The sequence below is a fragment of the Streptomyces sp. NRRL F-2580 genome (assembly GCF_000720115.1).
Classification (GTDB): domain Bacteria; phylum Actinomycetota; class Actinomycetes; order Streptomycetales; family Streptomycetaceae; genus Streptomyces.
Genome location: NZ_JOIR01000002.1, coordinates 1 through 226,958, shown reverse-complemented (window position 1 = coordinate 226,958; position 226,958 = coordinate 1). Strand labels below are relative to the sequence as shown.

Annotated in this window: 203 protein-coding genes, 1 tRNA gene and 3 pseudogenes (1 of these 207 running past the window's edge); 99 read left to right on the top strand and 108 right to left on the bottom strand. The window is 72.8% G+C overall.

Features of this window, described 5'->3' with window-relative positions:
* The 5 genes in view from IF88_RS0102730 to IF88_RS0102705 are tightly spaced (at most 19 nt apart) and all read right to left on the bottom strand, a layout consistent with a single transcriptional unit that may run on beyond the window.
* Positions 1-9, bottom strand: partial view of a lipid II flippase MurJ gene (locus tag IF88_RS0102730; protein ID WP_420710897.1) — the 5' portion only. Its footprint begins 2,412 nt before the window's first position; the window shows 9 of its 2,421 coding nt (coding positions 1-9); its start codon is at positions 7-9; its stop codon lies beyond the left edge, outside the window.
* Entirely contained in the window at positions 6-1,412 is a 1,407-nt protein-coding gene (locus IF88_RS0102725) for an O-antigen ligase family protein (RefSeq protein ID WP_078892666.1), read from the bottom strand. Before IF88_RS0102725 ends, IF88_RS0102730 begins: the two co-directional genes overlap by 4 nt.
* Positions 1,412-2,950, bottom strand: coding sequence for an exopolysaccharide biosynthesis polyprenyl glycosylphosphotransferase (locus IF88_RS0102720; RefSeq protein ID WP_420710896.1), 1,539 nt, complete (start codon positions 2,948-2,950; stop codon positions 1,412-1,414). The genes IF88_RS0102725 and IF88_RS0102720 overlap by 1 nt, the downstream gene beginning before the upstream one ends.
* Positions 2,947-4,146, bottom strand: coding sequence for a glycosyltransferase (locus IF88_RS0102710; RefSeq protein ID WP_078892664.1), 1,200 nt, complete (start codon positions 4,144-4,146; stop codon positions 2,947-2,949). The genes IF88_RS0102720 and IF88_RS0102710 overlap by 4 nt, the downstream gene beginning before the upstream one ends.
* 19 nt (positions 4,147-4,165) lie before the next feature.
* Complete coding sequence (locus tag IF88_RS0102705) at positions 4,166-5,254, bottom strand: hypothetical protein (RefSeq protein ID WP_030706921.1); 1,089 nt, start codon at positions 5,252-5,254, stop codon at positions 4,166-4,168.
* A 173-nt stretch (positions 5,255-5,427) separates the two neighbouring features.
* On the opposite strand from IF88_RS0102705, the gene IF88_RS0102700 reads away from it, so the two are divergent.
* The 5 genes from IF88_RS0102700 to IF88_RS0102680 all read left to right on the top strand — a co-directional run bounded on the left by IF88_RS0102700 (position 5,428) and on the right by IF88_RS0102680 (position 8,411).
* On the top strand, positions 5,428-5,682 hold the full coding sequence (locus tag IF88_RS0102700) for a chaplin (RefSeq protein WP_030706920.1): 255 nt from the start codon (positions 5,428-5,430) through the stop codon (positions 5,680-5,682).
* Between the two features lie 118 nt (positions 5,683-5,800).
* Positions 5,801-6,211, top strand: coding sequence for a rodlin (locus IF88_RS0102695; RefSeq protein WP_030706919.1), 411 nt, complete (start codon positions 5,801-5,803; stop codon positions 6,209-6,211).
* Between the two features lie 245 nt (positions 6,212-6,456).
* Entirely contained in the window at positions 6,457-6,690 is a 234-nt protein-coding gene (locus IF88_RS0102690; RefSeq protein ID WP_030706918.1) for a chaplin, read from the top strand.
* A gap of 119 nt (positions 6,691-6,809) precedes the next feature.
* Positions 6,810-7,868 carry a chaplin gene (locus IF88_RS49280; RefSeq protein WP_030706917.1) on the top strand — a complete coding sequence of 353 codons (1,059 nt, stop codon included), beginning with the start codon at positions 6,810-6,812 and terminating at the stop codon, positions 7,866-7,868.
* Between the two features lie 195 nt (positions 7,869-8,063).
* Positions 8,064-8,411, top strand: coding sequence for a hypothetical protein (locus IF88_RS0102680; RefSeq protein ID WP_030706916.1), 348 nt, complete (start codon positions 8,064-8,066; stop codon positions 8,409-8,411).
* An 85-nt stretch (positions 8,412-8,496) separates the two neighbouring features.
* Here IF88_RS0102680 and IF88_RS0102675 read toward each other — a convergent pair whose 3' ends face one another.
* Positions 8,497-8,736, bottom strand: a complete 240-nt coding sequence (locus IF88_RS0102675) for a chaplin (RefSeq protein ID WP_030706915.1) — start codon at positions 8,734-8,736, stop codon at positions 8,497-8,499.
* 154 nt (positions 8,737-8,890) lie between these two features.
* Positions 8,891-9,421, bottom strand: a complete 531-nt coding sequence (locus IF88_RS47595; RefSeq protein ID WP_051836334.1) for a hypothetical protein — start codon at positions 9,419-9,421, stop codon at positions 8,891-8,893.
* Positions 9,422-9,691: 270 nt separating this feature from the next.
* On the opposite strand from IF88_RS47595, the gene IF88_RS0102665 reads away from it, so the two are divergent.
* Positions 9,692-10,102: a rodlin gene (locus IF88_RS0102665; RefSeq protein ID WP_030706912.1), complete on the top strand. Its 411-nt coding sequence runs from the start codon at positions 9,692-9,694 to the stop codon at positions 10,100-10,102.
* A gap of 93 nt (positions 10,103-10,195) precedes the next feature.
* Here IF88_RS0102665 and IF88_RS0102660 read toward each other — a convergent pair whose 3' ends face one another.
* Positions 10,196-10,837, bottom strand: coding sequence for a vitamin K epoxide reductase family protein (locus IF88_RS0102660; protein WP_030706911.1), 642 nt, complete (start codon positions 10,835-10,837; stop codon positions 10,196-10,198).
* 192 nt (positions 10,838-11,029) lie between these two features.
* On the opposite strand from IF88_RS0102660, the gene IF88_RS0102655 reads away from it, so the two are divergent.
* Entirely contained in the window at positions 11,030-11,797 is a 768-nt protein-coding gene (locus IF88_RS0102655; RefSeq protein ID WP_030706910.1) for a DUF6227 family protein, read from the top strand.
* 123 nt (positions 11,798-11,920) lie between these two features.
* On the opposite strand, the gene IF88_RS47135 is transcribed toward IF88_RS0102655, so the two are convergent.
* Complete coding sequence (locus IF88_RS47135; protein ID WP_199808016.1) at positions 11,921-12,067, bottom strand: hypothetical protein; 147 nt, start codon at positions 12,065-12,067, stop codon at positions 11,921-11,923.
* A 112-nt stretch (positions 12,068-12,179) separates the two neighbouring features.
* The gene (locus tag IF88_RS0102645) at positions 12,180-13,754 is read right to left on the bottom strand and encodes an MFS transporter (protein WP_051836333.1); all 1,575 of its coding nucleotides are present in this window, start codon (positions 13,752-13,754) and stop codon (positions 12,180-12,182) included.
* Between the two features lie 63 nt (positions 13,755-13,817).
* Here IF88_RS0102645 and IF88_RS0102640 point away from each other — a divergent pair, with 63 nt between their 5' ends.
* Entirely contained in the window at positions 13,818-14,792 is a 975-nt protein-coding gene (locus IF88_RS0102640) for a helix-turn-helix transcriptional regulator (RefSeq protein WP_030706908.1), read from the top strand.
* Positions 14,793-14,934: 142 nt separating this feature from the next.
* Here IF88_RS0102640 and IF88_RS0102635 read toward each other — a convergent pair whose 3' ends face one another.
* From IF88_RS0102635 to IF88_RS0102615, 4 genes are all read right to left on the bottom strand, one after another.
* Complete coding sequence (locus IF88_RS0102635; RefSeq protein WP_030706907.1) at positions 14,935-15,912, bottom strand: sigma-70 family RNA polymerase sigma factor; 978 nt, start codon at positions 15,910-15,912, stop codon at positions 14,935-14,937.
* A 450-nt stretch (positions 15,913-16,362) separates the two neighbouring features.
* A complete protein-coding gene (locus tag IF88_RS0102625; protein ID WP_051836331.1) occupies positions 16,363-17,172 on the bottom strand; it encodes a dioxygenase in 810 nt (269 codons plus the stop codon).
* A 107-nt stretch (positions 17,173-17,279) separates the two neighbouring features.
* A complete protein-coding gene (locus IF88_RS0102620; protein ID WP_030706903.1) occupies positions 17,280-18,818 on the bottom strand; it encodes an MFS transporter in 1,539 nt (512 codons plus the stop codon).
* Between the two features lie 62 nt (positions 18,819-18,880).
* Positions 18,881-19,687, bottom strand: a complete 807-nt coding sequence (locus IF88_RS0102615) for a TetR/AcrR family transcriptional regulator (protein WP_030706901.1) — start codon at positions 19,685-19,687, stop codon at positions 18,881-18,883.
* Between the two features lie 280 nt (positions 19,688-19,967).
* On the opposite strand from IF88_RS0102615, the gene IF88_RS0102610 reads away from it, so the two are divergent.
* The 4 genes from IF88_RS0102610 to IF88_RS0102595 all read left to right on the top strand — a co-directional run bounded on the left by IF88_RS0102610 (position 19,968) and on the right by IF88_RS0102595 (position 26,915).
* Positions 19,968-21,245, top strand: a complete 1,278-nt coding sequence (locus IF88_RS0102610) for a M6 family metalloprotease domain-containing protein (protein WP_030706900.1) — start codon at positions 19,968-19,970, stop codon at positions 21,243-21,245.
* Between the two features lie 296 nt (positions 21,246-21,541).
* Positions 21,542-22,078, top strand: a complete 537-nt coding sequence (locus tag IF88_RS0102605) for a hypothetical protein (protein WP_234323422.1) — start codon at positions 21,542-21,544, stop codon at positions 22,076-22,078.
* A gap of 160 nt (positions 22,079-22,238) precedes the next feature.
* Positions 22,239-26,381 carry an SGNH/GDSL hydrolase family protein gene (locus IF88_RS0102600; RefSeq protein ID WP_234323421.1) on the top strand — a complete coding sequence of 1,381 codons (4,143 nt, stop codon included), beginning with the start codon at positions 22,239-22,241 and terminating at the stop codon, positions 26,379-26,381.
* 72 nt (positions 26,382-26,453) lie between these two features.
* Positions 26,454-26,915 carry a hypothetical protein gene (locus tag IF88_RS0102595; protein ID WP_030706897.1) on the top strand — a complete coding sequence of 154 codons (462 nt, stop codon included), beginning with the start codon at positions 26,454-26,456 and terminating at the stop codon, positions 26,913-26,915.
* Positions 26,916-27,023: 108 nt separating this feature from the next.
* On the opposite strand, the gene IF88_RS0102590 is transcribed toward IF88_RS0102595, so the two are convergent.
* From IF88_RS0102590 to IF88_RS0102560, 7 genes are all read right to left on the bottom strand, one after another.
* Entirely contained in the window at positions 27,024-29,228 is a 2,205-nt protein-coding gene (locus IF88_RS0102590) for an FAD/NAD(P)-binding protein (RefSeq protein WP_030706896.1), read from the bottom strand.
* Positions 29,229-29,313: 85 nt separating this feature from the next.
* Entirely contained in the window at positions 29,314-30,429 is a 1,116-nt protein-coding gene (locus IF88_RS0102585) for a 2-aminoethylphosphonate aminotransferase (RefSeq protein WP_051836330.1), read from the bottom strand.
* Positions 30,426-31,589 (bottom strand): phosphonopyruvate decarboxylase, encoded by a 1,164-nt coding sequence (aepY, locus tag IF88_RS0102580; RefSeq protein WP_234323420.1) that lies wholly within the window; start codon positions 31,587-31,589, stop codon positions 30,426-30,428. The genes IF88_RS0102585 and aepY overlap by 4 nt, the downstream gene beginning before the upstream one ends.
* Positions 31,586-33,187 (bottom strand): isocitrate lyase/phosphoenolpyruvate mutase family protein, encoded by a 1,602-nt coding sequence (locus IF88_RS47130; protein WP_063754717.1) that lies wholly within the window; start codon positions 33,185-33,187, stop codon positions 31,586-31,588. The genes aepY and IF88_RS47130 overlap by 4 nt, the downstream gene beginning before the upstream one ends.
* A 41-nt stretch (positions 33,188-33,228) precedes the next feature.
* Positions 33,229-33,900 carry a 4'-phosphopantetheinyl transferase family protein gene (locus tag IF88_RS0102570; protein WP_030706892.1) on the bottom strand — a complete coding sequence of 224 codons (672 nt, stop codon included), beginning with the start codon at positions 33,898-33,900 and terminating at the stop codon, positions 33,229-33,231.
* Positions 33,897-35,483, bottom strand: coding sequence for an MFS transporter (locus IF88_RS0102565; RefSeq protein ID WP_030706891.1), 1,587 nt, complete (start codon positions 35,481-35,483; stop codon positions 33,897-33,899). The genes IF88_RS0102570 and IF88_RS0102565 overlap by 4 nt, the downstream gene beginning before the upstream one ends.
* Positions 35,480-36,430, bottom strand: coding sequence for a sterol desaturase family protein (locus IF88_RS0102560; RefSeq protein WP_037805437.1), 951 nt, complete (start codon positions 36,428-36,430; stop codon positions 35,480-35,482). The genes IF88_RS0102565 and IF88_RS0102560 overlap by 4 nt, the downstream gene beginning before the upstream one ends.
* Positions 36,431-36,710: 280 nt before the next feature.
* Here IF88_RS0102560 and IF88_RS0102555 point away from each other — a divergent pair, with 280 nt between their 5' ends.
* From IF88_RS0102555 to IF88_RS0102510, 10 genes are all read left to right on the top strand, one after another.
* Positions 36,711-37,514 carry an alpha/beta fold hydrolase gene (locus IF88_RS0102555; protein WP_051836329.1) on the top strand — a complete coding sequence of 268 codons (804 nt, stop codon included), beginning with the start codon at positions 36,711-36,713 and terminating at the stop codon, positions 37,512-37,514.
* A 4-nt stretch (positions 37,515-37,518) separates the two neighbouring features.
* Positions 37,519-38,769, top strand: a complete 1,251-nt coding sequence (locus IF88_RS0102550) for a beta-ketoacyl-[acyl-carrier-protein] synthase family protein (RefSeq protein ID WP_030706888.1) — start codon at positions 37,519-37,521, stop codon at positions 38,767-38,769.
* Positions 38,766-39,755 carry a beta-ketoacyl synthase N-terminal-like domain-containing protein gene (locus tag IF88_RS0102545; protein ID WP_078892663.1) on the top strand — a complete coding sequence of 330 codons (990 nt, stop codon included), beginning with the start codon at positions 38,766-38,768 and terminating at the stop codon, positions 39,753-39,755. The genes IF88_RS0102550 and IF88_RS0102545 overlap by 4 nt, the downstream gene beginning before the upstream one ends.
* A gap of 9 nt (positions 39,756-39,764) precedes the next feature.
* Positions 39,765-40,559 (top strand): SDR family oxidoreductase, encoded by a 795-nt coding sequence (locus IF88_RS0102540; protein WP_030706885.1) that lies wholly within the window; start codon positions 39,765-39,767, stop codon positions 40,557-40,559.
* 60 nt (positions 40,560-40,619) lie between these two features.
* Positions 40,620-40,880, top strand: a complete 261-nt coding sequence (locus IF88_RS0102535) for an acyl carrier protein (RefSeq protein WP_030706883.1) — start codon at positions 40,620-40,622, stop codon at positions 40,878-40,880.
* Positions 40,880-41,626, top strand: coding sequence for an SDR family oxidoreductase (locus IF88_RS0102530; protein ID WP_030706882.1), 747 nt, complete (start codon positions 40,880-40,882; stop codon positions 41,624-41,626). The genes IF88_RS0102535 and IF88_RS0102530 overlap by 1 nt, the downstream gene beginning before the upstream one ends.
* 12 nt (positions 41,627-41,638) lie before the next feature.
* On the top strand, positions 41,639-42,928 hold the full coding sequence (locus IF88_RS0102525) for a beta-ketoacyl-[acyl-carrier-protein] synthase family protein (protein ID WP_078892661.1): 1,290 nt from the start codon (positions 41,639-41,641) through the stop codon (positions 42,926-42,928).
* Positions 42,925-44,109, top strand: a complete 1,185-nt coding sequence (locus IF88_RS0102520) for a beta-ketoacyl synthase N-terminal-like domain-containing protein (protein ID WP_030706880.1) — start codon at positions 42,925-42,927, stop codon at positions 44,107-44,109. The genes IF88_RS0102525 and IF88_RS0102520 overlap by 4 nt, the downstream gene beginning before the upstream one ends.
* 90 nt (positions 44,110-44,199) lie before the next feature.
* On the top strand, positions 44,200-50,448 hold the full coding sequence (locus IF88_RS0102515; protein ID WP_030706879.1) for a type I polyketide synthase: 6,249 nt from the start codon (positions 44,200-44,202) through the stop codon (positions 50,446-50,448).
* The gene (locus tag IF88_RS0102510) at positions 50,445-52,310 is read left to right on the top strand and encodes a polyketide synthase (protein ID WP_234323419.1); all 1,866 of its coding nucleotides are present in this window, start codon (positions 50,445-50,447) and stop codon (positions 52,308-52,310) included. The genes IF88_RS0102515 and IF88_RS0102510 overlap by 4 nt, the downstream gene beginning before the upstream one ends.
* 82 nt (positions 52,311-52,392) lie before the next feature.
* Here IF88_RS0102510 and IF88_RS0102505 read toward each other — a convergent pair whose 3' ends face one another.
* Positions 52,393-52,647 carry an acyl carrier protein gene (locus IF88_RS0102505; RefSeq protein ID WP_030706877.1) on the bottom strand — a complete coding sequence of 85 codons (255 nt, stop codon included), beginning with the start codon at positions 52,645-52,647 and terminating at the stop codon, positions 52,393-52,395.
* Positions 52,648-52,847: 200 nt separating this feature from the next.
* Here IF88_RS0102505 and IF88_RS0102500 point away from each other — a divergent pair, with 200 nt between their 5' ends.
* Positions 52,848-53,546 (top strand): lysophospholipid acyltransferase family protein, encoded by a 699-nt coding sequence (locus IF88_RS0102500; RefSeq protein ID WP_030706876.1) that lies wholly within the window; start codon positions 52,848-52,850, stop codon positions 53,544-53,546.
* Between the two features lie 34 nt (positions 53,547-53,580).
* Here the strand turns inward: IF88_RS0102500 and IF88_RS0102495 are convergent, their stop codons facing one another.
* Both IF88_RS0102495 and IF88_RS0102490 read right to left on the bottom strand, forming a co-directional pair.
* On the bottom strand, positions 53,581-54,354 hold the full coding sequence (locus tag IF88_RS0102495) for a thioesterase II family protein (protein ID WP_051836326.1): 774 nt from the start codon (positions 54,352-54,354) through the stop codon (positions 53,581-53,583).
* A gap of 95 nt (positions 54,355-54,449) precedes the next feature.
* Positions 54,450-55,250 (bottom strand): AfsR/SARP family transcriptional regulator, encoded by an 801-nt coding sequence (locus IF88_RS0102490; RefSeq protein ID WP_030706873.1) that lies wholly within the window; start codon positions 55,248-55,250, stop codon positions 54,450-54,452.
* A 1,011-nt stretch (positions 55,251-56,261) separates the two neighbouring features.
* On the opposite strand from IF88_RS0102490, the gene IF88_RS41905 reads away from it, so the two are divergent.
* Positions 56,262-56,828: an AMIN-like domain-containing (lipo)protein gene (locus tag IF88_RS41905; protein WP_051836325.1), complete on the top strand. Its 567-nt coding sequence runs from the start codon at positions 56,262-56,264 to the stop codon at positions 56,826-56,828.
* A gap of 86 nt (positions 56,829-56,914) precedes the next feature.
* Positions 56,915-57,343, top strand: coding sequence for a hypothetical protein (locus IF88_RS41900; protein WP_051836323.1), 429 nt, complete (start codon positions 56,915-56,917; stop codon positions 57,341-57,343).
* Positions 57,344-57,438: 95 nt separating this feature from the next.
* On the opposite strand, the gene IF88_RS0102470 is transcribed toward IF88_RS41900, so the two are convergent.
* Together IF88_RS0102470 and IF88_RS0102465 are read right to left on the bottom strand one after the other, a co-directional pair.
* The gene (locus IF88_RS0102470; RefSeq protein WP_030706869.1) at positions 57,439-58,320 is read right to left on the bottom strand and encodes a hypothetical protein; all 882 of its coding nucleotides are present in this window, start codon (positions 58,318-58,320) and stop codon (positions 57,439-57,441) included.
* Positions 58,321-58,413: 93 nt separating this feature from the next.
* Positions 58,414-58,869 (bottom strand): peptidase inhibitor family I36 protein, encoded by a 456-nt coding sequence (locus IF88_RS0102465; RefSeq protein ID WP_051836322.1) that lies wholly within the window; start codon positions 58,867-58,869, stop codon positions 58,414-58,416.
* A gap of 545 nt (positions 58,870-59,414) precedes the next feature.
* On the opposite strand from IF88_RS0102465, the gene IF88_RS0102460 reads away from it, so the two are divergent.
* From IF88_RS0102460 to IF88_RS0102440, 5 genes are all read left to right on the top strand, one after another.
* Positions 59,415-60,233, top strand: coding sequence for a hypothetical protein (locus IF88_RS0102460; protein ID WP_030706867.1), 819 nt, complete (start codon positions 59,415-59,417; stop codon positions 60,231-60,233).
* Positions 60,230-60,742: a hypothetical protein gene (locus IF88_RS0102455; RefSeq protein WP_051836321.1), complete on the top strand. Its 513-nt coding sequence runs from the start codon at positions 60,230-60,232 to the stop codon at positions 60,740-60,742. Before IF88_RS0102460 ends, IF88_RS0102455 begins: the two co-directional genes overlap by 4 nt.
* 97 nt (positions 60,743-60,839) lie before the next feature.
* The gene (locus IF88_RS0102450; protein ID WP_030706864.1) at positions 60,840-61,229 is read left to right on the top strand and encodes a DUF4440 domain-containing protein; all 390 of its coding nucleotides are present in this window, start codon (positions 60,840-60,842) and stop codon (positions 61,227-61,229) included.
* Positions 61,230-61,336: 107 nt separating this feature from the next.
* Positions 61,337-61,409 (top strand) — tRNA-Arg (locus IF88_RS0102445).
* Positions 61,410-61,640: 231 nt separating this feature from the next.
* Positions 61,641-62,507, top strand: a complete 867-nt coding sequence (locus tag IF88_RS0102440) for a nitroreductase/quinone reductase family protein (protein WP_030706863.1) — start codon at positions 61,641-61,643, stop codon at positions 62,505-62,507.
* Here IF88_RS0102440 and IF88_RS0102435 read toward each other — a convergent pair.
* The 6 genes from IF88_RS0102435 to IF88_RS42765 all read right to left on the bottom strand — a co-directional run bounded on the left by IF88_RS0102435 (position 62,431) and on the right by IF88_RS42765 (position 69,620).
* Positions 62,431-63,729, bottom strand: coding sequence for an ATP-binding protein (locus tag IF88_RS0102435; RefSeq protein ID WP_030706862.1), 1,299 nt, complete (start codon positions 63,727-63,729; stop codon positions 62,431-62,433). The genes IF88_RS0102440 and IF88_RS0102435 overlap by 77 nt on opposite strands.
* On the bottom strand, positions 63,726-63,905 hold the full coding sequence (locus tag IF88_RS0102430) for a hypothetical protein (protein ID WP_030706861.1): 180 nt from the start codon (positions 63,903-63,905) through the stop codon (positions 63,726-63,728). The genes IF88_RS0102435 and IF88_RS0102430 overlap by 4 nt, the downstream gene beginning before the upstream one ends.
* 138 nt (positions 63,906-64,043) lie before the next feature.
* On the bottom strand, positions 64,044-64,241 hold the full coding sequence (locus IF88_RS46395; protein WP_030706859.1) for a hypothetical protein: 198 nt from the start codon (positions 64,239-64,241) through the stop codon (positions 64,044-64,046).
* Between the two features lie 187 nt (positions 64,242-64,428).
* Positions 64,429-64,632, bottom strand: coding sequence for a hypothetical protein (locus IF88_RS0102420; RefSeq protein ID WP_234323418.1), 204 nt, complete (start codon positions 64,630-64,632; stop codon positions 64,429-64,431).
* Positions 64,633-64,776: 144 nt separating this feature from the next.
* On the bottom strand, positions 64,777-66,933 hold the full coding sequence (locus IF88_RS0102415; protein ID WP_420710895.1) for an MFS transporter: 2,157 nt from the start codon (positions 66,931-66,933) through the stop codon (positions 64,777-64,779).
* Between the two features lie 110 nt (positions 66,934-67,043).
* Positions 67,044-69,620: a D-alanyl-D-alanine carboxypeptidase family protein gene (locus IF88_RS42765; RefSeq protein ID WP_030706856.1), complete on the bottom strand. Its 2,577-nt coding sequence runs from the start codon at positions 69,618-69,620 to the stop codon at positions 67,044-67,046.
* A 186-nt stretch (positions 69,621-69,806) separates the two neighbouring features.
* On the opposite strand from IF88_RS42765, the gene IF88_RS0102405 reads away from it, so the two are divergent.
* From IF88_RS0102405 to IF88_RS0102395, 3 genes are all read left to right on the top strand, one after another.
* A complete protein-coding gene (locus IF88_RS0102405) occupies positions 69,807-70,541 on the top strand; it encodes a GOLPH3/VPS74 family protein (RefSeq protein ID WP_030390041.1) in 735 nt (244 codons plus the stop codon).
* 285 nt (positions 70,542-70,826) lie between these two features.
* On the top strand, positions 70,827-71,711 hold the full coding sequence (locus IF88_RS0102400; RefSeq protein ID WP_030706855.1) for a helix-turn-helix domain-containing protein: 885 nt from the start codon (positions 70,827-70,829) through the stop codon (positions 71,709-71,711).
* Between the two features lie 207 nt (positions 71,712-71,918).
* Complete coding sequence (locus IF88_RS0102395) at positions 71,919-72,128, top strand: DUF397 domain-containing protein (RefSeq protein WP_030706854.1); 210 nt, start codon at positions 71,919-71,921, stop codon at positions 72,126-72,128.
* A gap of 28 nt (positions 72,129-72,156) precedes the next feature.
* On the opposite strand, the gene IF88_RS46390 is transcribed toward IF88_RS0102395, so the two are convergent.
* Positions 72,157-72,351 (bottom strand): hypothetical protein, encoded by a 195-nt coding sequence (locus IF88_RS46390; RefSeq protein WP_158754273.1) that lies wholly within the window; start codon positions 72,349-72,351, stop codon positions 72,157-72,159.
* A 14-nt stretch (positions 72,352-72,365) separates the two neighbouring features.
* Positions 72,366-73,235, bottom strand: coding sequence for a hypothetical protein (locus IF88_RS0102385; protein ID WP_030706852.1), 870 nt, complete (start codon positions 73,233-73,235; stop codon positions 72,366-72,368).
* A gap of 140 nt (positions 73,236-73,375) precedes the next feature.
* Between IF88_RS0102385 and IF88_RS0102380 the strand changes: the two genes are divergently transcribed.
* The 8 genes from IF88_RS0102380 to IF88_RS0102345 all read left to right on the top strand — a co-directional run bounded on the left by IF88_RS0102380 (position 73,376) and on the right by IF88_RS0102345 (position 84,733).
* Positions 73,376-74,608, top strand: coding sequence for a PLP-dependent aminotransferase family protein (locus IF88_RS0102380; RefSeq protein WP_051836319.1), 1,233 nt, complete (start codon positions 73,376-73,378; stop codon positions 74,606-74,608).
* 223 nt (positions 74,609-74,831) lie between these two features.
* Positions 74,832-75,338 (top strand): hypothetical protein, encoded by a 507-nt coding sequence (locus IF88_RS0102375; protein WP_234323417.1) that lies wholly within the window; start codon positions 74,832-74,834, stop codon positions 75,336-75,338.
* Positions 75,335-75,967: a hypothetical protein gene (locus IF88_RS0102370; protein ID WP_030706849.1), complete on the top strand. Its 633-nt coding sequence runs from the start codon at positions 75,335-75,337 to the stop codon at positions 75,965-75,967. The genes IF88_RS0102375 and IF88_RS0102370 overlap by 4 nt, the downstream gene beginning before the upstream one ends.
* Positions 75,967-80,532 carry a putative T7SS-secreted protein gene (locus IF88_RS0102365; protein ID WP_078892657.1) on the top strand — a complete coding sequence of 1,522 codons (4,566 nt, stop codon included), beginning with the start codon at positions 75,967-75,969 and terminating at the stop codon, positions 80,530-80,532. The genes IF88_RS0102370 and IF88_RS0102365 overlap by 1 nt, the downstream gene beginning before the upstream one ends.
* 24 nt (positions 80,533-80,556) lie before the next feature.
* Positions 80,557-80,973: a contact-dependent growth inhibition system immunity protein gene (locus IF88_RS0102360; RefSeq protein ID WP_030706846.1), complete on the top strand. Its 417-nt coding sequence runs from the start codon at positions 80,557-80,559 to the stop codon at positions 80,971-80,973.
* 125 nt (positions 80,974-81,098) lie between these two features.
* Entirely contained in the window at positions 81,099-81,233 is a 135-nt protein-coding gene (locus tag IF88_RS48965; protein ID WP_267884478.1) for a hypothetical protein, read from the top strand.
* A gap of 89 nt (positions 81,234-81,322) precedes the next feature.
* Positions 81,323-82,105: an SDR family oxidoreductase gene (locus tag IF88_RS0102350; protein WP_030706844.1), complete on the top strand. Its 783-nt coding sequence runs from the start codon at positions 81,323-81,325 to the stop codon at positions 82,103-82,105.
* Between the two features lie 51 nt (positions 82,106-82,156).
* Positions 82,157-84,733 (top strand): bifunctional FO biosynthesis protein CofGH, encoded by a 2,577-nt coding sequence (locus IF88_RS0102345; RefSeq protein WP_030706843.1) that lies wholly within the window; start codon positions 82,157-82,159, stop codon positions 84,731-84,733.
* 102 nt (positions 84,734-84,835) lie between these two features.
* On the opposite strand, the pseudogene IF88_RS49540 reads toward IF88_RS0102345, so the two are convergent.
* Positions 84,836-85,063, bottom strand: a pseudogene (locus IF88_RS49540) (tyrosine-protein phosphatase); the annotation flags it as partial.
* Between the two features lie 1,180 nt (positions 85,064-86,243).
* On the opposite strand from IF88_RS49540, the gene IF88_RS0102330 reads away from it, so the two are divergent.
* From IF88_RS0102330 to IF88_RS0102315, 4 genes are all read left to right on the top strand, one after another.
* The gene (locus tag IF88_RS0102330) at positions 86,244-87,401 is read left to right on the top strand and encodes an ADP-ribosylglycohydrolase family protein (RefSeq protein WP_030706841.1); all 1,158 of its coding nucleotides are present in this window, start codon (positions 86,244-86,246) and stop codon (positions 87,399-87,401) included.
* A 111-nt stretch (positions 87,402-87,512) separates the two neighbouring features.
* Complete coding sequence (locus IF88_RS0102325; protein ID WP_030706840.1) at positions 87,513-88,373, top strand: TIGR03619 family F420-dependent LLM class oxidoreductase; 861 nt, start codon at positions 87,513-87,515, stop codon at positions 88,371-88,373.
* Between the two features lie 82 nt (positions 88,374-88,455).
* Positions 88,456-89,148 (top strand): hypothetical protein, encoded by a 693-nt coding sequence (locus tag IF88_RS39960; protein WP_037805436.1) that lies wholly within the window; start codon positions 88,456-88,458, stop codon positions 89,146-89,148.
* Between the two features lie 51 nt (positions 89,149-89,199).
* Positions 89,200-89,751, top strand: a complete 552-nt coding sequence (locus IF88_RS0102315) for a hypothetical protein (RefSeq protein ID WP_030706839.1) — start codon at positions 89,200-89,202, stop codon at positions 89,749-89,751.
* 21 nt (positions 89,752-89,772) lie between these two features.
* On the opposite strand, the gene IF88_RS0102310 is transcribed toward IF88_RS0102315, so the two are convergent.
* Entirely contained in the window at positions 89,773-90,213 is a 441-nt protein-coding gene (locus IF88_RS0102310; protein ID WP_051836317.1) for an ATP-binding protein, read from the bottom strand.
* Positions 90,214-90,342: 129 nt separating this feature from the next.
* On the opposite strand from IF88_RS0102310, the gene IF88_RS0102305 reads away from it, so the two are divergent.
* Positions 90,343-91,179 (top strand): helix-turn-helix domain-containing protein, encoded by an 837-nt coding sequence (locus IF88_RS0102305; RefSeq protein ID WP_030706837.1) that lies wholly within the window; start codon positions 90,343-90,345, stop codon positions 91,177-91,179.
* On the top strand, positions 91,176-91,361 hold the full coding sequence (locus IF88_RS0102300; RefSeq protein WP_030706836.1) for a DUF397 domain-containing protein: 186 nt from the start codon (positions 91,176-91,178) through the stop codon (positions 91,359-91,361). The genes IF88_RS0102305 and IF88_RS0102300 overlap by 4 nt, the downstream gene beginning before the upstream one ends.
* 72 nt (positions 91,362-91,433) lie before the next feature.
* Here IF88_RS0102300 and IF88_RS0102295 read toward each other — a convergent pair whose 3' ends face one another.
* On the bottom strand, positions 91,434-91,964 hold the full coding sequence (locus IF88_RS0102295) for a hypothetical protein (protein ID WP_051836315.1): 531 nt from the start codon (positions 91,962-91,964) through the stop codon (positions 91,434-91,436).
* A gap of 270 nt (positions 91,965-92,234) precedes the next feature.
* Between IF88_RS0102295 and IF88_RS0102290 the strand changes: the two genes are divergently transcribed.
* Positions 92,235-92,633: a VOC family protein gene (locus tag IF88_RS0102290; protein WP_030706833.1), complete on the top strand. Its 399-nt coding sequence runs from the start codon at positions 92,235-92,237 to the stop codon at positions 92,631-92,633.
* On the opposite strand, the gene IF88_RS0102285 is transcribed toward IF88_RS0102290, so the two are convergent.
* Positions 92,597-93,028 carry a winged helix-turn-helix transcriptional regulator gene (locus IF88_RS0102285; RefSeq protein ID WP_030706831.1) on the bottom strand — a complete coding sequence of 144 codons (432 nt, stop codon included), beginning with the start codon at positions 93,026-93,028 and terminating at the stop codon, positions 92,597-92,599. The two genes, IF88_RS0102290 and IF88_RS0102285, sit on opposite strands and share 37 nt — an antisense overlap.
* Positions 93,029-93,087: 59 nt before the next feature.
* Here IF88_RS0102285 and IF88_RS0102280 point away from each other — a divergent pair, with 59 nt between their 5' ends.
* Together IF88_RS0102280 and IF88_RS0102275 are read left to right on the top strand one after the other, a co-directional pair.
* Positions 93,088-93,702: an NAD(P)-dependent oxidoreductase gene (locus IF88_RS0102280; RefSeq protein ID WP_030706830.1), complete on the top strand. Its 615-nt coding sequence runs from the start codon at positions 93,088-93,090 to the stop codon at positions 93,700-93,702.
* The gene (locus IF88_RS0102275) at positions 93,699-94,193 is read left to right on the top strand and encodes a nitroreductase/quinone reductase family protein (protein WP_051836313.1); all 495 of its coding nucleotides are present in this window, start codon (positions 93,699-93,701) and stop codon (positions 94,191-94,193) included. Before IF88_RS0102280 ends, IF88_RS0102275 begins: the two co-directional genes overlap by 4 nt.
* Here the strand turns inward: IF88_RS0102275 and IF88_RS0102270 are convergent.
* Both IF88_RS0102270 and IF88_RS0102265 read right to left on the bottom strand, forming a co-directional pair.
* Positions 94,186-94,464 carry a hypothetical protein gene (locus IF88_RS0102270; protein ID WP_051836311.1) on the bottom strand — a complete coding sequence of 93 codons (279 nt, stop codon included), beginning with the start codon at positions 94,462-94,464 and terminating at the stop codon, positions 94,186-94,188. The two genes, IF88_RS0102275 and IF88_RS0102270, sit on opposite strands and share 8 nt — an antisense overlap.
* Before the next feature lie 136 nt (positions 94,465-94,600).
* Positions 94,601-96,166: an APC family permease gene (locus tag IF88_RS0102265; protein WP_030706827.1), complete on the bottom strand. Its 1,566-nt coding sequence runs from the start codon at positions 96,164-96,166 to the stop codon at positions 94,601-94,603.
* Between the two features lie 312 nt (positions 96,167-96,478).
* On the opposite strand from IF88_RS0102265, the gene IF88_RS41890 reads away from it, so the two are divergent.
* The gene (locus IF88_RS41890) at positions 96,479-97,168 is read left to right on the top strand and encodes a hypothetical protein (protein ID WP_030706825.1); all 690 of its coding nucleotides are present in this window, start codon (positions 96,479-96,481) and stop codon (positions 97,166-97,168) included.
* A gap of 354 nt (positions 97,169-97,522) precedes the next feature.
* Positions 97,523-99,334 carry a hypothetical protein gene (locus IF88_RS39945; RefSeq protein WP_030706824.1) on the top strand — a complete coding sequence of 604 codons (1,812 nt, stop codon included), beginning with the start codon at positions 97,523-97,525 and terminating at the stop codon, positions 99,332-99,334.
* 50 nt (positions 99,335-99,384) lie between these two features.
* Here IF88_RS39945 and IF88_RS0102245 read toward each other — a convergent pair whose 3' ends face one another.
* The 5 genes from IF88_RS0102245 to IF88_RS0102225 all read right to left on the bottom strand — a co-directional run bounded on the left by IF88_RS0102245 (position 99,385) and on the right by IF88_RS0102225 (position 105,775).
* Positions 99,385-100,866 carry an aldehyde dehydrogenase family protein gene (locus IF88_RS0102245; protein WP_030706823.1) on the bottom strand — a complete coding sequence of 494 codons (1,482 nt, stop codon included), beginning with the start codon at positions 100,864-100,866 and terminating at the stop codon, positions 99,385-99,387.
* The gene (locus IF88_RS0102240; RefSeq protein ID WP_030706822.1) at positions 100,863-102,602 is read right to left on the bottom strand and encodes an N-acyl-D-amino-acid deacylase family protein; all 1,740 of its coding nucleotides are present in this window, start codon (positions 102,600-102,602) and stop codon (positions 100,863-100,865) included. Before IF88_RS0102240 ends, IF88_RS0102245 begins: the two co-directional genes overlap by 4 nt.
* 169 nt (positions 102,603-102,771) lie before the next feature.
* Positions 102,772-103,893, bottom strand: a complete 1,122-nt coding sequence (locus tag IF88_RS0102235) for an LLM class flavin-dependent oxidoreductase (RefSeq protein ID WP_030706821.1) — start codon at positions 103,891-103,893, stop codon at positions 102,772-102,774.
* A 123-nt stretch (positions 103,894-104,016) separates the two neighbouring features.
* Complete coding sequence (locus IF88_RS0102230) at positions 104,017-104,802, bottom strand: SDR family NAD(P)-dependent oxidoreductase (RefSeq protein WP_030706820.1); 786 nt, start codon at positions 104,800-104,802, stop codon at positions 104,017-104,019.
* Positions 104,803-104,827: 25 nt separating this feature from the next.
* Entirely contained in the window at positions 104,828-105,775 is a 948-nt protein-coding gene (locus IF88_RS0102225; RefSeq protein ID WP_030706819.1) for an LLM class F420-dependent oxidoreductase, read from the bottom strand.
* Positions 105,776-105,920: 145 nt separating this feature from the next.
* On the opposite strand from IF88_RS0102225, the gene IF88_RS0102220 reads away from it, so the two are divergent.
* Entirely contained in the window at positions 105,921-106,583 is a 663-nt protein-coding gene (locus IF88_RS0102220; protein ID WP_030706818.1) for a hypothetical protein, read from the top strand.
* On the opposite strand, the gene IF88_RS0102215 is transcribed toward IF88_RS0102220, so the two are convergent.
* Both IF88_RS0102215 and IF88_RS0102210 read right to left on the bottom strand, forming a co-directional pair.
* Positions 106,555-107,352 carry a L,D-transpeptidase family protein gene (locus tag IF88_RS0102215; protein ID WP_030706817.1) on the bottom strand — a complete coding sequence of 266 codons (798 nt, stop codon included), beginning with the start codon at positions 107,350-107,352 and terminating at the stop codon, positions 106,555-106,557. The genes IF88_RS0102220 and IF88_RS0102215 overlap by 29 nt on opposite strands.
* 26 nt (positions 107,353-107,378) lie before the next feature.
* The gene (locus tag IF88_RS0102210; protein ID WP_078892655.1) at positions 107,379-108,758 is read right to left on the bottom strand and encodes a sensor histidine kinase; all 1,380 of its coding nucleotides are present in this window, start codon (positions 108,756-108,758) and stop codon (positions 107,379-107,381) included.
* 108 nt (positions 108,759-108,866) lie between these two features.
* Between IF88_RS0102210 and IF88_RS0102205 the strand changes: the two genes are divergently transcribed.
* Positions 108,867-109,310 carry an NUDIX hydrolase gene (locus IF88_RS0102205; protein WP_030706814.1) on the top strand — a complete coding sequence of 148 codons (444 nt, stop codon included), beginning with the start codon at positions 108,867-108,869 and terminating at the stop codon, positions 109,308-109,310.
* Between the two features lie 166 nt (positions 109,311-109,476).
* Here IF88_RS0102205 and IF88_RS0102200 read toward each other — a convergent pair whose 3' ends face one another.
* Together IF88_RS0102200 and IF88_RS0102195 are read right to left on the bottom strand one after the other, a co-directional pair.
* Positions 109,477-110,322, bottom strand: coding sequence for a trypsin-like serine peptidase (locus tag IF88_RS0102200; RefSeq protein ID WP_030706813.1), 846 nt, complete (start codon positions 110,320-110,322; stop codon positions 109,477-109,479).
* 69 nt (positions 110,323-110,391) lie between these two features.
* Entirely contained in the window at positions 110,392-110,883 is a 492-nt protein-coding gene (locus IF88_RS0102195; protein WP_030706812.1) for a GNAT family N-acetyltransferase, read from the bottom strand.
* Positions 110,884-110,999: 116 nt separating this feature from the next.
* Here IF88_RS0102195 and IF88_RS0102190 point away from each other — a divergent pair, with 116 nt between their 5' ends.
* Both IF88_RS0102190 and IF88_RS0102185 read left to right on the top strand, forming a co-directional pair.
* Positions 111,000-112,376, top strand: coding sequence for a ricin-type beta-trefoil lectin domain protein (locus IF88_RS0102190; protein WP_234323416.1), 1,377 nt, complete (start codon positions 111,000-111,002; stop codon positions 112,374-112,376).
* A gap of 130 nt (positions 112,377-112,506) precedes the next feature.
* On the top strand, positions 112,507-113,742 hold the full coding sequence (locus IF88_RS0102185) for an MFS transporter (RefSeq protein ID WP_030706809.1): 1,236 nt from the start codon (positions 112,507-112,509) through the stop codon (positions 113,740-113,742).
* Positions 113,743-113,789: 47 nt separating this feature from the next.
* Here IF88_RS0102185 and IF88_RS0102180 read toward each other — a convergent pair whose 3' ends face one another.
* The gene (locus IF88_RS0102180; RefSeq protein WP_030706808.1) at positions 113,790-115,016 is read right to left on the bottom strand and encodes an amidohydrolase family protein; all 1,227 of its coding nucleotides are present in this window, start codon (positions 115,014-115,016) and stop codon (positions 113,790-113,792) included.
* 258 nt (positions 115,017-115,274) lie between these two features.
* Between IF88_RS0102180 and IF88_RS0102175 the strand changes: the two genes are divergently transcribed.
* The 4 genes from IF88_RS0102175 to IF88_RS46385 all read left to right on the top strand — a co-directional run bounded on the left by IF88_RS0102175 (position 115,275) and on the right by IF88_RS46385 (position 120,577).
* A complete protein-coding gene (locus tag IF88_RS0102175; protein ID WP_063754727.1) occupies positions 115,275-118,331 on the top strand; it encodes a BTAD domain-containing putative transcriptional regulator in 3,057 nt (1,018 codons plus the stop codon).
* Positions 118,332-118,503: 172 nt separating this feature from the next.
* Complete coding sequence (locus IF88_RS0102170) at positions 118,504-118,722, top strand: hypothetical protein (protein ID WP_030706805.1); 219 nt, start codon at positions 118,504-118,506, stop codon at positions 118,720-118,722.
* A 178-nt stretch (positions 118,723-118,900) separates the two neighbouring features.
* Positions 118,901-119,629, top strand: a complete 729-nt coding sequence (locus tag IF88_RS0102165) for a class I SAM-dependent methyltransferase (protein ID WP_030706804.1) — start codon at positions 118,901-118,903, stop codon at positions 119,627-119,629.
* 96 nt (positions 119,630-119,725) lie between these two features.
* Positions 119,726-120,577 carry an LppU/SCO3897 family protein gene (locus tag IF88_RS46385; protein WP_030706803.1) on the top strand — a complete coding sequence of 284 codons (852 nt, stop codon included), beginning with the start codon at positions 119,726-119,728 and terminating at the stop codon, positions 120,575-120,577.
* Positions 120,578-120,624: 47 nt separating this feature from the next.
* On the opposite strand, the gene IF88_RS0102155 is transcribed toward IF88_RS46385, so the two are convergent.
* The gene (locus IF88_RS0102155) at positions 120,625-122,235 is read right to left on the bottom strand and encodes a FadD3 family acyl-CoA ligase (RefSeq protein WP_030706802.1); all 1,611 of its coding nucleotides are present in this window, start codon (positions 122,233-122,235) and stop codon (positions 120,625-120,627) included.
* Between the two features lie 94 nt (positions 122,236-122,329).
* Between IF88_RS0102155 and IF88_RS0102150 the strand changes: the two genes are divergently transcribed.
* From IF88_RS0102150 to IF88_RS0102140, 3 genes are read left to right on the top strand one after another with little or no spacing between them, the layout of a single operon-like run.
* On the top strand, positions 122,330-123,481 hold the full coding sequence (locus tag IF88_RS0102150) for a lipid-transfer protein (RefSeq protein ID WP_030706801.1): 1,152 nt from the start codon (positions 122,330-122,332) through the stop codon (positions 123,479-123,481).
* A 7-nt stretch (positions 123,482-123,488) separates the two neighbouring features.
* Entirely contained in the window at positions 123,489-123,956 is a 468-nt protein-coding gene (locus tag IF88_RS0102145; protein WP_051836307.1) for a Zn-ribbon domain-containing OB-fold protein, read from the top strand.
* Positions 123,953-124,729 (top strand): enoyl-CoA hydratase/isomerase family protein, encoded by a 777-nt coding sequence (locus IF88_RS0102140; protein ID WP_030706799.1) that lies wholly within the window; start codon positions 123,953-123,955, stop codon positions 124,727-124,729. The genes IF88_RS0102145 and IF88_RS0102140 overlap by 4 nt, the downstream gene beginning before the upstream one ends.
* A gap of 33 nt (positions 124,730-124,762) precedes the next feature.
* Here the strand turns inward: IF88_RS0102140 and IF88_RS46380 are convergent, their stop codons facing one another.
* Positions 124,763-125,260 carry a hypothetical protein gene (locus IF88_RS46380; protein ID WP_030706797.1) on the bottom strand — a complete coding sequence of 166 codons (498 nt, stop codon included), beginning with the start codon at positions 125,258-125,260 and terminating at the stop codon, positions 124,763-124,765.
* 241 nt (positions 125,261-125,501) lie between these two features.
* On the opposite strand from IF88_RS46380, the gene IF88_RS0102130 reads away from it, so the two are divergent.
* On the top strand, positions 125,502-125,996 hold the full coding sequence (locus IF88_RS0102130) for a hypothetical protein (protein ID WP_199808015.1): 495 nt from the start codon (positions 125,502-125,504) through the stop codon (positions 125,994-125,996).
* Between the two features lie 16 nt (positions 125,997-126,012).
* On the opposite strand, the gene IF88_RS39940 is transcribed toward IF88_RS0102130, so the two are convergent.
* The 6 genes from IF88_RS39940 to IF88_RS0102100 form a co-directional block, all read right to left on the bottom strand.
* The gene (locus tag IF88_RS39940) at positions 126,013-126,468 is read right to left on the bottom strand and encodes a hypothetical protein (protein ID WP_158754271.1); all 456 of its coding nucleotides are present in this window, start codon (positions 126,466-126,468) and stop codon (positions 126,013-126,015) included.
* 115 nt (positions 126,469-126,583) lie between these two features.
* Positions 126,584-128,437 (bottom strand): alpha/beta hydrolase, encoded by a 1,854-nt coding sequence (locus tag IF88_RS0102120; protein WP_030706794.1) that lies wholly within the window; start codon positions 128,435-128,437, stop codon positions 126,584-126,586.
* Between the two features lie 9 nt (positions 128,438-128,446).
* Positions 128,447-128,890, bottom strand: a complete 444-nt coding sequence (locus IF88_RS0102115) for a hypothetical protein (protein ID WP_030706793.1) — start codon at positions 128,888-128,890, stop codon at positions 128,447-128,449.
* A 170-nt stretch (positions 128,891-129,060) separates the two neighbouring features.
* On the bottom strand, positions 129,061-129,558 hold the full coding sequence (locus IF88_RS0102110; protein ID WP_037805432.1) for a peptidylprolyl isomerase: 498 nt from the start codon (positions 129,556-129,558) through the stop codon (positions 129,061-129,063).
* 68 nt (positions 129,559-129,626) lie between these two features.
* Positions 129,627-132,020, bottom strand: a complete 2,394-nt coding sequence (locus IF88_RS0102105) for a serine/threonine-protein kinase (RefSeq protein ID WP_037805431.1) — start codon at positions 132,018-132,020, stop codon at positions 129,627-129,629.
* A gap of 247 nt (positions 132,021-132,267) precedes the next feature.
* A complete protein-coding gene (locus IF88_RS0102100; protein ID WP_030706790.1) occupies positions 132,268-133,059 on the bottom strand; it encodes a VOC family protein in 792 nt (263 codons plus the stop codon).
* A gap of 297 nt (positions 133,060-133,356) precedes the next feature.
* Here IF88_RS0102100 and IF88_RS0102095 point away from each other — a divergent pair, with 297 nt between their 5' ends.
* Complete coding sequence (locus IF88_RS0102095; RefSeq protein WP_030706789.1) at positions 133,357-134,004, top strand: TetR family transcriptional regulator; 648 nt, start codon at positions 133,357-133,359, stop codon at positions 134,002-134,004.
* 113 nt (positions 134,005-134,117) lie between these two features.
* Here the strand turns inward: IF88_RS0102095 and IF88_RS0102090 are convergent, their stop codons facing one another.
* Positions 134,118-134,600, bottom strand: coding sequence for a nitroreductase family deazaflavin-dependent oxidoreductase (locus IF88_RS0102090; protein WP_030706788.1), 483 nt, complete (start codon positions 134,598-134,600; stop codon positions 134,118-134,120).
* Positions 134,600-135,865 carry an acyl-CoA dehydrogenase family protein gene (locus IF88_RS0102085; RefSeq protein ID WP_051836304.1) on the bottom strand — a complete coding sequence of 422 codons (1,266 nt, stop codon included), beginning with the start codon at positions 135,863-135,865 and terminating at the stop codon, positions 134,600-134,602. Before IF88_RS0102085 ends, IF88_RS0102090 begins: the two co-directional genes overlap by 1 nt.
* 424 nt (positions 135,866-136,289) lie before the next feature.
* Between IF88_RS0102085 and IF88_RS0102080 the strand changes: the two genes are divergently transcribed.
* Complete coding sequence (locus IF88_RS0102080) at positions 136,290-137,483, top strand: thiolase C-terminal domain-containing protein (protein WP_030706785.1); 1,194 nt, start codon at positions 136,290-136,292, stop codon at positions 137,481-137,483.
* Between the two features lie 470 nt (positions 137,484-137,953).
* Here the strand turns inward: IF88_RS0102080 and IF88_RS0102075 are convergent, their stop codons facing one another.
* Positions 137,954-138,160: a DUF4287 domain-containing protein gene (locus IF88_RS0102075; RefSeq protein WP_030706784.1), complete on the bottom strand. Its 207-nt coding sequence runs from the start codon at positions 138,158-138,160 to the stop codon at positions 137,954-137,956.
* Between the two features lie 103 nt (positions 138,161-138,263).
* Between IF88_RS0102075 and IF88_RS0102070 the strand changes: the two genes are divergently transcribed.
* The gene (locus IF88_RS0102070; protein ID WP_030706783.1) at positions 138,264-138,932 is read left to right on the top strand and encodes a pyridoxine/pyridoxamine 5'-phosphate oxidase; all 669 of its coding nucleotides are present in this window, start codon (positions 138,264-138,266) and stop codon (positions 138,930-138,932) included.
* Here the strand turns inward: IF88_RS0102070 and IF88_RS0102065 are convergent.
* Positions 138,881-139,345 carry a Zn-ribbon domain-containing OB-fold protein gene (locus tag IF88_RS0102065; RefSeq protein WP_051836302.1) on the bottom strand — a complete coding sequence of 155 codons (465 nt, stop codon included), beginning with the start codon at positions 139,343-139,345 and terminating at the stop codon, positions 138,881-138,883. The genes IF88_RS0102070 and IF88_RS0102065 overlap by 52 nt on opposite strands.
* Positions 139,346-139,488: 143 nt before the next feature.
* On the opposite strand from IF88_RS0102065, the gene IF88_RS0102060 reads away from it, so the two are divergent.
* On the top strand, positions 139,489-140,715 hold the full coding sequence (locus tag IF88_RS0102060; RefSeq protein ID WP_030706780.1) for an RNA-guided endonuclease InsQ/TnpB family protein: 1,227 nt from the start codon (positions 139,489-139,491) through the stop codon (positions 140,713-140,715).
* Between the two features lie 62 nt (positions 140,716-140,777).
* Here IF88_RS0102060 and IF88_RS0102055 read toward each other — a convergent pair whose 3' ends face one another.
* Positions 140,778-141,230, bottom strand: coding sequence for a hypothetical protein (locus IF88_RS0102055; protein WP_030706777.1), 453 nt, complete (start codon positions 141,228-141,230; stop codon positions 140,778-140,780).
* An 83-nt stretch (positions 141,231-141,313) separates the two neighbouring features.
* Positions 141,314-142,084, bottom strand: coding sequence for a maleate cis-trans isomerase (locus IF88_RS0102050; protein WP_030706775.1), 771 nt, complete (start codon positions 142,082-142,084; stop codon positions 141,314-141,316).
* 147 nt (positions 142,085-142,231) lie between these two features.
* Between IF88_RS0102050 and IF88_RS0102045 the strand changes: the two genes are divergently transcribed.
* The 5 genes from IF88_RS0102045 to IF88_RS0102025 all read left to right on the top strand — a co-directional run bounded on the left by IF88_RS0102045 (position 142,232) and on the right by IF88_RS0102025 (position 148,998).
* Positions 142,232-143,407 carry a flavin-containing monooxygenase gene (locus IF88_RS0102045; protein WP_030706774.1) on the top strand — a complete coding sequence of 392 codons (1,176 nt, stop codon included), beginning with the start codon at positions 142,232-142,234 and terminating at the stop codon, positions 143,405-143,407.
* Positions 143,408-143,505: 98 nt separating this feature from the next.
* Positions 143,506-143,991 (top strand): MarR family winged helix-turn-helix transcriptional regulator, encoded by a 486-nt coding sequence (locus tag IF88_RS0102040; protein ID WP_030706772.1) that lies wholly within the window; start codon positions 143,506-143,508, stop codon positions 143,989-143,991.
* A gap of 100 nt (positions 143,992-144,091) precedes the next feature.
* Positions 144,092-145,621 carry an MFS transporter gene (locus IF88_RS0102035; RefSeq protein ID WP_051836300.1) on the top strand — a complete coding sequence of 510 codons (1,530 nt, stop codon included), beginning with the start codon at positions 144,092-144,094 and terminating at the stop codon, positions 145,619-145,621.
* A gap of 138 nt (positions 145,622-145,759) precedes the next feature.
* Positions 145,760-147,994: an acetate--CoA ligase family protein gene (locus tag IF88_RS0102030; RefSeq protein ID WP_030706769.1), complete on the top strand. Its 2,235-nt coding sequence runs from the start codon at positions 145,760-145,762 to the stop codon at positions 147,992-147,994.
* A 200-nt stretch (positions 147,995-148,194) separates the two neighbouring features.
* The gene (locus IF88_RS0102025) at positions 148,195-148,998 is read left to right on the top strand and encodes an enoyl-CoA hydratase/isomerase family protein (protein ID WP_030706768.1); all 804 of its coding nucleotides are present in this window, start codon (positions 148,195-148,197) and stop codon (positions 148,996-148,998) included.
* 1 nt (position 148,999) lies between these two features.
* Here IF88_RS0102025 and IF88_RS0102020 read toward each other — a convergent pair whose 3' ends face one another.
* From IF88_RS0102020 to IF88_RS0102010, 3 genes are all read right to left on the bottom strand, one after another.
* Complete coding sequence (locus IF88_RS0102020) at positions 149,000-149,791, bottom strand: VOC family protein (protein ID WP_030706767.1); 792 nt, start codon at positions 149,789-149,791, stop codon at positions 149,000-149,002.
* 165 nt (positions 149,792-149,956) lie between these two features.
* Entirely contained in the window at positions 149,957-150,694 is a 738-nt protein-coding gene (locus IF88_RS0102015) for a hypothetical protein (RefSeq protein ID WP_030706766.1), read from the bottom strand.
* Between the two features lie 20 nt (positions 150,695-150,714).
* A complete protein-coding gene (locus IF88_RS0102010) occupies positions 150,715-151,533 on the bottom strand; it encodes a hypothetical protein (protein ID WP_030706764.1) in 819 nt (272 codons plus the stop codon).
* 245 nt (positions 151,534-151,778) lie between these two features.
* Here IF88_RS0102010 and IF88_RS0102005 point away from each other — a divergent pair, with 245 nt between their 5' ends.
* The gene (locus IF88_RS0102005; RefSeq protein WP_030706763.1) at positions 151,779-152,393 is read left to right on the top strand and encodes a flavin reductase family protein; all 615 of its coding nucleotides are present in this window, start codon (positions 151,779-151,781) and stop codon (positions 152,391-152,393) included.
* 85 nt (positions 152,394-152,478) lie between these two features.
* Here the strand turns inward: IF88_RS0102005 and IF88_RS0102000 are convergent, their stop codons facing one another.
* Genes IF88_RS0102000 through IF88_RS0101990 form a run of 3 tightly spaced genes read right to left on the bottom strand, consistent with a single transcriptional unit; the run spans position 152,479 to position 155,731 of the window.
* Positions 152,479-153,546: a Zn-dependent alcohol dehydrogenase gene (locus IF88_RS0102000; RefSeq protein ID WP_030706762.1), complete on the bottom strand. Its 1,068-nt coding sequence runs from the start codon at positions 153,544-153,546 to the stop codon at positions 152,479-152,481.
* Positions 153,543-154,805: an acyl-CoA dehydrogenase family protein gene (locus IF88_RS0101995; protein ID WP_030706761.1), complete on the bottom strand. Its 1,263-nt coding sequence runs from the start codon at positions 154,803-154,805 to the stop codon at positions 153,543-153,545. Before IF88_RS0101995 ends, IF88_RS0102000 begins: the two co-directional genes overlap by 4 nt.
* Before the next feature lie 14 nt (positions 154,806-154,819).
* Positions 154,820-155,731 (bottom strand): SDR family oxidoreductase, encoded by a 912-nt coding sequence (locus tag IF88_RS0101990; protein WP_030706758.1) that lies wholly within the window; start codon positions 155,729-155,731, stop codon positions 154,820-154,822.
* Between the two features lie 117 nt (positions 155,732-155,848).
* On the opposite strand from IF88_RS0101990, the gene IF88_RS0101985 reads away from it, so the two are divergent.
* From IF88_RS0101985 to IF88_RS0101975, 3 genes are all read left to right on the top strand, one after another.
* Entirely contained in the window at positions 155,849-156,775 is a 927-nt protein-coding gene (locus IF88_RS0101985; protein ID WP_030706757.1) for a cyclase family protein, read from the top strand.
* A 137-nt stretch (positions 156,776-156,912) separates the two neighbouring features.
* The gene (locus IF88_RS39935; protein WP_037805430.1) at positions 156,913-157,602 is read left to right on the top strand and encodes a hypothetical protein; all 690 of its coding nucleotides are present in this window, start codon (positions 156,913-156,915) and stop codon (positions 157,600-157,602) included.
* 90 nt (positions 157,603-157,692) lie between these two features.
* Entirely contained in the window at positions 157,693-158,163 is a 471-nt protein-coding gene (locus tag IF88_RS0101975; RefSeq protein WP_030706755.1) for a hypothetical protein, read from the top strand.
* Between the two features lie 173 nt (positions 158,164-158,336).
* Here the strand turns inward: IF88_RS0101975 and IF88_RS0101970 are convergent, their stop codons facing one another.
* From IF88_RS0101970 to IF88_RS0101955, 4 genes are all read right to left on the bottom strand, one after another.
* On the bottom strand, positions 158,337-158,801 hold the full coding sequence (locus tag IF88_RS0101970; protein ID WP_030706753.1) for an ATP-binding protein: 465 nt from the start codon (positions 158,799-158,801) through the stop codon (positions 158,337-158,339).
* Between the two features lie 324 nt (positions 158,802-159,125).
* Positions 159,126-160,052, bottom strand: a complete 927-nt coding sequence (locus tag IF88_RS0101965; protein ID WP_030706752.1) for an acyl-CoA dehydrogenase family protein — start codon at positions 160,050-160,052, stop codon at positions 159,126-159,128.
* Positions 160,053-160,057: 5 nt separating this feature from the next.
* Positions 160,058-161,212 carry an acyl-CoA dehydrogenase family protein gene (locus IF88_RS0101960; protein ID WP_030706751.1) on the bottom strand — a complete coding sequence of 385 codons (1,155 nt, stop codon included), beginning with the start codon at positions 161,210-161,212 and terminating at the stop codon, positions 160,058-160,060.
* Positions 161,212-162,405 carry an amidohydrolase family protein gene (locus IF88_RS0101955; RefSeq protein ID WP_030706750.1) on the bottom strand — a complete coding sequence of 398 codons (1,194 nt, stop codon included), beginning with the start codon at positions 162,403-162,405 and terminating at the stop codon, positions 161,212-161,214. Before IF88_RS0101955 ends, IF88_RS0101960 begins: the two co-directional genes overlap by 1 nt.
* A 136-nt stretch (positions 162,406-162,541) precedes the next feature.
* Here IF88_RS0101955 and IF88_RS0101950 point away from each other — a divergent pair, with 136 nt between their 5' ends.
* Positions 162,542-164,095, top strand: a complete 1,554-nt coding sequence (locus tag IF88_RS0101950) for an AMP-binding protein (protein ID WP_030706749.1) — start codon at positions 162,542-162,544, stop codon at positions 164,093-164,095.
* Positions 164,096-164,343: 248 nt separating this feature from the next.
* On the opposite strand, the pseudogene IF88_RS39930 reads toward IF88_RS0101950, so the two are convergent.
* A pseudogene (locus tag IF88_RS39930) lies at positions 164,344-165,622 on the bottom strand (maleylpyruvate isomerase N-terminal domain-containing protein).
* Positions 165,619-166,182: a sigma-70 family RNA polymerase sigma factor gene (locus IF88_RS0101940; RefSeq protein ID WP_030706748.1), complete on the bottom strand. Its 564-nt coding sequence runs from the start codon at positions 166,180-166,182 to the stop codon at positions 165,619-165,621. Before IF88_RS0101940 ends, IF88_RS39930 begins: the two are co-directional and overlap by 4 nt.
* A 302-nt stretch (positions 166,183-166,484) precedes the next feature.
* Between IF88_RS0101940 and IF88_RS48960 the strand changes: the two genes are divergently transcribed.
* Positions 166,485-167,003 (top strand): EF-hand domain-containing protein, encoded by a 519-nt coding sequence (locus IF88_RS48960; protein WP_030706747.1) that lies wholly within the window; start codon positions 166,485-166,487, stop codon positions 167,001-167,003.
* Between the two features lie 435 nt (positions 167,004-167,438).
* On the opposite strand, the gene purU is transcribed toward IF88_RS48960, so the two are convergent.
* Together purU and IF88_RS0101925 are read right to left on the bottom strand one after the other, a co-directional pair.
* Positions 167,439-168,323, bottom strand: coding sequence for a formyltetrahydrofolate deformylase (purU, locus tag IF88_RS0101930; RefSeq protein ID WP_030706746.1), 885 nt, complete (start codon positions 168,321-168,323; stop codon positions 167,439-167,441).
* A 14-nt stretch (positions 168,324-168,337) separates the two neighbouring features.
* The gene (locus IF88_RS0101925; protein ID WP_030706745.1) at positions 168,338-168,784 is read right to left on the bottom strand and encodes an SCO4402 family protein; all 447 of its coding nucleotides are present in this window, start codon (positions 168,782-168,784) and stop codon (positions 168,338-168,340) included.
* Positions 168,785-168,982: 198 nt separating this feature from the next.
* Between IF88_RS0101925 and IF88_RS0101920 the strand changes: the two genes are divergently transcribed.
* Positions 168,983-170,296 carry an ABC transporter substrate-binding protein gene (locus IF88_RS0101920; RefSeq protein WP_030706744.1) on the top strand — a complete coding sequence of 438 codons (1,314 nt, stop codon included), beginning with the start codon at positions 168,983-168,985 and terminating at the stop codon, positions 170,294-170,296.
* 3 nt (positions 170,297-170,299) lie between these two features.
* On the opposite strand, the gene IF88_RS0101915 is transcribed toward IF88_RS0101920, so the two are convergent.
* Positions 170,300-171,607 (bottom strand): hypothetical protein, encoded by a 1,308-nt coding sequence (locus IF88_RS0101915; protein WP_051836298.1) that lies wholly within the window; start codon positions 171,605-171,607, stop codon positions 170,300-170,302.
* 543 nt (positions 171,608-172,150) lie between these two features.
* Positions 172,151-173,533 (bottom strand): hypothetical protein, encoded by a 1,383-nt coding sequence (locus tag IF88_RS0101910; protein WP_030706741.1) that lies wholly within the window; start codon positions 173,531-173,533, stop codon positions 172,151-172,153.
* Positions 173,534-173,749: 216 nt separating this feature from the next.
* Between IF88_RS0101910 and IF88_RS0101905 the strand changes: the two genes are divergently transcribed.
* From IF88_RS0101905 to IF88_RS0101895, 3 genes are all read left to right on the top strand, one after another.
* Entirely contained in the window at positions 173,750-174,436 is a 687-nt protein-coding gene (locus IF88_RS0101905; protein ID WP_030706740.1) for a bifunctional DNA primase/polymerase, read from the top strand.
* Positions 174,437-174,545: 109 nt separating this feature from the next.
* A complete protein-coding gene (locus IF88_RS0101900; RefSeq protein WP_030706739.1) occupies positions 174,546-175,388 on the top strand; it encodes an ABC transporter ATP-binding protein in 843 nt (280 codons plus the stop codon).
* The gene (locus tag IF88_RS0101895) at positions 175,385-177,097 is read left to right on the top strand and encodes a transporter (protein WP_234323415.1); all 1,713 of its coding nucleotides are present in this window, start codon (positions 175,385-175,387) and stop codon (positions 177,095-177,097) included. The genes IF88_RS0101900 and IF88_RS0101895 overlap by 4 nt, the downstream gene beginning before the upstream one ends.
* 81 nt (positions 177,098-177,178) lie before the next feature.
* Here the strand turns inward: IF88_RS0101895 and IF88_RS39925 are convergent, their stop codons facing one another.
* The 3 genes from IF88_RS39925 to IF88_RS0101880 form a co-directional block, all read right to left on the bottom strand.
* Entirely contained in the window at positions 177,179-177,388 is a 210-nt protein-coding gene (locus tag IF88_RS39925; protein WP_030706736.1) for a hypothetical protein, read from the bottom strand.
* A 66-nt stretch (positions 177,389-177,454) separates the two neighbouring features.
* A complete protein-coding gene (locus IF88_RS0101885) occupies positions 177,455-178,330 on the bottom strand; it encodes an alpha/beta fold hydrolase (protein ID WP_030706735.1) in 876 nt (291 codons plus the stop codon).
* 357 nt (positions 178,331-178,687) lie between these two features.
* On the bottom strand, positions 178,688-179,380 hold the full coding sequence (locus IF88_RS0101880) for a metal-dependent transcriptional regulator (RefSeq protein WP_030706734.1): 693 nt from the start codon (positions 179,378-179,380) through the stop codon (positions 178,688-178,690).
* A 191-nt stretch (positions 179,381-179,571) separates the two neighbouring features.
* On the opposite strand from IF88_RS0101880, the gene IF88_RS0101875 reads away from it, so the two are divergent.
* A complete protein-coding gene (locus IF88_RS0101875; RefSeq protein WP_030706733.1) occupies positions 179,572-180,327 on the top strand; it encodes an SIS domain-containing protein in 756 nt (251 codons plus the stop codon).
* Between the two features lie 216 nt (positions 180,328-180,543).
* On the opposite strand, the gene IF88_RS0101870 is transcribed toward IF88_RS0101875, so the two are convergent.
* The gene (locus tag IF88_RS0101870; protein WP_234323425.1) at positions 180,544-181,800 is read right to left on the bottom strand and encodes a PAS domain-containing protein; all 1,257 of its coding nucleotides are present in this window, start codon (positions 181,798-181,800) and stop codon (positions 180,544-180,546) included.
* A 658-nt stretch (positions 181,801-182,458) separates the two neighbouring features.
* Complete coding sequence (gene pdxH, locus IF88_RS0101860) at positions 182,459-183,121, bottom strand: pyridoxamine 5'-phosphate oxidase (protein WP_030706726.1); 663 nt, start codon at positions 183,119-183,121, stop codon at positions 182,459-182,461.
* Positions 183,122-183,321: 200 nt separating this feature from the next.
* Between pdxH and IF88_RS0101855 the strand changes: the two genes are divergently transcribed.
* Positions 183,322-184,428 (top strand): citrate synthase 2, encoded by a 1,107-nt coding sequence (locus IF88_RS0101855; protein WP_030390669.1) that lies wholly within the window; start codon positions 183,322-183,324, stop codon positions 184,426-184,428.
* 76 nt (positions 184,429-184,504) lie between these two features.
* On the opposite strand, the gene IF88_RS0101850 is transcribed toward IF88_RS0101855, so the two are convergent.
* The 7 genes from IF88_RS0101850 to IF88_RS0101820 form a co-directional block, all read right to left on the bottom strand.
* A complete protein-coding gene (locus IF88_RS0101850) occupies positions 184,505-185,101 on the bottom strand; it encodes a TetR/AcrR family transcriptional regulator (protein WP_030706725.1) in 597 nt (198 codons plus the stop codon).
* A complete protein-coding gene (locus IF88_RS0101845; protein WP_030706724.1) occupies positions 185,089-185,826 on the bottom strand; it encodes an enoyl-CoA hydratase family protein in 738 nt (245 codons plus the stop codon). The genes IF88_RS0101850 and IF88_RS0101845 overlap by 13 nt, the downstream gene beginning before the upstream one ends.
* 319 nt (positions 185,827-186,145) lie before the next feature.
* On the bottom strand, positions 186,146-187,315 hold the full coding sequence (locus IF88_RS0101840; protein ID WP_030706723.1) for an acyl-CoA dehydrogenase family protein: 1,170 nt from the start codon (positions 187,313-187,315) through the stop codon (positions 186,146-186,148).
* On the bottom strand, positions 187,312-189,243 hold the full coding sequence (locus IF88_RS0101835; protein ID WP_030706722.1) for an acetyl/propionyl/methylcrotonyl-CoA carboxylase subunit alpha: 1,932 nt from the start codon (positions 189,241-189,243) through the stop codon (positions 187,312-187,314). The genes IF88_RS0101840 and IF88_RS0101835 overlap by 4 nt, the downstream gene beginning before the upstream one ends.
* A gap of 8 nt (positions 189,244-189,251) precedes the next feature.
* A complete protein-coding gene (locus IF88_RS0101830; protein ID WP_030706720.1) occupies positions 189,252-190,850 on the bottom strand; it encodes an acyl-CoA carboxylase subunit beta in 1,599 nt (532 codons plus the stop codon).
* Positions 190,847-192,613 (bottom strand): acyclic terpene utilization AtuA family protein, encoded by a 1,767-nt coding sequence (locus IF88_RS0101825; protein WP_030706717.1) that lies wholly within the window; start codon positions 192,611-192,613, stop codon positions 190,847-190,849. Before IF88_RS0101825 ends, IF88_RS0101830 begins: the two co-directional genes overlap by 4 nt.
* A complete protein-coding gene (locus IF88_RS0101820; protein ID WP_051836297.1) occupies positions 192,610-193,476 on the bottom strand; it encodes a TIGR03084 family metal-binding protein in 867 nt (288 codons plus the stop codon). The genes IF88_RS0101825 and IF88_RS0101820 overlap by 4 nt, the downstream gene beginning before the upstream one ends.
* A gap of 347 nt (positions 193,477-193,823) precedes the next feature.
* Between IF88_RS0101820 and IF88_RS0101815 the strand changes: the two genes are divergently transcribed.
* Positions 193,824-195,446: a CocE/NonD family hydrolase gene (locus IF88_RS0101815; RefSeq protein WP_030706715.1), complete on the top strand. Its 1,623-nt coding sequence runs from the start codon at positions 193,824-193,826 to the stop codon at positions 195,444-195,446.
* 101 nt (positions 195,447-195,547) lie between these two features.
* On the opposite strand, the gene IF88_RS0101810 is transcribed toward IF88_RS0101815, so the two are convergent.
* From IF88_RS0101810 to IF88_RS0101800, 3 genes are all read right to left on the bottom strand, one after another.
* Positions 195,548-195,904, bottom strand: coding sequence for an iron chaperone (locus tag IF88_RS0101810; RefSeq protein ID WP_030706714.1), 357 nt, complete (start codon positions 195,902-195,904; stop codon positions 195,548-195,550).
* Positions 195,904-196,866: an EamA family transporter gene (locus IF88_RS0101805; RefSeq protein ID WP_030706713.1), complete on the bottom strand. Its 963-nt coding sequence runs from the start codon at positions 196,864-196,866 to the stop codon at positions 195,904-195,906. Before IF88_RS0101805 ends, IF88_RS0101810 begins: the two co-directional genes overlap by 1 nt.
* A gap of 158 nt (positions 196,867-197,024) precedes the next feature.
* Entirely contained in the window at positions 197,025-199,880 is a 2,856-nt protein-coding gene (locus IF88_RS0101800; RefSeq protein ID WP_030706711.1) for an FAD-binding and (Fe-S)-binding domain-containing protein, read from the bottom strand.
* 84 nt (positions 199,881-199,964) lie between these two features.
* Here IF88_RS0101800 and serC point away from each other — a divergent pair, with 84 nt between their 5' ends.
* Positions 199,965-201,083, top strand: coding sequence for a phosphoserine transaminase (gene serC, locus IF88_RS0101795; RefSeq protein ID WP_030706709.1), 1,119 nt, complete (start codon positions 199,965-199,967; stop codon positions 201,081-201,083).
* Between the two features lie 701 nt (positions 201,084-201,784).
* Complete coding sequence (locus IF88_RS0101790; RefSeq protein WP_030706708.1) at positions 201,785-204,916, top strand: sacsin N-terminal ATP-binding-like domain-containing protein; 3,132 nt, start codon at positions 201,785-201,787, stop codon at positions 204,914-204,916.
* Positions 204,917-204,927: 11 nt separating this feature from the next.
* Here the strand turns inward: IF88_RS0101790 and IF88_RS0101785 are convergent, their stop codons facing one another.
* Both IF88_RS0101785 and IF88_RS0101780 read right to left on the bottom strand, forming a co-directional pair.
* The gene (locus tag IF88_RS0101785) at positions 204,928-205,749 is read right to left on the bottom strand and encodes an SGNH/GDSL hydrolase family protein (RefSeq protein ID WP_030706706.1); all 822 of its coding nucleotides are present in this window, start codon (positions 205,747-205,749) and stop codon (positions 204,928-204,930) included.
* A complete protein-coding gene (locus tag IF88_RS0101780) occupies positions 205,736-206,302 on the bottom strand; it encodes a PadR family transcriptional regulator (protein WP_030706705.1) in 567 nt (188 codons plus the stop codon). Before IF88_RS0101780 ends, IF88_RS0101785 begins: the two co-directional genes overlap by 14 nt.
* Before the next feature lie 86 nt (positions 206,303-206,388).
* Between IF88_RS0101780 and IF88_RS0101775 the strand changes: the two genes are divergently transcribed.
* Positions 206,389-206,817 carry a nuclear transport factor 2 family protein gene (locus tag IF88_RS0101775; RefSeq protein ID WP_030706700.1) on the top strand — a complete coding sequence of 143 codons (429 nt, stop codon included), beginning with the start codon at positions 206,389-206,391 and terminating at the stop codon, positions 206,815-206,817.
* Positions 206,818-206,886: 69 nt separating this feature from the next.
* On the opposite strand, the gene IF88_RS0101770 is transcribed toward IF88_RS0101775, so the two are convergent.
* The 3 genes from IF88_RS0101770 to IF88_RS0101760 form a co-directional block, all read right to left on the bottom strand.
* On the bottom strand, positions 206,887-208,551 hold the full coding sequence (locus tag IF88_RS0101770) for an FG-GAP repeat domain-containing protein (protein WP_030706699.1): 1,665 nt from the start codon (positions 208,549-208,551) through the stop codon (positions 206,887-206,889).
* A gap of 92 nt (positions 208,552-208,643) precedes the next feature.
* Positions 208,644-211,097: a cation-translocating P-type ATPase gene (locus IF88_RS0101765; RefSeq protein WP_030706698.1), complete on the bottom strand. Its 2,454-nt coding sequence runs from the start codon at positions 211,095-211,097 to the stop codon at positions 208,644-208,646.
* 274 nt (positions 211,098-211,371) lie between these two features.
* Entirely contained in the window at positions 211,372-211,650 is a 279-nt protein-coding gene (locus tag IF88_RS0101760; RefSeq protein ID WP_030706697.1) for a DUF2530 domain-containing protein, read from the bottom strand.
* Between the two features lie 128 nt (positions 211,651-211,778).
* Here IF88_RS0101760 and IF88_RS0101755 point away from each other — a divergent pair, with 128 nt between their 5' ends.
* Positions 211,779-213,227: an NCS2 family permease gene (locus IF88_RS0101755; RefSeq protein ID WP_030706696.1), complete on the top strand. Its 1,449-nt coding sequence runs from the start codon at positions 211,779-211,781 to the stop codon at positions 213,225-213,227.
* 13 nt (positions 213,228-213,240) lie between these two features.
* Here IF88_RS0101755 and IF88_RS43100 read toward each other — a convergent pair whose 3' ends face one another.
* On the bottom strand, positions 213,241-213,423 hold the full coding sequence (locus IF88_RS43100) for a hypothetical protein (protein ID WP_030156886.1): 183 nt from the start codon (positions 213,421-213,423) through the stop codon (positions 213,241-213,243).
* 130 nt (positions 213,424-213,553) lie between these two features.
* Here IF88_RS43100 and IF88_RS0101745 point away from each other — a divergent pair, with 130 nt between their 5' ends.
* The 3 genes from IF88_RS0101745 to thpR all read left to right on the top strand — a co-directional run bounded on the left by IF88_RS0101745 (position 213,554) and on the right by thpR (position 216,081).
* The gene (locus IF88_RS0101745) at positions 213,554-213,991 is read left to right on the top strand and encodes a MarR family winged helix-turn-helix transcriptional regulator (RefSeq protein WP_030706694.1); all 438 of its coding nucleotides are present in this window, start codon (positions 213,554-213,556) and stop codon (positions 213,989-213,991) included.
* Positions 213,992-214,016: 25 nt separating this feature from the next.
* A complete protein-coding gene (locus tag IF88_RS0101740) occupies positions 214,017-215,366 on the top strand; it encodes an MFS transporter (protein ID WP_030706692.1) in 1,350 nt (449 codons plus the stop codon).
* A gap of 148 nt (positions 215,367-215,514) precedes the next feature.
* Positions 215,515-216,081: an RNA 2',3'-cyclic phosphodiesterase gene (gene thpR, locus IF88_RS0101735; RefSeq protein WP_030706691.1), complete on the top strand. Its 567-nt coding sequence runs from the start codon at positions 215,515-215,517 to the stop codon at positions 216,079-216,081.
* A gap of 137 nt (positions 216,082-216,218) precedes the next feature.
* Here thpR and IF88_RS0101725 read toward each other — a convergent pair whose 3' ends face one another.
* Positions 216,219-217,208, bottom strand: coding sequence for an aldo/keto reductase (locus IF88_RS0101725; RefSeq protein ID WP_030706690.1), 990 nt, complete (start codon positions 217,206-217,208; stop codon positions 216,219-216,221).
* 59 nt (positions 217,209-217,267) lie between these two features.
* Complete coding sequence (locus tag IF88_RS0101720) at positions 217,268-217,954, bottom strand: GDSL-type esterase/lipase family protein (RefSeq protein ID WP_030706688.1); 687 nt, start codon at positions 217,952-217,954, stop codon at positions 217,268-217,270.
* A gap of 82 nt (positions 217,955-218,036) precedes the next feature.
* Here IF88_RS0101720 and IF88_RS0101715 point away from each other — a divergent pair, with 82 nt between their 5' ends.
* Positions 218,037-219,056, top strand: a complete 1,020-nt coding sequence (locus IF88_RS0101715; RefSeq protein WP_420710898.1) for a WD40 repeat domain-containing protein — start codon at positions 218,037-218,039, stop codon at positions 219,054-219,056.
* Between the two features lie 149 nt (positions 219,057-219,205).
* On the opposite strand, the gene IF88_RS0101710 is transcribed toward IF88_RS0101715, so the two are convergent.
* The 3 genes from IF88_RS0101710 to IF88_RS0101700 all read right to left on the bottom strand — a co-directional run bounded on the left by IF88_RS0101710 (position 219,206) and on the right by IF88_RS0101700 (position 222,007).
* A complete protein-coding gene (locus IF88_RS0101710; protein ID WP_037805428.1) occupies positions 219,206-220,660 on the bottom strand; it encodes a flotillin family protein in 1,455 nt (484 codons plus the stop codon).
* Positions 220,661-220,798: 138 nt separating this feature from the next.
* The gene (locus IF88_RS0101705; RefSeq protein ID WP_037805440.1) at positions 220,799-221,002 is read right to left on the bottom strand and encodes a hypothetical protein; all 204 of its coding nucleotides are present in this window, start codon (positions 221,000-221,002) and stop codon (positions 220,799-220,801) included.
* 81 nt (positions 221,003-221,083) lie between these two features.
* A complete protein-coding gene (locus IF88_RS0101700; protein WP_030706682.1) occupies positions 221,084-222,007 on the bottom strand; it encodes a DUF3027 domain-containing protein in 924 nt (307 codons plus the stop codon).
* Between the two features lie 327 nt (positions 222,008-222,334).
* On the opposite strand from IF88_RS0101700, the gene IF88_RS0101695 reads away from it, so the two are divergent.
* From IF88_RS0101695 to IF88_RS0101680, 4 genes are all read left to right on the top strand, one after another.
* The gene (locus tag IF88_RS0101695) at positions 222,335-223,702 is read left to right on the top strand and encodes an MFS transporter (protein WP_030706681.1); all 1,368 of its coding nucleotides are present in this window, start codon (positions 222,335-222,337) and stop codon (positions 223,700-223,702) included.
* A gap of 159 nt (positions 223,703-223,861) precedes the next feature.
* Positions 223,862-224,356, top strand: coding sequence for a hypothetical protein (locus IF88_RS0101690; RefSeq protein ID WP_030706679.1), 495 nt, complete (start codon positions 223,862-223,864; stop codon positions 224,354-224,356).
* A gap of 13 nt (positions 224,357-224,369) precedes the next feature.
* Positions 224,370-225,101: a futalosine hydrolase gene (locus IF88_RS0101685; RefSeq protein ID WP_051836295.1), complete on the top strand. Its 732-nt coding sequence runs from the start codon at positions 224,370-224,372 to the stop codon at positions 225,099-225,101.
* The gene (locus IF88_RS0101680; protein WP_030706677.1) at positions 225,082-225,939 is read left to right on the top strand and encodes a 1,4-dihydroxy-6-naphthoate synthase; all 858 of its coding nucleotides are present in this window, start codon (positions 225,082-225,084) and stop codon (positions 225,937-225,939) included. Before IF88_RS0101685 ends, IF88_RS0101680 begins: the two co-directional genes overlap by 20 nt.
* A gap of 73 nt (positions 225,940-226,012) precedes the next feature.
* On the opposite strand, the gene IF88_RS49275 is transcribed toward IF88_RS0101680, so the two are convergent.
* Entirely contained in the window at positions 226,013-226,396 is a 384-nt protein-coding gene (locus tag IF88_RS49275) for a cold-shock protein (protein WP_030012939.1), read from the bottom strand.
* A gap of 179 nt (positions 226,397-226,575) precedes the next feature.
* Between IF88_RS49275 and IF88_RS0101670 the strand changes: the two genes are divergently transcribed.
* Positions 226,576-226,827 (top strand): hypothetical protein, encoded by a 252-nt coding sequence (locus IF88_RS0101670; RefSeq protein WP_030706674.1) that lies wholly within the window; start codon positions 226,576-226,578, stop codon positions 226,825-226,827.
* 27 nt (positions 226,828-226,854) lie between these two features.
* Here IF88_RS0101670 and IF88_RS45180 read toward each other — a convergent pair.
* Positions 226,855-226,958, bottom strand: a pseudogene (locus IF88_RS45180) (IS481 family transposase); the annotation flags it as partial.

Genomic DNA, 226,958 nt, shown 5'->3' with positions numbered 1-226,958 from the left:
GTCCGTCACGGGCGAGCCGCAACCCCGGGGGCCCTACCCCGTGCACCCGCACCGCCGGCCGCCCCGGACGGCGCGGCCGCCCCGCGCGGTGGACCCGCGTCCTGCGGGGAGGGCAGCGCCCACCAGGCCGCCAGGCCGATGATCACCCCGGTGAGGACCGTGGACGGCCCCCCGATGTCCGCGTACAGGAAGTCGGTCAGCTGCCACACGACCAGCCCGATCGCGATCAGCCCGCAGTCCCGCATGCCCTCGCGGGCGGCGAGCCGCCGGAGCCCCGCCACCAGCAGCGCGGCCCAGCCGCCCGCCAGTGCGATCAGCCCGATCAGCCCCTGCTCGCTCAGGACCAGCAGGTACATGTTGTGCGGGGAGAGCAGCGGCTGGCGCAGGTACGCCTGTCCCGCGCCCGCGGTGTCACTGCCGGAGGAGAGCCCCAGCGAGGAGTGCCCGTCGCGGTTGGCCGGGAAGCCCTTCAGCCCCACCCCCACCGCGGGCCGCTCGCGCCACATGGACTCGGCCGCGGCCCACATCGTGTAGCGGTCGGTCACCGACTGGTCGGGGGCGCTGGAAACCTGGGTGATGGAGGTCAGCCGCTCGGCGACCATGTCGGAGCCGACGCCGAGGCCGCCCACCAGGACCACACCCGCCGCGGCGAGCGCGAGGAGCACCTTCAGCGCCCGCCGGATCCCGGCCAGCACCATCACGAGCACCGCCGCGCCGGCGGTGGCGATCCACACGCCCCTGCTGAACGACAGCACCAGCGGCAGCACCAGCACCAGCGCCACGGCCCCGCCGATCCGCCGGACCCGCCGCGGCAGCCCGGGCGCCAGCCCGACCGCGGTGGCCACGATCAGCCCGTACGCCACCACGGTGGCCATGCCCATGACGTCACCGGGGCCGAAGGTGCCCACGGCACGGACGTCCTGGCCCTGGTAAGAGGCCCCGGTGTGGGTGGCGTACTGCACGACCCCCACCGCGCCCTGCACCAGCGCCAGGACCACGAAGCACCCGGCGGCCAGCCGGAACTCCGCGGCGTCGCGCACCAGCAGCACCACGGCCGCCGGGACGAGCACGAAGACCTGGAGGTAGCGGACGAAGCCCGGCAGGGCGGCGTACGGATCCCCCGCGGTCATCGTCGCGATGGCGAGGCCCACGGCCGGCGTGCCGAGCACGAGCACGCCCAGCGGGGTCAGCGCCCGCACCCGGCCGCGCAGCGCCTGCACCGCGCAGACGAACGCCAGCAGCAGCGAGGCGGCGTCGGCCGGACCGACCTTCCCGGAGGCGGTCGCGTCCCCCGCCGGGAGCGGGGCGAGCAGGAACAGCACGGTCGCGGCGAGCGGCAGCAGCGGCCAGTGCCGGCGCAGCAGGACCGGCAGGCCGGGCAGGGCCCGGTGACCGGAGACGACGAGGCTCATCAGCTGCCCCCCAGCCGGAAGCGGAAGAAGGAGGCCGCGGTGCGGGCGAGGATCCACAGGTCCTGCCACAGCGACCAGGTGTCGATGTAGTGGTTGTCGAAGCGGGCCCGGTCCTCGATGGAGGTGTCCCCGCGCAGGCCGTTGATCTGGGCGAGGCCGGTGATGCCGACGGGCATCCGGTGGCGGGCCTCGTAGCCGGGGTGGACGGTGGAGAACTTCGCGACGAAGAAGGGCCGTTCGGGGCGCGGTCCGACCAGGCTCATGTCGCCGCGCACGACGTTCCACAGCTGCGGCAGCTCGTCCAGCGAGGACTTGCGCAGGAAGGAGCCCACCGGGCTCATCCCGCGGTCGCCCGCGACGCTCCAGCGGGTGGCGGCCTCGTGCTCGTCGGCGCGCAGGGTACGGAACTTCAGCAGGGTGAAGGGGCGCCCGTACAGGCCGACCCGCTCCTGCCGGAAGATCACCCCCGGCCCGTCCCAGAGCCGTACGGCCAGCGCGCACAGACCCAGCACGGGTGCGGCGGCGATCAGCGCGACCAGCGCGAGCACCGAGTCGATGCCCCGCTTGGCCCAGCGCTCCAGCGGCCGGGCCGGGCGCGGCAGCAGCGGCTGCACGGCGTACCCCCACAGCTGGTCGGCGGGGTGCGCGAGGCGCATCCCGGTGACCTTGGCGGTGCCGGCCGGGTCGGCGAGCCACATCCGGCAGCCGTGGTCGTGGAAGAGCCGGACGAGGGAGGCGGTGCGCTCGTCGGCCTCCGGCGGGCGGGTGAACACCGCGTGCCGGACCGAGTTCTGGATGACCGCGCGCCGGATGTCCTCGTGGGTGGCGAGGTAGGGCAGGGCGCCGCTGTCGGCCTCGGCGCCGGCCGAGGTGTCGGCGAGGCCGACCGGGCGCAGCCCGAACTCGGGGCGGCCGTGGAGGGCGGCGGCCACCGCGGCCGCCCCGGCGCCGGGTCCGACGACGAGGGCGGAGGCGGGCCGGCGGACGGCCGCGCGGCGCTGGAGCTGGTTGACGAGGCCGCGTCCCGCGCAGGCCAGGACGACCTGGAGGCAGACGGCGGTGAAGAGGACGTTCCAGCCCAGGGCCCGCGCCGGGTCCACGGCGGCCAGTACGGCGGCCGCCCCGCACCACAGGACGGCGGACCGGCCGGCCAGCGCGGGCAGTTCGAGGAGCGCGTAGGGCGCGAGCCGAGGCCGGTACAGCCCCGCCTGCGCGTGCAGCGCGGCGAGCAGCAGGGGGAGGGCGGCGACGGCCGGCACCGCCACCGGGGCCGGCAGCGCCGGTGCGGGCAGGGTGGTCGCGGTGAGTACGGCGGCCAGCGCGTCGGCGGTGAGCAGCGGCAGTACCCGGCCGCGGCGACGGACCCGCTGCGGGCGCACGGCGGACCTGGCCTGGTCCGTCCTGGGCCCGCGCGGGGGGTGGATGGCGGTCGCGGAGCGGCGGCCCGCCGCGTGTGGCGCGGGCGCGAAGGCGCTGCCGCCGGCGGGCCCCGTGCCGCCCTGCCCGGTGTGCCGGGCGGGTGCGCTGTCCATCGTCATCGGCTGATGCGCTCCTGGTTCAAGGGCCGGGGCCTGCCCAGCAGTTCGTGGTACAGGCCGGTGACCGCTTCCGTGGTCCGCCGCACGTCGAAGTCGGTCCGGGCGTGCTGCCTGGCCTGCTCCCCCAGTTCGGCGAGGAGCCGCGGCTCGGCGAGCAGCCGTCCCAGGGCCTTGGCCAGCGCCGTCGGGTCCTCCGGCGGCACCAGGCACAGGCGTCCCTGGCCGGGCGGCAGGCTCTCCCGGGCGCCGCTGACGTCGGAGACCAGGACCGGCCGACCGCAGGCCATGGCTTCGAGCGGGGCGAGCGCCATGCCTTCCCACCGCGACGGCAGTACAACGAGATCGGCGGCCCGAAGCCACGGTCGGATGTCCGCGGCGGCGCCCGCGAAGAGCACGCCGGGTGGGGCCGTTCGACGCAGCCGTTCGGTGTCGGGGCCGTCGCCGACGAGCGCGAGTCGGGCTCCGGGGACGGTGCCCAGCAGCTCCGGCCAGGCTCGCAGCAGGATGTCCTGACCCTTCTGGAGGCAGATCCGGCCCACGCAGACGGCGAGCGGACCCCCGTCCACCAGGCCGTCAAGGAAGGCGGCGGGCAGCGGCAGTTCGGCGCGCGCCCGGGCCCGGTCCGGTCCGGGGTCCGGTCCGCCGGGGCGGAAGTGGTCCAGGTCCACGCCGTTGCGGATCACCGACCAGCGGGCGGTGACGCCCTCGGTCTCGCCCGCGCGGCGTTCGGCCTCGCTGACGCAGAGCACCCGGTCGGCCCAGCGGGCCCCGTACCGCTCCCAGCGCAGGGCGAGCGCGCCGGTGGCCCCGCCGACCGCGTCGAAGGACCAGGCGTGGGGCTGGAAGACGGTGGGCACGGTGCCGCGCGCGGCGAGCCGCCCGGCGAGTCCGGCCTTGGCGCTGTGGGCGTGCAGCAGGTCGGGCCGCACCCGGCGGAGCAGCTGCCGGGCGCCGAGCACCTCGGCGGGCAGCCCGGGTCCGGGAGCCCGCCCGGCCCGCCAGGTGAGCACCTCGGCGCCGGCGGAACGGGCGGCGTCGCCGAGGGTGCCGCCGGGCGGGCAGCCGACGACGGCACGGAGGCCGTCGGCGGTCTGGGCGCGGACGAGGTCGGTGACGACCCTGGCCACACCGCCGTCGACGGGCTGTACGAGATGGAGGACGGTCGTGGGCTGTGCCGCCCGAGGTTGTGTGGGCACGTGGAGTGGTCTCCTACGTTCAGCGGCGCGCGTCTGTCTGAACGAAGAGCACACCGAGGAAATGACCCTGACTTTCACCCGTGAACCTGAAGTTCAGGCTGCGGGCGCCACCGGACAGGACGGGACTCAGGTCGAAGACGTCCGCGTCATATCCGAGATTGTTCACATGTTCGGGCTGCCGCACGAACGACTGGTCGCCGAATTCCGTGATCGTGGAATTCATAACATCATTAAAAGGATTTTCTCCGTCACTGAGGCTCACCCGGCGCCCACTGTCGGCCGTCACGGTGAGTGAGTCCCCGAGGGTGCCGCGGTCTCCGTCGTACGCAACCACCCCGACCCGGCCGGCGGACCCGGCCGGCGCGTTCAGGCCCTCGATCTCGACCGTCCCGTCCCCGGCGCGGGCGGCGATCCCCTCGAAGCCGTCCCACAGCGAGATCCGGCGCAGGGGCTCCTGCGGGTGCTCGTAGGCGACGACGAGCGTCCAGCCGCCCCAGGCCCCCACCTCGGAGTGGCCCATGGCGATGTTGAGCTGTGCCACCGTCCACATGCCCGCGCCGCCCTTGCGGACCAGCGGGGTCACGTCGGCGGAGGCCTGGTAGGCATCGCTGCCCGCGTCCGAGCGGTGGCCCATCACCGTGTCGGCCAGGACCTCCTTGTACGCGCCGCCGGGCTCGGCGACCAGCACCCGGCCGTTGTCCTCCGGCGGCTTCTGCTCGCCCACCCGCAGGTTCCCGCCCCAGTAGAGGCGGGCGTACGAGACCTTCGCGCCCTGCGGGACCTTGAGCTCGGCGCGGGTGGAGTTGTAGGTGTCCGGGTCCTTGTCGACCTCGCTGTAGAACATCTCGAAGTCGCTGTTGACGCCGGCCGCGCCGCGCTTCACGTCGGCGCAGGGTTCGGCCTGCGGGGACTCCTCCCTGCGGCAGCTGATGCCGGAGTTGGAGGCCCGTACCAGCCCGCCGTGCTGCACGGCCTGGTAACGCTGGGTGAACGGAACCCGGGGCAGCTCCTTGGGACCGGGCGCCGCCCACGCCATCGGGGCGGTCGCGGAAAGGGTGAGGCAGGACAGCAGACCGAGCGTGCCGAGGATTCTGCGGGAGGAACCCATGACCCTGTCTCCATTTTCGATCAGGGGGACAAAACAGGAGTGAACTTTGTCAGAAATCGGGCTGGAAATCACGCCGGACTCGCTCGTACGGCCTTTTGGGCGATGGCACGCACCCTCGGAACGGGCGGGTCGTTATCCGGGCACCATTGTTCGAACCGAAAGGAAATGCGGAGATGAAGAAGAGGCTGGTGCGCGGCACCACCACCGCCGTCGCGGGCGCCGCCGCGCTCATGGGCGGCGCGGGCCTCGCCTCCGCACACGGCGGGGACGGTGCGACGGCCAACGGCTTCACCGGCGGCTCCCCCGGCGTCCTGAGCGGCAACCTGCTCCAGGTCCCCGTCGACGTCCCGGTGAACGTCTGCGGCAACACCGTGAACGTGATCGCCCTGCTGAACCCCACCTTCGGCAACACCTGCGTGAACGCCTGACCGTCAACCGCGCCGCCCGAAACGGCTGCATCCGGGTGAATGCACGCAACCCGAGCCGGGGCAGGTCCGTTGATCCGGGTGCTCCGCTACCGGGCAATCTTGCAAAAAAGGGACGACAATGATCAAGAAGATGATGGCCTCGGCCGCGGTTGCCGCCTCGGTCGTGGGCATCGGTGCCGCCATGGCGCCGCAGGCGATGGCGGTCGGGAACGACAACGGCGTCACCACCGTCCAGGGCAACGGCGCCGCGCAGATCTACGGCAACCAGGCCACCTACGGCAACATGAGCCCGCAAATGGCGCTGATCCAGGGCTCGTTCAACAAGCCCTGCATCGCGCTCCCCGCGAAGGCCAACGTCCAGTCCGTCCTGGCCCTGGTCAACGTCGGCGTCCAGGACATCCCGGTCCTGTCCAGCCCGCAGAACCAGCAGTGCACCGAGAACTCCACCCAGGCCAAGGGCGACGAGGCCCTCTCGCACATCCTGGACAACATCCCGGTCCTGTCCGGCAACGTCTCGCAGGGCAGCTGACCGAGGCCCGCGCCAGCGAGGCCGTCGCACCTTCGGGTGGCGGCGGCCTCGCCGCATGTGAAGCCGGGCCTCGCGCTTCGCCGCCCCGGGAATTCGCGACACAAATCCGCCGGCACCCCGAATTCACCCCCCGAGCATCGGAGTGAATTGCCGGCCCCCCGTCGACAATCTGCGGTTTCTTTTCCCCTCGCCGCTCGTTGCTAATTCTGCAGTGGATACGCCTCTGCGGGAAGGATCGAATCAAAATGACGTACAAGAAGGCAGTGGTGCTGGCCGCCGGCGCCCTGATGGCAGTCGGTGCAGCCTCCCCCGCCATGGCCGACGCGGACGCCGAGGGCAAGGCCGTGGGCTCCCCCGGCGTCCTGTCCGGCAACCTGCTGCAGGTTCCGGTGCACATCCCGGTCAACGTCTGCGGCAACACCGTGAACGTCATCGCCCTGCTGAACCCCGCGTTCGGCAACACCTGCGTCAACGCCTGACGAAGCGCCTGCCCGCAAGGGCAAACCTCCTCGGGGTGGCCTCGGAGTGCACGGCGGTGCACTCCGAGGCCACCTTCGATTCAGCACCGGCCGCAGCGCCGGTAGACAGGGAAGGACCCATGCGACAGGTACTGAGCCGACAGGTACTGGGCAAGGGGATGCTCACCGCGGCGGCCGCGTCGAGTCTGCTGTCGATCGCGGCCGGCGCGGCGTACGCGCACCCCGGGGCGACGGCCGAGGTCTCGCATTCGCCGGGTGTGCTGGCGGGCAACAGCGTCTCGGTACCGGTGACCTTCGCGCCGAACGTGTGCGGCAACAGCGTGGACGGCGGTGCGGCGCTCAACCCTGCGATGGGCAACACGTGCGCCACCTCTACCGGCTCGCACGCCGACGACGGCTACGACTACGGGCGCTACCTCAGCCCCGAGAACGCCGAGGCCTTCGAGCGCTACCTCGACGAGCGCGGTGGCCGGCACGCGGCGCCGGAGCAGCGCCAGGAGTCGCGGCGCCACGAAGCAGCGCGCCACGAGGAAGCCCGGCACGAAGAAGCGCGCCACGAAGAAGCCCGGCACGAGGCGTCCCGGCCCGACGAGCCCCGCCCCGCGGGCCCCCGGCACGCGAAGCCGCGCCACGAGGAGCCCCGCCACGAGGGCGGCTACGGCGGCCCCGGCGAGGAGGAGGGCAAGGAGGACGAGTGCGACGACCACGGCGAGTCCGCGCCGCCTCCGCCCGAGCACCACGCGCCCTCGCCCGACGCGCCGCACCCGATGCCGGAGCCCGTGGAGGAGCAGCCCGCACCGCCCGCCGAGGAGGCCCCGCACACGCTCCCGGCTCCGGCACCCGTCGTGGACGAGGCTCCCGAGCCCCGGCCGCCGCACGGGAGCCAGCCCGTGGAGCACCCGGCTCCGGCGCCCGAGGTCGTACCTCCCGCGGACCAGCCGCCGGCCGCCCCCGGCGGTGACACCCCCGTCCACCTGCCCCCGGCACCGGCCCCGGCCCCTGCTCCGGCTCCGGCCCCCGCGCCGGTCCCGGCGCAGGCTCCCGTTCCCGCCCCGGCGCACGTGACCGCGCCCGTGCTGGCCGAGACCGGGGCGGGTCAGCCCGCGGCCGCGGCGGCCCTCGCCATGGCCCTCGTCCTTGGCGGCGCCATTCTGTACCGGCGGTCCCGTATCGCCTGACGGGCAAGCCCGGTAATCAGAAGAAATATCGGCCGGAGAATCCCTCGTCGGATTCTCCGGCCGCTGTCATGAACCCGTTCCGCACCGCGCACGCGTCCGCGTTTCCGCAGCGGCGGGGAATCGTTACCCAGGGCGAAAGCGGTGCGACGGTCGCCGCTGACGCCTCTGCCCACGAAAAAGAAGAGGATTTCGATAATGAAGCTCACGAAGGTCGCCGCTGTCGTCGCCGGCTCTGTCGCCGCCCTCGGCGCCTCCGCCACCGCCTTCGCCGCCGAGCCCCCGGCCGCGCTGCCCCCCATGAGCCTGACCAGCGGGGCGACGGAGGCGCTGAACGCCGTCGGGCCGTTCACCGAGTCGGCCCCGCAGACGGTGGGCAACGCGCTGGCCGAGCAGGGCGAGAGCGTGAACAAGGTCGTGGGGACGGTCCAGCAGGTCAACAAGGTCCGCAACGAAGTGCCCGGCACGGTGCTCGGCCTCGCGAACGGCGCCACCCAGGCGTCCCCGTTGCTCGGCGGAGTGAAGCTCAACGGCGGCCAGGGCTGAACCGCCCCGGCTGAAACGCGTACCGACACGACTGTGGGCGCCACCGGCGAGGCCGGGGCGCCCACGGTCGGTCGTGCAGTGAACGTCAGTCGTTGAAGCAGTGGTTGCCGAACGCGGGGTTCAGCGCACCGATGATGTTCACGGTGTTGCCGCAGACGTTGACCGGGATGTGCACCGGCACCTGCAGCAGGTTGCCGGACAGGACGCCGGGGGAGCCCACGGCCGCACCCTCGGCCTGCGCGTCGGCGGCGGCGGAGCCGGCGGCACCGGCCGCAGCGAGACCAGCGGTGGCCAGGACCAGGGCGGCCTTCTTGGCAGAGTTCATGGGAAGTGCACCTTCTGTTCGATGTTCTGCCCCGAACCGGGGCTCACATCGAGCGAAACGGTCCACCCTCCCATGACGACACGGCCACGCGCACGATCAGACCTGTTCGGCTCAATTGTCGTAACCATGCGGCGCGTTCCCGGCCGTTCCGCCCCTACGGCAGGGCGGGGAGGTCCGGGACATCCGGGATCTCGGGGATCGCGGGGATCTCGGGGATCGCGGGAAGCTCCGGAACCGCCGGAACCGCCGGAACCGCCGGGATCGCCGGAAGCGCCGGGGTCGCCGGAACCGCCGGGGTCGCGGGCACTGCGGGCAGTGCGGGCAGCGCGGGCAGCGCCGGGATGAGACCGGACAGGTCGGGAAGCTCCAGGTCCGGGAGTTCCGGGAGCTTCGGCAGCTCGATCGGCGGCAGCGTCACCCCCACCGGCAGCAGGCCTCCCACTGATGCGAGGAGGTCCTGGAGCGTCTTGGTGAGACCGGCGAGCAGGTCGTCGATCGGACCGGCCGCGGCCGCGCGCCGCTCGATCTTGTCGACCTGCTGCTGGACGGAGGCCACCCGCCTGTTGAGTGCCGCGGAGCCGTCACCGTCCGCGGCGCCCGCGGGGGCGGCCGCGCCGGACAGTATGACGACGGCGAGAGCCGACGGGACGAGGAGGCGGGCACGGGACGGCTTCGTGCGGTGCATGAGCGTTCCTTCTGATGGTGGCACACAAACGGACCCGGGCGATCCGCTTCCTCACCCACCGTGCGAACACCTCCTACGGAGCGCAACCGGAACCTGTGCCTATGCGGGTTGCGTACGGGCTTCGCGCACGCGTCCGCAGGCCACTCACCCGGGCCGGGGAAAAATTCGGCGCGCGCAGGCCGTTTGAGTGAAGGAGCGGAACCAACCCCCTGGTAGGGCAGTTGACCAGGGCGCTCCATCAGCGGGCACTCGTGCGACAAAAGGATCAAGATGTTCAAGAAGTTCATGACCGCAGCCGCGGTCTCCGCCGTTGCCGTCGGTGCGGGCGCTGCCGCTGCGGCTCCGGCCATGGCCATCGGCAACGACGGCGGAGTCACCACCGTCAACGGCAACGGTGCCCAGCAGATCTACGGCAACCAGAAGACGCACGGTGACCTGAGCCCGCAGCTCAGCGTGGTCCAGGGCTCCCTGAACAAGCCCTGCATCGGTCTGCCGGCGAAGGTCAACGCCCAGTCGCTGATCGCCGCGCTCAACATCGGCGTCCAGGACATCAACGTCCTGTCGAACCCGCAGAACCAGCAGTGCACCGAGAACTCCACCCAGGCCAAGGGCGACGAGCCGCTCTCGCACATCCTGGACAACATCCCGGTCCTGTCGGGCAACGCCTCCGTCGGCAGCTGACCTCCGCTCGCCGAAACCGACGAGGGCCCCGGCGGCGTCCAGCCGCCGGGGCCCTCGCGCGTGCCGTGCCGCGGCACGGCGTTCCGGCCGCGGTCAGCCGGTCCAGAAGTCCCACCACCGGGTGAGGACCAGCATCCCGATCACTCCGATGTGCAGGGCGGGCGGTGCCCAGCCGAACTCGGTGAAGAAGCCCCGCAGCGGGCCGGGGGCGGGCAGGACGCGCGTACGGACGTTGTGCGCGGTGACCGCCCAGAACATCAGCAGGGTCGCCACCCAGGCCAGACAGCACCACAGGCACAGCGCGTTGATCTCGTAGAGCGACTGGACCATCAGCCAGGTGCAGAAGCCGATGCCGAAGAGGGTGCCGGCGTTCAGTCCGAGCCAGAACCAGCCGCGGTAGCGGGCGCCGGCCAGCAGGCCCGCGCCGACGCAGACCACGACGGCGTACCCGACCAGGCCCAGCATCGGGTTGGGGAAGCCGAAGGCGGCCGCCTGCTCGCTCTGCATCACGCTGCCGCACGAGACGACCGGATTCAGGCTGCACGCGGGCTTGAAGTCCGGGTCCTCCAGCAGGAGGAACTTGTCGAGGGTGATCACCCAGGAGGCCAGCAGCCCGGCCGCCCCGGTGAGGGCCAGCAGCCAGGCCAACCCCTTGGACGGGGTGTCCCGTTCGCCCTCGTGTCCACTGCGGGGCCGTCCCTGCTGGCGTGGGACGCCCACTGTATTCGTTGCCATGTGGCCCATAGTCCCGCGCTCCCGCACAGAGCGGGCCTAACCGTGCCCATCCGTACGCAAGTTGACCTGAAGGGGTGGCGGGAACCTCCGATGCTTCCCGGACGTTTTACCGAACCCCGGACGTGATGTCAGAGCCAGGGGTTACGTTGAGCTTCCGTGAAGTGACAAGCTGCGACGGCCTGGAGACCCACCGTGAGCGATCCGTACGAGACAACCGAGGCGCACCTCGACCGACTCCTCGGCCGCGCCCTGAACTCCTTCGACCTGCCCGACAGGTTGGTCGAGCGCCTCGGCACGGCGCTCGCCCACAGCTCTTCGCTCTACACCACCCACCACAGCCCGGCGACGGGCGTCTGGCGGGAGACCCACCGGCACACCTATCTGCTGGCCGACGGCGGTTCGGTCAGCCTGTGGGAGCTGACGTACCTGCCGGAGGGTGACCGCAGGGTCCGCCACGAGGTCTTCGCGAGCAAGGCGGAGACCTGCCTGGCGGTGTCCCGGCTGTTCGGAGAGGCCTCCGCCGCCGCCCCGGATCCGGTGCTGCTGCCGGGCGACGAGGAGCCGGAGAACGACGTGGCGGCGCTGAGCGCGCTGTTCGCGGCCTCGGCGCCGGCCCGGCGGCACCGTGAGTACGCGGTGGCGCAGTCCGCCGACCACGCCCGGCGGGTGCTGCGCCGCGCGGAGAACGGCGATCGACCCGGCGAACCGGTGGCGGCGTTACTCAAGACGGCGTACGCGCACCAGATCACGCAGGCGTTCGGCGGCCGCCAGTGCCTGTCGGACGGGCGGGACGCCGGCTTCAGCCTGTACGAGCACGCCTTCGTGCTGCTGGACGGGACGGAACTCAGCCTCTGGGAGGTCGAGCACACGGCGACGCCCGACGGACGGCACATGTGCGAGGTGTACGAGAGCGAGGCGGCCGCGCGCGAAGCGATGGAGCACCGCGCCCGCGTACGGTGACGCTCCCGCCGGGGTGGCGGCCCGAGCCGGCGGCCTGGTCCTGGGCGGCGGCGCGGCCTTCGCCGCCATGAACCGCCAGACCAGGGCGTGCCCCAGCGCGATCAGGCCGATCAGCGTCAGCGCCTAAGCCCGGATGGGTTGCAGCCCGAGCGGCTCGGCGAGTTCGGGGAAGGCGCCGATCACGGCGATCGGGGCGTAGAGCAGGGCGGCAGCCGCCTGCTGCCGGGTCAGGAAGCGGTCGCCGCGCGCCCGTCGCCCGCCCCGTCCCACCCGGTACGGACTACGGGGTGGCGGGCCCCAGGACGCAGGGGGAAACGGATATGCCCGCCCGGGAGGGGCGGGCATGTCCGTGGGGTGTCCCTTGTCGTGGGACGTACGCGGTCTAGGCGACCGGGACCTTTTCGGCGGCCGGGCCGCTGTTCCCGGCGGCGTGCTCGGCGGCGCCCTCGCGCTGGTCGATCGGGATCGGCTTGCGCGGCATCAGGAACATCACCGCGAAGATCACGAGCAGCACGGCCGCGACCCACCACAGCGCGCCGCGGAAGGCCTCGACGTACGGCGGGCCGTAGACCTTGTCGTCGTCCATCAGCCCGAAGAAGACGACGGAGGTCAGGGCGAGGCCCAGCGCGTTGCCCATCTGGCCGGTGGTGTTGATCAGCCCGGAGGCCGAGCCAGCGTCCTGGCGCGGCACCTCGGACAGCGTGGTGTCGTTGAGCGGGGCCACGATCAGGCCCATGCCGATGCCCATGAGGACCAGCGGAGCGGCCATCTGCCAGGAGGCGATCTCCATGCCGTAGCGCTCCGACTCCCAGATGTAGAGGAGCAGACCGGCGGCCATGATCAGCGCCCCCGCCTGGAGCACCTTGCGGCCGAACCGCGGGACGAGCTTGCCGACGGAGATGCCCGCGGCGGCCGAGACCGCGATCGAGAACGGGATGCCGGTGGTGCCGGCGCGCAGGGCGCTCCAGCCGAGGCCCATCTGCATGTACATCGTCCAGACCAGGAAGAAGATGCCGGTCGCGATGCCGAAGGTGAGCTGGACGGCGATGCCGCCGGCGAAGCTCTTGACCTTGAAGAGGGAGAGCTCGACGAGCGGGGAGCCGTCCTTCTTGATCTTGTACTTCTCGTAGGCGATGAAGCCCGCGAAGACGAACGGCGCCGCGCCCATGCAGACGAAGCCCCACAGCGGCCAGCCGTTCTCGCGGCCCTCCGTCAGCGGGAAGATCAGCATGACCATGGCGAGGGTGGCGAGGACGACACCCCCGAGGTCCAGGCGCAGGGCCTTGGGGGCCTTGGACTCGGTGATGAACTTGCGGCCCAGGATCACGCCCGCGATGCCGACGGGCAGGTTGATCAGGAAGATCGGGCGCCATTCGAGGCCGAAGAAGTTCCACTCGGTGAGCAGCGCGCCGAGCATCGGGCCCGAGACGGCGCCGAGGCCCACGATCGCGCCGAACATGCCGAAGACCTTGCCGCGCTCCTGGGGCGGGAAGGTGACGTGGATGATCGCCAGCACCTGCGGGACCATCAGCGCGGCCATGCCGCCCTGGAGGATGCGGGAGGCGACGAGCATCCCCGGGTTCGCGGCGATGCCGCAGAGCAGCGAGGCGGCGGTGAAGCCGGCGATGCCGAGGAGGAAGAGGCGCTTGCGGCCGTAGATGTCACCGAGACGGCCGCCGGTGATCAGGCCGGCGGCGAAAGCGAGGGCGTAGCCGGCGGTGATCCACTGGATCGCGCTGGGGGACGCGCCGAAGTTCTCGCGCATGCTGGGTATCGCTATGTTGACGATCGTGACGTCGACCAGGTCCATGAAGGCCGCGGTCATCACGATGGCGAGCGCCAGCCAGCGGCGGCGGTCGGCGGGTGAACTGGGTGCGTCGTGGGCTACGTCGTTCCGCTCTTCTCGTACGGGCCCGTTCTCTCTTTCGGGCGATGTCTTGGACGTCTCGGTGGTCATGGAGAGAAACCTAGACCCCATCTAGGTCAGTCGGTGTCCTATTTCGCTGGCAACCTGGAATGCATGACCGACACCCCGGCACGGCTCCTGTCCCTGCTGTCCCTCCTCCAGACCCCGCGCGAATGGCCCGGGAGCGAGCTGGCGCAGCGGCTGCGGGTCAGCGCACGGACCATCCGGCGCGACATCGAGCGGCTGCGGGTCCTCGGCTACCCGGTGGAGGCCACGCTGGGTTCGGAGGGCGGCTACCGGCTGGTGGCGGGGGCGGCGATGCCGCCGCTGCTGCTCGACGACGAGGAGGCCGTGGCGATCGCGGTGGGGCTGCGGGCCGGGGCCGGGCACGCGATCGAGGGGGTCGAGGAGGCCTCCGTACGGGCCTTGGCCAAGCTGGAACAGGTCCTGCCGTCGCGGCTGCGGCACCGGGTGAGCGCGCTGCAGTCGGCCACCATCGCACTGACCCGGGGGGACGGGGCGAGCGTGGATCCGCGGACGCTGACGGTGATGGCGTCGGCGGTGGCGGGGCCGGAGCGGCTGCGGTTCGCCTACCGGGCGGGCGACGGGGCCGAGTCGCGGCGGCTGGTCGAGCCGTACCGGCTGGTGAGCACGGGGAGCCGGTGGTACCTGGTCGCCTACGACCTGGAGCGCGAGGACTGGCGGACCTTCCGGGTGGACCGGGTGTCCGAGGCCTTCGCGACGGGGGCGCGGTTCGCGGCGCGGGCCCTGCCGGTGGACGCGGAGGAGTTCGTGCGACGGGGGCTCGGCGCGCGGGACACGGAGCGGTACGTGGTGGAGGTCGCCTTTGCCGCGGGGGCGGCGGAGCTGCCGGAGTGGCTGCGGAACGGGGCCCTCCCGGGGGGTGGCGGTGCCCTCCCGGGGGATGGCGGGGAGACGGTGGTGCGCTTCGAGAGCGCGGATGCCCCGGAGTGGGTGGTGGCGCGGCTGGCGCTGACGGGGGTGCCGTTCACGGTGCGGGAGCCTGCCTCTCTGGCGAGCGCCGCCGCCGCACTGGCCGCCCGCCTGACCGCGGCCGCGGCCCCGTAACCGGGGCTCCGCCCCGGCCCCCTGGGGGCTCCGCCCCCAGACCCCCGCTCCTCAAACGCCGGAGGGGCTGAACAGCCAAAGGGGAGCCCCGGCGCCTGGGGGGGATAGGCACCGGGGCTCGTATAGGGGGCTGCGGGCCGCTCTAGGCCACCGCGTCGAAGCCGGTGTCGCGTGCCATCCGCTTCAGTTCCAGCAGGGCGTGCTTCTCGATCTGGCGGATCCGCTCGCGGGTCAGGCCGTGCTGCTTGCCGACCTCCGTCAGGGTCCGCTCGCGGCCGTCTTCGATGCCGTACCGCATCTTGATGATCGACGCGGTGCGCTGGTCGAGCTTGCCGAGCAGGTCCTCCAGCTCCTCGCTGCGCAGCAGCGAGAGCACGGACTGCTCGGGCGAGATCGCGGACGTGTCCTCCAGGAGGTCGCCGAACTGCGTGTCGCCGTCGTCGTCGACCGACATGTTGAGGCTGACCGGGTCGCGCGCCCAGTCCAGTACGTCGCCGACGCGCTTCTCCGTCGTGTCGAGCTCGGCGGCGATCTCGGCGTGCTCCGGGTCCCGGCCGTTCTCGCGGTTGAACTCGCGCTGGACCCGGCGGATCCGGCCCAGCTCCTCGACCAGGTGGACGGGGAGGCGGATGGTGCGGGACTGGTCGGCGATGGAGCGGGTGATGGCCTGGCGGATCCACCACGTGGCGTACGTGGAGAACTTGAAGCCCTTGGCGTAGTCGAACTTCTCGACCGCGCGGACCAGGCCGGCGTTGCCCTCCTGGATCAGGTCGAGGAGGGGCAGGCCGCTGCGCGGGTAGCGCCGGGCGACGGCCACGACGAGGCGGAGGTTGGAGCGGATGAAGACTTCTTTGGCGCGCTCGCCTTCGGCGGCGAGCGCCTCCAGCTCCTCGCGTGCCGGGGAGTCGCCCTCGCGCTCTATCTCGCCGTCGAGGATCTGCCGGGCGTAGACGCCCGCCTCGATGATCTGCGAGAGCTCCACTTCCTTGGCGGCGTCGAGCAGCGGGGTGCGCGCGATCTCGTCCAGGTACATGCCGACCAGGTCGCGGTCTGCGATCTCCCCGCCCACAGCGCGGGCGCTGCTCGTGGACTGACGACGGGCGACGGCGCGGGTTGCCATGCGTGCTCCCTTGCGATGAAGTTCGGTCGCGGTGCGGCTGCCGGACGGCCACCTGGTGGGGCGGTACGTCCTCGGACACTCTCCCGAGTGCCCGCTTCCGAAGGAAACAACGACTGGAATCGGGACAGAATTCCCACGCCGCTCCCTCCTTTGCGAGATCTTGCAGTATCCTGCCCCGCCACCAGAGGGGACCGAATACCGCGAGAACCCGAAGAGGTGCAGGTCAGGCCCGGAACCGAGGCCGATCCGGCGACACTCACGGACCTCCACGACCTCTCCGTCCGTGAGACGGCCGTCACTCCGGAACAGCTCCGCCCCTGGCTGCACTCCTACCCTGAAGACGGTCCGCACCGGCTTCTGGTTGCCTGCACGGCCGAGGGAATGGCCTGATACGCCACAAGTGGCCCGTTCCATCCGAAACCGGCCTGGAGAGCTTCGCCGTCGGCGGGGCTAGCCGAACTGGAGGGAGCGCTTCGAGAGGCCCATCCAGAAGCCGTCCACCGGGTCGCGGCGGGTGGTGAGGTCGCCGGTCGCCTCGGCCGCGCCGAGCGTGACGAAGAGCGGGGCGAAGTGTTCCGTGCGGGGGTGGGCCAGGCGGCCCGAAGGGGACTTGGTCTCGAAGTCGAGCAGGGAGTCGATGTCGCCGGAGGCCAGCGCCTCGTGGCCCCACGCGTCGAACTCCGCGGACCAGCCGGGGACGCCGTTGTGCCGCAGGGCGGCCAGGTTGTGGGTGAAGAAGCCGCTGCCGACGATGAGGACGCCCTCGTCGCGCAGGGGCGCCAGCCTGCGGCCGATGTCCATCAGGCGGCGCGGATCCAGGGTGGGCAGGGAGATCTGGAGCACCGGTATGTCGGCCTCCGGGAACATCTCCACCAGCGGGACGTACGCGCCGTGGTCGAGGCCGCGGCCCGGTACGTCCTGGACGGGGGCGCCGGGGGCCTTGAGCAGCGCCCGGACCGAGGCGGCGAGCCGCGGGGCGCCCGGGGCCTCGTAGCACACCCGGTAGTAGTGCTCGGGAAAGCCCCAGAAGTCGTAGACGAGCGGCACCTGCTCGGTGGCGCCGAGGGCGAGCGGCGCCTCCTCCCAGTGGGCGGAGACCATCAGGATCGCCGTGGGGCGGGGCAGGTCCGCGGACCAGGCGGCCAGCTCGCCCGGCCAGACCGGGTCGTCGGCGAGCGGCGGCGCCCCGTGGCTGAGGTACAGCGCCGGCATGCGGGTCCCCCGCGCCGTGGGGGGCTGGGGTGCAGTGGCCGGGGTCATGGGGCGCTCCTCCGTCGTCGGTACAGGGCTGCCCGAAAAGACTAACCCCGCTTGGTTCAAATTTGAACCAAGCGGGGTGATCAGTCATTCCCGTGCGGGCACCGCCGTCAGTGGGCGATCACCGGAACCTTGAGCTCGGCGTCCGCGCCCTCGCCGGCGCCGGAGGCCACCGGACCGCCGACGTTCGGACGGCCGGTGTTGATCAGCGTCAGGGCGATGGCCGAGCTGGCGGCCAGGATGCCGACCGCCCACCAGATGGCGGAGGCGTAGCCCTCGACCATGGCCTGCGCCTGGATCAGCTGCCCGGCCGGGCCGCCCGCCGCGGCCTCGGCCGCGTGGTCGGTCAGGTACGCGGTCGTCGCCGAGGCGGCGATCGTGTTCAGCAGCGCGGTGCCGATGGCGCCGCCGACCTGCTGCGAGGTGTTGACCATGGCGGAGGCGACTCCGGCGTCGGCCGGGTTCACCCCGTGCGTGGCCAGGGACATGGCCGGCATGAACGCCGTGCCCATGCCGAGGCCGAGCAGCAGCTGCGCCGGCAGGATCAGCGCCGGGTACGAGGACCCGACCTCCAGCTGGGTCAGCAGCAGCATGCCGACGGCGGCGAGCAGGAAGCCCGGCCCCATGAGCAGGCGCGGCGCGACCCGGGTCATCAGACGGGCACCGATCTGGGTGGAGCCCGTGATCATGCCCGCGATCATCGGCAGGAAGGCGAAGCCGGTCTTGACCGGCGAGAAGCCCTTCACGACCTGGAGGTAGTAGGTCAGGAAGAGGAACAGGCCGAACATGGCGATGACGGCCAGGCCGAGCGAGAGGTAGACACCGCCGCGGTTGCGCTCCAGCAGGACGCGCAGCGGCAGCAGCGGGGACTTCACCTTGGACTCGACGAGGACGAAGGCGGCCAGCAGCACCACCGAGGCGACGAACATCGTCACGGTGAGGGCGTCCGACCAGCCGGCCGACTCGGCTCGGGTGAAGCCGTAGACCAGCGCGACGAGGCCGGTGGTGGACAGGATCACGCCGGGGATGTCGAGCGGCGCGCGGTTGCGGCCGCCGGCGGGCTCTCGGATGACCATCCAGGCACCCACGGCCGCGACGATCGCGAAGGGGATGTTGACGAAGAAGGTCCAGCGCCAGTTGAGGTACTCGGTGAGGAAGCCGCCGAGGATCAGGCCGACGGCGCCGCCGCCGCCTGCGATCGCGCCGTAGATGCCGAAGGCCTTGGCGCGCTCCTTGGCGTCGGTGAACATCACCGCGAGCAGGGAGAGGGCCGCCGGTGCGAGCAGGGCGCCGAAGGCACCCTGGAGGGCGCGGGCGCCGAGCATCATGGCCTCGCCGTTCGCGGCGCCGCCGAGCGCGGAGGCCAGGGCGAAGCCGATGAGGCCGACGACGAAGGCGTTCTTGCGGCCCCACTTGTCGGCGATGCGGCCGCCGAAGAGGAGCAGTCCGCCGAAGGCCAGCGCGTACGCGGTGATGACCCACTGGCGGTTGCCGTCCGAGATCCCGAGATCGGTCTGGGCGGAGGGCAGGGCGATGTTCACGATGGTCGCGTCGAGGACGACCATCAGCTGGGCCAGGGCTATGAAGACGAGTGCCTTCCAGCGGCTGGGATCGGCAGCCAGCGGCGCAGTCGCGGCTGTTTTTGACATGGAGGTACCCACTTCACTGTGCGGAATGACTGAAAAAGGCTAGTCGGCGAGCTTTGTGCGCGTCACATGGTTTTTTGCCGGAGGTCGTCGAAAGTGGCCGCCGAACCCGGCAGTTCGGAGCGGGCCGGAGCCCTCAACCCGTCGAGGAAGAGCTGGAGGTGACGGTGGGCGAAGCGGTCGGTGTCGAGGCAGGCGGTGCCGGGCAGCGGGCGGCTGAGCTGGGACAGGGCGACCATCAGGTCGCCGACGCCGATGTCCGTACGAATCACTCCGGCGCCCTGGCCGGTGGCCAGCAGCGTCTCGACGGCCGTCTGCAAAGCGGTCTGCGCCGCGAGGAGTTCGGGGTGTTCGCGGTCGAAGTCCTCGGCGAGCATCGGGCACAGGGCGCCGATCCGCTCGTCGGCCGCGGCGTGCGTGAAGCGGCACAGCGCGGCGAAGGCGTCCGGTTCCTCGGCGAGGGAGGTCTCGGCCGAGGCCGTGACCCGGTCCATCACGAAGAGCACGACCTGCCGGACGAGGGTGGGGCGGTCGGGGAAGTGCCGGTAGAGGGTGGCGTTGCCGATGCCGGCCCGCCGGGCCACCTCGTCGAAGGGGGCCGCGGCGCCGAACTCGACGAAGACCTCGCGGGCCGCCGTCAGGATCCGCTCACGGTTGCGCACGGCGTCGGCGCGCGGGCGCGGGACGCCGACCGCACGGGACGCGCTCGACCCGCGGGCGCCGGCCCCCTCCCGTACGCGCGGCGACTTCGCGGTCCCGGCCACAGCCGGGGCCACAGCCGGGGCCATGGCCGGGTCCACGGCCGGGGCCAGGTCCACGGCCGCCACGAGGGCGGACGGGGCCGCCGGGGCGGTGGCGGTGGGGCGCTTCATTCCGGGGCCTCCCTGGCACGGTGACACGCGGTACGGACGGCTCGCCGTACGGACAGCTCGTTCGGCCCGCCCAAACGGGGAGCCGGTCCCCGCTTTGCGGGACTCACGTACAAACGGGGAAGCCGTCCCCGGTTATTTCACTCGCTCGTGTGACCCGAGTCACAGCACCTTGCACGTTCGGCCTCTCCCGGCGCGCGGGCGCGCCGCGCCCGTCGGAGGGTGATCGCACAGAGCGCAGTCCGGGACAGGGCCGGCTGCCGCGGACCCGAAGGCGATCTCCATGCCGCAGACCCGCCACCGGATACGCAAGCCCCGCCGCACCAGCGCGTTCATCGGCCTGACCGCGCTGGCCCTCGGCGTCTCCGCGACCGCCAGCACCGGCATATCCAGTCGCGGGCACTCGGCGGCCGGCCCTGTGGCCACGACCGTCGAATCGGCTCTCGCGCCCTGCCGGATCGCCGGCACCATGGGCGTGCAGATGTCCGAGGGCCTGCCGACCCCGGCCGGGTACTCGCGCTCCACCGGCGAGGTCCGCGCCCTGAACCTGATGGTCGACTTCCCCGACGCCAAGGGCGAGGGCGCGGCCGCGGACCGGCTGGCGGAGTTCTTCCCGCAGACCGCCGACTGGTTCCGCACCAGCTCGTACGGCCGGCTCAGCTACCGGCCCGAGGCCCCGATAAGCACCTGGCTGCGGATGCCGATGCCCTTCGCGGCGTACGGGATCGAGCGCGGGTCCCCGTACGAGCCGGGCTACCGGCAGCTCGTCGAGCACATCGCGAAGGCCGCCGACCCCGAGGTGGACTTCAGCCGGTACGACCTGATCAACATCCTGCTCACGCCGAACGCCGGGCCGTCCGCCCTGGACACCGTCCTGTCGGTGACCTTCTCGGGCAACGGGGAGGCCCCCGTCGCCGACGGGGTGCCGCTGGCCAACACGTCCTTCGTCTACAGCCGGCAGGACGACGGCTCCGGGACCTACCGGGAGACCGGCTACCGGGTGCTCCCGCACGAGAACGGGCACGTCTTCGGGCTGCCCGACCTCTACACCACCGACGGCGGGAGCACGGTCGGGCACTGGGACATCATGAGCGAGGACTGGGGCGCCAACAACGACCTGATGGGCTGGCACAAGTGGAAGCTGGGCTGGCTGGACAGCACGCAGATCAGCTGCGCGTCCAAGCCGGGCACCAGTGACCACACCCTGTCCCCGCTGGGCGTGCGGGGCGGGACGAAACTGGCCTTCGTCCCGCTCTCGGAGAGCGCCGGGTACGCGGTGGAGGTGCGGACCCGATCCGGGAACGACGAGGCCGTCTGCAAGCCCGGGGTCCTCGTCTACAAGGTGGACTCCGACGTGGACACCGGGCACGGCCCGATCACGGTGTCGGACAGCGCGAACGCGAGCGGCGGCTGCACGCGCCGGCCCAATGTGCACGCGGAGCTGTCGGACGCCCCGTTCCGGCCGGGCGAGACCTTCACCGACGAGAAGGCGGGCGTCAGCGTCTCGGTGGTGGGCCAGTTGCGCAACGGCAGTTACCAGGTCCGCATCACCCGGCCGTAGGCCGTAGGTCCATCACGGGGCCCTTGCCGGAGTCGCGCGCCAGCGCGGCTCCGGCCATTCCCGCGCCCGTGACCTGAATGCGGTTCACCGCACCTATCCTCTGGCTAAAGCCGGTTCGTGCACTGCGGTTAAATTCCTTCCGGTGCCCGGCGGTATCGGCTTGATGCGTAATTCCTCCCGGAATCGTCCTTGGTAGCTTCCCCAAGCGATCGTCGGGGGGGCCGACACTGAGCAAACGGCGGACCGCTCCTCCTCGCTCGCGCCACATCATGGCAATTCAGAGGAGTGACCACCCCATGTCCATGAAGACCTCGCTGCGGATCACGCTCGCCACCGCGACCACGTTCGCCGCGCTCGGCCTCGTCGCTCCCCAGGCGGCCATCGCCGACACCCCCGGGCAGCACTTCACCGTCGCCGCCGACGCCTCGGCGTCCACCAAGACCCTCGTGCAGGCGAACAAGCAGGCCGCCGCCGCGGCCTCGACCGTGTGCGGCGCCGGCTACGACCAGATCGTCCTGGCCGAGCGGCTGCCCGACGCCCGCCGCTACGCGACGATCTACGTCTACACCAACGGCCAGGAGACCGGCCCGCGGCTCAACGACCGGCCGACCTGTGCCGTCCTGCACAACGAGACCGGCTCGGCCCAGTACATGGGCGTCCGCCTCAAGGACAACTACACCAGCACCCCGGACACCGAGGACTTCGGCACCTTCACCACCTACGCCGGTCCCGTGTACCAGAACAAGGGCTGGTGCGGAACGGTGTACTCGTACATGAAGAAGGCCGGCCAGGTCGTCGTCGACCACACGCGCGGCGTCGGCGCCTGCAACTAGCCGCCCCTCTCACCGGCCCACCGTCCGGCGGCACCCCTCCGGTCCGGCACCGCGCCGAGCCCCGAGGCGGAGCCACCGACGCGCTGTGATGTGACATGTACATTACAAATCCAGAGAGCGAAGAGTGAACCGCAACAGATTGAGACGGGCACGGATACCCGTGACCGCCGCCCTCACCCTGTCCATGGCAGCCGGCATCGCCACGTCGCAGGCCCTCGCCGCCCCGGCGCCGACCCCGCCGACGAACGCGACAGCCGACCAGGGCGCCAAGTCCCCCGGCGCTGACGCCCCCAAGCCCGAGGCCGTTCCCGAGCAGGACCGCTCCGCGGCCCTGGGCAAGGACTACCGCGGGTCGAAGGACCGCGCGTGGACCACGTCCGGCGACGGCACGGGCTTCCACGTCCTGCTCGCCGACGAGAAGGACGGCTACAAGTGGCGCACCGCCGCCACGCTGTCCGAGCCCGGCTTCGACACCGACACCTGGATCGGCAACGCCTGCCTGACCCAGTCCGGTACGCACGCCGCCGTCGCGTACGCGCCGCGTACGTTCACCAACAAGCCGGAGCTGATGGCGCGCGGCGCGTTCACCGCCATCGTCAACCTGCGGACCGGCCAGATCACCAAGCTGCCCGTGCAGGCCAGCCTCGGCTACTTCTCCCCCGGCTGCGGCACGGGGGACACGGCCGTCTTCTCGCAGTTCGCCGACGAGACGGCCCCGAAGAACGAGACGCGGCTCGTCAGCATCGACGCGCCCACGGCCAAGGCCGACGTCCTGACGGTGCCCGGCCAGGTGACCTCGGCGATCCCGGTGGGCGGCGAGATCGTCGCCGCCCAGGGTCCCACCCTGGTCAAGGTGACCAAGGACGGCAAGGACGGCAAGGAAGCCAAGGTATCGCCGATCAAGCGGACTTCGGCGATCCCGTTCCAGCTGATGGCCGACGCCGAGGGCGGCGTCACCTTCATCGACCGCGTCCAGCCCGGCGCCAAGCCCGCCGGGAAGCCCGGCGGCGTGCTCGCCCCCTCGGCCAAGGGCGGTCCCACCGCGCCCGAGCCGACGGGTGAGGTCGACCGGGTCACCGCCGCCGACGTCAAGAAGGCCGACGGCAAGGCCGAGGGCACCCAGGTGGCCACCGGCAAGCTGGAGGCCTTCGACCTGGCCCGCACCCCGTCCGGCACCGTGTTCGTCACCGGTACGGCGACGAGCACCGGCAAGCTGCCGGGTGCGGTGAAGAACCCGGGCGGCATCGCCAAGGAGGCCACTGTCTCCAGCGAGGGCCAGGCCACGGTCATGACCCGCTGGGCCGACGGCAAGGACTCCCGGCTGCGCCCGGAGGACTCGCTGAGCGCCCGCGCCGCGCGCACCACGATCAAGGCCATGGACACGGGCACGACCGTCGAGCTCGACGCCCTCCCGACCTCCGACCCGATCGGTGGCGGCAAGTCCCTCCAGGACGGCCAGAGCACCTCCCCCGCCCTGGAGAACGCCGGCGGCGGCAAGCCGGCCGCCAAGCCGAACGCCAAGAACGCGCCTTCCGGCGTCTCCTCGGCAGCAGCGGCGGCTCCGGCCAACGACACCGTCGACGCCGACCGGTTCTGCTCGGTCCCCCGCAACGACCCCCGCAAGCAGGCCTTCCAGCCCACGCCGCGGCAGGTCGAGTGGGCGGTCGACCAGACCGTCATCGGCCAGCTCAACAAGGGCGCCACCCGCCCCGCGAACTGGAAGAACACGGGCATGGCGGCCTACGCGCCGCAGTCCCTCTTCCCGCTCACCACGCTGGACGGCGACCCCAACGGCACTCCCGACCGCGGTGACGAGTGGCACGTGCCCTCGCAGGTGCTGCTCGGCATCACCGCGCAGGAGTCGAACATGTGGCAGGCCACGCGCTACGCCGTGCCCGGTGTCACCGCCAACTCCCTGATCGGCAACTTCTACGGGGTCAAGTACGCCGCCAACGGCACCCAGACCGACCCGTGGGCCATCGACTGGGCGGACGCGGACTGCGGTTACGGCATCACCCAGGTGACCGACGGCATGCGCGTGCACGGCCACGAGAAGGACAAGGAGACCCCGAAGACCACCGTCCAGCAGGAGGCCGTCGCGCTCGACTACGCGGCCAACATCGCGTCCGGCGTCAACATCCTCATCGAGAAGTGGAACTCCACCCGTCGGGACGGCCTCGTCATCAACGACGGTCACCCCAAGTGGATCGAGAACTGGACGTACGCCCTGTGGGCGTACAACGCGGGCTACCACGCGAAGTCGACCGCGGGTGAGAACAGCGGCAAGTGGGGCGTGGGCTGGACCAACAACCCGGCCAACCCGCTGTGGAAGGCCAACCGCACGCCGTTCCTGGAGGACGCCAGCGGCGGCAACGCGTACTACCACGCCGCCGCCCCGCAGCACTGGCCGTACCAGGAGAAGGTGATCGGCTGGGCGGCCCGCCCGATCGAGGCCATGGACAAGCCCGGCCACTTCACCGCCGGCTTCCGCGAGGCCTGGTGGCTCAACCCGGGTGAGCGCACCCGCGCGATGCCGCCGATCGGGCTGTTCTGCGACGCGTCCAACGACTGCGACCGATCCAAGATCAGCGACACCGACTCGAACAAGACCGGCCAGGGCGCCTGCCTGCTTCCCGGCGACCCGAACACCAAGGACCCGCTGTACCTGAAGTGCTGGTACAACAAGCCGGCCACCTGGAAGAACTGCAAGGACGCGCAGTGCGGTACACCCGTCCACCGGTTCAACGACACCTATCCGGAGCAGCCGGACGAGGCCTCGTACCCGCCGCGCTGCACCATCGGCCTCCCCGAGGGCACCCACGTCATCGACGACCTGCCCAACGGGTACTACCCGGCCGGTGGAGCACGCAACTGTGCCAACAACGTCTCGGCCGGCACGTTCCAGTTCACCTTCAGCGGGTCGGGCGGGGCCTACCCGGGCAAGATCGACACACACCAGATCGGTGCGGGCTTCCGCAACCACTTCTGGTTCGCGCACACCCGTGACAAGAACACGGCCGAGGGCGCCAAGCTGTTCACCTCCGGTACCTGGACGCTGAACAAGCCGGACCGGGGCTGGATGCGCGTCTGGGTCCACATCCCGGACCACGGGGCGCACACCCGCCAGGCCGCCTACCAGGTCAAGGGCACCGACTCCACCAGCGCGGTGCGCGTGCAGCCACAGCGGGTGATGGAGAACAAGTGGGCCGACCTCGGCGTCTTCAACTTCACCGGCACCCCGCAGGTGATCCTGGACAACCACAGCAAGGACGGGGACGGCTCCGAGGACATCGCCTGGGACGCCGTCGGCTTCCAGCCGCTCGCCGCCAAGCCGACCAACTTCACGGTCGCCATGGGTGACTCGTACTCCTCCGGTGAGGGTGCCTCCGCCTCCGGCGGCGGTGACTACTACAAGGAGACGGACGTCTTCGGCAAGGACAAGAAGCTCCGCAACGCCTGTCACCGGTCCACGTACGCGTGGTCGCGCCAGGCCACCCTGCCGGGGTACTCCAAGTCGATCGGCGCCATGTCCGACGACCGCGACCCCAACATGGACTACCACCTGATCGCCTGCTCGGGTGCGCAGACGGAGAACATCCTCTCCGCCAATGACGACAAGGGAGTCAAGGGCGCCAAGAACGCCGAGGGCCAGTTCGGTCAGGCCTCCTACGGGGAGCTCCCGCAGCTCGACAAGGGCTACCTCGACCAGAACACCACCCTGGTGACGATGTCGATCGGCGGCAACGACTCGCGGTTCACCGACGTCATCAAGGAATGCCTCTACGCGGCCGGACTCCTCAACTGCCAGCACGCGAACCTCAGCGACCAGTCGGAACCGCTCAAGGTCACCGAGCCGCGGCTGATCAAGGAGAAGGTCCGGCCTTCCATCGTCACCACGCTCAAGGAGATCGCCGAGCGGGCGCCGCACGCCAAGATCGTGCTGATGGGCTACCCGCCCCTCCTGGAGGGCACCATCTGCATCCCGGGCATCAACGGGGACGAGCAGCCCTGGCTCAACGAGATCGGCGCCCTGCTGGTCAAGGAGATGGACGGGGCCGCCGCCGACGCCAGGGCGGCCGGGGTCAAGGTCCAGTTCTCCGACCCCACGGGCGCCTTCAAGGGCAAGGCCATCTGCGGCAGCCCCGAGTCGATCCACGGCATCGTCACGGACAAGACCCCGGGTGACGAGGACGGCCTGCCGACCTCCGCCCAGTCCTTCCACCCGAAGATCGCCGGAGCCCGGCTGTACGCCAACTCCCTGGAGAGCACGCTCAACAGCGCCGCGTGGAGGGCCATGAAGTAGCGGCCTCCCACGGTGGGGCCCTGAGTATCCGTACTCAGGGCCCCTGCCCGTTCCTCTGAAAGGCTTCGCTCCATGAACAAGGCTTACGGCGTTGCCGGCGCCGCCCTCACCGGCGGCCTCACCGGGTGGCTGGCACTGGCCCTGTGGCAGTGGGCCGACGCCGAGGACAAGCGCAGCTGCGCGGACAGCACGTCGGTCTGTCTCACGTACTACCCGCTGACCGGCATCCTCTCGTGGGTGGTCCTGGCCGCGGTCGTCTTCGCCGTCGCCCTGCCCCTGGTGGGGGTGCGGCCGCGGAAGGCGGCGGCAGCGGCGTCGCTGGCCCTGCAGACCTGCGCGCTGGCCGTCATCGGTCCCTTCGCGCCGCACGACGCCCCCGACACCAACGCCCCGAACCTGATCGCCCTGGCGCTGGGCCCGGCGCTCGTCGGCGTGTGCGCGGTGCCGGCCTGGCGCCGCGCCGGGCTCGTCGCCATCGGTGTGCTGGTGGTGGCGGGCCTGATCGCCGTCGGCGTCGACAAGGACATGTTCTAGACCCGCAGCATGCTCCGGCCCGCAGCGCCGGCATGCCGAGGGCCCCCGCGTCACGCGGGGGCCCATCGGTGTTTCCGCTGGCCGCCGGGGAGGGGTCGGCGGCCCGGGTCAGCGGGCCGTGGCCCTCGGCCAGAAGCGGTCCAGCCACACCAGCGTGTCCCGCATGACGTAGTGGTCGGCGTTCGGGCGCAGCGCGGACAGCAGGAAGGACCGGGCACCCTCGGAGGGCACGCCCAGGACGGTGATCCGCGGGTCCGGCGTGCCGTCGGAGGCGACGGGGTGGAACTCCGGGGTCAGGTCGAGCCCGCCCGGCTGGAAGACCTCGCCGTCCGCGGACTCGTTGCGCCACAGCCGCACCAGGCCCCGGTCCAGCAGGTTCCGGTAGAGCGGCAGCACGTCGAGCCGCGGGTCGAAGCCGTGCATCCGGGCCTCGACCAGGACGTCGACGGGGCGCGAGAGGCCCGTGTGCGGGCCCTCCACCACGGCCTTGCCCGTGCTCTCGTCGAGGCGGACCCGGGCGTCCGGTCCGGCGCCCACGTCCAGCAGCCCGCAGTCGATCAGGGCGGCCAGCCTGGCCATGATCTCGGGGGCCGCGCCGTTCGCCAGCCGGTTGTGGTGGCGCACGTACCGCTGGAGGAAGTGCCGCTGGGAGGCCGCGGTCAGGCCCCCGTGGTCCACCGCGTACGAGAGGACCTGGCGCAGGTCGCGCCAGACGCCGTCGGCGGCCGCCTTGTGGGGGTTGCGCACGTTGCCCTGCCGGGCCCACAACTGGTCGCGCGCCATGAACGCGCGGACCGACGCGCGGAACTCCCCGGGGGAGCCGGCGGGCGGCACCGGGGAGACGGCGCGGTGCCAGTCGAAGCGGTTGCCGTGCAGATAGGTCTCCAGCCCCCACGCGGAGGAGAGGGCGTCGGTCACCGGGCCGGGCGGCAGGCAGCGGTCGACGTGGCGGCGCACCTCGGCCTCGGCCGAGGCGCCGTACACGGTCCGGGTCCAGTGCAGCAGGACGTCCCGCACCTGCCAGGAGACCGTGCCCTGGGCCGCGGACAGCGTGGACTTGCCGCGCAGGACGGACTCCAGGACGTCGGCGATCCCGTCCACCGCGCGCTCCAGCGGGGCGAGGAGGTGGCCGGGGCCGTCGGCGGGCGCGCCCGTCACGAAGGCCAGGTAGCCCGGCAGGGCGCGCTGGGTCAGCAGCAGCGCCGCGGCGGGGCCGAAGAGGGTGACGTAGTGCAGGTGGGCCATCTCCAGGACGACCAGGGGCAGCAGGTCCCGCTCGAAGTCCAGCTGCGCCCGCCCGGGCCCGCCGCCGGCCGGGGGCCGGCCGGCGTGGGCGCGCAGCTGGTCGACCGCCTCGCGCGTCAGGAAGGTGCCGGGGTGGTCCCCGGAGCCGTCGCTGGGCTTGTGGTTGTCGGGCCGGGCGAAGGTGAAGAGTCCGGAGCCGCTGAAGGCCACGACGGCCGCCGGCTCCCGGCCGCTCGGGCGGTAGACCAGGCCGGAGGCGTCCTCGTGGAAGGTGCCGCCGCGGCCCTCGGTCAGGTGCAGGATCGTGTCGATCGCGGTGAGCCCCATGCCGGCGCAGCCGACGACCGACTCCGGTCCGCAGCCGGCGGCGTCGAGCCGGTCGTCCAGCGGGTACGGGTGCGGGACGTGGCAGGTCCCGCCGGCGGGGCGGGCCGTGCGGCGGCCGTCGGCGGTGCGCCGCGGATCGTGGTACGAGTGGCCCGTCAGCAGCAGCACCTCGTCCGCGGGGCGGCGTTCGCCGTCGGCGGTGACGACCTCCAGCCGGTGGTCCGCGAGGGGGGCGAGGTCCACGACCTCCGCGTGGTGCAGGTGCAGTGCGGCGCCCGGGTGGCGGCGCAGGTCCGCGGCGAAGGCGCGGAACATGTCGCTCAGGGCGAGCCCGTGCACGTAGCGCTTGGGCCAGTCCTCCGGGCCGAGGTCGAGGTCCGGGTCGCCGGTCTCCTCGAAGCGGCGCCGGCACCACTCGTGCAGGGTGGGCCGCTCGGCGGCGGGGCGCAGCGGGCCGGCGCCGGTCACCGTCTCGTCGGCGGCGAAGCCCACCTGGGCGCCGATCCGGTTGAGGTAGCTGGTGCGTGCCTGGTCGGGGCTGTGCGCCCGGCCCGCGCCGAACGCGCCGGTGCGTTCGAAGAGGTGGACCTCCAGGCGGCGCCCCTGTCCGAGCCGGTCGATCGTCGCCGAGAGCCTCTCCAGGGCGTACGTGGCCCTGGGGCCGCCCCCCACCACGGCGAGCCGGTAGGGCTCCGCCGTCGCCGCGGGGCGGCCGGACGCGTCAGCTCGGGGGGTGGTCACGGGCGCCTCATTCGGTGGTCGGAACGGTTCTTCGGTGCCGGTCCGGGAGGGTGGCGGGTCAGCCCCGGGCCGGGAGGGTGGCGGGTCAGCCCCGGGCCGGGAGGATGCGGGCGAGCGCCGCGAGGAAGCGGTCGATGTCCTGCCCGGTCATCCGGCCCATGGTCGAGAGCCGGAAGAAGTCCGCCGCCAGCTGTTCCTGGGCGCTGTAGATGACGAACCCCTCGGCGCGCAGGCCCCGGTGCAGGGTGGCGTAGCCGGTGCCGGCCGGGATGCGGACGGCCGTGAGGGAGGCGGCCCGCTGTCGGGGCGGGAGCAGGAGCTCCAGGCCGAGTGCCTCCAGGCCGGCGCGCAGCCGCCCGGCGAGGGCCGAGTAGCGCGCGTGGCGGGCCTCCCAGCCCTCGGCGAGGGCCAGGTCGAGGGCGGTGTCGAAGGCGTGGAAGGCGGGGATGCCGGGGGTGAACGCCGGGGCCTGGGCCTTCTCCTGGGCGGTGTGGTGGCGGTGCAGGTCGAGGTAGTAGCTGCGGCGCGGGGCGTCGGCCAGCCCTTCGAAGGCGGTCTTGGCCGCGCTGACGAAGCCGAGGCCGGGGGCGCCCTCCAGGCACTTGTTGGCGGAGCCCGCCAGCCAGTCGATGCCGTCGGCGGCCAGCGAGACGCGTTCGGCGCCGATGCTGCTGACGGCGTCGACGACGACCTCGCGGCCGTGCGCGTGCGCGATCCGGGTCACTGCGGCCACGTCGTTGAGCATGCCGCTGCTGGTCTCGTGGTGGACCACGCCGACGTGGGTCAGGCCGGGGTCGGCGGCCAGGGCCCGGTCCACGGCCGCGAGGTCCACGGGCGTGGCCCAGCCCAGTTCGAGCCGGTGGCTGCGGATGCCGTGGGCGTCGGCGATGTGCCGGAACCGCTCGCCGTAGTGCCCGTTGTCGATGACGAGCAGGGCGCCGTCGTGGGGCACGGCGGAGCTGACGGCGGCCTCGACGGCGGCGGTGCCCGAGCCGGTGAGGACGACGGAGGTGTGCCGCTCGTCTCCGCCGGCGGCCAGGGTGGTCTTGTGCCGTACCCGGGTGAGCAGGTCGGAGAACTCCGGCTCGCGGTGGCACATGTCGGGTCCGGCGAGCGCCGCGCGCACCCGGTCGTCCGTGTTGACGGGACCGGGGTTCATGAGGACCAGCCGCTCCGGGCGGGCCGGTGTGCTGTCGTTCATCGGGCGATCGCCTCCTTGAATCGGGCTGCCGAGGCGGGCGGGGCGAGGGCCGGGCGGCCGAGGTTCGGGTCCGAGCCGGGGGCGATGCGGACGCGGATCAGCTGGGCTCCCCCGTCCCGCTGCGCGCGCGGTACCGCGGCGCGCAGGGCGTCCGCGTCGGCGACGTCGTGGGCGGCCCGGTAGCCGCAGGCCGTGGCGATCGCCGCGAAGTCGACGCCGGCGGAGGCGGTGGGCTGGCCGCCGGTGGACTCGTAGGACTCGTTGTCCAGCAGGAGGTGGCACAGGTCCGTGTCCCTCTGCCGGCCGATGGTCGCCATCGCCTCCAGCCGCATGAGTGCGGCGCCGTCGCCGTCGAGGACGGCGACGCGCCGGTCCGGGGCGTGCATCGCCACGCCGAGGGCCACGCTGGAGGCGCAGCCCATGGAGCCGACGACGTACAGGTTCTCGGGGCGGTCCCTGTCCCGTTCCAGTTCCCGCGCGGTCTTGCCGGTGGTGGCGACGAGCAGGGTGCGCGGATCCATGGCGGAGACGATGTGGCCGATCGCCTCGGCCCGCTTCATCAGCCGCGGGCCGGCCGGGGCTTCGGCCGTGGCCGCGGCCCGGCCGGGGGCCTCGTACGGGGCGATGGCGCCCTTGGGCACGATGAAGGCGAACGGCAGTCCGGTGGCGGCCATGTGGGCGGCGGCCGCCTCCAGCCGCCGCGCGAGGAGCGCGGGGTCGTCCGGCAGCACTTCGTTGCGCACGCCCATGGACGTCAGCAGGTCGGGGGTGATGCGGCCCATCAGCTCGTGCTGCGGCTCGTCGGGGTGGCCGGGGCGGCCGCGCCAGGTGACGAGGAGCAGGACCGGCAGGCGCAGGGTGTGGCAGAGGGAGGTCAGCGGGTTGACGGCGTTGCCCAGCCCGGAGTTCTGGAGGATGACCACCGGCCGGCGCCCGGCGAGCACGGCGCCGGCGGCCAGGGCGACGGCTTCGCCCTCGTTGGCCGCGATGACGTACTCCCCCGGGTGTTCGGCCTCCAGGCAGGAGATGACGGGGCCGAGGAAGGAGCAGGGCACGCCGGTGAAGGGGCCGTGCCCGTGCCGCCGGAACAGTTCGACCAGGGTGCGCGGTTCCAGGACGCCCTGGGTCGCCGTCGTGGGCCGCGTGGTCGGCGCGCTCACCGGCCGCTCTCCCGGGTGGCGAACAGCTCGGTGGCGCGGCTGACGTCCTGCGGGGTGCGCAGTTCCAGCCAGCCGGAGGCGATCTCCACGGCCCGGACGCGGTGCCCGGCGGCGAGCAGGTCGGTGAGCAGGTCGGCCAGGGTGGCCTCGGAGCCGTTGGCGCGGCGCTTCTCGGCGACCTGGCGCAGCGCGGTGAAGCCCTCGGCGGAGAAGGCCGCGGCGCCGGCGAACTCCCCGTCCGCGACGGGTCCGGTGGCGGCGAGGACCGCGCTGCCCGCGGCGCCGCCGATGCGCCGGCCGTCGCGGGCCGCGGAGTCGAGGGCCAGCGGCAGGGCGTCGGTGCGTCGCGCGGCGCCGGACCCGGCGGACACGTCGACGAGGACGGCGAGGTCGCCGCCGGCGGCGACGAGCCGGCGCAGCGGCTCGCCCTCCACGAACACGTCGTCGGAGACCAGCACGGTGCCCGCGAGGTAGGCGTCGTCCAGTGCCAGCACGGCGCCGGCGGCGTCCGCCCGCGCGGGCAGGAGCACGACGTCCTGCGGGGCCTCCTGGGCGTGGCCGTGGGCGCCCGCCGTGGCCGACACCGACTCGATGTCGGCCCGGCGCAGCGCGGTGCTCTGCTCGGCCAGCAGGCCGGCGCCGGGTGCGGTGGGCGGGCCGGGGACGATGACGGCGCGCGCCCGGCTCGCGTACGGGGTGATGTACGCGGCCTCGTGCTGCTTCTGGAGCGACATGCCCTGGAGGTCGAACACGGTGGCCAGCGGGGCGATCCGGTCCTCGATGCCGGTCGTGCGGTCGTCGCGCAGGATCGAGGCGAAGGTCTCGGTGACGGCGGCGATGCCCGCGCGCAGGCCGTGATTGGCGTAGATGACCATCTTGGCGCCCGCCTCGGACAGTTCGGTGGCCGTGATGGTGTGGTAGGTGGTGGGGACCACGACGACGGGGGTCGGCAGGGTCCAGCGCTCCAGGAAGCGCAGCACCGGCTCCGGCGAGCTGCCCTTGGCGTGGATCAGCACCGCGTCGGCACCGGCCGCGGCGTACGCCTCGCCGCGGCGCAGGGCCTCGTCCATGCCCCAGCCCGCGATGAGGGCCTCGATCCGGGCGATGACCATGAGGTCCGGCGTGGTCTGGGCGGCCTTGGCGGCGCGCAGCTTCCCGCAGAACTCGGCGATGGGGGCCAGTTCCTGACGGCCCGGGATGAAGCTGTTGACCTTCGGGAAGCGCTTGTCCTCGATGGAGACGCCGGCGAGGCCGGCCGCCTCGTACCGGCGGATCATGTTCATGACGTTGTGGGCGTTGCCGTAGCCGGCGTCGCAGTCGGCCACGACGGGCACCCCGACCGCCGCCGCCAGCGAGGCGGCCGTGGCGAGGAGTTCGCTCATGGTCAGGATGTCGGTGTCGGGCACGCCCTGGGAGGCGGAGACCTCCAGGCCGCTGGACCAGACCCCGTCGAAGCCGGCCCGCTCGGCGAGGCGCGCACCGAGCGGGTTGTGCGCGCCGATGATGCGTACGGTGCCCGGGCGGGCGAACAGTTCCCGGAGCTGCCGGGCTCCGGAGGTCCTGTGCTCCCCGCGTGCCCCTGTCGTACCGGTGGTCATGCCTTCTCCTGTAGTCCGCGTGCGTGCGTGTGGGGGGGCGGTCAGACGGTGGCGGCCGTGATCACCAGCCCGTCGGCCACCAGCCAGCGCCCGGTGAAACGCCGTACGGTGCGGCCGGCCACGACCGGGCCCTCGACCAGCAGACGGGCGTGGAACTCGCCGCCGGTGGCGGCCGGGCCCGGTGCGGGACGGAAGCTGAGTTCGGCCTGGGTGAAGTCGAGCCAGCGCCCGGTGAGCGGGAACCACGCCTTGTAGACCGATTCCTTGGCGCTGAAGAGGACCTTGTCCCAGTGCAGCCCCGGCCGGTACCGCGACAGGGCCCGCAGCCGGCCGCGCTCGTGCGGGAGCGCCACCGCCTCCAGGACCCCCGGGGGCAGCGGGACGTGCGGTTCGGCGTCGATGCCGAGGCCCGCCAGCTCCGAGGACCGGGCGGCGGCCGCCGCCCGGTAGCCCTCGCAGTGGGTGATGGCCCCGGCCACCCCCGCCGGCCACAGCGGCTCCCCCGAACCGCCTACGGGCAGCGGCCCGGCGGGCACGCCGAGGCGGTCCAGCGCACGGTGCGCGCAGTGCCGTCCGGTGGCGAAGGCCCGCCGGCGGCCCTCGGAGGCCCCGGCCACCGCGGCCAGCTCCTCCGGGTAGAGCGAGTCGGCGGCGGTGACGTCGGCGTACTCCGCCGAACTGGCCACGCCGGCGGGCAGGATCCGCTCGATCACGTGCCGTGCCCTCCGTCCGCGCGCCCGCGCCCCGCGAAGAGGCCGGCGAAGGCACCCAACGCGGCCACCGCCGCGGTGGCCAGCAGGGCCTGCTGCATGCCCTCCAGGAACACCGACTGGGCGATCCGGGTCAGGACGGCCTGGGCCGCGTCCACCGACCCGGGATCCGGTGCCAGGCCGACGGCCGCCCTGCGGACCACCTCGTCCATGGCGCCGGGCGCGACCGCCACGGACTGCGCGGCCAGCCGGCCGGGCAGCGCCGAGGCGCTGTGCGCCGCGACGACGGCGCCCACGACGGCGATGCCCAGGCTGCCGCCCACCTGCATGGCCGTCTGCTGCATGCCGCCGGCCACGCCGGACAGCTCCACCGGCGCACTGCTGATGACGAGCTTGGTGGCGCCGACCATCACCGGGCTGAAGCCCAGCCCGAGCAGGAAGAAGCACAGCGTCATCTCCAGGGTCCCCGACTGCGCGTCGAGCCGGGACAGGGCGCACATGGCCACGGCCGTGACGGACAGTCCGAGGACCACCGGGGTCCGGGGCCCGGACCGGCTGATCCACATGGCCGCGGGCGGTGCGCCCACGATCATCAGCAGGGTCAGGCCCAGCACCCGGACCCCCGAGTCGGCCGGGGACAGCCCGAGCACGTTCTGCAAGTAGAAGATCAGGACGAACGGAGCGCCGACCATGACGAAGGCCATGGAGAGCAGCGTCAGCACGCCGACCGTGAACCGTCGCGACCGGAAGAGGCGGGGCGGCACCAGGGGATCGCCGGCGCGCCGCTGCCACCAGGCGAAGAAGCCGCCGAGCAGCAGCGCCGCGGCCAGCAGGGCCAGGGTCCGGGCATCGGGCCGGCCCTGGTCGGCGACCGTGGCCAGGCCGCCGACCAGCAGGCACAGCGCACCGCCCAGTACAGTCATGCCCAGCAGGTCCAGCCGGCCGGGCGCGGCCTCGCCGCGCGTGTCGCGCAGGACGAGGACGCCCAGGGCCAGTGCCACAACGCCCAGCGGGACGTTGAGGAAGAACACCCAGCCCCACGAGGCGTGTTCGACCAGCAGGCCGCCCACCACGGGTCCGGCCGCGGTGGACGCGGCGATCACCGAGCTGCGCACGGCGATCGGCATGTTGAGGCGTTCGGCGGGGAAGGCGGTGCGCAGCAGGCCGAGGGTGGCCGGCTGCATCAGCGCGCCGAACACCCCTTGCAGGACGCGCAGGCCGATGACCCAGCCCAGGCTCCCGGAGGCGCCGATGGCCACGGAGGTGGCCGTGAAGCCCGCGGCTCCGACGAGGAAGACGGTGCGGTGGCCGTAGCGGTCCCCGAGCCGGCCCGCGGCGATCAGCAGGGCGGCGACCGCGAGGAGGTAGCCGTTCGTCACCCACTGGATGCCGGTCAGGCTCGCTCCGAGGTCGTCCTGCATGGCCGGCTGGGCGACGGTGACGATCGTGCCGTCGAGCGAGACCATCATGGCCCCGACGGAGAGGGTCAGCAGCGTCAGCCAGGGGTGGCCCCGCACCCCGCGGCGCGGCGGGGACGCCGCGCCCTGCCCCTCGGCGGCCGCGGTGTGTCCGTTCGCCCTGCTCATGTGAGGAGTTCACCCGGCCGGCCCGCGGCCGCCCGCCCCGACGTCTCGCCGGCTCCGTCGCGGGTGCCCGCGTCGCGCCGGCCGGCGCCGTCCTCGGCGGGCTTCCAGCCGGGCGGGCCGAAGACGTAGCCGAGCTTGTGGCGCAGCGTGCTCGCCCCGCGCACGTCACGGAACATGTTGCCGAACTCGTGCACCTGGATCTTCCAGATGGAGAAGGTCTCGATCTGCTTGGTGAGGCCGTACGTGGGGCGCTGCACCTCGGGCTGGAACGTGCCGAACATGCGGTCCCAGAAGATCAGGATGCTGCCGAAGTTCTTGTCCAGGTACTCCGGGTCGTTGCCGTGGTGGACGCGGTGGTGCGAGGGCGTCACGAAGACGTACTCGATGAAGCGCGGCAGCTTGCCGATCTTCTCGGTGTGCGCGAAGAGCCCGTAGACCAGGTGCACCGAGTGCATGGTGAAGACCAGCGCGGGGTGCACGCCCAGCAGCGGCAGCGGAAGCCAGATCATCTTCTCGAACCACTGGGCCCACTTGCGGCGCAGGGCGGTCGAGAGGTTGAAGTACTGGCTGGAGTGGTGGACCTGGTGGCCGGCCCAGATGAGCCGGATGCCGTGCGCGGCGCGGTGGTACCAGTAGAGGAGGAACTCCACGCCGAAGAAGAGGAACACCCACGTGGTCCACGACGTGGACGACAGGTGCCACGGCGCTATGTACTCGTAGACCAGCAGGTACAGCGCGAGGGCCACGGTCCGGAGCACGGTGGAGGAGAACAATGCGCCGAATCCCGTGAGGATGCTCGCCCGGTGGTCCCGGAGGTCGTAGCCGGGGCGCTCGTCGTGGTCGTCGCCGAACTTGATCGCCAGCAGCTCGATCACGATCAGCAACGCCATGGCGGGCAGGGCGTAGACCGCCGGATCGTGCAGCCGGTCCATGACCTTGTCGAGCATCGCTCTCTCCTTGATTCGGCTTCCGCAATAGCCTAAACACGCTCTCCAAAAGCCCCCTAAAGGCCGCCTTAATTTCCTTCTTGACCTCAGGCAACTGCCGTGCGGACAGAACTGTTTAGTCTCGTTTTAGTCATGCCCGGGTACGCTCGCCGTCGGCTCGGGACAATTCCGCACTTCGCGTGGGAAGAGAAAACCGGCCGCGTCGATCGAAACTCGCAATTTCCGGATCGGCGCCAATTGTTCGAAGAACCGGCCGAGGCGGTCCAGGAACGGGGTGCGGATGAGCGGCAGTCGTCTTGCGGTCCGGCTGGAGCGGCCCGCCCGCGGCGCCGGCCCGGTGCGCGTGCTCGCCCTGCACGGGCTGGCGGCGAGCGGGACCACCTGGCGGTCCTTCTCCGAACTCACCTCACCCGCCGTCGAGTTGTGGAACGCGGAGCTGCCCTGGGGAACGGCCGGCACGTCCGCGTGGAGCCACCGCGGAGACCCCGCCGAGTGGATCGGTGCCGCGCTCGGCCGGGTGCCGGGCGGGGCCGACGTCGTCGTCGCGCACTCCTTCTCGGCCGTCCTCGCCCTGGAGTACCTCGCCGGGAGCCCGCGGGCCGAGCGGCCCCGCGCCCTGGTCCTCGTATCGCCCTTCCACCGCAGGGACCCGGCCGACTTCCACTGGGACACCGCCGGCCACTACCTCGGCATCTTCCAGGAGGTGTTCGAGGAGGCACTGCGCATCGCGTCCGTCCGCGAACCCTCCCCCGAGACGCTCCGGGACATGGCCGTCCTCGTGCGCGACCGCGTGGGTCCGTACGGCTGGCTGCGTTTCTGGGAGAGCTATCTGCGCAGCCCCTTCGTCGACGTACGGGGGCTGGACCTGCCGGTGCTCGTCGTGGCCGGGGAGAACGACCGGTTCGCCGCGCCGCGGGACGCCGCCCTGCTGGCGGACGCCCTGCCGCAGGGACGGCTGGAACTGCTGCGGGACTGCGGCCACTTCCCGATGACCGAGCGGCCGCGGCCGTTCGCCGACGCGGTCCACCGGCTGCTCGCCGACCACCTCGCCGCGCCGTCCGCGCCTCCCACGAAGGCGGGTTGACCCCTTGGACCTCTCTGCCACCCCGGCTGTCCTCGTCACCGGCATCGGCGCGGTCAGCTGCCTCGGCGGCACCGCGGACGCGTTCTGGACGGGGCTGAAGGCCGCCGCCGGGCGCCCCACCGCCGTACCCGGCCTGACCGAGCGCGTGCCGGACGTCCTCGCCTACCAGGTGCCCGACGGCGCCCCGGCGACGGACGCCGCGCACGCGGCGCCGGGCCGTGCCACGCGGTTCGCGCTGAGCGCCGTCCGCGAGGCGGTCGCGGACGCGGGCCTGGAGCCGCGCGAGATCGCCGGGGCGGCCGTGGTCATCGGCACGGCCGGCGGCGAGGGCGGCGCGCGCGAGGGCGACCACACGAGCGAGAGCAAGGGCACGGCCAAGGGCGCGGGCACGGCCAAGGGCGCGGGCGACGGCGAAGGCACCCGCGACGGCGCGCCCGCCGGCGCCTGGGAGCCGGTGTTCTCCGTCGCCGCCACCGTGGGCGCGGAACTCGGCACCTTCGGCCCGAACATCAGCGTGAGCAACGCCTGCGCCGCGAGCGGGTACGCGCTGTCCGTCGCCGTGGACCTGATCCGCCGCGGCGAGGCGGACACCGTGCTGCTGGGAGGCGCGGAAGGCATCGCCTGGGTGCCGCCGGCGAGCTTCAGCCGACTCGGCGCGGCCGACCCCGAGACCTGCCGTCCCTTCGACGCCGAACGCCGGGGCACCGTCTTCGGCGAGGGGGCCGCCGTGCTCGTCCTCCAGTCGGCGCGGGCCGCCGCCGGCCGCCCCGCGTACGGCAGGGTGCTGGGGACCGCGTGGAGCTGCGACGCCCACCACCCCACCGCCCCGGACCCCGGCGGCGAACAGCCGGTACGGGCGGCGCGCGCGGCCCTCGAGGAGGCCGGACGGGCACCCGGCGACATCGGGTGCGTCATCCCGCACGGCACCGGCACCGTGCAGAACGACGTGATCGAGTACCGGGTCCTGCGGGAGGTGCTCGGCGACCGCGCCCCGGCCACACCGCTGTTCAGCCTGAAAGCCTTCATCGGGCACACCGCCGGCGCCGCGGCGGCCTTCGCCGCCGTCACCGCCGCGCTGATCGCCCGGCACGGCGAGATCCCCGCCAACATCCCGCTGGCCAGCCCGGACCCCGAGTGCCCGGTCCGGCTGCCGCAGGACGGGCCGACCCCGCTGGAGCACCCGAACGTACTGGTCAACGCGTACGCGTTCGGCGGCAGCAACTTCTCCATGGTCTTCGGGGGCGAGGCACGGTGACGCGGACGGAAGCCGGGACGGCGGCGCCGCGAGCCGTGGTGGCCGAGTCCGTGGTCCACGGCGCGGCGCTGGTCGTGCCGCCGGACGGCACTCCCCCGGACGCCGCGTGGTTCGACCACCGCGCCCGGCTGGGCCGGGGGCACAAGTACCTGCCGCCCGCCTGCCAGTACCTGCTCGCGGCCGCCCGTACGGCCCTGGAGGCGTCCGGTCAGGAGGCCGGCCGGCACGCCCCGGAGCTCCGCGGCGCCGTCGTCGGCACCAACAGCGCCGTGGCGGCCCTGCACGCCGGCATCGAGGAGACGGTCCGCCGCGAGGGGGCCGGGGCCCTGAGCCCGATGAGCGTGCCGTACTTCTCGGTCAACCTCGTCGCCGCCCGCCTGTCGACCGAGCACGTGCTCAAGGGCTTCAACCTGACGGTGACCTCACCGCGGGTGGCCGGGGTCGAGGCCCTTCACCTGGCCGCACTCGAACTGGCCGCGGGCCGCGGCGCCGTGGTGCTGGCCGGAGCCGCCGAGGCGCCCGACCCCCGCCCCGGCGACGCCGAGCCCGAAGCGGGCGCCGCGCTGCTCGTGCTGCGTCCGGCGGGCGGGCCCGTACCGGCCGGCGGCGCGGTGCTGCGGACCGTACTGCGCTTCCTCCCGCCGCCGGCGCTGTCCGGGGCCGACGGCCGCGGGCGGGCGGAGGACTCCGTGCGGGAGGCACTGGACGCCCTCTGCGCGAGCGGCCCGGCCCCGTACGAGGTCGAGCTGCTGGCCGACCCCTCGCCCGTCGGGGACACGGTCGCCCGCGTGCTGCGCGCCTGGTGCGCCGGCCGCGCCCCGGTGTCCGTCCAGCGGTCCGGGGCGCGGGCCGGGTCGCTCGCCCCCGTGGTCCGGCTGGCCGAGCGCCCCCTCCCGGCGGGCGGCGGCACCCGGCTGGTCGTCGTCGCCTCCCGCGCGGGCAACGTGGCGCTCGCCGCGGCGCACACCCCCGAACCCACCAACTGAGAGGTGCACATGCTGACTTCCCTCAAGGGCTCCTGGTGCCTGATCCTGGGCGCCTCCAGCGGCATGGGCCGGGCCACCGCGCGGGCCATGGCCAAGGAGGGCGCGAACGTCTTCGGCGTCCACTTCGGCACGGCGGCCCAGCAGGAGGAAGTCGACGAGCTGGTAGAGGAGCTGCGCGCCACGGGCGTGCGGGTTTCCTTCCACAACCGCAACGCCGCGAGCAAGCAGACCCGCGCCGAGCTGGTGCCGCTGCTCGCCGGGCTGGCCGGGCCCGAGGGCGTACGGGTCCTGCTGCACTCCCTCGCCTTCGGCAGCCTGCTGCCCTTCCTCCCCCAGGAGGGCCAGGAGGAGGTCATCACCCCCCGGCAGATGGACATGACCGTCGACGTCATGGGCCACAGCCTCGTCTACTGGGTGCGCGACCTGTACGTGGCCGGGCTGCTGCCGCGCGGCGCCAAGGTGTTCGCGCTCACCAGCCGCGGCGACGGCCGGGTGATGCCCAGCTACGGCGCGGTGTCGGCCGCCAAGTCCGCCCTGGCCTCGCACGTGCGCCAGCTGGCCGTCGAACTGGCCCCCTCCGGCGTCTCGGTGAACGCCCTGCGCGCCGGCCTGACCCTCACCCCGGCGCTGCTGCGCATCCCCGGCAGCGACGGACTGGCCCGGTACGCCACCGAGTCGAACCCGCACGGCCGGCTCACCGTTCCGGAGGACGTCGCCGAGGCCGTCGTCATGCTCTCGGCCACCGACTCGTCGTGGATCACCGGGAACGTCATCGACGTCGACGGCGGCGAAGGCCTCGTCTGACCACCGTCCCGCACCCGCACCCGCACATCCCACCCCACTCCACCCCAGGAGAGAACGATCATGCCCGAGCAGACCGGCACCGCCGTGGACATCGAGGAACTCCGCTCCACCATCGCGGACATCCTGGACGTCGAGGCCTCCGAGGTCACCGACACCGCCGACTTCAGGGAGGACCTGGACGTCGACTCCCTGCTCGCGCTGGAGATCCTCGTGACCCTGGAGCGCAAGTACGGCGTGAAGATGGACGAGTCGAACCTCCAGCTGATGCGCTCCCTCAAGGTCGTGCACGAGCTGCTGGCCGAAAAGCTCGGGACCGCGTGATGCCGCAGGACGGCCGCAAGGTCGCCGTGGTCACCGGCGGATCGCGCGGGATCGGCCGGGCCGTCGTGGAGCGGTTCCTCTCCGACGGCTACGACGTCGCCTACTGCTACCGCTCCCGGCCCGCGGACGCCGACGCGGTCGAACGCCTCGCCGCCGAGCACGGGGGCCGGGTCTTCGACGCGCCGGTGGACGTGACGGACGCGGAGGCCGTACGCGCCTTCCTGGACCGGACGCAGGAGCGGCTCGGGGAGATCGACGCACTCGTCACCAGTGCGGGCATCGTCCACGACGGCCCGCTGGTCACGATGGACGCGGACGCCTGGAACAGCGTCGTCGACACCAACCTCACCGGCACCTACCACGTGTGCCGCGCGGCGGTCTTCGCCCTCATGAAGCAGGGCCGGGGCAGCATCGTCACCCTGTCGTCCGTGGCCGGGGTGCGCGGCAGCGCCACGCAGGCCAACTACGCGGCCGCCAAGGCCGGGATCATCGGCTTCACCAAGTCGCTGTCCAAGGAAGTGGCCCGGTTCGGCATCCGCGCCAACGTCGTCGCGCCCGGCCTGATCGCCACGGACATGACCGGGGGAATGACGGCGAAGGCCCGCGCGGGCGTCCTCGCCAAGATCCCGCTCGGCCGGATCGGCACCGCGCGGGAAGTGGCCGACACCGTCGCCTTCCTCTCGTCCGAGCGCGCCGCCTACATCACGGGGCAAGTGATCCGGGTCGATGGCGGCATCAGCAACTGAGGGGGCGCGTTGATGGCAACGACGGCAGCGACGACGGCGGCGCGGACAGGGCCCGTACGGGTCGTCGTGACCGGGCTCGGCGTGCTCACGCCGATCGGCACGACCGTGGAGGGGTTCTGGGACGCGGCGGTCCGCGGAGTGGTCGGCACGGGCCCGCTGCGCCGCGCCGACGCGGCGGACTTCCCGGCGAGGCTCGCCGGCGAGGTCGCCGGCTTCGACGCGCCGCGCGCCGCCGGTGACCGCAGCCTGCGGCTCGCCACGGCCGCCGCGTCGGCCGCGGCGGCCGACGCCGGCATCCCCCGGTGGACCGGGGACCCGTACCGGGCCGGTGTCTGCCTGGGCACGCTCCTCGGCGGCCGGGCCGGGCTGGAACCGGCCGTCACCGCCTTCCACCGCGGTGCGGAGCCCGCCGCGGCCCCGCACGGCGCGGGACGGCCGGCGCCGGACCTCGTGGCCGCGGTCGCCCGCGACCTCGGCTTCCTCGGACCGGGCCTCGCGGTCGCCACGGCCTGCGCCTCGGGCAACAGCGCGCTGGCCCACGCCGCGGACACCATCCGGGCGGGCCGCGCCGACGTGATGATCGCCGGCGGGGTCGACGAGCTGTCGAGCGGCATCATGATGATGTTCGCCAGCCTGCGTTCCCTCGCCCCCGACTTCCTGCGGCCCTTCGACCGGGCCCGCGCCGGGCTCGTGGTCTCCGAGGGGGCCGCCGCCCTGGTCCTGGAGTCGTACGAGCACGCCCGCCGCCGCGGCGCGCACATCCACGCCGAACTGGCGGGCTGGGCCTCGGCGTCCGACGCCCACCACATGACGGCCCCGCACCCCGAGGGCAGCGGCGCCCGCCGTTCGATGCTGCGGGCGCTGGAGCGGGCCGGGATCTCCCCCGACCGCGTCGACCACGTCAGCGCGCACGGCACCGGCACCCCCTCCAACGACCGGATCGAGGCGCAGGCCCTGCGGGCGGTCTTCGGCCCGCGGACGCCCGCCGTGACCTCGCTGAAAGGGGCGCTCGGGCACACCCAGGGCGCGGCGAGCGCCATCGAGGCGGTGGCGTGCGTACTGGCGCTGCGCGACGGAGTGATCCCGCCGACGGCCAACCTGGTCGACCTCGACCCGGAGTGCGACGTGGACGTCGTGCGCGGGGCGGCGCGCGAGACCCCGGTGCGCGTGGCCGTCAACAACGCCTTCGGCTTCGGCGGCAACACGGCGTGCACCGTCTTCACCCGCATGGACAGCGCCACGCGCACGGCCACGCGCACGGCGACCAGCACCGTCACGAGCACCGCGGGGAGCGCACGATGAGCCCGCACGGCCCCACGGCCGCCGTCACCGGCATGGCCCTGGCCAGTCCGCTCGGCGGCAGCCTCGACGCGACCTGGGAGGCGCTGCTGGCCGGCCGGACCGGTTTCACGGAGACGGCCGCCACCGACGGCCTGTACCCGGGTCCGGTGCGGGCCCTTTCCGGTGCGCTCGCCGACGACCTGCCCGACGTGCCGGCCTTCGGCCGCAAGCGGCTGCGGGCGCTGAGCCGGGAGTCCCTGCTGGTCTCCCGGGTCGGGATGCTCGCCTGGCGGGACGCCGGGTTCGAGCCGGCCACGACGCCCGGCCCGGAGGAGACCGCCGTCGTGCTGGGCACCGCCGCCGGCGGCCTGTCGGGGTACCTGACGGTGATGCGCGACGGCCTGACCCTGGGCCCCGAGCTGGTCAGTCCGTATGCCGGCCCGCAGGGCAGCCTGAACGCCGCGGCCTCGGACCTGTCCATGGCCTCCGGTGCGCAGGGCAGCATCCTCACGGTCACCGCCGGGCGCTGCTCGGGGGCCCACGCCCTGGCCGTCGCCGCCGACCACATCCGTACGGGGCAGGCGGAGGCCGTGCTCGTGGCGGCCGTGGACGTCCTGGATCCGCTGCGGCTCGCCGGCGGGCCGGCGCGGGCCCCCCGGCCGTTCGCCGCGGACCGCGCCGGCGCCCCGCCCGGTGAGGCGGCCGTGGTGCTCGTCGTCGAGGACACCGCGCGGGCCCGGGCCCGGGGTGCCCGGGTGCACGCGGAGATCGCGGGCCTGAGCGTCCTGCGGGGCGGGGCGGACGGCGGGAGCGCCGCCGCTCCCGCGATCGCGGCGGCGCTGGCCGACGCCGGCGTGCGGCCCGGGGAGCTGTCCGTGGTCTGCTCCTCCGCCGCCGGCGCCCGGCACACCGACCGCGCGGAGGCCTTCGCCGTGCACGGCGCCGTCGGCTCCGGGGCCGCCGTCTACAGCCCCTTCGGCGCCCTCGGGGACTGCGCGGGCGCCGGCACCCTGCTGCAAGTGGCGCTGACCGCGCGGACCCTGGCCGACGGGCGCGTCCCGCCCACGGCGGGCCTGGCCGGTCGGGACCCCGGCCTGCCCGCCCTCGCGGCTTCGGACGTCCCGCGCGAGCGGGCGGGCGGCCCCGCCCTGGTCCTGACGACCGACGACGACGGACAGGCCGCGGCCCTGGTCCTGCGGTAAGGCCCCGGTCCCGCCCCGCGCGCGGCGACGAACCCATGAACCCACCAGGGAGAACCGGACCTCCGGACCCCTGCCGTACGGAGGTAGGAAGTGCATCACGACCCGGCTGAGCCGATCGCCATCGTGGGGATGGCGGGACGGTTCCCCGACGCTCCCGACACGGACCGGTTCTGGGACCTGCTGATGGACCGCGGCGACGCGATCCGCCCGATCCCGGCGGCCCGTTGGAACACCGATCAGCCCCTGGACCCGGAGAAGGAGATCCAGGGCCACGGCGGGTTCCTGGAGGGCGTCGACGCGTTCGACGCCGCGTTCTTCGGGGTCTCGCCGCGCGAGGCCGAGGTGCTCGACCCGCAGCAGCGGCTGATGCTGGAGACCACCTGGCTGGCGCTGGAGGACGCCGGGGTGCCCACCGCGAGCCTCGCCGGCACCCGTACCGGCGTCTACTTCGGCGGTCTGTGGCAGGACTACGAGCGGCTGCGCGAGGACCGCGGCGCCCGCCCCACCCAGCACTCCATCTCCGGCAACGCGCTCGACATGCTGTCCGCGCGCATCTCGTACTTCCTCGGCCTGACCGGCCCCAGCCTGACGCTGGAGACCGGCTGCTCCTCCTCCCTGGTCGCCCTGCACCTGGCCTGCCAGGCCATCCGCGCAGGCGACGTGGACGGCGCGCTGGTGGGCGCGGCCAACCTGATGCTCACCCCGGACGTGACGATCGGGCTCACCCACTTCGGCGGGCTCTCCCCGAAGGGCCGGTGCAGCGCCTTCGGCGCCGGGGCCGACGGGTTCGTCCGCGGCGAGGGCGTGGCCGCGGTCTACCTCAAGCCGCTGGCGCGGGCCCGCAGGGACGGGGACCGGGTGCACGCCGTGATCGTGCGGACCGCCGCGAACAACGACGGCGGCGGCACCAGCCTGGTGACCCCCAGCCAGGCCGGGCAGGAGGACCTGCTGCGCCGCGTCTACGAGGACAGCGGCATCCCCCTCGACCGGGTCGCGTACGTGGAGGCGCACGGCACCGGCACCCGGGCGGGCGACCCCGTCGAGGCGACGGCCCTCGGCCGGGTGCTGGGCCAGGCCCCCGAGCGGGCCGGCCGGCCGCTGGGCATCGGGTCGGTCAAGACGAACATCGGGCACCTGGAGCCCGTGGCCGCGCTCGCCGGCCTCTTCAAGGCGGTGCTCTCGCTGAAGAACGGCGTGGTGCCGCCCAGCCTGCACTCCGCGGAGCTGAACCCCGACATCCCCTTCGACGAACTGGGCCTGGAAGTCGTGCGGGAACCGCTGCCGCTGCCCGAAGACGGCCCGGTCTACCTGGGCGTCAGCTCCTTCGGCTGGGGCGGCACCAACGCCCACGCCGTGATCACCACCGCCCCGCCGGCCGACACCGCGTCCGCCACCGGAGACGACGGCGCCGTCGGCGCAGACGGCTCCGCGCGGCGCCGCCCCGACGCGCCCTTCCTGCTGCCGCTGAGCGCCCACAGCCAGGCCGCGCTGCTCCAGCGCGCCCGCGACGTGCGCGCCGCCCTCGACCGGCCCGGCGCCGATCCGCGGGAGATCGCCGCGACGCTCGGCTGGCAGCGCGACCAGTTCCCCTTCCGGACCGGGCTGATCGCCACCGACGGCGACGGGCTGCGCGCCGCACTCGACGCGTACGCGGCCGAGCCGGACGCCACCTCGTCCGGCACGGTCACCGGCCGGGCCCGCGAGCGCGGCCGTACCGCCTTCGTCTTCCCCGGCCAGGGCTCGCAGTGGGCCGCCATGGGCGCCCGCCTGTACGCCGAGGACCCCGCCTTCGCGGACGTGATCGACCAGTGCGCGGCCGCCCTGGCCCCGCACACCGCGTGGTCCCTGACCGATGTGCTCACCGGCCGGGACGGCGACGCCTGGACGGGCCGCGTCGACGTCGTCCAGCCGGTGCTGTGGGCGGTCTCCGTGGCCCTGGCCGCCGCCTGGCGCGCGGGGGGCGTGGAGCCGGACGTCGTCGTCGGCCACAGCCAGGGCGAGATCGCCGCCGCCACCGTGGCCGGGATCCTCTCCCTGGAGGACGCCGCCCTGGTCGTGGCCCGGCGCAGCGCCGTCCTGCTGCGCACCGCCGCGGGCACCGGCCGCATGCTCGCCGTGGACCTCGACGCGGACTCGGCCGCCCGGGCCCTGGAGGGCTTCGAGGACTGCGTGGCGCTCGCCGTGCACAACGGCCCCCACTCCTGCGTGCTCTCCGGCGACGGCGACTCGGTGCTGCTGCTGAAGGAGCTCCTGGAGGCGGACGGCACGTACTGCCGGCTCGTCAACGTGGACTACGCCTCCCACAGCCCGCTCATGCTCGAACTCGCCGACGAGCTGCACGAGGTGCTGGCCCCGGTGCGGCCCGCCGCCGCGCGGATCCCGCTCATGTCCACGGTGCGCACCGCGGTCCTGGACGGCCCGGAGATGGACGGCGCGTACTGGGTGGAGAACCTGTGCCGCCCCGTGATGTTCGCGGGAACCGTCGACGCGCTCCTGGACGAGGGCGTCACCCACGTCGTGGAGGTCAGCGCCCACCCGGTCCTGGTGCCGGCGCTGGAGCAGATCGGCGCGCTGCGCAAGGAGCCGCCGGCCGTCCTGGGCACCCTGCACCGGGACCGGGGCGCCCCCGAGGACCTCGCGGAGAGCTTCGCGGAGGCCCACGTGGCGGGTCTGACCCCGTACGGCCCGCGCCCCCGCTCGCGCGACGCGGGAGTGCCCGCGTACCCGTGGCAGCGCGAGAGCCACTGGGTCGGTGCGCCGCAGCGCGGTGCGGGCCGTTCGGCCGCCTTCGCCTTCCCGCTGGTCCCGCTGCCGACCGAGGCCGGGACCTGGCACGGCACCGCCGAGATCGGCACCGGATCCCACCCCTGGCTCGCCGACCACCGGGTGCACGACGCCGTCGTCGTGCCCGCGGCGGCCACCGTCGAGCTGTGCCTGGGCACCGCGGCCGCCCGGACCGGCGGCGTCCCGCAGTCGCTGCGCGGCCTGTCCTTCCTGAGCGACATGACGCTCACCGACGGCGGGCTGCACCTGGGCGGCGTGTGGCGGGAGGACTCCGGCGAGGGCGCCGGCCTGGAGGTGCTGTCGCTGGCCGACGGCGCCGACGGCTGGACCCGGCACATGACGGCGCACGCCTCGTACCGCAACGAGCAGGCCTCCGTACCGGAGTTCCCGGCCGCCCTGCTGCGGGAGCCGGCCGTCGACGGCGCCGCGTTCTACCGCGCCTGCACCGAGCGCGGACTCCGGTACGGCCCCGCCTTCCAGGGCGTACGCGAACTGCGCGTGCGCGGCGAGGAGGCGATCGGCCGGGTGGTCCTCGCCGAGCAGTGCCGGCCCGGTGCCCGCCGGTTCGTCCTGCACCCCGCCCTGTGGGACGGGGCGTTCCAGCTCTCCCTGGCGCTGTGCGGGCACGGGGACACCGTGGTGCCCGTAGGCATCGAACGGCTCGCGCTGCTGCCGGGGCGGCCCTCGGACCTGACCGAGCTGTGGGTGCACGCCCTGCGCCGGGCGGACGGGCTCTTCGACCTGGCCCTGTACGGATCCGACCGCCAGCCCGTGGCCCGCGTCACCGGGCTGGAGCTGCGCCGCCTGCGCTCGGGCGAGCGGTCCGCGCCGGCCCCCGAGCGCGTGCACCGCTTCGGCTTCCACGAGCGGGAGTACGCCGGGCCCGGCGGCGAGCAGGGCCCCTGGCTGGTGTGCGGCCCGGAGTCGGCCGCGGGCACGGCCCGGGAACTGGCGGGCGCGCTGGGCGCCGACGCCGTGAGCCCGCCCGCGGCCGCCGACGCCGCGGCCTGGGCCGAGGCGGTGCGGGCCGTGGACGGCGGCGAGGTGGTCTTCGTCGCCCCGGACCGGACGGCGGGCGAGGCGGAACAGCGGGCGGGCCTGACGGCCCTCGGCGCGCTCGCGGTCGCCTGCTCGGACCGGCCGGTGGCACCCCGCCTGACCGTGCTGACCACACGGGCGCAGGCGGCCTCGGCCGCCGAGGCGCCCGATCCCGGCGCGGCCCTGTACTGGGGCTTCGGCCGGGTGCTGCAGGGCGAGCACCCGGATCTCGCGGTCCGGCTCGTGGACACCGCGGGCGACGGCCCGTGGGCGTCCGGTGTCGTACGCGAACTGCTGGACGCCGAGCGGGAGGACCAGGTCCTGCAGCGCGGCGACGGACTGCGGCTGGCCGGCCGCCTGGAGCGCGGCGGCCACCGGCCGGACGGGGCCGGCGCCCCCCTGCCGTACACGGTCCGCCAGCCGTTCCGGCTGCACCCGGGCCCGCGGCCGGGGCTGTGGGAGTCGCTGCGCTACCTGCCGCTGACCCGCCGCGCACCGGGACCGGGCGAGATCGAGATCGAGGTCGACGCAGCCTCCCTCAACTTCATCGACGTCATGAAGGCGGTGGGCACGTACCCCGACGAGGCAGGGGGCAAGGAGCTGCTCGGCGGGGACTGCTCCGGCCGGGTCGTCTCGGTGGGCCCCGGCACGAGCGGGTTCCGCGTCGGCGACCGGGTGGTGGCCTGCGTCTTCGGCGCGATCGTCTCGCACGTGACCGTACGCGCCGACCACGCACGGCCGGTGCCCGCGGCGATGACCCAGGAGGACGCCGCCGCGCTGCCGCTCGTCCTGGCCACCGCCTGGTACGCGCTGCACGACCTGGCCCGGGTGGAGCCGGGCGAGACCGTACTGGTCCACTCCGCGGCCGGCGGTCTGGGCCTGGCCGCGGTGCAGGTGGCCCGGCTGCTGGGCGCCGAGGTCATCGCGACGGCGGGCAGCGCGGCCAAGCGCTCCTACCTGCGGGAACTCGGCATCGAACACGTCTTCGACTCGCGCGACCCCTCCTGGGCGGACGCCGTGCGCGCCCGCACCGGGGGCCGCGGGGTCGACGTCGTCCTCAACTCGCTGACCGGCGCCGCCCTCGCGCGCGGACTGGAGGTCCTCGCCGAGGACGGCCGGTTCGTCGAGGTCGGCAAGAAGGACATCCACGGGGAGCGCACGCTGGGCCTCGCGCCGTTCCGCAAGGGCGTCAGCTTCGCGGCCGTAGACCTCGAAGGACTCGTGATGCGGCGCCCCGAGCGGTTCGCGCGGCTCTTCCGCGCGGTCTGGGACGCGGTGGAGGCGGGCCTGCTCACGGCGCTGCCCGTCACCCACTACACCTTCGACGACGCGACGGAGGCGCTGCGCGCCATGTCGCACGGCGACCACATCGGCAAGTTCGTGCTGTACGGGCCGCAGACCGTGGACCGCGTGGTGGCCGATCCGCTGCCGCACGGCCGGTTCCGCCCCGACGGCACCTACCTCGTCACCGGCGGCCTCGGCGACCTCGGCCTCTCGCTCGCCGAGCACCTGGTGGCGCGGGGCGCGACGGCCCTGGCCCTGCTGGGGCGTTCGGCGCCGACCGAGGAGGCCGCGCGGCGCGTCGCGGAGCTCCGCGCGGCCGGCGCCCGGGTGTCGGTGCTGCACGCGGACGTCGCCGACGCCACGTCCCTGGGTCTGGCCCTCGCCCGGATCCGGGCCGAACTCCCGGCGCTGCGCGGGGTCTTCCACGCGGCGGGCCTCCTCTCCGACGCCGTGGTCCGCAACCTCGACGTGGCGGGGGTGGCCCGGGTGCTGGCGCCCAAGGCCGACGGGGCGGCCGAGCTGGACCGGCTGACGGCGAACGATCCGCTGGACCTCTTCGTGCTGTTCTCCTCGGCGGCCGGGCTCGTCGGCAACGTCGGGCAGTCCGCCTACGCCGCGGCGAACACGTACATGGACGCGCTGGCCGCGGCCCGCCGCGCCGCGGGGCGGCCCGCGCTCAGCGTCCAGTGGGGCACCTTCGACGGCGTCGGCCTCGCGGCCCGCGCGGCCGACCGCGGCGACCGGCTCGCCGACCGCGGCATGGACGGCTTCGAGCCCGCCGAGGCCTGGCAGGCACTGGAGTCGTTCCTCGGGGACGGCGAGAGCGTCGTGGGGTACGTCGCCCTGGACCCGCGCCGCTGGTTCGAGACGTACCCGGCGGCGGCCGGGCGGCCCAGCTGGAGCCTGCTGCGCGCCACCGGGGACCCGGCGGCCGGCTCGGGCGGCGACTTCCGGCAGCTGCTGGACGGTTGCGCCGCCGAGGACCGGCTCACGGTGGTCGAGGAGCGCGTACGCCGGCTCGCCGGCCGGGTGCTGCGGCTGCCGGCGGAGTCCATCGACCGGGAGACCCCGCTCAAGTCCCTCGGACTGGACTCGCTGATGAGCCTGGAGCTGCGCAACCGGCTGGAGGCGGACTTCGGGCTGCGGCTCTCGCCGACGCTGCTGTGGACGTACGGCGCCCTGCGGCCGCTGGCCGGGGCCCTGGTGGAGCGGCTCGCGGAACAGGAGGCATGACAGTGGGACACGACAACACCGAGACGGCGGGTTCGGCTCCGGCCACCCCGGAGAACCCGATCGGCCGGGCGATCCCGGTCGGCGGGGCGGCCCCGATCGGCGGGGCGGCCCCGGCCGTCCGGGCCACTCCGGTCAGCCGGGCCACTCCGGTCAGCCGGGCCATGGAGACGATCCGCACCCTGCGCGAGGAGCTCGCGGCCCTGCGGGGTGCCCGGCCGATCGCCGTCGTCGGCATCGGCCTGCGGGCCCCCGGCGGGATCGACGACCTCGACGGCTACTGGCGGGCGCTGGCCTCGGGAGCGGACGCGGTGCGCCCGATCCCGCCGTCCCGGCGCCCTCCGTTCGGGGACGCCTGGGACGACGTACCGCACCGGGGCGGATTCCTGGACGAGGTCCTGGAGTTCGACGGCCCGTTCTTCGGCGTCGCGCCCCGCGAGGGCCGCTCCCTCGACCCACAGCACCGGATGCTGCTCGAAGTGGCCTGGGAGGCCCTGGACGACGCCGGCATCCCGGCCGCCCGGGCGGCCGCCGCCGGGACCGGCCTGTACGTGGGCATCACCGGCCAGGACTACCGGGAGTGGATGCGCGAGGGCCCCGACTCGTACTGGGCCACCGGCAACGGGCACTGCTTCTCGGCCGGCCGGCTCGCGCACACCCTGGGGTTCACCGGTCCGGCCATGGCCGTCGACACCGCCTGCTCCTCCTCGCTGGTCGCGGTCCACCTGGCGCGGCAGGCCCTGCGCGGCGGCGAGTGCGACATCGCCGTGGCCGGCGGGGTGAACCTGGTGCTGTCACCCAACGGGACGGAGCTCGCCGCGCGTACGGGCGCCCTGTCCCCGGACGGGGTGTGCCGCCCCTTCGACGCGCGGGCCAACGGCTTCACCCGCTCGGAGGGGTGCGGCGTCGTCGTCCTCAAGCGGCTGGCGGACGCCGTGCGCGACGGCGACCGGGTGCACGCGGTGATCCACGGCTCGGCGGTCAACCACGACGGCCGCGCCTCCGGGTTCACCGCCCCCAACGTGCGGGCCCAGACCCGGCTCGTCGAGCGGGCGCTGGCGGACGCCGGCCTCGGCCCGGCCGACATCGGCCACGTGGAGGCCCACGGCACCGGCACCTCGCTGGGCGACCCGATCGAGGTCGAGGCCCTGGCGGCGGCCCTGGGCCGGACGGGCTCCGGGGCTCCGGTCCTGCTCGGCTCCGCCAAGGCCAACCTGGGCCACACCGAGGCGGCGGCGGGCGTGCTCGGCCTGATCAAGGCGGTGCTGAGCCTGCGGCACCGGGCGGTCCCGCCGGTACCGCACTTCACCACGCTCAACCCGCGCATCGACCTGTCGGGAACGGGCTTCCGCATCCCGACGGAGCTGGAGCCGTGGCCGGCGGCGGCGGGGGCGTACGCGGGCGTCAGCTCCTTCGGCATGAGCGGCACCAACGCGCACGTCGTGCTCGGCGTGGCCGAGGAGCCGGCCCCGGCCGGACCCGGTTCCGGGACCGGCCGGGGGTCCGGGGCCGCAGTCGCGGTCGGCGGCTTCGAGGTGTCCGCGCGGACCCCGGCGGCGCTGCGGGCCTACGCGGCGCGGCTGGCGGGGCGGCTGGCCGAGCTCAAGGACGAGGAGTACCCGGCCTTCGCGTACACCGTCACGCACGGCCGTACGCCGCTGGCCACCCGCGTCCGCGTCACGGCGGCGGACCGGCACCGGGCGGCGGCCGTACTGACGGCGGTCGCGGAGGGCCTCGCGCCGCCGGAGGCCGAGGAGGTCGCGCCGGGCGCGGAGCCTGGGTTCGCGGACCTGCCGCGCCGGGTCGTCGACCTGCCCGCGTACCCGTGGGAACGGCGGCGCTACGCGCCGGTGTTCACGGACTAGGCCGGGTACGGGGAAGGGCCGGTCCCGGACTTGTGGTCCGGGACCGGCCCCGCGCCCTGTGGGCGGCGGCAGCGGTACGGGGTCAGGCCGCGGCCGCGCCGCCACGGATCAGGGCGACGACCCCGGCGACCGTGATGTCCTTGGTCAGTGCTTCGAGGGGGACGTCGACCGCGAACTCGCGCTTGATGGACGCGGTGAGTTCGACGACACCGAGGGAGTCGATCTCCAGCTCCTCCAGCCGGGCCCCGTCCGTGACCGCGTCGGGCTCCGCCCCGAAGTCGACGAGTTCGCGCTCGACGAAGGCACGGACGGAAGCAAGATCGGCGGGCTGGAGCACGACATCCTCGTCTCTGAATCCTGATCGGTGAAGCGCCCAAGCAGCCTAACAACAGCCGGAATGGCTCTCGCTAAAGCGCTGCTTTCGCCCGTCTGACCGCACGACTAAACCGCTCTTGTCCGCCCTTTCGACCCACTTCCCCCTTCCCGTATGTTCCCGTTGGACGCTCGGTCGAGACGTTCAGAGAAGGAGACCCGAACATGCTCCGGATGCTGCTGAGGCGGCTTCTCCTCATTCCGCTCACGCTCGTCCTGCGACCCCGGGTCACCGGTGTCGAGAACGTGCCGGAATCCGGCCCCTTCGTCATCGCGGCCAACCACCTGTCGTTCTTCGACTCCATATTCATCGCCCTGCTCACCCCGCGGCCCCTCTACTTCATCGGCAAGCAGGGGTGGCTCAACATGCCCGGCCTCAAGGGCCGGCTGCAGGGCCTGTTCTTCCGCTCCGTCGGGATGATCACCGTCGACAACACGAGCGGCCCGGCGACCATGGCGGGCCTGGAGACCTCCCTGCGCATCATGCGCGAGGGACACGGGGTGGGCGTGCACATCGAGGGCACGCGCTCGCCCGACGGCCGCCTCTACAAGGGGAACACCGGCACGGCGTGGATAGCGCTGCGCAGCGGGGCGCCGGTGATCCCGTGCGGCCTCGTCGGCACCGAGCGGGTGCACCCGGCCGGCGCCAAACGGCTCTACGTCTCGCGCTTCGAGGCGCATTTCGGCGCCCCGATGACTTTCCCCGAGCATTCCGGGTGCGAGTCCGACCGCCGGACGCGGCGCGCGGTCACGAACCGGATCACCCGGGAGATCTCCGCGCTGTCCGGCCAGGAATACGTGGACACCTATGCCGCGACCGTGAAGAGCCGCTCCGCCTCGGCCGCCGGGCCGCAGGGCGGCTGAACGGCCGAGGCGGAGCGGCGACGCCGCCGTCGGGTTATCGGAATTCCCCGTCGAGGGCCCGGCGCAGGATGTCCCCGACCTCGCCCTTGTTCTCCTGGGCCAGCAGGAAGAAATGGTCTCCGGCGAAACGGCGTACCCGGCACGGCCCGGTCGTGTGCGCGGCCCAGCCGTCGAGCGGCTCGACCGGGACCAGCGGGTCCGCCGTGCCGCCCAGCACGTGGAGCGGCACGTCGAGGCGTACGTCCCCGAATCCCACAGCGGCCTCCCGGCTGAGCGCGATGTCGGCCCGCAGCACCCCGGTGACGTGCGCCAGCATGTCCGGATCCCGGAGCACCCACTCCGGCGTGCCCCCGCCCTCGCGCAGCAGCCGTACGGCGTCCTCGTGGGTGGCCGTCGCATGGGCCCGGCGCGGGGCCCCGCCGGGCACCTGGCCGCTGACGACGGCCGCCCGGCACTGCCCGCCGAGGAGGAGGGCCGCGCGGGTGGCGAGGAGCGCGCCCAGGCTGTGCCCGAACACCACCGTGGGCAGCGGGTCGCGGCCGAGCACCTCGTCGGAGACGGAGTCCAGGACCTGGTCGAGCCGGCAGCCCGGCGGCTCGCCGAAGCGGCGCTCCCGCCCGGGGAGCGACAGCCCGAGCACTTCCACGTGCGCGGGCAGCGCCTCGACGACGGGGTAGAGCGTGCCGGGGCCGGACCCGGAGTGCGGGAACACCAGGAGCCGTACGCGGGGCTCGACGTCCCCGTGCGGCCGCAGCAGCGGCCACCAGGGGACGGCGCGGGTATCCGCAGCGGCACGCGACCCGACCATCAGTGGTTCTCCTCGTTCCTCGTGTCCTCGACCCCGATCGCTCCGGGTCGTCCCGGGTCGCCCCGCGGTCAGCCCGGGCAGCAGGCCGGGCCCCTTCACGCGGCGGTCACGCCGACCAGCTGTTCCGCGCCACAGTCGTCGAGGGCGGGGGCGTGCGTCAGGATCGCGTGCTGCAGCCGCTGGAGGCGCGGCGCGGGCTCGATCCCGTGGTCCTCGACCAGGTTGCGCCGGACCTTGCTGTACGTGGCCAGGGCCTCGGCGGTGCGTCCGCTGCGGTAGAGGGCCACCATCAGGTAGGCATAGAGGTTCTCCCACGTCGAGCGGTCGTCGAGCAGGGCGTAGATCTCACCGACGAGAGCCTTGTGGTTCCCGAGCTCGAGTTCGAGTTCGAACCGCTGCTCGTGGGCGAAGGAGCGGCGCTCGTCCAGCCGCCGGCCGAGGGACTCGAAGGCGGGGATGGCACGCAGGTCTTCGAGGGCCTGTCCGCGCCAGAGCGAGATGGCCTGGTCGAGGGTCCTCGAAGCCCTTTCGCGATCACCGGCCCGACGGAACTCCCGGGCCGCTGCCAGCAGCCGGTCGAACTCGTAGACGTCCAGATCGCACCCGACGAGCCGCAGCCGGTACCCGGGCGGCTGGGTGGTGATGAGCGCGGCGGCGTCGAGGTCGAGCGCCTGGAGGTGCTTGCGCAGCTTGGACACGTAGACGTGCAGTGCGGTGGAGGCGGTCTGGGGAGGGGTTCCGGACCAGAGGGCCTCGATGAGCCGGCCGGAGGACACGGCCTCACCGTGATGGGCGCAGAGATAGGCCAGCAGGGAGCGGAGCTTGAGCGCTCTCGGCGATACCTGGGCCCCGTCCTCTGTCTCTATCTCAACCGGTCCGAGCACTTGGAACTTCACGGCATTTCCCCCTGGTAGATCTCTTCGCCACGAAGGGGACACACGCGGCTGATCCACATCACGCAGTCCCCCTCCGCACCCACAGATCTTCATTGCGTATCCAGATCGAGTCAAGCCGCCCAACTCTTATCTGAGGAACACTTGAGGTGGCGGGATGAGCCATATCTCACACCCATTTCCGGATGGATCAGCTCCACTTTTCAAGCCCTGCTCGGTGGGCTTTTTCTCGCCAGCGCACCATATATTTCCAGCCGAATTCAAACGGCGTGAAACCCACCCCGGGCGACTGGCGGAACAGCCCGGAACCGGACATCTCGCAGCGGGATCCGGACGCGCCTGCGACCGCCCGCAGCACCGGCCCGCGCCCATGCCCCAAGGGCCCGGGAGCACTCGGGCACCCCGCGGGGGCGGCGGCCGAGCACCCGCCCCGCGGAACGGCCGCAGCCGCCGGTCCACGGGCGACACCGCCGGAAAACCCCGCCGGCCTGGGGCTACTTATGGGTATGGTCCCGGCAGACACCCGCCTCCGGTGGTCCTGTGCGAGGTCGGTGACACCGCCGGGCGGCCCGACCACCTCAAGCGGTTGGCGCGTTGACGCACCTGCTCGGCGGGACGGGGGGAACCTCCGCCGAGCGGTGCGCTGCCCGTTCCGCACGTCGGATCCGGGCTGAGCACGCACCACGGCACCACCGCGAGACGGCCACCCGGCCACCCGGCTCGCGAGCGCAGGAACGACCACCTTTGCGCGCGCCGTTCCGCCCGGTCGGCACAGCGGTCGATCCCGCCGCGCAGCCGGCGCACACCATCCCCCCGCTCGACGACATTCACGTCGTCCACACCGAATACGGGGGGAGGTACGGGCACGTGAGGACCGGGCTTCCGGATCGCCGAATCCTGCAATGCGGACGAACCCCCCGAACCACAAGCAGCACTTCGTGTCCGCACGTCCGGACCGTCTGTCGCCATGAGACCAATTCGCGCATGACGAGCATGATGAGGGGAAGTATTCTCGTGCATTCCAAAAAGGCAATTCGCCTCCTGGCATCCACCGTCGCGGTCGCCGCGAGCGCGCTGTGCATCGCCGTGCCCCAGGCCCAGGCGTCCGCGCTCCCGGCGCCGGCCACCGTCGCGGAACCGGCCTCCCCGGCCGCTGCCCCCGACTGCCAGGGGACCTGCGTCCTCGGCGTCCGCGCCGCGACCCACCCGGGCTTCGACCGCTTCGTGATCGACCTGGGCGAAGGCCCGATCCCGCAGTGGACCACGACCACCCAGACCACGCCGCTGACCTGCTGCGGTGACGAGGGGAGCGAGCACGTGCTCCCGATCACGGGCAAGCAGTACCTGAAGATCAAGCTGTCCCGGGCGACCGGGTTCGACTTCGCCGCCCTCAAGTCGGTGTACACGGGCCCGAAGTACCAGAGCTACGACTTCCCGAGCCTCAAGGGGCAGGGCCTCACAGGCGCCACCGATCCCGAGGCCCGCGAGTTCAACATCGGAGTCGCCCTCGGCGACCACGCCTCGTACCGGATCTCCAAGCTCACCGCACCGAACCGGATCGTGGTCGACATCAACCACTGAGGCTCGGCCACTCGGTGCCGGTTTCCCGTCACATCCCCTTGGCCGAAGAGGACTTCGGCCGCAATCCGAACAGAGGTACGCACGTCATGCGCAAGACCCTCGTCACCCTCGCAGCCGCCACCATGGTCATCGGCGCCGCGAACCTGGCACTCGCCCCGACCGCCTCCGCGGCCGGGTACGGCTGCGCCGGCAACCTCAAGGGCAGCTACAACATCATGGCCCACGGCGAGGTCTGGTCGACCATCCAGGTCTACTACTCCAGCGGCAACGGCGGCACGAACTGCGCGGTGAACATCGCCCGGAAGTACGCCGGCCAGCGCACCTACATGCAGGTCCACATCGGCAGGAGCAACGTCGACGGCGAGTGGGTGAGCGATTCGGGCCACTACACCAGCTACGCCGGCCCGGTGAACGTGACCGGTACGAACGGCTACTGCATCAACGTCGCGGGAGAGGCCGGCTCGCCGGACGGATCCTCCGCCGGCGACAGGTTCTCGGACATCCACTGCGGCTAGACCGTGCCTCCCGGATCGGGCGGATCCTCGATCCGAGAAGCCGGAAGGGCACGTCGACTGGCGTCGGCGTGCCCTTCCGGTGGGTTCCGCGCGCGCTACTCCCCGGCCCGGGCGAGGATCGTGCGGGCGGCGTCGAGCTGCTGCCTGTGCCGCTCTTCCAGCACCGCCAGCGCGTCACCGTGGGCCGCCAGCTTGGTCTGCTGGATCCCGGCCTCCACGCTCAGCCAGGTGTCGACCAGCTTCGTCTCCTCTTTGCAGGCCACGTCGGCCATGGCCGTGGACACTTCCTGCGGGCTCGCGCCCGGCCGGCCCGTGAAGTCGTCCGCCGGGTCCAGCGGGGACGCGTAGGTGAATCCCTTGGCCTTCATGCACGCGGACCAGTCGGCGACGACGTTCTTCACCTCGGGTACGGAACGCGATTCCTCAAACGCGCTGACCGAGATCTCCTGGGCCGTCTTCGCCGCGGCGGGCGGCTCGGCGTCGCCGCGCAGGGCCCTGCCCGCCTCCGCCACGCAGCCGCCGGACGGAACCTCGCGCCCCTTGTACGTGCCGACGCCGCCCATGAGGACCCGCCAGGCTTCGTCGGAAGGCCTCTTCAGCCCGAGGTCGGACGCCTTCGGGGGGTGGTAGCCGTGGGTCTGCGCCTCGGTCTTGTCAAGGAGGCCGTACCTGCGGTCGGACGATCCCGCCGGGCTTTCGGCGACCGTGTCGTAGGGGAGGCCGTACCGGCTCATGCACTCGGCCATGGCCCGTCGCTCGGCCTTCGAGAGCAGGGCCGACTCCTCGGTGGTGAGGCTGTAGCGCGCGATCGGCAGCCGCGCGCTCGGCCCCGGGGCCCTCGCGGCGGGAGTCGCGGAGGGCGCGTCGGCGCCGACGGGCCGGGACTCCGGCCCGCGGCCGCTGCCGCCACTCCCGCCACTCCCGCCACTTCCTCCGCTCCCGCAGCCGGCGACGGCGAGGACCAGACCGAGGCACAACGCCCCGAGGGCGACCCGGCCGGGCCGCCCCCTTCTCCTTGCGCATGAGTTCACTGCGTACGCCTATGCCTCTGGGGATGCGTCGGGGGCCGGTCAGTTGAAGACGTAGCAGCCGTCGCCCTTGCCGGTGTAGGCGGACGCGTTCTCGTTGTACGTGTTCACCAGCTTCGAGGCGGACTTGTTCGGCGCGATCGAGTCACAAGGGCCGTCGTACCAGCTGTTGTAGTAAATGCTCACCCAGAAGCCCTGGGAAGTGAAGTTCTTGGCCGAGGCGGCGTTGTTCTTGATTTCCCGCCCCTGACCCGCCCCGCCGGTCAGGAATTTGTCACCGGAAGCCATGACGGGAACGCTGGTGGTGCCCTCGTAGAACGAATAGGAACCACCGAAACCACTGTTGTAGAACAGCTGGAGACACTGTCCGTCGGAACGCAGGTCGGAGCAGGTGCTGCCCAAGCTGGAACTGGCACTCGCCGGCGCCGCCAGGGCGAGACCCACTCCTGCGAACGCGGAAAGGGCCGCGACCGCGGCCGCCACACGCTTCAGCTTCATTTCTTCCCCCATTGGTGACTGCGCCCCTTGATCCCAAGCGGCCACCGGCACCTTAACCCGGAGGAATCGAAAGCCCGTTGGAATATTCTCCGGGAACCTTCCTCCGATGGCCGAGAACCGCCCGGACCCCGCACCGGGCGGACCCGCCCCGCCACCCGCTCACCCGGCACCGACCTGTGAAGACCCGCCGCGGCCCGTCGCACCGGCCGCCACCACTCGTCGACGGAGTAAAACCGGAATGGCTTATTCACCCTTCTTCATTCGAGCCAAATCCGATCCGGAATCCCTCGCCCCGTAAGCGCGAAAGTCTTCACAATCGGAACTCTTCGCGGCGGGTAACGTGAGCGCGGCCCGAAATGCTTGAAGCCCCCCGCCGCCGAAGTTCGGCACCAGACCGATCACGCGAAAGGCCCTTCACGTTGAGACCGATCAGAGCCATAGCGGGTACCGCCACTCTCGTGGCACTACTCGCCGCATGCGGTACGCAACAGGCGGGCAACCCGCCTCAGGACCCGGGCGCGCCGGCAAATGCCGCACCCGCGCGGATGGCGCTCGACCAGATTCCGTCGGCTCCCACCAAGGGGCTCGCGGTGGGGCTCACGCTCCCGCTGGACGAATTCACCGCCAAGCCCGCCGACGGCTATGCCTGGAAGGTCGCCGTACAGGACCAGTGGCGGTCCTGCATGGCACGCTACGGATTCAAGAACTTCGGCCCGCCCCAGGCTTCCGACCAGGCGGCGCGGGCCCAGGCGGACGCGACCATGGGGCGGCGCTACGGCGTCTCCGATCCGGAGGTGGCGAAGAAGTACGGGCACCACCTCCCCACCGACATCAAGGAACCCGCGCGCTGGGAGCCCGCTCCCGGTGCCGAGACCGCGGTGTTCACCGGCAAGGGGCCCGAGCTCAAGGGCAACACCTACGCGGGCAAGGAAGTCCCGCAGGACGGCTGCCGCGGCGAGACCCGCCGGATGTTCCCGGTGCCCCAGACCCCAGAGGCCGAGACGGTCGGCGTCAGGGTCTTCGACGAGACCAAGAGCGACCCGGACGTCGTCAAGGCGTTCGCGCAGTGGTCCTCCTGCATGAAGGGGAAGGGCTACCAGCAGAGCCACCCCCTCGAAGACCTCCGCTCCCTCGGCATCCCCGTCTCCGCCCCGACCGCCGGCCAGGAAGAGATCGCGCACGCGGTCGCCGACGTCGAGTGCAAGCAGCAGACCGACCTGATCAAGGTCTGGAACGGCAAGGAGACCGAGAAGCAGCGGAAGGCGATCGAGCAGAACGCGCCGAAGCTCGCGGAGGAGCGGGCCGCGAAGGACAAGAACGCGGCGAAGGCCGTGCAGGCGTACTCAGTGGCAGGGAACCGATGAACATCATCAAGAGAATCGCCACCGTCGCGGCAGTCGGCGCTCTGAGCGCGCTGTCCCTCTCGGTGACGCCGGCGTCGGCTGCCACCGTCTACGAGGGGGACGCGTGCACCTCGACGGGCAACCGCTACTGCTTCGCCATCCACTTCAACAGCCGGGGTGCGCAGACCTGGTACTCCGCCAGCCCGTGCTTCGTCTCGGACGGTGACATCCCTGACTACTTCGGCTACTCGCCCAACGGGGCGACCCTCGTCCGGTACGTCTTCCGGCCCGGCCTGATCTCCGGAACCGCGGCCGCCTGCACGATGACGAACGAGGGCAGCGGCCAAGCGGTCAAGAACAACGCGGCCTCGGCGTCGAACGGCGAATGCGTGGCCGACTACCGCGTCTACTTCAACTCCGGCTACAGCGGCCCGAGCCAGAGCTTCGCCCCGAACTGCGGCGACTACTGGCCGGCGGAGAACCTGGTCTCCGGCCTGTACAACGAGAACGCCTCCCACGACCGCTACTGACCCACCCCGGTCCCGTGGTGCCCCTCCCCGAAGAGGGGCACCACGCCCGAGGACCGCGCCCTGTCGGGGTCACGGCAGCCTGGGCGAAGATGCGCGGATGAGCCAAGAGACCGACGCGGTGGGCGAAGCGATCGCGGGCGAGCTGCGCCTGATGGACCCGGGTGTGCGACGCACGTCGCAGTCGCTGACGCGGCCCCTCCTCGACCCGCACTTCGTGGAAGTCGGCGCCTCCGGCCGCCGGTGGACGTACGAGGAAATCCTCGCCGCGCTGCCCGAGATGGACGGAGCGGCGGTGGACGGACCGCGCTACGAGCCCTCGGACATCACCGGCGTCCTGCTGGCACCCGGGCTGGTGCACCTCACGTACGAGACCACGCTCGGCGGGGCCCGGGCGCGACGGAGTTCCCTCTGGCGCAGGCAGGAGCCGGACGACGGGTGGCGGATGTACTACCACCAGGCCACACCCGTCCCGCCCCCCGACGCCTGACCGCAGCGCCCGGGAACGCCGGGCGCGATGGATCACAGATGCGGATCAAGCACCACCCGCTACACTGACCGCGGTGGCCCGGCCTCACAACCAGGTCTCCGCACCCTGCCTTCGTAGCTCAGGGGATAGAGCACGGCTCTCCTAAAGCCGGTGTCGCAGGTTCGAATCCTGCCGAGGGCACACTTCGAGGACCTCCAGCCGGGAACGGTTGGGGGTCCTTCGTCGCTCTGTGGTTCCATGGGACACGTGTCGCGTGACGCCGCCTACTGAGATGTGGGCCGGGCGGTGGTTGGGCAGGCACCTGTTTTCGAAGGACCGGGCCCATGGGCATTCACGCCACCGGCTACGGGTGATCTCCCTCGGTTTTGCCGCTGCCATCGCACGCACACACCGTGAGGACGTTCACACTCCATGTCATTTTCGTTCAATCAGACCGTCATTGATGAGTTCAGGGCCAATACCGGCCGCGTCGGCGGGCCCTTCGAAGGATCCGAGCTGATCCTGCTCACCACCACCGGCGCCAGGTCCGGGAAGCCGCACACCGTCCCGCTCGGGCTCCTGCGCGACGCGGGCCACGACGGCGGGGACCTGCTCGTCGTCGGATCCGCCGCCGGGGCGGACCGGCATCCCGCCTGGTACCACAACCTGCTCGCGCGTCCCCTCGTACAAGTCGAGACCGGGACCGAGGAGTACGAGGCCGTCGCCGTGCCCGCCGAAGGGGTGCGGCGGGACGAGCTGTTCGCGCGCGTGGTGCGCGAGGAGCCCGGGTACGGGGAATACCAGGCGCGCACCGGGCGGGTGATCCCCGTCGTGGCGCTCCAGCGGACGCACGCGGCGGCCGCGGGCGAGGGCGGCATCGCCGGGAAGCTGCTCGACGTGCACGGGTGGCTGCGGGCGCAGCTGGCCCTCGTACGGGAGCTCGTACGGGAACGCGCGCGCGAGGAGCCGAGCGGCGGCGGGCCGCTGCCCCTCGGGCTGCAACTGCGCCAGCACTGCCTCGCGTTCTGCCACTCGCTGGAGTTCCACCACAAGAGCGAGGACGCCGGGCTCTTCCCGTACCTGGAGCAACAGCACCCCCACATGCGGGAGTTCTTCCGCAGACTCGACGCCGAGCACCGCGTCATAGCGCGGCTCCAGCAGGAGCTGGTGCGGGCGCTGGACGCGCCGGACGGTGCGGGGTTCGGTGTGCGGGTGGAGCGGCTCAGCCGCGAGCTGGAGGCTCATCTCGACGCCGAGGAGGTGCAGTTGCTCCCGGTGCTGCGGGCCCTGGGAGCGTGACCCGGGCCTCGGCGCCGCCCGTCTCCCGGTTGCGGAAGGCGAGGGTGGCGCCGAGGGTCCTGGCTTGGCCCACGGCGATCGTCAGGCCCAGCCCGTGGCCCTTGTTGGTGCCCTCCGTGCGGAACCGCTGCGGGCCGCTGGCCAGCAGGTACTCCGGATAGCCGGGGCCCTCGTCGGTCACGGTCAGGGTCCGGCCGTCCACGGTGACCGTGACCGGGGCCGCGCCGTGGCTGTGCGCGTTCGCCACGAGGTTGCCCAGGATCCGTTCCAGGCGGCGCCGGTCCGTCTCCACCCGCGGCGAGGAGAGCACCTCCAGGACCGTGTCCGTGCCGGAGGCCCGGATCGTGCGCGCAGCCAGGTCGGCCAGGTCGTGCGAGTCCAGCTCCACGCGCTCGCTGCGCGTGTCCAGCCGGGAGATCTCCAGCAGGTCCTCGGTCAGCGAGCGCATCGCCTGCACCCGGTCCCGTACGAGCTCGGCCGGGCGGCCCGGCGGCAGCAGCTCGGCGGCGGCGTTCAGGCCGGTGAGAGGGGTGCGGAGCTCGTGGGCGACGTCCGCCGTGAACCGCTGTTCCGCTTCGAGCTTGCCCTGGAGCGAAGCGGCCATGGTGTCCAGGGCCCGGGAGACCGCCGCCACCTCGTCCTTGTTCCGCGCGCTGTCGTCGACCCGCGCGTCCAGGTCGCCGGCGGTGATCCGGCGGGCCACCTGCGCGGTCAGGTGCAGCCGCCGGGTGATCCGGGTGACGCCGAACGCGCCCATCAGGAGCGTGACGCCGATGGCGAGCCCGGAGGAGCCGAGGATGGCCCGGTCCAGATCGGCGATGGTCTGCTCGCTGGCGCGGAAGTCCACGGAGACGGCTATCGCGGCGCCCTCCTCGGCGGGCGCGGCCGCCCACATGGCGGCGCGGCCGCGCTGCTCGCCGAGCGCCGTGCCGCGTTTGCCGCCGACGGCCAGCGCGCGCAGCTCGGGGGGCAGGCCGACCGGGTCGATGCCCTCGCCGCGCGGCAGGCGCGCGCCCGTCTCGTAGGCCTTGATGGTCCGCTCCAGCTTGGTCAGCGCCTTCTCGCGGGCGGTGCCGACGGTCTGGTGGGTCATGGCGCGGTGCACGAGGACGCCGAGCAGCGCCGCGAGGCCGCAGCACATCAGGGTGATGAAGACCGCGGCCTTCCAGATCAGGGTGGAGGTCCAAGCGGGCAGCCGCGGGCGCGCCGGCCGCACCCTCATCGGCGGGGCTCCGCCGGGGTGCCGGTGCCGGTCCCCACGCCGGTCCCCACGCCTGTGCCCAAGCCGGTGCCGGTGCCGGTGCGCATGGCTGTGCCGCTGCCGGTGGTGCTGCCGGTGGTGCTGCCGGTGGTGCTGCCGGCGCCCATGCCGGTGGTGCCGCGCTCGTTGTCGTTCATGGTCCCCGTTCCCCGTTCCCCGTCCCCTGTTCCGCGTCCCCCGTTCACGGTTCCCCGGCCAGCTCACGGTAGTGCGCCCGTCTCCGCGTGGGGTCGGCGGGATGGGGCGGATCGGGCGGGTCCGCGCCGGAGGCCCGATCAGGCCACGAGCACGGAGACGCCCTTCTCGCCCGGGGTGACCCCCTCGGTCCACCAGCCGACGGCGAGGGTGGCGCTCCCCACGGCCCGGCGGGTCCGGCGGACGGCGCGGACGGCCCGCCGGACGGGGGCGGGGCGGCGGACAGGGGCGGCGCGGCGGAGGCAGGCGCGCCGGACGGGGGCGAGGGTGCTGGTCATGGCCTACGGACTCCGTGCGGTCATGGGGGCGGGTGGGACGGCCCTGCCGCTACGGGGGGCACATGTGGGTGTTCCCTCGGTGATGTAACGATTCTCCCGCCACCACCCGGCGACCAGTCGTAGACGGGAAAAGCCCCTCCGGCCGGAACCGGAAGGGCTACGTCCAGTGACAGGCCGACCCCGTCTGCTAGCTCAGGCCACTGGTGCGTTCGCCGATGCGGTCCCCCTGCGGAGTGCCGGCCCGCTTGAGCGCGGCCTTCGTGTGCAGCCCGCCCTTGACCTTGCTCCGTACCGGACCGTCGAAGCCGTGACCCGGCACACGCGGCGGCTGCGCCTGCTCCTGCGCCTGCGCGAGGGCCGTCCGGACGTCGCGCTTCTGCTCTTTGTTCATCCCGTCGTCAACTCCTTCGGGAAGCACCCAATCGGACTACTGGGATCGTATGCATATATACGGACCAACGCACCCGGACCGGAATGTAAAGAATTCCGATCAAGGATCCGGGAAGCGGTACCGATCACCGGCGCGCGGTCCCGATCACCGGCGCGGCGGAGCCGGCAGCTTCGGCTGCCCCAGCGTCTGGTGGACCAGGTCCTCCGGGCAGGGCGTCCCCCGCGGCAGCTGGTACTTCGCCGCCACCCGGTACTCCCCCGGCGCCGGAGCCAGCAGCTCCGTCCACACGTCGCCACTGTCGTCCGGGGCCGCCTTGAAGAGGCATCCGGCCGTGTTCGCGTACTCCTTGCGGAGCGCGCCGCCCTCGCCGTTCCCGCCGCGCGCCTTCGACGCGAAGGTCTCCTGCGGCGGCGGTACGGGCTTGCCCGCCCCGTCCACCAGCCCCAGCCACGGGGAGTGCGGGATCCGCACCAGCACGCGCCCGGGCTTCTTCACGTCGATGACCAGCCGGTCCGCGCTCGCCCGCACCACGGTCGCCGGTCCGGCCACCAGGTCCGTCGGCTCGTGGACCTTGAACAGCTGCCAGTTCGCGTCGCCCCACACCTGCTGGAGGTACGGGAGCCCCTCGCGCACCAGCTTCGCCTCGTCCTCGCCGCCCGAGTCGGGCTTGTCGGCCGGCAGCACCACGTAGTGCACGGCCCACCGCTCCAGCCAGGCCCGGTAGCTGTCGGCGGTGAGGGTGTCGTCGTAGAAGAGCGGGTTGCGCTCCAGGTCTGCCTGCCGGTTCCAGCCGCGCGCGAGGTTCACGTACGAGGGGAAGGCGGAGGACTCGCGGTGGCTGCTGGCGGGGACCACCTCGACCCGTCCGCGGTCGGCGCCCGCCTTCTGCAGCCGGTCGACGAGCGGGGCCAGCTCACGGTTCCAGGCGGCCACCGGGGTGGTGCGGATGATGTCCGTGATGCTGTTGGCGGTGATCCAGGCGTTCATCCCGACGAAGGCGAGCAGCAACCCGTACCAGCGGCGCGAGCGCGGGAGCTCGTACGCGAGGGCGGCGAGCAGCACGGCCCCGCCGAACAGCATCACCATCCGGGTGACGTTCGAGCCGACCTGGGAGTCGATCACCCAGGTCAGGAAGACCCCGAGGGCGTAGACGGCGCCGGCGATCCGGACCGTCTTCCACCGCTTCGGCACCAGGAACACGATCAGCAGCGCGAACACGAACGGCAGCCCGGCCGAACCGATCTTCATCGGCTGCGTCCCGGAGAACGGGAAGAGCCAGGCCGACAGCCCGACCACGGCCACCGGAGCCAGCCCCAGCGCGTACGCACCCGGGCGCCGCCGGCTCAGGAACAGCGCGGCCGCGATCACCCCGAGGAACAGGCCGGCGACGGGGCTGGCGGCGGTCGCGAGCCCGGCCAGCGGGGCCGCCACCGCGGCCTTGGCCCAGCGACGGCGCGCCCACTTGCGGGGCCAGCAGAAGACCGCGGCGACCGCGGCGAGCGCGAACATCGCACCGAGGCCGAAGGTGACGCGGCCCGACAGTGCGTTGCAGAACAGCCCGTAAACCCCGGCCAGGGCGGGCCACAGCGGCTCGCGCACGGCGCCGCGGCAGCGGGTGAGGATCAGCGCGAGCAGGCCCGCCGAGACGGTGCCCGCGATCATCATCGTGGTGCGGACGCCGAGCATGTGCATGAGGTACGGCGAGACCACGCTGTACGAGACGGGGTGCATGCCGCCGTACCAGGCGAGGTTGTACGCGGAGTCGGGATGGCGGCCGACGAACTCGGCCCAGGCGTCCTGCGCGGCGAGGTCGCCGCCGCTGTTGGCGAAGGTGAAGAACCAGACGACGTGCAGCACGGCGGCGAGGGCGGTGGCGACGGCCACCGGGTGGCGCCGGGCCCAGCCGAGGGCGGCGCGGAACGGGCCGACACCCTCGGCATCGGCAGGGGCGGCGGCATCTGCACCGGCGCCGGAACCGGCATCCGAATCAGCACCGGCTTCGGCCTCGACATCAGCGGGCGAAGCGTCGTCGGCGGGCGAATCGGCATCGGGACCGGCCTCGGGACCAGCCTCGGGGCCGGCATCGGGACCGGCATCGGGACCGGCATCGGGACCGCCATCGGTCGGGCCGGGCCGGACCGGGCCGTGGGGCCGTATGGCGCCGGGAGCGGCGGGAGCGGCGCCGGGTGCGGTGTCGTGGCCGGCGGACGGCTCGGGCACCCCGGAGCCCCGTTCGGCGCCTCCGCCGTCGGCCGGCGGGATGGCTTCCCGGCGCCTGCCCTGCTGCTCAGCAGTGGTCACTGCCGCTCTCCCCAACACATGAGTCCACACGCGCACACGTCCCGGGTGCCAAGACGCGCCCCGGCGCCCCGGGGTTGCCCGGGGCGCCGGATCCACGCTCTCACCGGATGTCAGCCGACGCGCGTCAGCTTGCTGCCGATGCCCGGCGCGGCGAGGTCGCTCTGCAGCGCCACCGGCACCTTCACCTGGCTGGCGCCCTCACCGACGGTCAGCACGCCGACCTCGGTCCCGGCCTTCGCCGTCTGCGGCATCTTCGCGTCGCCGTCCGCGAGCTTGACCTCGACGGTCAGCGAGGCCCAGCCGACCGCCTGCACGTCGGCGGTGGCCACGACGGGCGTCCGGCCGCCGAGACCGTCGTCGACGTAGCCCACGACCTCACCCTTCTTCACGACGGTCGCACCGTCGAGGGCCTTCTGCGTGGCGACCATCAGCTGCTTGCTCGCGGCGAGCACGGTGTCGATGATCGCCGGCTTGTGCTGGCCGAGGACGGCTCCGACGATCAGCTGGTTGGTGTTGCCGACCTTCTTCTGCGCGGCGAAAAGCAGGTTTCCGCCCGCCTTGGTCGTCGTACCGGTCTTGATGCCGAGGGCGCCCGCGGGGCCGGTCAGGCCGTTCCAGTTCCGCCAGCTCTTGCCGGTGGGGTCGACCCAGTTGGGCTTCTTGGTGATGTCGAGCAGCGTCTCGATCTCGACGAGCTTCAGACCCAGCTTGACCTGGTCCTCGGCGGTGCTGACCGTGGTCGCGTCCAGACCCGAGGGGTCCGTGTACGTGGTGTTGGTCATGCCGAGTTCCTTGGCGGTGTCGTTCATCTTCTTGACGAACGCCTCCTGGGAACCGGAGTCCCAGCGCGCGAGCAGCCGCGCGATGTTGTTGGCCGACGGGATCATGAGGGCGGCGATCGCGTCGTACTCCGAGATCTTGTCGCCCTCCTTGACCGTGTCGAGGGTGGACTCGTTGTCGGTCGAGTTGTTCTTCTTGCCCTCGGTCTCGGCCGTCTTGTCGACGTCGATCATCTCGCCCTGTTCACCCTTCTTTATGGGGTGGTCGCGCAGGATGATGTACGCCGTCATCGACTTGGTGACGCTCGCGATCGGCACCGGCTTTTGCTCGCCGGACTGGCCGAGCGTGCCGAGGCCGGCGGCCGCCATGTAAGCCTGCCCCTCGGTGGGCCAGGGCAGCTGCGGCTTGGCGCCCTCGAAGGTGTACGAGGACTTCGCGGTCATCACGAGCGTCGGCTCGGGCAGCGGGCGCACCAGCTGTACGACGGCCAGGATGATCGCGAGGAGCGCGACGAGCGGGGCGTAGATCTTGATCCGCCGGACCGCCGTGCGCATCGGGCTCGGCGGCGGGGGCGGGTTGTTCGTGAGGTCCGCCAGCATGTCGAGCGGCGGCTTGGGCGGCAGCGGCTGCTGGGTGGTCCGCTCGGACGGGTCCATGGCGGCGGGCAGCTTCGGCCGCTGCCGGACCTCGGGCGCCGGTGCGACGCTCTCCGGACGCAGCGGAACGAAGGTGCTGCCCTTGGGCGCCGTGGGCTCCGCCGGCTTCGGCCCGCCCGGCTTCGGCGCGTCCGGCTTCGGGGCGGCAGGCTTCGGGGCGTCCGTCTTCGGGGCGGCAGGCTTCGCGGCACCCGGCTTCAGGGCGGCCGGCTTGGGGGTCTCCGCCTTGACGGCATCCACCTTCGGGACCCGGAAGACGGCGGTGCGCTCGCTGTCGGCGGGCTTGTCGGCCTTGGCCTTCGCCTCCTCGACCGGATCCGGAGCCGGAGCCGGAGCCGAAACGGAAGGCGGCTTCACCGCGCGGAACACGGCCGTACGCTCGCTGTCCGCGGGCTCGTCGGCAGCAGGCTCGGGCTTGGGCCGCTCCGGGGCGGGGGTCGAAGCGGAATCAAGCTTCACGGCCCGGAACACAGCCGTGCGCTCGCTGTCCGCGGGCTCCTCGACCGCAGGTGCGGGCTTCGCCTCCTCCTCGGCCGGAGCGGAAGCGGAAGCGGCATCCGGCTTCAGCGCACGGAAGACGGCAGTGCGCTCGCTGTCCGCGGGCTTCGCCTCGGCAGCCGAACCGGAACGGGAATCGGAAGCAGAAGCGGAACCAGAAGAGGAACCAGAAGAGGAACCAGAAACGGAAGCCGCAACCGGCTCCTCGGCACGGGTGCCCGGAGAGGCCTCACGCTGCGGCGCGACAGCCGGCTCGGCGGCGTCGGCGTCGGGCTCTTCCGCCCGCACCTCGGCATCCGCATCAACAGCGGCATCGACATCGACATCGGCATCGGTTTCCGCATCCGCGTCGAAATCCACCCGTTCGGCGGTCTCCGCGGCTTCGTCGGCCTTGGCGACCCACGCCGCCACCGCCTCGCGCAGCGGATCCCGCGCGCCGTCGGTTTCGGCCACGGGCACAGCCGCGGCCTCGGCCTCGGCCTCGGTCGTGGACTCGGGCTCGGACTCGGACTCGGACTCGGGCTCAGCCGTGGACTCGGCCTCGGCCTCGGGAACCGCGTCGGTCCCGCCCGCCGTCTCCGACTCCGCCGCCGCCTCCGCCTTCGTCGCCCTCTCCGCCTCGCCGGCGCGAACGTCCCGGTCCTCGGGATCCCTCGGCCGGAACACCGACAGCCTCGGATCACGCTCCGCGGACGACTCCGCCGCCCCCGGCGCTCCTGCATCTACCGACTTGTCGGGGGACTCGCCCGCCACCGTTCCTCCTCCATCGCCGCCACGTCCGGCTGTCCGAATGTCTAACAGTGTCCCGTCTCGGGGGCATCGCCCACGTGCTAGACGAGAACGACATAGCTGCGGGTTCCCCCACAAAGCGGCCACGCGCTCTCGACAGATGAATGTGAGAGGCGTCACCCTGTCACTCATCCACGCGGGGAGGCATGGATGGGCAGGAGCCGCAGAACAATTCCGGAGGAGCTTCTGCTGCTCGCCTTGGACCCGGCCACGGGTACCACGGCGCAGCCGCAGTCGCTCGACCTCGGCCTGGCCGGGGCACAGCTAGTGGAGCTGGCTCTGGCAGGACGGATAGCCCCTGATGGGGATCGTATCGCCGTGGTGATGCCACGGCCGACAGGAGATCCGACTCTGGACTCCGCACTGGAACTGCTGCGCAGGCGCGGCAGCCCGGTACGGGCCGTCCACTGGATCGGCGGACCCCGACTGGGGCTCCGTCAGATTTACCTCGCTCATCTGGAGCGCTGCGGCATGGTCCATGCCGTCGCGGGACAGATGTGCGGTGTGTTGCCGACAACTCGCTACCAGGCGACGGACACGGAGATCAGCCGGGAGATCCGAGCCCGGCTCGACAGTGCGATCCGCACCGGCGTACCGCCGGACCCGCGGACCGCGGCGCTTGCCGCACTGGCCCACGCGGTCGGACTCGGCAAGCACCTGTACCCCGGCAACGAGGGGCGGTCGTCCAGGTCCCGACTGCGGGACCTGATCCGGCACGACCCGATGGGCGGACTCGTGGCGCATGCCGTGATGGACGTCCAGAACGGTGTGGCCGCACAGCCGCGCCGTGACCGCGCACCGGCACCACCGGCCCGGGCCACGGCGAGCAGCGTCCCGCTGCAGCCGCGCCGGACCGGTGCGATGGCCCGCGCGGCCGCGCACTGATCCACCGGTTACGACCAGTTCCGGTCCACGGATCCACCCGGATCCAGGCCAGCTCCACCTGAGCTCCATCGCAACGCCATCGCCGTGACCGACGTCCGCAAAGACCCGGTTCGGGAGCCGCCAGCGCGCGGGGTGGCGGGGCCGGTTCGCCGACCCCGCCGCCCCGCGCGTCTGTGTTTTCCCTGCCGTTCCCCAGCGGCGGCGCCCGCTTCGGTGGCAGTCTGCTCGACATCAGACACGCAGAGAGATCGCTGCACGACAGAAGAAGGCGGAGGTGCCGTTCCCGTGGCGTCCAATGTCAATCCCACCGTCCGACGCCGCCGACTGGGCATGGAGTTGCGCAAGCTCCGCGAGGACAAGGGCATGACGGCCGAACAGGTCGCCGAGCGCCTCCTCGTCTCCCAGTCGAAGATCAGCCGGCTGGAGAACGGCCGCCGGTCCATCAGCCAGCGAGACGTCCGCGACCTGTGCGACGTGTACGAGGTCGAGGACCGCCGGCTCATCGACTCGCTCATGCAGATGGCCAAGGACTCCCGCCAGCAGGGCTGGTGGCACGCCTTCGGCGACATCCCGTACAGCGTCTACATCGGCCTGGAGACGGACGCCGCCAGCCTGCGCACGTACGAACCCCTGGTGATCCCTGGCCTGCTCCAGACCACGGAGTACGCCCAGTCCCTCGTCCGCGGTGCGTGGCCGGAGACCGCCCCGGCCGACGTGGACAAACGGGTGCAGGTCCGGATGCACCGCCAGAAGCGGCTCTCCGAGACCGACAACAACAACCCGGAGCTCGGCCCGCTGCGCCTGTGGGCGGTCATCGACGAGGCCGCGCTGCGGCGGCAGGTGGGCGACGCTCAGCTGATGACCCGGCAGCTGGAGTACTTGATAGAGCAGTCGGAGCAGCCGCACGTGACGGTACAGGTGATGCCCTTCTCGCTGGGCGCCCATCCCGGGGTCAACGGCCAGTACGCGATCCTGGAGTTCCCGGACGCGTCCGACTCGACGGTCGTCTACATCGAGGGCGTGACGAGCGACCTGTACCTGGAGAAGGCCAACGACGTGCAGAGGTACAGCGTGATGTACGAACACCTGCGCGCGCAGGCCCTCAACGTCGACCAGACCCGCCAGTTCATCTCCGGGATTATCGACGAATATGCCGACAAGGGCGAATAGGCCGAATGACTACGTGATGTACCGGGCGAGTGGCGAAGGGGTCGGTACGGTACACCGTCACTCCCCGGCCACATAAGGCCTGAATGGAATATGCCACTCGGTCGGGTGAACGCTTCCTTCACCTATCAGGAGCTACGGGTAGCGTCGATCAGGTCAGCCGGAAATGGCCGACAAGACACCGGAACTACTCGCTCACCGGAGAGAAACATGGCTATTCGTCAGGGCGCCACGGACAACTGGATCAAGTCCTCCTACTCCGCCAACGGCGCCTGCGTCGAGGTCAAGTCCCCCGTCATGGAGGCCATCGCCGTCCGCGACTCGAAGGTGCAGGACGGTCCGTCCCTCACCTTCGCGCCCGGCTCCTGGACCTCCTTCGTCGCCGACGTCACCGAGGGCCGCCTGGGACGCCTCGCCTGAAGATCATGTCGCGTCCCCACCATCCCTCCTACTTGAGCCCTCTCGACCGGTCCGCCGTCTTGGCCGAGGGGGCTCGGCCATGTCCGCGTACGAAAACGGGCACGAGCACCGGCACCGGCATCGACATCGGCACCGGCACCGGCACCGGCACCGAGACGGTCAGCGGCACGAGCACCGGCACCGGCACCGGCACCGGCACGGTCAGGTGCACCGGCACCGGCACCGGCGCACGCACGGTCAGCGCAGCTGGTCCACGTACCGGTCCGTCCCCGGCACCGTCGGGATGAACGGCGCCACCAGCTCCACCCGCCCCAGCCCCGCCTCCGCGACCTCGGCGTCCAGCCCCCGGAAGCGGTCCCAGCACTCGCGCGGATCGGCCTCCAGGAACCACAGCAGCGTGAGCCTGGTGTCGACCCCCTCGACCTGCTTGACGTACGTCATCCGGTCGCCGGGCAGCGGGGTGGGCCGGAAGACCGTCACCAGCGCGGCCGGAGAGCCGTGCAGCCGCTTCGGCAGGGCGTGCGAGCGCAGCCACTCCAGCAACTCGGCCCGCTGCTCGGGCCCGTCGGCGTCGACGACCTGGACCACGAGGCCGGCGTACGGGTGGTCGAGGGCGTGGAAGTCCCGCGGGCCGGCGGCGCCGTCGCGGTAGACGGTGGCCGCGTGGTCCTGGAAGGCCGTGAAGACGTGGGTGCGGTCCTGGTAGACGCGGCCGTCGCGGTTCAGGCGCTTGTTGATGCCGACGGTCCACTTCATGTGCTCGTCGTAGCGGCCCTCGGTGACCCAGTACGTCGATATGTAGCAGCCCGCGGTGACCGGTTGGGCGACGGCCGACTTCTCCGGGTAGCGCAGCTCCTGGAGCTCGCGGGTGGCGACCCAGCGGCGGCCCGCGTACATCCACGGCATGGCCATGGCGCCGGCGTAGTAGTGGTCGTCCTCGTACCAGCGGTTGTACGCGTACTCGTGGCCCGGGTGCGGTTCCACCATGGTGATCAGCGCGTGGCCGGGGCGGACACCGTAGGGGCCGACGGACGCGAGCGCGGCGTAGTCGTCGACGCGGGTGCCCTGCCGGGTGCCCTGCCGGGGTTCCTGCTCTCCTGTCGTCATGGGAACGGTCTAGCTGATGCGGCGTCAGATGGGGAGGGGTCCGTTCGCCACCGTCCACCACGGTCCACCGCCCGATAAATACATGGCGTCTACAACTTCACCTGACTACGATGCGCGCACCCGTCCCCGGAGGAGCGCCCATGCCTGCTACCGCCATGCCTGCCAACGCCGTTGTGCCCACGTCGCCGCCACCCGCGTTCGCCGCCCGCGCGACCTCGGTCGAGGGTTCTCCCGTACGCGAGATCCTCGCGCTCACCGAACGCCCCGGGATCATCTCCTTCGCCGGCGGCCTCCCCGCGCCCGAGCTCTTCGACACCGAGGGCCTGCGGGCCGCGTACGACGCCGCCTTCGCGGTGTCGGCCCGGCGCGCGCTCCAGTACTCGACCACCGAGGGCGCGCCGGAACTCCGCGCGGCCGTCGCCGCCCGCGCCGCGGCGCGCGGCCTGCCGACCGACGCGGACGACGTCATCGTCACCTCGGGCTCCCAGCAGGCCCTCGCCCTCATCACCGCCGCCCTGATCGAACCCGGGGACGTGGTGCTGGCCGAGGACCCCACCTACCTGGCGGCGATCCAGTGCTTCCGGCTGGCGGGAGCGCGGGTGGTGGCCGTGCCCTGCGACGGGGAGGGCATCATCCCCGAGGCCCTGGCGGACCTCGTGGCCCGCGAACGCCCGAAGCTGCTCTACACCGTCCCCACCTTCCAGAACCCGACGGGACGCACCCTGCCGGCCCCCCGGCGGGCGGCGGTGGCGCGGATCGCGGCGCGCCTCGGACTGTGGCTGGTGGAGGACGACCCGTACGGGGACCTCCGCTACGAGGGCTCCGACGTCCCGTGGCTCGCGGCGCACCCGGGGGCGGAGGACCGTACGGCCCTGATCGGCAGCTTCTCGAAGATCATGGCGCCGGGGCTCCGCCTGGGGTGGCTCCGGGCCCCGGCGGCCCTGCGCCGGGCCGCGGTGGTCGCGAAGCAGGTCGCGGACCTCCACACTTCGACGGTGGACCAGCTCGCGGCGGCCCACTACCTGGCGACGACGGACCTGACCGCGCACATCGCCACGGTCCGCACGGCGTACCGCGAACGGCGCGACGCCCTGCACGACGCCCTGAGCCGGACCCTCCCGGCCGACTGCGAGTGGAACCTCCCCGCGGGCGGCATGTTCATATGGGCCCGACTGCCCGAGGGCCACGACGCGACGGCCCTCCTCAAGACGGCGGTCACCCACGGCGTCGCCTTCGTCCCGGGAGCCCCCTTCCACCCGACCACCCCGGACCCCCGCACCCTCCGCCTCTCCTTCACGACCCACACCCCACCGGAGATCAGGGAAGGCGCGGCCCGCCTGGGCCGCGCCCTGACGGAGTACGGCGGCATCTGAGCCCACCCCCTCCGGCAGGCGGGACACTGTTGCTCCTGCAACGCAATCCCGCCACGCGAGCACAGAAGCCGAATACCCACCAACTCGCTGATCGGCCAAAGCCAACCCACAACACCGGCCACCGAGAACCCCGCACGCCTGTCTCGATCTGTGCACTACAGAACAGTGAAGTTGACTCACTTCACCACAGCAGGCGAAGGTTCGTTCGATCAGGACGTACGGGGTGGGGGTCCAGGTGGGGTTCGACGAGGAGTGGGGTCGGCTGCGCGCCGATGCCGTTGCACGGCACGCGAGTTCGAGGCCTTCGCGGCCGTCGGATGTGGTCGCCGCCGGTTCGGTGGAGGCCGCTCCGGTGGCGGGGCCCGATCCGGTGGCGAAGGCCCGGGAGGCCGTGCTGGAGCGGCTGGCGGACTTCCGTAGCCGGGTGGTCCTGGTGCCGTTGGACGCGCGGGGCGGGCTGTGGACGGCCGAATTCGGCGGGCTGGACTGGATCTGCGTCTTCTCCGACGAGGAGGCGTTGGGGAGGTTCGCCGAGGCCCGGGCCGAGGGCGACCGCGCGTGGACGTACCGGCGGGTGGTCGGCGCGCGGCTGCTCGACGGGATCGTGCCGGCGCTGGACTTTCCGTGCGGGGTCGCGTGGAACGCGGCGGGGCCGGACGGCATGCTGCTCCCGCCCGTGCGGGGGATCGTCCCGGACGCGGCGGCGCTCGACGGGGAGGCGGCCGCGTGAGCGGGGACGGCGCGGACCTCGACGTCTCGAAGCAGGCGTTGGGCCAGATCGCCAAGGGCATCACGGACAGCCTGGCCGAGTTGAAGGAACTCGGGTCGGTGGGCACGGCGAGCATGGGCGGCGGCTTCACCGAGCTGGGGCTCAGCGGGCTGGAGACCGGGCACGCGGGTCTGACGTCAACACTGGGCACGTTCTGCGAGCGCTGGGGCTGGGGAGTCCGCTCGCTGGTGCAGCAGGGGAACGCGTTCGCCAAGAACGTGGGGCTGTCGGCGGGCCTGGTGCACGAACAGGAGCAGTACATCCAGGGGAGCTTCAAGGTCGTGACGAACGCGGCGCTCGGCAATCCGTACGCCTCCGAGAAGGACGTCATCGACAAAAACTGGGGCGAGGTCCTCTCCGACAACCCGATCACCCAGATACGGGACGCCGACTACGGCCCCGAGTCCTTCGACGAGGCCACGAAGAACGGCAACGAGGCCTGGAAGACGGCCGTCCGGGACGTCAACAGCTCGGACATCCTCCTGTCCAACCAGATCCTCGACGCCGTCGGCCTGCGCGATGACATGGACGGCTTGGTGGACGGCATGGTCGGCCCCGCACCCGAGCCGCAGCCGGGTGGTGAGGGCTGATGACGGACTGGGGCGGCCTGGTCGACAAGGGACTCGACAAGATCGGGGACGGGGTCGACTCGGCGAAGAAGGTCATCGGTCACGGGGTGGACCGGGCCACCGACGAGGTCGGCGGCGCACTCGACAAAGTCGGCGCGCACGACTGGGCCGACAAGGTCGAGGACTTCGGCGACGGCGTCGCCTCCCGTCTCGGGGCTTCGGTACCGGAGCAGGAGCTCGGCCAGAGCGAGCAGGCGGACGAGCTGGTCCACGGCAAGCCGTCGGCGATCCGGGCGTCCGCCAAGCACTTCACGGACTTCCAGGCCGCCTTCGAACGGGTCGGGCAGGGCATGAGGGCCCTGGACTCGGGCCGGTGGAAGGGGCAGGCCGCCGACACGTTCCGCGAGAAGTTCGCGATGCACCCCACCGACTGGCTGCGCGCCTCCGACGCGTGCGAGTCGGCGAGCGGCGCGCTCACCCGGTACGCGGAGACGGTGGAGTGGGCACAGAAGCAGGCGGGCGAGGCGATCGCGCTCCACAAGGCGGCGGTGAAGGCGACGAAGGACGCCCACGAGGCACATGTCGCCAAGGAGGACGCCTTCGAGGCGGCGTCGAAGGCCGGCCGCGATCCGGGTCCGGTGCCGGTGGAGGGCGCCGACCCGGGTGAGGCCGCCCGCAAGCGGGCCAAGGAGATCCTCGACGAGGCCCGCAGACAGCGCGACGAGGCCGCCGCGACGGCCGAGCGCACCCTGAAGGCCGCCATGGAGCACGCACCGGCCGAGCCCCCGGCGAAGGACCGGCTCCTGGCCGGGCTGGTCGACTACGCGGGCTCGGAGGCAGTCGAGCTCACCCACCTCGCGGGCGGCGTGGCCAAGGGCGCGGCGGGAACGCTGAACTTCGCCCGCAGCCTGAACCCGTTCGACCCGTACAACCTGACGCACCCGGCCGACTTCCAGCAGAACTTCACCATGACGCTGGCCGGTCTCGTCTCCACGGCGTCCCACCCCGAACGCATCCCCGGCCCGCTGATCGACAGCTACATGGCGGACCCCAGCGAGTTCAAGGGCCGTCTCCTTCCCGACCTCATCGGCTCGAAGGGCCTGCCCACCCTCCGAGCCGGCGCCCGCTTCGCCGAGGAAGCGGCGAGCACGGGCGCCGCGCGGGCGGCCACGAAGGCCGAGGCCGAGGCCGTGGCCCGCCGCAAGGCGGACCTGAAGTGCAAGGGCGATCCGGTCGACGTCGCGACGGGCCGGATGGTCCTGCCGCAGACCGACCTGGTCCTCCCGGGCTCGCTGCCGCTCGTGTTCACCCGTACGTTCGAGTCCTCGTACCGCGCGGGCCGCTGGTTCGGTCCGACGTGGGCGTCCACGGTCGACCAGCGCCTGGAGATCGACGAGGAAGGCGTGATCCTCGTACGGGAGGACGGCAGCCTGCTCGCCTATCCGCACCCGGAGCCCGGAACTCCGGTGCTCCCCGGCCACGGTCAGCGCTGGCCGCTCGTCCTCGATGCGGACGGTGGATACACGGTCACCGACCCCGAGTCCGGACTCGTCCGCCACTTCACGGACGAGGGCCTCCTCAGCCAGCTCGACGACCGGGGCGGCGCCTGGGTCGCCTTCGCGTACGACGAGACGGGCACGCCCACCGCCCTGTCCCACAGTGGTGGCTACGAGCTGCGCCTCAGCTCGTCGGAAGGCCGAATAACCGGCCTCGCGCTCGCCGACGGCACCGAAGTGCTCCGCTACGCGTACACGGACGGCCACCTCACCCACGTCACCAACTCCTCCGGCCGCCCGCTCCGGTTCGGCTACGACGAACTCGGCCGGATCACCTCCTGGACCGACACCAACGACCGCCACTTCGACTACGTCTACGACGATCAGCACCGCTGCGTCGCCCAGTCCGGCGCCAACGGCCACCTCGACGTCCGCTTCGCCTACGGGGACGGTTCCACCACCTACACCGACTCCCACGGCCACGCGACCCGGTACCTGGTCGACGACCGCGCCCGGATCACCGCGGAAATCGACCCGACGGGCGCGGTCACCCAGTTCACGCACGACGCGTACGACCACCTCCTGACCCGCACCGACCCGCTCGGCCACACGACCCGCTACGTCTACGACGAGCAGGGGCGGCTCACCACGGTGGTCCGCCCCGACGGGCGCGAGGTACAGGCCGAGTACGACGCGCTGGGCCTGCCGGTCACGGTGACCCAGCCGGACGGCCGGGTGACCCGCGCGACGTACGACGGCCACGGCAACCGCACCTCCGCCACCGCCCCGCACGGGGCGACGAACCGCTTCACCTATGACGTCCGCGGTCACCTGGCCTCGGTGACGGACGCCCTGGGTGCGGTCACCACGGTCCGCTGCGATCCGGCCGGCCTGCCCGTGGAGATCACCGACCCGCTGGGCGCGACGACCCGGTACACGCGCGACGCCTTCGGCCGCCCGATCACCGTCACCGACCCGCTCGGGCACACCACCCGCCTCACCTGGAGCGTGGAGGGCCGCCTGCTGCACCGGCAGTCCGCCGACGGCAGCACCGAGTCCTGGACCTACGACGGCGAGGGCAACTGCACCTCCCACACCGACCCGGTGGGCGGGGTGACGCTCTCCGAGTACGGGGACTTCGACCTCCTCACCGCCCGGACGGGCCCGGACGGCGTCCGCTACTCCTTCACCCACGACACCGAGCTGCGCCTGACCTCGGTCACCAACCCCCAGGGCCTGACCTGGACCTACGCCTACGACTCGGCGGGCCGTCTCGCCTCCGAGACGGACTTCGACGACCGCACCCTGACCTACGGCTACGACGCCGCGGGCCGCCTGGTCTCCCGTACGAACGCACTCGGCGCCACGACCACGTACGCGCACGACGCCCTCTCCCTCCTCCTGCGCAAGGAGACGGCGGACGGCGTCACGTCCTACGCGTACGACGCCTTCGACGAGCTGGCCCGGGCCGTCTCGCCGGACGGGACCACGCTGGCGCTGGTACGGGACCAGTACGGCCGCGTCGTCTCGGAGACGGTCGACGGGCGCACCCTCACCCGCACCTACGACGCCGCGGGCCGCGGAGCCGGCCGCACCACGCCTGCCGGGGCCTTCTCCGAGTGGACGTACGACGCGGCCGGCCGCCGCAGCGCCCTCAGCGCGTCGGGCCGCACCCTGACCTTCGAGCGGGACGCCGCGGGCCGGGAGCTGACCCGCGCCATCGGCCCGGACCTGACCCTGGCCCACGCCTACGACCCGGTCGGGCGCCTCACCGACCAGCACCTCGTCGGCCGGGACGGCCGCACCCTCCAGCGCCGCGGGTACGGCTACCGCGCGGACGGCGCCCTCACGGCGATCGACGACGCGCTCGCCGGTCCCCGCACCTTCACCCTGGACCCGGCGGCCCGCGTCACCGCGGTCGACGCGACCGACTGGACCGAGCGCTACGCCTATGACGACGCCGGCAACCAGACCGCCGCCTCCTGGCCGTCCCGTCACCCGGGCGCGGAGGCCCGGGGCGACCGCTCGTACACCGGCACCCGCATCACCCGCGCCGGCTCGGTCCGCTACGAACACGACGCCCTCGGCCGGGTCACCCTCCGGCAGAAGACCCGCCTCTCGCGCAAGCCGGACACCTGGCACTACGAGTGGGACGCGGAGGACCGCCTGACCGGGGTCACCACCCCGGACGGCACGCGCTGGCGCTACCGCTACGACGCCCTGTCCCGCCGCACGGCCAAGCAGCGCCTCGCGCCCACCGGCGAGGTGGCGGAGGAAACCCTCTTCACGTGGGACGGCACCACCCTCTGTGAGCAGACGGCCGGCCCGGTCACCCTCACCTGGACCCACCACGGCCTGCACCCGCTCACCCAGGCGGAACGCGTCCTCGGCACCACGGACGACCGCTTCTTCGCCATCGTCACGGACCTCATCGGCACCCCGCGCGAACTGGTCGACGAGGCGGGCGAGATCGCCTGGCGCGCCCGCTCGACCCTCTGGGGCTCCACCGCCTGGACCCGCGACGCCGCCGCCTACACCCCCCTCCGCTTCCCCGGCCAGTACTTCGACCCCGAGTCGGGCCTCCACCACAACTACTTCCGCACGTACGACCCCGAAACGGCCCGCTACCTCACCCCGGACCCCCTGGGCCTGGCCCCGGCCCCCAACCCGGCCACGTACGTCCACAATCCCCACACGTGGTCGGATCCCCTGGGCCTGACGCCGTGCCCCAAGCTGGGGCTGAGCGATGCAGCTCAGCGCGCGATAGAGAAGCTAGAAAACATAAAGGCAGACCCGGTAGGGGAAATCAACTCCCAACCAAATCACAATCACTACGATGCCGCGCGAAGAGAGGCCGGCGGAGAGGTCGTAGCGAGAAAGAAGGACGGAACACCATTTGATCACATCGCCGACCTAACCCAGGCCAGAAACGGACTCGATCACGTAAGGAGGACGCTGGAGCGTGAGATTTCCAATCTCCCGGACTCCATCACCGACCGCGGACTCGAGGTACTGATAAACAAACGGAAGGAAGCAATTCAAATGCTTGATCGCCTAAATGGCTTCCTTCATTCAATCGGACATAGATAGCTCCCGCCCATGTGAAGGACGCAAATGAACAAAAACCCCGAAGCCAGCCGCACCCTCGAAGAACTCGAAGGGGACAGCTGGCCTGATCCGCCGGCCGAGTCGACCAGTCTGGTCAAAACGGTCCACGGGCTACGGCGGCGCCCGGTTGGCGGGCTGACAGCGTACGAACTTGGGCGCCTCATTGGACAGGATGTCGGGCTACGGTGGACGCTTCCCCGCGCACTTGAAATTCTCCGCGAAACGGCACCAGCCCAGAACGATGGGGGCTTCTATGACGATGACCTGCTGTCGGCGGTACTCACCCGCGAAGCGGCAACCTGGGTCGCGCACCCTGACCTCGCCAGGGAAATGCGGGAGATCCTGCACCTACTCAGCGATCTTTCGCCATACATCGAACGTGACCGGAAGAAGTTTCTCGAGGCTTCCGAGGGCATCGATTGATGCAGGATTCAGGATCCATCCACCCCCGATGACCCGAGCAGCCTTCTGTAGAGCGGTGAGCGACCTTACGCGATTCCGGGCCGGCATCAAGACGGGGCTCCGCCGCTTAAAGAGGAGGATGGCGGATGGAGATGAACCGCCCGATGGCCCGCCTGCTGGGCCGGGTCGACACGGAGGGCATCGCCCCGGGCGAAGCTCCTCCCGGGTTCCTTCGGATCGCGGAGGCGCGTGTGCGGGGCTTGCTCGCTGCGGCGGCGTGAGCGCGCGCCGCGCACCCCTTCACACCGCCGCGCCCGCGCCGTAGCCTGACGAACCGTCAGATGTGCCGTGCCGTCCGGAGAGGTCCGTCATGCTGTTGCGAGGGAAGACCGTCATCGTCTCCGGCGTTGGGGCCGGGCTGGGGCACCAGGTGGCCGCCGCCGTCGTGCGGGACGGGGGGAACGCCGTGCTCGGGGCGCGGACCGAGGCGAACCTCGCCAAGTCCGCCGCCGAGATCGACCCCGAGGGGACCCATACCGCGTACCGCCCCACCGACATCTCCGACGAGGGGCAGTGCGAGGCCCTCGCCGCGCTCGCACTCACGCGCTTCGGCCGGCTCGACGCCGTCGTGCACGTGGCCGCCTGGGACTCGTACTTCGGGGGCTTGGAGGACGCCGACTTCGGGACCTGGCAGCAGATCATCGACGTCAACCTGCTGGGGACCCTGCGGATGACCCGGGCCTGTCTGCCCGCGCTCAAGGAGCGCGGGGGTTCGGTGGTCATCATCGGGACGCAGTCCGCCGTCGCCGCGCCCAACGAGGTGCAGCAGGCCGCCTACGCCGCCTCCAAGGGGGCCCTGACCTCCGCCATGTACTCCATGGCCCGCGAGCTCGGCCCCCACCGGATCCGCGTCAACACCGTGCTGCCCGGCTGGATGTGGGGGCCGCCCGTGCAGGCCTTCGTCACCTTCACCGCCCACACCGAGGGCGTCCCGGAGGCCGAGGTCCACGCGCGGCTGACCGAGCGCATGGCGCTGCCCGATCTCGCCACCGACGGGGACGTCGCCGACGCCGCCGTGTTCCTCGCCTGCGACCGGGCGCGGGCGATAACCGGCCAGTCTCTGCTGGTCAACGCCGGTGAGCTGATGAGATGAGCCACTCCACCGCCGCCCCACCACCGGAACGTCGGATCGTATGCTCGGCTCATGACCACTCCGAGTGACGCTCCGACCGACAACGCGATGCGCCGCGCGCTCCGGCGGGCGCGAGACGGCGTCGCGCTCGACGCGACCGAGGCGGCCGTGCTCCTCCAGGCGCGCGGCGAGGCCCTGCGGGACCTCGCCGCGTCCGCCGCACGCGTAAGGGACTCCGGGCTCGCCGCCGCCGGGCGCCCCGGTGTCATCACGTACTCGCGCAAGGTCTTCATTCCGCTCACCCGGCTGTGCCGCGACCGGTGTCACTACTGCACCTTCGTGACCGTGCCCGGCAAGCTCCGCAAGGCCGGCCACGGCCTGTACCTCTCCCCCGACGAGGTCCTCGACATCGCCCGCCAGGGCGCGGCGATGGGCTGCAAGGAAGCGCTGTTCACCCTCGGCGACCGTCCCGAGGACCGCTGGCCCGAGGCCCGCGAGTGGCTCGACGCGCACGGCTACGACGACACCCTCGCCTACGTCCGCGCCATGGCGATCCGCGTCCTGGAGGAGACGGGGCTGCTCCCGCACCTCAACCCCGGCGTCATGTCGTGGTCCGACCTCCAGCGCCTCAAGCCTGTCGCACCGAGCATGGGCATGATGCTGGAGACCACCGCCACCCGCCTGTGGTCCGAGCCGGGCGGCCCCCACCACGGCTCCCCCGACAAGGAACCGGCCGTACGGCTGCGGGTGCTGGAGGACGCGGGGCGTTCGAACGTCCCCTTCACCACCGGGGTGCTGATCGGCATCGGCGAGTCGTACGAGGAGCGGGCCGAGGCCTTCTTCGAGCTCCGCCGGATCCAGCGCAGCTACCACGGCATCCAGGAGGTCATCGTCCAGAACTTCCGCGCCAAGCCGGACACCGCCATGCGCGGCATGCCGGACGCGGAGCTGGAGGAGCTGGCCGCCGCCATCGCCGTCGCCCGGCACATCCTGGGCCCGAGCGCGCGGATCCAGGCCCCGCCGAACCTGGTGGACGCCGAGTACGCGCTGCTCATCGGCGCCGGCATCGACGACTGGGGCGGGGTCTCGCCGCTGACCCCCGACCACGTGAATCCCGAGCGCCCGTGGCCGCACATCGAGGAGCTGGCCGAGCGCACCCGGGCCGCCGGCTTCGAGCTGCGCGAACGCCTCACCATCTATCCGGAGTTCCTGCAGCGCGGCGAGCCGTGGCTGGACCCGCGGCTGCTGCCGCACGTACGGGCGCTGGCCGACCCGGAGACCGGGCTGGCCGACGAGACGGCCACCGTCGAGGGGCGGCCCTGGCAGGAGCCCGACGAGGGGTTCGTCGCCTACGGGCGCACCGACCTGCACGCCACCATCGACTCCGAAGGCCGCACCGGGGACCGCCGCGAGGACTTCGACCACGTCTACGGCGACTGGGACGCCCTGCGCGAGGCGGCGGCTCCCGGGATGGTGGCCGAGCGCATCGACACCGACGTGCGCGCCGCCCTCGCGCAGGCCGCGGACGATCCGACGAGGCTGACCGACGCGCAGGCGCTGGCGCTGCTGCACGCGGACGGCCCGGCCCTCGACGCGCTGTGCCGGATCGCCGACGACCTGCGCAGGTCGGTCGTGGGCGACGAGGTCACCTACATCGTCACGCGGAACATCAACTTCACCAACGTCTGCTACACCGGCTGCCGTTTCTGCGCGTTCGCGCAGCGCCGCACGGACGCCGACGCGTACACGCTGTCGCTGGACCAGGTCGCGGACCGCGCGGCCCAGGCCTGGGACGTCGGCGCGGTCGAGGTGTGCATGCAGGGCGGCATCCATCCGGACCTGCCCGGGACGGCGTACTTCGACATCGCGCGCGCGGTGAAGGAGCGGGTCCCCGGCATGCACGTGCACGCCTTCTCGCCGATGGAGGTCGTCAACGGGGCCACGCGGACGGGGATGTCCGTACGGGACTGGCTGACGGCGGCCAAGGAGGCGGGGCTGGATTCCATCCCGGGCACGGCGGCCGAGATCCTCGACGACGAGGTCCGCTGGGTGCTCACGAAGGGGAAGCTGCCGACGGCGGACTGGATCGACGTCATCACGACGGCGCACGAGCTCGGCATCCGGTCCTCGTCGACCATGATGTACGGGCACGTGGACCAGCCGCGGCACTGGCTCGGCCACTTCCGCACCCTGGCCCGGATCCAGCAGCAGACCGGTGGTTTCACGGAGTTCGTGACGCTCCCCTTCATCCACACCAACGCGCCCGTGTACCTGGCGGGCATCGCCCGGCCTGGCCCGACGGTCCGCGACAACCGTGCGGTGACGGCGATGGCGCGGATCCTGCTCCACCCGCACATCACGAACATCCAGACGAGCTGGGTGAAGCTGGGCTCGGAGGGCGCGGCCGAGATGCTCCGGTCCGGGGCGAACGACCTGGGCGGGACCCTGATGGAGGAGACCATCTCCCGGATGGCGGGGTCGAGTTACGGCTCGTACAAGTCCGTCCAGGACCTGATCGCCGTCGCCGAGGCGGCCGGGCGGCCCGCGAAGGCCCGTACGACGCTGTACGGGGAGGTGCCGCGGGAGCGGCAGGACGCGGCCCGCGCCTCGGACGGGCACCTGCCGGAACTGCTGCCCGTACTGGACTGACGGCGGCGCGCGGTGCCCGGCCGGTGTGGCGTCCGGCCGGGCCCGCGCACGCTCCTGGGGGCGGTCAGCCGACGAGCAGGTCCTTCTTGAGCCGGTGTGGTCCTTGCCGGCGGTGCAGTGGAAGAGGACGGAGCGGCTGCGGTCGTTGCGCATCCCGTCGAAGACCTGGGTGTACGCCTTCTTGCCGCCGTCGCCGCTGACCATCGCCTTCTCGGCGTCGACCCTGGCCTTGACGGCCTCGTCGGGGGTCTTCGGCAGGGTCTGGAAGGAGGCGGAGCCGAGGCATGGCCGAAACCAACCGGTTCGACGGCAAGTGGCAAAACGTGTCATGAGCCAGAGGGGCGGCCGGAAATATTGGTGATCTGGCCGTTCTCTGATCACTTACGGGCCTCTTGGCGAACCACTTCCGGATTCGATCGAAGCTGTCCACTACGGTGAGGCTTTCGCATGCGCGGCGGGTACGAGTGCAGTGCCGGGCGCCGGGCATCGGGTGGAGTGGTCAGCGGGGAGCGCGGTGCCGGGGGTGGACGAAGTGATCGGTACGAACAGCGGAACGGGGCCCGTACCCGAAGCCGGACACGCCCTGCCGGGCCGCCCGGCCGCGGCGGGCCCCCTGGCCAGATTCCCGGCCGGCCCCCCGCCCCTCGCCGCACCCGCCGCCGAGCCCGCGGCGGGCCCCGGCGCCGGGTTCACCCCCGGAGCCTTGGCAGGACCCACAGCCGAATTCCCGGCCGACCCGGTGGCGGGGTTCGTCGCCGCAGCCGGACCCGGACCCTTCGGCCCCGGACACCTGCCCGCGCCCATGGGCGTAGCCGGAGCCGCGGCAGAACCCCTGCCCTTCGCCGAGCCCGCGGCTCACCCCGCAGCCGGGCCCGTCGGACCCGGACACATGCCCGCGCCCATGGGCGTAGCCGGGCCCGCGGGCGTACCCGCCGCGCCGGTGGTCGGCTCCGAACCCGCGGCAGGACCCCCGCCCGGGGTCCCGGCCGGCCCCCCGCCCCTGGACGTAGCCGGTTCCGGCGGGTACGGGGCCCGGTTCGCCGCCGGGCCCGCAGGGCAGGGGGCGGGCCCCGGAACCGGACACCCGGCCGTGCCCTTCGGCGACGCCGGCCCCGCCGGTCACGGGCCGGCGGCCGGAGCCGCCGCGCCCATGGCCGTAACCGGGCACACCGGTGCACTCGTTGGCGACGCCGGGTACGGGGCCGGCGACGGCCCTGCCGGGCACGGCCCCGCAGCCGCGGCCGGAACCGGGCACCTGGCCGCACCCGTTGCCGGCCCCGCCGGCCCCGCCGGACACGGGCCCGCGGCCGGCCCCCCTGCCGGACCGACCGCGCCTGCGGCGGGAACCGGGCACACGGGTGCGCCCGTTGCCGTGGCCGGGCACGGGACCGGCGACGGCACCGCCGGGCGCGGGCCCGCGCCCGCGGCCGGAGCCGGGCCCGCGGGGCAGGGGGTGGCCGAGCCCGCCGCAGGCGAGGGGCGGACGCTCGCGCGTGCCGTCGTCACCGGGCTGTGGGGCCGCATCGAGCAGCAGGACTTCCGCAGCCGTGTCCGCGGCACGCTCCTCGGCTCCGCGCTCGGCGACGCCCTCGGCGCGCCCCTCGCCCGCCTCACCCTCGACGACATCCGCGAGGCCCACGGCCCCGACGGCCTGACCGCGCCCGCCCACGGCCGCCACGGCCGGGTCACCGCCGCCACCCAGCTCACCCTGTTCACCGTGGACGGGCTGATACGGGCCCACGTGCGCCGGGACACCGGCGCCTGGCACCCGCCCACCGACATCCACCGCGCGTACCTGCGCTGGGCCGCCACGCAGAACGACTGGGGCCCCGACGAGCGCCGCAAGGACAACGGCTGGCTCGCGCAGGAGGAGTGGCTCTACGCCCGGCGCGGCCCGGCCCGCGCCTGCCTGACCGGCTTCGCCGACGACGTCCTCGGCACCCTCGACCAGCCGAAGAACCCCGCCGCCCGCGACGCGGCCGCCGCCACCCGTTCGGCCCCCTTCGGGCTGCTGGTCGGCTGGGAGCCGGCCCTCGTCCTCCAGCTCGCCGTCGAGTGCGCCGCGCAGAGCCACGGCCACCCGACCGCCTTTTTCTCGGCCGGCGCGCTCGCCGTCATCGTCCACGGCCTGACCCGCGGCGACTCCCTCGACGCGGCCGTCCAGCGGACCCTGGGGCTGCTGGGCGGCCGCCCCGGCCACCAGCCCGTCACGGACGCGCTCCAGCGCGCCCTGTCGGCCGTCACCCAGGGCTCGCCGGGGCCCCGGGCCGTCGAAACCCTGGGCCGGGCGGCCGACAGCCCGGACGCCGGCAGCCCCGACGCCCACGCCCCCCACGGCCACGGCCCCCACACCGGCGGCCCGGACGCCGCGGACGCACTCGCCGTCGCCGTCTACTGCGCCCTCGTAGCCGAGGACATCGCCCACGGCCTGCGCCTCGCCGTCAACCACGGTGGCGACTCCACCGCCGCCGGCGCCCTGTGCGGGGCGCTGCTCGGCGCCCTCCACGGCGAGACGGCCCTCCCGGCCGCCTGGCTCGCCGAGCTCGAAGGCCGCGCCACGCTGCTGGAGATGGCCGAGGACTTCGCCCTGGAGATGACCCAGGGCCCGAGCCTCCACAGCCCCACGGAGGCCTCCTCCGGCTGGCTGGCCCGGTACCCGCGCGGCTGACGCACGGCGGGCGTACGGCCGAAGCTCGCCCCCGCCACCTGACGCCCCCTCAACAATCGCGGGTCCAGCCCGTACCGTTGCGGGTCCCACGTCTCGGAGGTGCCAGTACCCATGCGGATCGCCACGACCATCTTCCTCACCGACCGCACCATCTCCCCGGTACGCCTGGCCCGCAGCCTGGAGGAGCGCGGCTTCTCCGGCCTCTACCTCCCGGAGCACACCCACATCCCGGTCGCCCGCGACACCGCCGCCCCCATGGGCGGCGAACTCCCCGAGATGTACGGGCGCACCCTCGACCCCTTCGTGGCCCTCGGCCAGGCCGCCGCCGTGACCGAGCGCCTGCACCTCGGCACCGGCATCACCCTCGTCGCCCAGCACGACCCGATCGACCTCGCGAAGCAGGTCGCGACCCTGGACCACCTCTCCGGCGGCCGTTTCACCCTGGGCATCGGCTACGGCTGGAACGTCGAGGAGGCCGCCGACCACGGCGTCGAGTGGCCCACCCGCCGCGAGCTGGTCCGCGACCGCATGGCCCTGATGCGCGCCCTGTGGGCCCCGGAGCCCACGGCGTACGTCGGCCAGTACTGCTCCGTCCAGGCGAGCAGCGCCCATCCCAAGCCGGTCCAGGCCCCCCGCGAACTCGCCCCCGGCGTCCCCCTGCACGGCCCCCGCACCCTGATCGGCGGCGCGGCGGGTCCAAAGCTCTTCGCCGCCATCGCCGACCACGCCGACGGCTGGCTCCCGATCGGCGGCGGCGGCCTCACCGAGACGCTCCCGGTGCTGCGCCAGGTCTGGGAGACCGCCGGACGCGACCCCAAGTCCCTCCAGGTGGTCCCGTACGCCGTCCGGCCCAGCCCCGGCAAGCTGAGCCACTACGCCGACCTGGGCATCGAGGAGGTCGTCCTCCAGCTGCCCTCGGCGCCGAAGCCGCAGGTGCTGCGCACCCTGGACGAGTTCGCCCAGTACCTCTGAGCCCTTGGGCCCTCCGGGCACGCCCGCCCGGCCGCCGCATAGGCTCGGGCGGAGCGCACACGGGGGCTCGGAGGAGAGCGACATGGACACGGCCGGCACAGCGGCCCGGGCATCCGGGCCCATGGGGAAGGCGGGCCCGCCGCGGGCCCGGCGCACACGGAACTCCCTGTTCTGGGCCGCGCTCATCGCCGGGGGCGGCACGCTGGGCGGCTTCGTCTCCCAGTTCCCGTACGGCCTGCTGTACGTCGGCGTGCTCGTCGTCCTCGCCGCGGCCGGACTCGGCGCGGCCGTCGCCGGCTCGAACTGGAACCGGGCGGGAGCCGCCACCCTCGTGGGCTTCGGCACCATGGCGCTCGGCGTCTTCGCCGGGTCCAACCTGAACGAGTCGTACCTGAAGCTGCTCGGCGAACGGGTCGACGCGGTGGTGGCGGAGTCACGCGAGTACACCAACTCCAAGGGTGACTCCCGCTTCTCCTGCCGCGTCGTCGAGCCGTCGGGCGAGAGCCACGAGCTCGACGCCATCCGGAACTGCTACGCGCAGGTGACGCCGGGCGGGCACGTCGTCCTCTTCAAGGACCGGCTCGGCGGCCTCGACCCCTGGATGGAGACCACCGGCAGCCGCGCCCTCGACCCGCTGGGCCTGGGCATCACCGGCGGCCTGTTCGTCCTCATCGGCGGCACGATGTTCACGGCCGGTCAGCGCCGCCGCTCCGACCAGGAGATCGCCGAGCTGCACCGCCGCACGTACGGTCCGCCCCGGCCCTCGCGGGAGTAGCCCGCCGAAATCCCCTCGACGGCCGCCGCCCGCCGCGCTGATCATGACGCCATGACGAACCGAGGAACGGACGCCGAAAGCCAGTGGCAGGCCCTCCCGGCCGGGATACGGACGCAGGCCGACGGCTACGTCCTGCAGGACAGCAGCCTCCAGGCGGTCCGGCTCGTGTGGGAGGCGGGGCGCCCCCACGGCATCGGTCTGCGGGAGGCGCAGGAGATCGTCCACCTGCGCTACCTGCACTTCGGCGACCGAGTGGCCCGTACGCCCGACTCGCCCCTCGACCTGGACTCGCTCTCCGCCCTCGCGCGCGGCATCGGCGGCCGCGTGGTGGCGATCGAGGCCGTCTGGGACGGGGACACCGTCCACGACTGGTTCGTGAACCTGCTGGCGATCACGGACGAGCCCGCCGGGGAGAAGTGCCTGGCCACGATCTACTGGGGCACGGCCGTACGCGCCCTGGACGGCGCCGACACCGGCCCTCAGCACCCCTCGGCGGCCGCCGCCACCCGCGCGGGCGGCGCCCTGGCCGCCCACCTCGGCGTACCGTTCCACTTCGCCAGCCCGGACACCCCGGACGACGAAGCGCCGCGCTGGCGGTCCTGACCGCCCGGGGGCGCCCGGCGCCTACGGCCGCGGCCCGGCCCGGCGGGCCAGCTCGGCCCAGACCGTCTTGCCGATCAGCCGGTCCGTGACGCCCCAGCCGGCGGCGAGGGCCTCGACGATACGGAGGCCGTAGCCGGATTCGGCCTGGTAGGCGTGCGGCAGCGGGGTGGGGCGGCGGTCACGCCGGGCGTCGGACACCTCGACGCGCAGGGCGTTCTCCAGCAACGTCAGCTTGAGCTCGAAGTCCCGCCCGGGCACCCTGCCGTGGGTGACGGCGTTGGCGGCGAGCTCGGCCACGAGCAGCCCCGCGTCGGCGGACAGCCCGGTGGATTCGGGAAACCCCCAGTCGTGCAGCTCGACGAGGGCCAGCTGGCGGGCGAGGCGGGCGCCGCGCCGGGTGGAACTGAAACGCTGAGTGAACACGCGTACGAGGGCCGGCGCGGAGCCAGGGGGTGTGGTCATGGCGCCAACGTCCCGCCTGGCCTGGGCGGTTCAACACCACCCGGACTCGTACAAACCAACTGTACGAGTCCACTCCCTGGACAGTGAGAGTCACCGTGCGTGAACATTCCTGTCGGGGAGGTGACCGCCATGGTGAGTGCCGACGACAGCGGTGACGGCGAGGTCGAACCGGACGACGACCTGCGCAGCTTCGGCGAGACGGTGAAGGCCTCCCGCAAACGGGCGGGCGTGACGCAGGAACAACTGGGTCTGAAGATCGGCTACTCGGTCCAGTACGTCGGCTCGGTCGAGCAGGGCCGCCGCCACCCGTCCCGGAAGTTCATCAGCAAGACCGAGGCCGTCCTGGACACCTTCGGTGTCATCGACATCGCGGCGAAGCGGCTGTCACGGCGGCGGGGGCTGGCGTCCTGGTTCCGGCGGTGGGCGGAGCTGGAGGAGGGCGCCGTCACCCTCAATACGTACGAGTGCCGGTCTGTGCCTGGGCTGGTGCAACCCGAGTCGTACGCCCGCGCGCTCATCGACAACGTCCCGCCGCTGGCGACTCCCGAGGAGGCCGACGCCCGTGTGGCAGCCCGCATGGAACGGCAGAAACTGCTCCTCCGCACCCCGTACGTCCTCTTCAGCTTCATCATCGAGCAGGCGCTGATCGAGCGGCAGACGGGAGGCCCGGAGGTCACACGGGAGTTGATCGACCGCCTCCTGGAGTGCGGCAGGCTCCCCAACGTCGACGTCCAGATCATGCCGACGGTCAGCCCGGATCACGCGGGCACCGACGGCCCCTTTCAACTCCTGGAAACCGATGAGCACGAATGGCTGGGGTACAGCGAAGGACAAAAGACGGGCCAGGTCATCTCTGACCCGAAAGCCGTCAGCGTCCTCCATCAGCGGTATGCCAAACTTCGCATCCAGGCCCTCAATCCTGCGGACAGCAGGGCCCTGTTGATGCGATTGCGAGGATCCCTGTGAACAGCTCCCAGCTCCGGTGGTTCAAGAGCAGCCACAGCGGAAGTGAGGGCGACAGCTGCGTCGAGGTCGCCGCCTGCGCGGACACGGTCCACATCCGGGACTCCAAGGTGACGGCCGGCCCCGAGCTCGCCGTGACGCCCGCGAGCTGGGGTGTCTTCCTCGGCGGGATCACGGCGGGCTAGAGCGCTTGGGTGGGACGCGCCCACCCAAGCAGCTCCGCCCGCCCGTGGATGCCGACCGTACGGGCGACGTGACTAGCTCATCAGCGGCGAGCCGGTCAGCTGCCAGGTGATGGGGCCCTTGTTGTCGCCCTCGATGTCGTAGACGACCGTCGCGTCGCCCGACCACTGCTTGCTCGGGTCCAAGGTGGCCGACGGGGTCAGACAGGCGAAGGCGCTCATGGGGGCCGCGTTGATGTTGGCCGTGAGGTCACAGGTCTTGCTGGTGACCACGACGTCGGTGCCGCCCGGCACACGGCTCTCCAGCCGCGTCGTCACCTTGAACGAGGTGTAGCGCTTGCTGGTCATGTCGGACTGGCCGTCGTTGATGAACTCCCAGTTGACGGTCGCCTTCCCGCGGACCTTGTTGTCCGGGAGCACCTCGACGCAGGTCGGCACGTTCAGCTGGGCCTCGGGGATGATGCCGGGCATGGCGTCGATCCGGGCGTTGGCGACGGCCGTCGAGCAGGTCTGCGCCGCGCTGGCGGACTGCGAGACGGAGATGACGCCCGAGAAGGCGACGGCGGCCGCGGCGACCGCGGAGGCGCGGAAAAGGTTCTTGTTCATGATGTGTCTCCCCCATGTGAGTGAGGGTCGATCGTAGGCCGCAAGATCGAGCCCGGCATCATCATTTTCGCAGGTCAGACGCCATGTGGCTGATACTCGCCGTCCGCCCGGGGCCAAGGGAATCGGCGGCTGGACCGTACCGCGCAGGCGGGACCCGGGTGCCGGGCCGCAAGCGGAATTCGGACACGGCCCGCCTCGGGCAATTACTGGCCAAAGCTTCGGCGTGGCTGAACTACCCGTGCCACGCCCGGGTTTCGTACGCTGCCGCGCATGATCGATTCACGTACACACGTCCGTGTCGCCCGGCCCTCACTCGATCTGAAGGCCGCCGAACGCTTCTACGTCGACGGGCTCGGCCTGGAGGTGCAGTGGCGCACCACCGGGAGCGCGCCCGGGGAGCACGACCTGCTGATGGTCGGACCGGCCGGCGGCGGCTGGCACTTCGAGCTCACCCGTGACGCCTCGAACCCGATCCTGCCCGTGCCCACCGTCGACGACCTCTTCGTGCTCTACCTCGGCGCGACGCCCGACGAGGCCCTGGTCCAGCGGCTCGTCGAGCACGGCGGGACGCGGGTCGCCGCCCACAACCCGTACTGGGACGAGTGGGGAGTCACCATCGAGGACCCGGACGGCTACCGGCTCGTGCTCTGCTCCCGCACCTGGGGCTGAGCCGCCGGTGCGGCCAGGGCGGACGGTGCGGCCAGGGCGGCCTCCTGGGCGTCGATGAGCTCGTCCCAGTGCTCCCGGGTCCACTCGCACGCCGCGTCGAGCGGGCCCAGGAGGCCGCGGCCGAGCGGGGTGAGGGCGTACTCGACGCGGCGCTCGGGGGTGTCGCACTCGGTGCGGGTGACGAAGCCGTCGCGTTCCAGACCGCGCAGCGACTGCGTCAGGGACTTGGCGGTGATGCCGCGCAGCGGGACCTTGAGCTCCGAGAAGCGGCGGGGGCCGCCCTCCAGGCAGCGCAGGATCAGCGTGGCCCACTTGTCGCCGATCCGGAACGGGACCAGCGGGGACGGGCAGACGGGGTCGAACATCTCCGGGTCCAGGGGCGCGGGTTGGCTCATGATCCACACCGTAGGCCGGTATCCGTTCGGTAACCAGGCCTCTCCCTACGCTCCCCCACATGACGAACGAGAAGAAGACGAAGAGGCTCGTCGTGTTCGGGGCCGGCGGGCGCGTCGGCCGGGCCGTCACCGCCGAGGCCCGGGCGCGCGGGTACGAGGTCACGGAGGCGGGCCGGGCCGACGGGGACGTGACCTCGGCGGCGGACGTGGCGCGGCTGGCGGCCGGGCACGACGCTGCGGTGGTCGCGGTGTACGACGCGCAGGCGGCCCCCGGGGCGTTCTTCCCCGCCGTCGGCCGCGCGCTGGCGACGGGGCTCCCGCGGGCCGGCGTACGGCGACTGGTTGCGGTCGGGCTGGCCTCCGTACTGCCCACGGCGTCGGGGGCGCCGCTGATGGACACGCCGGGGTACCCGCAGGAGTGGCGGGAGTTCTACGCCGGCCACGCGGCCGGGACCGACGCGCTGCGGGCGCAGGCTCCGGCGGGGCTGGACTGGGCGGTGCTGAGCCCGGCCGGGGACTTCGCCGTGGGCGGTGGCGCGGTGGCCGGCGGGTACGGATTCGCCCCGGCGGACGCCGCGAGCCGGATCAGCCACGCGGACTTCGCCCGGGCCGTGGTGGACGAGGCCGGGGCGCCGTCGCTGCACCGGACGCACGCGGGGGTGGTCCCGGCATGACCACCGCACCGTACGCAGAGACCGCGACGGCGACAGCGACCGCGACCGCGACCGACAGCCCGAACGCCTGGGTCGCCGCGCACATCCGCCGCTTCGAGGAGACCGCCGGGCAGCCGCGCCCGGGGATCTCGGACCTGCTGCTGACCACGCGGGGCCGCAGGTCGGGGCTGCTCCGCCGCACCGCGCTCGCCTACGTCCGGGACGGGGCGGACGGCGGGGACGGCGCGGCGTACGTCCTGACGGCCTCCAACGCGGGCGCGGACCGGCACCCGGCCTGGTACCTGAACCTGGCCGCCGACCCGGCCGTCACCCTCCAGGTCGGCGCCGAGACCTTCCCGGCGACGGCCCGCCGCGCCACGCCGGCCGAGGCGGAGCGGCTGTGGCCGGTGGTGGTGGCCGCGATGCCCTCGTACGCGGCCTACCGCGCGGCGACGGCCCGCGAGATCCCGCTGGTCCTGGTGACCCGTACCGGCGGGGGCGGGGTCACTTGACCGCGGGGGTCTTGGGGAGGGTGTGCAGGGGCGCGGTGAGGGAGGCGTCCGTGGCCCCCGCGGCGTTGCCGGCGGCGGAGGAGGTGACCGCGACCGCGGTCTTCGCGTCCTGGACGGTCCGGGCCGGATGGTCGACGATGTCGACCACCCGGTCGACGACCGGGGGCGCCTGAGCGGCGGGCTCGTCGGCGTGTGCGGCGACGGGGGTGAGTGCGAGGGCGGCGCCACCGGTGACGACCAGGGCGGCGAGGGTGCGCTTCATGGCGTTCATGCCCGGCCCAACGACTCCCCCACGCCCCGGGTCACCGCCCGGGGTGCCCGGAACGCCGGCGGCCCCGGATCGGGGGGATCGATCCGGGGCCGCGGGGGTGACTCAGCGGGGGTCCGCAGGGGGTGCGCGGGGGTGGTCAGTCCTCGACCACCAGGGCCGGGGTGGACTTCGTCAGGACCTGGCCGCGGAAGAAGGCGGGGCTGCGGCGCTCGGTGACGAACATGATGACCAGGCCGAGGGCCAGCAGGCCGACGCCGATGACGAAGACGTTGCCGACGCCGAGGCCCGGGATGGTGGAGCCGGAGCCGTAGGCCGGGTCCCAGGCGTCGTAGAGCGTCTTGAAGAAGACCGCGGCCAGCAGCAGCCCGCCCAGGACCGGGAAGACGCCCTTGAAGAGCAGGTCGCGGGTGGAGCGGCGCAGCTCGGCGCGGAAGTACCAGGCGCAGGCGAAGGCCGTCAGCGAGTAGTAGAAGCAGATCATCAGGCCGAGCGCGAAGATCGTGTCGGTCAGGACGTTCTCGCTGACCAGGGTCATCACCGTGTAGAAGGCTCCGGTGGCGACGCCCGCCATGACGGTGGCGCGGCCCGGGGTCTTGAACTTCGGGTGGACCTTGGCGTAGGAGGGCGGCAGCGCCTCGTACGTCGACATGGCGAGGACCGTGCGGGCCACCGGGATGAAGGTGGTCTGCAGGGAAGCCGCGGCGGAGGCCAGGACGGCCACGAAGAGCAGGATGCCGAGTGCCGGGCCCATCACGGGGCCGGCGAGGGCCGCGAAGACGTTGCCGGAGGTCTCCTCGTTGGCGAGGCCCAGGCCTTCGCCGCCCGCGCCGACGGCCATCTGGGCGGCGATGCCGGTGGCGAGGTAGGAGCCGACCAGGACGACCATGGCGATGAGCGAGGCGCGGCCGGGGGTCTTCGTGGAGCCGGTGGTCTCCTCGTTGGTGGCCAGGCACGCGTCCCAGCCCCAGTACATGAAGATCGAGAGCGAGAGTCCGGCGGTGAAGGCCGCCATGGACTCGACCGCGAAGGGGTTCATCCAGGACCAGGAGAAGTCCAGGCCGGTGTCGAAGGTGCCGGCGGAGGCCTTCTGGAAGGCCATCGCGACGAAGAGGGCGAGCACGACGAGCTGGAGGCCGACCAGCGCGTACTGGACGCCCTTGGTGGCGGTCATGCCGCGGTAGCTGATGGCGGTCGCGACGGCGATCAGCGTCAGGCAGGTGGCGATGTGGACGAGCTTGTTGTCGTCCAGGGCAGCGATCGAGTCGTTGCCGGTGATCTCACCGGCCAGCAGCCAGAAGTACGAGGTGGCGACGCCCGCGAGGTTGGAGAGGACGATGATCGTGGCGATCACCAGGCCCCAGCCGCACATCCAGCCGATCCGCGGGCCGAAGGCCTTGACGGTCCAGGTGAAGGAGGTGCCGCAGTCCGGCATGGCCTTGTTGAGCTCGCGGTACGCGAAGGCCACCAGCAGCATCGGGAGGAAGCCGGCGAGGAAGATGGCCGGCATCTGCAGGCCGACCTCCCCCGCGGTGGATCCCAGGGTCGAGGTCAGGCAGTAGACGGGGGCGACGGTGGAGATGCCGATGACGGCGCTTCCCACGAGGCCGACGGAACCCTTGCCGAGGCCCTTGCCGCGAACGTCGCCCTCGGCGACGCCGTTTACCGTGTCTCCGGCCCGAGGCCGAACGTCCAGCTGAGTCATGGGTCAGGACGTTAGATGGTGCGTTTTCCACATCTGGAGGATCGAAGTCCGGAATCCGCCCGCCCCGAACGCCTTGGAATCCCGAGGCTGTGGCCGTTAACGAACGCTTAATACAAGGTTCATCTCGGCCTCCCGCCATGGTTCGGCAGGCTCTCAAGAGAAGCTTTCAGGATGCGGAAACCGTAGCCATGTCCGTTTTAAGGCTCTTCAAACTTTCCCGTGCGAGTTTTTCGCCGCCCGGTTTGCCGCGGACATGACCAGCGTCCTACAGTCGCCGCCATCCAAGGTCATTTACCGGGGGACACCGCGCACATGCGTTTCAAGCCACTGATCATCACCGTTTCGGCCACCGCGGCCCTGCTCTCCCTCACCGGCTGCGGAGGCGGCGACAACCCGCCGCTCGGCGGCGTCGGCGGGGATTCCGTTGCGGCCGGTGCGAACGGCGCCGCCAACGGCACCGGCGACGGCGGCCCCAACGAGGGCACGCTGGAGAACCCGACGAAGAACGGCGGCGTCAACGGCAACGCCCCCAAGGACGGGACGGCCTTCCAGAAGCTCCCCAAGGCGGCGACCATGGCCGCGGCCGCCCGCTTCGTCAACGGGTTCACCCCGTGCGACCCGATCAAGGCCGTCCCCGCGGGCAGCCACTCGAGCACGGGCCCGGACGAGAAGTTCTTCCAGGCCGGCACCGTCACCGAGCGCGGGATCTGCGGGAGCAGAGGCCGCACCAGCATCTACATGATCAAGGACGCGAAGGCTTTCCAGACCGCCTTCAAGGCCGAGGTCGCCGCGGAGGGGGGCGGGAACCCCAACAGCGGCATCGTCATCGGGCAGGACTTCGCCATGGGATCCGAAAGCTCGGACGCCATGAGCGCCCTGCTGAGCCCGCAGGCCGGGCTGCTGATGCTGAACTGCCACGCGGACTTCAACCCGCCGAGCGGCTACCGCAAGGAACCGGCCCTGGTGAAGGGCTGCGTCCTCACCGACTACTACGTGGACTGAGCGACGGGGCGGGGCCGGGACCGGGACCAGCCCGTTCCCTTCGGCTCCGACCAGCCTGCCGGTGGGGGCGGGGCCGGGCGTGTGCCGGGGCGGTCCCCACAGGGCGTCGAACGCGCTACCGCCGCAGGCTCCGGCCCCCGCCCCGTTCGGCGCCCGAGAAGACGCCCCGGCGCGCGCCCGGCCCCGGCACAACCGGCCCACCCGCCCCCGGACCGGGCCCGCATCCGCGAGACCGCCCCCGTGCCCACGGCCGATGAGCTCCTCCGGGGCGAGGCCGGATTTTCGTTGGACGCGTCCTGACCCGGCCTGGCAGGCTCCTCGCATGACCTACGGAATCGAGTCCCGCCCCGCCCGATGAGCGTCCGCGACGAGCGCGAGCCGCTCGCCCCCCGGACGACCTCCCTGTACGACTACGCCCTCTTCCGGCGCGGCATCGACCCGGACGGCCGGGTCCCGCGCCGCGGCTATCCGCTACCCGAGGGATCCCCGCCGGAAGCCGGACGACCCGACCGCCCTCGCCGGACCTGGGAGCAGACGCGGGCCGCAGTGCGCGCCGTGCTCACCCCCCTGCTGGCCGACCACGACCCCGTCCGGGCCGCCGCGGCCGTCCACCGGCGGGCCCGCGAGCTGGGGCTGCACGCGCGTACCGTCCGTGCGCACGTCCCACAGCTCGACCTGAGCGACCCGGACGCCGCCCGGCGCACCGCCCGGCAGCTGACCCGCACCGGCAGCACCGCAGTGGCCGTCGGCATCGGGATCGCCCTGCTGATCCGCCTCGGCGAGCCGGAGGACGTGCCCTGTCTCCAGGTGCTCGGCACCCTCTCCGGCCTCGAATCCGTGGCGACGGCCGCGCTCGACCCGCTCGACCGGCAGGCGGCGGCCCTGCTGGTGCTGCGCGGCCGGGACCGGTCCGAGCTGCTGACCCCGCTCATCGAGGCGATCGCCACCGGCGACGCGGAGGCCGTCCGGGCCGCGCTGGTCGCGGTGCCCGACGACCCACGGGCCCTGCTCTTCGCCCGCCGCATCGCCGAGGCCGCCGACCTGCACGGGCTGCTCCGCGCCCATCCCGAGGACCCCGACCTGCTCGCGCAGACCGGCCTGCTGCTGCACCACATGGCCGCGCAGCGGGACCACCGCTCCGCGATCCTCGACTACCTGCCCGCCCGCGCCGTGTACGAGGCCCTGGTCCGGCATGCCGACCGGCTGCCCCCGACCCCGGAACACCAGTCGCTCCTGCTGTCGATCGCCCTCGACCTGCACAGCGGCCCCGCCGTACTGCTGAACTGGCGGCCCGGGCGGCGTCAGGCCCTGCTCGACGCCCTGGACCGGCTGCCGGCCGAGGTCGCGCGGGAGCCCGTACCCGACGACCGGCGAGCGGAGTGGTTCCGGCGCACCCGGGACCTGCCGTTCGCCCGCGCCGCGGCCGGCGGCCGCCCGCGGTGGGAAGTGGTCGCGGTCCACACCGCCGCGTCCTCGCCCACCGTCGAGACCCGCATCCTGGTCGACGGGCTGCCGCTGTTGCCCGCGCTGTTCGACAAGGGGCCGGGCAACCCGCCCGAGCTCCTGATCGACACCGGCGGCCTGGGGGCCGGACCGGAGCCGCGGGAGGTGCAACTCGCGGAGGCGTCCTGCACCGAGGGCTGCTGCGGCGCGCTGTACGTGACGATCCGCCGGGACGGCGACGAGGTGGTGTGGGACGGCTGGCGCGGCACGGTCGGCCCGCCGCCGCCCGCGTACCGCTTCGACGCGGCCGCGTACGACGCCGAGGTCGACCGCGCCGAGCGGGACCACTCCTGGTGCTGGCCGGCCCGGCGCACGGCGCGACTGATCGCGGCCGGTCTGCGGAAGCGGCCGGAGCTGGTGCGGCGGTGGGACCTCGGCGTCAGCTGGGTCGGGACCGACTGGCGTGAGCCGCACACGACGGTGGCGCGGCTCGTGTTCTCACCCCCGGACGGCGCCGAGGACCGCCACGGGCAGCCGCTGCGGCTGTACTTCGACTGGCGGCTGCCCGATGACGGCAGCCCGCCCGAGGAACGGGCGGCCGCCGCGCTGGAACGGATCGCGAGGTCCGACCCGAAGGGCTTCGCCCCACTCCGGCGCGGCAGCAGCGAACTCGCCGCGTCCTTCGGCTACAGCTGGGCCGACGGGACCGACCAGGACGCGTAGGAACGCGACGGCCGGCCGGGGAGCGCACCCCGGCCGGCCGTCGCCGCGCTTCACCCGGTCCAGACGATCGACTGGATCTCGCTGTACGCGTGCAGCGCGTACGAGCCCACGTCGCGCCCCACCCCGCTGCGCTTGAAGCCGCCGAACGGCGCCTCCATGTTGCGGCCTATGGTGTTCACACCGACCCCGCCCGCCCGCAGCCGCCGCGCCACGCGGAACGCGCGCGCCGAGTCCCCCGACCACACGTAGCTCAACAGGCCGAAGTCGCTGTCGTTGGCCAGCCGGACCGCCTCGTCCTCGTCCCCGTCGAAGGGGACGACCACGACCACCGGGCCGAAGATCTCCTCGCGGACCACCCGCATGTCGTTCGTGCAGTCGACGAGGAGGGTGGGGGCCACGTAGAAGCCCTTGCCGTCCTCCCCCACCACCGGGCGCTCGCCGCCGTACGCGATCCGCGCGCCCTCCTTCTTCCCCAGCTCGACGTACGACTCCACGCGGTCCCGGTGCGCCGCCGAGATCACCGGGCCCACCACCGTGCCGGCCGCCGCCGGGTCGCCGACCTTCATGAAGGCCAGGTAGCCGGTGAGCTTCTCGATCAGCTGGTCGTAGACCGACCGGTGGGCGATCACCCGGGTCGGGGCCGTACAGATCTGCCCGGAGTAGAAGGAGAAGGTGGTGCCGATGCCCATCACCGCCGCGTCCAGGTCGGCGTCCCCGAAGACGATCGCCGCGCCCTTGCCGCCCAGCTCCATCAACTGCCGCTTCATCGTCCGGCCGCAGACCTCCGCGATGCGCTGCCCGACGCCCGTGGAACCGGTGAAGGACACCATGTCCACGTACGGGGAGTCCACGGCGGCCTCGCCGACCTCCACCGACTGGCCGTTCACCACGTTCACCACGCCCGCCGGCACCCCGGCCTCGTGCAGGGCGTCCGCCATCCGGAACACCGACAGCGGGTCCTGCGGGGCGGGCTTGACCACCACCGTGTTCCCCATGGCCAGGGCGGGGGCCACCTTGCCCGCCGGGTTCGCCCACGGGTTGTTGTACGAGGTGACGCAGGTGACCACGCCGACCGGCTGACGCACCTCCAGCGCGCCGAGGATGCTCGCCCTCCCCATCGGACCGGCCTCCGTGACCTGCGGCGGGAGGCCCTTCTCGACGGGTTCGAGGGCCCCGCGCGCGTACCTGCGGAAGCGGGCCACCCCGACGCCGACCTGCATGCCGCGCGCGATCCCGGTGGGTGCGCCCGTCTCGGCCCGGGCGAGCTCCGTCCACGGTTCGAACTCGCGCTGCATGATGTCCGCGGCCCGGTCGAGGATCGCCGCCCGTTCCTCGGGCTTCGTACGGGACCAGCCCTCGAACGCCTCGGCCGCGGCGCGGGCCGCGTCCTCGACCTGCGGGCGCGAGGCCTCGGGGGCGAGCCCGACGACCGACTCGTCCGCCGGGTTGACCACTTCGTAGTGACCGCCGGCGGGCTCCACCCACTCGCCGCCGATGTAGAGCTTCTGCGGCTGCGGCTGCGCGTCGGTCATCGGGTGCTCACGGTCCTCGTGTCGCGGCCCGAACGGAGCACGATCCCGGGGACCGCCCCCGTGACCTCGTCGTCACGGATGGTCTCCACGCCGTTGACCCGTACGGAGACGATGCCGATGGCCCGCGCGTCCAGCCGCGGGCTGTCCCCGGGCAGGTCGTGGACGAGCGTCGCGGGGCCGGCCTCGATGCGTTCCGGGTCGAAGAGGACCAGGTCCGCGTGGTAGCCCTCGGCGATCCGGCCGCGCTCGCGCAGCCCGAACAGCCGGGCGGGGTCGTCGGTGAGCATCCGTACCGCCTGCTCCAGCGGGACCAGCTTGCGGCCGCGCAGGCAGTCGCCGAGGAAACGGGTCGTGTACGGGGCCCCGCACATCCGGTCCAGGTGGGCGCCGGCGTCGGAGCCGCCGAGCATGACGTCCTCGTGCTGCCAGGTCTCGGCGCGCAGGGCCCAGCTCGCCGGGTCGTTGTCGGTGGGCATCGGCCAGAGCACCGTGCGCAGGTCGTCGTTGGCGCAGATCTCCACCAGGCACTGGAAGGGGTCCTGGCCGCGCTCGGCGGCGATGTCGTTCACGACGCGGCCTGAGAGGCCCTCGTTCTCCTTGCTGTACGTGTCGCCGATGACGTACCGGCCGAAGTCGGCGAGGCGCCGGAAGACCCCGGCCTCCTTGCTGTCGGCGCGGCGCAGCATCTCGGCGCGTACGCCGGCGTCGCGGAGCTTCTCGATCCGCTCGGGGACGGGCAGGCCGAGGACCTCGCCCCAGCCGGGGATGAGGTTCAGCGCGCAGAAGGTCCCGAGGGACATGTTCATGGGGGTGAGGATCGGCATCGTCAGCGCGACGATCCGGCCGCCGGCCTTGCGGGCGCGCTCGCTGGGTACCAGCTGGCGCGGCACGCGTTCGGGGACGGCGGCGTCGATGGTGAGGACGTTCCAGTTGAGCGGCCGTCCGGCGGCGGCGCTCATGTCGACGAAGAGGTCGATCTCCTCGTCCGCGAACTGGTCCAGGCAGCCCGCGACGATCGCTTCGAGCTGGGTGCCCTCGTGTTCGGCGACGGCCCTGGAGAGGGCGAGGAGTTCGGCGGGCTTGGCGTGCCGGGAGGCGACGGGGGCGCCGGAGCCGTCGGAGTGGGTGGAGGACTGGGTGGTGGACAGGCCCCAGGCGCCGGCGTTCATGGCGTCGTGGAAGAGGTCGAGCATCTGCTGCATCTGCTCGGGCGTGGGCTGGCCGCCGACGGCGTCCTCGCCCATGACGTGGCGGCGCAGCGCGCAGTGGCCGACCATGAAGCCGGCGTTGACGGCGATCCGGCCCTCCAGGGCGTCGAGGTACTCGCCGAAGGTGGACCAGGTCCAGTCGACGCCCTCCTCCAGGGCCTTGAGGGCCATGCCCTCGACCTTGCTCATCATGCGGCGCGTGTAGTCGGCGTCCTCCGGGCGGGCCGGGTTGAGCGGCGCCAGGGTGAAACCGCAGTTGCCGCCGGCGACGGTGGTCACGCCGTGGTTCATGGAGGGCGTGGCGTACGGGTCCCAGAAGAGCTGGGCGTCGTAGTGCGTGTGGGGGTCGACGAAGCCGGGGGTGAGGACCAGGCCGGTGGCGTCCTCGCTGCTGCGGGCGTCTTCGGTGACGGTGCCGGGTGCGGCTATCGCCGCGATCCGGCCGTCGCGTATCCCCACGTCCGCGACGCGGGCGGGGGCGCCGGTGCCGTCCACTACGGTCGCGCCCTTGATCAGGTGGTCGAGCATGACGTCCCTTCTGCCGGTCTTCGCGTTGCGGCCCGTCCCGTGGGGCTCCGCCCCACACCCCGCGCCTCAAACGCGGGCGAGGCTGGATTTGGCCCCGGCCGGAGGCCGCCCGGCCGGGGCTGGTGCGGGACGGCGGTCCGGGAAGACGCCGTCCCCGTTCCCCGTCGTGTCAGACGGCCTGACGGAAGCGCGTCGTGCGGTGCACCGGGTCCGTGTCTATCTCCGGGATGACGTGCTCGCCGATGAGCTTGATCGTGGTCATCGTGTCCTCGTAGGAGACCCCGGTCGGCAGACCGAAGGAGAGCTGGTCCGCGCCCGCCTGCTCCCAGCGCTTGCACTGGGCGCGGACCTCCGACGGGTCACCGCAGATCAGCAGTTCCTCCGCGATCAGGAGCTCGATGATCTCCGCGTTGTACTCCGGCAGGGTCTCGGGCCACTGCGGGATCGCCTCCGGCCGCGGGAAGGTGTCGTGGTAGCGGAAGACCAGGGACTGGAAGCGGTTCATGTTCGCGTTGACCGCGATCTCCACCGCCTTGTCGTGCGTCTCCGCACAGATCGCGGTGGACGTGACCATCACGTTGTCGTTGACGAACGCGCCGATCGCCTTCGCCTCCCGGATCGCCGTCTTGTACTGGTCGAGGACCCACTCCATGTCCGAGACCTTCTGGACGCTGAAGCCGAGGACGCCCAGGCCCTTCTTCGCCGCCATCGCGTACGAGGACGGGGAGCCGGCGGCGTACCACATGGCCGGGTGCGCCTTCCCGTACGGCTTGGGGAAGATCTTGCGCGGCGGCAGCGACCAGTGCTTGCCCTGGAACCCCTCGTACTCCTCCTGGAGGAACATCTTGGGGAATTCGGCGATGGTCTCCTCCCAGATCTCCTTGGTGCCGTTCATGTCCTCGATGCCGGGCAGGAAGCCGAGGATCTCGTGGCTGCCCGCGCCGCGGCCGGTGCCGAACTCGAAGCGGCCCTTGGAGAGGTGGTCGAGCATGGCGACCTTCTCGGCCACCTTGACCGGGTGGTTGACCGGGGCGAGCGGGTTGAAGATGCCGGAGCCCAGGTGGATGCGCTCGGTGGCGTGGGCGAGGTACCCGAGGAACACCTCGTTCGCCGACAGGTGGGAGTACTCCTCCAGGAAGTGGTGCTCGGAGGCCCAGGCGTACTTGAAGCCGGACTTGTCCGCCTGGATGACGTACTCGGTCTCCTCGATCAGCGCCTTGTGCTCTGCCTCGGGGTCGACCTTGGACCGCGCCTCAGGCACGTATCCCTGCACAAAGAGCCCGAATTCCAAGGGGTTCACCGTCCTTTGGTTTCTGACGTTGCGTCAGATTCGATGTCTCGACTGTTCCATCGCGGGGGCGGGAGCGTCAATACCTGACGCTCCATCAGATAGACCGTCCCGGGCGCGGGACCGCTACAGGATGCTGACGCCCGCCATCCAGCCGCCGTCGATGACGAACGGCTGGCCGGTGATGTAGGAGGAGTCCTCGCCGGTCAGGAAGAGCGCCAGCTTGGCGATCTCCTCCGGCTGCCCCACCCGCCCCATCGGAACCACCCGCCGGTAGAGCTCCGCCATGGCGTCCCTGGCCTCGTCGGTCATGTTCGCCGGGTCCAGCAGCCCCGGATTGGCCATCGGGGTGTCCACGGCGCCCGGGCACATCGCGTTCACCCGGATCCCCTTGGCCGCCAGCTCCAGCGCCGCCACCCGGGTGAGGCCGAGGATGGCCGCCTTGGTGGCGGCGTAGGTGCCGACGTACGCCATGCCCGTCAGGCCGGTGTACGAGGAGGTGTTGACGATGGTGCCGCCGCCGGCCGCCTCGATCTCGGGGGCCACGGTCTTGATGCCGAGGAACGCGCCGACCTGGTTGACCTGGACCACCTGCTGGAACTCCTCCAGCGGGGTGGCGGTCAGCTCGTTGAAGCGCAGGATGCCCGCGTTGTTGACCAGCCCGTCGATCCGGCCGAAGGCCTCCTTCGCCGTGGCGACCGCGGCCGCCCAGTCCTCCTCGCGGCTCACGTCCATCCGTACGTACCGGGCCCGGTCCTCGCCGATGTCCTTGGCCACCGCCGCGCCCTGCTCGTCCAGCACGTCACCGAGGAGCACCCTGGCGCCCTCGGCGGCGAACAGCCGGGCCTCCTGCTCGCCCTGGCCGCGTGCCGCGCCGGTGATGATGACGACGCGCCCGTCCAGCTTGCCCATGGTCATGCTCCTGATCGTCTCGACGCTAGTCGTTGAGGAGGGGGCCGACCTCGGCCCCGAAAGCGGTGATCTGGTCGGTCAGTTCGGCGCGGTCGCGGCTGCGGAAGCGGACCTGGATCTGGTCCACGCCGAGCGCCTTGTACTCCCGCAGGGATTCCGCGAGCACCTCCGCCTTGCCGGTGAGGGTCCGGCGGCCGGTGTCCCAGCCGGGCTCGCCCACGTACAGCGCCTCGGTGATCGCCCCGATCTCGCAGGGGCCGGCGACCCCGGCCTCGGCGCGCAGCTCCCCGATGCGGGCGATCTGCGCCGGGAGCCGGTCGCGCGGGTCGCCCTGCGGGAGCCAGCCGTCCCCGCGGACCGCGGCGCGGCGGACGGCGGCGGGCGAGGATCCGCCGACCCAGACGGGGATCCGCTCCTGCGCGGGCCGGGGCAGCTGGCCGAGGTCCTTGAAGGTGAACCGCTCGCCCTCGAACTCCGGGTACTCCTCGGGCCCCAGCGCCGCGCGCAGCGCGTCCAGGGTCTCGTCGAGGACGGCCCCGCGGCGGGCGAAGTCCACGCCGAGGACCTCGAACTCCTCCTGGACGTGCCCCGCGCCGACACCGAGGATCAGCCGGCCGCCCGAGAGGTGGTCCAGGGTGGCGTACTGCTTGGCGCTGATCAGCGGGTGGCGCAGGCCGAGGATCGCCACGTGGCTCAGCAGCCGCACGCGCTCGGTGATCCCGGCGAGGAAGGACAGGGTGGCCACCGGGTCGTACCAGACGGTGCTCATGGGGCCCGCGAGCCGCCGCGGGATGGCCACGTGGTCACAGGTGGCCACGTACCCGAAGCCGGACCGGTCTGCGGCCCGCGCGATCTCGGCGAGATCCGCGGCGGTGGCCGAAGCCTCCCAGGGCTCGGCGTAGAGGGTGCTCTGCGACTGGATCGGGAGCTGCATCCCGTAGACCAGCCGACCTTCCGGAAACACGCGCGCCATGGGGCCCGCCTCGCCTTCGTCCGCCGATTCGTCCTGTCGGTGCCGGGCCATCGTCGTAGCTGACGGCCCGTCAGACAAGGGGTCGGGGCGAACGCGCACCTGGCAGGATCGGACGCAGCGGCTCTAAGGTGCGCGGGTGGATCTGATGCTCACGCTGGTCAGCGGGATCGCCTGGACGATCGTGTACGTGGAGGCGATCCGCGTCGGGCTGCGGGACCGGACGTACGCGATGCCCGTCGCCGCGCTCGCGCTGAACTTCGCCTGGGAGGCGACCTACGCCGTCCACGAGTTCACGGCCGCAGTCTCCGCGCAGGGCGTGGTGAACGTGGTGTGGGCGGCGGCCGACGCGGTGATCGTCTGCACCTACCTGCGGTTCGGCCGGGCCGAGCTGCCGGACTTCGTGACCCGGCCGCTCTTCGCCGCCTGGTCCGTTCTGGTGTTCGGTACCGGCTTCGCCGTGCAGTGGCTGTTCCTCGCGCACTTCGGGACGCACGACGCGACCCGGTACTCGGCCTTCCTGCAGAACCTGCTGATGTCCGGCCTGTTCATCGCCCTGTACGCCGCCCGGCGGGGCCCGCGCGGGCAGTCCCTCACCATCGCCGTCGCCAAGTGGCTGGGGACGCTGGCCCCGACCCTGCTGTTCGGGGTGGTGGAGGACTCCCCGTTCATCCTCGGCCTGGGGATCCTGTGCGGCGTGTTCGACCTCGCCTACATCGGGCTGCTGCTCCGGACCCGGCCCGGCGGCGGGCCGGGGAAGAGGAACCCGGTCCGGCCTCGGGTCAGAAGCCTTCCGGACCCATCACGATGACCGGCTTCGCCGCCGGGTCGAGGGTCTCCAGGACCTTCTTCATGGCCTCCTTCGGGATGCCGACGCAGCCCTGCGAGGGGCCGTCGTGGTCCACGTGGAGCCAGATGTTGCCGCCCTTCTCCTCGCCCTCCGGCATGACCGGGTCCAGCGGGGACTTGCCCGGCCGGCGGTTGAAGTCGATGGCGACGACGTAGTCGAAGGAGCCCGCCAGGGACTCGCCGTTCACCCCGCGGCCCGAGGCGACGAACCCCCGGTTCTTGTCGTACGGGAGCCGGGTGCCCGGCGGCTTCGGGAGCAGGCCGCCCGCGTCGGTGAGCGCGAAGACGCCGATCGGGGAGGTCAGGTCCCCGTACTCGCGATCCACCGACCAGCCCTTGGCGCCGTTGCGCGCCGGCCAGCTCTCGGCCCGCACCCAGTCGACGTCGGCGGCCGGGCGGGTGTAGAGCGCGGCGGTGGACTCCGAGGAGTCGCCGGCCTTGCCGGTGACCAGGATGAGCTGACGGGAGTCGGCCGGGATCCGTTCCCTGGTCTGCTCGCTGATGCCGGTCAGCCCCTGCAGGGGGGACCGCCGGACGTCACGGGCGGCACGGTCCGCCGCCTGCGGGCGGGCGTCCGCACGCGCCTGCGGCGCCGCGTCGGCGGTCTTGTCCGGGTCCTGGGCGACGTACACCCAGCCGACCGCGATGGTCGCGAGGCCGAGGGTGACGGCCAGGGCCACGCGGCGGGGCGTACGGGGCGCTCGGGAGCGTGCTCGGGCGTGCTTGCTCATTGAACCGACCGTACATCAGGCGGTCTTCAGAGGACGTGCGCCTGCGGTGTGCGCGTCCCGCCCGGCACGGGGAACAGGACACGGACCGTCAGACCTCCCTCCGGGTCCGGATTGGCCTCGGCCGTCAGCTCCGCCCCGTGCGCCCGCGCGATCGACGCCACGATCGAGAGGCCCAAACCGGCGCCCTCACCTGCGGTGTGCTGCCGTTCGGCGCGCCGCCGGAAGGGCTCCAGGAGCCCGGGGACGTCCGCCGGATCGATCACCGGACCGGTGTTCGAGACCGTCAGTTCCCCTTCCGCGGAGGTCGTCACGGCGATCCGGCCCCCGGCCTGGTTGTGACGTACCGCATTGATCAGCAGGTTGCGCAGGAGGTGTCCGAGGAGCGCGCGGTCGCCCGTCACGGTCAGCGGCGCGAGCGTCCGTACGACGGTCAGCCCCTGCTGCGGGCAGGCCGCCGGCTCGGCCGCCGCCAGCGCCGCCAGGTCCACCGGCCCGGTCGCCTCCAGCCCCTGTTCCGACACGGCGAGCAGCAGCAGGGACTCGATGAGGTGCTCGCTGGAGTCCGCGACGCCGATGAGCTTCGCCCGGATCCGGGCGACCTTCTCCGGCGACGGGTCCCCGGCCGGCCCGATCTCGGCGGCCGCCCGCTGCACGGCCAGCGGGGTGCGCAGTTCGTGCGCCCCGTTGGCGGCGAACCGCCGCTGGTCGAGGGAGATCCGCTCGTCGAGGTTCTCCCCGGACAGGCGGCGCGCGGTCTCGGTGATCACCCCGACGGGGCGCAGCACCCGTCCGGCCATCCACCAGGCGAGCCAGATCGACAGCACGGCGAAGACGGCCAAGGCGAGGAGGGAGTACATGAGCAGCCGGTGCCGGGTGGCGTCGGTGACGGCGTGCGAGAGGTTCTGGGTGAACGCGTAGCCCTTGAGCTCCTCGTCGGTGGGCGGCTCGCCCGCGGGCCGCCGCCGCGCCGGTTCCCAGCTGCGTCCCACGTCGGCCCGCGGCCCGGGCGAGGCGGTACCGGGCGGGACGGAGGGCGAGGCACCGGGCGTGACACCGGGTGAGGGGAGGGCGTAGGCCGGGCTGACCGTACGGACGGCCCCGCTGACGCTCGCGTAGAGGCCCTGGCCGACCAGGACGTAGACCAGCGCCACCAGTCCGCCGCCCGCGAGGAGCAGCAGCGAACCGTAGAGGGCGGTGAGGCGGCCGCGCTCGGTCCGCGGCCGGGCCGGGGCGAGCCGAGCCGGGCCGGGGCGGGCCGGGGCGGGCCGGGATGGGCCGGGATGGGCCGGGGCGGGCCGGGGCGGGCCGGGATGGGCCGGGGCGGGCCGGGATGGGATGGGCCGAGCCGGGGCGCCCGCCCGGGGCGGGGCAAGCCCGGTCGGGAGCCACGGGTCGGGGGGAGCCATGGGTCGGGGGTCGGCGGCGGTGGGCCGGGGCGGGCGCGGTGGGCCGGGCGGAAGACCGGTGACGACGCGCCCGTCCCCCGGGGCCGATCACCGACGTACCCTGAGGTGATGAGGCGAACTCCACGTCACGCGGCGCGCGTTGTCATCCTGTCCCCGGCCGGATCCGTGTTCCTCTTCCGCGCGAACAACGTTGAGGTCGGCATCCACTGGCTGCCGCCCGGCGGCGGCATCGATCCCGGCGAGAGCCCCGAGGACTGCGTGCGGCGCGAGCTGCGCGAGGAGACCGGGTGGACCGACCTGGAGCCGGAACGGCTGCTGTGCACCTGGGAGCACGACTTCACCTACCAGGGCATACCGGTGCGCCAGCACGAGCACGTCTACCTCGCCCGCGGCCCCCACCGCGAACCGGTCCTGGAGTCCCCCGGCATCCACTGGCAGTGGCTCCCCGCGGACCGCCTGGCCACCCTCGGCGAACCCCTGTGGCCCCCGCGCCTCCCGGACCTCCTGACGAACGCCCCGGCGGAACCGGTCCACCTGGGCCTGCTGAGCTAGGTCGCCCTCGCGGCTCGGTCACCCTCGCGGCTTGGTCGCCCTCGCGGCTCCGCCCCAGCGGGTGGGGACGTAGCGATTCTGCGCGACACAGCCGGAGTTCACGTTCGCCGTCGGCCCCGGCAGCCAGGTCCCGCCCGGGCGGCCAGGACCTGCGGGGTCCGCGCCATCAGCTCTTGGCGGTGGCCTTGGCGTACAACGAGGCGGCGTACTCGCCGAGGATCGTGCTGGTCGACACGTCGTCGGTGTCACCGCCCGTGAGGATGCCGATGATCTTCCCGTCGCGGGCGATCCACGCACTTCCGCTGGTGCCGCCGGGGAAGTCGGCGCAGTCGAAGCGCTGTTGGGTGGCGCTCTCGCGGACGCCGACCGCCGTGCAGGTGCGGGGGATCTTGCGGTCGGCGGGGTAGCCGGTGACGGTGACCTCCTCGCCCGCGCGCCCGCTGGTGTCGAGGACGGCCGCGCCGGTCACGTCCTCGATGGTGCGGCCCTTCGCGTCGGGGGCGAGGCGGGCGAAGGCGAGGTCGTAGTCGTCGTCCGTGCCCTCGGCCCAGCGGTCGTCCTCGAAGACCTCTTCGATCTTCCAGGTGCCGTACGGGGCCATGCCGTTCGCGTACGCAGGTGCGAAGACGGCGGTACCGTCGCCCTGGTCACCCTCCAGCAGACAGTGCCCGGCGGTGATGATCATGTTCCGGCCGGGGCTGTGCACCACGGTGGCCGTACAGAAGTGGTCACTGTCCAGCCCGTTCGTGAACAGGGCTCCGGTGAAGGCCGCGGGGCCACCGGGCGGGGGCGTGACGGCGGGCGGGAGGGTGGCTCCGGGCGGGGTCGAGAGCTGGGGCTTCGACGCTTGCGATCGCGATGTGGCCGTCGGCGATGCCGTCGGGCCGGCCTTCGCCCGCGCGGGCGCGGCCCCCTCGGGCGGCGGCACCAGCTCGGCCACCGCGGCGGAAGCCCCCAGAGCCGCCACCGCACACAGCACCGCCGTCACGACGGTCCGCTTGTCCACCGGCATGATGATCCTTCCGATTTGCCCTGGCGAAGCATGCCTCGGGGGCAGGGCTGGGTGCAAGGGGCGCGCCGGTCAGGCGGATGTGCGCAGGTCGCGCAGAAAGCGCAGGCCGGGGCGGCCGTCGAGCCGGATCTCGCCGGTGGGCACGAAGCCGGTGCGGGCCAGTACGGCCCGGGATCCGGGGTTGTCGAGCGTCGTGACCGCCCGCAGCGTGCTCAGGCCGTACTGGGCGGCCGCGAGATCGCAGGCCTCGCGCACGGCCGCCGTGGCCACGCCCCGCCCGGCGGCGTTCTCGGCGATCCGGTATCCCAGCTCGGCCGAACCCTCGGCCAAGTCGACGAGGTTGACCCGCCCCACGACCGCGCCGCTGCCGTCCACCAGTACGTGGAACCGGCACAGTCCGGCGGCCTGCTCGGCCATCAGCGCGTGGTGCCGCTCGTCGAAGCGGGCGAAGTAGTCATCGCCGCGGTCGGGGACGGACGCGGCGAAGTAGGCCCGGTTCTCCCGCTCGAAGTCGAGCACGGCCGGGGCGTGGTCGAAGCGCAGGAGCTGGAGCCGAGGCATGCCCCGATGCTAACCCCGATCGCCAACTGTGCGGTTTGCACGCCCATTTGCCATGTTGATCTAATCGTCGCTCCGATGACACAAGAGCCTTGAGAGAGGGCGACGAACACTTGCGATTGACAGGCAAGCACCGGATATCCATGGTCGCCGCGGCGGCCGCGGTCGCCATCGTGGGAAGTCTGCAGCTCTCCCCCACCGCGTTCGGCACCGAGGACACCGGCGAGAGCGCACCGCCCGCGGCCGAGGCCCCGGAGTCCCCTGACTCCCACGACTCCGCGAACTCCCCAGACTCCCCGGACTCCACGGACTCCACGGTCTCCCACGCGGAGGACTCCGCCACCCACGGCTCCGACGGCACCGTCTTCGAGGACGGCGTGATGTCGCTCGGCGGCGCGGAGCCGCCGAAGGCCGGCACGCGGTCGGCCGCGGCAGCCGCGGCGCCCGCTCCCACGCCGCCGCAGGGCGACGGCTGGAAGCTGAGCGGCGCCACCAAGTGGCTGCAGACCGGCTACACGATCAAGTTCTACGACCAGAAGTCCGCCGACTGGCTGGCCCCGTACGTCCAGGCCTCCGCCGCGGACCTGCGCCGCGTCACGAACCTGCCGGTCACCGTCGACACCAGGCCGGTCGGCTGGGACTACGTCCGCCCCAAGGGCGAGGTGATCATCGGCGTCCTGCACCGCCCGTGCGTGCCTCCCGCCGGAGAGGGCAGCATGGGCAGCAAGGGCTGGAAGGTGGTCCGTGACGGCTCGGGCACCGCCAACCTCAGCTGCGGCTTCACCAGCTCCTCCGTGCCCGAGACCGTGACCAGCGGCGACGCCTACATCGACGACTCGTTCTTCACCCCGGCCGGCAAGCCGACCGCCGCCATGGGCGAGACGTACATGCGCAACCACATCAGCCACGAGCTCGGGCACACGCTGGGCCTCACCCACGCCAACCGCAGCCTGAACAAGAGCGACTGCGTGAAGGGCACCGACTCGGGCCAGTTCCCCGTCATGTGCTCGCCCGCGTACGCCTACCAGGACAAGCGGGCGGGCACCTACGTCCAGCAGTTCGACGTCCAGGGCCTGCGCCGCCTCGCGGCCGGCGCCGGAGCCGTGCTGTCCCCGCAGGGCCGGGTGACCGGGATCGGCGCCAAGTGCCTGGACGTCAAGGGCGGAAAGGCGGCCAACGGCACGCAGATCCAGCTCTACACCTGCAACGGCTCCGCCGCGCAGTCGTGGATCCTGGGCAAGGACGGCACCTTCCGCGCCTTCGGCAAGTGCCTGGACAACGCGCGCAACGCGAGCACCGACGGCAACAAGATCAGCCTCTACGACTGCAACGGCACGGCGGCCCAGCGCTGGTCCGTGAACGCCAAGGGCCAGATCGTCCACGTGGCGTCCGGCAAGGTCCTCGACGTGACCGGCGGCGCGACCGCCAACGGCACCGTGGTCCAGCTCCACACGGCGAACACGAACAAGCGACAGGTCTGGGTCACCCCGAAGTAGGTACCCGCCCCGCCCCCGGTGCGACGGGCCGCTCCCGTCGCACCGGGGGCGGCCCGTCGTGCGGAAGCGTCACGGGGAATAGGGCGGTTGCCCGATTCCGGGGTCCCCTCCTCAGGCGCACGCTGGGCCGATGACCGGAACGGGACGGGTCCTGCGGGACCGCAATGCGGGGTTCTACCTCGCCGGGGTGGTGGTGTCGGGGTTCGGCACGACCGCGATGTGGCTGGTGGCCGGGATCTGGGTCAAGTCGCTGACCGGGTCGGACGCCCTCGCGGCGCTCACGGTGTTCGCCCTGTGGGCGCCCGTGCTGGCCGGGCCGGCGCTGGGGACGCTCGCCGACCGGCTGCCGCGGCGGCCGGTGCTGGTCGGCGGCGGCCTCGTGATGGCCGCGCTGCTGCCCGTACTTCTCCTGCTCGATTCGGCGGGCCGGGTGTGGCTGCTGTTCGCCGTCCTGCTGGTGTACGGGGTGTGCGGCAGCCTCCACGAGGCGGCGGAGGCGGCCCTGGTGCCGCAGGCCGTCGACGGCCGGCTGCTCGGGGACTTCAACGGGCTGCGGCTGACCGCCAACGAGGGCGTGAAACTGATCGCGCCGCTGGTGGGCGCCGGGCTGTTCGTCCGGTACGGCGGGTCGGCCGTGGCGCTGCTCGACGCGCTGACCTTCGCACTGGCGGCGGGGATCTTCGCCCTGCTGCGGGTCCGCGAGGAGCCGCCGGGCCGCACCGCGCCGGCGCACGGTCTCGCGCAGGTGCTGGAGGGCGGGCGGCAGCTGTGGGGCTCGCCCGCGCTGCGGCCCCTGGTGCTGACCGGGGCCGCGGTGATGTTCCTGGCCGGTCTGAACGGCGCGGTGGTCTACGCGGTCGCCGACGGCGTGCTGGGGCACGCGCCCACCTACGTGGGCGTGCTGTACGCGGTGCAGGGCGCGGGTTCCGTACTGAGCGGGCTCGCGGCGGGCCCGCTCCTGCGGCGGCTGCCGGACCGGGTGTTCACGGCCGGGGGCGTGGCCCTGTTCGCGCTGGGCGTCGGGGCGAGGGCGCTGCCGTACGACGCGGTGGCCCTGGCCGGCAGCGTGGCGATCGGCGCGGGGCTGCCGTGCGTGCTGATCGCCGCGCTGACCGCGGTGCAGCGCGAGGTCCCGGGCGCCGTCCTCGGCCGGGCGGCCGCCACCGCCCACACGCTGATCTTCGTACCGAACGCGCTGGCCCTGGCGTTGGGGGCCGCACTCGTGGGCCTCGTGGACGTACGGGTGCTGCTGCCGGTGCTCACGGTGGCGGGCCTGGCCGTGGCGCTGCTGCTCGCGGCTTCCTCGCGGGGCGCGGCGGCGGGGCCGCGCAGCGCCGGCACGCACCACGTGGCCGGGCAACCGTAGGCGCGGCCCGCCGCCCTGCCCTGCTCCCCGGTCCGCCCGGCCGTGGACTACGCCCCCGGGCCCGGCCACAGCCCGTCGGCCGTGAGTCCCAGCAGGTCGATCGCGTTGCCGCGGACGATGCGGTCCACCACGTCCGGTGCCAGGTGGCCCATCTGGGCCTCGCCGACCTCACGGGACTTCGGCCAGGTCGAGTCGGAGTGGGGGTAGTCCGTCTCGTAGAGGACGTTGCCGACGCCGATCGAGTCGAGGTTCTTCAGGCCGAAGGCGTCGTCGAAGAAGCAGCCGAAGACGTGCTCGGCGAAGAGCTCCGACGGCGGGCGCAGCACCTTGTCCGCGACCCCGCCCCAGCCCCGGTTCTCCTCCCAGACCACGTTCGCCCGTTCGAGGATGTACGGGATCCAGCCGATCTGGCCCTCCGCGTACATGATCTTCAGGTGGGGAAAGCGCTCGAACTTGCCACTCATCAGCCAGTCGACCATCGAGAAGCAGCAGTTGGCGAAGGTGATGGTGGAGCCGACCGCCGGCGGGGCGTCCGCGGACGTGGACGGCATGCGGGAGGAGGAGCCGATGTGCATGGCGATGACCGTGCCGGTCTCGTTGCACGCCTCCAGGAAGGGGTCCCAGTCGTCGGTGTGGATGGACGGGAGGCCCAGGTGCGGGGGTATCTCCGAGAAGGCGACCGCGCGCACGCCGCGCGCCGCGTTGCGGCGGACCTCCGCGGCGGCCAGGCGGGCGTCCCAGAGCGGGATCAGGGTGAGGGGGATGAGGCGGCCGCGGGCGTCGGGGCCGCACCACTCCTCGACCATCCAGTCGTTGTAGGCCCGTACGCCGAGCAGCCCCAGCTCACGGTCCTTGGCCTCGGTGAACGTCTGGCCGCAGAAGCGGGGGAAGGTGGGGAAGCACAGGGCGGACTGGACGTGGTTGACGTCCATGTCGGCGAGGCGGTCGGGAACCGAGAAGGACCCCGGGCGCATCTGCTCGTAGGTGATGACTTCCAGTTTGATCTCGTCGCGGTCGTACCCGACGGCCGTGTCGAGGCGGGTGAGCGGCCGGTGCAGGTCCTCGTACACCCACCAGTCGCCGATCGGACCGTCGTCGCCCTTGGCGCCCATGACGGGGGCGAACTTTCCGCCGAGGAAGGTCATTTCCTTCAAGGGGGCGCGGACGACGCGGGGGCCGGTGTCCTGGTACTTGGACGGGAGCCGGTCCCGCCAGACGTGGGGGGGCTCAACCGTGTGGTCGTCCACCGAGATGATCTTCGGGAAGGTCTCCATGGCTCATACGGTAGCGCTGATCTGACGGATCGTCAGCTAGTTGGTCCGTGATCGGCCATGGACGGGCTGACGTGTACGCGCAAGACAGGGCAGACTGACCCTTACACCGAACGGAAGGCAGGGGGACGACAGATGGACGGCGTACCGGCCATCCCGCACCCGCGGAAGCACCCCGAGGGAGCCCGGCCCACCACCACGTCCAAACACCCGGCCCCGCGCCCGACCCCGCGCCCGACTCCGGACGCCGCCACGGCAGCCATGGCCGCCACCCCGGCCGCCCCTGGCACTCAGGCCACCCCGGCCGCCCCTGGCACTCAGGCCGCCCCGGCCGCCCGGGCCGCCGCCGGCGCTCAGTCCACCCCTGCCGCTCCCGCCCCTCCCGCCGCCGCGGCCACCCCCGTCTCCCCCGTCGAGTCCCGCTTCGCCGTCCTCGGCCCCGTCCGCGCCTGGCGCGGCGCCGAGCTGCTGCCCTCCGGCACCCCCCAGCAGCGCGCCCTGCTCGCCGTCCTCCTGCTGCGCGACGGCCGCACCGCCACCGCACCCGAGCTCATCGACGCCATCTGGGGCGAGGACCCGCCGCAGCAGGCCCTTGCCACCATCCGCACGTACGCCTCCCGCCTGCGCAAGGTCGTCGCCCCCGGGCTGCTCGTCACCGAGTCCGGCGGCTACGCCATCCGGCTGCGCTCCGCCGCCACCCTCGACCTCGGCGTCGCCCGCAGCCTCGCCGCCGACGCCGACGCCGCCCGCGCCGCCGGTGACCGCACCCTCGCCCGTACGCTCCTCGCCCGCGCCCTCGACCTCTGGGAGGGCGAGCCCCTCGCCGGGGTCCCCGGCCCGCACGCCGAGACCGAACGGACCCGGCTCGCCGAATGGCGCCTCCAGCTGCTGGAGACCCGCCTCGACCTCGACCTGGAGGTCGGCCACCACGCCGAGGCCGTCTCCGAGCTCACCGCCCTCACCGCCGCCCACCCGCTCCGGGAACGCCTGCGCGAGCTGCTCATGCTCGCCCTGTACCGCAGCGGCCGGCAGGCCGAGGCCCTCGCCGTCTACGCCGACACCCGACGCCTCCTCGCCGACGAACTCGGCGTCGACCCGCGCCCCGAACTGGCCGCGCTCCAGCAGCGCATCCTGAACGCCGACGCCGATCTCGCCCGCGCGGAGGACCCGGCCCCGGCCGCCGCGACCGTCCACGTGAGGCCCGCCCAATTGCCTGCGACCGTGCCCGACTTCACCGGCCGCTCCAGCTTCGTCGACGAGCTCGGCGCCATCCTGTCCGGCGGCGCCCAGGACCAGGTCATGGCCGTCTCCGCGCTCGCCGGCATCGGCGGCGTCGGCAAGACCACCCTCGCCGTGCACGTCGCCCACGCCGCCCGCCCGCACTTCCCCGACGGCCAGCTCTACGTCGACCTCCAGGGCACCGAGGCCCGCCCCGCGGAACCGGAGGCCGTCCTCGGCTCCTTCCTGCGCGCCCTCGGCACCCCCGACACCGCCATCCCCGACTCCCCCGCCGAGCGGGCCGCGCTCTACCGCTCCACCCTCGACGGCCGCCGCGTCCTGGTCCTGCTCGACAACGCCCGCGACGCCGCCCAGGTCCGCCCGCTGCTGCCCGGCACCGCCGGCTGCGCCGCCCTCGTCACCAGCCGGGTCCGCATGGCGGGCCTCGCCGGCGCCCATCTCGTCGACCTCGACGTGATGAGCCCCGAGGAGGCCCTCCAGCTCTTCACCCGGATCGTCGGCGAGGAGCGGGTGCGCGCCGAGCGCCAGGCCGCCCTCGACGTCGTCGGCGCCTGCGGCTTCCTGCCGCTCGCCATCCGCATCGCCGCCTCCCGGCTCGCCGCCCGGCGCACCTGGACCGTCTCCGTCCTCGCCGCCAAGCTGGGCGACGAGCGCCGCCGCCTCGACGAGCTCCAGGCCGGCGACCTCGCCGTCAAGGCCACCTTCGAGCTCGGCTACGGCCAGCTGGAACCCGCCCAGCAGCGCGCCTTCCGCCTCCTCGGCCTCGCCGACGGCCCCGACATCTCCCTCTCGGCGGCAGCCGCCGTACTCGACCTCCCCGAGTACGACACCGAGGACCTCCTGGAAGCTTTAGTCGACTGCTCCCTGCTCGAATCCGCCGCCCCCGGCCGCTACCGCTTCCACGACCTCGTACGCCTCTACGCGCGTGCCTGCGCCGAACGCGACGAGCAGCCCCCGAGCGGGCGCGAGGCGGCCCTGGACCGGCTGCTGGACTTCTACCTGGCCACCGCCTCCGGGGTGTACGCCCTGGAACGTCCCGGCGACCGGCTCCCCGCCCACCTCTCCGACACCCACTACCGCGGGCTGGTCTTCGCCGAGCCGCGGACCGCCCTGGACTGGCTGTACGCCGAGGCCGGCCCGCTGCTGGCGTGCGTACGGCAGGCCTCCGTACGGGGCGGCGAGACGCTGGTCCTGCGGCGGGCCGTGGACCTGCTGTGGGCGGCGAAGGACCTGGCCGAGTCCGGGGCCAACTCCAAGCAGTACGAATCGGCCGCCGTCGCCCTGCGCGACGCCGCCCAGGCCGCCAAGGACCCCTACGCCGAGGGTCGCGCCCGCACCACGCTCACCAACGTCCACCTGGTCGCGGGCCGCTTCGCCGAGGCCGACGACGAGGCCCGCCAGGCCACCGTGCTCGCCCGCGAGGCCGGCGACCCGCTGCCCAGCTGCTGGGCGCCCAACGACCGCGGGATCATCGCCCTCTACCAGGGCCGGCACGCGGACGGCGAGCGGTACCTGCTGGAGGCCATCGACGGTTTCCGCGCCGACGCCAACAACGTCGGCGAGGCCAGCGCCCTGTGCAACCTCTCCCGCATCCACGTGGAACTGGGCCGCCTCTCCAGCGCCATAGACCTCGCCCAGCAGGGCATCGCCATCTACGACCGGATGGGCCTGACCCTGCGCCTGGCCAACGGCCGCTACGCGCTGGGCATCGCGCTCACCCAGGCGGGCCGGCTTGGCGAGGCCCTCGCCCAGCTCACCGAGGCGCTGTCCCTCTTCCACGAGAACCGGCAGCCGCTGTGGGAGGGCGTGACCCACTTCCGGCTCGCCGTGGCCCACTTGGCGGCGCGCCGGCCCACCCTGGCCGCCTCGCACGCCGAGCAGGCGATCGCCCTGCGCGGCATCGGCGGGGAGTGGCGCCGGGCCACCGTGCTGACGGTGCTGGGCAAGGCGCTGCGGCGGCTGGGCCAGACGGACCGGGCACGGGCGTGCTGGCGCGACGCGGAGGCCGTCTTCCGGCAGCTGGGGTCCGCGGAACTGGCCGAGGTGCAGGCCCTGCTAGCCTCGGAGATCGCGGCCTGACCTGCGACGACTCCCGTTGAACGAGGCGTTCATCGTTCGTTTATCGCCGGTCGGCACGATAGGTGCATCGACCCGGCGCGTCGGGGGGCACCCGGGTCGGTTGGAGGACTACCCGCTCGGCGGTCATCGGGGGAATCGCCGAGCGGGCCCCACCCATCCACCAGGAGAACCGATGACGACGAACGAGAACATCCTGCCGACCGACGCCGACGGCAAGTCGCTCGACAACCACGCCCCGGGCGTCGACGTCGAGACCCTGGACAACCACGCTTCGGGCATCGAGATCAAGCCGCTCGAACCGACGCCCGCTCCTGCTCCGGTTCCCGCTCCGCCGACTCCGGCCGAGGAGATCCAGACGCTGGACAACCACGCGTCCGGTCCGCGCCCCTAGCAGGCGCCCGGCACCACGCAGGACACGGGACGCACCACGCAAGAACGCAAGACGTACGGGGGATTCAACGGGGGAACGGCGGTCGCGGTGGCTCGGAGGGGGAGCCATCGCGACCGCCGCACGCGTGCGTCCGCCTCCGGTCCGCCCTGGGCTCCGGGCCGCGGCATAGGCTGGGTGCGTGTTCTCCTCCCACGGACCGAGCGTCCGCGAACTCGCCGTGCAGGGCCTCTCCTCGATCGAGCGCGGCTACGACCTGCTGGCGCCGAAGTTCGACCACACGCCCTTCCGCACCCCTGACCGGATGCTCGACGCCGTGGAGGAGACCCTCGCCCAGCGGGAGGGGTCCTTCGGCGCCGGGCTCGACGTCTGCTGCGGCACCGGCGCCGCGATCGGCATGCTGCGGAGGCTGTGCCGGGACCGCGTGACCGGGGTGGACCTCAGCGCCGGCATGCTGGCCGAGGCCCAGCGCGCCCACCCGGACGAGCGCGTGGACTTCGTACGGGCCGACGCGCGGGCCCTGCCGCCCGCGCTCGGGGACGCGTACGACTTGGCGGTCAGCTTCGGCGCCTTCGGCCACTTCCTCCCGTCGGAGCGGCCCGCCCTCTTCGCCGGGGTGCACCGCGCCCTGCGCCCCGGCGGGGTCTTCGCCTTCCCCATCGGCGCCCCGATCCCGGCGAGCTCCGCGGTGTGGTGGGTGGCGGCGGGCTTCGACGCGGCGATGCGGGTGCGCAACGCGGTGTGGCGGCCGTCCTTCGTCATGTACTACCGGACCTTCCCGCTCAGCGGGGTCCGCCGGGACCTGGAGGCCGCGGGCTTCACCGTGGAGACCGTGCCGCTGGAGCACTTCGGGCGGCAGAGCGGAGGCGCTCCGCGCTGGCGGCTGGTGCTGGCCCGCCGCCCCACCTAGCGGAATCACTGCGTCACCACCGGTGCAGGGGACACAATCGACGAGGGTTCGTCAGGCAGCGCGCTACCGCACCACCCTCACCCCTTGGAGCAGCCGGTGTCGTCGCAGGAAATGCCCATAACGATCACCCCTCAGCAGGCCGCCCACGGGGTCATCCTCCCCGTTCAGCTGGCGAACGGGCCGGCCCGGCTGCGCATCCCGGCCTGCCGGAACGGCGACCTCGTCCGGGCCCGTGTCGGGGAGCAGGAGTTACTGCTGCGCATCCGCGTGTCCGGGGGCGGTGCGGGGGCAGGAGCCGGGGCCGGGGCCGGGGCCGGGGTCGGGGCGGCGTTCGCGACCGGCAGGCTGGGCGCGACCGCAGGCGGGGGCGGGGGCGCGGGCAGCACGCCGCAGCCCGCCCCGTCCTCCATGGCGAACGGCCGCGGGTGCCTCGCGGCGTTCCTGGTCGCCGCCGTGATCGTCGTCGTCTTCATCGCGGTGAACAGCGGGGACGACGACAACGGCAAGAACTCCGCCTCCCCCACCCCGACCCATTCGTCCAGCGCGTGGGCCACTCCCTCGTACACCCCCTCGTACACCCCCTCGTACACGCCGCGGACCCCCGACCCCACCACCGCCGCCCCGGACCCCGCGCCCACCGCGTACAGCGCGGCACCCGCTCCGGTACCCACCCCGGAGCCGAGCCCGTTCGACCGGGGCACCTGCCTCAACGGACAGTTGCCGGACTCGACGACCCCGACGACCGTCACCGGCGTGGACGAGGTCTCCTGCTCGGCGTCCGACGCGCACTACAAGGTGATCGAGAGCATCCCCGGCACCTCGGACATGGACCGCTGCAACTCCAACCCCAAGACGCAGTACGCGTTCTCCTACCGCTACACGCGGGGCGGGACCGTCCTCAACCAGTACGTGTACTGCCTGATCGGCCTCGGCTCGTACGCCCGCTGAGCACCGCCCGCCGAGCACCGCCCGCCGAGCACCGGCCGGGACGGCGCTCAGCGGGCCCGCAGCTCGCGCTTGAGCACCTTGCCGCTCGCGTTGCGCGGCAGCTCGCAGACGAACTCCACCGCGCGCGGCACCTTGTAGTTGGCCATCTCCCGCCGGGACCAGGCGATCAGGTCGTCGGCGGTGAGCGTGGAGCCGGGGCGGCGGACCGCGTACGCCTTGCCGACCTCGCCCAGCCGCGGATCGGGGATCCCGACGACCGCGATGTCTGCGATGTCCGGGTGCAGACCGAGGAGTTGCTCGATCTCGGCGGGGTAGGCGTTGAAGCCGCCGACGATGAACATGTCCTTGATCCGGTCGGTGATGCGCAGGTTGCCGTGCGCGTCCTTGAACCCGACGTCGCCGGTGTGCAGCCAGCCGTCCCGGGTGATCGCCTTGGCGGTCTCGTCGGGGTCCTCGAAGTAGCCCTGCATGACGTGGTAGCCGCGGACAACGATCTCCCCGGCCTCGCCGGCCGGCCGCGGCGTGCCGTCCGCGCCGACGATCATCACCTCGGTGTCCGGGATGGCCCGTCCGGAGGTCTCGGAGATGATCTCCGCGGGGTCGCCCCGCCGGCACATGGTGACGATGCCGCTGGCCTCGGAGAGCCCGTACGCGGTGAGGACGGTGGCGATGCGCAGCTCGCCGCGCAGCCGCTCGACGAGCCGCAGCGGGACCACGGCGGCGCCGGTGACGACCAGGCGCAGCGCGGAGAGGTCGTGGTGGTCGCGCTGGGGGTGGTCGAGGAGGGACTGGTGGAGGGTGGGCGGCCCGGGGAGTACGGAGATCCGCTCGGCGGCGACGTTGGCGAGGACGGTGTCCACGTTGAACACGGGCTGCGGGACCATCGTGGCCCCGCGCATCAGGCAGGCGATGATCCCGGCCTTGTAGCCGAAGGTGTGGAAGAAGGGGTTCACGATCAGGTAGCGGTCGCCCTCGCGCAGGCCGGCGAGCTCGCACCAGACGTCGTAGCAGCGCAGGGACTGGGCGTGGGTGATGACGGCGCCCTTGGGGCTGCCGGTGGTGCCGGAGGTGAAGATGATGTCGGAGGGGGCTTCGGAGGGGATGGACGCGGCGCGTTCGCGGACGGCTCCGGCCGGTACGCGGTCCCCGCCCGCCAGGAAGTCCTTCCAGGTGCGGAAGGACTCGGGGGCGTCCTCGGCGAGGACGACGACCTGTTCCAGGTGCGGCAGTCCGCGCAGCGGCCCGGAGCCGGGGCCCTCGCCCGCGGCCCGGCGCAGGGAGGCGACGTAGGAGGTGCCGAGGAAGGTGCCGGTGACGAAGAGCAGCCGGGCCCGGCTGCGCTGGAGGACGTACGCCGCTTCCGTGCCCTTGAACCGGGTGTTGAGGGGGACGAGCACCGCGCCCGCCGAGACGGCCCCGAGCGCGGAGACGATCCACTCCAGGGTGTTGGGCGCCCAGACCGCGACCCGGTCGCCGGGCTCGACCCCGGCGGCCATGCAGGCGGCCGCGGCGCGCTCGACGCGCTCGCCGAGCTGCGCGTAACTGATGCGGACGCGGCCGTCGACGACCGCCTCCTGGTCGGCGTACCGTACCGCTGCCGCCCGGACGAGCCCCGCGATGCTGCCCCAGCGCAGGTCTGCGCGTGCGTCGTCGCCCATGCGTGTCATCCTCCCGCGAACCCAGTAGCTGACTATCCGTCAGATTAGCTGTAGCCTTCGCGGCTGTCAGTACTGGCGCACCCCGGAGGTGGCGATGGCGGCAACGCTCAAGGACGCTACGGCGATAGTGGGCATCGGGCAGACCGCCTTTGCCAAACGACTGCCGCAGTCCGAAAAGGAACTGGCCTGCAGGGCGATCCTGGCCGCCCTCGCCGACGCCGGCATCGAGCCCTCCGAGGTCGACGCCTTCTCCTCCTACACCATGGAGGAGACCGACGAGGTCGAGGTCGCCAAGGCCATCGGCGCCGGCGACCTCACCTTCTTCTCCAAGATCGGCTACGGCGGCGGCGGTTCCTGCGCCACCGTCGGCCACCTCGCCTCCGCCGTCGCCACCGGCCAGGCCACCGTCGGCGTCGCCTGGCGCTCCCGCAAACGCGGCTCCGGCCCGCGCCCGTGGAAGAACACCGCCGTCCAGCTGCCCACCCCCGGCCAGTGGACCCGTCCCTTCGGGCTCCTGCGCCCCGCCGACGAGATCGGCATGCTGGCCCGCCGCTACATGCACGAGTACGGCGCCACCCGCGACCACCTCTTCAACGTGGCCATGGCCTGCCGCAACCGCGCCAACGCCAACCCCGCCGCGATGATGTACGAACGCCCGCTGACCCGCGAGATGTACATGACCTCCCGCATGATCAGCGACCCGCTCTGCCTCTTCGACAACTGCCTGGAGACCGACGGGGCGCTGGCCTGCGTGATCGTCTCCGCCGAGCGCGCCCGGGACTGCCGCCAGAAGCCCGTCTACGTGCACTCCGTCGCCCAGGGCCTGCCCTCCCAGCACCACGGCATGGTCAACTACTGGAACGACGACCCGCTCTCCGGTCCCGCCTGGACCGCCGCCCGCCACCTGTGGAAGCAGGCCGACTTCGGGCCGCAGGACGTGGACGTCGCCCAGATCTACGACGCCTTCACCCCGCTGATCCCGCTCTCGCTGGAGGGCTACGGCTTCTGCGGGCGCGGCGAGGGCGCCGCCTTCACGGAGGGCGGGGCCCTGGAGACGGGCGGCCGGCTCCCCATCAACACCGGGGGCGGCGGCCTGTCCGAGGCGTACGTGCACGGCTTCAACCTGATCAACGAGGGCGTCAAGCAGCTGCGCGGCATCTCCACCGCCCAGGTGCCGGACGCCGCGACCTGCCTGGTGACGGCGGGCGAGGGTGTCCCGACGTCCGCGATCCTGCTGAGGAGCTGACCGACCGATGACCACCGCCTCCGAAGCCGCCGCCGAGGCCGCGGCCGAGCTGCTCCTGCCCGTCCCCGACGAGGACGGCGCCCCCTTCTGGGAGTACGCCGCCCGGGGCGAGCTCCGCGTCCAGGCCTGCGCCGCCTGCGGCCGGCTGCGCTTCCCGCCCCGCCCCTGCTGCCCGCACTGCGGATCCTTTGACAGCGAGTGGCGCCGGATGAGCGGCCGCGGCCGGATCTGGTCGTACGTCCGGCCGCATCCGCCGCTGCTGCCCGCCTACGCCGCGCAGGCCCCGTACAACGTGGTCCTCGTGGAGCTCGCCGACGCCCCGCACATCCGGCTCGCCGGGAACCTGGTGACCTCGGCCGACGCCCCGCTGGACTCGATGGACCCGGCCCGGCTGCGCATCGGCGCACGGGTCCAGGTGGCCTTCACCGAGATCGGCGGGATGGCCGTGCCGCGCTGGCTGCTGGAGAAGTCGTGACCGTACGGGTGGAGCGGGACAAGGCGACCGGGGTCGCGGTCGTCACCCTGGACCGGGAGCGCAAGCACAATGCGATCGACCTGGAGACGGCGGACGAACTGAGCGCGGTCTGGCGTGAGTTCCGGTTCGCCGAGGAGGTGCGGGCGGTGGTGCTCACGGGCGCCGGGACGGCCGCCTTCTGCACCGGCATCGACCGCGGCGTGGAGGTGCCGCAGCCCGGCTCCCCGTACTCGGCCGACGATCCGCTGATCGCGATTGGCCCCAAGGCCGGCGACCTGTGGAAGCCGGTCGTCGCCGCCGTCAACGGCATGGCCTGCGGCGGAGCCTTCTACCTGCTGGGCGAGGCGGAGTTCCTGATCGCCTCCGATACGGCGACCTTCTTCGACCCGCACACGACGTACGGCATGGTCAGCGCCTACGAGGCCGTCTACATGGCGCAGCGCATGCCCTTCGGCGAGGCCGCCCGGATGTCCCTCATGGGCACGGCCGAGCGGCTCTCGGCGCGCCGGGCCCACGAGATCGGGCTCGTCTCGGAGCTGACCGCCCCGGACGGGCTGCTGCCGGCGGCCCTGCGGGCGGCGGAGACCCTGGCCGGCTTCCCGACCGAGGCCGTGCAGGGCACCGTACGGGCCCTGTGGTCGGCGAAGCAGGCCGCGCTCCAGCAGGCCCTGGCCCAGGCCCCGGCCCTGATCGCGCTGGGGAACCTGGCACCGGAGCGGCAGGCGGAGCTGTTCACGGGGCGGCGCGGGGGGCCGGAGCCGCGGGTGCGGTGAGGCCGGGCGGGACGGCGTCCGGCCGCGTGGGGCCTACGCCCGGTCGACCGTACCCACCAGGCAGTTCTTCACGTCCGCGGCCTTGCCCGGGACCGTCATCGGGACCACGACGGTCCGGCTCTCGCGCGCCTTGAGCGTGACCTTCACGGAGCCGGCGTCGAGGGTCGCACCGTTCGCACCGCTGAAGGTCACCGGCACCCGCACGGTGCGCTCGGCGTCCACGGTGGAGGTGACCTGGACGGTGGCCCCCTTGGCGTCCGCGCCGACGCAGCTGACGAGCACGGCCCGCGCGGGCGCCGACGTCGCGCTCGCCGAGGGTGTCGGGCTGCTGCTGCTCCCGTTGCCGTGGCTCTTCTTCTTCTTGCTCTTGGAGCTGGAGCAGCCGCCCCCGCTGCTGCTGCTCTTGCTCTTGCTCTTGCTCTTGCCGCTGCTCCCGCTGCTGCTGCTTCCGCCGTGCGACGAGAACCCGGTCAGCGCGAACACGACGGCCACCAGCACCGCGGTGAACCTGATGCGACGCCCAGCCACCATGGCCCGAACCCCTCCCCTGGACAACGGCGGGCCACGCTATCAGTGCACCGCCGCGCCGGTAACCGGCCAGGACGGACCGACCCCGCCGGACCGCCCCAACGCACCCCTCGCACCCTTCGGCCCCGGGGGGCCTCTGCGGCTTCGGGCCGCTGGGCCGGACTCCGTCCGACCGCCCCCACATGCGCACCGCAGGCGCCGGGCGTAGCCTCGGGATCGAGACCCCTAGCTCGAAGGGCCGGGCATGATCCGCAACGTACTCGGCTCGCTGATGGGTCTGATCGGAGCGGCGGCCGCCGTCTGGAGTCCCTTCCGTGCCTGGTACGACGGCCGTCACGGACGCGACTACCGCGTCTATGAGCTCTTCACCGCCGCCGGCATCACCGCGCACAAGTCCGCCCTGCTGACCTCGCTCCTGCTGCCCTTCCTCGTCGCCGCCCTGCTCGCGCTGATCGCGATCGTGCTGCGCTCGCGGCTGCTCATGGCCGTGGCCGGGGTCGTCGTCCTCGCCTTCAGCGTGCTGTGGACGATCCGCCAGGGCCAGGCCGCCGAGGGCCTCGCCGTGGGCGTCGACGGCATGGGCCTCGGCGACGGGGTCGCCAACGCCTTCGGCGCGGGCGCCCTGCTCGTGCTGGCGGCGGCCGTCATGCGCGGCCGCCCCACCCGCCGCGTCCGCCCGCTGCCGCCGCACACCACCACGACGCCCCCGGAGGCCTACCCCCCGGCGGAGCGCCCCTGACGCGGCCGGGTCAGGGTCAGTACTGGCCGTCGAGGTCGGAGGCCGAGGCCGCGCGGAAGCAGGCGGAGACGACCTTGAACAGGAGCATCGACTGCCCGGTCTCCGTCTTCCTGCGGCCCGTCACGTGCACGTCGAACTGCTCGGCTTTGTTCTCGGCGTAGATCTCCGGGTCCTGGGCCTGGCTGTTGGCCTTGCCGTCCTTGGTGATCTTCCAGCCGTTCTCGCCGAGGGCCTTGCGCAGGTTCTGCATGCCCTCCTCGACCTGCGCGTCGGAAATCTCGTACACCGACCAGGGGTGCTCCGTGGCGAACAGGTCGTCGCCGTACTCGCTGCAGCGCGACACACTCGGGCCGGGCTCGGTCACCTTGCCCTTGACGCCGGTCATCTCCAGCAGGCGGCTGGAGACCTGCTTCGTCTTCGTGCGCGCCGGACCGGGATCCATCCTGACGGGCTCGTAATTCAGTTCTTTCACGTTCGAACACCCCATAGACAGCATGGAAAGCGATCCGGCAAGGACGACAGCGAGAGCCTTGATCCGCAGAGATCCGGAAACCCGGCGGCCGGCGACCCGGTCCCGGGTCTTCGTGTCAGCCACGGGTGACCCTGTCGTAATGACCGGCGACGACATTCGCCTGATTCTCAAGACTCTTCGAGTCCTTCCTCCAGTAGTCCCCGTGATCATTGGCGTCGTTTTCCATGATATGGGCCCCGAAATCCTCGTCGGATGGCACGTTCGACCCCCACGCGTAACCGAAGGGCAGGAGCTCCTCGTACCAGTGGGCACCGCCGCCGAGCCCGGCCGCCTTGCCGCCGGCCGGCACCTGGTCCTTGGTGAAGCCGGCCGCCTCCGACCACACGTGGTCCGCGCCGACGTCCAGGTCCTTGGCGTGGCCGACCAGCATGCCGGGGCTGCCCACGGCGATGATGTCGTCGGTGCGCAGGTCACCGGCGTTCGATGACGCACCCACGACCGTGCTGCCGTAGCTGTGGCCGATGAGTGTGGTGTGGCTCTTCTCGTCGCCGCCCTGGACCTGCTCCAGACCGGCCATGAAGTGGTTCAGGTCGGGCGCCGCCGTGTGGGCGTACTTCTCCTTCATGGCCTCGGGGACGATGCTCTGCGGGGCGTCGTAGCCGATCCAGGTGATGGTGGACACGTTCTCGCCGGGGAGCTGGGCGTGGGTCTCCTTCCACAGCTTGGACATGTGGCCGATGTAGGTCTCGGACTTCGTGATGTCGGTGTACGTACCGGGGACGAACACCGCGGTGTGGGCCGCCGTGTCCGGGTTGCCGTTGGCGACGATGGCCCGGCCGCCGCCCTTGGTGTCGAAGCCCAGCAGGTACGCCTCGGGCAGGCCGTCCGTGCCCGTGGCGTCGAACCGGGCCTGGATGGCGTTCATGCCCTTGAGGTTCTTGTCCAGGAAAGCCTTGTCCTTGGCGTACTTCTCGTCCCACTCCGACCAGGCGGGGTTGAGTACGACCGCGGGGTAGTCCCTGCCCGAGGGCACGTACTTCTGCGGCTGCGGGGGGATCCCGTCCAGCCTGATCTGGAACTGGGCTTTGGTCTCCGCCAGTACGGTGCGGTTGGCCTCGTCGCGGACCACCGAGGGCAGCCCGTCCATCGCGCCCACCTCCGCCCCGTTCAGGGACAGGTACGCGGACTGCTCGTCCGGGCTCAGGCCCTTCCACCAGTCGGCGTTCGCCTTCGGGTCGTCGCCCTTGGGCGGGGGCTTGATGTGGTCCAGGTAGTCCTTCGCGCCGCTGCGGACCTCGGAGGTGTCGCTCTCCACGTCCGCCCAGTCCTTGTCGGAGACGACCAGGTCGTCGTCCGCCTTGAGCTTGCGCAGTTTGGGCGCCCACAGGGCGTCGGCCTCGGTCGCCTCGGCGACGGCCTGCGCGATGCGGTTGGCGATCTCCACCGCCTTGCCGAAGTTCGGATTGGGGTGGATGTTCGCCGCCTGCCGCTCCAGGGCGCTGGACAGGTCGTTGGCGTCCTTCGTGGGGTCGATCACGTTCCCCGAGGGCTTGCCCTTGGCGCTGCCGGTGACGGTGCCGCCCTCGGGCAGCTTCCCGTCCTTCTCCGTACCGCCGGGCGGGTAGGTCACCGAGCCGTCGGCCCCCACCCTGAACTTCTGGTGCTCCGCGTCCTCAACGGCGTCCGCGAGCTTCTTCTTCGCCTCGGTCATCGCGGCCGCGAACGCCTTCAGCGAGGTCGCCGCCAGGCCGCATTCGACCTGCGTGTAGTGGAAGTTCTTCGCCAGTTCCCGGAGCGATCCCAGCGCCGCCTCCAGGGCGACGCCGTCGAGACCGGCCCGCAGTCGCGCCGATATCTGGCCCTCGGTGTCACCGTACGCGTGGTCCGCCATATCGCTGACGGCCTTGAACCCGTCGGCCGCCTCGGTGAACTCGGACGGTTTCAGGGCCACGAGTGCTGCGTAGTCCATGGTTCAGACTCACCGTCCCCCGCCGCTGCCGCCGGTGGCGGGTGTGTCCTTGTACTGCCCGTTGATCTGCGCGAAGCCGCCCTTGATGGCCTCGTCGTTGTCGTACTGGCCCTTGCCGGCCTTCTCCAGCGGCCCCTGGAGGGAGGTGCACTTGCCCGACAGGCTCTCCAGGTACGTCTTCCAGGACTGGTACAGCTCCTGGTGCGCGGTGGCGCTCTGGACGCCTTCGACCGCGGCGCCCTTCTGACCCGTCTCCAGTGCGCCCAAGGCGCCCTTGATGCTCGTCGACAGGCCGCCGAGGTCCTGGCTCGCCCGGTTCCAGACGGCCCTGTCGGACGTCAGATCGCCGCTGCCGCCTCCGTCAGGTGCCGCTGCGGCGCTCGCGAGGCGCATGTCCACGCCGGCCGCCGCCTGTTGTTTGAGCCCTGCCCACTCCGTGTCGAAGGTCGTCATGCCGAATCGCCCCCGTAATCGCGATTGCCTGATCAAGGGGTCATCCTACGAACACATGCTGAGGGTGATCCGGGCGGCGGTGCCGATACCGCTGTGATGTCCCGGACACGGCGGCGGCCCCGGCCCCCGGGAAGGGGGCGGGGCCGACCGGCCGTACTGGCGGAGTGCGATCAGGCGGCGTCGACGACGCCCGAGGCCGCGATCTCGACCTTGCCCTTGGGGGCGCCGGACTGGGTGCCCAGGGCCTCGATCTGGTCCACGAGCTCCTGGCCCGAGACGACCTCGCCGAAGACGACGTGCTTGCCGTCGAGCCACGGGGTCAGGACGGTGGTGATGAAGAACTGCGAGCCGTTGGTGTTGCGGCCGGCGTTCGCCATCGACAGCAGGTACTTGCGGTCGTGCTTCAGCTGGAAGTTCTCGTCCTCGAACTTCTCGCCGTAGATGGACTTGCCACCGGTGCCGTTGTGGTTGGTGAAGTCACCGCCCTGCAGCATGAACTGCGGGATGACGCGGTGGAAGCCGGAGCCCGCGTAGCCGTAGCCGTTCTGGCCGGTGCACAGCTCGCGGAAGTTGCGCGCGGTCTTCGGGACGACGTCGTCGAAGAGCTTGAACTCGATGCGGCCCGCGGGCGCGCCGTTGATGGTGATGTCGAAGTAAACGTTGCTCATGGGGTCCATCCTGTCACTCCCGGTGCGGTTCCCCGCGCGGCGGGGCCGGAGCCCCGCCCGTATGCAGGTCAAGCGCTCGTCCGGGTGCCCGTCCCCTTCGCCGCGTCCAGGGCGTACACGCAGCGGTCCTTGCTGCACGCGTACACCACGCCCGCCTCCGCCACCGGCGCTCCCGTGATCTCGCCGCCCGTGGCCAGCTTCCACCGGAGCTGGCCGCCCGCCGCGTCCAGGGTGTAGAGGCAGTGGTCGGCGGAACCGAAGTGCACCCGGCCGTCCGCGACCGCCGGCAGGCCGGTGATCTCGCCGCCCGCCGCGAACCGCCACTTCGGGGTGCCGGTGACGGCGTCGAGCGTGTAGAGCGCGCTGCCCGCGCCCAGGTGCACGTTGCCGTTCGCGACGACCACCGGGTCCGAGGACTGCCGGGACTCGGTCGCGATCCGCCAGCGGTCGTGGCCGGTGGCCGCGTCGAGGGCGTAGACGGTGCCCAGGTAGTCCACGAGGTAGACCCCGCCGCCGGTGACGGCCGCACCCGGCGCGAAGGCCGGCGCGGCCAGGAAGACCGCGGGGGCCTCGAAGTGCCAGCGGACCCGGCCCGAGGCCCGGTCCACGGAGAGCACCCGGGTGCCGGCCGCGATGTAGACGTTGCCGTCGGGGGCGGGGGTGACCCGCACGGGCACGTTCCCGCAGGAGGCCGCGTCGCCGACCGGGTACGACCAGGACTCGCGGCCGCTGCGGGCGTCGAGCGCGCGCAGCCGGGCGTCCTGCCACACGTACACGGTGCCGTCGTGGAGGACGGGGGCCGCCTCCGGGGTCTCGAAGTCGCTCTGCGCGCCGGTCAGCTCCCACAGCTTCTGGCCACTGGAGGCCTCCCAGCCCTGTACGCCGCCGCCGCGGGTGGCCGTGACGACCGTGCCGCGGTCGGCGCGCAGCGCGTACACCCAGGCGTCGGCGGACAGCCGCCACCGCTCGGAGCCGTCGGAGGCGTCGAGCGCATAGAGGGAGGGGCCGTCGGAGGCGTGGATCCGGCCGTCGGAGACCGCCATGGACCAGGCCACGTCGCGGGTCTTGAACTGGCGGCGGCCGCTCGCCACGTCCAGCGCGTGGACCTCGAAGGAGGTGACGTACAGCAGGTTGCCGGCGACGGTGGGGGTGCCCCAGACCTCGTTGGACATACGGAAGCGCCACGGGCGCCAGCGGCCGCTGTCCGGTGCCGGGCCCGGGTTCGGTACCGCCACCGCGGAGGGGGTGACGGCCGCCGCCCCGCCGGGCGGCCGGACCCAGCCGGTCGCCGAGTCCGCGACGGGGGCGTGCGCGGCCTGGGCCGCGGCGGTCGCGCGCGGACCGGGCCCGATCGGCACCGGCGACCCGCCCAGGCGCACCGGCTCGCCGGAGGGCGCCGGGGACATCGGCGGGCGGTGCGGGCGCGGCGGTACGGCCTGGCCGGTACGCGGGTCCACCCACGGATCGGCGCCACCGCGCGGGCGGCGGTGCGTGGCGCCCGCGGAGGCGGGGCCGGAGCCGGCGTCCCGGCCGGGGGCGGGCGCGGGTACGACGGCGGCGGCGGGCGTACGGTTTCCCGCGCGCCGGGCCTCGATCATCGCGACGGCCCGCCCGGGCAGCCACGCCGAGGCGGTGCCGCTGTCGTCGCCGCCGTCGAACAGGTGCGGGGCGAGCTGCGCCTGCAGGTCGGCCGGGGTCGGCCGCTGCGTGGCGTCCATCTGCATGCAGGAGTCGATCAGCGGCCGCAGCTCCTCGGGGAGCCCCTCCAGGTTGGGCCCCTCGCGCAGCAGCATGAAGACCGTCTCCACCGGGTTCGCCCCGTGGTACGGCGGGTGCCCGGTGGCGGCGAAGACGAGGGTGGAGCCGAGCGAGAAGACATCGCTGGCGCCCTTGACGCTGCGCGAGTCCTTCGCCTGCTCGGGCGACATGTAGGCGGGGGTGCCGACGGCGACGTTCGTCATGGTCAGGCGGGTGTTGGAGACCCCGCTCGCGATGCCGAAGTCGATCACGCGCGGGCCGTCCTCGACGACGAGCACGTTGGACGGCTTCAGGTCGCGGTGGACGAGGCCGGCGCCGTGGATGGACTGCAGGGCCTCGGCGATGCCGGCGGCGAGCCACCGTACGGCCTGGGCGGGCATGGGCCCGCACTCGTTGACGATCTCCTCCAGGGAGGGCGCCGGGACGTACGCGGTCGCCAGCCACGGCACGGCGGCGCGCGGGTCGGCGTCGACCACGGCCGCGGTGTAGAAGCCGGACACGGCGCGGGCCGCCTCCACCTCGCGGGTGAAGCGGACCCGGAACAGCTGGTCCTCGGCGAGCTCGGTGCGCACCGTCTTGATCGCGACCCGCCGTCCGGACGCGGACCGCGCGAGATAGACCAGCCCCATGCCGCCGGCGCCGAGCCGTCCCAGCACCTCGAAGGGGCCGATCCGTCTCGGGTCGTGCTGCGTCAGCTGCTCCACCACTCGCCTCCACACCTCCCCGTACGGGCCCTCGCCGGGCCCGCTTCCACCGACACGGGGCCCTGGGCCCCGCGCAGCGTCTCACTCCGGGCGCCGCCCGGGTCGCGCAACCCCGATTCTGTCAGGCCCGGACCGGGTCCGGCCCCGGCACGTCGGGCAGCGCGGTGTGATCTGCTCGGCGAAGGGGCCGCCGGGCCCGCTCGTGCGGGGTCGGGGCGGTCGGAGAGGTGGGGCCGCCGGAACACACCTAGTCCGCCTTGGTGCGGGGTTCCGAGAGCAGCCCGAAGACCGCCCCCTGGTTGTCGGCGACGACCGCGATGCGCCCGTACGGGGTGTCGAAGGGGTCGGCGGTGATCCGGCCGCCGAGCCGCTGCACCATCGCGACGGACTGGTCGCAGTCCGGGACGGCGAAGTAGACGAGGAAGTGCGCGGGCATGGCCTCCGGGAAGGCGTCGGTGATCAGGCTGCGCCCCAGGACCGCGGTGTCGGTGCCGGGCGCCTTGCCGGGCGGGGACCAGATGCGGTACTCGACGCCGGCGTCGTCCTGGTCCTGCGGGACGTAGCCGAAGACCTTGGCGTAGAAGACGTCGACGGCGTCGCGGGCCCGCGTGTAGACCTCGCTCCAGCAGTACGTGTACGGCTCCTGCTGGGCATCGAAGCCGTGGTGGGTGCCGGGCTGCCACAGGCCGAAGACGGCCCCGCCGGGGTCGGCGGCCATGGCGGCGGTGCCGTACGGGCCCACCGGCATCGGGTCCATGACCATCTGGCCGCCGGCGGCGCGGATGCGCTGGGCGCAGGCGTAGGCGTCGGTCGTGTAGAGGTAGACGCCCCAGACGGTGGGCATCCGGCCGTCCGGTTTGGGGGCGAGGGCGGCGACGTTGCGGCCGCGGCTGTAGGCCTGCGTGTAGTGGCCGTACTCGGCGCCCGCACTGTCCGCGAAGGTCCACCCGAACAGCTCGCCGTAGAAGCGCTTGCCCGCTTCGACGTCCGGAAGCGAGGCGTCCACCCAGCAGGGTGCGCCTTCCGCGAATGCGGCCATGGGCCCGGTTCCTTCCGTTGTGCGGGGGTGTGTACCCTCTCACCTCTCTCAGCCATGATCCGTCCGAAAACTTGTCCACAGCCTGTTGATAAGACTATTCGGGGGAAACCTCGCGGAACCGGGCGACACGCCCGGGCCGCGACTACGGGGCCGCACCGGGGGCGCGCCCGGGGCCGGACCGTCCGGAAATCGGCCGCCGAAACGCTTCGGACCGCCTCCCGCCCAGGCCAGGGACCCCGTAACCCCATTTGCAGGCGGCCGAATAGCGCGCCGATCACCCCTCGGTAAGCTGACGGCATGACAGGACAAGTACGCACCGTCGACGGGCGTGTCGCCGGCCGGCGCGGCCAGGCGACGCGGCAGAAGCTGCTCGACTGCCTCAGCGAGATGCTCAGCTCCTCGCCGTACCGCGACGTCAAAGTGATCGACGTCGCCCGCAAGGCCGGTACCTCCCCCGCGACCTTCTACCAGTACTTCCCGGACGTCGAGGGCGCCGTCCTGGAGATCGCCGAACAAATGGCCACCGAGGGCGCGCAGTTGACGTCGCTCGTCGAGGGCCGGACCTGGGTCGGCAAGTCCGGTTGGTCCGCCGCCGAGGAACTCGTCGAGGGCTTCCTGGAGTTCTGGCGCCGCAACGACGCGATCCTGCGGGTCGTCGACCTCGGTGCGGCCGAGGGCGACAAGCGCTTCTACAAGATCCGCATGAAGATCCTGAACTCGGTCACCAACTCCCTGACGGAGTCGATGAAGGAGCTCCAGGCCAAGGGCAAGGTCGACAAGGACGTCAGCCCCGCGGCGATGGCCGGTTCGCTGGTCGCGATGCTGGCCGCGGTCGCCTCGCACCAGAAGGGCTTCCAGACCTGGGGCGTCAAGCAGGCCGAGCTCAAGCCGAACCTGGCGCTGCTCGTCCACCTCGGCATCACGGGCAAGAAGCCGACCAGGTAACGGCGGATCCCTCCTGGGATCCGCCGCCTTGGGCGACCTCACGCCGCCTTGGGCGGCTCCGCGCCGGCACCTCCCGTGCCCGTGGCCCGCGCCGCGTGCACGACCGCCCGGGATCAGCGACGCTCCAGGCGGAACAACCGGATCTCGCGCTCGATGCGCGCCTGGTACGTCGCGTACGGCGGCCAGAACCCCAGCACCGCCTGCCATGCCGCAGCGCGTTCCTCCCCCGCCAGCAGCCGGGCCCGTACGGGAATGTCCCGGCCTTGCCAACTCACGTCCGCGTCCGGGTGCTTGAGCAGGTTCCCGGTCCATGCCGGGTGCCCGGGCCGGCCGAAGTTGGAGCCGATCAGGACCCAGCTCGTGCCGCCGTTCTCCGGCATGCAGGCGAGCGGGGTGGTGCGCGGCTCGCCCGTCTTGGCGCCCTTGGCGGTGAGGATCACGCCCGGCAGCATCTGGGCGCTGAGCATGACCTTGCCGCGGGTGAGCTTGTGCACCGCCTTGTCCAGGGCCGGGATGAAGTGCGGTGCGATCTTGGCGAAGAGCATGGTCGAGGAGACCTTCTGCATCAGCTTGACGCCGCGTGCCACGGGAGCCATCAGACGGCCACCTTCTCTTGGGCGGGCGGGACGTGGGGAGCGGCCGCGGCCGCCGTGGGTACGGCCGCCGTGGGCGCGGCGGGGCCCGGGGCCGGGGCCGGGGCGGCGAACAGGCCCGCGCGGTCCGCGGCGTGCGCCCGCAGCCGGTGGACCGGGCCGAAGAGCAGTTCGTCGGCCGCCGCACGCTTGAAGTAGAGGTGTGCGTCGTGTTCCCAGGTGAAGCCGATGCCGCCGTGCAGCTGGATCGCCTCGCCGGCGGTCACCCGCAGGGCTTCCAGCGCCTGGGCGAGGGCGAGGCCGCCCTGGTCCGGGTCCCAGGCGGCGTAGTAGGCCGCGGAGCGGGCGGCCTGCACCTGTACGTACAGGTCGGCGAGCCGGTGTTTGACCGCCTGGAAGGAGCCGATCGCCCGGCCGAACTGCTCCCGCTGGCGTACGTACTCGACGGTTCGGGCGAGGGCCTGCCCGGCCGCGCCGACGGCCTCGGCGGCGAGCACCGCGGAGGCGGTGCGCCCGGTGGCGGCGAGGGCGCCCACCACGTCGCCCTCCTCGTCGCCGAGCAACTCCGCTGGTACATCGCGCAGTTGGATCCGGGCCTGCGGGCGGGTCTCGTCCAGGACGGCCTGCCGGGACCGTACGAGCCCGGGCGCGTCCTCCCGTACGAGGAACAGCAGCGTGCGGCTGCGGGCGAAGCCCCCGGTGTGCGCGGCGACCAGCAGCAGCGGGGCGCTGTGCCCGTCGAGCACCTGGGCGGCCTCCCCGTACAGCCGCCAGCCGGCGCCCGCGGCGTCGGCGCGGGCCTGGATCCCGCCCGCGCGGCCGCCGCCGGACCAGTGCCCTGCGCTGTCGTCGCCGGTGAGCGCGAGCGCGGTGGCCAGCGCCGGGCCCGGTACGGCGAGAGCGGCGGTCAGCCCGCCGGCCGCGAGCGGCGGGAGCAGTGCGGAGCGCTGGGCGTCGGTGCCGAGGGCGGCGATCAGGGGCGCGCAGAGCGCGGCGGTGGCCAGCAGCGGCGAGGGCAGCAGCGCCCGCCCGGTCTCCTCGCAGGCCAGGGCCAGGTCGGCGGGGGTGCAGCCGACGCCGCCGTACTCCTCGGCGATGGCGAGGCCGGGCAGCCCGAGCCGCTCGGCGAGCTGCTGCCACAGCTCGCGGTCGTGTCCGGGGGCTGTGCGAACCGCGGCCTTGACCTCGTCGGGGCCGCAGCGTTTGCCCAGGATCTCGCGCAGGGTGCGGCGTATCTCGGCCTGCTCCGCGGTGAAGGCGGCATCCATCGTCTGGCTCCTCCTGGGGGCACCTCCCGGCGGCGGCCGGGGGCATATCTGACGGGCCGTCATGTTAGGCCCGGCGGCGGCAGATGCACAGGGGGCGGCGAGGGCGGGTTGCGGGCGCCGATGGGGGGCCCGCGCCCGGGGCGAAGATGGCCTTGCGGGCGGGCCCACACCCGGGGAGGGCGGCCTGCGGACGGGCCGGCGCCCGGGGAGGGCCGCCTGCGGGCGGGGCGATGCCCGGAGCGAGGCGGCCTGCGGGCGGGGCGGTGCCCGGAGCGAGACGGCCTGCGGGCGCGTCGGCGCCCGGGGCGAGGGCGGCCTGCGGGTAGGGCGGCGCGGGTCAGCGCCCGGAGCGAGGGCGGTCTGGGGGCGGGGCGGCGCCCGGGGCTCTAGCATCTGACGGTACGTCAGATGTACCGTCCTTCCCATGCCTGGACTCACACCTGGAACCGCCTCCCGCGCCCGCCGGAGGGTCGCGGTGGTCGGCGTCGCCCTCTCGGACTGCGGCCGGGTGGACGGCCCCACCCCCTACGCCCTGCACGCGCAGGCCGCCCGGCGCGCCCTGGCCGACTCCGGCCTGGACCGCTCCGTCATCGACGGCCTCGCCTCGGCCGGCCTCGGCACGCTCGCGCCCGTCGAGGTGGCCGAGTACCTCGGCCTGCGCCCCACCTGGGTCGACTCCACCTCGGTGGGCGGCTCGACCTGGGAGGTCATGGCCGCCCACGCGGCGGACGCCATCGCCGCCGGCCACGCCAACGCGGTCCTGCTCGTCTACGGTTCCACCGCGCGCGCCGACATCAAGGCCCGCCGGCGCACCTCGAACCTCTCCTTCGGGGCCCGCGGACCGCTCCAGTTCGAGGTTCCCTACGGGCACACGCTGATCTCCAAGTACGCGATGGCCGCCCGCCGGCACATGCACGAGTACGGGACCACGCTGGAGCAGCTCGCCGCGGTCGCCGTACAGACCCGGGCCAACGCGGCGACCAACCCGGACGCGATGTTCCGCGACCCGATAACGGTCGACGAGGTCCTGTCGGGCGAGATGATCGCCGACCCCTTCACCAAACTCCACTGCTGCATCCGCTCGGACGGCGGCTGCGCGGTGCTGCTGGCCGCAGAGGAGTACGTACCGGACACGGCGAAGGCTCCGGTCTGGATCCTGGGCTCGGGGACCTCCGTCTCGCACACCACGATGTCGGAGTGGGAAGACTTCACGGTGTCCCCGGCGGCGGTCTCGGGCCGCATCGCCTTCGAGCGGGCCGGCCTCACCCCGGCGGACGTGGACCTCGCGGAGATCTACGACGCCTTCACCTACATGACCCTGGTGACCCTGGAGGACCTCGGCTTCTGCGCGAAGGGCGAGGGCGGGGCCTTCGTGGAGAAGGGCCGCCTACTGTGCGACGGGGAACTCCCCGTCAACACCGACGGCGGCGGCCTCTCGGCCTGTCACCCCGGGATGCGCGGCCTGTTCCTGCTGGTCGAGGCCGTCCGCCAACTCCGCGGCGAGGCGGGCCCGGGCCAGGTCACCAAACGCGACGGCCGCCTCCCGGAGATCGCCCTGGCCTCGGGCACGGGCGGCTGGTTCTGCTCCTCGGGCACGGTACTGCTGGGCCGGGGCTGAACCGGGCCGGTTGCACCGGGGCCGAGCGGGGGGTGCACCCGGGCCGAGCGGGCGGGGGGCCGGTTGGGCCGGGGCCGGGCGGGCGGGGTTGGCGGGGGGCCGGTTGGGCCGGGGCCGGGCGCGCGCCGGGGCGTCTCCTCGGGCGCCGAACGTGACGAGGGGTCGGAGAGTCTGGCGGAAGTGCGTTCGACGCCCTGCGGGGATCGCCCCGACACACACCCGACCCCGGCCCAACCGGCCTGGCTGCCCCGACCGCTCAGCCCCCCCACCATCCGGCCTCGCCGCACCCTCCAGCCTCCGCCGCACAAATCCAGCCCCTCCGGCGATTGAGGAGCGGGGGCCGGGGCCGAGCCCCGATCTTTGCGCCGCACCCTCCGGCCTCCGCCGCACAATCCAGCCCCTCCGGCGATTGAGGAGCGGGGGCCGGGGCCGAGCCACGGGCGGGGGCCGGCACGGCACAAGCGGCGGGGCTATACGCCCTCGGCGAGCGTGTGCGCGACAAGGGCGTTGGCGTGGCCGTGCCCCAGCCCGTGCTCCGTCTTGAGCCAGGCGACGAGCTCCATGTGCCTGGTCAGCGGCGAGGACCTGATGAGGTCCTGCCACTCGGCGATCGGCCGCCCGTACTTCTTCTCGATCGAGGGGAAGTAGCTCGCGGGGCCCTTCACCGGCTCGGCCATGGTTTCTCTCCTTCGGTTTGGTTCTGTCGCAGTGATGACCGCGATCGGACACCGAACTCATCGGTCCGTCAGGGAAAATATCGCGACGGCCTAGCCTGGGGGCATGACGATCGGCAGTGACGACTTCCACGCCACCCTGCACTCCCTGCGCGTGTGGGACTCCCCCCTCCCCGGGTTCGACACCGGCGCCGCGCCCGCCGAGCCGCTCCCGCTGTTCCGGGCGTGGTTCGTGCACGCCGCCCGGGCGGGGCAGTTGGAGCCGCACACGATGAGCCTGGCGACGGTGGACGCCGCGGGGCGGCCCGATGTGCGGACGCTGATGCTGCACGACGCCGACGCGCGGGGCTGGCACTTCGCCTCGCACGCCACCAGCACCAAGGGCGTGCAGCTGGCCGGGCAGCCGCGGGCGGCGCTCGGGTTCTACTGGCCGACCGTGGCCCGGCAGGTCCGCATCCGGGGCCGGGTCATCGCCTGCGGGCCCGAGGAGAGCCGCGCGGACCTGGCGGTCCGCTCGCGCGGGGCGCTCGCCGCCGCGCTCACCGGGCACCAGAGCGAGGTGCTGGAGTCGGCCGAGGACCTGGTCCGGGCCTCGGAGCGGGCGTGGGAGCGGGCCGGAGCCGAGCCGGACGCGCCGGCTCCGACCTGGACCCGGTACGTGCTGGACGCCGACGAGGTGGAGTTCTTCCAGGGCGACCCCACCCGCCGGCACACCCGCCTGCGCTACCGCCGCACCGCCGAGGGCTCCTGGGTCCGTGAGCTGCTCTGGCCCTGACCCGGCCGGAAGACCGCCACACACACCCCGTCCGCCGCCTCGCGGAAGGTGACCGTCAGGGGCATGCCGATGCGCAGGTCCGCCGCCTCGCAGGCGACCACCTCGGTCATCATCCGCGGGCCTTCCGCGAGGTCGACCACCGCGGCCGTGTACGGGACGCGCGTGCCGAAGGGCGGGAGGTCGTTGCGGTGGATCACCGACCAGGTGTAGAGGGTCGCCCGGCCGCTCGCCGTCTCCCACGTCACGCGGTCCTCGCCGGCCCAGCAGTACGGGCAGAACTCGCGCGGGTAGTGGTGCGCCCGCCCGCAGTCCCCGCAGCGGCGCAGCAGGAGCCGGCCCTCGGCCGCCGCGTCCCAGTAGGGCCGGGTGAAGTCGTCCGCCTCGGGGAGGTCGTAGCGCGCCGTGCCACTCACCTGATTTCTCCAAGGAGGCCCCGGCCTTCAGGCCGGCGAGGAATGGGTCCTTGGGACGGAGGCGCGGAGCGCCGGAGGTCGGTTCGCATCTCGTCTGGCCTGCCCTTTCGGCTGTTGTCAGTGGTCGGGGATACGTTGTTGGGATGGAAACGACACCAATGGCGGGGGACGCCGGGTACGCTCGGTGGACGTTCCGCGTCCGCGTGTCGTCCACCGCGCACACCGCCCTGATGGCGGAGTGGGACCGGTGCCGGTGGATCTGGAACGAGTGCTGCGCGAAGTCGAAACAGATTGTCTGGAACAAGGACCAGCCCGAGGGGACGGACAAGCGAACCTGCGGCCCGGCACAGCTCGACAGGATGTTGACCGAAGCCCGCACCGAGAACACCTGGCTTCGTGAAGGGTCCTCGGTTCCGCAGCAGCAGTTGATCCGGGATTTCGGGAAGTCCCGCGCCAAGGCGCAGAAGGACATCAAGGACCGGTTGCCTATGCGGCAGCGGGCCGGGATGCCGAAGTGGAAGAGGAAGCGGGAAGCACTGCCGTCGCTCAACTACACAAGGCGCGGCTTTCGGTTGAAGGACGGCCGCCTGTACCTGGCGGGCGGCATCAATCTGACGGTGGTGTGGTCGCGGGACCTTTCGGCCGCCCCGTCCAGCGTGCGTGTCTATCAGGACACTCTCGGACACTGGTACTGCTCGTTCGTCGTCCCCGCCGAGGTCGAGCCGCTTGCGGAAACCGGCGCGGTGATCGGGGTGGACTGGGGCGTGAGGGAGACCGCGACCACCACCAGCGATGCCCACGACCTCCCGCACGCCGAGCACGGCAAGAAGGCCGCCGCCGGCCTCGCGCGCTATCAGCGGATGATGGCCCGCCGGAAACCGGCGAAGGGCAAACCCGGGTCGAAGGGCTACCGGCACGCGAAACGGCAGACCGCGAAGCTGCACAAGAAGGCGGCCCGGCAACGCCAGGACACCGGCCGTAAGTGGGCCAAGTCCGTAGTCCGTGATCACGACGCGGTGGCGGTCGAGGACTTCCGCCCGAAGTTCCTCGCCAGGACGACCATGGCCCGCAAGGCCGCCGACGCGGCCATCAGCTCCACCAAGACGGCCCTGGTCGAGATGGGCCGCAAGCACGGGCGGACCGTGTACCTGGTACACCCCGCGCACACCACCATGGACTGTGCGCAGTGCGGAGCGAGAACCAAGCACGCACTACCCCTCTCAGAACGAACCTACGCCTGCACCGCGTGCGGAGCCGTATCCCCCAGGGATAAGAACTCCGCCCGCGTGATGCTGGTCCGGGCTGGTCTCAACCCGGCTAGTGCCGATCGCGTAAGGCCAGTCGGGGCGCTGCCCCATCTGGCAGCGTGAGCTAGAAATCCCCGATCAGCCCTGAATGGTGAGGAAACCCCTCCCTTCAGGGAGGGGAGGATTCAAAGGAAGAGTCCGATCGCCGCGTCGAGGGACCAGGTCTGCCAGGACATGGCGAGGAGCGCGACGAGCGAGATGAGCGCCATCATCGCGTTCTGGCCCTGCTCGGCCCAGTCGTGGATCATCAGCACCAGGTAGAGCAGGTTCAGCAGCAGCCCGCCGACCAGGGCGATCGGGGTCAGGAAGCCGAGCACCAGGCCCAGCCCGAGCGCCAGTTCCGCGTAGACGACGACGTACGCCATCGCCTTCGGGCGCGGTGCGACGACGAGTTCGAAGCCGCCCTTGACGAAGGTCCAGCGGTGCTTGTTCGCGACGTCGGCGGCCCAGGCGATGCCCGTGCCGCGTTCGAACCAGCCCTTCTTGTCCTTGTGCCGCCAGCTCTCCAGCCACCACAGGCCGAGGCCTATCCGGAGCACAGCGAGCCATTCGGCCCCACTGAGCCAGATGGTCTGCATCGGCAGCCCCCATCCCTCTCCACACTGATCTGACGGTACGTCAGTTCAGCGGATGTGAGGCGATCCCGCAAGGCCCCGGCCGGCTACGGGTTCGCGAAGAGCCTCCCGTATCCCGTGACACCGTCGGTGGCGGCGCCCGCCGCACGCAGCGCGGCCCACAACAGGACCTGGTTGGCGGTGAGGACGGGACGGCCGAGGACCGCCTCCAACGCCTCGATCGCGCCGACCGCGCGGAACCCGTTGCCGCCGATGACCACCGCCGCCGCCTCGTCGGGGGCGAAGGACACCACCCAGTCCAGCAGGGCGTCGGGCCGGATGCGGCTCTGGTCGCCGGGCAGGCCGCACGGGGCCGCGCGCACCACCTCGAAGCCGGCGTCCTCGTAGTAGGCCCGCCCCAGATCGTCGAGGGCGGCATCGAACCACGGCGGATCCACCAGGCAGATCCGGCCGGCGTCCAGGATCCGCAGCGCCTCGACCGTGGCGGCGCACGGGGCGACCACCGGCAGTCCGCGGGCGCGCGCCGAGAGGCGGGCCAGCATCCGCGCCTCGCCGCGCGCCCCGATCGCGTACGCGGAGCTGGTGAAGGCGAAGCCGATCGCCGCCACCGGTGCGTCCGCCAGCCGCTCGGCGGCCTCGTCCACGTACGGCGGCTCGGCGAAGGCCCGTACCGGGGCGAGCGGGATGGTCGCATCCATCGCACCGCCGCGGCCCATCGCACCGAACGGCACCCGGGCGGTGTGCAGCCCGACGTCCGCCGGGGCCATGGCGCGCAGCTCCGACTCGGGTCCGACATCGGCGTGCGGGGTGAGGATTCCCAGGCGGACGCGCACGTCCCAGCCGTCGGGTCGCCACATCGGTCACTCCAGATTCTCCGGAAGCGGGGACTTCACCCTGCCACCGGGAAAGGCGCCCGGCCCGCAGCCTCGGCCGTGACCGATCCGCAATCGATTCCCTCCTTGTCCGAGACCCATCAACCCAGCGTGGCGATACGATCACACCTCATGCCTGGAGTCCCCGCAGCACCCGACATGACCACCCAGCCCCGCCCCGTGTACGTCATCGGGGCCGGCCCCGGCGGCCTCGCCGTGGCCGCCGCGCTGCGCGCCCGTGGGGTCCGCGCGGTGGTCGTCGAGAAGTCCGACGAGGTCGGCACGTCCTGGCGGCGACACTACGACCGGCTGCACCTGCACACCACGCGCCGGCTCTCCGCCCTCCCCGGCCTGCCGATGCCGCGCCGCTTCGGGCGCTGGGTCTCCCGTGACGACGTCGTGCGCTACCTGGAGAAGTACGTCGAGTTCCACGAGCTGGAGCTCGTGACCGGTGTCGAGGTGACCCGGATCGAGGCCGCCCCGGAGGGCGAGGACGGCTGGGTCCTGCACGCCAGCGGCGGGCGGGTGCTGACCGCCGCGGCCGTCGTCGTCGCCACCGGGTACAACCACACGCCGGCGATCCCCGACTGGCCGGGCCGGGACGCGTACGACGGCCGGCTGCTGCACGCCGCCGACTACCGCAATCCCGGGCCGTACGCCGGCCAGGACGTCCTCGTCGTCGGCGTCGGCAACACCGGCGCCGAGATCGCCGTCGACCTCGCCGAGGGCGGCGCCGCCCGGGTGCGGCTCGCCGTGCGCACCGTCCCGCACATCATGCGCCGCTCCACCGCGGGCTGGCCGGCCCAGCGCAGCGGGATCCTCGTGCGCCGGCTGCCCGTGCGGCTCGTGGACCGGCTGTGCGCGCTCGTCGCCAGGACCTCGGTCCCGGACCTGTCGGCGTACGGGCTCCCGCGCCCGACGACCGGCCTGTACAGCAGGGTCAAGGAGGGGTCGATCCCGGTCCAGGACGTCGGCCTGGTCGACGCGGTCCGCAGCGGCCGGGTGGAGCCGGTGGCCGCCGTCGAGTCCTTCGACGGCGCCGAGGTGGTGCTCGCGGACGGCTCGCGGATCATCCCGGACGCGGTGATCGCGGCGACCGGGTACCGCCGCGCCCTGGAGGGGCTGGTCGGCGGCCTCGGCGTGCTCGACGAGCGGGGGCGGCCCCGTGCGCACGGCGCCCGCACCGCTCCGCAGGCGCGCGGGCTGTACTTCACCGGCTTCACCAATCCCATCAGCGGGATGTTCCGGGAGATGGCCCTGGACGCGGAGAAGATCGCCAAGGCCGTGGCCCGGCAGGCGCGGTCCTAGTCCCGGCCCCGGTCCCGGCCCCGGTCCCGGCCCCGGTAGGGCAAGTCGTCCGTTCGTCGATAATCCGCGACGGATCGACTTTCGCTACCCTGGCGGTCATGACCGCCATGACGCGCACCCGCACCGAACCGGACCTGTCGTTCCTCCTGGACCACACCAGTCACGTGCTGCGGACCCAGATGAGCGCGCAGCTCGGCGAGATCGGGCTGACCCCGCGCATGCACTGCGTGCTCGTCCACGCGCTTGAGGAAGAGCGCACCCAGGCGCAGCTCGCCGAGATCGGGGACATGGACAAGACCACGATGGTCGTGACCGTGGACGCGCTGGAGAAGGCCGGCCTGGCCGAGCGCAGGCCGTCCAGCACGGACCGGCGGGCGCGGATCATCGCGGTGACCGAGGAGGGGGCCAAGGTCGCGAAGGAGAGCCAGAAGATCGTCGACCGGGTGCACGGGGACGCCCTCGGCGCCCTGCCGGACGACGAGCGCGAGGTACTGCTCCGCGCACTGAACCGGCTGGTCACGGGACATCTGCAGACGCCCGAGGAGGGGCCGCGGCCGGCCCGGCGGGCACGCCAGAAGGGCTGACACCACGACTCCTCAGCACTCCGATCCGTAAAAGATAGTCTGCAACAAAACTATCTGCTACGGTCCTTCCTGTTGCCTCCCAACGACAGGAGAGACCGCAATGCCCTCCACCGCCTCCGCACCCGCACCCACCGCCTCGCGCTCCCGCGGGCTCGCCCTCGGCGTCCTGGCCACCGGCACGCTGATGACGGTCCTCGACGGCAGCATCGTGACCGTCGCCATGCCGGCCGTCCAGGGCGATCTCGGCTTCACGCCGGCCGGCCTGAGCTGGGTCGTCAACGCCTACCTCATCGCCTTCGGTTCGCTGCTGCTCCTGGCGGGCCGCCTCGGCGACCTGATCGGCCGCAAGCGGATGTTCCTCGCGGGCACCGGGGTCTTCACCGCGGCCTCGCTCCTCGCCGGCTTCGCCACCTCCCCCGCCCTCCTGATCGCCGCGCGCTTCCTCCAGGGCGCCGGCAGCGCGATGGCCTCCGCCGTCAGCCTCGGCATCCTGGTCACGCTCTTCACCGAACCGCGCGAACGAGCCAAGGCCATCGCCATGTTCAGCTTCACCGGCGCGGCCGGCGCCTCGATCGGGCAGGTCCTCGGCGGTGTGCTCACCGATGCGCTCACCTGGAACTGGATCTTCTTCATCAACCTGCCCATCGGCATCGCGACCGTCCTCCTCGCCCTCTCCGCCCTGCCCGGCGACCGCGGCATCGGCCTGAAGGCGGGCGCGGACGCCCTCGGCGCGCTGCTCGTCACCTCCGGCCTGATGCTCGGCATCTACACGGTCGTCAAGGTCGAGGAGTACGGGGCGGCCTCGGCCCACACCCTCGGCTTCGGCACCCTCGCGCTCGCCCTGCTCGCCGGCTTCCTCCTGCGCCAGGCCACCGCCGCGAACCCGCTCATGCCGCTGCGGATCCTCCGCTCGCGCAGCGTCTTCGGCGCCAACCTGGTCCAGATGCTGATGGTCGCCGCCCTCTTCTCCTTCCAGGTCCTCGTCGCCCTCTACATGCAGAACGTCCTCGGCTACGGCGCCGCCGAAACCGGTCTCGCGATGCTGCCGGCCGCGGCCGTCATCGGCCTCGTCTCCCTGACCGTCTCGGCCCGCCTGGGCGCCCGGTTCGGCGAGCGCACCGTCCTGCTGGCCGGTCTGGTGCTCCTGATCGGCGTACTGGGCCTGCTGACCCGCGTGCCCGGCCGGGCCGAGCAGGCGGACTACCTCACCGACCTGCTTCCGGTGATGCTCCTGGCCGCCGGCTTCGGCCTCGCCCTGCCCGCCCTGACCTCGCTCGGCATGTCCGGCGCCAAGGAGGAGGACGCGGGCCTGGCCTCCGGGCTCTTCAACACCACCCAGCAGATCGGCATGGCCCTCGGCATCGCGGTCCTCTCCACCCTCGCCGCCTCCCGCACCGAGTCCCTCACCGAGGCGGGCCGCCCCGCCCCCGAGGCCCTGACCGGCGGTTACCACCTGGCGTTCGCGGTCGGGGCGGCCCTCATCGCCGCCGCCCTCACCCTCGCCTTCACGGTCCTGCGCCACCCGAAGGACGCCCCGCGGGGGACGGCCACCGAGGAGGCCGTCGAGGAGGCCGCCGAGGAGGCCGCCGTTGGCCGAACCGCGCTCTGGACCGACCCCGCGCAGATCTGACACCGTTCACCACATCACCTCCACCAGCTTTCCTGCGCAGCCCTGTTCCTGACGGCACGTCAGTTCAGTAATCTGACTACACGTCAGTTATTGAGTTCCAGTTCCATCAAGGTTCATCGAGCAGGAGCGGGCGGAACGATGCTTGGATCTACTCACGGCACCCTCACCACCGACTTCCGCGCACGTGTCGAGGCCTGCGGGGAGTCCCCCAGGACGGCCGTCCACTCGTCGGCGGCCCCCTCCGCCGACGACGCGGTCGCCGTGGACGTCAGCGGCCGGCCGCTGCACGCCGACGTGCCCGACCTGGACCGGTTCTTCCGGCCCGAGTCCGTGGCCGTCATCGGCGCCTCCGACGCCGAGGGCAGACCGAACACCGGCATCACCCGCCGGCTCATCGCCTGGGCGGAACGCGTCGGCGCCCGGATCCACCCCGTGCACCCCACCCGCCCCACCGTCTTCGGACTGACCTGCCACACCTCCGTGGCCGACCTGCCCGAACAGGTGGACCTCGCCGTCCTCCTCGTCGCCGACCCGCTCCCCGTCATCGAGGAACTGGCCGAGACCAAGGTGAAGTTCGCCGTCGCCTTCGCCTCCGGCTTCGCCGAGACCGGCGACGCGGGCGCCGCCGCCCAGGCCCGGCTCGGCGCCGCCGTCCAGCGCTCGGGCCTGCGCCTGCTCGGCCCCAACACCAACCTCAACGCCTTCGAGGAGTTCCGCGACGACCTCGACGGCCCGGCCATCGCCCTCATCACCCAGTCCGGCCACCAGGGCCGGCCCGTCTACACCCTCCAGGAACTCGGCATCCGGCTCTCCCACTGGGCCCCCACGGGCAATGAAGCGGACCTCGAAACATCCGACTTCATCTCCTACTTCGCCGAGCAGCCCGAGGTCGGAGCCATCGCCTGCTACGTCGAAGGCCTCAAGGACGGCCGGTCCTTCCTCCTCGCCGCCGACCGCGCCGCGCGCAACGGCGTCCCCGTCGTCGCCGTCAAGGTCGGCCGCACCGAGACCGGCGCCCGCATGGCCGCCTCCCACACCGGGAAGCTGACCGGCGCCGACGCCGTCGTGGACGCCGCCATGCGCCAGTTCGGCGTGATCCGCGTCGACGGCCTGGACGAGCTCCAGGACACCGCCGCCCTGCTCGCCCGGGCCCGCAAGCCGCAGGCCGACGGGGTCGTCGTCTACTCCATCTCCGGGGGCACCGGAGCCCACTTCTCCGACCTGGCGACGGAGGCGGGCCTGATCCTGCCCACCCTCTCCGAGGCCAAGCAGCAGGAACTCCACCAGTGGATCCCGGAGTACCTGAACGTCGCCAACCCCGTCGACAACGGCGGCCACCCGGTCGGCGACTGGCGCGGCCGCAAGATCATCGACGCGATCCTCGCCGACCCGTCCGTCGGCGTCCTGATCTGCCCGATCACCGGCCCCTTCCCGCCCATGAGCGACAGGCTCGCCCAGGACCTGGTCGACGCGGCCGAGGCCTCGGACAAGCTCGTCTGCGTGATCTGGGGCTCCCCCGTCGGCACCGAGGACGCCTACCGCACCACCCTCCTCGGCTCCTCCCGCGTGGCCACCTTCCGCACCTTCGGCAACTGCATCACCGCCGTCCGCGCGTACCTCGGCCACCACCGCTTCACCGCCGGCTACCGCTCTCCCTTCGAGGACGCACCGCGCACGCCCTCGCCCTCGTACCGGAAGGCGCAGGCCCTCATGCGGCCCGGCCAGCAGCTCAGCGAGCACGCGGCGAAACAGCTGCTGCGCGCCTACGGGATACGCGTCCCCCGCGAGCAGCTCGTGACGAGCGCGGCGGCGGCCGTCCGCGCGGCCGGCCTGGTCGGCTACCCGGTGGTGATGAAGGCCTCGGGCCCGCAGCTGGGCCACAAGACGGAACTCGGCCTGGTGAAGATCGGCCTGACCTCGGCGAGCCAGATCCGCGACGCGTACCGGGAGCTGACCGACATCGCGCGCTACGAGAACGTGCCGCTCGACGGGATCCTGGTCTGCCAGATGGTGGAGCGTGGGGTGGAAATGGTCGTCGGCGTCACCCAGGACGACCTCTTCGGCCCGACGGTGACGGTGGGTCTCGGCGGGGTCTTGGTCGAGGTCCTGCACGACGCGGCGGTCCGCGTCCCGCCGTTCGGCGAGGACCAGGCCCGCGCGATGCTCACGGAACTGCGCGGGCACGCGCTGCTGGAAGGCGTACGGGGCGCACCCCCGGCCGACGTGGACGCCCTGGTGGAGGTCGTCCTGCGGATCCAGCGGATGGCGCTGGAACTCGGCGACGAACTCTCCGAGCTGGACGTCAACCCCCTGATGGTCCTCCCCCGCGGCCAGGGGGCGGTGGCCTTGGACGCCCTCGCCATCTGCCGCTGACCCGCCGCCGCCCGGGGCTCGGCCCCAGACCCCGCGCCTCGAACGCAGGCGAGGCTCAAAGATCGGGGCTCCGCCCCGGACCCCGCTCCTCAAACGCCGGAGGGGCTGAAAGATCCAGCCCCGCCGGCGTTTGAGGCGCGGGGGCTCGGGGGCGGAGCCCCCGCAACGGCGCCGCACCCACCCCCGAACGGGAGTCACCCATGAGCCGCATCCCCGAGGACGAAGTCCTCCACCGCACCGAGAGCAACGTCGCGTGGATCACCCTCAACCGCCCCGCGGCGATGAACGCCGTCACCTGGGACCAGCGCGAGCGCGTCATCGCGCTGCTGGGCGAGGCCTCCGCCGACCCGGCGGTGCGCGCCGTCGTCCTGACCGCCACCGGCAAGGGATTCTGCGCGGGCGCCGACCTCCGAGGCGGCGGCGCCCCCGCCGCCGAGCGGGTCGCCGGCGACGTGGCCCGCATGATCCGCCTCGGCGCGCAGCGCCTGATCACCGCGGTGCTGGACTGCGAGAAGCCCGTCCTCGCCGCCGTCAACGGCACGGCCGCCGGCATCGGCGCCCACCTCGCCCTCGCCTGCGACCTCGTCATCGCCGCCGAACCGGCCCGGTTCATCGAGGTGTTCGTCCGCCGGGGCCTGGTCCCCGACGGCGGCGGCGCGTACCTGCTGCCCCGACTCGTCGGCCCGCAGAAGGCCAAAGAGCTGATGTTCTTCGGCGACGCCCTCCCGGCGGCCGACGCCGAGCGCCTCGGCCTGGTCAACAAGGTGGTGCCGGCCGAGGAGCTGGAGGCGACCGCCCGCGCGTGGGCCGAGCGGCTCGCGCAGGGCCCCACCCGTGCCCTCGCCCTGACGAAGCAGCTGGTCAACGCCTCCCTGGACGGTGACCGGGCGACGGCCCTGGCCGCCGAGGCCACCGCTCAGGAGATCAACATGACCACGGCCGACGCGAACGAGGGCGTGGCGAGCTTCGTGGAGCGCCGCACGCCCAAGTACCTGGGCCGGTGAGCTACATCTGCGGGTTCGGCTTGAGCAGCGCGAACACCGCGCCGAAGGGGTCGGCCAGCCACGCGAGCCGCCCGACGTCCGGTACGTCCGCCGCCTCCATGACCACGGACCCGCCGTTCTTCTGCGCCTTCGCGATGGTGTCGTCGACGTCCGCCACGTGGAAGTACGGCACCCAGCGCGCCTTCTCCTCCCCGCCGCCCGCGCCCTCGCCGAGCGGCGCGACCCCGCCGAAGGAGGCGTCCTGCTGGTCCCCGTCGGCGGTGCTCAGGACGCGGTACGTCATCCCGGGGACCTCCATCTCGGCGTACCGCCACCCGAACAGCCCGGCGTAGAAGCCGATGTCCGCGACCGGGTCCGGCACGTGGAGCTCCGCCCACACCAGCGCGTTCTCCTCGGAGGCCACCTCGAACCCGGCGGTGTTCCCGGGCTGCCAGCAGGCGAACTCGGCGCCCTGCGGGTCGGTGAAGTGCGCGAGCCGGCCCTCCCCCATGACGTCCCCGGGCTCCATCCGGACCGTGCCGCCGCCGTCGCGGACGGCCGCGGCGGTGGCGTCGATGTCGGGGGTCATGAAGTGGTGCATCCAGGCGGACGTCGCCCCTTCCTCGGTGAGCGGTCCGAGCGCGGCGACCGTCTTCCCGTTCACCTGGAAGAAGCCGTAGCCGCCCGCCTCCGGCCCGGCGGAGGCGAAGTCCCAGCCGAAGACGGCGCCGTAGAAGGCGGCGGCCGCGGCCGTGTCGGGGCTGCCGAGGTCGAGCCAGTTGGGTGATCCGGTGCGGAAGTCGGTGCCGAGCATGGGGGTCCTCCCGGGAGTACGGCGGCGGTACGGGGTCGCTGCCACGATGCCGAGCCTCCACCCCCGGCCCGGTGTACGGACCCACGGGGGCGGGGGGTTTCACCCGTGTGGGGGTAACCCCGTGTGGGGGTAACAGGGCAGGGCGCCTCGCGGCAGGCCCCCGCTTCAGCTGCCGACCCGCTCCAGCGCCGGCAGGAACTGGTCGTAGAAGCTCACCTTGAGCCGCAGCGAGCGCTGCTCCGCCTCCTTGAAGCAGTCGGCGGTCGCCCCGCCGTCGCCGATCAACTGCCGCAGCCGGTTGCCCAGCCGGTCGGAGTGGCTGGTGGCCCGTATGTTCACGGTCTCCAGCGAGTTCTTCTTGGCATCGTGATAGTGGTGCGGGTAGTAGAAGCGCGAGTGGTTCTCGCCGTCACGCACCAGCAGGGGCTCCATGCGCTCCCACAGCCGCCCGTACTCGACGGAGACCAGGATCTCGCCCCAGAAGCGCAGGACCGTCAGCAGCCTGAGGTCTGCGTGGTCCTGGTCGCCCTCCTCGGCGATCAGGGCGAAGGTGTCCTCGATGGTCCGCTTCGTCGCCGCCGTCGGCCTCGAACGGACGAGGGCCGTCCGGGAGATCCCGAGCCGGTGCATGTCGTCCGTCATGTCCTCGCGGTGCGACGTGGTGTTCCCGCGGTCGTCCGGGTACTCCTCGCGCAGGATCATCCGGGCGATCCGCAGCCCCGCCTCGTCCTGCAAGAGGTCGATCGCCAGGTCGTAGGCCGGGGTGAAGGCGAGCGACAGGAAGCGCCGCTGGAGCAGGATCTCGGCGAACGCCTCCTCCGGGAGCCGCTCGATGTTCGCGAGCACCGGATGCCGCCTGTACTGCTCGATCAGTTCGTCCTCGAACCTGTCCAGTTCCCACACGGTCGTAGCCCTTCTCCGGATCACTGGATGACGTCGACGGATCTCATCGGGTCGCGCAGATCCACTTCGCTCCCGATCTCCCACAGGATGTTCAGCTCTTTCTGCACCTGGAGGCCCATCAGGGAGTCGCACCCGTCGATCTCGATCTGGGTGGACTCGATGGCGAGCTGCCCGTGCAGGAAGGAGCTGACCAGGTAGTGCTCGTCGGCCTTGTACACGGAGATCGACGGCAGGGAGTTGTAGACCCGCACCTTGAGCTTGCTCCGGAGCTCGCCCGGAAGGCGGCAGTGGATCCCGTGCAGGATGTCGAGGCTCGCGTTCACCGACACCGTGCGCCTCGTGCTGCGCAGCGCCTGGTCGCGCAGGTACACCACGTCGGACTTGGGGTGCACCAGCAGGATGCGCACCTCGACGTTCCGCTCGGTGACGGCCTTCTCCAGCTCTTCTTCCAGGCCTTCGAGGTTGGGTATCCAGGTCTGCAGGATGGCCACCTCGCGGCGGGCACCGTCCACGAGCCGTTTGAACTCCGCGGTGGGGAACACCGGGTGCACTCTCGTCACGCCCAGGTAGTGCTGGCGCCTGAGTTCGCCGGTGAGTCCGTCGAGCGTGAGGCCCGAGATCTGCGTGCTGATGCTGTCGAGCACCTTCAGGCGGTCGAACTCCATCAGGAGGAAGAGGGTGACCGTGCTGAGGATGAGCAGCGTGATCTTCGGGAGCGTGCCCCCGGGGGCCATCCTGTCGAGCCATCCGAGGACGTCGGCGAGCAGGACCAGGATGCCCGCGGTCGCCATCGCACCCAGTGAGATCCGTTCGGCCCGGTAGCGAAAACCGTTGCCCATGACCACCCCAGCCCCCGACGTCGTTGTCGTTGGCCAAGACCATACACACGGGCCCCCGCGCCCCCCTCATCGCCCCATCCCGCCTTGCTCACAAGGGAGTTCAAGCCACTGGCCGGATCGCGGAAGGCCGGTGGGGACCGGCGCGAAGGTCCGAGGTCAGCGCGATCCGGCAACGCGCCCGCGCCCGCCCCTTCCCATCTGACGCACCGTCAGCTTCAATCGTCGGTGTGATGGGACATGCAGGGATGGCGGCCACCGTCGTCCGATACCTCAGGTCAGTCGGCTCCCCCACCTCCGCCGCGGAGCGGGAACCCGAGCCCGTCGACGCCCTGCCGCGTCCGGACCTGCGCGCCGTCGGCGAGGACGAGCGCGCGCCGGTCAGCCCCGCCGAGTTCCGGGCCGTGCTCGGGAACTTCGCCAGCGGGGTCACCGTCATCACCGCGCCGCCCGGCGAGGACGAGGACGGCCCGGCCGGCTTCGCCTGCCAGTCCTTCGCCTCGCTGTCCCTCGACCCGCCCCTGGTCACCTTCATGGTCGCCCGTACGTCGACCACGTGGCCCCGGATCGCCCGCGCCGGGGTGTTCTGCGTGAACATCCTCGGAGCCGAGCAGGGCGAGCTGTGCCGGTCCTTCGCGGTCAGCGGCGCGGACAAGTTCGCCGGGGTGGGCCACACCCCCGCCCCCGTCACCGGATCCCCGCAGCTCGACGCCGTGCCCGCCTGGATCGACTGCCGGATCCAGGCCGTGCACACCGGCGGGGACCACCTCATCGTCGTGGGCCGGGTCGTCGCCATGGGCGCGGCCGGCGAGGGCGAGCCGCTCCTCTTCCACAAGGGCCGCTTCGGCCGCTTCAGCGACTGACCCGCCGGCGGCGACGCCTGGCACGTGATCACGCACGAGGGCGGCCGGGGGATCCCCGGCCGCCCCGCCACGGGCGCCCGCGGGGTCAGAAGGTGAGCACCCCGCGCGCCACCCGCCCGTGGTGGGCGTCGTCCACGGCCTTGGCGAAGTCCTCCACCGGGTAGACCTCCGTCACCAGCTCGTCCAGCAGCAGCCTGCCCTGCCGGTAGAGCTCGGCGTACAGCGCGATGTCATGCTGCGGGCGCGAGGACCCGTACCGGCAACCCATGATCGTCTTGTCCAGGTACATGGAGGAGACGAGGAAGGACGCCTCCTCCGTGAATCCGGGCACACCCAGCAGGACCGCCTGACCGTGCCGGTCCAGGAGGTCCACGGCCTGCCGGATCAGCCTGACGTTGCCCACGCACTCGAAGGCGTGGTCGGCGCCGGTCGGCAGGATCTCGCGCACGGCCGCCGAGGAGTCGGCCACGGCGGACGCGTCGATGAAGTGCGTGGCCCCGAACAGGCGGGCCACCGCCTCCTTCGCCGGGTTCGCGTCCACCGCGACGATCGTCGTGGCCCCCGCTATCCGGGCCCCTTGGAGCACGTTCAGCCCGATGCCGCCGGTGCCGATGACGACGACCGACTCGCCGCGGTCGACGCGGGCCCGGTTCAGCACCGCGCCCACTCCCGTGAGGACCCCGCAGCCGATGAGCGCCGCCGAGGTCAGCGGGATGCCGGCGGGGATCTTCACGGCCTGTACGGCCTTGACGATCGTGCGCTCCGCGAAGGCGGAGTTGGAGGCGAACTGGAACAGCGGCTTCCCGCCCCGCGAGAACGGCTGCCCGGGCATCCCGATCGCCTTGCGGCACATCGTCGGCCGGCCCCGGTCGCAGTCCGCGCACGCCCCGCAGTTGGCCAGGGTGGACAGCGACACGTGATCGCCGGGCGTCACGTGGGTGACCCCCGCGCCCACGGCCTCCACGATGCCCGCGCCCTCGTGCCCGAGCACCACCGGCGGCGGGAACGGGATCGTCCCGTCGATGACCGACAGGTCGCTGTGGCACAGCCCGGCCGCGCCGATCGCGACGAGCACCTCCCCCGGCCCCGGGTCCCGGATCTCCAGGTCGTCGACCACCTGGGCCTGCTTGCCGTCGAACACGACGCCTCTCACCTGGACTCCTTAGGCAGGCCGAGCACGCGCTCGGCGATGATGTTCCGCTGGATCTCGTCCGAGCCGCCGTAGATGGTGTCGGCGCGGGTGAACAGGAAGAGCCGCTGTTCCTCGTCGAGTCCGAGTTCGTACGGGAGCCCGGGCGCCCAGGCCGCCGGACCGGCGGTGGCCGCCGCACCGCGGACCTCCACCGCCAGCTCCCCGAGCCGCCGGTGCCAGCCGCCCCACAGCAGCTTGGCCACGCTGGGCGCGCCCGCGTCATCGGTGGCGCCGAGCGTGCGCAGGGCGTTCCACCGCATGGTGCGCAGCTCGGCCCACTGCCGTACGAGCCGGTCCCGCAGGACGGGATCCGCGGCGGCGGGAGCGGCGGCGCGGGCCGCGCCCGAGCCCGGCCCGTTCGCCGCACCCGCCCCGTTCGCGGTACCCGCCGCGTACGCCGCCAGCACCCGCTCCAGCTCGGCCGCGAAGCCGATCTGCTGCACCAGCGTCGAGACCCCGCGTTCCAGGGCGAGCAGGCCCATGGCCACCGTCCAGCCGTCGCCCTCCCCGCCGACGACCTCCGCCGCCACCGCCCCGTCGAAGAAGACCTCGTTGAACTCCGAGGTCCCCGACATCTGCCGGATCGGCCGTACCTCGACCCGCCCCGGCTGGTCCATCCGTACGAGCAGGAACGACAGCCCCCGGTGGCGCCGCGATCCGGGCTCGGTGCGGGCCAGGACGAAGCACCAGTCGGCGTCCCGGGCCAGGGAGGTCCAGATCTTCTGCCCGGTGACCCGGTAGAGCCCGTCGGCCGGGTCCCGTACCGCGGCCGTACGGATCCCCGCGAGGTCGGAGCCGGCCCCCGGCTCGCTGTAGCCCTGGCACCACAGCTCCTCGCCCCGCGCGATACCGGGCAGGAAGCGGTCGCGCTGCTCGCGGCTGCCGTACGCGATCAGCGTGGGCGCGAGGAGGTTCTCCCCGATGTGGCCGACCCGGCCGGGCGCGCGCAGCGCCGCGTACTCCTCGGCCCACACCACCTGTCCGGTCAGCGAAAGCCGCCGCTGCCCGTACGCCCCGGCCGGGGCCTCCCAGCCCTGGCCGATCCAGCCGCCGCGGCCCAGCTCGCGCTCCCACGCGCGCCGGGCCTCGACCCCCTCGTGTTCGCTGCCCGGCCCGCCGCGGCCGACGACCTGCGCGTACGGGCCCACGAGGTGCTCCGTCAGCCACGCCCGGGCGTGCCCGCGCAGCTCCTCGTCCTCGGCCCCGAAGCTGAAGTCCATCCCGCTCAGGCCCCCTACGCGTTGGGGCGGTCCTTGGCGGCCGCCGCCTTGGCCATGGCCTCCAGCTGCGCCAGCATCGGCATCGGGTCGGTGCCCACCGTCCCGGGCAGGAAGTCGGCGATCTTCTCCGGGGTCCAGGAGCCCTCGGCGTACCCGGCGCGCAGTTCGCGCGGCTGCGCCCAGACGGCGATCTTCGGGCCGGCGATCGTGTAGACCTGCCCGGTGATGTCCTCGGCCTTGGCGCGGTCGCTGAGCAGGTAGGTGACCAGTGCGGCCACGTCCTCGGGCTCGCCGATCTCCTTGAGCTCCATGGGGACGTTGGCCGACATGCGGGTACGGGCCACGGGTGCGACGGCGTTGGCCGTCACCCCGTACTTGGCGAGACCCAGTGCCGCGGACCGCACGAGGGAGATGATCCCGCCCTTGGCCGCGCTGTAGTTGGCCTGGGCGACCGAGCCCTGGTGGTTGCCGCTGGTGAAGCCGATCAGGGTGCCCGAGCCCTGCCTGCGCATGACGGCGGAGGCGGCGCGGAAGACGGTGAAGGTGCCCTTGAGGTGGGTGGCGACCACCGGGTCCCACTCCTCCTCGGACATGTTGAACAGCATCCGTTCGCGCAGGATGCCGGCCACGCACACGACGCCGTCGATGCGGCCGAACTCGGTGAGCGCGGTGTCCACGATGCGCTGGCCGCCCGCCATGGTGGAGATGTCGTCGGCGACGGCGACGGCCTCGCCGCCGGCGGCCTGGATCTCCTTCACCACGCCGTCGGCGACCTCGCTGGTCGGTTCGCCGCCCCCGATCCCCACGCCGTAGTCGTTGACGACGACCTTGGCGCCCTCGGCGGCCGCGGCGAGTGCCACGGCCCGCCCGATGCCCCGGCCGGCGCCGGTGACGGCGACGGCCTTGCCTGCCAAGAAGTTCCCCACGTCCGGCCCCTTCCCGCGTTTTCTGACGGACCGTTAGATTCTATGGGTAGTCAGATACGCCTGCACAAGACCTCGTTGCCGTCGTTGCCGTATCCACGCAAGGAGCTGTCGACGCCCATGACCCTGCCCGCCGCCTTCCACGACATCGCCAAGCGCGTCAACAACTGGGGACGATGGGGCGCCGACGACGAGATCGGCACCCTGAACCTGGTCACGGACGAGGTCGTCCGGGCCGCCGCGGCGGAGATCCGCAGCGGCCGCCGCATCCCCCTCGCCCTCCCCCTCAAAGAGGACGGGGTGCAGGTCGGCATGATCCCCGGCCGGATCAACCCGCTGCACACGATGGTGCAGATCAACCAGGAGATCTTCGGCCCGGGGACGGTGGCGTGCAGCGACGACGCCGTGAGCATGGGCCTCCAGGCGGGCACGCACTGGGACGCCCTCACCCACGTCTCGCACTCGGGGAAGATCTACAACGGCCGCCCGGCCGGCACCATCACCGCGCACGGCCGCGCCGAGTACAGCGGCATCGACAAGGCCGGCCCCATCGTCTCGCGCGGGGTCCTCCTGGACGTGGCCCGCGCGAAGGGCCTGGACCGGCTGGAGGGGGGCCGTGCGGTGACCCCGGAAGACCTGGCCGAGGCCGAGGAGTTCGGCGGGGTCACGGTCCGCCCGGGCGACATCGTCCTGGTCCGCACCGGCCAGATCCAGGTCTACCTGGCGGGCGACAAGCACGGCTACGGCTTCCCCTCGCCCGGCCTCTCGGTCCGCACCCCGGAGTGGTTCCACGCCCGGGACGTGGCGGCCGTCGCGAACGACACCCTCACCTTCGAGATCTTCCCGCCGGAGATCGACGACCTGTGGCTGCCGGTGCACGCCCTCGACCTGGTCGAGATGGGCATGCACCAGGGCCAGAACTGGAACCTCGAAAAGTTGTCCACAGCCTGTGCAGAAGAAAATCGGTACTCCTTCCTCCTCTCCGCGATGCCGGAACCCTTCGTCGGCGGTACGGGCACCCCGGTGGCCCCGGTGGCCGTCCTCTGAGCCCGGCGGGGCGGGTGGCGCCGGACCGGACGACCCCGGCCGCGCGCGGGCCGTGCGCAGTGGAACCATGAGGTGGACATGACGCGTCCCCGTACGCGCGCCACCCCCCGTCCCCCTTCCCCGCAGGAGAAGTCCGCATGGCCAACCCGTACCAGGTAACGCCGCCGCCGGCCCCCGGGCGCCGCTCGGGCGGCAACGTCGTCGCCGTCATCGTCCTCGCCGTGATCATCGTCGGCGGCTACTTCGCCTTGCAGACCCTCCGCAAGGACGACGGCAAGCCGTCGGCGTCCACCTCGGCTTCCCCCTCCGCCAAGCCCACGGCCAAGGACCCCGGTTCCCCAGAGTCCTCCTCCGACACCTCCAGCGCGTGGAAGGTCGGCGACTGCGGCGGCCCCGACCCGGCCAAGGCCCCCGACGGGTACAAGCGGACGGGCTGCTCCGACTCCGGGGCCACCTTCAAGGCCATCGACATCAAGGAGGCCAGCATCCTCCCGGGCGCGATCCAGTGCCCGCCCGGCACGGACCTGATGATCGACGTGAGCATCTCCTACGGCAGCTCCAAGTCGAGCGGCATCCCCACCAACACCGTCTGCGGCCGCAACCTGTCGAACGACCACCCCGGCGATGCGGGAGCCGGCGGCGGCCAGCTGGTGAAGGGCGACTGCGTGACCAACCAGGCCAAGGAGGTCGCCTGCGGCGGCTCCGGCGCCCAGAAGGTCCTGGGCCTCGTCAAGACGAAGTCCGAGTGCCCCTCCGGCACCACGGACCCGATCGAACTGACCATGGCCATCGGCCGCCCGTACGACGTCATCTGCACCGACGGCTGACCCCCGCCCCCGCGCAAGGCCGCCCACGAGGCGCCGACCCGCGGGGGCCGGGCCCGGCCCGCCCACCGAACCCGAAGGACCCGGTCCAGCGTGATCGTCACGTTCACCGTGCGCTCCGGCCAGGGGGAACCCAGCGCGTTCGACCGCGGGGACATCGTGTTCTCGGGCGAGCTGGGCGAGGCGAGTTCCGTCGGGCACGTGCCAGACCAGGGGATGATGCTCTTCCTGGCCGTACCCGACCTTCTCGATTCGCTCGTCGCGCTGCTGGGCCGGCGCTCCACCAGCGCGTCCTTCACCGGCATCGGTTCCGCGTACAGGCTCGACTTCCACACGAAGAAGCAGACGGTCACGGTGAAGGGGAGGTCCGGGCCGGTCGCGCAGGTGAGCCATGCCGAGCTCGCCGGGGCGGTGCTGTCCGCCGCGGAGGAGCTGGCGAGCCGACACCTCGCGCCGCCGCCCCCGGGAGATCCCGCCGCGGACGACTACGCCGCCGCCCTGAACCGATTCCGGGCGGCCGCGGTCCAGGCGGGCGCTCGGCGTCCGGGAGCGGGTGATGGGTGAGCCCTTCGCCGGTGGGGTGATGCGGGTGGCGGCGGCGCGCATGCACGCCCCGAGCGCGGCACGGCAGCCGCCACCCCGCGACCCGCACTCGTCAAGGCGTGCCCTTGGCGTCCCCTCGCGTCGAATCGCTCCACACCAGGGTGATCAAGTTGTGACGGATCGTCAACACCTCGTTAGAGGTACAAGCGCGGTTCCCGCGTCGGGGGGTGAACTTCCGACGGGCCGTCGGAGGCGCAGTCCGACGCCGCCTTCTCCGCACGGTCGATCTCGCACCAGATGCGTTTGCCCGCGCCCTCGCGCTGCCAGCCCCAGCGGTCCGCCAGGCCGTCCACCAGCTCCAGGCCGCGCCCGCCGGTGTCGTCCCCGGCCGCCCGCCGGCGGGCCGGCGCCCGGTCGCTCGCGTCGGCCACCTCGACCCGCACCCCGGGCCCCCCGAAGAGCATCCGCAGCACCGCCGGACAGCCCGTGTGCACGACCGCGTTGGTGACCAGCTCGGAGATCAGCAGGATCAGCGTCTCGGCGAGCGGCTCGTCATCCCCTATGCCCGACCCCGCCAACCGGGACCGGGCCCATCGGCGGGCCCGGCCGACCTCGGCTGGGTCCGCTCCTACCTCCAGCTGAACCTGAAGCACCTGCACCGCTCACACCATCCGAACCGGCGGACACTTCGCCTCGCGACAGGATGGGATCACCCACCGTGATCCCCTTGCGGAGCAGCATGGTTGACGTACAGTCACCACAACAAGCGCTTCGGGCATATTCCCGCGCGAAGGAGTGGGCGTGGTGCATACTGTGCGACGCTCGCGCCGCTCAACCGCTCGCATCTGTGGGAGCGTACCGGAGCATGCCCCCGACTCCGGTCCGTAACGGCGGGGGCGAAGGACACAAACCGATATCAACTCTCTGTAATCGGACATGCGTCCCGCATCGTTCCTCCCGTGCCCCGCGACGACCGCGAACGGCTAGGCCGCCGAGTCCAGCAGCTCCGCCGCCAGCAGCTCCTCCGCCTCCCCCGCCGTCCGCCACTGCTCGGCCCGCACCCACGCCCGTTTCAGGTGCAGGTGCACGTCCGCCTCCCACGTGAAGCCCATCCCGCCGTGCACCTGCAGGCAGTCCCGGGCGCCGCGCACCGCCGCCTCGTCCGCCAGCAGCTTGGCCGCCGCGACCTCCCCCGGATCGCCCGTCACCGCAGCCGCGTAGACCGCCGTACGGGCCACCTCCGCCCGCACCAGCATCCGCGCGCACAGGTGCTTGACCGCCTGGAACGCACCGATCGGCTGCCCGAACTGCTCCCGCTCGCCCGCGTACCGGACCGCCAGCTCCACCGTCCGCAGCGCGCTGCCGACCTGCAGCGCCGCCGTCAGCAGCGCACCCGCGGAGCGGTACTCCGACACGTCCCCGGGCGGCGACTCCACCCGGTGCAGCGGCGTCAGCGGGTCGACCGAGCGCACCGGTGAGCCCGCCGGCACCCCCGGCACCCCCAGCACCCCCGGTACCCCCGGCGCCCCCAGCACCGCGTCCGCCTCGCCCAGGTGCGCCACCAGAGCGCCCCCCAGGTCGAAGGCGGTCACCACCGCCGTCCCCGCCGCGGCCCCCGGGACCACCCCGGCGGCCAGGTGCGTGGCCACCAGCGGCCCTGGCAGCAGCGCCCGCCCGGCCTCCTCGAAGACGAGCACCGCCTCGGGGAGGCCGAGGCCGACCCCGCCGGCGGACTCGGGCAGCCGCAGCGCGAAGAAGCCCGCCTCGCCCAGCTCCCGCCACAGCCCGCGGTCCACGGCGACGCCCGTGTCCACCGAAGTGCGCAGCGCCTCGCGTCCGTACCGCCCCGCCAGCAGCTCCCGTACGCCCGCCCGCAGGTCCCGCTGTTCCTCGGTCGGCTGGAAGTGCACGCCCCTCACCGGCCCTTCGGGAGGCCGAGGATCCGCTCGGCGACGATGTTCTGCTGGATCTGCGAGGTTCCCGCCGCGATCGTGTACGAGAGCGAGGAGAGCCGGTCCAGGGTCCATTCCTCCTCCAGGGACAGGGAGGCGGCGCCCAGCACCTCCGCCGCCACCTCGTACAGCTCCTGCCGCGCGTGCGAGTAGGCGAGCTTGAAGACCGAGCCGCCGATGCCGGGGACCCCGCCGGAGCCCTCCGACTCACTGACGTTCCACTGGGTGAGCCGCCACAGCGCGCCGAACTCCCCGTACAGCCGCCCCAGCCTGCGCCGCAGCACCGGATCGTCCCAGCGGCCGTTCGCCTTCGCCGTGCGGGCCAGCTCGCCCAGGGTCCGGCGGCAGGCGACGACCTCGCCGACGAAGGCGGTGCCCCGCTCGAAGGAGAGGGTGACCATGGTGACGCGCCAGCCGTCGTTCTCGGCCCCGACCCGGTTCGCGACCGGGATCCGCACCTCGTCGAGGAACATCTCCGCGAACTCGGTCGACCCGGCGAGCGTGCGCAGCGGCCGTACGGTGACCCCCGGCGCGTCCATCGGCATGGCCAGCCAGGAGATCCCCCGGTGCTTGGGGGCCTCGGGGTCCGTCCGCACCAGCAGCTCGCACCAGTCGGCGACCTCCGCGTGCGAGGTCCAGATCTTCGACCCGGTGACCACGTAGTCGTCGCCGTCGCGGACCGCCCGCGTGCGCAGGGAGGCGAGGTCCGAGCCCGCGTCCGGCTCGCTGAACCCCTGGCACCACACCTCGTCGCCGCGCAGCACGGGCGGCAGCCAGCGCGCCCGCTGCCCGGCGCTGCCCTCGGCGGCGATCGTCGGGCCGGCGTGCAGCAGCCCGACGAAGTTCGCGCCGACGTACGGGGCCCCGGCGCGCTCCGTCTCCTCCAGGAAGATCAGGTGCTGGGTCGGGGTGGCCCCGCGGCCGCCGGCGTCCACCGGCCAGTGCAGGCCCGCGTACCCGGCCTCGTACAGCCTGCGCTGCCAGCCGAGGTCGTACGCCCGCCGTCCGGGCCAGTCGTCCGGGGACGGCTTGGCGGGCAGCTCGGGCAGCACCTTGCCGAGCCATGCGCGCAGCCGTGCCCGGAAGTCCTCTTCCTCCTCCGTGCAGGTCAGATCCATCAGACGAGGTCCAGGCCGAGCATGCGGATGGCGTTGCCGCGCATCAGCTTGTGGATCGTCAGCTCGTCGAGCCCCTTCACGTGGTCGAGGGCGACCTCCTTGGTGTGCGGGAAGGTCGAGTCCACGTGCGGGTAGTCGGTCTCGAAGGTGGCGTTGTCGCGTCCGACGACGTCGATCGAGGCGATCCCGTGCTTGTCGCGGAAGAAGCAGCAGAAGATCTGCCGGTAGTAGTAGGTGGACGGCGGCTCGGGGATCAGGTCGCGGACCCCGCCCCAGGCCCGGTGCTCCTCCCAGACGTCGTCGGCGCGCTCCAGGGCGTACGGGATCCAGCCCATCTGGCCCTCGCTGTAGGCGAGCTTGAGCGTCGGGAACTTCACCAGGACGCCGCTGAAGAGGAAGTCCATCATCGAGGCCATGGCGTTGTTGAAGCTGAGCGAGGCCTGGACGGCGGGCGGCGCGTCGGGGGACGCGGCGGGCATCTGGGAGCTGGACCCGATGTGCATGTTGACGACCGTGCCGGTCTCCTGGCAGACGGCGAAGAAGGGGTCCCAGTAGCCGGAGTGGATGGACGGCAGGCCCAGGTGGGTGGGGATCTCGGAGAAGGTCACGGCGCGCACCCCGCGGGCGGCGTTGCGCCGGATCTCCGCGACCGCCAGGTCGATGTCCCAGAGCGGGATGATGCACAGCGGGATCAGCCGGCCGCCGCTGTCGCCGCACCACTCCTCGACCATCCAGTCGTTGTACGCGCGCACGCAGGCGAGGGCCACCTCCTTGTCGTGGGCCTCGGCGAAGGTCTGCCCGCAGAAGCGCGGGAAGGTGGGGAAGCACAGCGAGGCCTCGACGTGGTTGAGGTCCATGTCGGCGAGGCGCGCCTTCGGGTCCCAGCAGCCGCGGCGCATCTCCTCCCGGGTGATCCCCTCCAGGGTCATGTCGTCGCGGTCGAAGCCGACGGCGGCGATGTTGCGCTTGTACGGGAACTTCAGGTCCTCGTAGATCCACCAGTCGGTCGGCGGGCCGTCGGGATCCATGGTGATCACGTACTTGCCGCCCGTGTACGCCAGCTCGCCGATGCCGGCGGTGAGCGCCTTGGGTCCCCGGTCGCGGTACTTGGCGGGCAGCCAGACGTCGAAGAGGTGTGCGGGTTCGATCACGTGGTCGTCGACGCTGATGATCCGAGGCAGTTCCAGTCCCATGGCCGTCTCCCCAATCCGATGCCAATCTGATGGATCGTCAGAAACAAGCTAGCCCCGCCACCCCTGGACCGACAAGCGCCGGAGCCCTACGCTCTGCGCTTGATCTGACTATCCGTCAGCTATGGAGAGGTCTGGGATGACGGACACCGCGACCGCGACAGAACTGAGCCGCTCCCGCACCCTGTGGGAACTGATCACCCGCCGGGCCGCAGTGACCCCGGACGCCACCGTCCTGATCGAGGCGGCCGAGGACCCGGCGCACGACCGCCGGCTGACCTTCGGGGAACTGCGCGACCGCTCCGAACGCGTCGCCGCCGGCCTCCACGGCATGGGCGTCCGCCCCGGCACGGTCGTCGCCTGGCAGCTCCCCACCCGCATCGAGACCGTCCTGCTCTCCGTCGCCCTCGCCCGGATCGGCGCCGTCCAGAGCCCCGTCATCCCCTTCTACCGCGACCGCGAGGTCGGCTTCGCGCTCCGCGGGTCCAAGGCCGGGTTCTTCGCCGTCCCCGGGGTCTGGCGCGGCTTCGACCACCCCGCAATGGCCCGGCGGCTCGGCGCCCGCGGCGTCTTCGAGGCCTACGCGGACCTCCCGGACGGCGACCCCTACGCCCTCCCCGCGCCACCCGCCTCCGGCACGGACGTCCGGTGGATCTACTGGACCTCCGGCACCACCTCCGACCCCAAGGGCGTCCTGCACACCGACCGCTCCCTCATCGCGGGCGGATCCTGCCTCGCGCACGCCCTGCGCCCGGATCCGTACGACGTCGGCTCGATGGCCTTCCCGTACGCCCACATAGGCGGCCCGGACTACCTGGTGATGCTGCTCCTGTACGGCTTCCCCGCGGTCCTCTTCGAGAAGTTCGCGATGCCCGACGCGCTGGACGGCTACCGCCGCCACGGGGTCACGGTGGCCGGCGGATCGACCGCCTTCTACTCGATGTTCCTGACCGAGCAGCGCAAGGACCCCTCGTCGAAGCTCATCCCCACCCTCCGTCTCCTCGCCGGCGGCGGCGCCCCGAAGCCGCCGGAGATCTACCACGCCGTCGTCCGCGAGATGGGCTGCCAGCTGACCCACGGCTACGGCATGACCGAGGTCCCGATGATCACCATGGGCGCCCCGGACGACACCCCCGACCACCTGGCGACCACGGAGGGCCGCCCCCCGGCGGGCATGTCCATCCGCATCACCACCCCGGACGGCACCCCGCTCCCCCCGAACACGGACGGCGAGGTCCGGCTCCGGGGCGAGGCCGTCTGCCAGGGCTACCTGAACCGCGACCAGTCGACGGAGGTCTTCGACGCCGACGGCTACCTGATCACGGGCGACCTCGGCCACCTGACCCAAGACGGCTACCTGGTCCTCACGGGCCGCAGCAAGGACGTCATCATCCGCAAGGGCGAGAACATCTCCGCGAAGGAGATCGAGGACCTCCTCCACCGCCTCCCCGGCGTCGCGGACGTCGCGGTCATCGGCCTCCCGGACCCGGCCCGCGGCGAACGCGTCTGCGCCGTCGTGGAACAACCCCCGGGGGCGGCCCCTTTGACCCTCCCCCAGCTGACGGCGTACCTCCGCGCGGAAGGCCTGGCCACCCACAAGCTCCCGGAACAGCTGGAGCTCCTGGACTCCCTCCCCCGCAACGAGGCCCTGCGCAAGATCCTCAAGTACAAACTCCGCGAACGCTACGCCTGAGTCCGGCGGCCGCGCACCGGCTCACCCGCGGACGAGATCCCGCCGCCGAGCCCCCGCCCTCAGAGGGAACCGGCCCGTCGGAGTGGCGCCCACCCCTGACCCCGACCAGCAGGCCTTCTGCCCCCGCCCCACCGCCGAGAGGGCGGGTGGGCAACCACCGCACGCGAGCGGAGGGCCAGAGGGCGAAAACCCCGCACGCGTGGGCTCCGTATCCACCGCGCGGGAGTCACGCCCACCAAGCCCGGCCCCTACAGCCTGCTCAGCGATGCCGCCGCGAAGAGGACGTCGCGGATCGCCTCGCGGTCGCCGTGCTGGCCCACCGCCGCCTCCTGCGGGGAGATGTGGCCGGCCGCCAGCTGGCAGAACTCGATGCCGTCCAGGGCGATCTCCGCCACCGTGCGCTCCGGCGACGGCTTCGCCCCCGGCGAGTCCAAGGCGATGTCCCAGCCGCCGCCACCCGCGCCCTCGATCTCCAGGTGCAGGGTCCGGCCCGGGCGCGCCCGCCGCGACCAGGCCCCGCGCCGGGGCCGCCAGACCCGTGCGCCGCCGCTGCGCCAGCGCACCCGGCAGGAGCCGAGCCGCCAGGTCGATCATCCCGTGCAGGTGCGGCCCGGACGGCGGCTCGTACGGGTAGTCCACCGCCTCCGCGATGTCCCACGCGTGCACCCAGCACTCGAAGGCCCGCTCCAGGAACGCGTCCCCGAGCGGCAGCGCGAAGTTCCCGTAGTCCACGGCCAGCTCGGCGATGCCCCGGCCGGCGAAGGACACCGTACGCACCAGCGTGTGCCCCTGCTCCCGCCACGGATCGCGGACCTGCCGCGTCGTCGGGTACGCCGACGCGTTCCAGAAGTGCTCCGTCCGCGCGGTCGGGCCGCCCGGCGGCGCGTCCGGACCCAGCGGGTCGTCCAGCCCCAGCGCGTTGGCGATCAGCCCGTCCACCGTCATCAGATGGCCGATGACCCCCGCCACCGTCGTCCGCTGCGAGCGGCGCCGCTCCTCCTCGAACCACTTCAGCCGCACCGGGGTGTGCCACTCGGAGTCCCCGAAGTCCTGCAGCAGCGCGTCGAGCCGCGCGGTCTCGGTGTCGTACGGGCTCGCCCACACCGGAACCGGGATGCGCGCCGGCCGCTTGCCAAGGCAGTCCTCCAGGACCCGCGAGCGCAGCAGCGGTTTCAGGTCGAGGGGCTCCTCCGGGTGCAGCAGCCCCACCGCGTCGCGCAGCCGCAACGCCTCCTCCGCGCACGGTGCGCACTCGGTGAGGTGGTCCTCGACCGCCTGCGTCTCCTCGGCGGAGCAGGCCGCCAGCGCCCACGCGCCGAGCAGGGACTTCAGCACGGCGTGCGAGGGCGGCGCCACCGGCTCCGGGAACGGCTCGGGCACGGGTTCCGGCACCGGCCTCGGCGTGCGCGGCGGCTGCGGCGCGTACCCCGGGTGCAGGTCGTCGGCGGCTCCGCGCGGACCCGGTATCCACGCCCGGCCGCCGGGACGCTCGTATCCGTCGTCGGGCGACTCGGCAGGGCCGTTCATCGGGGCGTTCCGTATCCGGACTGGGCGGTGTCCTCCTGCGGGAGGGCGTTGGCGGTCGACAGCAGCTGGAGGCCGAGCCGCAGCCGGCGGCGCGCCTCGTCCTCGCTGATCTGCAGGTCGGCGGCGGCCTGTCGGTAGTCGCGCCGCTGGAAGTACGCGAGTTCGAGCGCGGCGCGCAGCGGCGCGGGCATGGAGGTGACGATGTAGTCCGCGCGGGCGGCCGCGTTGGCGCTGCGCACCTTCTGCTCCAGCTCCTCGCGGGAGCCCCGGCCCAGTTCGGCCTGGCGCAGCCGGGCCACCGCCTGGCCCTGGGTGATCCGGGCGACCCAGGAGCGCATGGAGCCCTGCTTGGGGTCGTAGGCGTCCGGGTTCTCCCAGATGTAGCCGAAGACCTCGCGGGTGATCCGGTCCGCCGCCTTCTCGTCGCCCAGCACCCGGTGCGCCAGGCTGTGCACGAGCGAGGCGAAGCGGTCGTACAGCTCTCCGAGCGCGGCGGCCTCGCCGCGGGCCAGGCGTTGCTGCATGCGGCGGTCCCAGCGCGGTGGTACGTCCTTCGGCATAAGTGCCCCCAGCCGTGTGTCGACCCAACGAATGTAGTGGGCACATGGCGGTTCGCGCCCGTTTTGAGAGAAGCTCACCCTCGAAGTGCGCCCTCCGTGATAGGGGCGTGGCAGGGCGTGAACGGTGGTGCCGCCGACCGCACATGGGGACAGGTGTACGCGCCCCACTGCGCTCCCCGTGCGCGGGTTCGATGCGGCAGCCTCCTTGACCACTTCGCTTAACGCGCTGGCCACGTAGGCCTTACGCTCCTGCCTTGTCTTGAACTGAACCCCATCGCATACGTGAAGGCGGAACGCCGAACATGGACAGCGCAGAATACGAGCGCAAGATCGCCGCCCGATTCGCCACTTTCGACCAGGACGGGTCCGGGTACATCGACCGGGAGGACTTCAGCACGGCCGCGAAGGCCGTCCTGGCCGAATTCGATACCGCCGCCCGGTCGGACCGGGGCCAGGCCGTCTTCGCGGGGGCGGAGGCGTTCTGGCAGGGGATGGCCGGCATCGCGGACGTCGACGGGGACCAGCGGGTGTCCCGCGAGGAGTTCATCACCGGGGCGGCGAAGCGGCTGCGGGACAACCCGGAGCGGTTCGCGGAGATCGCGCGGCCGTTCCTGCGGGCCGTGATCGCGGTGGCGGACGAGGACGGCGCGGGGGCCACCCCGCAGGCCGCCGCCCGCGTCCTGCGCGTCCTCGGCACCCCGCCCGACCTGGCCCCCCAGCTGGCCACCGCCCTCGACGCCGACGGCGACGGCCGCATCTCGGAGGACGAGATCCTGGCGGCGTTCGCGTCGTACTGCGGGGTGGAAGCCCCTGACGCCTGACGCCTGCGGCGGGCCGCGCAGTCAACGACCAGGCCAGGCGGCCTACCCGGCACCGTCCAGCCCGCCCGGCACAACCCGCTGCGCCGGCACACCCCAGCCTCGTCGGCACACCCCAGCCCCGCCGGCGTTTGAGGCGCGGGGTCCGGAGCCGAGCCCCGATCCTCCGGCCTGGCCGCACCATTCAGCCCCGCCGGCGTTTGAGGCGCGGGGGTCTGGGGGCGGCGCCCCCAGCGGCCGGGCCGCACCGGCCCGACCGCGTCTCGCACCGGTATCCGGCCCCTGCGGCCCGGCCTCCTGGGACGCCGCCCCAGACCCCGCTCCTCAAACGCCGGAGGGGCTGGATGGCGCGGCCAGGCCGGATGGGTGCGGCCCCGGCGAAGCTGGATTTGCGCCGCCCCGGAGGGGCTGAACGGTGCGGCCGGGCCGGAGGGGTGGTTACGCGAAGACGACCGTGCGGGAGCCGTTCAGGAGGACGCGGTGCTCGCTGTGCCACTTCACCGCGCGCGCGAGCGCCTGGCACTCCACGTCCCGCCCCACCGCCACCAGCTGGTCCGGGGTCACCTCGTGGCCCACCCGCTCGACCTCCTGCTCGATGATCGGCCCCTCGTCGAGGTCCGCCGTCACGTAGTGCGCGGTCGCGCCGATCAGCTTCACACCGCGCGCGTGCGCCTGGTGGTACGGCTTCGCGCCCTTGAAGCTCGGCAGGAACGAGTGGTGGATGTTGATGATCCGCCCGCTCAGCTCCTTGCACAGGGTGTCCGACAGCACCTGCATGTACCGCGCCAGCACCACCAGCTCGACGTTCTCCGCGCGCACGAGCTCCAGCAGCTGCGCCTCCGCCGCCGCCTTCGTCTCCTTCGTCACCGGGATGTGCACGAACGGGACCTCGTACGAGGCGACCAGCTCGGCGAAGTCGGTGTGGTTGGAGACCACGGCCGCGATCTCGACCGGCAGGGCGCCGATGCTCGATCGGAACAGCAGGTCGTTCAGGCAGTGGCCGAACTTCGACACCATGAGGACGATCCGCATCCGCTCCTCGGAGCGGTGGATCTGCCAGTCCATCTTGAACGAGTCGCCGATCGCGGCGAAGCTGGCGCGCAGCTTCTCGACGGTCACCGCGGGCTCGGCCTCGAAGTGCACCCGCATGAAGAAGAGTCCGGTCTCCCGGTCTCCGAACTGCTGGCTGTCCACGATGTTGCAGCCGGTCATGAAGAGGTAGCTCGACACGGCGTGCACGATGCCCTGCTTGTCGGGGCAGGACACGGTCAGGACGTACTGGGGCTGGGGCTGGGCCGGGGCCTCGTTGTGCGGGTCGCTCATGACCGCACAGCCTTTCACACCGCGCGGGTGAGGATCCTCAACACTTCCAGCGACGTCGGCCGGACGTCCGGGTCGTCCCCGTCCGCCTCCGCGAGCCGTACGTGCGCCTCGCGGGCGGCACGTACCGCCTCGGGCCACGCGTGGTGCTCCAGGTAGGCGGAGACCGGGGCGTCGGGCCCGACCTGGTGGAGGATGCGGAGCACCCGCAGCACCGCGAGGTCGACGAGGGCGGCCTCCTGCGAGTCGCGGAAGATCGTGCCGACGTACTTCTCGGCCGACCAGCTGTCGAGCCAGGTGTCCTCGACGAGCCGGTACACGGCGTCCGTGACGTCGCCGTACCCATCGGTGCCGGTCAGCCAGGTGTCCTCGTGGAAGGCCGGGTCGGAGAGCATGTGCAGCGCCGAGCGCACGTTGCCGCGCCAGCGCCACCACGGCATGTCATTGAGGGGCATGCCGCCCATGGTGGAGGAGCGGCCACCGCGGCGGGAAGAGTTCTTCGAACCTTGGGCGAATGTCACGCTTTCGATCGTACGTTCCGGTTGAACGCGATCTTCAGGCGCCTGCGACGGAGAGCGCGCCCCCCTAATTCACCTGGGCGTCACCGAATGTTGTGTCCATCTCACTCGACAGTTACCTGTGGGGCGGAATGGTGCATGGACATGACCATCTCGCGACGCGCAACATCCCTGTCCCGCACCTTCGTGGCCACGGCGATGGGTGCTTGTCTCGTCGCCGGATGCGGGGCGCTCCCCGGAGGCCCGGGGGGCTCCGGGGGGACCATCACGGTCATGACCTTCGCGCCGGAGGGCACCAAGGCGACCAACATGCCGGGGATGACCGGCATGGCGAAGGCGTACGAACGCTGGGTGAATTCCACGGGCGGGATCAACGGGCACAAACTGCGCGTACTGACCTGCAACGAGAAGAACACACCCACCGGCGCCGCCGACTGCGCCCGCAAGGCGGTCGCCGAGAAGGCCGTCGCCGTCGTCGGCTCGTACAGCCAGCACGGACGCGCCTTCATGGCCCCGCTGGAGGCGGAGGGCATCCCCTTCATCGGCGGCTACGGGGTCTCCTCCGAGGAGTTCCAGTCCCCGCTCTCCTACCCGGTCAACGGCGGCCAGCCCGTCCTGATCGCTGGCGCCGGCCACCAGCTGAGCCGCGCCTGCGCCCAGGTCGCCCTCGTCCGCCCCGACACCCTCGCCGGCGACACCCTGCCGGTCCTGCTCAACGCCGGGCTGCGGGCCAACAAGATGGCCGACGCCGCCGACATCCGGGCCGCCGAGGACTCCGCGGACTTCGGGCCGCAGGCCCGGGAGGCGCTCGCGCACACCACCGGCACCGGCACCGGCACCGGCACCGGCACCGGCAAGGAGAAGGAAAAGGAGAAGGGCTGCGTCACCGCCGTCCTCGGTGAGCGCACCGAGACCTTCTTCGACGCCTTCCGCCGGACCGAGGCGCAGCGCAAGAAGCCGCAGATCTCCTCCGTCCTGGGCAGCGTCAGCCAGTCCCTGGTGGACCGCACCGGCGGCAAGGAGAGCCCCTTCGAGGGCGCCTACGTCACCAGCTGGCACCCGGTGGGCTCCGATCCGCTCTGGACGCCGATGCGGAACGTGGTCGCCGAGCACGCCTTCGGCGACGACAACGTCGACCCCGACGACAGCGGGGCGCAGACCACCTGGATCGCGTACACCGTGCTGAGCGAGATCGTGAAGCGCTTCAAGGACGACGAGAGCATCACCGCCCGCCTGGTCAAGCGGGCGCTGAACGAGTCCCAGCCCGTCAAGACCGGCGGCCTCACCCCGGACCTGAGCTGGCGCTACCAGGACATGCGCGCCGTCGCCGGCTTCCCCCGCATCGTCAACGGCCAGGTCACCTTCCAGATCGTCCAGGCCGGACGGCTCGTGGCGCAGCCCGGCGAGCCGCCCCTCGACATGACCCCGACCCTGGTGCAGGCGCCCCGGACGGCCTGATGCTCAGAGCTGGGACTTGTCCCGCTTGGTGAGGCCGTACTTGGCCGCGATCGTGTTCCACATGGTCGCGGCCGACTCCTTGGCCTTGGTCGCCTCGCCGCTCGACTTGTTGGCCTCGGCTGCGTTCTTGGTCGACTTGGCCTTGCCGTCCTTGCACTTGTCGGCGTCCACGTCGTCCGCCCAGGCGGCGTAGCTGTCGTCGGCGTCCGCGGAGGACTGCCAGGCCTTGGTGAGGGCCGCGGTCAGCTTGGCGTTGTCCGGGAGCTTGTCCAGCTTCAGCTCCTGGAGGCGCGTGACGAGTTCCTCGCGCTGGCGGGCCGCGTCGCGCAGGTCGGCCGCCGCCTGGCCGAGGTTGCTGCAGCCCTTGATGTCCTCGACGGCCTTGATCACCGAGGCCCGGCTGTCGTTGCTGTCCGCGAGGAGCTTGTCCAGCTGGACGGCCTGCGGGCGGGCCGGGTCGACGGGAGCCTCGCCGCCGGGGGCGGCGGAGGCGCCGCTGGCGGCCGGCGCGGCCGGCACCGCGCCGGGGTCGTTGTTCTGCGGCTTGTCGTCGCTGAGCAGCGAGCCGACGCCGAGCCCGACCACCGCCAAGCCGATGACCACGGCGGCGATGACGGCGGGCGAGACCCTGCGGGGTGCCTCCGGCGCCGGGGGCGGGGGCGGGGGCGGGGCGTACTGCTGCTGCGGGTGGGGCTGCACGGGAGGTACGGGGCGCTGCGCGCGCGGCGGGTACGGGCGCGGCGGCGGCTGGCGCAGCACGGGCTCCTGGACGGGCGGCAGGTGCTGGGTGTGCCCGGCGGAGCCGTCATCGCCGCGGAACAGCCCGTCGAACCCCTCGACGCCGCGGTCGCGGTCGGCGGACCCCGGCGGCACGGGCGGAATGTACTGCGTCGCGGCCTCGCCGTACGCGGGAGCCGCTGGCACGGGCGGAATGTACTGCGTCGCCGCCTCGCCGTGCGCGGGAGCCGCCGGCACGGGCGGAATGTACTGCGTCGCCGCCTCGTCGTGCGCGGAGGCGGCCGGCACGGGCGGAATGTACTGCGTCGCGGCCTCGTCGCGCGCGGGAGCCGCCGGCACGGGCGGAATGTACTGGGTCGCGGCCTCGGGCAGCGGCGGGTACCCGTAGCCGTGCGGCTCCCCCGGCCCCTCGTAGCCGGGCCCGAGCACGTGCCCCGGTGCCGGTGCCGCGTGCGGGTACCCGTACGCGGGCCCGGGCTGCGGCTGCTCCGGGTACACCGGATACCCGGACGCCTCGTCCGGACCCCACGGGGCACCCGGCTGGGGGGCGCCCCCTTGTCCGCTCTGCGCCACCGGGACTCCTTCTCCGACTCGCCCGACCCTACGGAACCGTCGGTCACGCTACCCGGTCACGCACCGCCGCACCCAGCCTCGCCAGGGTTTGCCCCCGGTACCCGACCCGAACCCCCGCCCCTTCCCACCCCGCCACCACCATCCAGCACAGCCCGGCACCATCCGGCGCACCGCGCCACCATCCGGCGCGGCCCACCACCATCCGGTGCCGCCGGCACCATCCAGGCCGCCCGGGCACAACCCAGCCCCGCCGACGATTGAGGCCCAGGGCTTTGGGCGCAGCCCGCACAACCCAGCCCCGCACGGCGTTTGAGGCGCAGGGCCCCGGGCGCAGCCCCGCACAACCCAGCCCCGCCGGCGTTTGAGGCGCGGGGTCCGGGGCGGAGCCCCAATCTGTGACCGGACCGTGGGCCGGGGGCGGGCCCGTTGCGGGGGCGCCGCCCCGACCCCCGCGCCTCGAACGCCGGCGAGGCCGAAGTGGTGCGGGCGAGGCTGGGATGGGCGACGGCAGCGCCGGCATGTGCGGGCTGCTGCGCTGGAGCGTCAGGCGACCCTGGCTTCCAGGCGGGCCCCGAACTCCCGTACCGCCGCCTCCTCCCGGTACGGCTCCAGCCTCGTCCTGAAGTCCTCCAGGTACTCCGCCCCCCGGTTCGACCGCAGCCCCTCCAACAGTTCCGCCGCCTTCGTCGCGGTCTGGCAGGCCTGTTCCACCTCGCGCTGCTGGACCTGCGCCGCCGCCAGCAGCAGCAGCCCGATGGCCCGGCGCCGCGCCTTGCCCGCCGGGAGGCCCCGCAGGGCCTCCTCCGCCCGCTTGCCCGCGGCTTCGGCCTGGCCCAGGTCCCGGTGGCAGTGCGCCAGCTCGTCCGCGAGGTACGCCTCGTCGAAGTGCCGGATCCACACCGGGTCGTCGCCCGACTCCGGTTCCGCCCGCTCCAGCGCGCCGACCGCCCGCGCCGACAGCACCGCCGTGGCCCGGGTGTCCCCCAGCAGCGCGTGCCCGCGCGCCTCGGCGGCGTAGAACATGGCCTCGACGCGCGGGGTGACCTGCCCCCGCGTGCCCTCCTGGGCGGCCCGCGCCAGCTGCGCGATCTCGCGCGGGTTGCCCAGTTCGGCGGCGAGGTGGCTCATGGACGCGGCCAGCACGTACCCGCCGTACGCCCGGTCGCCGGCCGCCTGGGCCAGCCGTAGCGCCTGGATGTAGTACCGCTGCGCCAGGCCCGGCTGGCCGGTGTCCACCGCCATGTAGCCCGCCAGCTCCGTCAGCCGGGCGACGGCGGCGAACAGCGACCGCCCCACCGGCTCCCGGTAGGAACCGCCGATCAGCCCGGACACCACCGAGTTGAGGTAGTGCACGACCACCGGCCGGACGTGCCCGCTGCCGAAGCGGTGGTCGAGGTCCTTGAGCGCCTCGGTGGTGGCCCGTACCGCCTCGACGTCGGGCATGCCGACCCGCGAGCCGCCGCTGCGGGCCACCTGGGTGTCCGCCCCGGTGATCAGCCAGTCACGGCTCGGCTCGACGAGCGCGGAGGCCGCCACGCTCGAACCCGCCAGGAAGTCGCGGCGGCCGACGTCGCTGCGCCACAGCTCGCAGACCTGCTCGATCGCGCCGATGACGGTCGGCGAGAACTGGAGGCCGACGCCGGAGGCGAGGTTCTTGCCGTTGGCCATGCCGATCTCGTCGATGGTGACGGTCCGGCCGAGCTTGCGCCCGATCGCCTCGGCGATGATTCCGGGTGCCCGGCCGCGTGGCTGCTGGCCGCGCAGCCAACGGGCCACGGAGGTCTTGTCGTAGCGGAGATCGAGGCCGTGCTCCGCCCCGCACATGTTCACGCGCCGGGCGAGCCCGGCATTGGAGCACCCGGCTTCCTGGATGAGCGCCTGCAGCCGTTCGTTCGGCTGGCGGGCGACGAGAGGCCTGGCTGCCATGAAAACCCCCTGCTGACCGCGGGTGATCCGTTGGAATGATCACTTCCCGCCTGATGTGCGGAGAATCTTCCGCTCTGCGTCGTGTCGCTACCCAACTCCAGCGCCCCGGCCTCCTACGCGCCCCCACGCGTGCATCAGTGCGCCCCGTATGCAGGATCGATGCTCCTTCCACCCGCTGGTTTACGCCCGTAACCCCGGGTGACCCGGGGAGTTGTGATGGGCGTGGAAGAGACCATCGGAGTCACGGAGACCGCACCCATCCCCAAGCAGCGCGGCGAACTGCTGCTGGACCATGCCGTGCGGTACGCGGAAGAACGGCACTGGGACGTCTTCGCCGGCACCTGGCTGGAGCCCGGCGACGGCCGGGAGCTGTGCTCCTGCGGAGCGGCGGACTGCCCCGCGCCCGGCGCCCACCCGGCGGTGGAGGACTGGGCGGCCCAGGCCACGGGCAGCGCGGTCCAGGTCCGACGGGTCTGGGCGAAGCACCCGGGGGCCTCGATCCTGCTGCCGACGGGCCGGACGTTCGACGCGCTGGACGTGCCGGAGTCGGCCGGCTTCCTGGCGCTGGCACGGCTGGAGCGAATGCAGCGCACGCTCGGGCCGGTCACCCTGACGCCCGACCACCGGATGCTGTTCTTCGTCCTGCCGGGCGCCGGCGTCAAGGTCGCCGACCTCGTACGGAAGCTGGGCTGGTCGCCGACCGGCATCGACCTGGTGGCGCGCGGCGAGGGCGAGTACGTGGCCGCGCCGCCCACCCGTTTCGGCGGCCGCGGCGCGGTCCAGTGGGCCCGGCGGCCCACTCCGGCGAACCGGTGGCTGCCGGACACGGAGGAGCTGATCGACGCGCTGGCGTACGCGTGCGGGAGCGAGGCGGCGGCGGACCGCAAGCGTCGCCAGGCCTGACGTGAAGTTCATGATCGGAAAGTCATGACATAAGTAACTGCTCGGGCCTCTCCCCCTCCTCCTATGGTGAGGAAGGAACGACCAACGGGGACGCAAGAGAGGCAGGCGCATGCCGGACCAGGGCGATGCGACGGGTGGAACGTACGGGACGGGTGGCGCGGGAACCGCGCCGTCCGCCGTGCGGGTGGAAGGTCTGTGGAAGCGCTTCGGCGAGCAGGTGGCCGTGGCCGGGATCGATCTGGAGCTGCCCGCGGGCCAGTTCATCGGTCTGGTGGGCCCGAACGGCGCGGGCAAGACGACCACGCTGTCGATGGTGACCGGGCTGCTGCGCCCGGACATGGGGCGGGTGCTCGTCGCGGGGCACGACGTGTGGGCGGACCCGACCGAGGTGAAGGCACGGATCGGGGTGCTGCCCGAGGGCCTGCGGCTCTTCGAGCGGCTGTCGGGGCGCGAACTGCTCGGCTACATGGGCCGCATGCGCGGGCTGCCGGGCGAGGAGACCGACAAACGGGCGACGCAGCTGCTGGACGTCCTCGACCTCGCGGGCTCGCAGCACAAGCTGGTCGTGGACTACTCGACGGGCATGCGGAAGAAGATCGGCCTGGCGGCCGCGCTGCTGCACAACCCCGAAGTGCTGTTCCTGGACGAGCCGTTCGAGGGCGTCGACCCGGTGTCGGCGCAGACCATCCGCGGGGTGCTGGAACGTTACACCGCGTCCGGTGCCACGGTCGTCTTCTCCTCCCACGTGATGGAGCTCGTCGAGTCGCTGTGCGACTGGGTGGCCGTGATGGCCGCCGGCCGGATCCGCGCCGCGGGCCCGCTGGCCGACGTACGGGGCTCCGCGCCCTCCCTCCAGGCGGCCTTCCTCGAACTGGTCGGCGCTCACGGGCGCGACGCGGCCGGGGACGCGCTGGAGTGGCTCGGCGGCGGCTCCGGGGCGGTCACGCGATGACCTCGCCCGCCTCGCCTGCCTCGCCGGCCACCCCGGCCGCCCCCGGCACCTCCGCCACGGGTGCCGCTGGTGCCCGTACGGGCACTGTCGCCCCGGTGGCCGCTTCCGCCACCTCCGACGCGGCGGTCCCGCTGACCCCGATCTTCATCCGCCTCAAGCTGTCGCTGCTGCGCAACGGCCTGAAGGGCTCCTCCAAGCGCAAGGCCGCCTACTTCTCGACGCTCGCCTTCGCCCTGCTCCTCGGCTTCTCCCTGACGCTCGGCCTGGCCCTGCTGCACGGGAACGCGCACGCGGGCACGGTCGTCGTCCTGCTGGCCGCGATCCTGGCGCTCGCCTGGGCGTTCATGCCGCTGTTCTTCCCCACCGGGGACGAGACGCTCGACCCCAGCCGGCTCGTCATGCTGCCGCTGCGCCCGCGTCCTCTCGTACGAGCCCTGTTCGCGTCGTCACTGGTCGGCATCGGGCCGCTGTTCACGCTGTGCCTCGCGGCCGGCTCGGCGATCGCCGTCGCGCGCGGCGCCGCCGGAGCGGTGGCCGCGGTGGTGGCCGCGCCGCTCCTGCTGCTCGGCTGCGTGGCCCTCGCGCGGGCGGTGGCCACGGCCAACGTACGGCTGCTGACCAGCCGCAAGGGGCGTGACCTGGCCCTGCTCAGCGGCCTGCTGATCGCGGTGGGCGGGCAGCTGGTCAACTTCGGCAGCCAGCGCCTTTTCCAGGCGGGCGGCCTGTCGACGCTGGAGCCCGTCGAGGCGGTGGTGCGATGGCTGCCGCCGGCGACCGCCGTCGGCATGGTGGACTCGGTGAGCGAGGGCGCGTACGGGGTGGCGGCCGCCCAGCTGGCCCTGACCCTGGCCGCCCTGGCCGGCCTCCTGTGGTTCTGGGAGCGGAGCCTGACCCGGCTGATGGTCACGCCGGACGGTTCGACCATCGCCGCCGCCCGGCCGACGAAGGAGCGGGGCACGGGCGGCCTCTGGTCGCTGCTGCCCGCCGGCCGGACCGGCGCGGCCGTCCAGCGCAGTCTGCGCTACGTCGTCCGCGACCCGAAGACCAAGGCCTCCTGGGTGACCGCGCTGGCGATCGGCCTGATCGTCCCGGTCTTCAACGCCCTCCAGGGCACCGGGTCCGTCTACCTCGCCACCTTCGGCGCGGGCATGCTGGGCATGCAGATGTACAACCAGTTCGGGCAGGACACCTCGGCGTTCTGGATGGTCGCGCAGACCATCTCCGGCCCGCGCGACGCGTACGTGGAACTGCGCGCCCGCGCCGCCGCGCTCGCCCTCGTCACGGTCCCGTACACGATCCTCGTCACCGTGGCCACGGCCGCGCTGACCGGCAACTGGAGCGCACTTCCGGCGGCCACGGGCGTGGCCCTGGCCCTGCTCGGCTCGATGCTCTGCACGGGGGCGCTGGCCTCGGCCCGCTTCCCGTACTCCATCCCGTCGGACGGCGCCTTCAAGAACGTCGTCCCGGGCCAGGTCGGGCTCGCCTGGGCGGGCATCTTCGGCGGGCTGCTCGCCTCGACGGTGATCTGCGCCCCGGTGATCGCCCTGACGATCTGGCTCAACGTGGCCGACCACCATGACGTCTCCTGGGTCGTGCTCCCCCTGGGCGTGGTCTGGGGCGCGCTGGCCACCGGGGCGGGCCTGCGGCTGGCGGCCCCGATGGTGGCGCGCAAGCTGCCGGAGATCCTGGAGGCCGTCAGCAAGGGCTGACGGGCACGGGCTCACGAACGGCGAACGGGCCGGTCTCCGCTCCCTCTCGGGCGCGGAGACCGGCCCGTTCCGCGCCTACGATCACCCGGCGGCGAGCAGGACGAGCGCGGCGGGGGAGAGCACGGCCGGCACGGCCAGGGAGACGGCGATCGCGACGGGGCCCCGGGAGTCGTGGCCGCCGGCGTCGAGGCGCATGCCGTTCTCGGCCATGACCGTGGTGCGTACTCCCTGGCGGCCCAGTTCGGCCTCGACGGCGGCCTGGGCGCGGGCCCGTAGCGGCTGCGCTGACACGCACCCTGACAAGCCCGCATGGCCACTCCCCTGCCACTCCCTGACCGACACGCCCTGCCGGTCCCGTCACGAGGCCTCGGCCTTGATCCCGTCCAGGAAGGGCTCCAGGGCCGCGCGCCAGGCCGTCGGCTGGTCGTAGTGGAGGTAGTGGCCGGCGTCGGGGATCTCCGCGTACTGCCCGGCCGGGAGGACGCGGACCATCTCCTGGGCTTCCGCCCGGCCCAGCTCGCCGTCCAGGCCGCGGACCACCAGCGTCGGGCAGCGGACCTTGGCCAGCTCCTCCCAGTGGGCGTCGTGCACCCAGGTCTCGCGGGCCGTCAGCATCTCGCGGCGGGAGAAGAGCGGGCGCCAGCCGTCCGGAGCCTCGTGCATGACCTCGGCGAAGAAGGCACCGCGGCCGGGGTCGGGGCGCTCCACCCGGGGGTCGTCCTCGCCGAACCAGCGGCGGGCCGCGTCCTGGGTGGGAAAGGGCAGGGGCCAGCGGCGGAACCAGTCCTCCCATTCCTGCTGGGAGGCCGCGCCGAGGGCGGAGGCGCGCATGTCGCAGATGACCAGGGCTTCGACCAGGTCCGGGCGGCGGGCCGCGAGCTGCCAGGCGGTGAGGGCGCCCATGGAGTGGCCGATCAGGGTGACGGGGGCGAGCCCGAGCTGCTCGACGGCGGCCTCGGCGTCGGCCACGAACGCCTCGCGCCCGAAGGAGGTGGGGACCTCGGGGCCGCAGGGCGGGCGGTCGCTCTGGCCGTGTCCCCGCTGGTCCAGGGCCACCACGCGGCGGCTCTCGCGGAGCCAGCGGGCGGTGCCGGACCAGTGGAAGGCGCGGCCCATCAGGCCGTGCAGTAAGAGCACCCCGGGGCGGGGGTCGGCCTCGGCGGCCGTTTCGCGGAATTCCCAGGCGGCCAGGCGGACGCCTCCGGCCCCTGTCACATCGACGCGCTGTACCACCGCAGATGCACCCCCTTCGCTCCCCGCCAGACTATCGAACCCACATTCGAAAACAGGGTTCTCGCCCACAACACCGCTCTTTCGAGTGACCTTGCTCAAGGATTGGCCGCCGCTGCCGATGGAGATCCTTTCAACAGGGAGGCGGGCCGCTCGGGGAAGACGGTCCGAAGGGGAGACCTTGAGAGCTCGGGGCTCCGGGTCAACAGGGGAGGACCGGTCCCGGCGCCGCGAGGCGCCGGGACCGCCCACTTCCCACCAGTCCAACGAATCGAGCCGACGCCGGCAACGAAGCGACGCCGGCGGGCATGACCGCCTGCGTCGAAGTCGAGGTCGCGGAAGCCGTCCGGGTCGTCGAGGTCAGCGCTTCGCCACGAAGACGTGGGAAGCGACCTCCGCGTCCAGCTCGGCGGCCTCGCCGCCACTGCCGACCAGCACCCCGCCCGGGGACTCCGTCACGCTCACCACCGAGCCGGGCTGTACCCCCGCCCGCCGGAGCGTGTACATCAGCTGGGCGTCCGTCTGGATCGGCTCACCGATCCGGCGCACGACCACGGTCTTGCCCTCCGTGCCCGGGTCGAGCTCGGACAGGCTGACCATGCCGTCCTCCAGGAACGGGTCCGCCTCGGCCTTCTCGCCCAGCTCCTCCAGCCCCGGGATCGGGTTCCCGTACGGCGACTCGGTCGGGTGGCGCAGCAGCTCCAGCACCCGCCGCTCCACCGCCTCGCTCATCACGTGCTCCCAGCGGCAGGCCTCGGCGTGCACCTGCTCCCACTCCAGGCCGATGACGTCGACGAGCAGGCACTCCGCGAGCCGGTGCTTGCGCATCACGCGCGTCGCCAGCCGCCGCCCCTCCTCGGTCAGCTCCAGGTGCCGGTCGCTGGCGACGGCCACCAGGCCGTCCCGCTCCATCCGCGCCACCGTCTGGCTCACCGTCGGGCCGCTCTGGTCCAGCCGTTCGGCGATACGGGCGCGCATGGGGACCACACCTTCCTCCTCCAGCTCAAGGATGGTGCGGAGATACATCTCCGTGGTATCGATCAGTCCGGACATTCGTGCCCCTCGGATTGCGTGCGCTGGCCCTGCCCCCAATTCTGACGCATCGGGCCGACAACCGTCCCGTACCGAGGGTCAAGACCGGTCCCGGACATCTCGTGGCGCCCGTATTGACACGCCCTTGGTCCAGACCGCACGGTGAGCGGCGGACACGGACGCACCCCCACCTCCGGAAGGGCCATCGTCGTATGAGCGAGAGCAAGCTGGCCGGTCAGTTCTTCGACGCCGCCATCGGTCTGCTGGAGCGGGTGCGGGACGAGGAGGCCCCGCACATCGCGGAGGCCGGCTCCCTCATCGCCGACGCCGTCGCCGGCGGCAACCGGCTCTTCGCCTTCGGGGCCGGGCACTCCTCGCTGCCCGCCCAGGACGTGGTCTACCGGGCCGGCGGCATGGCCCTGATGAACTTCCTCGCCGTCCCCGGCACGGTCGGCATCGACGTCATGCCCGCGACCCTGGGCAGCGCCCTGGAACGGGTCGACGGCCTCGCCGGAGCCGTCCTGGACAGCAGCCCCGCCTCCGACGGCGACGTCCTCGTGATCATCTCCCTCTCCGGGCGCAACGCCCTGCCGGTCGAGATGGCCATGAACGCCCGCGCCATCGGACTCAAGGTCATCGGCGTGACCTCGGTGGCCTACGCCATCGAGACCAAGTCGCGGCACGTCTCCGGCGGCTTCCTCAAGGACCACTGCGACGTCGTCATCGACAGCAAGATCGCGGTCGGGGACGCCGAGCTGAGCATCGACGGCATCGACGCGCCCTTCGCCCCCGCCTCCACCGTCGTGACCAGCGCGATCATGCAGGCGGTCATGGCGGCCGCGGCCGGCGAGCTCGCCGCCCGCGGGGTGGAGCCCCCGCTGCTGCGCTCGGGCAACGTCGACGGCGGCCACGAGTGGAACGGCCGCGTGATGCAGGAGTACGGCGACCGGATCTTCTTCCGGCACTGACCGGGCGGTCGCCGCACCGGCAGCCCGTTCCCACGATGGACGGGCACGGCGCTCGGGCCCCGCGCATCAGAGGTGACCGGGCACGTCCGCCGCTCCCGCCGCTCCCGCCCCGAGTCCGGCTCGACGCCGCCATCACCGCGGCGATGAAGAAGGACGGCATCCCCGGCGTGAACGGGAACGGGGACCGAAGCAGGAGGGCCGGCGGCAGGACGGGCGCTAGGCCGGCAGGTGTCCTCCCGCCGCCAGGTCCAGATCGGCGGCCACCCGGGCCGCGACCTCCTCCGCGTACTCCGCGTCCGCGCGCTCGAACGCCAGCCGCGTGGGCCCGCGCACGAAGGTCAGCGCCCCCAGCGTCCGTCCCCGGCTGCGCAGCACCGTGCACAGCACGTGCGCCGCGCCCTCGGGCCACTGACGGGCCCGCGCCCACTGCGCGTCGGCCTCCCCGCGCGGGGCGGAGGTGCGCACCGAGCCGATCCGGTCCAGGGCCTGGAGGGCCGGATGCCCGGCCGCGTACCGGACCGGGATCGAGCCGCGCCCCGGCAGCACCGGCGGGGAGGCCGCGGACCGTACGAGCCTTCGCCGCTCCGGGTCGGCCGCGGGATCCAGCACGTCCAGCAGCACGTGCTCGGCGAAGCCGGCCAGGGCGAAGTCCAGGCGCACGGCGGCCGCCTCGGCCGGGTCCTCGCACTCCGCGGCGGCCCGCCCCGCCCGGTGCAGCTGGTGGGACCGGAACCGCAGCTGCGCGGTGTCCAGCTGCTCCTGCCGGGCCTCGGTGACGTCCTGGAGCAGCCAGCCGACGCCCAGCGGCACCGGTTCCTCCGCGAGCGGCGAGGCCAGCCGCAGGAACCCGCACCGCCAGCACCTGCGCCGCACCCCCTCGGCGGTGCGCACCGACACCCACATCTCCACCGGCGCGGGCGGCGCTCCCTCGGCGAGCACGTGCTGGAGCGCGCCTTCGAGCTCCTCCACGCCCTGGGTGAGCAGCTCCCCCAGCGGGCGTCCGAGCAGGGCGGTGCGGCCCGTCCCGAAGGCGCGCGCGGCGTGCGCGTTGACCACGGCGGGCCGCAGGTCGACGTCGACGAGGACGACGCCCCACGAGGCGTCCTCCATCAGGGCCTCGCTCAGCGCGATGGACCGCTCCAGGTCGATCTGCGCGTGCACCTCGCTGAAGGCGCAGTACACCCCGGCGGGTTTGCCGTCCGCGCCCGGCACCCCGGCCGACTGGGTCCGTACGAGGACGCGCCCGCCGTCCTTGGTGAGCAGCGCGAACTCGTGCACCTGCCGTCCCGGCACGTGCTGGGCGGCCATGAGTCTGTCCTGCACGTCGTGCGCGTCGGCGGCCCGCACCGCCCACCCCTCGAACCCCTTGCGTCCCACGGCCTCGCCCGCGGACCAGCCCAGGATCCGCTCGGCCTCGCGGTTCCAGTGGGTGATCACGCCGTCGGCGTCGAACGCGCACAAGGCGGCGTCCATCCCGTCCAGCAGCGCGGCGAGCAGATCGTCTGCGGTCTCGTCACGTCCGGAAGCAGTCACCTGGCACCCCCAGCAGGTGTTCGCGTGTGCGGCACGTCGGATCATTCAACTGGAACGTGACGCAGCCCACACTGCATTCGGGGAAATCAGTACGGCTCCCCTACGGCCCGGGGAAGCACGACCCGGGCGACCACACGTTCGACTGAGCTCTCTTGATCCGTCCGCATCTCACGAACCACGGTGCGTAGCGTCGCCGACATCACCATTGCGGCTCCTCCGGAGAGCCGATGGATACGCCTGCGGATTGCCGCCGAAATTCGATTGAGCGAACGGCACGGGCCTGCCTAGAGTGGACACACACTGAAAGGAGGTGATCCCGGAAATGTATGAAATCCGGACGCGTGAGGTGGCTGCGGGCTAAGCGCCCGTCGTCGCACGCACCCAGTGCGGTGCCAGGCGGGATCGCCAGGCGCCAATCCACAGCAGTCACCCGACCCGCGGGCTCGCCGGTACGTCCGGCCGGCTTCTCTCACTGCAGGAGAGAGACCCAGAGCCCGCGGGTCGCCTGCGTTCGCCGCTCCCGCCGGCCCGGAAGCCTTTCGTGCGGGCGGGCCCGCTGACCGGCCCCTCCCGCACGGCGCCGCACGGCGCCGCACGGCTACGGGCAGAGCCGCTCGACGCGCCACTCGCCCTCGTCCAGGACGTAGCGCAGCCGGTCGTGCAGGCGGTTCTCGTGGCCCTGCCAGAACTCCACCGCCTCCGGGACCACGCGCAGGCCGCCCCATTCCGGCGGGACGGGGACCTGCTCGCCCTCCGGGTAGCGGGCGTCGAGCTCGGCGTAACGGCGGTCCAGTTCCGCGCGCGAGCCGATCACGCTGGACTGCTCGCTCGCCCAGGCGCCCAGCTGGGAGCCGTGGGGGCGGGAGCGGAAGTACGCCGCCGTCTCGTCACGGCCGATGCGGGCCGCGGTGCCGGTGACGATCACCTGGCGCGAGATGGGGTGCCAGGGGAAGAGCAGGGCGGCGTAGGGGTTCTCGGCGAGCTCGCGGCCCTTGCGGGAGGCGTAGTTGGTGAAGAACACGAAGCCGCGCCCGTCGAACTGCTTCATCAGCACCGTGCGCGAGCTGGGCCGGCCGTCGGGGGTGGCCGTCGAGACGACCATCGCGTTCGGTTCGAAGAGGTGCGAGTCGGCGGCCTGCTGGAACCACAGGGCGAACTGGTCCATCGGATGCTCGGCGAGGGTCTCCTCGAGGACGATTTCCGAGCGGTACTGCTTGCGCATCGTGGCGGGGTCAATGTCCTGATCGGTCACGCTGGCCATCCTGCCGCAGCCGGGCCGGTGGCGGTGTGCCGTATGTCACGCTTCCGCAGTCGAGGCGGAGCGGCCAAAATCTTGGGGCCGGTCCGAAGGTCCCCGCGCGGGTGACCATCGGCCGTGCCGGGCATCAACGGGGATGACCGCGCCGGACCGCGAGTCACGCCGGGAGCCGCGCGTGTTCGCACTATCTGAGGAGCCGCCTGATGTCCGACTTCGTACCCGGGCTCGAAGGGGTCGTCGCGTTCGAGACCGAGATCGCCGAACCGGACAAGGAAGGCGGTTCCCTGCGCTACCGCGGGGTCGACATCGAGGATCTCGTCGGGCACGTCTCTTTCGGAAACGTCTGGGGCCTGCTGGTCGACGGTGCCTTCAACCCCGGCCTGCCCGCCGCCGAACCCTTCCCCATCCCGGTCCACTCCGGTGACATCCGCGTCGACGTGCAGTCCGCGCTCGCGATGCTCGCCCCCGTGTGGGGTCTGAAGCCGCTGCTGGACATCGACGAGCAGACCGCCCGCGACGACCTGGCGCGCGCGGCCGTGATGGCGCTGTCCTACGTCGCCCAGTCCGCTCGCGGCCAGGGCCTGCCGATGGTGCCGCAGCGGGAGATCGACAAGGCCGAGTCCGTCGTCGAGCGGTTCATGATCCGCTGGCGGGGCGAGCCGGACCCGCGGCACGTCAAGGCCGTCGACGCGTACTGGACCTCGGCCGCCGAACACGGCATGAACGCCTCCACCTTCACCGCGCGCGTCATCGCCTCCACCGGGGCCGACGTGGCGGCCGCCCTGTCCGGAGCCGTCGGGGCCATGTCCGGACCGCTGCACGGCGGCGCGCCCTCCCGCGTGCTCGGCATGATCGAGGAGATCGAGCGCACCGGCGACGCCGTGGCGTACGTGAAGAAGGCCCTCGACAAGGGCGAGCGGCTGATGGGCTTCGGGCACCGCGTCTACCGCGCCGAGGACCCGCGCGCCCGCGTGCTGCGCCGCACCGCCAAGGAGCTCGACGCGCCGCGCTACGAGGTGGCCGCCGCGCTGGAGAAGGCCGCGCTGGAGGAGCTGCACGCGCGCCGCCCCGACCGCGTGCTCGCCACCAACGTGGAGTTCTGGGCCGCGATCATGCTGGACTTCGCGGAGGTCCCGGCGCACATGTTCACCTCCATGTTCAGCTGCGCCCGTACCGCCGGCTGGTCGGCGCACATCCTGGAGCAGAAGCGCACGGGCCGCCTGGTGCGCCCGTCGGCCCGCTACACGGGCCCGGGCCGGCGCAACCCGCAGGAGATCGAGGGCTACGCGGACATCGCCGAGACCGCGTGATCGCGTGATCGGACCGCCGTTGGGCGCCGTATCCCGTACCGGGGTGCGGCGCCCTGCCGTTTCCTCCGACGGTGCCTCAGGACAGGGCGGCGTCGAGGATGCGGGACCACTGGGCCACCACGCGGGCGCGTCGGGCCGTGTCGTCGGTGAGGACGTTGGCCAGCCCCAGGCCGCGCGCCATGTCGAGGAGGCCCTGCACGGTCTCCCGTACGCCCGGCACGGACTCGTCGGCGCCCAGCAGCTCCACGGCGATGCGGTGGGTCTCGCGGCCCACCCGGGCCTCCAGTTCGGTGACCCGGGGACGCAGTTGCTCCTCGTTGGAGGCGGCGACCCACAGTTGGAGCGCGGCCCGGAAGAGGGTGCCCGTGTACAGGTCCACGAGCGCCTCCACCACCGCGGGGCGGGCGGCCGGGCCGGCGTGGAACAGGTCGCGCAGGGCCGTGGACCGTTCCTCGGCGACGTACTCGACGGCCGCGGTGAACAGGTCCTCGCGGGTCGGGAAGTGGTGCTGGGCCGCGCCGCGCGAGACGCCGGCCCGTTCGGCGACGACGGAGACGGTGGAACCGGCCCACCCGTGTTCCGCCAGACAGGACACGGCCGCCTCCAGGAGGTGGCGGCGGGTGACGCGGCTGCGCGCCTGCTTGGGGCCGGCCGAGTTGGTCACAGTGCCCATGACGGGTCCCGGCGCTCGAAGCGGGCGGTGATGCCCTCACGGGCCTCGGCGGACGCGAAGAGCTCCCCGGACAGCTCCGTCAGGCGCGCCCCGTCGCGGTGCAGGGCCTCGCGCACGGCGGCGGCGGTCAGCGCCTTGGTCGCGGCCAGGCCCTGCGGGGAGGCCTTGCGCAGGCCGGCGAGTACGGGCTCCAGCGCCTCGTCCACGTCCTCGGCGTGAAGGGTGAGCAGCCCGATCCGGGCGGCCTCGGCGGCGTCGAAGGCCTCGGCGGTGAGGAAGTAGCGGGTGGCGGCACGCGGGTCCAGGCGCGGGAGCAGGGGCATGGAGATCACGGCGGGGGCGAGGCCGAGGTGGGTCTCGGTGAAGGCGTACGAGGACTTCGGCCCGGCGGCGGCGATGTCGCAGACGCCGAGCAGCCCGAGGCCGCCGGCCCGGACGTGGCCGGTGACCCGGGCGACCACGGGCTTGGGCAGCTCGGCGATCTCGCGGAGCAGGGCCAGGAAGGCGGCGGGGGCACTGGGGGACTTGAGGTCGGCGCCGGAGCAGAAGGTGTTGCCGGTGTGGGTGAGGACGAGGGCCCGGACCGCCGGGTCCGCGGCGGCGGTGGCGAGGGCGGCGCGGAGTTCTGCGACGAGGTCGGCGGAAAGGGCGTTGCGGTTGGCCGGGGAGTCGAGGGTGAGGGTGGTGACTCCCGCCGCCGTTGTCGTGTGAACGGGTTGGACCATGTCTCCTCCGGAGGGGTGTGCGGGTATCCGTGCTGGCCGGGATCCTCCCGGGGAGGGTATGCGGCCGCCTGCGGCGCGTCTGCGCAGGGCTCTGCGAGGCCCCGCTCCGCCGCCCCCCGGGGCTCCGCCCCGGACCCGCGCCTCTGTCGCCGGCGGACTGGATGTGGCCGGCGTCAGCCCTGCCAGTCCCCGTGGGGGCTGGATTGGGCGGAGCGCGATTTCAGCCCCTCCGGCGTTTGAGGAGCGGGGTCCGGGGCGGAGCCCCGATCCTTGAGCCCCGCCGGCGATTGAGGCGCGGGCGGAGCCCCGGTGGGGGCGCTCAGTAGGACTTGGGGAGGCCCAGGGTTTGGTGGGAGACGAAGTTGAGGATCATCTCGCGGCTGACCGGGGCGATCCGGGCCACGCGGGAGGCGGTGATGAGGGAGGCGAGCCCGTACTCGCGGGTGAGGCCGTTGCCGCCGAGGGTGTGGACGGCCTGGTCCACCGCGCGGACGCACGCCTCCCCCGCCGCGTACTTCGCCATGTTCGCGGCCTCTCCCGCCCCCATGTCGTCCCCCGCGTCGTACAGGCGGGCAGCCTTCTGCATCATCAGGCGGGCCAGTTCGAGCTCGATGTGCGCCGCGGCCAGCGGATGCGCCACGGCCTGGTGCGCGCCGATGGGCTCCTTCCACACCTGCCGGGTCTTCGCGTAGTCCACGGCCTTGGCCAGGGCGTAGCGACCCATCCCGATGGCGAAGGCTGCGGTCATGATCCGCTCCGGGTTGAGCCCGGCGAACAGCTGGAGCAGGCCCGCGTCCTCGTCGCCGACCAGCGCGTCCCCGGGCAGCCGCACCTCGTCCAGGACCAGTTCGAACTGCTTCTCCGCGGCCTGCAGTTCCATGTCGATGACCGAGCGGGCGAAGCCGGGGGCGTCCCTCGGGACGATGAACAGGCACGGCTTGAGGCGCCCGGACCGGGCGTCCTGGGTGCGGCCGACGATCAGCGTGGCGTCGGCGATGTCGACGCCGGAGATGAAGACCTTGCGGCCGGTGAGGATCCAGTCGTCGCCGTCGCGGCGGGCCGTGGTGGTGATGCGGTGGGAGTTGGAGCCGGCGTCGGGTTCGGTGATGCCGAAGGCCATGGTGCGGCTGCCGTCGGCGAGGCCCGGGAGCCAGGCCTGCTTCTGGGCAGCGGTGCCGAAGCGGGAGATGACCGTGCCGCAGATGGCGGGCGAGACGACCATCATCAGGAGGGGACAGCCGGCCGCGCCCAGTTCCTCCAGGACGATGGACAGTTCGGCGATGCCGCCGCCCCCGCCGCCGTACTCCTCGGGGAGGTTGACCCCGAGGTAGCCGAGCTTCGCGGCTTCGGCCCACAGCTCGTCGGGGTGGCCGCCTTCGCGGGCGACGCGGGCGAGGTACTCGCGGCCGTAGCGCTGGCCGAGGGCGGCGACCGCCGTGCGCAGGGCCTGGTGCTCTTCGGTCTCGACGGTACTGGTGGCGGAGCTCATGGCTGCGTTTCCTCCTGGACTACGGCGAGCAGGGCGCCGAACTCGACCTGTTGGCCGGTGACGGCGTGGAGCGCGGTGAGCGTGCCGGAGGCGGGAGCGAGGATGCGGTGCTCCATCTTCATGGCCTCCAGCCAGAGCAGGGGCTGCCCGGCGGTGACGGGGCTGCCGGGGGCGAGGCCCTCGGCGACGCGGACGACGGTGCCGGGCATGGGCGCGAGCAGGGAGCCCGGTTCGGTCCGGTCCTGGGGGTCGGGGAAGCGGGGGACGGGGGTGAGGGTGTGGGCGCCGAGTGCGGAGTCCACGTAGATCTCGGTCGCGTCGGGCTTGTTCGAATTACGTTTCACGTGGAACACCCGCCGGATTCCCTCGATTTCGAGGGTGACGAGGGCGGGGGTGGCGGCCAGGACCCGGATGCCGGGGTGGTCGACGAGCCGGCCGGCCTGATAGCGGACCTCGTACTCGGCTCCGGCCGCGGTGTAGCGGCGGATCTGCGGCTGGGAGCGGACGTTGCGCCAGCCGCCGAGACGGGCGGCGAGCGGGGCGTCCGCGGCCGGGGCCGCCTCGGCGAGGGCGGCGGCGAGGGCCGCCGCCGTGGCGTCCGCGGGTGCCTCGGTGAGGGCGTCGAGGTGGCGCTCGTAGAAGCCGGTGTCGAGCTGCCCGGCGGCGAACTCGGGGTGGCGCAACGACCGTACGAGGAGTTCGCGGTTGGTGGTGAGCCCGTGGATGCGGGCTCCGGCGAGGGCGTGGGCGAGGGCCCGTACGGCCTCGGCGCGGGTGGGGGCGTGGGCGATGACCTTGGCGAGCATGGGGTCGTAGTGGATGCCGACCGTGTCCCCGTCGGTGAAGCCGGTGTCCACGCGGACCTGGCCGGGGACGTCGAGGGTGTGCAGGGCCCCGGTCTGCGGGCGCCAGTCCCGGGCCGGGTCCTCGGCGTAGAGGCGGGCCTCGACGGCGTGGCCGGTGGGCTCCGGCGGCGACGTCGGCAGGGCCTCGCCCTCGGCCACGCGCAGCTGGAGGGCGACGAGGTCGAGGCCGAAGACGGCTTCGGTGACGGGGTGTTCGACCTGGAGGCGGGTGTTCATCTCCAGGAAGTACGGGCGTCCGTCGGCGGTGACGAGGAACTCGACGGTGCCGGCGCCCCGGTAGGAGACGGCGCGGGCGGCGGCGACGGCGGCGGTGTGGAGGTTCTCCCGCAGGGTTTGCGGCAGGCCGGGCGCCGGGGCCTCCTCGATGACCTTCTGGTGGCGGCGCTGGAGGGAGCAGTCGCGGGTGCCGAGCGCCCAGACGGTGCCGTGGGCGTCGGCGAGGATCTGCACCTCGACGTGGCGGCCGCGCTCGACGTAGGGCTCGGCGAATACCTCGCCGTCGCCGAAGGCCGAACGGGCCTCGGCCGAGGCCGCGTCGAGGGCCTCCGCCAGGCCGGCGAGGTCGCGGACCACGCGCATCCCGCGCCCGCCGCCGCCGGCCGCGGCCTTCAGCAGCAGGGGCAGGTCGGCGGGGGTGGCGGCGGCCGGGTCGACGGGGTCCAGGAGCGGTACCCCGGCGGCGCGCATCAGGTCCTTGGCGCGGGTTTTGGAGGCCATGGCCTCGATGGCCTCGGGCTGCGGGCCGATCCAGGTCAGGCCGGAGGCCAGGACCTCGCGGGCGAAGTCGGCGTTCTCGGAGAGGAAGCCGTAGCCGGGGTGGACGGCGCCGGCGCCGGCGGCGAGGGCGGCCTTGATGATCAGGTCGCCGCGCAGGTAGGTGTCGGCGGGGGCCGCGCCGGGCAGGCGTACGGCCGCGTCGGCTTCGCGCACGTGCAGGGCGTCGGCGTCCGGGTCGGAGTGGACGGCGACGGTGGCCAGGCCCAGGGCGCGGGCGGTGCGGAAGATCCGTACGGCGATCTCGCCGCGGTTGGCGACGAGCAGCGAGGTGATCGGCTGGGTCATGTGCGGGCTCACATCCGGAAGACGCCGAAGCCGCCACGGGCGCCCTCGACGGGGGCGTTGTGGACGGCCGACAGGCACAGGCCGAGGACGGTGCGGGTGTCGCGCGGGTCGATGACCCCGTCGTCGTACAGCCGCCCGGACAGGAACATCGGCAGGGACTCGGACTCGATCTGCGCCTCGACGAAGGCGCGCATCCCGGCGTCGGCCTCCTCGTCGTAGGGCAGCCCCTTCGCGGCGGCGGACTGCCGGGACACGATGGAGAGCACTCCGGCGAGCTGCTGGGGCCCCATGACGGCGGACTTGGCGCTGGGCCAGGCGAAGAGGAAGCGGGGCTCGTAGGCGCGGCCGCACATGCCGTAGTGGCCGGCGCCGTAGCTGGCGCCGATGAGCACGGAGAGGTGGGGGACGCGGGAGTTGGAGACCGCGTTGATCATCATCGAGCCGTGCTTGATGATGCCGCCCTGCTCGTACTCCTTGCCGACCATGTAACCGGTGGTGTTGTGGAGGAAGAGCAGCGGGATGTCGCGCTGGTTGGCGAGCTGGATGAACTGGGCCGCCTTCTGGGACTCGGCGCTGAACAGCACGCCCTGCGCGTTGGCGAGGATGCCGACCGGATAGCCATGGAGGGTGGCCCAGCCGGTGACGAGGCTGGTGCCGTAGAGCGGCTTGAACTCGTCGAAGTCGGAGGCGTCGACGATGCGGGCGATGACCTCGCGCGGGTCGAAGGGGGTCTTCAGGTCGGGCGGGACGATGCCGAGGAGTTCCTCCGGGTCGTACTTCGGCTCCTCGGCGGGCTGCGGATCGGGGTGCGGCTTGCGGTGGTTCAGGCGGGCGACGACGCGGCGGGCCTGGCGGATCGCGTCGTGCTCGTCGAGGGCGTAGTAGTCGGCGAGGCCGGAGGTGCGGGCGTGCATGTCCGCCCCGCCGAGGGACTCGTCGTCGCTCTCCTCGCCGGTGGCCATCTTGACCAGCGGCGGACCGCCGAGGAACACCTTCGAACGGTCCTTGATCATGATGGTGTGGTCGGACATCCCGGGGATGTACGCGCCTCCGGCGGTGGAGTTGCCGAAGACGACGGCGACGGTGGGAATGCCGGCGGCCGAGAGCCGGGTGAGGTCGCGGAAGATCGCGCCGCCCGGGATGAAGATCTCCTTCTGGGAGGGGAGATCGGCGCCGCCGGACTCCACGAGGCTGATGCAGGGCAGGTGGTTCTGCCGGGCGATCTCGTTGGCCCGGAGGGCCTTCTTCAGCGTCCAGGGGTTGCTGGCCCCGCCGCGGACGGTCGGGTCGTTGGCGGTGACCAGGCACTCGATGCCCTCGACCGTGCCGATGCCGGTGACCATGGAGGCGCCGACGGGATAGTCGCTGCCCCAGGCGGCCAGCGGGGACAGCTCCAGGAACGGGGTGTCCGGGTCGAGGAGCAGCTCGACGCGTTCGCGGGCCAGGAGCTTGCCGCGCTGCTTGTGGCGGGCCGTGTACTTCTCGCCGCCGCCTTGGAGGGCCTTCGCGTGCTCGGCGTCGAGGGCGGCGAGGCGTTCCAGGGCGGCGGTACGGGCCTGCGCGTGCTCGGGGGCGTGCGGGTCGACGGTGGTGCGGAGGCGGGTCATGGGCCGGTCCCCTCCGGGGCGGTCTCGGGCAGCAAGTGGGTCGGGATGTCCAGGTGACGGGCGCGGAGCCATTCGCCGAGGGCCTTGGCCTGGGGGTCGAAGCGGTGGCCGGAGGCGACGCCGGCGCCGAGGATTCCGGTGATGGTGAAGTTCAGTGCGCGGAGGTTCGGGAGGCGGTGGCGGCGCACTGCGTGCGGGCGGGTCTCGGGGAGGAGGTCCTGGAACACCTCTACGGTGAGGGTGTCGTGCAGCCAGTCCCAGGCTTCGTCGGACTCGACCCAGACGCCTACGTTCGCGTCGCCGCCCTTGTCGCCGCTGCGGGCGCCGGCCAGTGCGCCGAGGGGGGCGCGGGTGGTGGGCCCTGCGGGGCTCTCCCCCACCCCGCCCCTTCCCGAAACCGGGGCTCCGCCCCGGACCCCTTCGGGGGCTGCGCCCCCGGACCCCCGCTCCTCAAACGCCGGAGGGGCCGGAACGGGCATCGGCAGACGGGTGCCGTTCGGGAGGACGGCCACGTGGGGGACCTCGGCGGCCGGGGTCAGGGTCGAGGTGAAGGTGCCGTACGGCTGGGCCGGGCCCGGGGGCGTGGTGACGTGGAAGCCCGGGTAGCTGCCCAGGGCCAGTTCGATCGCCGTCGAGGTCAGGGCGCGGCCCACCCGGTCCGGGGACGGGTCGCGGACCACGAGCCGCAGCAGGGCGCTGGCCGTCTCCTGCGTCGGGGCGTCCTCGTGGTCCGTGCGGGCGAGGGTCCAGTCGGCGGTGGCCACGCCCTCCAGCGCGTCGGAGAGCTGCGTGCGGACCAGGGCCGCCTTCGCTTCGATGTCCAGGCCGGTCAGGACGAAGACGACCTCGTTGCGCCAGCCGCCGATGCGGGTGACGCCGACCTTGAGGGTGGACGGCGGGGGTTCGCCGAGCACGCCGCAGACGCGGACGCGGTCGGGGCCGTCCTCGGCGAGGCGGACCGTGTCCAGGCGAGCGGTCACGTCGGGGCCGAGGTAGCGCACGCCCTGGGTCTCGTAGAGGAGTTGGGCGGTGACGGTGCCGACCGAGACGGTCCCGCCCGTGCCGGGGTGTTTGGTGATGACCGCCGAGCCGTCGGCGGAGATCTCCGCGAGAGGGAACCCGGGGCGGCGGACGTCGTGCGCGGTGAAGAAGGCGTAGTTGCCGCCGGTGGCCTGGGTTCCGCACTCCAGGACGTGGCCGGCGACCACCGCCCCCGCCAGCCTGTCGTGCTCGTCCGGGGCCCAGTCGAACCACCAGGCCGCCGGGCCGCTGACGAGTGCCGCGTCCGTGACCCGGCCGGTCACGACCACGTCCGCGCCGGCCCGCAGGCAGGCGGTGATGCCGGCGCCTCCGAGGTAGGCGTTGGCGGTCAGCGCCCCGTCCTCGTACGGGGTGAGGTCGTCCCCCTCGACGTGTGCCACGGTGACGGGGACGCCCACCTTGGCCGCGAGGGCCCGTACGGCGTCGGCGAGGCCGGCCGGGTTGAGGCCGCCCGCGTTCGCGACGATGCGTACGCCCCGCTCGTGCGCGATGGCGAGCCCCTCCTCCAGCTGGCGCAGGAAGGTCTTGGCGTAGCCGAGGTCCGGGTTCTTCAGGCGGTCGCGGCCGAGGATCAGCATGGTCAGCTCGGCGAGGTAGTCCCCGGTCAGCACGTCGAGCGGACCGCCGGTCAGCATCTCGCGCAGGGCGTCGAAGCGGTCGCCGTAGAAGCCGGACGCGTTGCCGATCCGCAGCGGGCGGTCGGCGGGGGGCCGGGGCGTCATCGGGCGGCCCCCGGCTCCCGCCCGGCCCCCGACTCGCGCCCCGACCCTGGCTCCCGCCCCGACCCCGGCTCCCGCCCGGCCCCCGCCGGGCCCGCGAAGGCCTGGGCGATGTCCAGCCAGCGGTCGGCGTCGGGACCGGCCGCGGTGAGGGCCAGGTCGGCGCGATGGGCCCGCTGGGTCACCAGGAGGCAGAAGTCGAGCGCCGGGCCGGTGATCCGCTGCGGGGCGTCCGGCGGTCCGTACGTCCACAGGCTGGCGCCGTCGGGGGCCGTCAGCTCGACCCGGAACTCCTCGGCGGGCGCGGGCAGTCCGCGTACGGCATAGGCGTAGTCGCGAGCCCGTACGCCGATCCGCGCCACGTGCCGCAGCCGCGCGGTCGGGGCGCGGCGCACGCCGAGCGCGTCGGCGACGTCCTGGCCGTGCGCCCAGGTCTCCATCAGCCGGGCGCTCGCCATGGAGGCGGCCTTCATCGGCGGCCCGTACCAGGGGAACCGGGTGTCGGGTGAGGCCGCGGCGAGCGCCTCGTCGAGGGCGGCCCGCGTGGCCCGCCAGCGGGCGAGCAGTTCGGCGGGCGGCAGCGCCGCGCCCTCTTCCGCGCCCTCGTCGACGAAGGAGTCGGGGGCCTTCAGCGCCTCCTCGACCATGACGCCGAAGCCGGCGGCGTCGGTGAGGGAGAGCAGTGAGGCGCGGTCGGTCCAGTGCAGGTGGGCGATCTGGTGGGCGATGCTCCAGCCGGACGCGGGGGTCGGCAGGGCCCAGTCGGGATACGGCAACTCCCTGACGACAGCTTCGAGTTCGCGGCCCTCCTCGCGCAGATCTGCGAAGACGGCGACGGCTGCGTCGACGGCGGACGGATCGGGCACGGTGCGCTCCCCTCTCGGCGTGAGGGAAGACTGGCAGCACCCAAGAAAACAATCAAGCACGCTTGCATGATTTTCTCGGCAGGCGGCGCCTTCCCGCCACCGACCCCAAAGCGGCACGACGGCACGGCAGTTGCGGTGCCGCCCGCCGACCGCAGGTCCCGCGGCGCGGCGGCCACCGGGCACGGAGGGGGCGATTCAGGCCGTAAGCCGGAAACTCGCGATACGTCACCGGATGTCCCGTCGATACTGAACGTTCCGCTCCGGGCCCGGGCGGGCGCACCACGTTCGATCCGCATTCGATCCACGTTCGATCCGCTTTGGATCCACGACGAAGAGGATGGACTGACGTGACTCCAGCCGCCCAACCCCCCTTCTCCCTCTATCCCGAACTCGACGCCACCGCCCTCAGCGCCTTCGTCGCCGCCCTGGAGAGCGGCGACGTCACCGGCCTCGCCCCCGCCCGCGCCGCGGAGGTCGCCGAGGTCCGCTCCCTCGCCGTGTTCACCCGCGGCAAGGTGACCGGCGCCGACGGGGACCTCCTCGACGCCGCGCTCTGGCGGCACACCGGGGCCCAGCCGCGCCCGGTGATCGTCATGCCCTCGCCCTGGACCAGCCTGGGCTGGCTGCCGTACGCCGTCCAGGCCAGCCTGTTCGCGGCCCGCGGCTACAACGTCCTCGCCTACTCCGCCCGCGGCTTCGCCGGCTCCGAGGGCCAGGTCGACGTGGCCGGCCCGCTCGACGTCGCCGACGGCAGCCGGGCCCTGGACCACATCATCGAGCGCAGCTCCGGGCCCGTGACGAGGATCGGCTTCCTCGGGGACTCGTACGGCTCCGGCATCAGCCAGCTGGTCGCCGCGCACGACACCCGCGTCGACGCCGTGGTCGCGCTCAGCAGCTGGGGCGACCTCGGGGAGGCGTTCTACGAGAACTCCACCCGCCACGTCGCCGCCGTACGGGCCCTGCTCAAGGCGGCCTCGAAGGCGCGGCTGAGCCCGCAGACGCACAGCGTCTTCGACAACGTCCTCGGCAACCGCGACATCCCCGGCACGCTGCGCTGGGCGGAGACCCGCTCGCCCTTCAGCCACATCAAAGAGCTCAACCGCCGCCAGGTGCCGGTCTTCTTCTCGCACGCCTGGCACGAGACGCTCTTCCCGCCCAACCAGACCCTGAAGATGTTCAACGAGCTGACCGGCCCCAAGCGCCTCGCCGTCTCCGTCGGCGACCACTCCGGGCCCGAGATGACCGGCATGCTGGGCCTGCCGAACCGGATCTGGACGGACGCCCACCGCTGGTTCGACCACCACCTCAAGGGGATCGACAACGGCATCGGTGCCGAGGGCCAGGTGCTCGGCGAGGTCATGTGGAGCAAGACCCTCGAACCCCGCCCCAGCTGGCCCTCCCTCACCGACAGCGTGCAACGCCTGCACCTGGCCGACGAGGGGGAACTGGCCGAGGAACCGCAGGCCGGCTGGACCGCGACCGTCGTGTGCGGGGTGGACACCCCGGCGACCGTCGCCGACAAGGTCGTCGAGTCCGGATACGACGAGATCGCCGGACGCCCGAAGGTCTACCCGACCGACGACATCGACCGCACCCTCGCCGCCGTATGGGAAGCGGAACCGGCCGCCGAGACCGTCCGGCTGCGCGGCACGCCCCGGCTGCGCGTGACCTACCGGGCGGCGAACCCCGGCTCCACCTTCGTCGCGTACCTCCTCGACGCGGCAGCCGACGGCACGGCCCACATCGTCACGCACGCCCCGTACACCGACGCCGACTCCCCGCCGGACAGCCTGGTCAGCGCGGACATCGACCTCCAGGCGACGGCGTACGACGTGCCACGCGGCCACCGCCTGATGCTGGTGATCGACGCCCGCGACCCGTTCTACGGCGACGCCAACCTGCCGCGCGCCACGCTGGCGTTCACCTCCCCCGAGGCGACGCCCTCCTACCTGGACCTGCCGCTCGGCTGAGAGACGTGCGCCCGCCCGGCCGGTCCCCCGCGGCCGGCGGGACGGGCGTACGCGTCAGCAACGACGCGGGGAACGACCGTCCGGTTGCAGCCGGGCGCCCCTCAGCAGACTTCGCCCGGCGCCGCCCCTGCCGTGGCGCGGAGAAGATCACGCAGGAGGTCGAAGTCGACCTTGGCCGGGTTGCGGAAACGGAGGCAGCCCTTGCCCATGTCGTGGACGGCCAGGCGGTCGGCGAAGACGTCGCGGACGTCCGTGCGCAACAGGTAGAAGGAGATGTACTGCTTCTGGTTCGCCCAGGCGATCTCGCCGACGCTCCCGCCCGCCCGCACATAGGCGGGCATCCCGTACGCGATGACCTCTTCGAAGCCCGTCAGTTCCGCGAGGCACAGGGCGCGCAGCCGGGTGAGGGCGGGGCGGCGGGCCTCGGGGGTCCCGGCAAGGTAGGTGTCGACGTCCATCAGGCGGGCTGCTTGCGCATCTGGGAGCGGACCGCGCCCATGCTGGCCGCGATCACGAGGGCGATGGCCAGGGCGTCCAGCGCGGACATGGCCTGGTTCAGCACGAGGAAGCCCGCGGTGGCGGCGATGGCCGGCTCCAGGCTCATCAGGATCGCGAAGGTCGGGGCCGGCATCCGCCGCAGGGCGAGCATTTCCAGCGTGTAGGGCAGGACGGAGGACAGTACGGCCACGCCGAGGCCCAGCGCGAGGGTGCTCGGGACCAGCAGGTCCGTGCCCGCGCCGGCGATGCCCAGGGGCAGCGAGAGGACCGCGGCCACCGCCATCGCCAGGGCCAGCCCGTCGGCCTGCGGGAAGCGGCGGCCCGTACGCGCGCTGAACACGATGTACGCCGCCCACATCGCGCCCGCCCCGAGCGCGAAGGCCTCGCCCAGCGGGTCGAGCGAGCCGAAGCCGAGGCCGCCCCCGCCGTGTCCGGAGAGCAGGACCACGCCGCCGAGGGCGAGGCCGGCCCACAGGACGTTCACCAGGCGCCGGGAGACGAGGACGGACAGGGCGAGCGGCCCGAGCACCTCCAGGGTGACGGCCGGGCCGAGCGGGATCCGGTCGATGGCCTGGTAGAAGAGGCCGTTCATGCCGGCCATGGCGACGCCGAAGGCGAGCACCGTGCCCCAGTCGGAGCGGGAGTGGCCGCGCACCTTGGGCCGGCACAGGAGCAGCAGCACGACCGCGGCGGCCGCGAGGCGCAGGGTGACCACGCCCGCCGCGCCCGCCCTCGGCATGATCATGACCGCGAGGGCGGCGCCGAACTGCACCGAGATCCCCGCCGAGATCACCAGCGCGACCGGCCCGAGACCGCCGCCGCGGCCCTGGCCCTCGGCGGGCAGCGGGGCCGGTACGGGGGCGGGGGCCGTCGTGGCGGCCTGCGAGGGCGACGAGGAGGGGGATGCGGAAGGTGCGGGCATTTCTCCAGATTACGCGCTCCGTAAGGAGTGTCGAGCCGTGTCTTGCCTTACAGACCCTGCCTACAGGGCTTGTCTTACAGGCCCTGTCTTACAGGCCCTGCCTTACACGGCTTGGCTTACACGGCTTGGCTTACAGGGCTCGGCTCACAGGGCTTGCCTCATACGTCCGCCGCCGAGCCGTCGTCCAGACCCTCCGCCAGGAGTTCCGCCAGGTGGCGGGCCCGGACCCCGCCCAGCTGGGCGATCTGGGTGCGGCACGAGAAGCCGTCCGCCTGGACCAGGGCGTCCGGACCGGCCGCGCGCAGCGCCGGGAGCAGCTGTTCCTCCGCGCAGGCCACCGACACCTCGTGGTGGCCCGGCTCGAAGCCGAAGTTCCCGGCCAGACCGCAGCAGCCGCCGCTGAGCTCGCCCACGAGGCCGGCGCGCTCGCGCAGCCGCCGGTCCGCCGCGTCGCCGAGGACCGCGTGCTGGTGGCAGTGGGTCTGCCCGGCCACCGCGCGGTCGAGACGGGGCGGCCGCCAGTCCGGGGCGTACTCCTCCAGGGTCTCGGCGAAGGTGCGGACGGCTGCCGCCAGGCGGGCCGCGCGGGGGTCGTCGGGGAGGAGGGCGGGGAGGTCGGTGCGGAGGGCCGCGGCGCAGCTGGGTTCCAGCACCACCACCGGTGCCCGGACGTCGCCGACGGCGGTCAGGGTGCGGTGGAGGACCTTGCGGGCGCGGTCGAGGCGGCCGGTGGAGACGTAGGTCAGGGCGCAGCAGACCGTTCCCCCGGGTGCGGTCACTCGCAGACCCGCCGCCTCCAGAACCCGTACCGCTGCGCGGCCGGCCTCCGGGGCGAGGTACTCCGTGAAGGTGTCGGGCCAGAGGGTGACGGTGGGGCCCTGCGGGCGGCTCTCCCCGCCCCGCCCCTTCCCGAAACCGGGGCCCCGCCCCTTCCCGAAACCGGGGCCCCGCCCCGGACCCCGCGCCTCGAACTCCCCCAGACTCCGCCCGGGGAGACCCCCAGGCGAGGCTGGATGGTGTGGTGGAGCCGAGAGGGAGCGGGTGAACGGCTCGGTCGCCAGGGCCGGCAGCGCCCGCTGTCGGGTCAGGCCCGGGAGCGGGAGGAGGCGGGCGGCCGCGTTCGCGGTGCGCGTCACGCGCAGCGCGGTGATCAGGCGGAGCCAGGTCGGGAGGCCGCCCAGGGCGTAGTGGGCGAGCGGGCGGACGCGGCCCGACCAGTGGTGGTGCAGGAACTGCGATTTGTAGGTGGCCATGTCCACGCCCACCGGGCAGTCGCTCAGGCAGCCCTTGCAGCCCAGGCACAGGTCCAGCGCCTCGGCGACCTCCGTCGAGCGCCAGCCGTCCCGCAGGATCTCCCCCGCCAGCATCTCGTGCAGCAGCCGGGCCCGGCCGCGCGTGGAGTGCCGTTCCTCCCCCGTCGCCCGGTACGAGGGGCACATCACCCCCGGCCCGCCGCCGACGTCCGTGGTGCGGCACTTCGCGACCCCGACGCACCGCGCGACCTCACCGGCGAACGGCGTGGCCGGCAGCACCGCGAAGCGGAGGTTCTCGTCGAGCCGTGCGGGCCGGACCAGCATCCCCGGGTTCATCCCGCCGGCCGGGTCCCACACGTCCTTGTACGCGCCGAACAGCCCCACCACCTCCGGCCCGTACATGCGCGGCAGCAGTTCGGCCCGCGCCTGGCCGTCGCCGTGCTCCCCCGACAGCGAGCCGCCGTGCGCGACGACCAGGTCGGCCAGTTCGCCGGAGAAGGCCCGGAAACGGGCCACACCGTCCGCCGAGACGAGGTCGAAGTCGATCCGTACGTGCACACAGCCCTCACCGAAGTGCCCGTACGGGGATCCGCGCAGCCCGTGCGCCGCCAGCAGCGCGCGGAACTCCCGCAGGTACGCGCCCAGCCGGGCGGGCGGCACCGCGCAGTCCTCCCATCCCGGCCAGGCCATCTCCCCTCCCGGCAGCCGCGTCGCCGTGCCCGCCGCGTCCTCCCGGATCCGCCACAGGGCCCGCTGCCCCGCCGGGTCGGTGACCACCACCGCGTCGAGGGCGTCGGCGGCCCGTACGAGTTCCCGCGCCGCGCCCTCGTCCCGCATCTCCACGAACAGCCAGGCCCGGCCCCGCGGCAGTCCCCCCGCCCCGCGGACCAGGTCCTCGGCCATCCCCTCCACCGTCAGCGGCCGGTGCGGGAGCAGGCCGGCGGCCGCGTCCGCCGCCGCGCTCTCGTCGGCGTACCCGAGGACGGCCAGGACCGGCGCGCGCGGCGCCTCCACCAGGCGTACGACGGCCTCCGTCACCACCCCGAGCGTGCCCTCGCTCCCGCAGAAGGCCCGCGCGAGCCGCACCCCGCGCTCGGGCAGCAGCGCGTCCAGTCCGCCGTAGCCGGAGATCCGCCGGGAGAAGCCGCCGCCCATCCCGGTGCGCAGGAGGGCCAGGTTCTTGTCGACCAGTTCGCGCAGCCCCTTCGGCGCCCCCGACCAGCCCGTGCCGATCCGGTGCGCGGTGCCCCCGTACGCCGTCACCGCCAGCTCGGCGACGTTGTCCGCGGTGGTCCCCCAGGCGACCGAATGGGCGCCGCACGCGTTGTTGCCGATCATCCCGCCGAGGGTGCAGCGGGAGTGCGTGGAGGGGTCCGGCCCGAAGGTCAGTCCGTACGGGCGCACCGCGTCCCGCAGCCGGTCGAGTACGAGGCCGGGCTGGACCACGGCGGTGCGGGCGGCCGGGTCCACCGACACCAGGGCGTTCATGTGCCGGGTGAGATCGAGGACCACTCCGGTGCCGGTGGCCTGGCCGGCGATGGAGGTGCCGCCGCCGCGCGGGACGACCGGGACCCCGGCCTCGGCGCACACGCGCAGGGCGGCCGCCACGTCCTCGGCGTCGCGCGGGGCGACCACGCCGACGGGGACGCGCCGGTAGTTGGAGGCGTCCATGGTCGTCAGTGCCCGGGCGGCGGCCCCGAAGTCCACCTCGCCGCGCAGCTCCGCCCGCAATGTCCGTTCGAGTTCCCCGGGTGACGTCACGGCACCACCCTCCCACCGTCCGGACGCGTCTCATCGGGTGGACGCGCCTCCGACGCGCGGTCCGGGACCGGATACGCTCCGCTCGTGGCCGAGATCCAGATTCCCGCTGACATCAAGCCCGCCGACGGACGCTTCGGCGCGGGCCCCTCCAAGGTGCGGACCGAGGCGCTGGACGCCCTCGCCGCCACCGGTACCTCCCTGCTCGGAACCTCCCACCGCCAGGCCCCGGTCAAGAACCTGGTCGGCTCGGTGCGCCAGGGCATCCGGGACCTCTTCTCCCTCCCCGAGGGCTACGAGGTGATCCTGGGCAACGGCGGCTCCACCGCCTTCTGGGACATCGCGACCGCCGGTCTGATCGAGCGGAAGTCCCAGCACCTGACCTTCGGTGAGTTCTCCTCCAAGTTCGCCAAGGCCGCGAAGCTCGCGCCGTGGCTGGACGAGCCCTCCGTCATCTCCTCGGAGCCGGGCACGCACCCGGAGCCGGTGGCCGAGGCGGGCGTGGACGTGTACGCGTACACGCACAACGAGACCTCGACGGGTGTCGCCGCGCCGGTCAAGCGCGTCGCGGGCGCCGACGCCGGTTCACTCGTCCTGGTGGACGCGACCTCGGGCGCCGGCGGTCTGCCGGTGGACATCACCGAGACGGACGTCTACTACTTCGCCCCGCAGAAGTCCTTCGCCTCGGACGGCGGGCTGTGGCTGGCCGCGTTCTCCCCGGCCGCCCTGGAGCGCGCCGCCCGCGTGCACGCGTCGGGCCGGCACATCCCGGAGTTCTTCTCGCTGCCGACGGCGATCGACAACTCGCTGAAGAACCAGACGTACAACACCCCGGCGCTGGCCACCCTCTTCCTGCTGGACCAGCAGCTGGAGTGGATGAACAACCAGGGCGGCCTGGAGTTCACCACCGGCCGTACGGCGGAGAGCGCGCGCAACCTGTACGGCTGGGCGGAGGCGTCGAAGTACGCGACCCCGTTCGTCGTGGACGCCGACAAGCGCTCGTCCGTCATCGGCACGATCGACTTCTCGGACGACATCGACGCGGCGGCCGTCGCCAAGGTGCTGCGCGCCAACGGGATCGTGGACACCGAGCCGTACCGCAAGCTGGGCCGCAACCAGCTGCGCATCGCGATGTTCCCGGCGGTCGACCCGGCCGACGTGCAGAAGCTGACGGCCTGCATCGACTACGTGATCGAGAAGCTCTGACGGTCCGTACCGATCGGTACCGAGGCCCCCGGTGACGTGAAGTCGCCGGGGGCTTCGGCGTTCCCGGTCTCCCCCGCACGGTTTCGGCCAGCGTCCGAGCTCAAGCAGACGCAAAGTCGGCATTCCAGTTGCGTCCGGGGGCGGGCGTCCCGCGCAGGGTACGGAAGAGCCCGGCCGGTGGACGGGCCGTTCAATTCACCGATGAGATCGAGCCATTCGAAGATCGCGGGCGGGTGGGGGAGGTTGGTCCGACCGAGGGGGCGACGCCTACTGTCGCCCCAGGTCACCACCGGTTCGCGCTCGTCAGCTGATCGTCGGTGGGCCGCCGTCGCCGTTTGACCCGGTGCGGACGGTCCACGAGCTGCCGGCCGCCCCCGCGATGCCGGGCCACTCCCTCCCGTGGCCCGGCGTCCGGAGCGACGGAGGGACCTCGGCCCCGAGCACCGGGGCAGGACGGCCCACCCCCCGGCGAGCGGGACGCGGCCGCCGTCGTCAGCCGCATGGCCACCCCGCAGATCCCCGGGGCCGTCTTCTCGCCCTCCTGCAACGGCGGGCCCGCCCCGGACCGCCACGGGGACCCCACGTCGTCGTGTTCGCGCACCTCACGGGCAAGGCGTAGTTCCGTACGCGATACCTTCAGGGGTCCGGAGGGCAACTCCGGAGGGCAACTCTTGACGGCAGCACAGCGTGGAGGCAGCGGCGTGAGCGTGCGAGTGACGGCGGCACAGAGCGGCGTGGACCCCTTCGGCACGGCCCGGCTGCGGCGCGGGGTGCTCGACGCCTGGGGCGCGGGCCCGGCCCGGTTCCGCGAGGACGCCAACGCCGAGGAGGACCTCGCGCTCGGCGGCTACCGGGACCGGCTCGTCATCGAGCTGGCGCAGAACGCCGCCGACGCCGCGGCCCGGGCCAAGGTGCCCGGCCGGCTGCGGCTCACCCTGCACGAGGGCGAGAACGGCCGCGCCCTGCTCGCCGTCGCCAACACCGGCGCCCCGCTCGACGCGACGGGCGTGGAGTCGCTGAGCACCCTGCGCGCCTCCGCCAAGCGGGAGCCCTCCGGTGACAGCGTCGGCCGCTTCGGCGTCGGCTTCGCGGCCGTCCTCGCCGTCTGCGACGAACCCGCGGTCCTCGGCCGGCACGGCGGCGTCCGCTGGTCCCTGGCCGAGGCCCGCGAACTGGCCCGGGGTGCCGCCGTCGGCAGCCCCGGCCTCGGCGACGAACTGCGCCGCCGCGACGGCCACGTCCCGCTGCTGCGGCTGCCGTTGCCCGCCGAGGGCACCGCCCCCGACGGCTACGACACCGTCGTGGTCCTCCCGCTGCGCGACGCCGCCGCCGAGGACCTGGTGGAGCGGCTGCTGGCGGGCATCGACGACGCCCTGCTGCTCACCCTGCCCGGGCTGCACGAAGTCGTGGTGGAGACCCCCTCCGGCGGCTCCCGCGCGCTGTACCGGCGCGACGAGGGCCCCTACACCGTCATCGAGGACACCACCGCGTCCGGCACCCGCACCAGCCGCTGGCGCACCGTCCGCCACGGCGGCCCCATCGAGCGCGCCCTGCTCGCCGACCGGCCCGTCGAGGAACGGCTGCGCCCCGCCTGGGCGGTGTCCTGGGCCGTGCCCGTCGACTCCGAGGGCGCCCCGCTGCGCCCGGCCACGGCGCCCGTGGTGCACGCGCCGACCCCCACCGACGAGCCCCTGGGCATCCCGGCCCTGCTCATCGCGACCCTGCCGCTGGACACCACCCGCCGGCACCCCGCGCCCGGGCCGCTGACCGACTTCCTCGTGGAGCGCGCAGCCGACGCGTACGCCGAACTCCTCGGCGCCTGGGACCCGGTGAGCACCGGCCTCGTCGACCTGGTCCCCGGCCCGCTCGGCAAGGGCGCACTGGACGGGGCCCTGCGCGCCGCCGTGCTCCAGCGGCTCCCCCGTACGGCCTTCCTCGCGCCGGCCGCACCGCCCGAGCACGCCGAGGAGCGCGCGGCCCTGCGCCCCTTCGAGGCCGAGGTGGTGGAGGGCGCGGGGGCCGACACCGTACGCGTCCTCGCCGAGGTCCTGCCGACGCTGCTGCCGGCGGGCCTGGAGCGCCGCGCCGAGCTGCGCACCCTGGGCGTGGGCCGGCTCCCGCTGGGCGATGCGATCGAGCGGATCGCCGGCATCGAGCGCACCCCCGAGTGGTGGCACCGGCTCTACGACAGCCTCGCCGGGGTGGACCCCGACCGGCTGTCCGGGCTGCCCGTGCCGCTCGCCGACGGCCGCACGACGATCGGGCCGCGCCACGTCCTGCTGCCGTACGCGGACACCCCGGCGGACCTGGCCCGGCTGGGGCTGAAGGTGGCCCACCCGGACGCGGCGCACCCGCTGCTGGAGAAGCTCGGAGCCCTGCCGGCCACGGCGCGGGCCGTGCTGACGACCCCGCAGGTGCGGGCCGCCGTCGCCGGCTCCCTCGACGCCGGGGAGGTCTGGGACGAGGACGCGGACACCCTGGACGCCGACGAGCTGGCCGAGGTCGTCCTGGGGCTGGCCCGGGACGCCGATCTGGCGCCGGGCGACGAGCCCTGGCTGGGCGCGCTGGCCCTGCCCGACGAGGACGGCGAACTGGTCCCGGCGGGCGAACTGCTGATGCCGGGCTCGGCGCTCGCCTCCGTCATCCGCGAGGACGAGGTCCCGTACGTGGACGCCGAGCTGGCGCAGCGGTGGGGCGAGGGCCCGCTCACCGCCTGCGGGGTGCTCGCGACGTTCCAGCTGGTGCGCGCCACCGACGTGGTGCTCGACCCGGACGAACTGGAGCCCCGCGAGGGGGATTTCGCCGAGCCGGACGACGCGGGACTGCTGGACGCGGTGGACGTGTGGTGCGAGGACCTGCTGGACCAGCTGCCGGACACCCCGGTGCCGCCGGTGGCGACCGAGCTGGTCGCCGTGCGGGACCTCGACCTGGTCGACGACGACTGCTGGCCGCAGGCCCTGGCGATGCTCGCGCAGCCGCCGCTGCGCGACGCGCTGACCCAGCCCGTACGGGTGCTGCTGCCGGACGGCACCACGCAGTCCGTGCGCTCGTACACCGCGTGGTGGCTGCGCGACCACCCGGTGCTCGACGGCCGCCGCCCGGCCGGCCTGCGCGCGGCGGGCGGCGACCCGCTGCTGGCGGGCCTCTACACCCCGGCGGACGCCACGGGCTTCGAGGACGAGCAGGTCCTGCGGGCGCTGGGCGTACGGACCACCGTGGCGGCCCTGCTGGACGAGCCCGGCGGCGCGGCCGAGCTGCTGGCCCGGCTCGCCGACCCGGAGCGCGAGGTGACGGGCCGGCAGCTGCACGGCCTGTACGGGGCGCTGGCCGATCTGGACCCCGAGCAGGTCACCCTGCCGGACGAGCTGCGCGCGGTGGTGGACGGCGAGGTCCGTGTGGTGGACGCGGCCGACGCCGTGATCGCGGACGCCCCGGACCTGCTGCCGCTGACGGCGGGGCTCCCGCTGCTGCCGGTACCGCCGTCCCGCGCGGCGGACCTCGCGGAGCTTCTCCAGGTACGCCGCCTGTCGGAGACGGTCCCGGCGGAGGTGACGACGCCGGGTGAGGTGCACGAGGTCCCGGAGTCGGTGCGCGTGCTGCTGGGCCCGGCCACCCCGGTGACGTACGTGGAGCACGAGGAGCTGGTCGCCGGCGGCACGGAACTCGACTGGCGCCGCACCCCCGACGGCACCCTCCACGCGTCCACGCTGGAGGGCGTGGCGGCCGGTCTCGCCTGGGCGGCGGGTCAGTGGCCGCGCCGCTTCGAGGTGGCGGCGCTGCTGGAGGACCCGTCGCGCACGGCGGAACTGGCGCGGGACCGCTGGTTCGACTGAGGCTGGTCGGACTAGGGGTGGTTCGGCTGAGGCGCGGCGTCGGTGGGCGTCGCGTTCAGCGGCAGCAGCCGGGGGCGCTTCGCGGTGCGGCCGTCGCCGGAGGAGCGGCCGCGCAGCCGGCGGCCCAGCCAGGGGCCGAGGAACCCGGTGGCCCAGCGCAGTTCGGCCGCGGCGGCCGCGGCGGCGGACCGGCCGGCGGGGTGCGACCGCGGCGGCAGGGGCAGGGTCCAGCTGTCGTCGCTGCCGGGCAGGCGGAGGGCGTGCGCGAGGGCCGCGGCGATCCGTTCGTGGCCGACGGGGCTGGCGTGGAGGCGGTCCGTGGTCCACATCCGCGGGTCGTTCACGGCGGCCGGCCGGGCGGTCTCGGCGACGGTGACCCCGTGGCGGGCGGCCGCGGCGCGGATGCGGTCGTTGAGGTCGGCTATGCGGGGCGAGACGGGCCGGGCCAGGGGCACGATCCTGCCCAGGTCGGGGAAGGTCACGGTCGCCACGTGGGCGCCGGCGGCCGTGAGCGCGGCGAACATCTCCTCCAGCTGCGCGGCGACCTCCGCGGCGTCGAACCGGGGCCGGAGCATGTCGTTGACGCCGGCGACGACGGTGGCCAGGTCGGGGCGCAGGGCCAGGGCGGGGCCGAGCTGTTCGGCGCGGACCTGGCCGGCGAGGCGTCCCCGTACGGCCAGATTGGCGTACTGGAGGCCGGGGTTGACGGCCGTCAGGTGTCCGGCGAGCCGGTCGGCGAAGCCGCGCAGACCCGCCGTGTCGTCCCCGTCGCCGAGGCCTTCGGTCTGACTGTCGCCCAGGGCGACGTAGCGCAGGTACTCACCGTTCGGCACGGTTCGACCTCTCCCTCAGGACGGCCGCACTGCGGCGGCACCAGTCGCGGTGGCCCTGCTCGAAGGCGATGCCGCGCAGGCCCGTCAGGTACCCGCCGATCCGCTCGCCGCGGAGCAGGTACTCCTCCTCGTCCAGGTCGCCGCGCATCTTGCGCAGCACCCTGCCGAGGAGCTCGATCTTGGCCTCGGCCGCGGCCGCCCGCTCCTCGAGCTGCTCGATCACCGGCGCGGTACCGATCCGGTCGGCGTTCTGGACCTTGACGAGGAGGTCGTCCCGGATGACCGGCGGCTTCGACGCGGCCGCGGCGAAGTCCTCCAGCTCGGCGCGGCCGGCGTCGGTGACCTGGAACATCCGCTTGTTGGGCCGACCCTCCTGGACCACCTGGCGGCCCTCGACCAGCCCGTCCCTCTCCAGCTTGGTCAGCTCGGCGTAAAGCTGCTGGGGCGAGGCGTGCCAGAAGTTGGCGACGCCGATGTCGAACGACTTCGCCAGCTCGTACCCGCTGTACTCGCCGTCCAGCAGCGCCGCCAGTACGGCGTGCCTCAAGGCCATCGCGGCAGCCCCTTCCCTTTCCTCGCCCTCCCCCGCATCATACTCATGAATATGACTACTCAATTTAATGAGTATGAGGAGGGGCCATGAGGGAACTGGACCAGCAGACCGCCGAACGCTTCCGCGCAGCCGTGGAGAAGCGCGATCTCAGCGCGGTGGAGGACGTGTTCACCGAGGACGTCCGGTTCTACAGCCCGGTGAAGTTCACCCCCTTCGAGGGCCGCCCCATGGTGCTGGGCCTCTTCGGGGTCCTGTTGCGGATCTTCGAGGACTTCCGCTACGTCGGCCACTTCGAGGGCACGGCCGAGACGAGCGCCGACGGCACGCAGGCCCCCTCGGCGATCCTGGCCTTCCGCGCCACCGTGGACGGCAAGCAGATCCACGGCATCGACCTGCTCCAGTTCGACGGGACGGGCCGCGTCAAGGAGTTCACGGTGATGGTCCGCCCCCAGTCCGCCGTCCAGGCCCTGGGCCAAGCAGTCCTCGCCGGCCTACAGGCCGAGGGCCTCGCCTAGCGCGTGCCGAAACGCCTCCGGCGCCCGCTGCGGGGCGCCGGAGGGATGTGCCGGTGTGGTGCCCGCCCGTCAGATCGCCGGGCCGAAGCCCGTCACCGCCGGGTACGGGGTGGCCGCACCCCTGCCCGGGAAGACGGTGACCTTGCCGGCGGCATCCGCGGACCAGAGGTCCGGCAGGCCGTCACCGGTGAGGTCCCCGTCGGAACCGACGCGCGGGTGCGCGCCCGGGGCCAGTGTCGTCAGCACGGGCGCGGCGGCCGGGTCGGCGAAGGCGGAGAACACCGGGGCGTCCGGAGTACCGGTGAGGGAGAACGCGCGGATCTTGCCGTCCTGCCGGGAGCGGGCCCACAGGGTGGGGAAGTCCGTTCCCTGGGCCCGCCCCGGAGTGAGCAGCTCCTGGCCGGCCCAGCGGTCGTCGTTGCCCGAGATGAGGATCGCCTCGTCGTTCAGGTCGTTCGTGGCCCCTCGCTCCGCCAGCCACAGGCGGCCGTTCTCCACGAACAGCACCGAGGTGCGCGGCAGGACGCCCCGGACGGCGCTGTCGCCCCGGGGGGATCCGTACGCCGCGATCTGCGTGACCTTCGACCAGTCGGAGCCGAGACCGTGCCGTTCGCAGTCGATGATCAGGCGCACCGCGCTCCGGCAGACGGTCGGCTTGCCGACGGAGATGGACGCCCGCTCCGTGAACAGGCCGTCCCCGTCGTTCCGGAACAGGCTGAGGGCCGAGCCGCCCGGGGCGTGGGCCAGCAGGTCGTCCACCTGCTGGTAACCCAGGGTGCCGCGGTGGGTGTACTGGACTGCCGCCCAGTTCTCACCGCCGCCCGGGGCACCCTGCCGGCGTGCGCTCGGGGTGTCCAGCGGGTTCGATCCCCACTTGCGGAGATGGCCCGCGGCATCCGGGACGAGGACGTCCGGCCTGCCGTCGGCGTCGATGTCGCCGAAGGCGGCAGGAGCGGTGTTCGGCTGTGCGTAGTAGTCCACCTTGGCGGGCTGGGAGACGTTGCCCGCGTTGTCCATCGTCTGGAGGTAGACGGACTGGCTGCCCCAGGTGGTGGGCTTGACCTTGATGTCGAGCGCGCCGTCCGTGAGCCGGACGACACGCGGGTCGGTCGCCTCGTCCGAGCAGCGCCAGCCGGCGCTGAACGTCCCGGTCGGCTGCCATCGGGCGCAAGCGATCTCCGAGCCGGTGTCGGTGCCCTTCAGGGTGAAGGTCGCCTCCTCTCCGACCTTCTTGGGGGAGGCGTCCGTGGTGACCTCGGCGGTCGGCGGCGCGTGGTCCACGCGAAAGTGGCACCAAGCCGTGTACGGGCTGGTCAGCTTCCCGTCGGTGCTGCGGGCGCGCCAGGCGTACTGGCCGCCGTCCTTCAGGAGGTCGCGGGCGAACATGGTGCCGGCTTCGGGGACCGTGGACCAGGAGGTCGGGTGGTCGGTCCGGCTGCCCCCGTACGAGGCGTCCCAGAGCTGGAACGTCGTCTGGAGCTGGACGCCCGACGGCGAGACGGCACTGACGGTGGCCGTGACGTCGGACAGGCCGACCCAGCCGGCTCCCGCCCCGGAATACGGGTCGGTGTCGCAGTCGGAGTACCTGTTGTCACCGGCGAAACCGGGCGTGGGGCTGGTTCGGGGTGTCGAGACCTTCGGTGTCGCCGGGTCCGGCGCGGCGGCCGCCGGCGCGGCGGCCGCGAGGCCGAGCGCCAGGGCCAGGGCCGCTGCCGGTAATGCGCGAGGTGTCATGTGCTGGTTCCCCCCTGGGAATACGACGGTGGATCAGTCGCAATCTTTCAGAAGGTGCACCGGTTCACACGGACAAACGAACAACGAGTCAACTAGGCCGGAAATTTGCGGTTCACCCAGCGGAAGGTGAACTCGATCAGGGTCGCGGCGGCCGCGGCCACGGCCACCGCGAGCCAGGGCATCGTCGTGCCCTCCAGCTTCAGCTGGAAGAAGTGCTGGAGCTGCGGCACCACCAGGACGGTCAGGAAGGCCGCGCCCATCGCGCCGACCAGGGCCACCCGCCACCACGTGTACGGGCGGGCGATGATCACCAGGACCCACATCGAGGTCAGGAACAGCGTGAGCGTCGCCGCGCTGCTCTCGGCCTCCAGGGCGACCGGGCCGGTGTAGTGGTGGCGGGCGATCAGGTAGCTGATGAAGGTGGCCGTCGCCGCGATCACGCCGCCGGGGATCGCGTACCGCATCACCCGTTTCACGAAGTGCGGCTTCGCGCGCTCCTTGTTCGGGGCGAGGGCCAGGAAGAAGGCCGGGATGCCGATGGTGAGCGTGGACAGCAGCGTCAGGTGGCGCGGCAGGAAGGGGTACTCGACCTGCGAGCAGACCACCAGGATCGCGAGGAGGACCGAATAGACCGTCTTGGTGAGGAAGAGGGTCGCGACCCGGGTGATGTTGCCGATGACGCGGCGGCCTTCGGCGACCACCGAGGGGAGGGTCGCGAAGCTGTTGTCGAGCAGGACAATCTGCGCGACGGCGCGCGTGGCCTCCGAGCCCGAGCCCATGGCGACGCCGATGTCCGCGTCCTTGAGGGCGAGCACGTCGTTGACGCCGTCGCCCGTCATGGCGACGGTGTGGCCCTTGGACTGGAGGGCCCCGACCATGTCCCGCTTCTGCTGCGGGCTCACGCGCCCGAACACGGAGTTCTCGTCGAGGACCCGCGCCATGTCGGCCTGTTCGGTCGGGAGCTTGCGGGCGTCCACGGTGTTCTCCGCGCCGGGCAGCCCCAGCTTGCCGGCGACGGCGCCGACGGAGACCGCGTTGTCGCCGGAGATGACCTTAGCCTTGACGTTCTGGTCGTCGAAGTAGCGCAGGGTGTCGGCGGCCTCGGCCCGTAGCCGCTGCTCCAGGACGACCAGGGCGGTGGGCCTGACCCCGGTGGCGACGTCCTCGTCGTCGAGCTCGCGGCCGGAGCGGGCCAGCAGCAGGACCCGTAGGCCCTGCTCGTTGAGCTCGTTGATCTGCTCGAGGGCCGGGTCCCCGGCGGGGAGCAGTACGTCGGGGGCGCCGAGCAGCCAGGTGTTGTTCTCGCCGTCGCCCTCGCTGAAGCTGGCGCCGCTGTACTTGCGGGCGGAGGAGAAGGGCAGCGACTCGGTGCAGCGCCACTCCGCGCTGTCGGGGTAGGCGTCGATGATCGCCTGGAGGCTGGCGTTGGGCCGCGGATCGGACTCGCCGAGCGCGCCGAGCACCTTCTTGACGTACGCCGTCTCCGCGCCGCCGAGCGGGCGCAGCCCGGTGACGTCCATGCCGCCCTCGGTGAGGGTGCCTGTCTTGTCGAGGCAGACCACGTCGACCCGGGCGAGGCCCTCGATGGCGGGCAGCTCCTGCACCAGGCACTGCTTGCGGCCGAGCCGGATCACGCCGATGGCGAAGGCCACGGAGGTGAGGAGGACGAGTCCCTCGGGGATCATCGGGACGATGCCGCCGACGGTCCGGGCGATGGAGTCCTTGAAGTTGTTCTCCTTGACGATCAGCTGGCTGATGATCAGGCCGATGGAGGTCGGGATCATCATCCAGGTGACGTACTTGAGGATCGTGGAGATGCCGGAGCGCAGCTCGGAGTGGACGAGCGTGAAGCGGGAGGCCTCTTCGGCGAGCTGGGCGGCGTAGGCCTCGCGGCCGACCTTGGTGGCGGTGAACGCGCCGCCGCCGGCGACGACGAACGACCCGGACATGACCGGGTCGCCGGGCCTCTTGAGGACGGGGTCGGCCTCGCCGGTGAGGAGGGACTCGTCGATCTCCAGCCCCTCGGCCTCGCCGACGGCCCCGTCGACGACGACCTTGTCGCCGGGGCCGAGCTCGATGACGTCGCCGAGGACGATCTCGGAGGTGGAGATCTCCGCGGTCCGGCCGTCGCGGCGCACGCTGGGTTTGGCCTCGCCGATGACGGCGAGACCGTCGAGGGTCTTCTTGGCGCGCAGTTCCTGGATGATGCCGATGCCGGTGTTCGCGATGATCACGAAACCGAAGAGGCTGTCCTGGATCGGTGCGACGAAGAGCATGATCACCCAGAGGACGCCGATGATCGCGTTGAAGCGGGTGAGGACGTTGGCGCGGACGATCTCGGTGGTGGAGCGGCTGCTGCGGACGGGGACGTCGTTGACGTCGCCGCGCGCGACGCGCTCGGCGACCTCGGCGGTGGTCAGCCCGCCGGGCCTGAACCGGGGCGCGGGTGGGCGCACCGGGTGGACCGGATCGAGCTCCACCCCCGCGTCGATGGCGGCGCCGGCTCGTTCCGGCCCGTCCTGATCGATCTTCGCCCGCTGTGTCATGTCTTCGACGTTAGGCGGGGTTCGGACGCTTTACCCGCCGAGCGGGGGAAGATCCGACCTCGGGATGACCCGAATCGTCCGTTGGTAGGGGCCGGGCTGCGGGGATCACCCCGGCACACACCCACCCCCGTCCCAACCGGCCGGTTCGGCTTCGCCGCGCAAATTCAGCCTCGCCGGCGTTTGAGGCGCGGGGTCCGGGGCGGAGCCCCGGCAGCGGGGCCGCGCCGGGAGACGGCGGCATCCCCAGGCGGGAGCCAAGCCGCAGGCGGGGTGGCTACGCCTGCGGGCCCGGGTCCGGCTCGGCCTGTTCCGCCGCGTGGCGCTTGAGCGCGGCGTCACGGCCGCGGACGTACCAGATGCCGATCAGGCCGAGGAAGCCGCCGGCCGCGCAGGTCCAGACCCACCACAGCTGGCCGCGGTCGGCGAACCACCCGTAGAAGGGGAGCTGGCCGACGAAGAGGGCGAACCACAGGATCGTGCCGCCTGTGACGGTCGCGACGACGGGGCCCTCCAGGGGCTCGGGCGCCTCATGCTTCGCAGTCCATTTCGCCATGCGGCAAGTCTAGGCGCGCGGATTCATGGTCTACGCGCGGAGATGGACGGCCCTTCGTTCATGTGTTCATACTGAAACGGTTTGGGCGTGGCCCATTTTCTTCGTATGAACCACCCAATGAGGACCGTATGAGCACCCCCACGGCCACGGCCCCGGACCCTTCCCTCCAGGGACCCTCCGGAGGAATCGACCGCTACTTCAAGATCTCCGAGCGCGGTTCGACCGTCGCCCGCGAGGTCCGCGGCGGCTTCGCCACCTTCTTCGCGATGGCGTACATCATCGTGCTCAACCCGATCATCCTGGGCAGCGCGAAGGACATGTACGGGCACCAGCTCGACAACGGTCAGCTCGTGACGGCCACCGCCCTGACGGCCGCCTTCACCACCCTCCTCATGGGTGTCATCGGCAACGTCCCGATCGCGCTCGCCGCCGGCCTCGGCGTGAACACGGTCGTCGCCCTCCAGCTCGCCCCCCGCATGAGCTGGCCGGACGCCATGGGCATGGTGGTCCTGGCCGGCTTCGTGGTGATGCTGCTGGTCGCCACCGGCCTGCGCGAGCGCGTCATGAACGCCGTGCCGCTGGGCCTGCGCAAGGGCATCGCCATCGGCATCGGCCTGTTCATCATGCTGATCGGCCTGGTCGACTCGGGCTTCGTCTCCCGCATCCCGGACGCCGCCCACACCACGGTCCCGCTCCAGCTCGGCGCCACCGGCCACCTGGACGGCTGGCCGGTCCTGATCTTCGTGATCGGCGTGCTGCTCACCCTGGCCCTGCTGATCCGCAAGACGCCGGGCGCGATCCTGATCTCCATCGTGGCCATGACCCTCGTCGCGGTCGTCGTCCAGCTGACCGCCAAGGTGCCCGACACGGGCTGGGGCCTCACCGTGCCCGAGTGGCCGGGCAACCCGGTGGCCGCGCCCGACTTCGGGCTGGTCGGCCAGGTCAGCCTGTTCGGCGGCTTCGGGAAGGTCGGGGTGCTGACCGGCATCCTCTTCGTCTTCACCGTGCTGCTGTCCTGCTTCTTCGACGCCATGGGCACGATCCTGGGCGTCGGCGACGAGGCCAAGCTGATCGACAAGGAGACCGGCGAGTTCCCCGGCATCAACAAGGTCCTGCTGATCGACGGCCTGGCCGTCGCCTCGGGCGGCGCCACCTCCTCCTCGGCCACCACGTGCTTCGTGGAGTCGACGGCCGGGGTCGGCGAGGGAGCCCGTACGGGTCTGGCGAACGTCGTGACGGGCGCCCTGTTCGCCGTGGCGCTGTTCCTCACCCCGCTCGCCACGATGGTCCCGTCCCAGGCCGCCACCCCCGCCCTGGTGGCGGTCGGCTTCCTGATCCTGGCGGGCTCGATCAAGGACATCGACTGGAGCGACTTCACCATCGCCGTTCCGGCGTTCCTGGCCATGGTGATGATGCCCTTCACCTACTCGATCACCAACGGCATCGGCATCGGCTTCATCACGTTCTGCGCCCTGCGCGCGGCGACCGGCCGGGGCCGCGAGGTCCCGGTGGCCATGTACGTCGTGGCCGCGGTGTTCGTCTTCTACTACGCGATGCCGGCCCTCGGCCTCACGTAGGCCCTGCCCGGGCTCACGTCAGCCCGTAGAACTTCTCTGTCTCGTCGACGGCGGCCTTGAAGCGCTCGTCGAAGTCATCGCGGATGAGCGTCCGGACCACATAGTCCTGGACGCTCATTCCGCGTTTGGCGGCGTGAGTCCGGAGCCTGTCGAGGAGCTCCCCGTCTATGCGCATGCTCAGCACATGTGTCCCCATGCCGAAAGAGTCGGGGCAGAGGGTGCGGACGCGTGTCACTTTCGGCCGCCGACTCACCCGTACGAGTGACCCCGCGCACGACCGCCAAAAGTGGTGTTCCTTAGAGAGAGTAATGAGTTACTCTAAATACATGCCTGACCTTTCCCATGGCGACGATGCTGCCGCCGTGAACGACCTCCGCTCCGCCGTCATGCGGCTGGGGCGGCGCCTGAAGCACCAGCGCGTCGACGAGTCGCTGAGCCCCACCGAGATGTCGGTGCTCGGCACCCTCGCCCGCTGCGGCCAGGCCACACCCGGCGAGCTGGCGCGGCGGGAGCACGTCCAGCCGCCGTCGATGACGCGCATCGTCGCGTTGCTGGAAGCCAAGGGACTGGTCACGCTGGAACCGCACCCCGACGACCGCCGCCAAAAGGTGGTCCGCCAGACGGAGGAGGCCGAAGCGATGCTCGAAGAGAGCCGCCGCAAGCGCAACGCCTTCCTGGCCGGGCTCGCGGCCGAGCTGACCGAGGACGAATGGGCCAAGCTGCGCGAGGCCGCACCCGTCCTGGAGAAGCTCGCACACCGGTAGGAACGACGCCAGGAGGCGAACGCTTTTGAGTACGGGAACCGGAGCAGACTCCGCACCCGGCCACACATCCACCCCTACTAAGGCCCCTGCGGGCCCCGCGGGCAAGAACTCGATGTTCAGCTCGCTGAGGATCCGGAACTACCGGCTCTTCGCGACCGGACAGGTCGTCTCGAACACCGGCACCTGGATGCAGCGCATCGCCCAGGACTGGCTGGTCCTCTCCCTGACCGGTTCCGCCTCCACCGTCGGCATCACCATCGCCCTGCAGTTCCTGCCGATGCTGATGTTCGGCCTCTACGGAGGCGTCCTCGCCGACCGGCTGCCCAAGCGGCCCCTGCTCCTCGCCACCCAGAGCGCGATGGGCCTGACCGGCATCGCACTCGCCGTCCTCACCCTGGCGGGACACGTCCAGGTCTGGCACGTCTACCTCGCCGCCTTCCTGCTCGGCCTCGTCACCGTCGTCGACAACCCGGCGCGGCAGACGTTCGTACCCGAGATGGTCGGCAAGGACCAGGTCGCCAACGCCGTCAGCCTGAACTCCGCCAACTTCCAGTCCGCGCGGCTCGTCGGCCCGGCGATCGCCGGTGTGCTGATCACCGCCGTCGGCTCCGGCTGGGCCTTCCTGCTGAACGGCCTGTCGTTCGCCGCGCCCATCGCCGGCCTGCTGATGATGCGGACGAAGGAACTGCACCCGGTCGAACCCCGGCCCCGCGCCAAGGGACAGCTGCGCGAAGGCCTGCACTACGTCGCCGGCCGGCCCGAGCTGATCTGGCCGATCGTGCTCGTGGGCTTCATCGGCACCTTCGGGTTCAACTTCCCGATCTGGCTGTCGGCGTACGTCAGCGACGTCTTCCACGGGGACGCGGGCACCTACGGGCTCTTCAACACGCTGATCGCGGCCGGCTCCCTGGCGGGCGCCCTCCTCGCGGCCCGGCGCGGCCACTCCCGCCTGCGGCTGCTGGTGGTCGCGGCCGTGCTGTTCTCGGTACTGCTGCTCGTCACGGCCTTCGCGCCCGGCTTCTGGCTGTTCGCGGTGCTGCTCGTGCCGATCGGGGTCTTCGGCCTGACGGTCAACGTCACGGCGAACTCCAGCGTGCAGATGGCCACCGACCCCGAGATGCGGGGGCGGGTCATGGCCCTGTTCATGATGGTCTTCACCGGCGGCACCCCGCTGGGCGCTCCGCTGCTGGGCTGGATCACGGACACGTACGGCGCGCGGATCGGCATGGCCGCGGGGGGTGTGATCTCGCTGGCCGCCTCTGTCGCCATCGCGGTGGTCCTGGCGCGCGTCGGAAACCTCCGCGTGCGGGTCAGCCGCCGGGGCGTGACCTTCGTCCCGGCCGCCGCCCCGCGCGACCTGGTCCCGGCCGCCTGACCCTGCGGCCGGGCCTCCCGGGGCTCCGCCCCGGACCCCGCTCCTCAAACGCCGGAAGGGCTGGATGTTCAGCCCGTCCGGCGCTTGAGGGCCGGGGGTTCGGGGGCGGAGCCCCCGCAGCGGCGGGGCGCGCGGCTACGCTCGGCGCATGAGACTGTTCGCAGCCGTGCTGCCTCCGGACGCGGCCGTCGCCGAGCTGGCCCGGGCCGTGGACGGAGTCCGCGACGACCGGCTGACGTGGACCGCGCGAGCGGGCTGGCACTTCACGCTCGCCTTCATGGGCGAGGTGCGCGATGACGTCGTCCCCGACCTGCACGCCCGCCTCGACCGCGCGGCCCACCGCACCGCCCCCTTCCCGCTGCGCCTGCACGGCTGCGGGCACTTCGGGGACCGTGCGCTGTGGGTCGGCGCCGCCGGGGAGCTGCCCGCCCTGCGGATGCTCGCGGAGCGGGCCGACGCCGCGGCCCGGCGGGCCGGGGTGCCGATGGAGCAGCACCGCCGGTACACCCCGCACCTCACCCTGGCCCGCGGCCACGGCCATGGCCACGGCGCCGCCACCCCCCTGCGCCCGTACCTGGACGCCCTCGCGGACTTCGAGGGCACGCCCTGGCAGGTCGACACGCTCAGCCTCGTCCGCAGCAACCTCCCCGTCAGCGGGATTCCGGGCGAGCAGCCCCGCTACGAGACGGTCGGGTCCTGGCCGCTGCGCGGTTGAGCCGTCCCGCGTACGGGATCATCCGCGGCCCGCGTTAGGCTCGACGGGTGGATCCCAAGACCAGAAACCGTGTGATGGCCGGTGTGCTCGTGCTGATGTTCGTCGTCGTGGCCGTGGCGGCTGCCGTCGGGCAGTAGCTACCAGGCGAAGGCCTCCGGGGACGCTCCGGGGCCGGGGAAGATCTCGTCCAGGCCCGTCAGGATCTCGTCCGAGAGCTCCAGCTCCACCGCCCGCAGCGCCGAGTCGAGCTGCTCCTGCGTGCGCGGCCCGACGATCGGCCCGGTGACCCCGGGACGCGTCAGCAGCCAGGCCAGGCCGACCTCGCCCGGCTCCAGGCCGTGCTTGTCCAGCAGGTCCTCGTACGCCTGCACCTGCGCGCGTACGGAGCTGTTGGCGAGCGCGTCGGCGGACCGGCCGGAGGCGCGGCGGCCGCCCGTCGCCTCCTTCTTGATGACCCCGCCCAGCAGACCGCCGTGGAGCGGGGACCAGGGGATGACCCCGAGCCCGTACGCCTCGGCGGCCGGGATGACCTCCATCTCCGCGCGCCGCTCGGCGAGGTTGTAGAGGCACTGCTCGCTGACCAGCCCGAGCCGGCCGACGCGCGCCGCGGTCTCGTTGGCCTGGGCGATCTTCCAGCCGGGGAAGTTCGAGGAGCCCGCGTAGAGGATCTTGCCCTGCTGGATCAGGACCTCGACGGCCTGCCAGATCTCCTCGAAGGGGGTCCGCCGGTCCACGTGGTGGAACTGGTAGACGTCGATGTAGTCCGTCTGGAGCCGCTTGAGGCTGGCGTCGACGGCCCGCCGGATGTTCAGCGCCGACAGGCGGTCGTAGTTGGGCCAGGTCTCGCCCTCGGGCGCCATGCTGCCGTAGACCTTGGTGGCGAGCACCGTCTTCTCGCGGCGCCGGCCGCCCTGGGCGAACCAGGTGCCGAGGATCTCCTCGGTGCGGCCCTTGTTCTCGCCCCATCCGTAGACGTTGGCGGTGTCGAAGAAGTTGATCCCCGCGTCGAGGGCGGAGTCCATGATCGAGTGGCTTTCGGGCTCACCGGTCTGGGGGCCGAAGTTCATCGTGCCGAGTACAAGTCGGCTGACCTTGAGGCCGGTACGTCCGAGCTGTGTGTACTTCATGGGGCACTAGCCAACTGCTTGGAGTGCGCTCGAAGCAAGGCCCTGTCGTGAAAGGGGTGTTACAGCATGTCGTTCTGCACCCGGTCGGGCCTGTACGGGCCGCCGATCCCCCACGCCTGGTGCAGGACGGCCGCGAACTCCCCCGCCAGCCGGTGCTCGCCGGAGGCGTTGGGGTGGGTGCCGTCGTAGGTGTCGTGGTGGATGTCGTACGCCTCCGGGCGCGCGGCCAGCAGGACCGGCGAGGCGGAGGTCGTCAGATCGGCCACCGCCTTCGCGAGGAGCTCGTTGAAACGGGCGACCTCGGCCGCGAAGGTCGCGTCCTCCTCGGCCCGGCTGTTCGGGATGACGGGCAGCAGCACCATGCGGATGCCGGGGCGGGCGGCGCGGGCCCCGGCCATGAAGCGGCGGACGTTGGCGGCGGTCTGCTCGGCGTCGGTGTAGAAGCCGAGGTCGATCAGGCCGAGGGAGACGAGCAGGACGTCGGCCCGGGCGGCGCCGGCGGCGGGGCCTATGAGGGGGGCCATGTGCTGCCAGCCCTCGCCCCAGCCGGCCAGGTGGCGGCGGGCGTGCGCGGGGAAGTCCGGGTCGGCGTACGCGTCGGAGCCCTCGTACAGCTCGCTGCGCGGGCCGACGATCCGGTAGGGGCCGCCGAAGGTCGAGTCGAGGTGCTGCCACATGCGGTAGCGCCAGGTGAAATCGCCGGCGCGTCCGATGGTCATGGAGTCGCCGACGAACATGAAACGCATCCGGTCATCATCGCGGATCGCGCGACAGAAACCTCTGTGACGCCGGACACGGGGCACGTACTGGCAGGCTGGGGGCATGCGCATGCCCCTGCCGTCCGCCGCCGGCACCGCCGTTGCCGCCGCCGTCGCCGTCGCCTCCGCGGCACTCGCCGCCGCCCTCGCCGTGCTGCCGGGCGCTGCCCTCGCGGCGGAAGCCCCCGGATCCTCCTCGTTCACCATCTCCGATCCGCGGATCAAGGAGTCCAGCGGGCTCGCCGCCAGCCGGATCCACCCGGGCGTGTACTGGACGCACAACGACAGCGACGACGGCCCGTACGTCTACGCGGTGGACTCCGCCACGGGCAGGACGGTGGCCCGCGTGACCTTGACCGGGATCGGCAAGCCGCGCGACGTCGAGGCGATCTCGCTGGGGCCGGACGGACAGCTCTACGTCGGCGACATCGGCGACAACCGCAACGGCACCTGGGAGCACGTCTGGATCTACCGTTTCCCGGAGCCGAAGCAACTGGGCGACGTCACGGTCAAGGCCGCGCAGTTCACGGTGCGGTACGCCGACGGGCCGCGCAACGCGGAGGCGCTGATGGTGCATCCGGTGACGGGGCGGGTCTACATCGCGAGCAAGGACGAGAACAAGGGCGGCCTGTACGAGGGTCCCGCGGAGCTCTCGGCGGACGGGTCGAACGTGTTCCGGCGGGTCGCCGACGTGCCGTGGGTGACGGACGGGGCGTTCTCCCCCGACGGGAACCGGCTGACGCTGCGGGGCTACTTCTGGGCGCGCACGTACCCGTGGAAGAACGGCGGGCCGGAGGGCGAGGGCGAGCGGGTGGAAGCGCCGTGGCAGGGGCAGGCGGAGTCGGTGACGTACACGCCGGACGGCTCGACGCTGATGTTCGGCGCCGAGGGGCAGGGCAGCCGCGTCATCGCCGTCCCGGCGGGCGCGGCCCCGACGGCGGGCGCCTCGGCCGCGCCGCCCGCCCCCGGCGGGCCGGGTCCGTCCGCCGCGGAGCCGACGGGGAGCTTCGGCAAGGGAGCCGTGGTCCTGGCGGTCGGCCTGGTGGTCGTCTTCGCCGCCAAACGCCTCCTCGGCCGCCGCCGCAATTGAAGCCCCGCCGGCGTTTGAGGCGCGGGGGTTCGGGGGCTGGCCCCCGACCGCGGCGCCGCACCTGACCACGCACTTCGGCGCCCGCGCCGCTGCCGGGGCTCCGCCCCGGACCCCGCTCCTCAAACGCCGGAGGGGCTGAACAGTGCGGGTTACTCCTCCCGGATGGGGACGCGGCCGTTGACCGCGGGGCCGGCGGAGCCGCCCGCAGGGGCCTGGCCCATCGAGGCCAGGAGCTGGCGGGCCACGCCCAGGCCCGTGCCGCCCATCGTCAGGGCCTTGGCGAACATCTCCGACATGCCCTCGGCCCCGTTCAGCAGCACCATGTGCTCCACGTTCCCGAAGGCGCCCGCGCCGGCCTCCACGATCGCCGGCCAGTTCTCGGCCAGCTGCTGCGCGACCACCGCCTCCTGGTTCTCCGCCAGCGCGGCGGCCCGCGCCTTGATCGCTTCCGCTTCGGCCAGACCGCGCGCCTTCGCCGACTCGGCCTCCGCGAGGCCCCGCGCCTGCGTCGCCGCCGCCTCGGCCTCACCCGTCGCCCGCGTCGCCTTCGCCTGCGCCAGACCGCGCGCCTCGGTGGCCGTCGCATCCGCGGTCGCCGCCGTCGTCACCCGCGTGGCCTCCGCGGCCGCCGCGAGCTCCGTCTCCTTCGCCTTCGCCTGCGCCGCCGAGATCCGCGCGTCGCGCTCGGCCTCCGCCCGGGTCCGTGTCTCGTACGCCGCCGCGTCCGCGGGCTTGCGTACGTCCGCCTGGAGCTGCTGCTCGCGCCGGTGCGCCTCCAGTTCCGCGACGCGGGTCTCCTGGACGACGACCTCCTGCCGTGCGGCCGCCTCGGACAGCGGCCCCGCCTGACGGGCCGTCGCCGCCGCCTTGTCGCGTTCGGCCTGGTAGCCGGCCTGCAGGATCTCGCTGTCGCGCGTCGCCTCGGCCATCCGGGCGAAGGCGGCCTGTTCGGCCTCCGTGGCCAGCCGGTTCGCCTCGGCCTGGGCGATCCGCGCGTCCCGCTGCACGGCGGCCGCGTGCGGCATCGCCAGGTTCTTGATGTAGCCGGTCGGGTCCTCGATCTCGTGGATCTGCAGCGAGTCGACGATCAGGCCGAGCTTCTCCATCTCGGTGCCGCAGGCCATCCGGGTCTGGCCCGTCAGCTTCTCGCGGTCGCGGATCATGTCCTCGACCGTCAACCCGCCCACGATGGACCGCAGATGGCCCGCGAAGACGATGTGCACCCGCTCGGGCATCATCTTCTGCTGGTCCAGGAAGCGGCGGGCCGCGTTGGCGATCGACACCAGGTCGTCGCCGACCTTGAAGATGACCACGCCCTTGACGCGGAGCGGGATGCCCTGGTGGGTGACGCAGTCCACGGACAGCTGCGTCTCGTTGAGGTCCAGGGACAGTTTGCGCACCGCCTGCACCCCCGGCAGGACGAGCGTTCCGCGCCCGGTGACGATCCGGAACCCCATGCCCTGACCGACGCCCTCGGTCTTGTGCGTGGAACCGGAGATGACGAGTGCTTCGTTGGGCTCGGCCACCCGCCACATGAGCTTGAACAGGCCTATCGCGGCCACGATTGCGGCGAGAACGATTCCCGCCACGACGCCGATAGCCATCGGCAACGCCCCCTTTGTTCCAGTGCCGTTCGGCACCGATGAGGGCGAGTCTGCGCCTGCCGCGACCCGGAGTGAAGACGGGGGCGGGTTCTTGTCGCCATCTTGATACGCACAGGTCGCGCGGGGGTGGCGGCCGTCTCAGTTGTCGTAGGCCGCCATCACGTACACCGTGCGCGGCGGCTGGTACTCGACCACCGTCACCACCGTGCCGACGGCCAGCCGGCCGGTGCCGTGGACCGGGTGGGCGAGGAAGTGCTCCGCCCCGCCCCGGATCCGCACGATCACCTCGCCCACGAGGCCCGGCCCGACCGTCCCGGTCACCCGGCCGGTCATTCCCACCATGTCCGTGTACGCGTCCGTGTCCCCCATGGGGCGAGGGTACGCCGCCGGGCCGCGCGGCGACCCGCCCGCGGCGATGCGCCCTTACGAGTGGCCGAGGTCCGCGGCCGGGAGGTCGGAGACCGGGACCGAGCCGGTGTCCTCGGACGCGACCGGCCGCAGGGTGAACTCGTCCGAGGCCATCGAGTCGAGCACCGGCGGAGCGGGCCGCAGCGGCGTCGGCATGACCGCGGCCTCCGAGTGGCCGCCACAGCCGTAGGACAACGACACCAGGCGGCCGTCGGCCGGGCTGAACTCGTTCGCGCAGACACCGAAGGCCTGGCCGAGCGAGCCGCCGATCGCGACGAGGAAGCCGCAGGAGACACAGGACGCGGGCGCGGCCTGCGCCATCGGGGTCTTCGCGCCGAAACCCTCGTCCCAGCGGTCGGCCGCGCTGTGCAGCCCGTACCGCGACAGCACGCGCGCCCGGCGCATGCCCAGTTCCTCGGCGACGGACGTGATGGAGCCCCGTACGGGGACCACCGCGCGGTCGGTGACGTCGGCGTCCTCGGCCTCGACCAGTTCGGCCATTTCGGTGGAGACCACCGAGTTCGGCGGCGGGGCGTCCTCGCCCGACCAGCCCGGCTCCAGGCGCAGGTCCTCGGCGTCGGTGGGCAGCAGGTCGCCGGGGCCCATGTCGCCGGGGCGCAGCCGCTCGCTCCACGGCACCCACTCGGGGGCCAGCAGGGCGTCGTCGCCGGGCAGCAGCACCGTTTCGTCGAGCGTGACGTTCTTCGCGCGGGAGGCGCGGGTCACGGTGACGGCCCAGCGCCAGCCCCGGTAGCCCGGTTCCTTGGACTCGAAGAAGTGGGTGACGACGCGGTCGCCCTCCGCCACGGCGGAGACGTGCGCGCCCACCACTCCGGGGAAGGCGGCCTCCTCGGCCGCCGCGCGGGCGAGTTCTACCGCCTCGACGCACAGGCGGTCGGGGGTACGCGGGGTACGGCTTCGCGTCGTCGCAGCACTCACTGGTCTCGTTCTCTCCTACGCCGTCTCACGTGTGCGCCGTCCGTACTGTCGTCCACAACGACCCGTCGGTGCTGTCCGTACGTGGCGCGGGCGGAGCGGACCAGAGGGCCGCGTCGACGTCCGCACCCGATCGGACTCCGGGCGCACCTCACTGCAACCCATTCTGCGGGATCACGAAGAGGCGCGCGGCCAGGAGCAACCGCCGGTGGCGCGCTACGCACGCTACCTCCTCTTAAGCCTCGGGCACACATGCAAGGTCCGATTCGCGGACAAGCCACCGGCTCCGCGACGCGCCGGGAGGCGCCCACGAGGGCCCGGTGGGGCACTATGTCGAGTGTGGCACCCGCACGGTCGTCCGACGACGGCTCGGGACCGGCCAAGCGGGCCGGCCGGGCTGTCGGGCGTGCCCTGCACCTTCCGTTCACGGGTACGGCGCGCGGGATCCGGCGCGCCACGCACGCGCACGGGGCGGGGGAATCGGGCCTCGGCAAGCTGATCGAGCTGCACGCCATCAACGGCGCCGGCGACATGATGATCACGGTGGCGCTGGCCTCGACGGTGTTCTTCTCCGTGCCCACGGACGAGGCGCGCGGCCGGGTGGCCCTGTACCTGGCGATCACGATGGCCCCCTTCACCCTGCTGGCCCCCGTGATCGGGCCGCTCCTGGACCGGCTGCCGCACGGCCGCCGGGCGTCGATGGCGGCCGCCATGCTGGCCCGGGCGCTGTTGGCGCTGATCATGTCGGGCGCCGTGGAGACCGGGGGGATCCAGCTGTATCCGGCGGCACTGGGCGTGCTGGTCGCGTCCAAGTCGTACGGGGTCGTGCGCAGCGCGGTGGTGCCGAGACTGCTGCCGCCGAAATTCTCACTCGTCAAGGCGAACTCGCGGGTCACCCTGGCCGGGCTGCTGGCCACGGGCGTGGCGGCGCCGGCGGGCGCCGGGCTGAACGCGATCGGGCCGCAGTGGCCGCTGTACGGGGCCTGCGCCATCTTCGTGTGGGGGGCCTTCGCGGCGTTCACGCTGCCGCACCGGGTGGACGAGGCGAAGGGCGAGCGCCGGGCGCGGCTGTCCACGCACGAGGCGCACTCGAAGCGGCCGGGGCTGCGCACGGTCAGCCGCTCGGTGCTGTGCGGGCTGCTGGCGAACGCCTCGATGCGCGCGCTGTCCGGGTTCCTGATCTTCTTCCTGGCGTTCCTGCTGCGCGAGCATCCGCTGGCGGGGCAGAGCGCGGCGGTGTCGCTGGGCATCGTGGGCGTCTCGGCGGGCGTGGGCAACGCCTGCGGGACGGCGGTGGGCGCGTGGCTGCGGGCCCGGGCCCCCGAGGCCATCATCGCGTCGGTGCTGTGCCTGACGCTCGGGGTCGCGGTGCTCGCGGCGGTCTTCTTCAGCGGGCTGTTCATGGCCGTGCTGGGCGCGACGGCGGGCTTCTGCCAGGCGCTGGCGAAGCTCTCGCTGGACGCGATGATCCAGCGGGACGTCCCGGAGGCGGTGCGCACGTCGGCGTTCGCCCGTTCGGAGACGCTGCTCCAGGTGGCGTGGGTGCTGGGTGGCGCTATCGGCATCGCCCTGCCGCTGAACGGCGTACTCGGCATGTCCGTCGCCGCGGCCATCGTCGCCCTCGGCACGGCGATGGCCCTGCGCGGTGTCGCCTCCGCGCCCCGCCACCACGGCGCCTCCCGGCCGCGGGTCGCCTGATCCAGCCCGCCCGGCGTTCGAGGGCACGGGCGCGGAGCGCACGTACGGGGTCCGGGGCGCAGCCCCGGCATGAGAGCCGGACCCGAGTCCCGCGCCGCGCCGCAGGCCACGGGTACCCCATGCAGCGGCGCAGCCCAGGGGCCCGATAGCCTTCGGCTCATGACCGCACCGCTTTTCTCGGGTAGGGCCCGCCGCAGCGTCGCGGCCCTCGGAGCCGTGTCCGCCGGCCTCCTCCTCCTCTCCGCCTGCGGGGAGGAAAAGCCGACACCGCTGGCGACCGTGACGGTCGGCACCGCGTCGGTGTCCACCGAAGCCTCCTGCCACGGCGGCAAGGAGCCGCTGTCCATGGAGAAGGTCCAGGAGTGCCTGACCAACCTCAAGGACCCCAAGACCGTCGAGTACGCCCGCGGCGACACCCTGCGCCTCGGGGTCGAGCCGGAGGTCGTCGAGGACGGCAAGCGCTGGTCGGCGGTGCTCGACGGCCAGCCGATCACCGAGCCCTCCTCGAACACGTACCGCAGCTTCCCGGGCGCCGACGTCTTCGCGACCGGCGGCCAGGGCGAGGCCCCCGCCTCGAAGAAGCTGGCGTTCCTGCAGATCGGCGAGGACGGCAAGCCGCTCGCCGTCTGGTCCTTCAACCTCAAGCTCAAGTAACCGGACGGCACCGGTGCGCGCGCTCGTCGTGACCGCGGTGGTGGCGGAGGCCGACTCCGTCGCCACCGGTCTCACCCCTCATCCGGACGCTCCCGGTCCTGAGCCGCGCACGCTTCCCGGCGGGTACCTCATCACCCGCAGGGACCTTCCGGGCATCGCCTTCGACGTGCTCGTCGGGGGCGTCGGGCCGGCGGCGGCCGCCGCCGGCACCGCCACCGCCCTGGCCCTCGGCGAGTACGAGCTCGTCGTCTCCGCCGGCATCGGCGGCGGGTTCGAGCCCGCCGCCCCGCTCGGCTCCCTGGTGGTCGCGGACGCGATCGTCGCCGCCGACCTGGGCGCCGAGACCCCCGAGGGTTTCGTGGGCGTGAGCGCGCTGGGCTTCGGGCACAGCGTGCACCTGCCGCCCACCGAGCTCGCCGCGCGCGCCGCCGAGGCGACCGGGGCGCTGCTCGCGCCCGTGCTGAGCGTCTCCACGGTCACCGGGACCGCCGCCCGGGCCGCCGAGCTCGCCGCCCGGCACCCGATGGCCGGGGCCGAGGCCATGGAGGGCTTCGGGGTCGCGGAGGCGGCGGCCGCGCACGGGCTGCCCGTACTGGAGATCCGCGCCGTGTCCAACGCCGTGGGCCCGCGCGACCGTGCCGCCTGGCGGATCGGGGACGCGCTCGCCGCGCTGACCGCCGGCTTCCGCGTGCTGGGGCCCGTACTCGCGAACTGGGGAGAACGCCATGAGCACGATCACCGGTGAACCGCTGAAGATCGCCTATTCGCCCTGCCCGAACGACACGTTCGTCTTCGACGCCTGGGCGCACGGCCGGGTCCCCGGCGCGCCCGCCCTCGACGTCACCTTCGCGGACATCGACCTCACCAACGGCATGGCCGAACGCGGCGAGCTGGACGTGCTGAAGGTGTCGTACGCCGTGCTGCCCTGGGTGCTGGAGGAGTACGCGCTGCTGCCGTGCGGCGGTGCGCTCGGGCGCGGCTGCGGCCCGCTGGTCCTGACCCGGGAGCCGGGCCTGGACCTGGCGGGGAAGACGGTCGCGGTGCCGAGCGAACGCTCCACCGCCTACCTGCTGTTCCGGCTGTGGGCGGCGGACGTCCTGCCCGAGGGCGTCGGCAAGGTGGTCGTCCTGCCGTTCCACGAGATCATGCCGGCCGTCCGCGACGGCCGGGTGGACGCCGGACTGGTCATCCACGAGGCCCGGTTCACCTATCAGGACTACGGGCTGCACCGTCTGGCCGACATGGGCGAGCACTGGGAGTCCACGACCGGCCTGCCGATCCCGCTCGGCGCGATCATCGCGAAGCGCACGCTGGGTGCGCGGCGGCTGCGCGAGCTGGCCGAGTCGGCCCGGGCGTCGGTCCGGATGGCCTGGGACGACCCGGAGGCCTCCCGCCCGTACGTCCGCGCGCACGCGCAGGAGCTGGACCCGGCCGTCGCCGACCAGCACATCGGGCTGTACGTCAACGAGTTCACCGCCGACCTCGGCGATTCGGGCTATGCGGCGGTGCGCGGCCTGCTGACCCGGGCGGCCGCGGAGGGACTCGTACCGGCCATCGCGCCCGACGCGCTGGCCTTCCCGTAGCCGCGGCCCCCCCTTCGCACGACTGCGCCCCGCCGCTCTTTCGAGTGGCGGGGCGCAGGTGTGTGTACGGGGGTCAGACGTCGAGCTGGTCGGCCACCGCGCGCAGCAGACCGGCGATCTTCGTGCCGTGCACCTTGTCGGGGTAGCGGCCGCGCTCCAGCATCGGGGTGATGTTCTCCAGCAGGGTCGTGAGGTCCTGCACGATCGAGGCGAGCTCGTCGGGCTTGCGGCGCTGCGCCGCCGCGACGGACGGCGCCGGGTCCAGTACCGTCACCGAAAGTGCCTGGTCACCGCGTTGTCCCGCGACGACACCGAATTCGACGCGCTGGCCGGGCTTGAGGGCATCGACCCCGGCAGGGAGCACTGACGAGTGGACGAAGACGTCTCCGCCGTCGTCGCGGGAGAGAAAGCCGAAGCCCTTCTCACTGTTGAACCACTTGACCTTGCCGGTAGGCACGTCCGTCCTCTGTCCTTGTGCTCGTCGGGGTCCGAAGGGCCGTGGAACGGCTCCGGACAACAGCGCAGCGGGCCATGTGTGACCCGCCACCTCAAGGCTAATGGTCGGGGGCCGGGTGACAAGACGTTCCCCGGTCCTTCGCCGTCGGCTGCCTTCGGCCAGGGAACTACCCTGGTGGGGTGACTGTTACTCCTCATTGCGACGAAGCGCGGCCCGGCGACGGGCTGGTCAAGGCCGGCGGCATCGTGTTCATCGCCGGGGCCGTGGCCACGCTGGCGACGATGGCCCCGCTGTTCCTCGACGTCGATCCGTTCCCGCCGTACGCGTGGGCGGTGTGCATGCTCATGGGCGTTGGCTTCGCCATCTCCGCGGCGGGCGTGCTCCGCTCGGCCGCGGCGCAGCGCAAGGCGGCCCGGGCCTCGCAGGCCTGAGCCGGGCCGGGCGCGGGGACAGGCGGCCTAGATGTATTGCCCAGTGAGGTTGGGGACGCGGTTGGCGGGTGGTTTGCCTGCGAGGGCGGTGTGTCCGCGGTGGTGATTGTAGGTGTGGAGCCAGTCGGGGA

Bases quoted from the DNA above. Each gene is read 5' to 3' on its own strand.
- IF88_RS0102725 (WP_078892666.1), bottom strand. From the start codon at position 1,412: ATGAGCCTCGTCGTCTCCGGTCACCGGGCCCTGCCCGGCCTGCCGGTC.
- IF88_RS0102720 (WP_420710896.1), bottom strand. From the start codon at position 2,950: ATGACGATGGACAGCGCACCCGCCCGGCACACCGGGCAGGGCGGCACG.
- IF88_RS0102705 (WP_030706921.1), bottom strand. From the start codon at position 5,254: ATGGGTTCCTCCCGCAGAATCCTCGGCACGCTCGGTCTGCTGTCCTGC.
- IF88_RS0102700 (WP_030706920.1), top strand. From the start codon at position 5,428: ATGAAGAAGAGGCTGGTGCGCGGCACCACCACCGCCGTCGCGGGCGCC.
- IF88_RS0102695 (WP_030706919.1), top strand. From the start codon at position 5,801: ATGATCAAGAAGATGATGGCCTCGGCCGCGGTTGCCGCCTCGGTCGTG.
- IF88_RS0102690 (WP_030706918.1), top strand. From the start codon at position 6,457: ATGACGTACAAGAAGGCAGTGGTGCTGGCCGCCGGCGCCCTGATGGCA.
- IF88_RS49280 (WP_030706917.1), top strand. From the start codon at position 6,810: ATGCGACAGGTACTGAGCCGACAGGTACTGGGCAAGGGGATGCTCACC.
- IF88_RS0102680 (WP_030706916.1), top strand. From the start codon at position 8,064: ATGAAGCTCACGAAGGTCGCCGCTGTCGTCGCCGGCTCTGTCGCCGCC.
- IF88_RS0102675 (WP_030706915.1), bottom strand. From the start codon at position 8,736: ATGAACTCTGCCAAGAAGGCCGCCCTGGTCCTGGCCACCGCTGGTCTC.
- IF88_RS47595 (WP_051836334.1), bottom strand. From the start codon at position 9,421: ATGCACCGCACGAAGCCGTCCCGTGCCCGCCTCCTCGTCCCGTCGGCT.
- IF88_RS0102665 (WP_030706912.1), top strand. From the start codon at position 9,692: ATGTTCAAGAAGTTCATGACCGCAGCCGCGGTCTCCGCCGTTGCCGTC.
- IF88_RS0102660 (WP_030706911.1), bottom strand. From the start codon at position 10,837: ATGGCAACGAATACAGTGGGCGTCCCACGCCAGCAGGGACGGCCCCGC.
- IF88_RS0102645 (WP_051836333.1), bottom strand. From the start codon at position 13,754: ATGACCACCGAGACGTCCAAGACATCGCCCGAAAGAGAGAACGGGCCC.
- IF88_RS0102640 (WP_030706908.1), top strand. From the start codon at position 13,818: ATGACCGACACCCCGGCACGGCTCCTGTCCCTGCTGTCCCTCCTCCAG.
- IF88_RS0102635 (WP_030706907.1), bottom strand. From the start codon at position 15,912: ATGGCAACCCGCGCCGTCGCCCGTCGTCAGTCCACGAGCAGCGCCCGC.
- IF88_RS0102625 (WP_051836331.1), bottom strand. From the start codon at position 17,172: ATGACCCCGGCCACTGCACCCCAGCCCCCCACGGCGCGGGGGACCCGC.
- IF88_RS0102620 (WP_030706903.1), bottom strand. From the start codon at position 18,818: ATGTCAAAAACAGCCGCGACTGCGCCGCTGGCTGCCGATCCCAGCCGC.
- IF88_RS0102615 (WP_030706901.1), bottom strand. From the start codon at position 19,687: ATGAAGCGCCCCACCGCCACCGCCCCGGCGGCCCCGTCCGCCCTCGTG.
- IF88_RS0102610 (WP_030706900.1), top strand. From the start codon at position 19,968: ATGCCGCAGACCCGCCACCGGATACGCAAGCCCCGCCGCACCAGCGCG.
- IF88_RS0102605 (WP_234323422.1), top strand. From the start codon at position 21,542: ATGTCCATGAAGACCTCGCTGCGGATCACGCTCGCCACCGCGACCACG.
- IF88_RS0102595 (WP_030706897.1), top strand. From the start codon at position 26,454: ATGAACAAGGCTTACGGCGTTGCCGGCGCCGCCCTCACCGGCGGCCTC.
- IF88_RS0102585 (WP_051836330.1), bottom strand. From the start codon at position 30,429: ATGAACGACAGCACACCGGCCCGCCCGGAGCGGCTGGTCCTCATGAAC.
- IF88_RS47130 (WP_063754717.1), bottom strand. From the start codon at position 33,187: ATGACCACCGGTACGACAGGGGCACGCGGGGAGCACAGGACCTCCGGA.
- IF88_RS0102565 (WP_030706891.1), bottom strand. From the start codon at position 35,483: ATGAGCAGGGCGAACGGACACACCGCGGCCGCCGAGGGGCAGGGCGCG.
- IF88_RS0102560 (WP_037805437.1), bottom strand. From the start codon at position 36,430: ATGCTCGACAAGGTCATGGACCGGCTGCACGATCCGGCGGTCTACGCC.
- IF88_RS0102555 (WP_051836329.1), top strand. From the start codon at position 36,711: ATGAGCGGCAGTCGTCTTGCGGTCCGGCTGGAGCGGCCCGCCCGCGGC.
- IF88_RS0102540 (WP_030706885.1), top strand. From the start codon at position 39,765: ATGCTGACTTCCCTCAAGGGCTCCTGGTGCCTGATCCTGGGCGCCTCC.
- IF88_RS0102535 (WP_030706883.1), top strand. From the start codon at position 40,620: ATGCCCGAGCAGACCGGCACCGCCGTGGACATCGAGGAACTCCGCTCC.
- IF88_RS0102530 (WP_030706882.1), top strand. From the start codon at position 40,880: ATGCCGCAGGACGGCCGCAAGGTCGCCGTGGTCACCGGCGGATCGCGC.
- IF88_RS0102525 (WP_078892661.1), top strand. From the start codon at position 41,639: ATGGCAACGACGGCAGCGACGACGGCGGCGCGGACAGGGCCCGTACGG.
- IF88_RS0102520 (WP_030706880.1), top strand. From the start codon at position 42,925: ATGAGCCCGCACGGCCCCACGGCCGCCGTCACCGGCATGGCCCTGGCC.
- IF88_RS0102510 (WP_234323419.1), top strand. From the start codon at position 50,445: ATGACAGTGGGACACGACAACACCGAGACGGCGGGTTCGGCTCCGGCC.
- IF88_RS0102500 (WP_030706876.1), top strand. From the start codon at position 52,848: ATGCTCCGGATGCTGCTGAGGCGGCTTCTCCTCATTCCGCTCACGCTC.
- IF88_RS0102495 (WP_051836326.1), bottom strand. From the start codon at position 54,354: ATGGTCGGGTCGCGTGCCGCTGCGGATACCCGCGCCGTCCCCTGGTGG.
- IF88_RS41900 (WP_051836323.1), top strand. From the start codon at position 56,915: ATGCGCAAGACCCTCGTCACCCTCGCAGCCGCCACCATGGTCATCGGC.
- IF88_RS0102465 (WP_051836322.1), bottom strand. From the start codon at position 58,869: ATGAAGCTGAAGCGTGTGGCGGCCGCGGTCGCGGCCCTTTCCGCGTTC.
- IF88_RS0102460 (WP_030706867.1), top strand. From the start codon at position 59,415: ATGGCGCTCGACCAGATTCCGTCGGCTCCCACCAAGGGGCTCGCGGTG.
- IF88_RS0102455 (WP_051836321.1), top strand. From the start codon at position 60,230: ATGAACATCATCAAGAGAATCGCCACCGTCGCGGCAGTCGGCGCTCTG.
- IF88_RS0102450 (WP_030706864.1), top strand. From the start codon at position 60,840: ATGAGCCAAGAGACCGACGCGGTGGGCGAAGCGATCGCGGGCGAGCTG.
- IF88_RS0102440 (WP_030706863.1), top strand. From the start codon at position 61,641: ATGTCATTTTCGTTCAATCAGACCGTCATTGATGAGTTCAGGGCCAAT.
- IF88_RS0102435 (WP_030706862.1), bottom strand. From the start codon at position 63,729: ATGAGGGTGCGGCCGGCGCGCCCGCGGCTGCCCGCTTGGACCTCCACC.
- IF88_RS0102430 (WP_030706861.1), bottom strand. From the start codon at position 63,905: ATGAACGACAACGAGCGCGGCACCACCGGCATGGGCGCCGGCAGCACC.
- IF88_RS46395 (WP_030706859.1), bottom strand. From the start codon at position 64,241: ATGACCAGCACCCTCGCCCCCGTCCGGCGCGCCTGCCTCCGCCGCGCC.
- IF88_RS0102420 (WP_234323418.1), bottom strand. From the start codon at position 64,632: ATGAACAAAGAGCAGAAGCGCGACGTCCGGACGGCCCTCGCGCAGGCG.
- IF88_RS0102405 (WP_030390041.1), top strand. From the start codon at position 69,807: ATGGGCAGGAGCCGCAGAACAATTCCGGAGGAGCTTCTGCTGCTCGCC.
- IF88_RS0102395 (WP_030706854.1), top strand. From the start codon at position 71,919: ATGGCTATTCGTCAGGGCGCCACGGACAACTGGATCAAGTCCTCCTAC.
- IF88_RS0102385 (WP_030706852.1), bottom strand. From the start codon at position 73,235: ATGACGACAGGAGAGCAGGAACCCCGGCAGGGCACCCGGCAGGGCACC.
- IF88_RS0102380 (WP_051836319.1), top strand. From the start codon at position 73,376: ATGCCTGCTACCGCCATGCCTGCCAACGCCGTTGTGCCCACGTCGCCG.
- IF88_RS0102365 (WP_078892657.1), top strand. From the start codon at position 75,967: ATGACGGACTGGGGCGGCCTGGTCGACAAGGGACTCGACAAGATCGGG.
- IF88_RS0102360 (WP_030706846.1), top strand. From the start codon at position 80,557: ATGAACAAAAACCCCGAAGCCAGCCGCACCCTCGAAGAACTCGAAGGG.
- IF88_RS48965 (WP_267884478.1), top strand. From the start codon at position 81,099: ATGGAGATGAACCGCCCGATGGCCCGCCTGCTGGGCCGGGTCGACACG.
- IF88_RS0102350 (WP_030706844.1), top strand. From the start codon at position 81,323: ATGCTGTTGCGAGGGAAGACCGTCATCGTCTCCGGCGTTGGGGCCGGG.
- IF88_RS0102345 (WP_030706843.1), top strand. From the start codon at position 82,157: ATGACCACTCCGAGTGACGCTCCGACCGACAACGCGATGCGCCGCGCG.
- IF88_RS0102325 (WP_030706840.1), top strand. From the start codon at position 87,513: ATGCGGATCGCCACGACCATCTTCCTCACCGACCGCACCATCTCCCCG.
- IF88_RS39960 (WP_037805436.1), top strand. From the start codon at position 88,456: ATGGACACGGCCGGCACAGCGGCCCGGGCATCCGGGCCCATGGGGAAG.
- IF88_RS0102315 (WP_030706839.1), top strand. From the start codon at position 89,200: ATGACGAACCGAGGAACGGACGCCGAAAGCCAGTGGCAGGCCCTCCCG.
- IF88_RS0102310 (WP_051836317.1), bottom strand. From the start codon at position 90,213: ATGACCACACCCCCTGGCTCCGCGCCGGCCCTCGTACGCGTGTTCACT.
- IF88_RS0102305 (WP_030706837.1), top strand. From the start codon at position 90,343: ATGGTGAGTGCCGACGACAGCGGTGACGGCGAGGTCGAACCGGACGAC.
- IF88_RS0102295 (WP_051836315.1), bottom strand. From the start codon at position 91,964: ATGAACAAGAACCTTTTCCGCGCCTCCGCGGTCGCCGCGGCCGCCGTC.
- IF88_RS0102290 (WP_030706833.1), top strand. From the start codon at position 92,235: ATGATCGATTCACGTACACACGTCCGTGTCGCCCGGCCCTCACTCGAT.
- IF88_RS0102285 (WP_030706831.1), bottom strand. From the start codon at position 93,028: ATGAGCCAACCCGCGCCCCTGGACCCGGAGATGTTCGACCCCGTCTGC.
- IF88_RS0102280 (WP_030706830.1), top strand. From the start codon at position 93,088: ATGACGAACGAGAAGAAGACGAAGAGGCTCGTCGTGTTCGGGGCCGGC.
- IF88_RS0102275 (WP_051836313.1), top strand. From the start codon at position 93,699: ATGACCACCGCACCGTACGCAGAGACCGCGACGGCGACAGCGACCGCG.
- IF88_RS0102270 (WP_051836311.1), bottom strand. From the start codon at position 94,464: ATGAACGCCATGAAGCGCACCCTCGCCGCCCTGGTCGTCACCGGTGGC.
- IF88_RS0102265 (WP_030706827.1), bottom strand. From the start codon at position 96,166: ATGACTCAGCTGGACGTTCGGCCTCGGGCCGGAGACACGGTAAACGGC.
- IF88_RS41890 (WP_030706825.1), top strand. From the start codon at position 96,479: ATGCGTTTCAAGCCACTGATCATCACCGTTTCGGCCACCGCGGCCCTG.
- IF88_RS39945 (WP_030706824.1), top strand. From the start codon at position 97,523: ATGAGCGTCCGCGACGAGCGCGAGCCGCTCGCCCCCCGGACGACCTCC.
- IF88_RS0102245 (WP_030706823.1), bottom strand. From the start codon at position 100,866: ATGACCGACGCGCAGCCGCAGCCGCAGAAGCTCTACATCGGCGGCGAG.
- IF88_RS0102240 (WP_030706822.1), bottom strand. From the start codon at position 102,602: ATGCTCGACCACCTGATCAAGGGCGCGACCGTAGTGGACGGCACCGGC.
- IF88_RS0102230 (WP_030706820.1), bottom strand. From the start codon at position 104,802: ATGGGCAAGCTGGACGGGCGCGTCGTCATCATCACCGGCGCGGCACGC.
- IF88_RS0102225 (WP_030706819.1), bottom strand. From the start codon at position 105,775: ATGGCGCGCGTGTTTCCGGAAGGTCGGCTGGTCTACGGGATGCAGCTC.
- IF88_RS0102220 (WP_030706818.1), top strand. From the start codon at position 105,921: ATGCTCACGCTGGTCAGCGGGATCGCCTGGACGATCGTGTACGTGGAG.
- IF88_RS0102215 (WP_030706817.1), bottom strand. From the start codon at position 107,352: ATGAGCAAGCACGCCCGAGCACGCTCCCGAGCGCCCCGTACGCCCCGC.
- IF88_RS0102210 (WP_078892655.1), bottom strand. From the start codon at position 108,758: ATGGCTCCCCCCGACCCGTGGCTCCCGACCGGGCTTGCCCCGCCCCGG.
- IF88_RS0102205 (WP_030706814.1), top strand. From the start codon at position 108,867: ATGAGGCGAACTCCACGTCACGCGGCGCGCGTTGTCATCCTGTCCCCG.
- IF88_RS0102200 (WP_030706813.1), bottom strand. From the start codon at position 110,322: ATGCCGGTGGACAAGCGGACCGTCGTGACGGCGGTGCTGTGTGCGGTG.
- IF88_RS0102195 (WP_030706812.1), bottom strand. From the start codon at position 110,883: ATGCCTCGGCTCCAGCTCCTGCGCTTCGACCACGCCCCGGCCGTGCTC.
- IF88_RS0102185 (WP_030706809.1), top strand. From the start codon at position 112,507: ATGACCGGAACGGGACGGGTCCTGCGGGACCGCAATGCGGGGTTCTAC.
- IF88_RS0102180 (WP_030706808.1), bottom strand. From the start codon at position 115,016: ATGGAGACCTTCCCGAAGATCATCTCGGTGGACGACCACACGGTTGAG.
- IF88_RS0102175 (WP_063754727.1), top strand. From the start codon at position 115,275: ATGGCCGCCACCCCGGCCGCCCCTGGCACTCAGGCCACCCCGGCCGCC.
- IF88_RS0102170 (WP_030706805.1), top strand. From the start codon at position 118,504: ATGACGACGAACGAGAACATCCTGCCGACCGACGCCGACGGCAAGTCG.
- IF88_RS0102155 (WP_030706802.1), bottom strand. From the start codon at position 122,235: ATGGGCGACGACGCACGCGCAGACCTGCGCTGGGGCAGCATCGCGGGG.
- IF88_RS0102150 (WP_030706801.1), top strand. From the start codon at position 122,330: ATGGCGGCAACGCTCAAGGACGCTACGGCGATAGTGGGCATCGGGCAG.
- IF88_RS0102145 (WP_051836307.1), top strand. From the start codon at position 123,489: ATGACCACCGCCTCCGAAGCCGCCGCCGAGGCCGCGGCCGAGCTGCTC.
- IF88_RS46380 (WP_030706797.1), bottom strand. From the start codon at position 125,260: ATGGTGGCTGGGCGTCGCATCAGGTTCACCGCGGTGCTGGTGGCCGTC.
- IF88_RS0102130 (WP_199808015.1), top strand. From the start codon at position 125,502: ATGATCCGCAACGTACTCGGCTCGCTGATGGGTCTGATCGGAGCGGCG.
- IF88_RS0102120 (WP_030706794.1), bottom strand. From the start codon at position 128,437: ATGGACTACGCAGCACTCGTGGCCCTGAAACCGTCCGAGTTCACCGAG.
- IF88_RS0102115 (WP_030706793.1), bottom strand. From the start codon at position 128,890: ATGACGACCTTCGACACGGAGTGGGCAGGGCTCAAACAACAGGCGGCG.
- IF88_RS0102110 (WP_037805432.1), bottom strand. From the start codon at position 129,558: ATGAGCAACGTTTACTTCGACATCACCATCAACGGCGCGCCCGCGGGC.
- IF88_RS0102100 (WP_030706790.1), bottom strand. From the start codon at position 133,059: ATGGCCGCATTCGCGGAAGGCGCACCCTGCTGGGTGGACGCCTCGCTT.
- IF88_RS0102095 (WP_030706789.1), top strand. From the start codon at position 133,357: ATGACAGGACAAGTACGCACCGTCGACGGGCGTGTCGCCGGCCGGCGC.
- IF88_RS0102090 (WP_030706788.1), bottom strand. From the start codon at position 134,600: ATGGCTCCCGTGGCACGCGGCGTCAAGCTGATGCAGAAGGTCTCCTCG.
- IF88_RS0102085 (WP_051836304.1), bottom strand. From the start codon at position 135,865: ATGGATGCCGCCTTCACCGCGGAGCAGGCCGAGATACGCCGCACCCTG.
- IF88_RS0102080 (WP_030706785.1), top strand. From the start codon at position 136,290: ATGCCTGGACTCACACCTGGAACCGCCTCCCGCGCCCGCCGGAGGGTC.
- IF88_RS0102075 (WP_030706784.1), bottom strand. From the start codon at position 138,160: ATGGCCGAGCCGGTGAAGGGCCCCGCGAGCTACTTCCCCTCGATCGAG.
- IF88_RS0102070 (WP_030706783.1), top strand. From the start codon at position 138,264: ATGACGATCGGCAGTGACGACTTCCACGCCACCCTGCACTCCCTGCGC.
- IF88_RS0102060 (WP_030706780.1), top strand. From the start codon at position 139,489: ATGGAAACGACACCAATGGCGGGGGACGCCGGGTACGCTCGGTGGACG.
- IF88_RS0102055 (WP_030706777.1), bottom strand. From the start codon at position 141,230: ATGCAGACCATCTGGCTCAGTGGGGCCGAATGGCTCGCTGTGCTCCGG.
- IF88_RS0102050 (WP_030706775.1), bottom strand. From the start codon at position 142,084: ATGTGGCGACCCGACGGCTGGGACGTGCGCGTCCGCCTGGGAATCCTC.
- IF88_RS0102045 (WP_030706774.1), top strand. From the start codon at position 142,232: ATGCCTGGAGTCCCCGCAGCACCCGACATGACCACCCAGCCCCGCCCC.
- IF88_RS0102040 (WP_030706772.1), top strand. From the start codon at position 143,506: ATGACCGCCATGACGCGCACCCGCACCGAACCGGACCTGTCGTTCCTC.
- IF88_RS0102035 (WP_051836300.1), top strand. From the start codon at position 144,092: ATGCCCTCCACCGCCTCCGCACCCGCACCCACCGCCTCGCGCTCCCGC.
- IF88_RS0102030 (WP_030706769.1), top strand. From the start codon at position 145,760: ATGCTTGGATCTACTCACGGCACCCTCACCACCGACTTCCGCGCACGT.
- IF88_RS0102025 (WP_030706768.1), top strand. From the start codon at position 148,195: ATGAGCCGCATCCCCGAGGACGAAGTCCTCCACCGCACCGAGAGCAAC.
- IF88_RS0102020 (WP_030706767.1), bottom strand. From the start codon at position 149,791: ATGCTCGGCACCGACTTCCGCACCGGATCACCCAACTGGCTCGACCTC.
- IF88_RS0102010 (WP_030706764.1), bottom strand. From the start codon at position 151,533: ATGGGCAACGGTTTTCGCTACCGGGCCGAACGGATCTCACTGGGTGCG.
- IF88_RS0102005 (WP_030706763.1), top strand. From the start codon at position 151,779: ATGGCGGCCACCGTCGTCCGATACCTCAGGTCAGTCGGCTCCCCCACC.
- IF88_RS0101995 (WP_030706761.1), bottom strand. From the start codon at position 154,805: ATGGACTTCAGCTTCGGGGCCGAGGACGAGGAGCTGCGCGGGCACGCC.
- IF88_RS0101985 (WP_030706757.1), top strand. From the start codon at position 155,849: ATGACCCTGCCCGCCGCCTTCCACGACATCGCCAAGCGCGTCAACAAC.
- IF88_RS39935 (WP_037805430.1), top strand. From the start codon at position 156,913: ATGGCCAACCCGTACCAGGTAACGCCGCCGCCGGCCCCCGGGCGCCGC.
- IF88_RS0101960 (WP_030706751.1), bottom strand. From the start codon at position 161,212: ATGGATCTGACCTGCACGGAGGAGGAAGAGGACTTCCGGGCACGGCTG.
- IF88_RS0101955 (WP_030706750.1), bottom strand. From the start codon at position 162,405: ATGGGACTGGAACTGCCTCGGATCATCAGCGTCGACGACCACGTGATC.
- IF88_RS0101950 (WP_030706749.1), top strand. From the start codon at position 162,542: ATGACGGACACCGCGACCGCGACAGAACTGAGCCGCTCCCGCACCCTG.
- IF88_RS0101940 (WP_030706748.1), bottom strand. From the start codon at position 166,182: ATGCCGAAGGACGTACCACCGCGCTGGGACCGCCGCATGCAGCAACGC.
- IF88_RS48960 (WP_030706747.1), top strand. From the start codon at position 166,485: ATGGACAGCGCAGAATACGAGCGCAAGATCGCCGCCCGATTCGCCACT.
- purU (WP_030706746.1), bottom strand. From the start codon at position 168,323: ATGAGCGACCCGCACAACGAGGCCCCGGCCCAGCCCCAGCCCCAGTAC.
- IF88_RS0101925 (WP_030706745.1), bottom strand. From the start codon at position 168,784: ATGGGCGGCATGCCCCTCAATGACATGCCGTGGTGGCGCTGGCGCGGC.
- IF88_RS0101920 (WP_030706744.1), top strand. From the start codon at position 168,983: ATGACCATCTCGCGACGCGCAACATCCCTGTCCCGCACCTTCGTGGCC.
- IF88_RS0101910 (WP_030706741.1), bottom strand. From the start codon at position 173,533: ATGGCAGCCAGGCCTCTCGTCGCCCGCCAGCCGAACGAACGGCTGCAG.
- IF88_RS0101905 (WP_030706740.1), top strand. From the start codon at position 173,750: ATGGGCGTGGAAGAGACCATCGGAGTCACGGAGACCGCACCCATCCCC.
- IF88_RS0101900 (WP_030706739.1), top strand. From the start codon at position 174,546: ATGCCGGACCAGGGCGATGCGACGGGTGGAACGTACGGGACGGGTGGC.
- IF88_RS0101895 (WP_234323415.1), top strand. From the start codon at position 175,385: ATGACCTCGCCCGCCTCGCCTGCCTCGCCGGCCACCCCGGCCGCCCCC.
- IF88_RS0101880 (WP_030706734.1), bottom strand. From the start codon at position 179,380: ATGTCCGGACTGATCGATACCACGGAGATGTATCTCCGCACCATCCTT.
- IF88_RS0101875 (WP_030706733.1), top strand. From the start codon at position 179,572: ATGAGCGAGAGCAAGCTGGCCGGTCAGTTCTTCGACGCCGCCATCGGT.
- IF88_RS0101870 (WP_234323425.1), bottom strand. From the start codon at position 181,800: ATGGACGCCGCCTTGTGCGCGTTCGACGCCGACGGCGTGATCACCCAC.
- pdxH (WP_030706726.1), bottom strand. From the start codon at position 183,121: ATGGCCAGCGTGACCGATCAGGACATTGACCCCGCCACGATGCGCAAG.
- IF88_RS0101855 (WP_030390669.1), top strand. From the start codon at position 183,322: ATGTCCGACTTCGTACCCGGGCTCGAAGGGGTCGTCGCGTTCGAGACC.
- IF88_RS0101850 (WP_030706725.1), bottom strand. From the start codon at position 185,101: ATGGGCACTGTGACCAACTCGGCCGGCCCCAAGCAGGCGCGCAGCCGC.
- IF88_RS0101845 (WP_030706724.1), bottom strand. From the start codon at position 185,826: ATGGTCCAACCCGTTCACACGACAACGGCGGCGGGAGTCACCACCCTC.
- IF88_RS0101840 (WP_030706723.1), bottom strand. From the start codon at position 187,315: ATGAGCTCCGCCACCAGTACCGTCGAGACCGAAGAGCACCAGGCCCTG.
- IF88_RS0101835 (WP_030706722.1), bottom strand. From the start codon at position 189,243: ATGACCCAGCCGATCACCTCGCTGCTCGTCGCCAACCGCGGCGAGATC.
- IF88_RS0101830 (WP_030706720.1), bottom strand. From the start codon at position 190,850: ATGACCCGCCTCCGCACCACCGTCGACCCGCACGCCCCCGAGCACGCG.
- IF88_RS0101825 (WP_030706717.1), bottom strand. From the start codon at position 192,613: ATGACGCCCCGGCCCCCCGCCGACCGCCCGCTGCGGATCGGCAACGCG.
- IF88_RS0101810 (WP_030706714.1), bottom strand. From the start codon at position 195,904: ATGGACGTCGACACCTACCTTGCCGGGACCCCCGAGGCCCGCCGCCCC.
- IF88_RS0101805 (WP_030706713.1), bottom strand. From the start codon at position 196,866: ATGCCCGCACCTTCCGCATCCCCCTCCTCGTCGCCCTCGCAGGCCGCC.
- IF88_RS0101780 (WP_030706705.1), bottom strand. From the start codon at position 206,302: ATGGCCTTGAGGCACGCCGTACTGGCGGCGCTGCTGGACGGCGAGTAC.
- IF88_RS0101775 (WP_030706700.1), top strand. From the start codon at position 206,389: ATGAGGGAACTGGACCAGCAGACCGCCGAACGCTTCCGCGCAGCCGTG.
- IF88_RS0101770 (WP_030706699.1), bottom strand. From the start codon at position 208,551: ATGACACCTCGCGCATTACCGGCAGCGGCCCTGGCCCTGGCGCTCGGC.
- IF88_RS0101765 (WP_030706698.1), bottom strand. From the start codon at position 211,097: ATGACACAGCGGGCGAAGATCGATCAGGACGGGCCGGAACGAGCCGGC.
- IF88_RS0101760 (WP_030706697.1), bottom strand. From the start codon at position 211,650: ATGGCGAAATGGACTGCGAAGCATGAGGCGCCCGAGCCCCTGGAGGGC.
- IF88_RS0101755 (WP_030706696.1), top strand. From the start codon at position 211,779: ATGAGCACCCCCACGGCCACGGCCCCGGACCCTTCCCTCCAGGGACCC.
- IF88_RS43100 (WP_030156886.1), bottom strand. From the start codon at position 213,423: ATGGGGACACATGTGCTGAGCATGCGCATAGACGGGGAGCTCCTCGAC.
- IF88_RS0101745 (WP_030706694.1), top strand. From the start codon at position 213,554: ATGCCTGACCTTTCCCATGGCGACGATGCTGCCGCCGTGAACGACCTC.
- thpR (WP_030706691.1), top strand. From the start codon at position 215,515: ATGAGACTGTTCGCAGCCGTGCTGCCTCCGGACGCGGCCGTCGCCGAG.
- IF88_RS0101725 (WP_030706690.1), bottom strand. From the start codon at position 217,208: ATGAAGTACACACAGCTCGGACGTACCGGCCTCAAGGTCAGCCGACTT.
- IF88_RS0101720 (WP_030706688.1), bottom strand. From the start codon at position 217,954: ATGCGTTTCATGTTCGTCGGCGACTCCATGACCATCGGACGCGCCGGC.
- IF88_RS0101715 (WP_420710898.1), top strand. From the start codon at position 218,037: ATGCCCCTGCCGTCCGCCGCCGGCACCGCCGTTGCCGCCGCCGTCGCC.
- IF88_RS0101710 (WP_037805428.1), bottom strand. From the start codon at position 220,660: ATGGCTATCGGCGTCGTGGCGGGAATCGTTCTCGCCGCAATCGTGGCC.
- IF88_RS0101705 (WP_037805440.1), bottom strand. From the start codon at position 221,002: ATGGTGGGAATGACCGGCCGGGTGACCGGGACGGTCGGGCCGGGCCTC.
- IF88_RS0101695 (WP_030706681.1), top strand. From the start codon at position 222,335: ATGTCGAGTGTGGCACCCGCACGGTCGTCCGACGACGGCTCGGGACCG.
- IF88_RS0101690 (WP_030706679.1), top strand. From the start codon at position 223,862: ATGACCGCACCGCTTTTCTCGGGTAGGGCCCGCCGCAGCGTCGCGGCC.
- IF88_RS0101680 (WP_030706677.1), top strand. From the start codon at position 225,082: ATGAGCACGATCACCGGTGAACCGCTGAAGATCGCCTATTCGCCCTGC.